General features: G+C 71.0%; 208 protein-coding genes, 2 pseudogenes and 1 riboswitch. Of the genes and pseudogenes, 86 read left to right on the forward strand and 124 right to left on the reverse strand.

Annotation, left to right across the window (positions count from 1 at the left end; all coding sequences use genetic code 11):
- Positions 1-355 precede the first annotated feature (355 nt).
- Complete coding sequence (locus tag ACIBU0_RS22080; RefSeq protein WP_398820869.1) at positions 356-1006, reverse strand: DNA-3-methyladenine glycosylase; 651 nt, start codon at positions 1004-1006, stop codon at positions 356-358.
- Between the two features lie 138 nt (positions 1007-1144).
- Between ACIBU0_RS22080 and ACIBU0_RS22085 the strand changes: the two genes are divergently transcribed.
- The 3 genes from ACIBU0_RS22085 to ACIBU0_RS22095 all read left to right on the forward strand — a co-directional run bounded on the left by ACIBU0_RS22085 (position 1145) and on the right by ACIBU0_RS22095 (position 3162).
- The gene (locus ACIBU0_RS22085; RefSeq protein ID WP_398820871.1) at positions 1145-1927 is read left to right on the forward strand and encodes a sporulation protein; all 783 of its coding nucleotides are present in this window, start codon (positions 1145-1147) and stop codon (positions 1925-1927) included.
- Positions 1928-1969: 42 nt separating this feature from the next.
- On the forward strand, positions 1970-2509 hold the full coding sequence (locus tag ACIBU0_RS22090; RefSeq protein WP_398820873.1) for a YbhB/YbcL family Raf kinase inhibitor-like protein: 540 nt from the start codon (positions 1970-1972) through the stop codon (positions 2507-2509).
- A gap of 146 nt (positions 2510-2655) precedes the next feature.
- Positions 2656-3162: an HNH endonuclease gene (locus ACIBU0_RS22095; RefSeq protein ID WP_398820875.1), complete on the forward strand. Its 507-nt coding sequence runs from the start codon at positions 2656-2658 to the stop codon at positions 3160-3162.
- A gap of 138 nt (positions 3163-3300) precedes the next feature.
- Here ACIBU0_RS22095 and ACIBU0_RS22100 read toward each other — a convergent pair whose 3' ends face one another.
- From ACIBU0_RS22100 to ACIBU0_RS22110, 3 genes are all read right to left on the reverse strand, one after another.
- Positions 3301-4245, reverse strand: coding sequence for an SPFH domain-containing protein (locus ACIBU0_RS22100; RefSeq protein WP_030053714.1), 945 nt, complete (start codon positions 4243-4245; stop codon positions 3301-3303).
- 132 nt (positions 4246-4377) lie between these two features.
- Positions 4378-4809, reverse strand: coding sequence for an NfeD family protein (locus ACIBU0_RS22105; protein WP_398820877.1), 432 nt, complete (start codon positions 4807-4809; stop codon positions 4378-4380).
- A 94-nt stretch (positions 4810-4903) separates the two neighbouring features.
- Positions 4904-5701 (reverse strand): ABC transporter ATP-binding protein, encoded by a 798-nt coding sequence (locus tag ACIBU0_RS22110; RefSeq protein ID WP_398820879.1) that lies wholly within the window; start codon positions 5699-5701, stop codon positions 4904-4906.
- Positions 5702-5855: 154 nt separating this feature from the next.
- On the opposite strand from ACIBU0_RS22110, the gene ACIBU0_RS22115 reads away from it, so the two are divergent.
- Positions 5856-6644 (forward strand): hypothetical protein, encoded by a 789-nt coding sequence (locus ACIBU0_RS22115; protein WP_398820881.1) that lies wholly within the window; start codon positions 5856-5858, stop codon positions 6642-6644.
- 932 nt (positions 6645-7576) lie between these two features.
- Here the strand turns inward: ACIBU0_RS22115 and ACIBU0_RS22120 are convergent.
- The 3 genes from ACIBU0_RS22120 to ACIBU0_RS22130 form a co-directional block, all read right to left on the reverse strand.
- Positions 7577-7822 (reverse strand): chaplin, encoded by a 246-nt coding sequence (locus ACIBU0_RS22120; protein ID WP_398820883.1) that lies wholly within the window; start codon positions 7820-7822, stop codon positions 7577-7579.
- Positions 7823-7990: 168 nt separating this feature from the next.
- A complete protein-coding gene (locus ACIBU0_RS22125; protein WP_398820885.1) occupies positions 7991-8632 on the reverse strand; it encodes a response regulator in 642 nt (213 codons plus the stop codon).
- Positions 8625-9770, reverse strand: coding sequence for a GAF domain-containing sensor histidine kinase (locus ACIBU0_RS22130; RefSeq protein ID WP_398820887.1), 1146 nt, complete (start codon positions 9768-9770; stop codon positions 8625-8627). The genes ACIBU0_RS22125 and ACIBU0_RS22130 overlap by 8 nt, the downstream gene beginning before the upstream one ends.
- A gap of 242 nt (positions 9771-10012) precedes the next feature.
- Between ACIBU0_RS22130 and ACIBU0_RS22135 the strand changes: the two genes are divergently transcribed.
- From ACIBU0_RS22135 to ACIBU0_RS22145, 3 genes are all read left to right on the forward strand, one after another.
- On the forward strand, positions 10013-10711 hold the full coding sequence (locus tag ACIBU0_RS22135) for an SDR family NAD(P)-dependent oxidoreductase (RefSeq protein WP_398820889.1): 699 nt from the start codon (positions 10013-10015) through the stop codon (positions 10709-10711).
- Positions 10708-11868 carry an S-adenosylmethionine:tRNA ribosyltransferase-isomerase gene (locus ACIBU0_RS22140; protein ID WP_398820891.1) on the forward strand — a complete coding sequence of 387 codons (1161 nt, stop codon included), beginning with the start codon at positions 10708-10710 and terminating at the stop codon, positions 11866-11868. The genes ACIBU0_RS22135 and ACIBU0_RS22140 overlap by 4 nt, the downstream gene beginning before the upstream one ends.
- Before the next feature lie 298 nt (positions 11869-12166).
- Complete coding sequence (locus ACIBU0_RS22145; RefSeq protein WP_398820893.1) at positions 12167-12940, forward strand: transglycosylase SLT domain-containing protein; 774 nt, start codon at positions 12167-12169, stop codon at positions 12938-12940.
- An 89-nt stretch (positions 12941-13029) separates the two neighbouring features.
- On the opposite strand, the gene ACIBU0_RS22150 is transcribed toward ACIBU0_RS22145, so the two are convergent.
- Positions 13030-15573 carry an FHA domain-containing protein gene (locus tag ACIBU0_RS22150; RefSeq protein ID WP_398820895.1) on the reverse strand — a complete coding sequence of 848 codons (2544 nt, stop codon included), beginning with the start codon at positions 15571-15573 and terminating at the stop codon, positions 13030-13032.
- Positions 15574-15812: 239 nt separating this feature from the next.
- Between ACIBU0_RS22150 and ACIBU0_RS22155 the strand changes: the two genes are divergently transcribed.
- Together ACIBU0_RS22155 and serB are read left to right on the forward strand one after the other, a co-directional pair.
- Positions 15813-18221, forward strand: coding sequence for a streptophobe family protein (locus ACIBU0_RS22155; RefSeq protein WP_398820897.1), 2409 nt, complete (start codon positions 15813-15815; stop codon positions 18219-18221).
- A 464-nt stretch (positions 18222-18685) separates the two neighbouring features.
- Positions 18686-19894: a phosphoserine phosphatase SerB gene (serB, locus tag ACIBU0_RS22160; protein WP_398820899.1), complete on the forward strand. Its 1209-nt coding sequence runs from the start codon at positions 18686-18688 to the stop codon at positions 19892-19894.
- A 102-nt stretch (positions 19895-19996) separates the two neighbouring features.
- On the opposite strand, the gene ACIBU0_RS22165 is transcribed toward serB, so the two are convergent.
- From ACIBU0_RS22165 to ACIBU0_RS22180, 4 genes are all read right to left on the reverse strand, one after another.
- Positions 19997-20515, reverse strand: a complete 519-nt coding sequence (locus ACIBU0_RS22165; RefSeq protein ID WP_398820901.1) for a SixA phosphatase family protein — start codon at positions 20513-20515, stop codon at positions 19997-19999.
- Positions 20516-20580: 65 nt separating this feature from the next.
- Positions 20581-20787 (reverse strand): hypothetical protein, encoded by a 207-nt coding sequence (locus ACIBU0_RS22170; protein ID WP_398820903.1) that lies wholly within the window; start codon positions 20785-20787, stop codon positions 20581-20583.
- A gap of 221 nt (positions 20788-21008) precedes the next feature.
- Positions 21009-21128 carry an SGM_5486 family transporter-associated protein gene (locus ACIBU0_RS22175; RefSeq protein ID WP_302001726.1) on the reverse strand — a complete coding sequence of 40 codons (120 nt, stop codon included), beginning with the start codon at positions 21126-21128 and terminating at the stop codon, positions 21009-21011.
- A 49-nt stretch (positions 21129-21177) separates the two neighbouring features.
- A complete protein-coding gene (locus ACIBU0_RS22180; protein WP_398820906.1) occupies positions 21178-22491 on the reverse strand; it encodes a CynX/NimT family MFS transporter in 1314 nt (437 codons plus the stop codon).
- Between the two features lie 70 nt (positions 22492-22561).
- On the opposite strand from ACIBU0_RS22180, the gene ACIBU0_RS22185 reads away from it, so the two are divergent.
- Positions 22562-23254 (forward strand): FadR/GntR family transcriptional regulator, encoded by a 693-nt coding sequence (locus ACIBU0_RS22185; RefSeq protein WP_398820908.1) that lies wholly within the window; start codon positions 22562-22564, stop codon positions 23252-23254.
- On the opposite strand, the gene ACIBU0_RS22190 is transcribed toward ACIBU0_RS22185, so the two are convergent.
- The 3 genes from ACIBU0_RS22190 to fabG form a co-directional block, all read right to left on the reverse strand.
- Entirely contained in the window at positions 23232-23582 is a 351-nt protein-coding gene (locus ACIBU0_RS22190) for a hypothetical protein (RefSeq protein WP_398820910.1), read from the reverse strand. The two genes, ACIBU0_RS22185 and ACIBU0_RS22190, sit on opposite strands and share 23 nt — an antisense overlap.
- Before the next feature lie 161 nt (positions 23583-23743).
- On the reverse strand, positions 23744-24514 hold the full coding sequence (gene fabI / locus ACIBU0_RS22195) for an enoyl-ACP reductase FabI (RefSeq protein ID WP_398820912.1): 771 nt from the start codon (positions 24512-24514) through the stop codon (positions 23744-23746).
- A gap of 5 nt (positions 24515-24519) precedes the next feature.
- Complete coding sequence (fabG, locus tag ACIBU0_RS22200; RefSeq protein ID WP_398820914.1) at positions 24520-25224, reverse strand: 3-oxoacyl-[acyl-carrier-protein] reductase; 705 nt, start codon at positions 25222-25224, stop codon at positions 24520-24522.
- 240 nt (positions 25225-25464) lie between these two features.
- On the opposite strand from fabG, the gene ACIBU0_RS22205 reads away from it, so the two are divergent.
- The 3 genes from ACIBU0_RS22205 to tyrS all read left to right on the forward strand — a co-directional run bounded on the left by ACIBU0_RS22205 (position 25465) and on the right by tyrS (position 29714).
- Positions 25465-26988, forward strand: a complete 1524-nt coding sequence (locus ACIBU0_RS22205) for a TldD/PmbA family protein (protein ID WP_398820916.1) — start codon at positions 25465-25467, stop codon at positions 26986-26988.
- Positions 26985-28379: a metallopeptidase TldD-related protein gene (locus tag ACIBU0_RS22210; protein ID WP_398820918.1), complete on the forward strand. Its 1395-nt coding sequence runs from the start codon at positions 26985-26987 to the stop codon at positions 28377-28379. The genes ACIBU0_RS22205 and ACIBU0_RS22210 overlap by 4 nt, the downstream gene beginning before the upstream one ends.
- A gap of 66 nt (positions 28380-28445) precedes the next feature.
- Positions 28446-29714 carry a tyrosine--tRNA ligase gene (tyrS, locus tag ACIBU0_RS22215; protein WP_398820920.1) on the forward strand — a complete coding sequence of 423 codons (1269 nt, stop codon included), beginning with the start codon at positions 28446-28448 and terminating at the stop codon, positions 29712-29714.
- Between the two features lie 61 nt (positions 29715-29775).
- On the opposite strand, the gene ACIBU0_RS22220 is transcribed toward tyrS, so the two are convergent.
- A complete protein-coding gene (locus ACIBU0_RS22220) occupies positions 29776-30051 on the reverse strand; it encodes a GlsB/YeaQ/YmgE family stress response membrane protein (RefSeq protein WP_398820922.1) in 276 nt (91 codons plus the stop codon).
- A 245-nt stretch (positions 30052-30296) separates the two neighbouring features.
- On the opposite strand from ACIBU0_RS22220, the gene ACIBU0_RS22225 reads away from it, so the two are divergent.
- Complete coding sequence (locus ACIBU0_RS22225) at positions 30297-30692, forward strand: DUF3099 domain-containing protein (RefSeq protein ID WP_398820924.1); 396 nt, start codon at positions 30297-30299, stop codon at positions 30690-30692.
- Positions 30693-30905: 213 nt separating this feature from the next.
- Complete coding sequence (locus ACIBU0_RS22230) at positions 30906-31133, forward strand: hypothetical protein (RefSeq protein WP_398820926.1); 228 nt, start codon at positions 30906-30908, stop codon at positions 31131-31133.
- Here the strand turns inward: ACIBU0_RS22230 and moaA are convergent.
- From moaA to ACIBU0_RS22245, 3 genes are all read right to left on the reverse strand, one after another.
- Positions 31116-32105, reverse strand: a complete 990-nt coding sequence (gene moaA / locus ACIBU0_RS22235; protein ID WP_398821726.1) for a GTP 3',8-cyclase MoaA — start codon at positions 32103-32105, stop codon at positions 31116-31118. The two genes, ACIBU0_RS22230 and moaA, sit on opposite strands and share 18 nt — an antisense overlap.
- 173 nt (positions 32106-32278) lie before the next feature.
- Entirely contained in the window at positions 32279-33907 is a 1629-nt protein-coding gene (locus ACIBU0_RS22240; protein WP_398820928.1) for a cation acetate symporter, read from the reverse strand.
- Positions 33904-34260, reverse strand: coding sequence for a DUF485 domain-containing protein (locus tag ACIBU0_RS22245; RefSeq protein ID WP_398820930.1), 357 nt, complete (start codon positions 34258-34260; stop codon positions 33904-33906). Before ACIBU0_RS22245 ends, ACIBU0_RS22240 begins: the two co-directional genes overlap by 4 nt.
- Positions 34261-34650: 390 nt before the next feature.
- Between ACIBU0_RS22245 and ACIBU0_RS22250 the strand changes: the two genes are divergently transcribed.
- The 3 genes from ACIBU0_RS22250 (at position 34651) to ACIBU0_RS22260 (ending at position 38733) form a co-directional block, all read left to right on the forward strand.
- A complete protein-coding gene (locus tag ACIBU0_RS22250; protein ID WP_398820932.1) occupies positions 34651-36186 on the forward strand; it encodes a S8 family peptidase in 1536 nt (511 codons plus the stop codon).
- Between the two features lie 72 nt (positions 36187-36258).
- On the forward strand, positions 36259-37626 hold the full coding sequence (locus ACIBU0_RS22255; protein ID WP_398820934.1) for a CoA transferase: 1368 nt from the start codon (positions 36259-36261) through the stop codon (positions 37624-37626).
- A 78-nt stretch (positions 37627-37704) separates the two neighbouring features.
- A complete protein-coding gene (locus ACIBU0_RS22260) occupies positions 37705-38733 on the forward strand; it encodes a CopD family protein (RefSeq protein ID WP_398820936.1) in 1029 nt (342 codons plus the stop codon).
- A gap of 25 nt (positions 38734-38758) precedes the next feature.
- Here ACIBU0_RS22260 and ACIBU0_RS22265 read toward each other — a convergent pair whose 3' ends face one another.
- Both ACIBU0_RS22265 and ACIBU0_RS22270 read right to left on the reverse strand, forming a co-directional pair.
- On the reverse strand, positions 38759-39802 hold the full coding sequence (locus ACIBU0_RS22265) for a zinc-dependent alcohol dehydrogenase family protein (RefSeq protein WP_398820938.1): 1044 nt from the start codon (positions 39800-39802) through the stop codon (positions 38759-38761).
- A gap of 169 nt (positions 39803-39971) precedes the next feature.
- On the reverse strand, positions 39972-40682 hold the full coding sequence (locus tag ACIBU0_RS22270) for a VIT family protein (protein ID WP_398820940.1): 711 nt from the start codon (positions 40680-40682) through the stop codon (positions 39972-39974).
- A gap of 196 nt (positions 40683-40878) precedes the next feature.
- On the opposite strand from ACIBU0_RS22270, the gene ACIBU0_RS22275 reads away from it, so the two are divergent.
- From ACIBU0_RS22275 to ACIBU0_RS22285, 3 genes are all read left to right on the forward strand, one after another.
- On the forward strand, positions 40879-41889 hold the full coding sequence (locus ACIBU0_RS22275) for a DEDDh family exonuclease (protein ID WP_398820942.1): 1011 nt from the start codon (positions 40879-40881) through the stop codon (positions 41887-41889).
- Between the two features lie 79 nt (positions 41890-41968).
- On the forward strand, positions 41969-42202 hold the full coding sequence (locus tag ACIBU0_RS22280; RefSeq protein ID WP_398820944.1) for a hypothetical protein: 234 nt from the start codon (positions 41969-41971) through the stop codon (positions 42200-42202).
- A gap of 72 nt (positions 42203-42274) precedes the next feature.
- Positions 42275-43066, forward strand: a complete 792-nt coding sequence (locus ACIBU0_RS22285) for an SURF1 family protein (protein WP_398820946.1) — start codon at positions 42275-42277, stop codon at positions 43064-43066.
- A gap of 9 nt (positions 43067-43075) precedes the next feature.
- Here ACIBU0_RS22285 and ACIBU0_RS22290 read toward each other — a convergent pair whose 3' ends face one another.
- From ACIBU0_RS22290 to ACIBU0_RS22300, 3 genes are all read right to left on the reverse strand, one after another.
- A complete protein-coding gene (locus tag ACIBU0_RS22290; protein WP_398820948.1) occupies positions 43076-44041 on the reverse strand; it encodes a hypothetical protein in 966 nt (321 codons plus the stop codon).
- A gap of 257 nt (positions 44042-44298) precedes the next feature.
- Complete coding sequence (locus ACIBU0_RS22295) at positions 44299-46452, reverse strand: carbon starvation CstA family protein (RefSeq protein ID WP_398820950.1); 2154 nt, start codon at positions 46450-46452, stop codon at positions 44299-44301.
- Between the two features lie 91 nt (positions 46453-46543).
- Entirely contained in the window at positions 46544-46762 is a 219-nt protein-coding gene (locus ACIBU0_RS22300; RefSeq protein WP_398820952.1) for a DUF3311 domain-containing protein, read from the reverse strand.
- Positions 46763-46931: 169 nt separating this feature from the next.
- Between ACIBU0_RS22300 and ACIBU0_RS22305 the strand changes: the two genes are divergently transcribed.
- From ACIBU0_RS22305 to ACIBU0_RS22325, 5 genes are read left to right on the forward strand one after another with little or no spacing between them, the layout of a single operon-like run.
- Entirely contained in the window at positions 46932-48470 is a 1539-nt protein-coding gene (locus ACIBU0_RS22305) for a sodium:solute symporter (RefSeq protein WP_398820954.1), read from the forward strand.
- A gap of 8 nt (positions 48471-48478) precedes the next feature.
- Positions 48479-49048, forward strand: a complete 570-nt coding sequence (locus ACIBU0_RS22310; RefSeq protein ID WP_398821728.1) for a sigma-70 family RNA polymerase sigma factor — start codon at positions 48479-48481, stop codon at positions 49046-49048.
- Positions 49045-49356, forward strand: a complete 312-nt coding sequence (locus ACIBU0_RS22315) for a hypothetical protein (RefSeq protein WP_398820956.1) — start codon at positions 49045-49047, stop codon at positions 49354-49356. The genes ACIBU0_RS22310 and ACIBU0_RS22315 overlap by 4 nt, the downstream gene beginning before the upstream one ends.
- Positions 49357-49390: 34 nt before the next feature.
- Entirely contained in the window at positions 49391-51178 is a 1788-nt protein-coding gene (locus tag ACIBU0_RS22320) for a glycoside hydrolase family 15 protein (RefSeq protein WP_398820958.1), read from the forward strand.
- Between the two features lie 5 nt (positions 51179-51183).
- Positions 51184-51939 carry an SDR family oxidoreductase gene (locus ACIBU0_RS22325; RefSeq protein WP_398820960.1) on the forward strand — a complete coding sequence of 252 codons (756 nt, stop codon included), beginning with the start codon at positions 51184-51186 and terminating at the stop codon, positions 51937-51939.
- A gap of 67 nt (positions 51940-52006) precedes the next feature.
- Here ACIBU0_RS22325 and amaP read toward each other — a convergent pair whose 3' ends face one another.
- Genes amaP through ACIBU0_RS22350 form a run of 5 tightly spaced genes read right to left on the reverse strand, consistent with a single transcriptional unit; the run spans position 52007 to position 54370 of the window.
- Positions 52007-52585, reverse strand: coding sequence for an alkaline shock response membrane anchor protein AmaP (amaP, locus tag ACIBU0_RS22330; RefSeq protein ID WP_398820962.1), 579 nt, complete (start codon positions 52583-52585; stop codon positions 52007-52009).
- A 5-nt stretch (positions 52586-52590) separates the two neighbouring features.
- Positions 52591-53271: a DUF6286 domain-containing protein gene (locus ACIBU0_RS22335; protein ID WP_398820964.1), complete on the reverse strand. Its 681-nt coding sequence runs from the start codon at positions 53269-53271 to the stop codon at positions 52591-52593.
- Positions 53268-53651, reverse strand: a complete 384-nt coding sequence (locus ACIBU0_RS22340) for an Asp23/Gls24 family envelope stress response protein (protein ID WP_398820966.1) — start codon at positions 53649-53651, stop codon at positions 53268-53270. The genes ACIBU0_RS22335 and ACIBU0_RS22340 overlap by 4 nt, the downstream gene beginning before the upstream one ends.
- On the reverse strand, positions 53648-53833 hold the full coding sequence (locus ACIBU0_RS22345; protein WP_062709653.1) for a hypothetical protein: 186 nt from the start codon (positions 53831-53833) through the stop codon (positions 53648-53650). Before ACIBU0_RS22345 ends, ACIBU0_RS22340 begins: the two co-directional genes overlap by 4 nt.
- A 60-nt stretch (positions 53834-53893) precedes the next feature.
- The gene (locus ACIBU0_RS22350) at positions 53894-54370 is read right to left on the reverse strand and encodes an Asp23/Gls24 family envelope stress response protein (protein WP_398820968.1); all 477 of its coding nucleotides are present in this window, start codon (positions 54368-54370) and stop codon (positions 53894-53896) included.
- A gap of 87 nt (positions 54371-54457) precedes the next feature.
- On the opposite strand from ACIBU0_RS22350, the gene ACIBU0_RS22355 reads away from it, so the two are divergent.
- The gene (locus ACIBU0_RS22355) at positions 54458-55177 is read left to right on the forward strand and encodes a nucleopolyhedrovirus P10 family protein (protein ID WP_398820970.1); all 720 of its coding nucleotides are present in this window, start codon (positions 54458-54460) and stop codon (positions 55175-55177) included.
- Positions 55178-55228: 51 nt separating this feature from the next.
- Here ACIBU0_RS22355 and ACIBU0_RS22360 read toward each other — a convergent pair whose 3' ends face one another.
- The 3 genes from ACIBU0_RS22360 to ACIBU0_RS22370 all read right to left on the reverse strand — a co-directional run bounded on the left by ACIBU0_RS22360 (position 55229) and on the right by ACIBU0_RS22370 (position 58319).
- Positions 55229-56032, reverse strand: a complete 804-nt coding sequence (locus ACIBU0_RS22360; RefSeq protein ID WP_398820972.1) for an enoyl-CoA hydratase/isomerase family protein — start codon at positions 56030-56032, stop codon at positions 55229-55231.
- Between the two features lie 131 nt (positions 56033-56163).
- Positions 56164-56385: a helix-turn-helix domain-containing protein gene (locus ACIBU0_RS22365; protein WP_004002281.1), complete on the reverse strand. Its 222-nt coding sequence runs from the start codon at positions 56383-56385 to the stop codon at positions 56164-56166.
- Positions 56386-56720: 335 nt separating this feature from the next.
- Positions 56721-58319, reverse strand: a complete 1599-nt coding sequence (locus ACIBU0_RS22370; RefSeq protein ID WP_398820974.1) for an ABC-F family ATP-binding cassette domain-containing protein — start codon at positions 58317-58319, stop codon at positions 56721-56723.
- A 383-nt stretch (positions 58320-58702) separates the two neighbouring features.
- On the opposite strand from ACIBU0_RS22370, the gene ACIBU0_RS22375 reads away from it, so the two are divergent.
- A complete protein-coding gene (locus ACIBU0_RS22375) occupies positions 58703-59116 on the forward strand; it encodes a VOC family protein (RefSeq protein WP_398820976.1) in 414 nt (137 codons plus the stop codon).
- A gap of 13 nt (positions 59117-59129) precedes the next feature.
- Here ACIBU0_RS22375 and ACIBU0_RS22380 read toward each other — a convergent pair whose 3' ends face one another.
- The 3 genes from ACIBU0_RS22380 to ACIBU0_RS22390 all read right to left on the reverse strand — a co-directional run bounded on the left by ACIBU0_RS22380 (position 59130) and on the right by ACIBU0_RS22390 (position 62708).
- A complete protein-coding gene (locus ACIBU0_RS22380) occupies positions 59130-60539 on the reverse strand; it encodes a hypothetical protein (protein WP_398820978.1) in 1410 nt (469 codons plus the stop codon).
- Between the two features lie 172 nt (positions 60540-60711).
- Positions 60712-61833, reverse strand: a complete 1122-nt coding sequence (locus ACIBU0_RS22385; protein ID WP_398820980.1) for an alpha/beta hydrolase — start codon at positions 61831-61833, stop codon at positions 60712-60714.
- 161 nt (positions 61834-61994) lie between these two features.
- Entirely contained in the window at positions 61995-62708 is a 714-nt protein-coding gene (locus ACIBU0_RS22390; RefSeq protein WP_398820982.1) for a class II aldolase/adducin family protein, read from the reverse strand.
- 207 nt (positions 62709-62915) lie between these two features.
- On the opposite strand from ACIBU0_RS22390, the gene ACIBU0_RS22395 reads away from it, so the two are divergent.
- From ACIBU0_RS22395 to cobC, 16 genes are all read left to right on the forward strand, one after another.
- Complete coding sequence (locus ACIBU0_RS22395; protein ID WP_398820984.1) at positions 62916-63665, forward strand: lysozyme; 750 nt, start codon at positions 62916-62918, stop codon at positions 63663-63665.
- Between the two features lie 163 nt (positions 63666-63828).
- Positions 63829-65064: an anion permease gene (locus ACIBU0_RS22400; RefSeq protein WP_398820986.1), complete on the forward strand. Its 1236-nt coding sequence runs from the start codon at positions 63829-63831 to the stop codon at positions 65062-65064.
- A gap of 34 nt (positions 65065-65098) precedes the next feature.
- Positions 65099-65320 carry a hypothetical protein gene (locus ACIBU0_RS22405; protein ID WP_062142391.1) on the forward strand — a complete coding sequence of 74 codons (222 nt, stop codon included), beginning with the start codon at positions 65099-65101 and terminating at the stop codon, positions 65318-65320.
- 157 nt (positions 65321-65477) lie between these two features.
- Positions 65478-65620, forward strand: a riboswitch (cobalamin riboswitch).
- A gap of 100 nt (positions 65621-65720) precedes the next feature.
- Positions 65721-66680, forward strand: a complete 960-nt coding sequence (locus ACIBU0_RS22410; RefSeq protein ID WP_398820988.1) for a cobalamin biosynthesis protein — start codon at positions 65721-65723, stop codon at positions 66678-66680.
- Positions 66677-68188, forward strand: coding sequence for a cobyric acid synthase (locus ACIBU0_RS22415; RefSeq protein ID WP_398820990.1), 1512 nt, complete (start codon positions 66677-66679; stop codon positions 68186-68188). The genes ACIBU0_RS22410 and ACIBU0_RS22415 overlap by 4 nt, the downstream gene beginning before the upstream one ends.
- Entirely contained in the window at positions 68185-71841 is a 3657-nt protein-coding gene (cobN, locus tag ACIBU0_RS22420; RefSeq protein WP_398820992.1) for a cobaltochelatase subunit CobN, read from the forward strand. Before ACIBU0_RS22415 ends, cobN begins: the two co-directional genes overlap by 4 nt.
- Entirely contained in the window at positions 71838-73838 is a 2001-nt protein-coding gene (locus ACIBU0_RS22425; RefSeq protein ID WP_398820994.1) for a putative cobaltochelatase, read from the forward strand. The genes cobN and ACIBU0_RS22425 overlap by 4 nt, the downstream gene beginning before the upstream one ends.
- Positions 73838-74446, forward strand: coding sequence for a cob(I)yrinic acid a,c-diamide adenosyltransferase (gene cobO, locus ACIBU0_RS22430; protein ID WP_398820996.1), 609 nt, complete (start codon positions 73838-73840; stop codon positions 74444-74446). The genes ACIBU0_RS22425 and cobO overlap by 1 nt, the downstream gene beginning before the upstream one ends.
- Positions 74443-75909, forward strand: coding sequence for a cobyrinate a,c-diamide synthase (locus tag ACIBU0_RS22435; protein ID WP_398820998.1), 1467 nt, complete (start codon positions 74443-74445; stop codon positions 75907-75909). The genes cobO and ACIBU0_RS22435 overlap by 4 nt, the downstream gene beginning before the upstream one ends.
- On the forward strand, positions 75894-76640 hold the full coding sequence (cobI, locus tag ACIBU0_RS22440) for a precorrin-2 C(20)-methyltransferase (RefSeq protein WP_398821000.1): 747 nt from the start codon (positions 75894-75896) through the stop codon (positions 76638-76640). Before ACIBU0_RS22435 ends, cobI begins: the two co-directional genes overlap by 16 nt.
- A gap of 104 nt (positions 76641-76744) precedes the next feature.
- Positions 76745-77563 carry a precorrin-4 C(11)-methyltransferase gene (gene cobM, locus ACIBU0_RS22445; RefSeq protein ID WP_398821002.1) on the forward strand — a complete coding sequence of 273 codons (819 nt, stop codon included), beginning with the start codon at positions 76745-76747 and terminating at the stop codon, positions 77561-77563.
- A complete protein-coding gene (gene cbiE, locus ACIBU0_RS22450) occupies positions 77560-78801 on the forward strand; it encodes a precorrin-6y C5,15-methyltransferase (decarboxylating) subunit CbiE (RefSeq protein ID WP_398821004.1) in 1242 nt (413 codons plus the stop codon). Before cobM ends, cbiE begins: the two co-directional genes overlap by 4 nt.
- Positions 78798-80498, forward strand: coding sequence for a precorrin-3B C(17)-methyltransferase (cobJ, locus tag ACIBU0_RS22455; RefSeq protein ID WP_398821006.1), 1701 nt, complete (start codon positions 78798-78800; stop codon positions 80496-80498). The genes cbiE and cobJ overlap by 4 nt, the downstream gene beginning before the upstream one ends.
- Positions 80495-81085, forward strand: a complete 591-nt coding sequence (locus tag ACIBU0_RS22460; protein WP_398821008.1) for a precorrin-8X methylmutase — start codon at positions 80495-80497, stop codon at positions 81083-81085. Before cobJ ends, ACIBU0_RS22460 begins: the two co-directional genes overlap by 4 nt.
- Positions 81082-82017 (forward strand): sirohydrochlorin chelatase, encoded by a 936-nt coding sequence (locus ACIBU0_RS22465; protein WP_398821010.1) that lies wholly within the window; start codon positions 81082-81084, stop codon positions 82015-82017. Before ACIBU0_RS22460 ends, ACIBU0_RS22465 begins: the two co-directional genes overlap by 4 nt.
- Positions 81992-83068 (forward strand): Rv2231c family pyridoxal phosphate-dependent protein CobC, encoded by a 1077-nt coding sequence (gene cobC / locus ACIBU0_RS22470; RefSeq protein ID WP_398821012.1) that lies wholly within the window; start codon positions 81992-81994, stop codon positions 83066-83068. Before ACIBU0_RS22465 ends, cobC begins: the two co-directional genes overlap by 26 nt.
- A gap of 7 nt (positions 83069-83075) precedes the next feature.
- Here cobC and ACIBU0_RS22475 read toward each other — a convergent pair whose 3' ends face one another.
- The 5 genes from ACIBU0_RS22475 to ACIBU0_RS22495 all read right to left on the reverse strand — a co-directional run bounded on the left by ACIBU0_RS22475 (position 83076) and on the right by ACIBU0_RS22495 (position 87734).
- The gene (locus ACIBU0_RS22475; protein WP_398821014.1) at positions 83076-83984 is read right to left on the reverse strand and encodes an SCO1860 family LAETG-anchored protein; all 909 of its coding nucleotides are present in this window, start codon (positions 83982-83984) and stop codon (positions 83076-83078) included.
- A gap of 167 nt (positions 83985-84151) precedes the next feature.
- Positions 84152-85243, reverse strand: a complete 1092-nt coding sequence (locus tag ACIBU0_RS22480) for an amidohydrolase family protein (protein ID WP_398821017.1) — start codon at positions 85241-85243, stop codon at positions 84152-84154.
- Positions 85244-85264: 21 nt separating this feature from the next.
- The gene (locus tag ACIBU0_RS22485) at positions 85265-86056 is read right to left on the reverse strand and encodes an amino acid ABC transporter ATP-binding protein (RefSeq protein WP_398821019.1); all 792 of its coding nucleotides are present in this window, start codon (positions 86054-86056) and stop codon (positions 85265-85267) included.
- Positions 86053-86886, reverse strand: a complete 834-nt coding sequence (locus ACIBU0_RS22490) for an amino acid ABC transporter permease (RefSeq protein WP_398821021.1) — start codon at positions 86884-86886, stop codon at positions 86053-86055. The genes ACIBU0_RS22485 and ACIBU0_RS22490 overlap by 4 nt, the downstream gene beginning before the upstream one ends.
- Positions 86883-87734, reverse strand: coding sequence for a transporter substrate-binding domain-containing protein (locus ACIBU0_RS22495; protein WP_398821023.1), 852 nt, complete (start codon positions 87732-87734; stop codon positions 86883-86885). Before ACIBU0_RS22495 ends, ACIBU0_RS22490 begins: the two co-directional genes overlap by 4 nt.
- A gap of 188 nt (positions 87735-87922) precedes the next feature.
- Here ACIBU0_RS22495 and ACIBU0_RS22500 point away from each other — a divergent pair, with 188 nt between their 5' ends.
- Positions 87923-89023 carry a pyridoxal-phosphate-dependent aminotransferase family protein gene (locus ACIBU0_RS22500; RefSeq protein ID WP_398821025.1) on the forward strand — a complete coding sequence of 367 codons (1101 nt, stop codon included), beginning with the start codon at positions 87923-87925 and terminating at the stop codon, positions 89021-89023.
- 130 nt (positions 89024-89153) lie between these two features.
- Here ACIBU0_RS22500 and ACIBU0_RS22505 read toward each other — a convergent pair whose 3' ends face one another.
- Genes ACIBU0_RS22505 through ACIBU0_RS22515 form a run of 3 tightly spaced genes read right to left on the reverse strand, consistent with a single transcriptional unit; the run spans position 89154 to position 93132 of the window.
- Complete coding sequence (locus ACIBU0_RS22505) at positions 89154-91016, reverse strand: GMC family oxidoreductase N-terminal domain-containing protein (protein ID WP_398821027.1); 1863 nt, start codon at positions 91014-91016, stop codon at positions 89154-89156.
- Positions 91013-92407 (reverse strand): hypothetical protein, encoded by a 1395-nt coding sequence (locus ACIBU0_RS22510; protein ID WP_398821029.1) that lies wholly within the window; start codon positions 92405-92407, stop codon positions 91013-91015. The genes ACIBU0_RS22505 and ACIBU0_RS22510 overlap by 4 nt, the downstream gene beginning before the upstream one ends.
- Complete coding sequence (locus tag ACIBU0_RS22515; RefSeq protein ID WP_398821031.1) at positions 92404-93132, reverse strand: FadR/GntR family transcriptional regulator; 729 nt, start codon at positions 93130-93132, stop codon at positions 92404-92406. Before ACIBU0_RS22515 ends, ACIBU0_RS22510 begins: the two co-directional genes overlap by 4 nt.
- A gap of 135 nt (positions 93133-93267) precedes the next feature.
- Between ACIBU0_RS22515 and ACIBU0_RS22520 the strand changes: the two genes are divergently transcribed.
- From ACIBU0_RS22520 to thpD, 5 genes are all read left to right on the forward strand, one after another.
- Positions 93268-93795, forward strand: a complete 528-nt coding sequence (locus ACIBU0_RS22520) for a DinB family protein (RefSeq protein WP_398821033.1) — start codon at positions 93268-93270, stop codon at positions 93793-93795.
- Between the two features lie 306 nt (positions 93796-94101).
- A complete protein-coding gene (gene ectA, locus ACIBU0_RS22525) occupies positions 94102-94608 on the forward strand; it encodes a diaminobutyrate acetyltransferase (RefSeq protein ID WP_398821035.1) in 507 nt (168 codons plus the stop codon).
- 52 nt (positions 94609-94660) lie between these two features.
- The gene (gene ectB / locus ACIBU0_RS22530) at positions 94661-95932 is read left to right on the forward strand and encodes a diaminobutyrate--2-oxoglutarate transaminase (protein WP_398821037.1); all 1272 of its coding nucleotides are present in this window, start codon (positions 94661-94663) and stop codon (positions 95930-95932) included.
- A gap of 53 nt (positions 95933-95985) precedes the next feature.
- Positions 95986-96390: an ectoine synthase gene (locus ACIBU0_RS22535; protein ID WP_398821039.1), complete on the forward strand. Its 405-nt coding sequence runs from the start codon at positions 95986-95988 to the stop codon at positions 96388-96390.
- Positions 96391-96397: 7 nt separating this feature from the next.
- Positions 96398-97300, forward strand: coding sequence for an ectoine hydroxylase (gene thpD, locus ACIBU0_RS22540; protein ID WP_398821041.1), 903 nt, complete (start codon positions 96398-96400; stop codon positions 97298-97300).
- Between the two features lie 98 nt (positions 97301-97398).
- Here the strand turns inward: thpD and ACIBU0_RS22545 are convergent, their stop codons facing one another.
- From ACIBU0_RS22545 to ACIBU0_RS22570, 6 genes are all read right to left on the reverse strand, one after another.
- Complete coding sequence (locus ACIBU0_RS22545) at positions 97399-98403, reverse strand: maleylpyruvate isomerase family mycothiol-dependent enzyme (RefSeq protein ID WP_398821043.1); 1005 nt, start codon at positions 98401-98403, stop codon at positions 97399-97401.
- A 60-nt stretch (positions 98404-98463) separates the two neighbouring features.
- Complete coding sequence (locus ACIBU0_RS22550) at positions 98464-99081, reverse strand: RNA polymerase sigma factor (protein ID WP_398821045.1); 618 nt, start codon at positions 99079-99081, stop codon at positions 98464-98466.
- Between the two features lie 46 nt (positions 99082-99127).
- The gene (locus ACIBU0_RS22555) at positions 99128-100180 is read right to left on the reverse strand and encodes an aminotransferase class V-fold PLP-dependent enzyme (protein WP_398821047.1); all 1053 of its coding nucleotides are present in this window, start codon (positions 100178-100180) and stop codon (positions 99128-99130) included.
- Positions 100181-100287: 107 nt separating this feature from the next.
- Positions 100288-101022, reverse strand: coding sequence for a DsbA family oxidoreductase (locus ACIBU0_RS22560; RefSeq protein ID WP_398821049.1), 735 nt, complete (start codon positions 101020-101022; stop codon positions 100288-100290).
- A gap of 97 nt (positions 101023-101119) precedes the next feature.
- Positions 101120-101611 carry a GNAT family N-acetyltransferase gene (locus tag ACIBU0_RS22565; protein WP_398821051.1) on the reverse strand — a complete coding sequence of 164 codons (492 nt, stop codon included), beginning with the start codon at positions 101609-101611 and terminating at the stop codon, positions 101120-101122.
- Complete coding sequence (locus ACIBU0_RS22570) at positions 101608-102603, reverse strand: GlxA family transcriptional regulator (protein WP_398821053.1); 996 nt, start codon at positions 102601-102603, stop codon at positions 101608-101610. The genes ACIBU0_RS22565 and ACIBU0_RS22570 overlap by 4 nt, the downstream gene beginning before the upstream one ends.
- Before the next feature lie 70 nt (positions 102604-102673).
- On the opposite strand from ACIBU0_RS22570, the gene ACIBU0_RS22575 reads away from it, so the two are divergent.
- Complete coding sequence (locus ACIBU0_RS22575; RefSeq protein WP_398821055.1) at positions 102674-104071, forward strand: MFS transporter; 1398 nt, start codon at positions 102674-102676, stop codon at positions 104069-104071.
- Here the strand turns inward: ACIBU0_RS22575 and ACIBU0_RS22580 are convergent.
- Positions 104031-104639 carry a DUF1349 domain-containing protein gene (locus tag ACIBU0_RS22580; RefSeq protein WP_398821057.1) on the reverse strand — a complete coding sequence of 203 codons (609 nt, stop codon included), beginning with the start codon at positions 104637-104639 and terminating at the stop codon, positions 104031-104033. The genes ACIBU0_RS22575 and ACIBU0_RS22580 overlap by 41 nt on opposite strands.
- A 40-nt stretch (positions 104640-104679) precedes the next feature.
- A complete protein-coding gene (locus ACIBU0_RS22585; protein WP_398821059.1) occupies positions 104680-105276 on the reverse strand; it encodes a hypothetical protein in 597 nt (198 codons plus the stop codon).
- Positions 105277-105517: 241 nt separating this feature from the next.
- Here ACIBU0_RS22585 and ACIBU0_RS22590 point away from each other — a divergent pair, with 241 nt between their 5' ends.
- Together ACIBU0_RS22590 and ACIBU0_RS22595 are read left to right on the forward strand one after the other, a co-directional pair.
- Positions 105518-107239 carry a sensor histidine kinase gene (locus ACIBU0_RS22590; protein WP_398821061.1) on the forward strand — a complete coding sequence of 574 codons (1722 nt, stop codon included), beginning with the start codon at positions 105518-105520 and terminating at the stop codon, positions 107237-107239.
- Positions 107240-107372: 133 nt separating this feature from the next.
- On the forward strand, positions 107373-108020 hold the full coding sequence (locus ACIBU0_RS22595) for a response regulator (protein ID WP_398821064.1): 648 nt from the start codon (positions 107373-107375) through the stop codon (positions 108018-108020).
- Here the strand turns inward: ACIBU0_RS22595 and ACIBU0_RS22600 are convergent.
- Complete coding sequence (locus ACIBU0_RS22600; RefSeq protein ID WP_398821066.1) at positions 108017-109552, reverse strand: aldehyde dehydrogenase (NADP(+)); 1536 nt, start codon at positions 109550-109552, stop codon at positions 108017-108019. The genes ACIBU0_RS22595 and ACIBU0_RS22600 overlap by 4 nt on opposite strands.
- Positions 109553-109684: 132 nt before the next feature.
- Here ACIBU0_RS22600 and ACIBU0_RS22605 point away from each other — a divergent pair, with 132 nt between their 5' ends.
- The 5 genes from ACIBU0_RS22605 to ACIBU0_RS22625 all read left to right on the forward strand — a co-directional run bounded on the left by ACIBU0_RS22605 (position 109685) and on the right by ACIBU0_RS22625 (position 114945).
- Complete coding sequence (locus ACIBU0_RS22605) at positions 109685-110458, forward strand: IclR family transcriptional regulator (protein WP_004002235.1); 774 nt, start codon at positions 109685-109687, stop codon at positions 110456-110458.
- A gap of 84 nt (positions 110459-110542) precedes the next feature.
- Positions 110543-111544: a hypothetical protein gene (locus ACIBU0_RS22610; protein ID WP_398821068.1), complete on the forward strand. Its 1002-nt coding sequence runs from the start codon at positions 110543-110545 to the stop codon at positions 111542-111544.
- Positions 111541-112797, forward strand: coding sequence for a sensor histidine kinase (locus ACIBU0_RS22615; protein WP_398821070.1), 1257 nt, complete (start codon positions 111541-111543; stop codon positions 112795-112797). The genes ACIBU0_RS22610 and ACIBU0_RS22615 overlap by 4 nt, the downstream gene beginning before the upstream one ends.
- The gene (locus tag ACIBU0_RS22620; RefSeq protein WP_398821072.1) at positions 112794-113444 is read left to right on the forward strand and encodes a response regulator; all 651 of its coding nucleotides are present in this window, start codon (positions 112794-112796) and stop codon (positions 113442-113444) included. Before ACIBU0_RS22615 ends, ACIBU0_RS22620 begins: the two co-directional genes overlap by 4 nt.
- A gap of 55 nt (positions 113445-113499) precedes the next feature.
- Positions 113500-114945, forward strand: a complete 1446-nt coding sequence (locus ACIBU0_RS22625; RefSeq protein ID WP_398821074.1) for a peptidoglycan D,D-transpeptidase FtsI family protein — start codon at positions 113500-113502, stop codon at positions 114943-114945.
- A 2-nt stretch (positions 114946-114947) separates the two neighbouring features.
- Here ACIBU0_RS22625 and ACIBU0_RS22630 read toward each other — a convergent pair whose 3' ends face one another.
- Positions 114948-116399: an NCS2 family permease gene (locus tag ACIBU0_RS22630; RefSeq protein ID WP_398821076.1), complete on the reverse strand. Its 1452-nt coding sequence runs from the start codon at positions 116397-116399 to the stop codon at positions 114948-114950.
- A gap of 249 nt (positions 116400-116648) precedes the next feature.
- Between ACIBU0_RS22630 and ACIBU0_RS22635 the strand changes: the two genes are divergently transcribed.
- From ACIBU0_RS22635 to ACIBU0_RS22645, 3 genes are all read left to right on the forward strand, one after another.
- A complete protein-coding gene (locus ACIBU0_RS22635; RefSeq protein WP_398821078.1) occupies positions 116649-117218 on the forward strand; it encodes a SigE family RNA polymerase sigma factor in 570 nt (189 codons plus the stop codon).
- The gene (locus tag ACIBU0_RS22640; protein ID WP_398821080.1) at positions 117215-118051 is read left to right on the forward strand and encodes a hypothetical protein; all 837 of its coding nucleotides are present in this window, start codon (positions 117215-117217) and stop codon (positions 118049-118051) included. The genes ACIBU0_RS22635 and ACIBU0_RS22640 overlap by 4 nt, the downstream gene beginning before the upstream one ends.
- An 86-nt stretch (positions 118052-118137) precedes the next feature.
- The gene (locus ACIBU0_RS22645; RefSeq protein ID WP_398821082.1) at positions 118138-118971 is read left to right on the forward strand and encodes a pectate lyase; all 834 of its coding nucleotides are present in this window, start codon (positions 118138-118140) and stop codon (positions 118969-118971) included.
- A gap of 136 nt (positions 118972-119107) precedes the next feature.
- Here the strand turns inward: ACIBU0_RS22645 and ACIBU0_RS22650 are convergent, their stop codons facing one another.
- The gene (locus ACIBU0_RS22650; RefSeq protein WP_398821084.1) at positions 119108-120262 is read right to left on the reverse strand and encodes a right-handed parallel beta-helix repeat-containing protein; all 1155 of its coding nucleotides are present in this window, start codon (positions 120260-120262) and stop codon (positions 119108-119110) included.
- Between the two features lie 237 nt (positions 120263-120499).
- On the opposite strand from ACIBU0_RS22650, the gene ACIBU0_RS22655 reads away from it, so the two are divergent.
- Positions 120500-122698, forward strand: coding sequence for a family 43 glycosylhydrolase (locus ACIBU0_RS22655; RefSeq protein WP_398821086.1), 2199 nt, complete (start codon positions 120500-120502; stop codon positions 122696-122698).
- Positions 122699-122705: 7 nt separating this feature from the next.
- Here ACIBU0_RS22655 and ACIBU0_RS22660 read toward each other — a convergent pair whose 3' ends face one another.
- From ACIBU0_RS22660 to ACIBU0_RS22760, 21 genes and pseudogenes are all read right to left on the reverse strand, one after another.
- Positions 122706-123503 carry an HAD family acid phosphatase gene (locus tag ACIBU0_RS22660; protein ID WP_398821088.1) on the reverse strand — a complete coding sequence of 266 codons (798 nt, stop codon included), beginning with the start codon at positions 123501-123503 and terminating at the stop codon, positions 122706-122708.
- Between the two features lie 39 nt (positions 123504-123542).
- Positions 123543-124481, reverse strand: coding sequence for a pectinesterase family protein (locus ACIBU0_RS22665; protein WP_398821090.1), 939 nt, complete (start codon positions 124479-124481; stop codon positions 123543-123545).
- Position 124482: 1 nt separating this feature from the next.
- Complete coding sequence (locus ACIBU0_RS22670) at positions 124483-125613, reverse strand: pectinesterase family protein (RefSeq protein WP_398821092.1); 1131 nt, start codon at positions 125611-125613, stop codon at positions 124483-124485.
- 83 nt (positions 125614-125696) lie between these two features.
- Complete coding sequence (locus ACIBU0_RS22675) at positions 125697-127007, reverse strand: polysaccharide lyase family 1 protein (protein WP_398821094.1); 1311 nt, start codon at positions 127005-127007, stop codon at positions 125697-125699.
- A gap of 36 nt (positions 127008-127043) precedes the next feature.
- Positions 127044-127838, reverse strand: coding sequence for a rhamnogalacturonan acetylesterase (locus ACIBU0_RS22680; RefSeq protein WP_398821730.1), 795 nt, complete (start codon positions 127836-127838; stop codon positions 127044-127046).
- Between the two features lie 108 nt (positions 127839-127946).
- On the reverse strand, positions 127947-129302 hold the full coding sequence (locus tag ACIBU0_RS22685; RefSeq protein WP_398821096.1) for an ABC transporter substrate-binding protein: 1356 nt from the start codon (positions 129300-129302) through the stop codon (positions 127947-127949).
- Between the two features lie 81 nt (positions 129303-129383).
- Entirely contained in the window at positions 129384-131375 is a 1992-nt protein-coding gene (locus tag ACIBU0_RS22690) for a pectinesterase family protein (protein ID WP_398821098.1), read from the reverse strand.
- A gap of 33 nt (positions 131376-131408) precedes the next feature.
- Positions 131409-132914: a family 43 glycosylhydrolase gene (locus tag ACIBU0_RS22695; RefSeq protein ID WP_398821100.1), complete on the reverse strand. Its 1506-nt coding sequence runs from the start codon at positions 132912-132914 to the stop codon at positions 131409-131411.
- Positions 132911-133756 carry a PmoA family protein gene (locus ACIBU0_RS22700; protein WP_398821102.1) on the reverse strand — a complete coding sequence of 282 codons (846 nt, stop codon included), beginning with the start codon at positions 133754-133756 and terminating at the stop codon, positions 132911-132913. Before ACIBU0_RS22700 ends, ACIBU0_RS22695 begins: the two co-directional genes overlap by 4 nt.
- Positions 133756-134922 carry a Gfo/Idh/MocA family protein gene (locus tag ACIBU0_RS22705; RefSeq protein ID WP_398821104.1) on the reverse strand — a complete coding sequence of 389 codons (1167 nt, stop codon included), beginning with the start codon at positions 134920-134922 and terminating at the stop codon, positions 133756-133758. Before ACIBU0_RS22705 ends, ACIBU0_RS22700 begins: the two co-directional genes overlap by 1 nt.
- A complete protein-coding gene (locus ACIBU0_RS22710; RefSeq protein ID WP_398821732.1) occupies positions 134919-136289 on the reverse strand; it encodes a polysaccharide lyase family 1 protein in 1371 nt (456 codons plus the stop codon). Before ACIBU0_RS22710 ends, ACIBU0_RS22705 begins: the two co-directional genes overlap by 4 nt.
- Positions 136290-136639: 350 nt before the next feature.
- Positions 136640-137536 carry a carbohydrate ABC transporter permease gene (locus ACIBU0_RS22715; RefSeq protein ID WP_398821106.1) on the reverse strand — a complete coding sequence of 299 codons (897 nt, stop codon included), beginning with the start codon at positions 137534-137536 and terminating at the stop codon, positions 136640-136642.
- Complete coding sequence (locus ACIBU0_RS22720; protein ID WP_398821108.1) at positions 137533-138468, reverse strand: carbohydrate ABC transporter permease; 936 nt, start codon at positions 138466-138468, stop codon at positions 137533-137535. The genes ACIBU0_RS22715 and ACIBU0_RS22720 overlap by 4 nt, the downstream gene beginning before the upstream one ends.
- 165 nt (positions 138469-138633) lie before the next feature.
- Positions 138634-140364, reverse strand: coding sequence for an L-arabinonate dehydratase (gene araD / locus ACIBU0_RS22725; protein ID WP_398821110.1), 1731 nt, complete (start codon positions 140362-140364; stop codon positions 138634-138636).
- On the reverse strand, positions 140361-141269 hold the full coding sequence (locus ACIBU0_RS22730; protein WP_398821112.1) for a dihydrodipicolinate synthase family protein: 909 nt from the start codon (positions 141267-141269) through the stop codon (positions 140361-140363). Before ACIBU0_RS22730 ends, araD begins: the two co-directional genes overlap by 4 nt.
- Entirely contained in the window at positions 141266-141934 is a 669-nt protein-coding gene (locus tag ACIBU0_RS22735) for a GntR family transcriptional regulator (RefSeq protein WP_398821114.1), read from the reverse strand. Before ACIBU0_RS22735 ends, ACIBU0_RS22730 begins: the two co-directional genes overlap by 4 nt.
- Positions 141935-142111: 177 nt before the next feature.
- Complete coding sequence (locus tag ACIBU0_RS22740; RefSeq protein ID WP_398821116.1) at positions 142112-142864, reverse strand: MBL fold metallo-hydrolase; 753 nt, start codon at positions 142862-142864, stop codon at positions 142112-142114.
- Positions 142865-142918: 54 nt separating this feature from the next.
- The gene (locus tag ACIBU0_RS22745; protein ID WP_398821118.1) at positions 142919-143566 is read right to left on the reverse strand and encodes a dihydrofolate reductase family protein; all 648 of its coding nucleotides are present in this window, start codon (positions 143564-143566) and stop codon (positions 142919-142921) included.
- A 56-nt stretch (positions 143567-143622) separates the two neighbouring features.
- Positions 143623-144222, reverse strand: coding sequence for a TIGR03086 family metal-binding protein (locus ACIBU0_RS22750; protein WP_398821734.1), 600 nt, complete (start codon positions 144220-144222; stop codon positions 143623-143625).
- A gap of 111 nt (positions 144223-144333) precedes the next feature.
- A pseudogene (locus ACIBU0_RS22755) lies at positions 144334-144606 on the reverse strand (DUF6010 family protein); the annotation flags it as partial.
- Positions 144513-144824 carry a VOC family protein gene (locus tag ACIBU0_RS22760; protein WP_398821120.1) on the reverse strand — a complete coding sequence of 104 codons (312 nt, stop codon included), beginning with the start codon at positions 144822-144824 and terminating at the stop codon, positions 144513-144515. The pseudogene ACIBU0_RS22755 and the gene ACIBU0_RS22760, both read right to left, overlap by 94 nt.
- Positions 144825-144830: 6 nt before the next feature.
- On the opposite strand from ACIBU0_RS22760, the pseudogene ACIBU0_RS22765 reads away from it, so the two are divergent.
- A pseudogene (locus tag ACIBU0_RS22765) lies at positions 144831-145238 on the forward strand (MFS transporter); the annotation flags it as partial.
- A gap of 189 nt (positions 145239-145427) precedes the next feature.
- Here the strand turns inward: ACIBU0_RS22765 and ACIBU0_RS22770 are convergent.
- Both ACIBU0_RS22770 and ACIBU0_RS22775 read right to left on the reverse strand, forming a co-directional pair.
- Complete coding sequence (locus ACIBU0_RS22770) at positions 145428-146591, reverse strand: hypothetical protein (protein WP_398821122.1); 1164 nt, start codon at positions 146589-146591, stop codon at positions 145428-145430.
- Entirely contained in the window at positions 146588-147550 is a 963-nt protein-coding gene (locus ACIBU0_RS22775) for a 5-dehydro-4-deoxyglucarate dehydratase (protein ID WP_398821124.1), read from the reverse strand. Before ACIBU0_RS22775 ends, ACIBU0_RS22770 begins: the two co-directional genes overlap by 4 nt.
- A gap of 190 nt (positions 147551-147740) precedes the next feature.
- Between ACIBU0_RS22775 and ACIBU0_RS22780 the strand changes: the two genes are divergently transcribed.
- The 8 genes from ACIBU0_RS22780 (at position 147741) to ACIBU0_RS22815 (ending at position 155658) form a co-directional block, all read left to right on the forward strand.
- A complete protein-coding gene (locus tag ACIBU0_RS22780; protein WP_398821126.1) occupies positions 147741-148565 on the forward strand; it encodes an NAD-dependent epimerase/dehydratase family protein in 825 nt (274 codons plus the stop codon).
- A 312-nt stretch (positions 148566-148877) separates the two neighbouring features.
- Positions 148878-149660, forward strand: a complete 783-nt coding sequence (locus ACIBU0_RS22785; RefSeq protein WP_398821128.1) for a DeoR/GlpR family DNA-binding transcription regulator — start codon at positions 148878-148880, stop codon at positions 149658-149660.
- 123 nt (positions 149661-149783) lie between these two features.
- Complete coding sequence (locus ACIBU0_RS22790; protein ID WP_398821130.1) at positions 149784-151145, forward strand: ABC transporter substrate-binding protein; 1362 nt, start codon at positions 149784-149786, stop codon at positions 151143-151145.
- A complete protein-coding gene (locus ACIBU0_RS22795) occupies positions 151145-152092 on the forward strand; it encodes a carbohydrate ABC transporter permease (RefSeq protein WP_398821132.1) in 948 nt (315 codons plus the stop codon). Before ACIBU0_RS22790 ends, ACIBU0_RS22795 begins: the two co-directional genes overlap by 1 nt.
- On the forward strand, positions 152092-152955 hold the full coding sequence (locus ACIBU0_RS22800; RefSeq protein ID WP_398821134.1) for a carbohydrate ABC transporter permease: 864 nt from the start codon (positions 152092-152094) through the stop codon (positions 152953-152955). The genes ACIBU0_RS22795 and ACIBU0_RS22800 overlap by 1 nt, the downstream gene beginning before the upstream one ends.
- Positions 152952-153941 carry a zinc-dependent alcohol dehydrogenase family protein gene (locus ACIBU0_RS22805; RefSeq protein ID WP_398821136.1) on the forward strand — a complete coding sequence of 330 codons (990 nt, stop codon included), beginning with the start codon at positions 152952-152954 and terminating at the stop codon, positions 153939-153941. The genes ACIBU0_RS22800 and ACIBU0_RS22805 overlap by 4 nt, the downstream gene beginning before the upstream one ends.
- Positions 153942-154121: 180 nt before the next feature.
- Positions 154122-154343, forward strand: coding sequence for a hypothetical protein (locus ACIBU0_RS22810; protein WP_398821137.1), 222 nt, complete (start codon positions 154122-154124; stop codon positions 154341-154343).
- 82 nt (positions 154344-154425) lie between these two features.
- Complete coding sequence (locus ACIBU0_RS22815; protein WP_398821736.1) at positions 154426-155658, forward strand: TerD family protein; 1233 nt, start codon at positions 154426-154428, stop codon at positions 155656-155658.
- 100 nt (positions 155659-155758) lie between these two features.
- On the opposite strand, the gene ACIBU0_RS22820 is transcribed toward ACIBU0_RS22815, so the two are convergent.
- From ACIBU0_RS22820 to ACIBU0_RS22835, 4 genes are all read right to left on the reverse strand, one after another.
- Entirely contained in the window at positions 155759-156796 is a 1038-nt protein-coding gene (locus tag ACIBU0_RS22820) for a LacI family DNA-binding transcriptional regulator (RefSeq protein WP_398821140.1), read from the reverse strand.
- Positions 156797-157019: 223 nt separating this feature from the next.
- Positions 157020-158606: a TROVE domain-containing protein gene (locus ACIBU0_RS22825; RefSeq protein WP_398821142.1), complete on the reverse strand. Its 1587-nt coding sequence runs from the start codon at positions 158604-158606 to the stop codon at positions 157020-157022.
- A gap of 342 nt (positions 158607-158948) precedes the next feature.
- A complete protein-coding gene (locus ACIBU0_RS22830; RefSeq protein ID WP_398821144.1) occupies positions 158949-160400 on the reverse strand; it encodes an alkaline phosphatase PhoX in 1452 nt (483 codons plus the stop codon).
- A gap of 156 nt (positions 160401-160556) precedes the next feature.
- Positions 160557-161996 (reverse strand): hypothetical protein, encoded by a 1440-nt coding sequence (locus ACIBU0_RS22835; RefSeq protein WP_398821146.1) that lies wholly within the window; start codon positions 161994-161996, stop codon positions 160557-160559.
- Between the two features lie 352 nt (positions 161997-162348).
- Between ACIBU0_RS22835 and ACIBU0_RS22840 the strand changes: the two genes are divergently transcribed.
- Positions 162349-164175 carry an endonuclease/exonuclease/phosphatase family protein gene (locus ACIBU0_RS22840; RefSeq protein WP_398821148.1) on the forward strand — a complete coding sequence of 609 codons (1827 nt, stop codon included), beginning with the start codon at positions 162349-162351 and terminating at the stop codon, positions 164173-164175.
- A gap of 13 nt (positions 164176-164188) precedes the next feature.
- On the opposite strand, the gene ACIBU0_RS22845 is transcribed toward ACIBU0_RS22840, so the two are convergent.
- The 7 genes from ACIBU0_RS22845 to ACIBU0_RS22875 all read right to left on the reverse strand — a co-directional run bounded on the left by ACIBU0_RS22845 (position 164189) and on the right by ACIBU0_RS22875 (position 168409).
- On the reverse strand, positions 164189-164923 hold the full coding sequence (locus ACIBU0_RS22845; protein WP_398821150.1) for an SRPBCC domain-containing protein: 735 nt from the start codon (positions 164921-164923) through the stop codon (positions 164189-164191).
- A gap of 20 nt (positions 164924-164943) precedes the next feature.
- The gene (locus tag ACIBU0_RS22850; protein WP_398821152.1) at positions 164944-165540 is read right to left on the reverse strand and encodes an ArsR/SmtB family transcription factor; all 597 of its coding nucleotides are present in this window, start codon (positions 165538-165540) and stop codon (positions 164944-164946) included.
- Positions 165541-165596: 56 nt separating this feature from the next.
- On the reverse strand, positions 165597-166301 hold the full coding sequence (locus ACIBU0_RS22855) for an antibiotic biosynthesis monooxygenase (RefSeq protein ID WP_398821154.1): 705 nt from the start codon (positions 166299-166301) through the stop codon (positions 165597-165599).
- A gap of 137 nt (positions 166302-166438) precedes the next feature.
- On the reverse strand, positions 166439-167008 hold the full coding sequence (locus ACIBU0_RS22860) for a DUF3618 domain-containing protein (RefSeq protein ID WP_398821155.1): 570 nt from the start codon (positions 167006-167008) through the stop codon (positions 166439-166441).
- On the reverse strand, positions 167005-167427 hold the full coding sequence (locus ACIBU0_RS22865) for a phage holin family protein (protein WP_398821157.1): 423 nt from the start codon (positions 167425-167427) through the stop codon (positions 167005-167007). The genes ACIBU0_RS22860 and ACIBU0_RS22865 overlap by 4 nt, the downstream gene beginning before the upstream one ends.
- A 146-nt stretch (positions 167428-167573) precedes the next feature.
- Positions 167574-168257, reverse strand: coding sequence for a hypothetical protein (locus tag ACIBU0_RS22870; protein WP_398821159.1), 684 nt, complete (start codon positions 168255-168257; stop codon positions 167574-167576).
- On the reverse strand, positions 168254-168409 hold the full coding sequence (locus ACIBU0_RS22875; RefSeq protein ID WP_398821161.1) for a hypothetical protein: 156 nt from the start codon (positions 168407-168409) through the stop codon (positions 168254-168256). Before ACIBU0_RS22875 ends, ACIBU0_RS22870 begins: the two co-directional genes overlap by 4 nt.
- A gap of 187 nt (positions 168410-168596) precedes the next feature.
- On the opposite strand from ACIBU0_RS22875, the gene dapA reads away from it, so the two are divergent.
- Positions 168597-169523 carry a 4-hydroxy-tetrahydrodipicolinate synthase gene (dapA, locus tag ACIBU0_RS22880; protein WP_398821163.1) on the forward strand — a complete coding sequence of 309 codons (927 nt, stop codon included), beginning with the start codon at positions 168597-168599 and terminating at the stop codon, positions 169521-169523.
- Here the strand turns inward: dapA and ACIBU0_RS22885 are convergent, their stop codons facing one another.
- The 8 genes from ACIBU0_RS22885 to ACIBU0_RS22920 form a co-directional block, all read right to left on the reverse strand.
- Positions 169524-170750 (reverse strand): WD40 repeat domain-containing protein, encoded by a 1227-nt coding sequence (locus ACIBU0_RS22885; protein WP_398821165.1) that lies wholly within the window; start codon positions 170748-170750, stop codon positions 169524-169526. It lies immediately after the preceding gene.
- The gene (locus ACIBU0_RS22890; protein ID WP_398821167.1) at positions 170747-171307 is read right to left on the reverse strand and encodes a SigE family RNA polymerase sigma factor; all 561 of its coding nucleotides are present in this window, start codon (positions 171305-171307) and stop codon (positions 170747-170749) included. Before ACIBU0_RS22890 ends, ACIBU0_RS22885 begins: the two co-directional genes overlap by 4 nt.
- A 177-nt stretch (positions 171308-171484) precedes the next feature.
- Positions 171485-171724, reverse strand: coding sequence for a hypothetical protein (locus ACIBU0_RS22895; RefSeq protein WP_398821169.1), 240 nt, complete (start codon positions 171722-171724; stop codon positions 171485-171487).
- 126 nt (positions 171725-171850) lie between these two features.
- Positions 171851-172717, reverse strand: a complete 867-nt coding sequence (locus ACIBU0_RS22900; protein WP_398821171.1) for a hypothetical protein — start codon at positions 172715-172717, stop codon at positions 171851-171853.
- A 122-nt stretch (positions 172718-172839) separates the two neighbouring features.
- A complete protein-coding gene (dapD, locus tag ACIBU0_RS22905; RefSeq protein WP_398821173.1) occupies positions 172840-173829 on the reverse strand; it encodes a 2,3,4,5-tetrahydropyridine-2,6-dicarboxylate N-succinyltransferase in 990 nt (329 codons plus the stop codon).
- A gap of 116 nt (positions 173830-173945) precedes the next feature.
- The gene (locus ACIBU0_RS22910; RefSeq protein WP_398821174.1) at positions 173946-174482 is read right to left on the reverse strand and encodes a TetR/AcrR family transcriptional regulator; all 537 of its coding nucleotides are present in this window, start codon (positions 174480-174482) and stop codon (positions 173946-173948) included.
- Positions 174482-174802: a DMT family transporter gene (locus ACIBU0_RS22915; protein WP_398821176.1), complete on the reverse strand. Its 321-nt coding sequence runs from the start codon at positions 174800-174802 to the stop codon at positions 174482-174484. The genes ACIBU0_RS22910 and ACIBU0_RS22915 overlap by 1 nt, the downstream gene beginning before the upstream one ends.
- A gap of 66 nt (positions 174803-174868) precedes the next feature.
- Positions 174869-175753, reverse strand: a complete 885-nt coding sequence (locus ACIBU0_RS22920) for an endo alpha-1,4 polygalactosaminidase (protein WP_398821178.1) — start codon at positions 175751-175753, stop codon at positions 174869-174871.
- Positions 175754-175999: 246 nt separating this feature from the next.
- Between ACIBU0_RS22920 and ACIBU0_RS22925 the strand changes: the two genes are divergently transcribed.
- Positions 176000-176833: an AbfB domain-containing protein gene (locus ACIBU0_RS22925; protein ID WP_398821180.1), complete on the forward strand. Its 834-nt coding sequence runs from the start codon at positions 176000-176002 to the stop codon at positions 176831-176833.
- A gap of 61 nt (positions 176834-176894) precedes the next feature.
- Here the strand turns inward: ACIBU0_RS22925 and ACIBU0_RS22930 are convergent, their stop codons facing one another.
- From ACIBU0_RS22930 to ACIBU0_RS22965, 8 genes are all read right to left on the reverse strand, one after another.
- Positions 176895-177227, reverse strand: a complete 333-nt coding sequence (locus ACIBU0_RS22930) for a metal-sulfur cluster assembly factor (RefSeq protein WP_208031583.1) — start codon at positions 177225-177227, stop codon at positions 176895-176897.
- Positions 177224-177691 carry a Fe-S cluster assembly sulfur transfer protein SufU gene (gene sufU, locus ACIBU0_RS22935; RefSeq protein ID WP_398821182.1) on the reverse strand — a complete coding sequence of 156 codons (468 nt, stop codon included), beginning with the start codon at positions 177689-177691 and terminating at the stop codon, positions 177224-177226. The genes ACIBU0_RS22930 and sufU overlap by 4 nt, the downstream gene beginning before the upstream one ends.
- A gap of 20 nt (positions 177692-177711) precedes the next feature.
- Positions 177712-178968, reverse strand: coding sequence for a cysteine desulfurase (locus tag ACIBU0_RS22940; protein WP_398821184.1), 1257 nt, complete (start codon positions 178966-178968; stop codon positions 177712-177714).
- Positions 178965-179729, reverse strand: a complete 765-nt coding sequence (gene sufC, locus ACIBU0_RS22945; protein ID WP_398821186.1) for a Fe-S cluster assembly ATPase SufC — start codon at positions 179727-179729, stop codon at positions 178965-178967. The genes ACIBU0_RS22940 and sufC overlap by 4 nt, the downstream gene beginning before the upstream one ends.
- A 7-nt stretch (positions 179730-179736) precedes the next feature.
- Positions 179737-180057, reverse strand: a complete 321-nt coding sequence (locus tag ACIBU0_RS22950; protein ID WP_053762338.1) for a bifunctional 3-phenylpropionate/cinnamic acid dioxygenase ferredoxin subunit — start codon at positions 180055-180057, stop codon at positions 179737-179739.
- Positions 180054-181238, reverse strand: coding sequence for a Fe-S cluster assembly protein SufD (gene sufD, locus ACIBU0_RS22955; protein WP_398821188.1), 1185 nt, complete (start codon positions 181236-181238; stop codon positions 180054-180056). The genes ACIBU0_RS22950 and sufD overlap by 4 nt, the downstream gene beginning before the upstream one ends.
- 62 nt (positions 181239-181300) lie before the next feature.
- Positions 181301-182725, reverse strand: coding sequence for a Fe-S cluster assembly protein SufB (gene sufB / locus ACIBU0_RS22960; protein WP_398821190.1), 1425 nt, complete (start codon positions 182723-182725; stop codon positions 181301-181303).
- A complete protein-coding gene (locus ACIBU0_RS22965; protein WP_398821192.1) occupies positions 182722-183474 on the reverse strand; it encodes a helix-turn-helix transcriptional regulator in 753 nt (250 codons plus the stop codon). The genes sufB and ACIBU0_RS22965 overlap by 4 nt, the downstream gene beginning before the upstream one ends.
- A gap of 464 nt (positions 183475-183938) precedes the next feature.
- Between ACIBU0_RS22965 and ACIBU0_RS22970 the strand changes: the two genes are divergently transcribed.
- Genes ACIBU0_RS22970 through ACIBU0_RS22980 form a run of 3 tightly spaced genes read left to right on the forward strand, consistent with a single transcriptional unit; the run spans position 183939 to position 186704 of the window.
- Positions 183939-184862, forward strand: coding sequence for an ABC transporter ATP-binding protein (locus tag ACIBU0_RS22970; RefSeq protein ID WP_398821194.1), 924 nt, complete (start codon positions 183939-183941; stop codon positions 184860-184862).
- A gap of 56 nt (positions 184863-184918) precedes the next feature.
- Positions 184919-185635 carry an ABC transporter permease gene (locus tag ACIBU0_RS22975; RefSeq protein WP_398821738.1) on the forward strand — a complete coding sequence of 239 codons (717 nt, stop codon included), beginning with the start codon at positions 184919-184921 and terminating at the stop codon, positions 185633-185635.
- Between the two features lie 58 nt (positions 185636-185693).
- Entirely contained in the window at positions 185694-186704 is a 1011-nt protein-coding gene (locus ACIBU0_RS22980; protein ID WP_398821739.1) for a heme A synthase, read from the forward strand.
- Positions 186705-186730: 26 nt separating this feature from the next.
- On the opposite strand, the gene ACIBU0_RS22985 is transcribed toward ACIBU0_RS22980, so the two are convergent.
- The 3 genes from ACIBU0_RS22985 to ACIBU0_RS22995 form a co-directional block, all read right to left on the reverse strand.
- Entirely contained in the window at positions 186731-187837 is a 1107-nt protein-coding gene (locus tag ACIBU0_RS22985) for an amidohydrolase family protein (RefSeq protein ID WP_398821196.1), read from the reverse strand.
- A 179-nt stretch (positions 187838-188016) separates the two neighbouring features.
- Positions 188017-188307, reverse strand: coding sequence for a hypothetical protein (locus tag ACIBU0_RS22990; protein WP_398821198.1), 291 nt, complete (start codon positions 188305-188307; stop codon positions 188017-188019).
- A gap of 69 nt (positions 188308-188376) precedes the next feature.
- Entirely contained in the window at positions 188377-189345 is a 969-nt protein-coding gene (locus ACIBU0_RS22995) for a heme o synthase (RefSeq protein WP_398821200.1), read from the reverse strand.
- A gap of 339 nt (positions 189346-189684) precedes the next feature.
- On the opposite strand from ACIBU0_RS22995, the gene tkt reads away from it, so the two are divergent.
- Genes tkt through pgl form a run of 5 tightly spaced genes read left to right on the forward strand, consistent with a single transcriptional unit; the run spans position 189685 to position 196488 of the window.
- Positions 189685-191787 carry a transketolase gene (gene tkt, locus ACIBU0_RS23000; RefSeq protein WP_398821202.1) on the forward strand — a complete coding sequence of 701 codons (2103 nt, stop codon included), beginning with the start codon at positions 189685-189687 and terminating at the stop codon, positions 191785-191787.
- A gap of 34 nt (positions 191788-191821) precedes the next feature.
- Positions 191822-192940, forward strand: a complete 1119-nt coding sequence (gene tal / locus ACIBU0_RS23005; RefSeq protein ID WP_398821204.1) for a transaldolase — start codon at positions 191822-191824, stop codon at positions 192938-192940.
- Positions 192941-192944: 4 nt separating this feature from the next.
- A complete protein-coding gene (gene zwf / locus ACIBU0_RS23010) occupies positions 192945-194483 on the forward strand; it encodes a glucose-6-phosphate dehydrogenase (RefSeq protein WP_398821206.1) in 1539 nt (512 codons plus the stop codon).
- Entirely contained in the window at positions 194480-195706 is a 1227-nt protein-coding gene (gene opcA, locus ACIBU0_RS23015; protein WP_398821208.1) for a glucose-6-phosphate dehydrogenase assembly protein OpcA, read from the forward strand. Before zwf ends, opcA begins: the two co-directional genes overlap by 4 nt.
- Positions 195703-196488, forward strand: a complete 786-nt coding sequence (gene pgl, locus ACIBU0_RS23020) for a 6-phosphogluconolactonase (protein ID WP_398821210.1) — start codon at positions 195703-195705, stop codon at positions 196486-196488. The genes opcA and pgl overlap by 4 nt, the downstream gene beginning before the upstream one ends.
- 64 nt (positions 196489-196552) lie before the next feature.
- On the opposite strand, the gene ACIBU0_RS23025 is transcribed toward pgl, so the two are convergent.
- The 5 genes from ACIBU0_RS23025 to ACIBU0_RS23045 all read right to left on the reverse strand — a co-directional run bounded on the left by ACIBU0_RS23025 (position 196553) and on the right by ACIBU0_RS23045 (position 203210).
- Positions 196553-197392, reverse strand: coding sequence for a carbohydrate ABC transporter permease (locus tag ACIBU0_RS23025; RefSeq protein WP_398821741.1), 840 nt, complete (start codon positions 197390-197392; stop codon positions 196553-196555).
- An 8-nt stretch (positions 197393-197400) separates the two neighbouring features.
- Positions 197401-198765: an ABC transporter permease subunit gene (locus ACIBU0_RS23030; RefSeq protein ID WP_398821212.1), complete on the reverse strand. Its 1365-nt coding sequence runs from the start codon at positions 198763-198765 to the stop codon at positions 197401-197403.
- A 6-nt stretch (positions 198766-198771) separates the two neighbouring features.
- Complete coding sequence (locus tag ACIBU0_RS23035; protein ID WP_398821743.1) at positions 198772-200109, reverse strand: ABC transporter substrate-binding protein; 1338 nt, start codon at positions 200107-200109, stop codon at positions 198772-198774.
- A gap of 50 nt (positions 200110-200159) precedes the next feature.
- Positions 200160-201803: a glycoside hydrolase family 13 protein gene (locus tag ACIBU0_RS23040; protein WP_398821214.1), complete on the reverse strand. Its 1644-nt coding sequence runs from the start codon at positions 201801-201803 to the stop codon at positions 200160-200162.
- A 135-nt stretch (positions 201804-201938) separates the two neighbouring features.
- Positions 201939-203210 (reverse strand): ABC transporter substrate-binding protein, encoded by a 1272-nt coding sequence (locus ACIBU0_RS23045; RefSeq protein WP_398821216.1) that lies wholly within the window; start codon positions 203208-203210, stop codon positions 201939-201941.
- Between the two features lie 126 nt (positions 203211-203336).
- On the opposite strand from ACIBU0_RS23045, the gene ACIBU0_RS23050 reads away from it, so the two are divergent.
- The 3 genes from ACIBU0_RS23050 (at position 203337) to ACIBU0_RS23060 (ending at position 207286) form a co-directional block, all read left to right on the forward strand.
- Positions 203337-203852: a PadR family transcriptional regulator gene (locus tag ACIBU0_RS23050; RefSeq protein ID WP_398821218.1), complete on the forward strand. Its 516-nt coding sequence runs from the start codon at positions 203337-203339 to the stop codon at positions 203850-203852.
- Between the two features lie 17 nt (positions 203853-203869).
- Complete coding sequence (locus ACIBU0_RS23055) at positions 203870-204664, forward strand: ABC transporter ATP-binding protein (protein WP_398821745.1); 795 nt, start codon at positions 203870-203872, stop codon at positions 204662-204664.
- An 87-nt stretch (positions 204665-204751) separates the two neighbouring features.
- Positions 204752-207286: an FtsX-like permease family protein gene (locus ACIBU0_RS23060; protein ID WP_398821220.1), complete on the forward strand. Its 2535-nt coding sequence runs from the start codon at positions 204752-204754 to the stop codon at positions 207284-207286.
- Between the two features lie 137 nt (positions 207287-207423).
- Here ACIBU0_RS23060 and pgi read toward each other — a convergent pair whose 3' ends face one another.
- The 12 genes from pgi to uvrC form a co-directional block, all read right to left on the reverse strand.
- Positions 207424-209079, reverse strand: a complete 1656-nt coding sequence (pgi, locus tag ACIBU0_RS23065; protein WP_398821222.1) for a glucose-6-phosphate isomerase — start codon at positions 209077-209079, stop codon at positions 207424-207426.
- A gap of 52 nt (positions 209080-209131) precedes the next feature.
- Complete coding sequence (locus ACIBU0_RS23070; RefSeq protein WP_398821224.1) at positions 209132-210400, reverse strand: MFS transporter; 1269 nt, start codon at positions 210398-210400, stop codon at positions 209132-209134.
- Between the two features lie 148 nt (positions 210401-210548).
- A complete protein-coding gene (locus ACIBU0_RS23075; RefSeq protein ID WP_003957010.1) occupies positions 210549-210884 on the reverse strand; it encodes an RNA polymerase-binding protein RbpA in 336 nt (111 codons plus the stop codon).
- Positions 210885-211085: 201 nt separating this feature from the next.
- Positions 211086-211322, reverse strand: a complete 237-nt coding sequence (gene secG / locus ACIBU0_RS23080; RefSeq protein WP_398821226.1) for a preprotein translocase subunit SecG — start codon at positions 211320-211322, stop codon at positions 211086-211088.
- A 120-nt stretch (positions 211323-211442) separates the two neighbouring features.
- Positions 211443-212219, reverse strand: a complete 777-nt coding sequence (tpiA, locus tag ACIBU0_RS23085) for a triose-phosphate isomerase (protein WP_398821228.1) — start codon at positions 212217-212219, stop codon at positions 211443-211445.
- Between the two features lie 5 nt (positions 212220-212224).
- Positions 212225-213436, reverse strand: a complete 1212-nt coding sequence (locus tag ACIBU0_RS23090) for a phosphoglycerate kinase (protein WP_398821230.1) — start codon at positions 213434-213436, stop codon at positions 212225-212227.
- 142 nt (positions 213437-213578) lie between these two features.
- The gene (gene gap / locus ACIBU0_RS23095; protein WP_398821232.1) at positions 213579-214586 is read right to left on the reverse strand and encodes a type I glyceraldehyde-3-phosphate dehydrogenase; all 1008 of its coding nucleotides are present in this window, start codon (positions 214584-214586) and stop codon (positions 213579-213581) included.
- 229 nt (positions 214587-214815) lie between these two features.
- Positions 214816-217770, reverse strand: a complete 2955-nt coding sequence (locus tag ACIBU0_RS23100; RefSeq protein ID WP_398821234.1) for a M14 family zinc carboxypeptidase — start codon at positions 217768-217770, stop codon at positions 214816-214818.
- A gap of 212 nt (positions 217771-217982) precedes the next feature.
- Positions 217983-218972, reverse strand: coding sequence for a DNA-binding protein WhiA (gene whiA, locus ACIBU0_RS23105; protein ID WP_190070616.1), 990 nt, complete (start codon positions 218970-218972; stop codon positions 217983-217985).
- The gene (yvcK, locus tag ACIBU0_RS23110) at positions 218963-220030 is read right to left on the reverse strand and encodes a uridine diphosphate-N-acetylglucosamine-binding protein YvcK (RefSeq protein ID WP_398821237.1); all 1068 of its coding nucleotides are present in this window, start codon (positions 220028-220030) and stop codon (positions 218963-218965) included. The genes whiA and yvcK overlap by 10 nt, the downstream gene beginning before the upstream one ends.
- A complete protein-coding gene (gene rapZ, locus ACIBU0_RS23115; RefSeq protein ID WP_398821239.1) occupies positions 220027-220986 on the reverse strand; it encodes an RNase adapter RapZ in 960 nt (319 codons plus the stop codon). The genes yvcK and rapZ overlap by 4 nt, the downstream gene beginning before the upstream one ends.
- Entirely contained in the window at positions 220983-223073 is a 2091-nt protein-coding gene (uvrC, locus tag ACIBU0_RS23120; protein WP_398821241.1) for an excinuclease ABC subunit UvrC, read from the reverse strand. Before uvrC ends, rapZ begins: the two co-directional genes overlap by 4 nt.
- A 594-nt stretch (positions 223074-223667) precedes the next feature.
- On the opposite strand from uvrC, the gene ACIBU0_RS23125 reads away from it, so the two are divergent.
- A complete protein-coding gene (locus ACIBU0_RS23125) occupies positions 223668-224624 on the forward strand; it encodes a hypothetical protein (RefSeq protein ID WP_398821243.1) in 957 nt (318 codons plus the stop codon).
- The last annotated feature ends 147 nt before the right edge of the window (positions 224625-224771 follow it).

Consider the following 224771-nt stretch of genomic DNA (forward strand, 5'->3'; position numbering starts at 1 on the left):
CTCAAGGAACGGTCGCTTCCTTTGTACTCACCCTCTCGGGCTTTCCTCCGGGCGCTTCCCTTCGGTCTTGCGTTTCCGACTCTATCAGATCTTTTCTCGATCCGATTCCCTGTCGGCGGGGTGTCCTGGGGCTTCTGGGCTTTCGCCCGTCGGCCTTTCGACATTCACTACGTTAGCCGATTCCCCCGCCCGATTCATAATCGGGATCGGCGGGCTCGAATTCAGGCGTGCGGGCACACCAGAATTGACCCCGCTGAGGGGTTCTCGTAGGTAGTGGGTTGGCCGCTCCGGCTGCTGACTAGCGCAGTACCCGGTTCAGCGGCTCGGGCTACGTTACGCGCCTCGCAAGGGCGCGTCAACTTCGGCGGCGCCTGGGGACGTGGGCCCGATAGGGGCTCACCGTGGGGTCGTTGGCGACCCAGAAACGCCAGGGGTGGATGTCCCCGTTGCCGCCGTCCCCTGCCACGCCGGTGCGGGGGCCGTTGCGTACCTGGTCGGAGGGCACGGGGGTGCCGGTGAGGATCCTCAAGGGTGTCTCGCCCATGGCGCACGCGTCCGTGCCGTCCAGGGCCCGGTCCACGTCCAGGGCGGTGGCCAGGCGAGCCGGGCCTTTGGCCAGTTCCTTGTCGTTCCGGGCCGAGAGTCGACGCTTCCGGGCGAGCTCGGCGCCCTCGACGATCTCGCCGGCCCGGAGGAGGACCGCGCTCGCCCGGCCGTCGGGGCCGCACACCAGGTTCATGCAGTGCCACATGCCGTAGGTGAAGTAGACGTAGACATGTCCGGGGGGACCGAACATCACGTCGTTGCGGGGCGTGCGGCCGCGATAGGCATGGGAGCCGGGGTCGTTCGGGCCGTCGTAGGCCTCGACCTCCGTGAGGCGGAGGGCGATCGGACCGTCCGGTGTCGTGCGTACAAGGGTGCGGCCCAGGAGGTCGGGGGCGACTTCCAGGACGGGCCGGTCGAAGAAGTTCCTGGGGAGGGGCGTACGGTCGGGGGTCACGATCATGCCGTCCGAGGGTAGTGCAGTCGGGTGGTCGCAACGGGTGGTCACGGGGCGTGCGCCTTGCCAGGGTGGGGTGCGGAACCGGGTACGGCCGGATCGCGTTTGTAGGGATCAGGGATCCACTCTGAGAAGAGGAGAGTCATGGCGTTCAAGAAGCTGCTCGCGAGCCTGGGGGCCGGCGGTGCTTCGGTCGAGACGGTGCTGACGGAGGTCAACGTCGTTCCGGGCGGTGTCGTCCAGGGTGAGGTGCGGATTCAGGGCGGGTCCGTGAACCAGGACATCGAGGGTCTGTCCGTGGGTCTGCAGGCTCGTGTCGAGGTCGAGAGCCAGGACTCGGAGTACAAGCAGGACATCGAATTCACCAAGCTGCCGCTCGGTGGCGCCTTCGAGCTGCAGGCCGGGGCTGTGCACGCGGTGCCCTTCGGGCTGGAGATCCCGTGGGAGACGCCGGTCACCATGATCGACGGGCAGGCGCTGCGCGGGATGAACATCGGTGTGACGACGGAGCTGGCGATCGCGCGGGCCGTGGACTCCACCGACCTGGACCCGATCAACGTGCACCCGCTGCCCGCGCAGAAGGCGATCCTCGACGCCTTCATCCAGCTGGGCTTCCGCTTCAAGAACGCGGACATGGAGCGCGGCCACATCCGCGGTACGCGCCAGAAGCTGCCGTTCTACCAGGAGATCGAGTTCTTCCCGCCGCAGCAGTACCGCGGGATCAACCAGGTCGAGTTGAGCTTCGTCGCAGATGAGCACGCGATGGACGTCGTCCTCGAAATGGACAAGAAGCCGGGGCTGTTCAGCGAAGGCAGTGACACCTTCCGGTCGTTCCAGGTGGGTCTGAACGACTTCCAGGGGACCGACTGGGCGGCGTACCTCAACCAGTGGCTGTCCGAGGTCGGCAGCAAGCGCAACTGGTTCTAGGCTCGGAACTGCTGATTCCACTGTTCGTCAGGAGGTATCGAAGTGACCGAGCTGAAGAGGCGGCCGCTGCCCCACGACTTCCATCCGCCCGTGCCGTCCTTCACGGTCGCGAGTGAGGACGTCGAGCACGGCGGAACCCTCAAGGACGCTCAGGTCTACGCGGCCGGCAACACCTCGCCGCACCTGCGCTGGGAGGGTTTCCCGGCCGAGACCAAGAGCTTCGCCGTGACCTGCTACGACCCCGACGCCCCGACCGGGAGCGGGTTCTGGCACTGGGTCGTCTTCGACATCCCGGCCTCGGTGACCGAGCTGCCGGCCGGTGCGGGCAGCGGCAAGTTCGAGGGTCTGCCGGAGGGGGCCGTACAGGCGCGGAACGACTACGGGTCGAAGGACTTCGGCGGTGCCGCACCGCCGGCCGGGGACGGGCCGCACCGCTATGTGTTCACGGTGTACGCCGTGGACCAGGAGAAGCTCGGTCCGGACTCGGACGCCAGCCCGGCCGTCGTCGGGTTCAACCTGCGGTTCCACGCCATCGCGCGTGCCCATGTGATCGGTGAGTACGAGGTGCCCGCCGAAGCCTGACGTTCATGGAACGTTTGCCCGCCCCTGGTCTTGGAAGTGATCAGGGGCGGGCATTTTTTATTTCGTTGTCCATCTCGGCGTGCCCGGCCAGAGTTGATCCCAGCCCGCCAGGGGGTGGGCAGGTGCACACGGGAGGTGGGCTGGTCATGCGGGACACGCTGGTACTGAACGCGAGCTTCGAGCCGCTGTCGACGGTGACGTTGAACCGAGCCGTCGTTCTGGTGCTTCAGGACAAGGCCGTCGTCGAGCAGGCCCACCCCGAACTGCGGATGCGGGGAGCCGCGGTCGACATACCGGCGCCCCGGGTGATTCGGCTCTGCAGGTACGTACGGGTGCCGTTCCGAAGACAAGCGCCGTGGTCGAGGCGGGGAGTGCTGGTGCGGGACCGGCACCGGTGCGCGTACTGCGGGCGCAGGGCCACGACTGTGGACCATGTGGTGCCGAAGTCGCGGGGTGGGCAGGACACGTGGCTGAATACGGTGGCCTCTTGCGCGGAGGACAACCACCGGAAGGCCGACCGGACGCCTGAGCAGGCGGGTATGCCGCTGCTTCGGGAGCCGTTCGAGCCGACGCCTGCTGATGCGATGTTGCTGGCGCTGGGGGCGGACGACCTTGCTGCGCTGCCGGATTGGCTGGCACTGGACGCGGCGTGACGATTCGCCGTAGGGCTGTGTGTGGTTCGTGGGCTGCGGGTTCGTTGTGGCTTGTCGCGCAGTTCCCCGCGCCCCTGACGGCACTTGGGCCCGCCTTCCTTGAGAAGGCGGGCCCTCTTGTCGTACGGCCTTCCGCCGTCAGTCGATCGATGGCTTCTCTCGGCGTTCCGTGCCCGTGCCGGAGGATCCGTTGCCCGAACCGCCGCCCAGGCCACCGAGGTTGCCCATCGCGCCTGACAGGCCCTTGAGGGCGTCGCCGATTTCGCTGGGGACGATCCAGAGCTTGTTGGCGTCGCCTTCGGCGATCTTCGGGAGCATCTGGAGGTACTGGTAGGACAGGAGCTTCTGGTCGGGGTCGCCTGCGTGGATCGCTTCGAAGACCGTGCGGACCGCCTGGGCCTCACCTTCGGCGCGCAGGGCGGCGGCCTTGGCCTCACCTTCGGCGCGGAGGATCTGGGACTGCTTCTCACCCTCTGCGGTGAGGATGGCGGCCTGGCGCGTACCTTCGGCGGTGAGGATCGCGGCGCGCTTGTCACGGTCGGCGCGCATCTGCTTCTCCATCGAGTCCTGGATGGAGGTGGGGGGCTCGATCGCCTTGAGTTCGACGCGGTTGACGCGGATGCCCCACTTGCCGGTTGCCTCGTCGAGGACGCCGCGCAGGGCCGCGTTGATCTCCTCGCGGGAGGTCAGGGTCCGCTCGAGGTCCATGCCGCCGATGATGTTGCGGAGGGTGGTGACGGTGAGCTGCTCGATGGCCTGGATGTAGCTGGCGACTTCGTAGGTGGCGGCGCGGGCGTCGGTCACCTGGTAGTAGATGACCGTGTCGATGTTCACGACCAGGTTGTCCTGGGTGATCACCGGCTGCGGCGGGAACGGCACGACCTGTTCGCGCAGGTCGATGCGGTTGCGGATGGTGTCGATGAACGGGACCACGATGTTGAGGCCCGCGTTGAGCGTCCTCGTGTAGCGGCCGAAGCGTTCGACGATGGCCGCGCTCGCCTGTGGGATGACCTGGATCGTCTTGATCAGGGCGATGAAGACCAACACCACCAGAATGATCAAGACGATGATGACCGGTTCCATCGTCGTTCCCCGTATCCCTTCTCCGCTGCAGCAACTTCGGCAGATCTTATGGTTGTTGAAGATCTTGCTGGTCGAGTCTGACAGACCGTCGCGTGGCCCGTGGCGCGTTCGGGCCACTTACGTCGTGCGAGGTCACATGACGATGGCCGTGGCCCCCTCGATGTCCACGACGTCCACTTCCTGGCCTACTTCGTAGGCGCGGTCGGTGTCGAGGGAGCGGGCCGACCAGACCTCTCCGGCGAGCTTGATACGGCCGCCGGAGGCGTCGACGCGCTCCAGTACGACGGCCTGTTTGCCCTTCAGTGCCTCGATGCCGGTGGCGAGTTGGGGTCGCTGTGCGCGATGTCGGTTGGCGATGGGCCGTACGACGGCGATGAGCGCGGTCGAGACGACGACGAAGGCCACGACCTGGACCACGGCGTCACCGCCGAAGAGGCCGGAGATCACCGCAGCCGCGACGGCACCCACCGCCAGCATGCCGAGTTCGGGCATCGCGGTGATCACGAGCCCGATGCCGAGCGCTGCCGCGCCGATCAACCACCAAACCCACGCGTCGATTTCCACATGGTCATGGTAGGACTGCGGGCCCTGTCGCGGACAGGGCGCCGATCAGTTTGAAGGGCCTTCTTACCGGGGTTTCGCGGGGTGAAGGGCGGGGTCAGGACAGGGGGAGGCCCTGTGCGGTCCAGCGCTCGCCGACCTGTTCGACGACGAGAGGGAGGCCGAAGCAGAGGGAGAGGTTGCGGGAGGTGAGTTCGAGCTCCAGCGGGCCGGCGGCGAGGACCTTGCCCTGACGGATCATCAGGACGTGGGTGAAGCCCGGCGGGATCTCCTCGACGTGGTGGGTGACCATGAGCATCGAGGGGGCGATCGGGTCGCGGGCGAGGCGGCCGAGGCGGCGGACGAGGTCCTCGCGGCCGCCGAGGTCGAGGCCGGCGGCGGGCTCGTCGAGGAGGAGCAGCTCGGGGTCGGCCATCAGGGCGCGGGAGATCAGGGTGCGCTTGCGCTCGCCCTCGGAGAGGGTGCCGAACTTCCGGTCCAGGTAGTCGCTCATGCCGAGGCGGTCGAGGAAGGCGCGGGCGCGCTGCTCGTCGATCTCCTCGTAGTCCTCGTGCCAGGTGGCGGTCATGCCGTACGCGGCCGTCAGCACGGTCTGGAGGACTGTCTGGCGCTTGGGCAGCTTCTCGGTCATGGCGATGCCGGCCACGCCGATGCGCGGGCGCAGCTCGAAGACGTCGGTGCCGGGCTTGCCGAGGGTCTCGCCGAGGATGGTGGCGGTGCCGGTGGTCGGGTAGAGGTAGCTGGACGCGACGTTCAGGAGGGTGGTCTTGCCGGCTCCGTTGGGGCCGAGGATGACCCAGCGCTCGCCCTCCTTGACCGACCAGGAGACCTGGTCCACCAGAGCCCGGCCCTCGCGGACCACGGATACGTCCTGAAGCTCCAGAACATCGCTCATGAGCGCGTTGTCTCCCCTTGCAGTGTGACCGGTCTCGGCGTCTCGGCGGCTAGGCGTCTCGGTGGTCGCGTGCGCCTGTGGGCGCAGCCCTCAAGGAAATCTACGCCACCGGTCCAGCGCTTCATTCCATCGGTCCGGTCCTTAGGGTGGGGGCATGCTCTCGGAACCACGTTCAGGACGCCTTGCGGCTTGGGGAAATGCCCTTTTGGCCGGACTTGTCTCGCCGGATGACGCTGTGCTCGAGATCGTCGGGGACGATGCCGTGCACCGGGTGGAGGGGCTGCCGGGTGAGTCGGCGCCCGTCGGGCTCACGCTGGCGCTGGGGCGGCTGCGGGCGCTCGGGGCGAGCGGGCTGCGGGTCGCGCTGCCCGCGCCGGGGCATCCGCTGGGGCTGAGCGGGCCGCCGGAGTTCAACGCTCGGGCGTTGGATGCCGAGGAGGCTGTGATCTGTCACGGCGCCGCGCTCGGGCTGGTGCCGGAGGTGTACGAGGCCGGGCCCGACGGTGATGTGCATGTCGAGGTCGTGTGGCACTGCCTGGCCGTGCGGGAGGCGCCGCCTGCCGATGTGCCGTCGCTCGGGGAGGCCGAGCGGGAGCTGGCCGAGGCTCTGCGGGAGGCGACCGAGGTGTTGTCGCGGCTGGATGTGGCCGGGTCGGGGCCGGTGGCGGAGGCGGCGATCGATGCGTATCGGGCGCGGGCCGAGCGAGGGCGGGAGGTGTTGGCGCCGGGGTATCCGCCGCGGGCGGTGCGGGTGCTGGAGCTTGCGCAGCGGGTGGGGTTGCTGATCTCCCTTGCCCAGGGGAACGGGCATGGCGGGGCCATGAGCGCGTCCGAGATTGCGGGGCGGTCCGAGGCGTTGCGGCCGGTAGAGCGGACTGCCCGGCGGGCGCAGGTCGCTGCGTACAACGCGTATGTGGAGGAGCGGGAGAGGGGCGTGCGCTGAGCGTGGGCCGAGCAGGGGCCGGGCGGTGAGCTTGGGCCGAGCTGGTGCCCGGCGGTGAGCGTGGGCCGAGCTGGTGCCCCGCGTGGGCTGGGCGGGGTGGGCTGCGCGGCCCGGCACCGACGGGGCGCCCCTCTTTTGGGACGGGAGCCGCCTGCCCGGCCCGACTGCCGGCAGGCCGGGCAGGCCGGGCAGGCCGGGCAGGCCGGGCAGGCCGGGCAGGCCGGGCAGGCCGGGCAGGCCGGGCAGGCCGGGCAGGCCGGGCAGGCGACGGTACCGGAGTGGCTGCGCCTGGTGTGGCTCCGAGAGGCTGGGCGGGGGGCGCCGAGAGGCTGGGCCCCCGGGGAGCGGGCGCCGAGAGCTGTACCTGGGGGCGGGCACGACGGGCTGCGCCAGGTGCGGACAACGCCAGGCTGCGCGGGTGCGGGTAACCACAGGCTGTGCGGGGGGCGCGAGCCTCAGCGGCTGCCCGGGGCGCCGCCCCAGCAGCACAACCGGGCGCACGCTACCCAGACTGCGGGCACCGAGAGGCTGAGCGGGTTGCAGGCGCCGGACAAGCTGCGCCGGGTGCGCGTAACCACAGGCTGCGCGGAGTGCGCAAGCCTCAGCGGCTGCCCGGGGCGCCGCCCCAGCAGCACAACCGGGCGCACGCTACCCAAACTGCCGACACCGAGAGGCTGAGCGGGTTGCAGACACCGGACAAGGTGCGCCGGGTGCGGGTAACCACTGGATCCGCAGGGCGCAGGTCTCTGCAGCGGCCTGGGTGTCGCCCCGGTAGGGGACGTCGAGAGGCTGCGTAGCGTGTCGCTGCGCCGTGGGTGGCTGGGTGGGCGTCGCTGCCGTGGGGCGGGGGCGGCGGAGAGGCCCCGAGAAACTGACCGGCCTCCCGGGGGCGCCCGGGAGGCCGGAGGTCACTGCTTGCTTCGGGGTGGTCGTCAGTGGTTGACGGCCAGGTTGTCGTGGGCCGGGTTCAGCAGGCCGACGACGTTCACGGTGTTGCCGGAGACGTTGACCGGGATGTCCACCGGAACCTGGACGAGGTTGCCCGAGGCGACGCCCGGGGAGCCCACGGCCTCGCCGTTGGCGTGCGCCCCGCTGGTGGCGGAGGCCATTCCGGCTCCGGCGGCCAGCAGGCTACCGGCCACCATCGTCACAGCCGCTGCCTTCTTCAGGTTCTTCACTTCTAAGCCCTCCTTGCGATTGCCGCGGCAGTCGCCGCAGCACGCCATGGAGAACGGTGGAGATCCACGGAGGATGCGCCATCCGGGGGACATTCCCACGACGGTATGAATCTCAGCCCGGAGGGGAACCCTCCGAATTGCCGAGAGTCATGTCCTGCGGAGAGCGTTTCAGCCGGTCACGCCATGGCGTACGGCCCACAGCGCGGCCTGGGTGCGGTCTGCCAGGTCGAGCTTCATCAGAATGTTCGAGACGTGGGTCTTGACGGTCTTCTCCGACAGGACCAGGGCTCTGGCTATCTCGCGGTTGGAGCGGCCGTCCGCGATCAGGCCCAGGACCTCACGCTCCCGCTCCGTCAGCGAGCCGCCTCTCCCCTGCCCCGCGTTGGCCTCCTCCTGGGACAGCAGGGCGCCCGCGACCTCGGGCTGGAGCAGGATGTGGCCGGCATGGACCGAGCGGATGGCTCCGGCGAGCGCGTCCGGGTCCACGTCCTTGTAGACGTAACCGGCGGCGCCCGCGCGCAGGGCCGGGATGACCGTCCGCTGTTCGGTGAAGCTGGTGACGATCAGCACGCGCGCGGAGTTGTCCAGTTCACGAAGCTTGCGCAGGGCGTCGACGCCGTCCATGCCCGGCATCTTGACGTCCATGAGGACGACGTCCGGCTTCAGTTCCTCGGCGCGGGCCACTCCTTCGGCGCCGTCGGCCGCCTCACCCACGACCTCGATGTCGTCCTGCACTTCCAGGAACGTGCGCAGGCCCCGGCGGACCACCTGGTGGTCGTCGACGAGCAGCACCTTGATTGCGTCAGCCACCGGGGACCTCCATCTCGATCGTGGTGCCCTTGCCGGGCGCCGATTCCACGGTCAGCGTGCCGCCGACCCCGCTCGCCCGGTCCCGCATGGAGACCAGGCCGAGGTGGCGCCCCGCCCGGCGGATCGCCTTCGGGTCGAAGCCGTTGCCGTCGTCCGTGACCCGCAGCACCGCTCCGCTGCCGCGCCGGTCCAGCGTCACGTCGACGTGCTCGGCCCCGGAGTGCCGCAGGGCGTTGTGCAGCGCCTCCTGGGCGACGCGCAGGACGGCTTCCTCCTGGGCGGCGGGCAGGGCCTTCGCACCGCGGCCGGCGAAGCTCACGCGCGCGGTGTGGGCGCGGTCGAGGACCTGGATGTGGGTGCGCAGGGTGGCGACGAGGCCGTCCTCGTCGAGGGCCGCGGGGCGCAACTCCACGACCGCGGCGCGCAGTTCGTCGGCGGCCTCGGCGGCGAGCGCGGCCACCTGGTGCAGCTCCCCCTTGGCCCGCGCCGGGTCGCGGTCGACCAGAGCCGCGGCCGCCTGGGCCGTCAGCCGCAGGGAGAACAGCTTCTGGCTGACCGCGTCGTGCAGTTCGTGGGCGAGGCGCGAGCGTTCCTCGGCGATCGTCAGTTCGCGGCTGCGTTCGTAGAGGCGGGCGTTGGTGAGGGCGATCGCGGCGTGCTGGGCGAGGATCGACAGGAGTTCCTCGTCCTCTGCCGTGAAGCCGCAGCTCCCTTCCGGCTTGGGGCAGTTCTTGTTGGCGAGGAACAGTGCTCCGATGACCTCGTCGCCGTCGCGGATCGGCAGCCCCAGGAAGTCGGACATGTCGGGGTGCGCCGACGGCCAGCCCTCGAAGCGGGGATCCTTGCGGACGTCGGCCAGGCGCTCGACCTTCGCCTCCCGGAGCATCGCGGCGAGGATGCCGTGCTGGCGGGGCAGCGGGCCGATGGCCTTCCACTGGGCGTCACTGACGCCGTCGACCACGAACTGGGCGAAGCCGCCGTGGTCGTCCGGCACGCCGAGCGCGGCGTACTGCGCGTCGAGCAGCTCGCGGGCCGAGGCGACGATCGTCTTGAGGACGTCGCGCACCTCGAGATGCCTGCTCATGGCCAGCAGCGCGGAGCTCACCGCCGCCAGGCCGGACCTGGGCCTTTGACTCATGCCCTCACCGTACCGGCGGGGTGTGACAGCCGGATCGGGCCTGTGGCGGCGGCCCGCTGCGGCGCGGGACCTAGGTCTGTGGTCCCGGGCTCGGCGGCGTAGGGCGAAAGTCCCACGGTGTGCGGCGTAGGACGAAGGGCCCCGCCGCTTTGCGGCCCGCGTCCGAGGCGGGGCGGGTGGCCCGGTTCCTACGTTGAGGGCACCGCCGGTCGGAGGCGGTCTGGAACGAGGGGACGGTTGTCATGCCGGTAGCGATCATCACGGGGGCCTCGAAGGGGCTGGGGCGGGCCCTGGCCGAGGCACTGGCCGCGCGCGGCTGGGATCTGGTGCTGGACGCCAGGACGGCGGAGGTCCTGCAGGAGACGGCGGCCGGACTCCGGATGTACGGCACGCGCGTGACGGCGGTGCCGGGGGACGTCACGGACGCCGGGCACCGGTCCGGGCTGGTGGCGGCCGCCTGGCAGCTGGGCGGCGTCGACCTGCTGGTGAGCAACGCCAGCGCGCTGGGGGCCGAGCCGCTGGTACGGCTGGACGCACTGCCGCCGGCGGGGTTGCGCCGGGCGCTGGAGGTGAACGTGGTCGCCGCGCTGGGCCTGGTCCAGGAGGCGTTGCCGCTGCTGCGGGCGTCCGGGGCGGGCACGGTGATCACGGTCAGCTCGGACGCGGCTGCCGAGCCGTACGAGACATGGGGCGGGTACGGGGCGTCGAAGGCGGCCCTCGACCATCTCGCGGCCGTGCTCGGGACGGAGGAGCCCGGGCTCCGGGTGTGGGCGGTCGACCCCGGGGACATGGGCACGGACCTGTACGCGGCGGCCGTACCGGACGACGACGATCCACGGCCGACGCCGGCCAGTGTGGTGCCGGCCTTCCTGCGGCTGCTGGACGAGCGGCCTGCGAGCGGCCGCTACGGAGCCGTGTCTCTGCTGGAGGGGCGGCGATGACGCTGGCGATGGGGGTCCCTCCGTTCGAGCGCAGTCGAGAATGGGGGAAGGTGCCGGAGGAACTGTCGGCGCGGATCCCGGCCGAGCAGCGCGGGCCCGGGCTGGACCGGGACGCCGTACGGCTGCTGGTGTCGCGGGGCAGCGAGGTGTCCCATCACACGTTCTGCGAGCTGCCGCTGCTGCTGCGGGCCGGGGATCTCCTGGTCGTCAACACGTCGCAGACGCTGGCCGCCGCGGTGGACGGGCGGATCGGGCACGCGCGCGTGGTGGTGCACTTCTCCACGCGCGGCGACGACGGGCGATGGGCCGTCGAGCTGCGGGACCCCGATGAACGCGGCACTACGCGCGCGCGTGCGGGCGGGCATGCGGGGAGTGAGGTCCGGCTGCCCGATGGCCTGCGGCTGGTGCTGGAGGAGCCGCTGAGCGAGGGGAGCGAGCGCTTGTGGTGGGCGCGGGTGGCCGGGCCCCAGGGGGTTCCTGGAGGCAGGGGCGACATTCAGAGGACGGGGATCCTCGGGCTGATGCGTGAGCACGGGCGGCCGATTCGTTACTCCTATACGGAGCGGGACCAGCCGTTGTCCGTGTACCAGACGGTGTTCGCGCTGCCGTCGGCCGACGGGGCGGGCAGCGCGGAGATGCCGAGCGCGGCGCGGCCCTTCACGGTGCGGATGGTGACGGAGCTGGTGAGCCGGGGTGTGCAGTTCGCGCCGATCACGCTGCACACCGGGGTGGCCTCGGCGGAGGTGCACGAGCCGCCGTATCCGGAGCGGTTCGCGGTGCCGGAGGCGTCGGCCCGGCTGATCAATGCGGTGCGGGCGGGGGACGGCCGGGTGATCGCCGTCGGGACGACGGCCGTGCGGGCCGTGGAGTCGGCGGCGGACGCCGACGGGGTCGTACGCGCGCGTGACGGGTGGACGGATCTCGTCGTCACCCCGGAGCGCGGGGTTCGGGCGGTGGACGGGCTGCTGACCGGGCTGCACGAGCCGGAGGCCTCGCATCTGCTGATGCTGGAGGCGGTCGCGGGACGAGCCGCGATCGACCGCAGCTACGACGAGGCGCTGCGGGGGCGCTACCTGTGGCACGAGTTCGGCGACGTCCATCTCATCCTCCCGGCGGAGGATCCTCACACAGAGCATTGCTCAAGCAACTGCCAGTGAGACCGTCACCCGGCCGATGTGAGGCCGCCAATAGGGCTCAGATCACATACGAAAGGGATTAGGAGATAGAGCGCCCCTTTTGAGCGGGGCAACCTTTCCCATCTGTCCCGTTTTGCACCTCCCTGATCCACTATCGAGGATCGTACGTCACACCTTTGCCTGGCGATTTTGCGGTCGCTAAGAATGGCTCACGTCGCTCAGCGCCGCGGGTTCCCCCCGCGGCGCTTGTGCAGGAAGCACCCGTGTCCCACGCAGGACAGCGAGCGACCTCCGCGCTATTCGAAGAGGTCCATCTGCCATGCTCAAAAACACCTTCAACCGCGGTCACAGTCGTGCGCTGACCAAGCGGCACAAGATCGCGATCGCCGGTGTCGCCACCCTCGGTGCCGCCGCCATCGCCATCTCCGCCGTCCCCGGCAACGCGGAGACGACCACGGCCGAGGCCCCCGCGGGCCAGGTGGCGTACAGCAGTGAGCAGATCAAGGACGTCAAGGGCAGCGTCACCGACCAGCTCGCCTCCGACAGCGTGAAGACCGAGCAGATCTCGGCCAAGCACAAGGCCGCCGTGGCTGCCGCCAAGCACCGGGCCGCGGAGGCCCACGACAAGCACGTGGCCGCCGAGGCCGCCGCCAAGAAGAAGGCCGCCGAGGCTGCCGCCAAGAGGAAGGCCGAGGCCGCGCGCAAGGCGAAGGAGGCCGCCAGCCGGTCCGCGCAGCGCGTGCAGGTCAAGCCGGTCGCGGCCAAGACCTACGCCAACAACCTCGACGGCTGGATCCGTGAGTCGCTCGACATCATGAAGAAGCACGGCATCCCGGGCTCCTACAACGGCATCTACCGCAACGTCATGCGGGAGTCCTCGGGCAACCCGAACGCCATCAACAACTGGGACATCAACGCCATCAACGGCATCCCGTCGAAGGGCCTGCTGCAGGTCATCCCGCCGACCTTCAGCGCGTACCACGTCCCCGGCACGTCCTGGAACATCTACGACCCGGTCGCCAACATCACGGCCGCCTGCAACTACGCGGCCGACAAGTACGGCTCCATGGACAACGTCAACAGCGCCTACTGAGACCGGCGCGGGCCTCAGCACGCGAACGCGAACGCCGAAGGGCGGCACTCTCCTGACGAGGTGCCGCCCTTCGGGACGTACGGACGCGCCTAATTGCGCATGACCTCCGGCTCGTGCCGGCGCAGGAAGCGGGCCACGAAGAAGCCGCAGATCACGCCGAGGACGATCAGGGCGAGCATGTCCATGGTCCAGGCACCGACGGTGTGCTCCCACAGCGGGTCGTTGCTCTCGCCCTTGGCGGGCGGGCTGATCCTGTTGAAGTCCAGCGTGGCGCCCGCGGCGCCCACCGCCCAGCGCGACGGCATCAGGTACGAGAACTGGTTGACGCCGATCGAGCCGTTCAGGGCGAACAGGCAGCCGGTGAACACGACCTGGATGATCGCGAACATCACCAGCAGCGGCATCGTCTTCTCGGCCGTCTTCACCAGCGCTGAGATGATCAGGCCGAACATCATCGAGGTGAAGCCCAGCGCCATGATCGGCAGCGACAGCTCCAGGAGCGTGAGGTGGCCGAGGATCAGGCCCTCGTCGGGGATCACACGGCTGGAGAAGCCGATGACGCCGACCATCAGGCCCTGCAGCACGGTGATCACACCGAGCACGAACACCTTGGACATCAGGTACGCGGACCGGGACAGGCCGGTCGCGCGTTCCCGCTCGTAGATGACCCGTTCCTTGATCAGCTCACGTACTGAGTTGGCGGCACCGGCGAAGCAGGCGCCCACCGCGAGGATCAGCAGGACGGTCGTGGCGGTGCCGTTCGGGACGGGCAGGCCGGTCCTCGGATTCACCTCCGTGTTCACCAGCAGGTCCTTGTCCGCGTCGATGAGCAGGCTCACCGCGCCCAGGACGGCCGGCAGGATCACCATCAGGGCCAGGAAGCCCTTGTCGGAGGCGATCACCGACACATAGCGGCGCACCAGCGTCAGGAACTGGGACATCCACCCCTGCGGCTTCGGGGGCTTCATCGCCTGCATCGGAGGCATCTGTACGGACTGCGGAGCAATCGCGTCGATGTCCGCGGCGTACATCTGGTAGTGCTGCGAGCCCTTCCAGCGTCCCGCCCAGTCGTAGTCGCGGTAGTTCTCGAAGGCGGAGAAGACGTCGGCCCAGGTGTCGTAGCCGAAGAAGTTCAGCGCCTCCTCGGGCGGGCCGAAGTAGGCGACCGCACCGCCCGGCGCCATCACGAGCAGCTTGTCGCACAGCGCCAGCTCGGCCACCGAGTGCGTGACGACCAGGACGGTACGGCCGTCGTCGGCGAGACCGCGCAGCAGCTGCATGACGTCGCGGTCCATGCCCGGGTCGAGGCCGGAGGTCGGCTCGTCGAGGAAGATCAGCGACGGCTTGGTGAGCAGTTCCAGGGCCACCGAGACGCGCTTGCGCTGGCCGCCGGAGAGGGAGGTGACCTTCTTCTCCTTGTGGATGTCCAGCTTCAGCTCGCGCAGCACCTCATCGATGCGGGCCTCGCGCTCGGCGCCGGTGGTGTCGGCGGGGAAGCGGAGCTTGGCCGCGTACTTGAGGGCCTTCTTGACGGTCAGCTCCTTGTGCAGGATGTCGTCCTGCGGGACCAGACCGATGCGCTGACGCAGCTCAGCGAACTGCTTGTACAGGTTCCGGTTGTCGTAGAGGACGTCGCCCTGGTTGGCGGGGCGGTAGCCGGTGAGCGCCTTGAGCAGGGTCGACTTACCCGAGCCGGACGGGCCGATGACCGCGATGAGCGACTTCTCCGGGACGCCGAAGGACACGTCCTTCAGGATCTGCTTGCCGCCGTCGACCGTGACGGTCAGGTGGCGGGCGGAGAAGGAGACCTCACCGGTGTCGACGAACTCCTCGAGGCGGTCGCCCACGATGCGGAACGTGGAGTGGCCGACGCCGACGATGTCGGTGGGGCCGAGGAGCGCGGAGCCGCCCTTGGCGATCGGCTGACCGTTGACGTACGTGCCGTTGTGCGAGCCGAGGTCGCGGATCTCCATGCGGCCGTCGGGCGTCGAGTGGAACTCGGCGTGGTGCCGGGAGACCTGCAGGTCGGAGACGACCAGCTCGTTCTCCAGGGCACGGCCGATGCGCATGACGCGGCCGACCGAGAACTGGTGGAACGTGGTGGGGCTGCGGTCGCCGTAGACCGGCGGCGCCCCCGCGACACCACCGGGGCCCTGCTGCGCCGGGATGTGCGGGGCGGCCTGCTGCGGCTTCTGCCAGCCGGGCTGCGGGGCCTGCTGCTGCGGGACCTGCTGCTGCGGGACTTGCTGGGCCGGAGCCTGCTGGGCCCAGCCGGCCTGCGCGCCCTGCGCGGCGTACGGCTGCTGCTGCGGCTGTGCCTGCGGCGAGGCGACGGCGGCCGCGGTGCCGGAGACGTTCAGGTGCGGTCCGTCGGTCGCGTTGCCCAGGTGCACGGCCATGCCCGGGCCGATCTCCACATGGTGGACCCGCTGGCCCTGCACGAACGTGCCGTTGGTGCTGCCGTGGTCCTCGAGGACCCAACTGCGGCCGCTCCAGCTGACCGTGGCGTGCCGCCAGGACACCCTGGCGTCGTCGAACACCATGTCGCCCTGCGGATCGCGTCCGAGGGTGTATGACCTGGACGGATCGAGCGTCCAGGTCCGTCCATTCAATTCCAGTACGAGTTCCGGCACTCCATGCCCCACTGAGTAGTCCCCCGAGTTACCCCCAACACAGGGAGTCTAGGGATGTCGAACATCGTCGGGAACTATTTCAGGCTCCGCCCCCTGACTGAAAGTCGGGCCTTATGACAAGCACGCGCGCGTGCTTCGACTGGTTCCGTTGACGGGGTTGAAACCAGCCCGGAGAGTGGTAATCCACGCGAGGGGGACATGCGCGGCGAGCCGGCCGCGCCGCGGATCGGGGGGTCTGCATGAGCGCGTCCACGAACGTCGAGAGTGCGAGGCACGGCGCACGACTGCCGTGGGGAGACATCCTGCTGTCCGCGATCGCCTCTGTGAGCTGGGCGTTGATCGGGATGGCGGGCACGGCGGCACTCGGACTGCATCTGCTGGAGGCGGACACCGCGAGCTCTCTGGGCCCGATGACCGCGGCGGTGGTGGCTCTTGGGGCGGGTGGTTCGGTCACGCCGTCCGGTGATGTGTCCGCCTTCGGGTTGACGGGCGCGGAGGCGGCGACCGCCATCGAGATCACGCCACTCGGGGTGAGCCTGGTCGGCGCGGTCCTTTTGTCGTGGTTCTTCTTACGGTCCCTGCGGGGCGCGGGAGTTGTGATCGCGCCGGCCGAACTCCTCGCGCGCGCGGGCGCGGTGGTCGCGCTGTTCGTGGCGATGCTGGGCGGACTCGCCTGGGCGGGCCACGACCTCATCACGATCGACGGCGGTTCGCTGGGCCTCGACGACCTGCCGGGCGCGGGCGGCGAGGGCGGTGTCGAGATCCCCGGGGTGGGCGACATCGGGGGCATCGGCGGACTGCTGCCCGACCAGATCGGCGACCTCATCGACGCGAAGGCGGCGGTCGGCTTCACGGTGGACACGGCGCCGACGCTGCTCGGCGGCCTGGGCTGGTCCGCCGGCATCCTCCTGATCGCCCTGCTGGCCTCGCGCCGCACCCCGCTGCCGCGCGGCTGGGAGGCCGTGCACCGCGTCGTACGGCCCGCCGTGTCCGCCCTCGTCACGGTGCTGCTGGTCGCGGTCGCGGCCGGGCTCGCGGCGGCGGCCTACGCGGCGATCGGCGACGCCCACCCCAAGCGCATCGCCGGCGCCGCCCTGCTCGGCGCCCCGAACGGCGTGTGGCTCGGCGTCCCGCTCGGCCTGTTCGTGCCGTTCGACGGCCGGGCGACCGGGGTCCTGGCGGGCCTGCTGCCGGATCCGCTGGACGACCTCCTGAACGGCGGGGCCGATCAGACCGTGACCCTGAGCAGGCTGGCGGAGCTGGACGGCCGGGTGTGGCTGCTGGGAGTCGCTACGGCGGCGACGATGCTGCTGGCGGGGGTGCTGACGGCGGTGCGGACGCCGGTGGAGGCGCGGGTCGGGGGCAGGGGCGGCGGGCTCGGCGCAGCTCCGGGCGCGCGAGGCGCGACGGCTTCGGGCACCTGGAGGGTTCCGGGTGCGGGGACGGCCTCGGGCGCGGGGCCTGTGGGCAGGTTCGAGGGTTCCCGGGGCGTACGGGCATCGGGGGCGGACGGCGTCAGAGGGCGGGACGCGGATGCCGTACGGCAACCAGGGGCCGGTGCCGGCGGAGACCCGGGCAGCTGGGGCGTACGCGATCCAGGGCCCCTCCGTTTCGCCGGGCGGTGTGCGCTGCGGCTCGGTGTCACCACGGCGTTGACGCTGCCGTTGCTCGCGTGGCTGACCGAGGTGTCGGTGGACGCCTCGCTCTCGGTGCTGGGCTTCGATGCGTTCGGCGCCGGGGTCCACTTGCAGGGGAACCTCGGCATGGCGTTGGTCCTGGGGGCGGCGTGGGGCGCGGCAGCGGGTGCCGTGGGAGCACTGCTCGCCCGGGCGACCGGAGCCGCGGGGCGGCGGGCGACTCCGGCGGCGCGGGGCGAGGTGGGGCTGCCTGCGAGGCCGGATGCCGCGGGCGTGGCGGGAAGTGCCGGTACGACGGCCACGGCGACGGAGGGTGCCGGGGCTTCGCCGTTCGGCACCCGCTCCGGCCCGTATACGCCGGGCACGCCCTACCGGCCACCCAACCCGGCGACGAACCCTTACCTGCGCGTGCCGGAAGAACTGAGCGGGCCTGAGGACGCACGACCGCCGAACGCGCCCCCGCCGCCCGGAGGCACACGGCCGTCCGGTGGAGGACGCGGCACCGACATGGCCTGGGGACGCGACGCGGGAGGGGACCCCGACGCACGCTCTGGGCACGGAGCGGGGCCAGGGCTCGGGGCGGGGCCAGGACACACCCCGGGGTCGGGGCACGACCCGGGGGCGGGGCATGTTGCCGGCTCAGGACACCCCCCGGGGAAGGCACACGCCCCAGGATCGGGGCGTGACCCGGCGTCGGGGCGCGCGGCAGGGGCATGGGGTGAAGGGTCCTCTCAGCGTGACCTGGGGTTGGGGGCCGATGACGCGCGGCGGGCCGGTGACCCGACGTCCGCTGAGGCGTCGTCCAGTCAGGCGCCCGGTGAGGCGCCGCCCGTCGGGGGTGACGACATGTACGGCGCGCCCACGGTCATCCGGCCGATCAGCCCGCCCCCGAGGCCGCCCCGGCCTCCCAGGCGACGTGGGAACCGGTCGTCGTCCGCAGGGGACGACGGGCCTCCGCCTCCACCTCCGCCTCCTCCCCCGCCGCCACGGAAGCCGAAGGGGCGCTCGTGATCGCGAGCGGGCAGGGCCGCCTCGCGGTGATGCACCCGAACAGGGCAGGGCGGGCCGCGGTACGGGCTGCGGCGGCGGCCGGGTGGCATATCGCCCGGCGACTGTGGCGACGAGGTGCCCGTGGATGTCGTGGATGTCGCGAATGTCGTGGAAGCCCGACCACGGCAGGGCGGCCTCCGAAACGGAGATCTGCCCGTCGGGCCGGAGCCCAGTGGCGTCAACGGCCGCCGGAAGGGGCATCTCCGCCCGCGGCTCGCCGACCATCCGCGCCCGGCGCGGGGAACCGCCCGGGATGCGAGTCGGTGAGCCCGACCCACGGATGCCCCTGCGTCGGCGCACAAGCACTGGTGCAGCCGTGGCCTGAATGTAAGACTCGGGCCATCCGACCGACACCCACTGTTCCGTGTCCGCTAGACGGACCTCAAGGGCGCCAGGCACTGAGTGCCGGATACGGTGGAAGCACCATGAGCGCTTCGCAGACCTCCGACATCCCCACCCTTCTCGTCAAGATCTTCGGGAAGGACAGGCCGGGCATCACGGCCGGCCTCTTCGACACGCTGGCCGCCTACTCCGTCGACGTGGTCGACATCGAGCAGGTCGTCACCCGTGGCCGGATCACGCTGTGCGCGCTCGTGACGCAGCCTCCGGCCGGGGTGGAGGGTGACCTGCGGGCGACCGTCCACAGCTGGGCCGAGTCGATGAAGATGCAGGCGGAGATCATCTCCGGCCGCGGCGACAACCGGCCCCGTGGGCTCGGACGGTCCCTGGTGACCGTGCTCGGGCACCCGCTCACCGCGGAGGCGACGGCCGCGATCGCCGCCAGGATCACCAATTCCGGCGGCAACATCGACCGTATCTTCCGGCTCGCCAAGTACCCCGTCACCGCGGTGGAGTTCGCGGTGTCCGGCGTGGAGACCGAGCCACTGCGCACCGCCCTGGTGACGGAGGCTGCGGCACTGGGTGTCGATGTCGCCGTCGTCGCCGCCGGACTGCATCGGCGCGCCCAGCGGCTCGTCGTCATGGACGTGGACTCCACGCTCATCCAGGACGAGGTGATCGAGCTCTTCGCCGCGCACGCCGGCTGTGAGGACAAGGTGGCCGAGGTGACGGCGGCCGCGATGCGCGGGGAGCTGGACTTCGAGCAGTCGCTGCACGCGCGGGTGGCGCTGCTGGAAGGGCTGGACGCGTCGGTGGTGGACAAGGTGCGCAGCGAGGTGCGGCTGACGCCGGGCGCGCGCACACTGATCCGTACGCTGAAGCGGCTCGGCTATCAAGTCGGTGTCGTCTCGGGTGGGTTCACCCAGGTGACCGATGATCTGAAGGAGCGGCTCGGGCTCGACTTCGCCCAGGCGAACACGCTGGAGATCGTCGACGGCAAGCTGACGGGCAGGGTCACCGGCGAGATCGTGGACCGGGCGGGCAAGGCGCGGCTGCTGCGCCGGTTCGCGGCCGAGGCGGGGGTGCCGCTGTCGCAGACGGTGGCGATCGGTGACGGCGCCAACGATCTGGACATGCTCAACGCGGCCGGCCTTGGCGTCGCCTTCAATGCCAAGCCGGTGGTGCGGGAGGCGGCGCACACGGCGGTGAACGTGCCGTTCCTGGACACGGTCCTGTATCTGCTGGGGGTCACCCGCGAAGAGGTCGAGGCGGCGGACATGCACGACGAGGCCTGAGGGCCCGTCGCTCCCCCTGACCAGCACACACACCCGCACACCGCTGACCCGCATGCCCGGGGCCCGGCACCACGCCGGTGCCGGGCCCCGGGCATGGGTCGGTCACTCCGAGGGAGCCCAGTAGTCCAGCAGCGTGCCCACGCCGGGCTCCAGCGTCTTCCAGGTGCCGCTGAAGGAGAGGACGGCGAAGGCGGCGGCCGGGAAGCCGCGGCGGCTCATCCGCTCGCGCGCCTCGTCCTCGGCCGAGCCGGAGAGGATCTCGGCGAGGCCCTGCACGCCCGGGTTGTGGCCGATCAGCAGGACGTTCTGCACGTCGTCGGGGGTTTCGTTGAGCAAGGCGATCAGCTCGCCGGGCGAGGCCTCATAGACCCGCTCTTCGTAGATGGTTTTCGGCCGGTGCGGGAACTCATGGACGGCGAGCTTCCAGGTCTCCCGGGTCCGGGTCGCGGTGGAGCACAGGGCCAGGTCGAAGGGGATGTCGGTGTCGGCCAGCCTGCGTCCGGCCTCTGCCGCGTCCTTTCGGCCCCGGTCGGCGAGCGGCCTTTCATGATCGGTCACCTGTGGCCAGTCGGCTTTCGCATGCCGGAAGAGGACAATCCTGCGGGATTCTGCGACGCTCATGAGTCCCAGCTTCGCATGAAACAGGCCATGGGGCGCAGGGAGTTGACGGGCGGCTCCGCCCGTGCTCAGCGCATGATCAGCTGCTGTATGCGCTCGAAGAGCTGGGTGATCGCGGGCTCGGCGGTCGCCGCCTGTGCGTCGGAGGGGTTGAGTATCAGCGTCAGCAGAGTGACGAAGGCGAGCGTCGGCAGGGCGAGAGCCCACCAGGGCAGCCGGATGTCGGCACGGCCCGTGGACGCCGGGTGGGGCGGGGTGTGCGTGCGGGCCGACATGATGCCTCCGTGAGTCTTCGAGCGGTCCGTGTCCGCCTCTCGCGGTCACACTTCGAAGCTACGGAACTCCGGGCCCTCAACCCATCCGGTGATCCACCCAGTTGACCCTGACACTCGCCCCCTAGGGGATGGTGGGGCTAGCACCACCATCGGCATGCCGGCCTGTGTCCGGGGCGTGCGTCAGGGGCGTGCGTCAGGAACGTGCGCAGTGCGTTCCCCCGTCAGGGAGAGGCGATCGTCGCGATGACGGCGATGATCACGAAGATGGCGAAGAACGCGCCGAAGACGAGCAGCATCTTCTTCTGGCCGTTCTGGGGGTTCGGGTCGAGCACGGGCGACATACGGCCAGTCTCGCACCCTCCGCTCCGGCGCGACCCCGCGGGGTGCGGCTCAGCGGGCCGCCTCGTCCTCCACCGTGCGGTTGCGGCCCGCCAGCATGCCGACCGCCATCTGCGGGATCATCAGGCCTGCCATGAGCGCGATCGGCAGCCCCCAGCCGCCGCTGTGCTGGTAGAGCACGCCCACCAGGAGCGGGCCGGGGATGGAGAGCAGATAGCCGGTGCTCTGCGCGAACCCCGACAGCTGGGCCACTCCCGCGCTGGTCCTGGCCCGCATGCCGACCATCGTGAGGGCCAGCGGGAAGGAGCAGTTGGAGACGCCGAGCAGCAGGGCCCAGGCCCAGGAGCCGGCGGCCGGGGCGAGATACAGGCCGGCGTAACCGGCGAGGCCGCAGGCGCCCAGCACGAGCACGATCGGCCCCTGGTGCGGCAGCCTGGTGGCGACGCGCGGGATGACGAAGGCCAGCGGCACGCCCATCACCATCGTGACGGCGAGCAGCAGCCCCGCCGTGCCGGCGGGCACTCCCGCGTCGCGGAAGATCTGCGCCATCCAGCCCATCGTGATGTAGGCGCCGGTGGCCTGGAGCCCGAAGTACACGGCGAGGGCCCAGGAGGTGCGGCTCCGGGTGATGCGCAGCGCGGGCGCGTCCACGCGCGCGTGGTGCTCTGGTGCGGAGGCGGCAGGCGCCGCCCCACGGTCCCGTACCGCCGCCCCACGGCCCCGTACGAAGGGAATCCACGGCAGTACGGCCGCCGCAGCGAGCGCGGCCCACACGGCGAGCCCGGTCTGCCAACTCCCGCCCAGCGCCTCGGTCATGGGCACCGTCACCGCGGCGGCGGACGCTGTGCCGAGCGCGAGGGCCATCGAATACAGGCCGGTCATGGAGCCGACCCGGTCGGGGAACCAGCGCTTGACGATGACCGGCATCAGGACGTTGCTGACCGCGATGCCCATGAGGGTGACCGCGCTGGCGGCCAGGAAGCCGGCCGTACCTCCCGCGTACGGCCGTACGAGCAGGCCAGCGGTGATGGCGACCATGCCCGCGCACACCACCGCGCCCGGGCCGAAGCGGCGGGCCAGGCGCGGGGCGGCGACGCCGAAGACGGCGAAGCACAGCGGGGGCACGGAGGTGAGCAGTCCGGCCACGCTGCCGCTCATGCCGAGCCCGTCGCGGACCTCCTCCAGGAGGGCGCCGAGGCTGGTGATGGCGGGGCGGAGGTTCAGCGCGGTGAGCACGATGCCGAGCACGATCAGCCGCATCGTCCACGCGCGCGTGGCGGGCTCGGAAGCAGGGAGAGTCTCAGAAGTGCGTATCCGCATGGACGTCACCGTCCGGGTTTCCTCGCTTGCCATGAGACCCATCATAGAATCATAGGATGATTGACTGTCCACCCCGGGGCTACGCGCTCCCGGCCCTCCCGTGCGAAGGTGTGCCATGCCCCTGAGCCACCCCCGCCGCTCGGCCCTGTCGGAGCAGGTCATCGCGGCGTTGCGAACCCAGATCACCTCGGGCGAATGGCCGGTCGGCTCGCGCATCCCGACCGAGCCCGAGCTGGTCGAGCAGCTCGGCGTGGCCCGCAACACGGTCCGCGAGGCCATCCGCGCGCTCGCGCACAACGGCCTGCTGGACATCCGCCAGGGCTCCGGCACCTATGTCGCGGCGACCAGCGAGCTGGCCGGGGTCATGCACCGCCGCTTCGCCGACGCCGACCCCCGGCACATCGCCGAACTGCGCTCCACGCTGGAGTCGGCCGCCGCGAAGCTGGCCGCCGAGCGGCGCACCGAGAAGGACCTCAAGCAGCTGGACGCCCTGCTGGTGCGGCGCGAGGAGGCCTGGGAGTCGGGTGACGCGGAGAGGTTCGTGGCGGCCGACGCGACCTTCCATCTGGCGGTGGTGGCGGCCTCCCACAACGACGTCATGACCGCGATGTACGCCGACCTGGGCGAGGTGCTGCGGGACTGGCTGCGCGAGGACGTCGGCGAGGAGCTGACGCCGGAGACGCACATGGACCACGCGCGGCTGGTCGACGCGATCCGCGCGGGCGACGCGGGGGCGGCCGCGGCGGAGGCGGCCGACTATCCGTTCCTGTGCCGTCCGGGGCGCTTCAGCGCTCCCGACGGTGACTGATCCACACCGAGCCGACCTCTTTCCAGCAGCGCCCGGTCAGCCGCACGGTCTGCGCCGGCCCCGCCTCCACCGGAGAGCTGTCGCTGTCGAGGTCCCACCAGCGGGCGCACTCGACGTGCAGAGTCACCCGGTCGGGGTCCGGATAGGGGTTGTGGCAGTACGCCGTCACATGGGAGCCGGAGACGCGGACCCGGCAGGCGGCGCCGAACGGCTCCTCGGACTCCCCGTCCGCGGCATGCACGCGCGCGTGGGGTATCGCCTCGTAGGACACGAGCAGCAGGAGGGCGACGGCGACGGTCGTTGAGGCCAGGCTGTGGGACAAGCGCACAAGGGGACCTCCTCGGCCGTACTGGGGAGGGGCTCGCGTAGTGAACGCGTAATCCAGAGTGCGCAGTTGTGGGTCTCCCCCGCCCGGCCGGGTAGGCCGAACGGGTGACGCCCCGCTCCCCGCGCAGTGCGGAAACGGGGCGTCGACGACGTACCGAGGGATCAGGCGCCGATGGCGTGGAGGCCGCCGTCCACGTGGATGATCTCGCCGGTGGTCTTCGGGAACCAGTCGCTCAGCAGGGCGACGATGCCCTTGCCCGCCGGCTCCGGGTCCTCCAGCTTCCACTCCAGCGGGGAGCGGCTGTCCCACACGGACGCCAGCTCGGCGAAGCCGGGGATGGACTTCGCGGCCATGGAGCCGATCGGGCCCGCCGAGATCAGGTTGCAGCGGATGTCGTGCTTGCCGAGGTCACGCGCCATGTAGCGGTTCGTGGCCTCCAGGGCGGCCTTGGCGGGGCCCATCCAGTCGTACTGCGGCCAGGCGAACTGCGCGTCGAAGGTGAGGCCGACGACGGAGCCGCCCTCGGTCATCAGCGGCAGCAGCGCCATGGTCAGCGACTTCAGGGAGAAGGCGGAGACGTGCATGGCGGTGGCCACGGACTCGAACGGCGTGTTGAGGAAGTTGCCGCCGAGCGCGTCCTGGGGCGCGAAGCCGATGGAGTGCACGATGCCGTCGAGCCGGTCGCCCAGGTGCTCGCGTACCTGGCCCTCCAGGCGGGCGAGGTGCTCGTCGTTGGAGACGTCGAGTTCCAGGACCGTGACCGGCTTCGGCAGCTTCTTGGCGATGCGCTCGGTCAGCGTGGGCCGGGGCCAGGCGGTCAGGATGACCTCCGCGCCCTGCTCCTGGGCCTGCTTGGCGGCGTGGAAGGCGATGGAGGACTCCATCAGCACACCGGTGATCAGGATGCGCTTGCCCTCGAGAATTCCGCTCATGGTGATCAGTGACCCATTCCCAGTCCGCCGTCAACGGGGATGACGGCTCCAGTGATGTACGAGGCGTCGTCCGAGGCGAGGAACCGCACCGTCGCGGCGATCTCCTCCGGCTGCGCGTACCGGCCGAGCGGCACCTGCTTCACGATGTTCTCGCGCTGCTCGTCGGTGAGGACCTTGGTCATGTCGGTGTCCACGAAGCCGGGCGCGACGACGTTGAAGGTGATGTTGCGCGACCCCAGCTCACGGGCGAGGGAGCGCGCGAAGCCGACCAGACCGGCCTTGGAGGCGGCGTAGTTGGCCTGGCCCGGACCGCCGTACAGACCGACGACCGAGGAGATGAGCACGACACGCCCCTTCTTGGCCCGCAGCATCCCGCGGTTGGCGCGCTTGACGACGCGGAAGGTGCCGGTGAGGTTGGTGTCGATGACCGAGGTGAAGTCCTCCTCGGACATGCGCATCAGGAGCTGGTCCTTGGTGACACCGGCGTTGGCGATCAGGACCTCGACCGGGCCGTGCTCGGCCTCGATCTCCTTGTAGGCCTGCTCCACCTGCTCGGGGTCGGTGATGTCGCACTTCACCGCGAGGAAGCCGGCCGGCGGCTCGCCCGAGCGGTAGGTGATGGCGACCTTGTCGCCGGCGTCGGCGAAAGCGCGGGCGATGGCGAGGCCGATGCCCCGGTTGCCTCCGGTGACGAGAACCGAGCGGCTCAACGGATCACCCTTTCGATAGGGGTCTGACACACCCGCCCGAACACCTGGATGGCAGGCGGCTTCCCCGAAAACCTATCGGTCCGCCCCCGGCGGCGGACATTCGGGCACCGACAGTGGCGTAGGGGCGTCACTGTCGGATCCCTACAGAAACGTGCGGACTCTCGCCGGAAACGTGTGGTCCACGGCACCGCCCGCGCGACATGATCGGAGCCGACAGGCCACGACAGCAGGGAGACCTCCGTGCCTCATACGATCGACGAAGCCTTTACGGCGCTTCCGCTACGCGCCCTGGCCGACGCCGCGCTGGCACGCGCGCGGGCGCTGGGCGCCGAGCACGCGGACTTCCGGTTCGAGCGGGTGCGCAGCGCGTCCTGGCGGCTGCGGGACGCCCGGCTCGCCGGGTCGTCGGACACCACCGACCTCGGGTACGCGGTGCGCGTGGTGCACGGCGGGACCTGGGGCTTCGCGTCCGGCGTGGATCTGACCCTGGACGCCGCCGCCAAGGTCGCGTCGCAGGCGGTGGCGATGGCGAAGCTCTCCGCCCAGGTGATCAAGGCCGCCGGGTCGGACGAGCGGGTGGAGCTCGCCGCCGAGCCGGTGCACGCCGAGAAGACGTGGATCTCGTCGTACGAGATCGATCCGTTCACCGTGCCGGACGAGGAGAAGTCGGGGCTGCTGGAGCAGTGGAGCGCGCGGCTGCTGGCGGCGGACGGGGTCAATCACGTCGACGCCTCGCTGCTCACCGTCCATGAGAACAAGTTCTACGCCGATACCGCCGGGACCGTGACCACCCAGCAGCGGGTACGGCTGCACCCGCAGCTGACCGCCGTGTCGGTCGACGAGTCGAGCGGCGAGTTCGACTCCATGCGCACCATCGCGCCGCCCGTCGGACGCGGCTGGGAGTACCTGACCGGCACCGGCTGGGACTGGGACGACGAGCTGGCGCGCATCCCCGAGCTGCTCGCCGAGAAGATGCGGGCGCCGAGCGTGGAGCCGGGTCCGTACGACCTCGTCGTCGACCCCTCCAACCTGTGGCTGACCATCCACGAGTCCATCGGCCACGCCACCGAGCTGGACCGCGCCCTCGGCTACGAGGCCGCCTACGCCGGCACTTCCTTCGCCACCTTCGACCAGCTCGGCAAGCTCAGGTACGGCTCCGAGCTGATGAACGTCACCGGTGACCGCACCGCCGAGCACGGTCTGGCGACCATCGGGTACGACGACGAGGGCGTCGAGGGCCAGTCCTGGGACCTGGTGAGGAACGGCACCCTCGTCGGCTACCAGCTGGACCGGCGGATCGCGAAGCTGACCGGCTTCGAGCGGTCCAACGGCTGCGCGTTCGCCGACTCCCCCGGCCATGTGCCGGTGCAGCGCATGGCCAATGTGTCGCTGCAGCCGGATCCGGCCGGGATGTCGACCGAGGACCTGATCGGGAGCGTGGACCGCGGCATCTATGTCGTCGGCGACCGCTCCTGGTCCATCGACATGCAGCGCTACAACTTCCAGTTCACCGGGCAGCGGTTCTTCAAGATCGAGAACGGCCGGATCACCGGACAGCTGCGGGACGTCGCCTACCAGGCGACGACCACCGACTTCTGGGGCTCGATGGCCGCGGTGGGCGGTCCGCAGACGTACGTCCTGGGCGGTGCCTTCAACTGCGGCAAGGCCCAGCCGGGCCAGGTCGCGGCGGTCTCGCACGGCTGCCCGTCGGCCCTCTTCAAGGGCGTCAACATCCTCAACACCACCCAGGAGGCCGGTCGATGAGCGCCCGTACCAACAAGCCGCACGAGATCGTCGAGCGGGCCCTGGAGCTGTCGCGGGCGGACGGGTGTGTCGTCATCGCCGACGAGCAGTCGACCGCCAATCTGCGCTGGGCGGGCAACGCGCTCACCACGAACGGCGTCACGCGCGGGCGGACGCTCACCGTCGTCGCGACCGTGGACGGCAAGGAAGGGACGGCCTCCGGGGTCGTCTCCCGGTCCGCGGTGACCGCCGACGAGCTGGAGCCGCTCGTGCGGGCCGCCGAGGCCGCCGCGCGCGGTGCCGGGCCCGCCGAGGACGCGCAGCCGCTGGTGACGGACGTACCGGCGGCGCCGGACTTCACCGACGGCCCGGCCGAGACGTCGTCCACCGTGTTCGCCGACTTCGCTCCGGCGCTCGGCGAGGCGTTCGCACGCGCGCGTGCGGGCGGGCGGGAGCTGTACGGCTTCGCCAACCACGAGCTGGTGTCGACGTACGTGGGCACGTCCACGGGGCTGCGGCTGCGGCACGACCAGCCCAACGGGACGCTGGAGCTGAACGCCAAGTCCCCCGACCGTACGCGCTCGGCCTGGGCGGGGCGTTCCACCCGGGACTTCAAGGACGTGGACCCGACGGTCCTGGATGCCGAACTGGCCGTACGCCTCGGCTGGGCCGAGCGGCGCCTCGAGCTGCCGGCGGGCCGGTACGAGACGCTGCTGCCGCCGACCGCCGTGGCCGACCTGCTGATCTACCAGATGTGGTCGGCGTCGGGGCGGGACGCGGTCGAGGGCCGGACGGTGTTCTCCAAGCCCGGCGGCAAGACCCGCGTCGGCGAGAAGCTGAGCGAGCTGCCGCTGACGTTGCGCAGCGACCCGAACGAGCCGGGCCTGGAGTCGGCGCCCTTCGTGATCGCGCACTCCTCCGGGGGTGACACGTCCGTGTTCGACAACGGTCTGCCGCTCGCGGCCACCGAGTGGATGCGCGAGGGCGAGCTGAAGCACCTCATGACCAGCCGGCACAGCGCCGGGCTGACCGGTCTGCCCGTGGCGCCGGGCATCGACAACCTGATCCTGGACGGCGGGGACGACCGCTCCATCGAGGAGATGGTCGCGAACACCGAGCGCGGACTGCTGCTGACCTGCCTCTGGTACATCCGCGAGGTCGACCCGGCGACGCTGCTGCTGACGGGCCTGACCCGGGACGGGGTGTACCTCGTCGAGAACGGTGAGGTGACCGGTGAGGTCAACAACTTCCGGTTCAACGAGTCGCCGGTCGGCCTGCTGGGGCGGGCGACGGAGGCGGGGCGGACGGAGAAGACGCTGCCCAGGGAGTGGAGCGACTGGTTCACCAGGGCGGCGATGCCCGCGCTGCGCGTCCCCGATTTCAACATGAGCTCTGTCAGTCAGGGCGTATAACCTCGTAGGCGTTCGGAATCGGCTGTCATCCGACCGGCCGAAGATCATCAAGGAGACACGAGAACCGTGACGGACATCGTCGACGAGCTGAAGTGGCGCGGCGTGATCGCCCTGTCCACTGACGAGGACGCATTGCGCAAGGCGCTCGCGGACGGTCCCGTCACGTTCTATTGCGGTTTCGACCCGACCGCGGCCAGCCTCCACGTCGGCCACCTGGTCCAGGTCCTCACCATGCGCCGCCTGCAGCAGGCGGGCCTGCGCCCGCTGGCCCTGGTGGGCGGCGCCACGGGCCAGATCGGCGACCCGCGCCCGACGGCCGAGCGCACGCTGAACGACCCGGAGACGGTCGCGAACTGGGTGACGCGGCTGCGCGCGCAGATCGAGCCGTTCCTGTCCTTCGAGGGCGAGAACGCCGCCGTGATGGTGAACAACCTGGACTGGACGGCCGGCATGTCGGCCATCGAGTTCCTGCGGGACATCGGCAAGCACTTCCGCGTCAACAAGATGCTGACGAAGGACTCGGTCGCCCGTCGTCTGCAGTCCGAAGAGGGCATCAGCTACACCGAGTTCAGCTACCAGCTGCTGCAGGGCATGGACTTCCTGGAGCTGTACCGGCGGCACGGCTGCACGCTCCAGCAGGGCGGCAGCGACCAGTGGGGCAACCTCACGGCGGGTCTGGACCTGATCCACAGGCTGGAGCCGCACGCGAGCGTGCACGCGCTGGCGACGCCGCTGATGACCAAGGCGGACGGCACCAAGTTCGGCAAGACCGAGGGCGGCGCCATCTGGCTCGACCCGGAGATGACGACGCCGTACGCCTTCTACCAGTTCTGGCTGAACGCGGACGACCGGGACATCTCCACCTACATGCGCATCCTCTCCTTCAAGTCCCGTGAGGAGCTGGAGGAGCTGGAGAAGCAGACCGAGGAGCGCCCGCAGGCCCGTGCCGCGCAGCGCGCGCTCGCCGAGGAGCTGACGACGCTGGTGCACGGTGCCGAGCAGACGGCAGCCGTGATCGCCGCGTCCAGGGCCCTGTTCGGCCAGGGCGAGCTGACGGAGCTGGACGACCGGACGCTGGCGGCGGCCCTCTCCGAGGTGCCGCACATCCAGGTCGACGGGCTCGGCCCGGTCGTCGACCTGTTCGCCGAGGTCGGCCTGGTGGCCAGCAAGTCCGCCGCCCGGCGCACCGTGAAGGAGGGCGGCGCCTACGTGAACAACGTGAAGGTCGCCTCCGAGGACGCGGTGCCCGCGAAGGAGGACCTGCTGCACGGGCGGTGGCTGGTGCTGCGGCGGGGCAAGAAGAACCTGGCGGCGGTCGAAGTGACCGGCGGCTGAGCGGACGTAATGAACGGGGCGGCTCCGGTGCCGGAGGCCGTCCCGTTCGCCGTATGCACCGTCAGGCTCTCCGCCTGCTGCCCCGGGCCGCCGTGTACGCCCTGTCGCCGAGGCCGACGAGGATGACCGCGGCCACGAGCTGGAACGCGTGGCGCCACCAGTCGATCCCGCTGGTCGCGTCGACACCTGCCGCCCGCGCGATCGCGTTGCCCCCGATGGCCCCGATCATGCCCAGAATGGTGGTCAGCCACAGAGGGATGTGCTGCTTCCCCGGAATGACGGCTTTGGCGACCAGGCCGAGCACGAGTCCCACGATGATCGCCCACAACCAGCCCATGGTGGCCTCCTCGTACGGCTCGACGTGAGCACTAAGGCCAGTGTCGGCCCAGGCGCCTTACGCCGCATGCCGGGTATGGCTCTACGCGTTACGGCTGAGCGCGTTCCCCCAGGTGGCAGGGGCCCCGGTCTCGTAGGCGGCGGAGGCGAGGCGTACCGTGGAAGGTGTCCCGGCCCGGGCTCCCGACCGGGGGCGGACGGGTACGGGCAGGGGGAGAGTCCGATGCGGGCGGATGGTGGAATGTGATGCGGAAGCTGCACGCGGGCAACACCGAGGTCTTCCGGATCACCGGGGCCAGGGCGGGTCTTCAGGACGATGTGCGCGCCCGGCAGCGCCGGTACGTCATCTCGATGTCGATCCGTACCGTGTCGGTGATCCTCGCGGCATCACTGTGGAACGTCGAACGGCACGTCGCGATCGTGGCGTTGGTGCTCGGGGCGGTCCTTCCGTACATCGCGGTGGTGATCGCCAACGCCGGACGGGAGAATGCGCCGTCCCTGCCGTCGACGTTCGTGATGGCGCCGATGCGGCCGATGATCACGCCGCCGCGGACGAACGACGGTTTCACGGAACCGGTCCCGGAAGATGTGGCGGGTGACCCCGCGCCGGGCGCACAAAGCAAACCGGGCGACGGGGCGTGATCATCCGGAGCAGGGGACTCCGGAGTCGGATCCGCGCCAAGCTCAGGAAAAGCTCAGATCAATAGTGTTGTTCCGGTGCCGGGGGACGGGTTACCCGTGACATACTTCGTGGACGCTCCGCATCCCCCGTCGGAGCGATGGACCGACGCCGGGCAGCTCCCCCCGTGGCTGCTCGGCGTCGCCTTTTTGTGTGCGAACTTGTGAGACGAAGCTGTGAGTGACGAGACGCCGATCTGCTCCGCCAAGGGCTGCCGTGCCGACGCCGTGTGGGTGCTGGCGTGGAACAACCCGAAGATTCATACGCCGGAGCGGCGCAAGACGTGGCTTGCGTGCGAGGAGCACCGGGAGCATCTGTCCCAGTTCCTCGGGGTGCGGGGGTTCCTGAAGGACGTCGTCCTGCTGAAGGAGTGGGAAGAGCCCTCTTCAGCCACCGATCGCTGACATCGGCCTGTCCGGCTGGATGAAGCTCGGGTCGTCCAGGCCCGCCCCCGCCTTCTTGCCCCACATCGCCAAGCGCCAGATGCGGGCTATCTCCTCGTCGGGGGCGCCCGAGCGCAGGGCCGCGCGCAGGTCCGTCTCCTCCGTGGCGAACAGACAGGTGCGGACCTGGCCGTCGGCCGTCAGGCGGGTGCGGTCGCAGGCCGAGCAGAACGGGCGGGTGACGGAGGCGATGACGCCGACGACGTGGGGGCCGCCGTCGACAAGCCAGCGCTCCGCGGGAGCCGAGCCGCGCTTCTCCGCGCCCTCGGGGGTCAGCTCGAAGCGGGTGCGCAGGGAGGTCAGGATGTCGCCGGCGGTGATCATGCCGTCGCGCTTCCAGCCGTGCTGGGCGTCCAGGGGCATCTGCTCGATGAAGCGCAGTTCGTAGTCGTGCTCCGCCGCCCAGGCGAGGAGGTCCGGGGCCTCGTCGTCGTTGAGGCCCGGCATCAGGACCGAGTTGACCTTGACCGGGGTCAGGCCGGCGTCCCGGGCGGCGTACAGGCCCTCGATGACGTCCTTGTGGCGGTCGCGGCGGGTGAGGGTCTTGAAGACGTCGGGGCGCAGGGTGTCCAGGGAGACGTTGACCCGGTCCAGGCCCGCGGCCTTCAGGGCGGCCGCCGTGCGCTTGAGGCCGATGCCGTTCGTCGTCAGGGACATCTGGGGGCGGGGTTCGAGGGCGGCGACGCGCTCGACTATGCCGACCAGGCCGGGGCGCAGCAGGGGCTCACCGCCGGTGAAGCGGACCTCCTCGATGCCGAGGGAGGTGACCGCGATGTCGATCAGGCGGACGATCTCGTCGTCCGTGAGCAGGTCGGGCTTGGCCAGCCACTGCAGGCCCTCCTCGGGCATGCAGTACGTGCACCGCAGGTTGCAGCGGTCGGTCAGCGAGACCCTCAGGTCGGTGGCCACCCGGCCGTAGGTGTCGATGAGCACGTGGGCCCCCTCCCTCGTCACGGACCAGAATCTTCTTCCGTCACCTGTGAGCCTACGTGACGGCACTGACAGCGACACCAGCCCGATCCCACGAGGTAAGACGCGGCCGCGTCGTAGAGACCTACGACGCGGCCGCTCAGGGGGTGTGCCCAGGGGGTGCCCAGGGGGCGTGCTCAGTGGGCGCCGGTGCCGGTCAGGGACCGGACCTCCAGCTCCGCGTACTTCTTGGCGTCGGGCTCCTCCTTGGACAGGACCGTGCCGAGCCAGCCCATGAGGAAGCCGAACGGGATGGAGATGATGCCCGGGTTCTTCAGCGGGAACCAGGCGAAGTCGACGTCCGGGAACATCGCCTTCGGGTCGCCGGAGACGACCGGCGAGAACAGCACCAGGCCGACGGCGACGATCAGACCGCCGTAGATCGACCACAGGGCGCCCTGGGTGGTGAACCGCTTCCAGAACAGGCTGTAGAGGATCGTCGGCAGGTTGGCGGAGGCCGCGACGGCGAAGGCCAGGGCGACCAGGCCGGCGACGTTGAGGTCGCGGGCGAGGGCGCCGAGGAGGATGGAGACGGCACCGATGCCGATGGTGGCGAGGCGGGCGGCCCTGACCTCCTCCTTCTCGGTGGCCTGTCCCTTCTTGATGACGTTCGCGTAGATGTCGTGGGCGAACGACGAGGACGAGGCCAGGGTGAGGCCGGCGACCACCGCGAGGATCGTCGCGAAGGCCACCGCCGAGATGGTGGCCAGCAGAATCGCGCCCCAGGCCGAGTCGACGCCGCCCAGGTGCAGGGCGAGCAGTGGGGCCGCCGTGTTGCCGGACGGGTTGGAGGCGATGATCTCGTCCTGGGAGATCAGCGCGGCGGCGCCGAAGCCGAGCGCGATGGTCATCAGGTAGAAGCCGCCGATGATGCCGATCGCCCAGTTCACCGACTTACGGGCGGCCTTGGCGTTGGGCACCGTGTAGAAGCGGATCAGGATGTGCGGCAGGCCGGCGGTGCCGAGGACCAGGGCGATGCCGAGGGAGATGAAGTCGAGCTTGGAGGTGCCGGTCGCGCCGTACTGGAGGCCGGGCTCCAGGAAGGCCGCGCCCTTGCCGCTGTTCTCGGCGGCCTTGCCGAGCAGGTCGGAGATGTTGAAGTTGAACTTCAGCAGCACCAGGAAGGTGATCAGGATGGTGCCGCCGATGAGCAGCACGGCCTTGACCATCTGGACCCAGGTGGTGCCCTTCATGCCGCCGATGGAGACGTACACGATCATCAGGAGGCCGACGAGGGCGACGATGAGGATCTTGCCCGCGTCGGAGGTGATGCCGAGCAGCAGCGAGACCAGGACGCCGGCACCGGCCATCTGGGCCAGCAGGTAGAAGATCGACACGACGATCGTGGACGTACCGGCCGCCGTGCGCACGGGGCGCTGGCGCATGCGGTACGCGAGGACGTCACCCATCGTGTAGCGGCCGGAGTTCCGCAGCGGCTCGGCCACCAGGAGCAGGGCGACCAGCCAGGCGACCAGGAAGCCGATGGAGTACAGGAAGCCGTCGTAACCGAAGAGGGCGATGGCGCCCGCGATCCCGAGGAAGGACGCGGCGGACATGTAGTCGCCGGAGACGGCGAGGCCGTTCTGGAAGGCGCTGAACGACCGGCCGCCCGCGTAGAAGTCGGCGGCGTCCTTGGTCTGGCGGCCCGCCCAGACGGTGATGAAGAGGGTCGCGACCACGAAGCACGCGAACAGGGTGATGATCAGCGGCCGGTGCTCGCTGGCCTCGTTGGCGGCGAGTTGGACCTGGGTCATCGCGGGGCTCATGCGCCGCCCTCCATACGGGTCTTGATGGCCTCGGCCTTGGGGTCGAGCTTGGCGCCTGCGTGCCGCGCGTACCACCAGGCGATGAGGAACGTGGTGATGAACTGGGCGATACCGAAGACAAGTGCGATGTTGATGTTGCCGAACAGCTTGGTGCCCATGAAGTCGCCCGCGTAGTTGGAGAGCAGGACGTACAGCAGGTACCAGACGATGAAGGCGACGGTCAGCGGAAAGGCGAAGGAGCGGTAGGAGCGGCGCAGTTCACCGAACTCCGCACTCTGCTGCACCTCGGCGAACTCCTCGGCGGAGGGGAGTTTGTGTTGCTCTTTCGAGGGGGGCGGTGCGTCGGTAGCCACGGAGTCTCCTCGCGTTGCGGGCGCTGTTGCGACAGTGGACGGGGATGGATGGGGGGTGGGGGACGGGTCAGGGGGTGGGGACGAATCGGGTACGGGCATGGCGGCTCTGTTCCTCGCAGTGACGTGGATCACGTGAGCCGGGTGGTGATGGTAGGGCCACAGCGCGTGATCCGACAGGGGGCTCGATCCTGCTCGCGCCTCCTTCACAAGGTCACGGCGCCACGCGAGGACCGGTTCAACTCCGGGGGGTTCTTTCCGAAGTCGCTCGGATCAGTGATTGCTGGCCAGGAAGATCGGGGATAGCTTCGCTCCTGCACCACTGGCATGTACCTGCCCGCGTCCCATCCACGCCTCGGGCAGTTTTCCCGTTCCGGATGATGTGGAGAACCCATGGTTCATCTGCGGTCCAGACGCCGGCTCGGCGTCGCCGTACCCCTTGTTCTGTCGCTGACCGCCTCGCTCGGTTTCCTGCCGGCGGCGGCCTCGGCCGCACCGCTCGCGGAGCCCGCCGCGCAGGCCGCGGACGCTCCCAACCTGGCGTATGTCGTCAACACCAGGACGGACCACCGCACGATCGAGTCGGTGAAGAAGGCGATCGCCGCGGCCGACGGCACCGTCGTCGCCACGTACGCGAAGATCGGCGTGATCGTCGTCCACTCGGCGAACCCGTCCTTCGGCGCCCAGATACGCGCGGTGCGCGGGGTGCAGTCCGCGGGCGCCACCCGTACGGCCCCCTTGAGCGCCGCCGGTACGACGGACGACGGCCCGGCGCAGAAGCTGTCGAAGGCGCAGAACGCGAAGATCGCGAGCGCGTCCGCGGCGACCGAGGGCAGCGAGCCGCTCGAGGCCGACCAGTGGGACCTGCGGGCGATAGGCGCCGACAAGGCGGCCAAGATCAACCCGGGCAGCTCGAAGGTCACCGTCGCCGTCATCGACACCGGCGTCGACGACACCCACCCGGACCTGGCCCCGAACTTCTCCGCCTCCCAGTCGGCCAACTGCGTCGGCGGTGTCGCGGACACCACCCCGGGCGCCTGGCGTCCGTACAACCCGGCCGAGGACTACCACGGCACGCACGTCGCCGGTGAGATAGCCGCGGCCCGCAACGGCATCGGTGTCGCGGGTGTCGCGCCCGGTGTGAAGGTCGCCGGCATCAAGGTGAGCGACCCCAAGAACGGTCTCTTCTACCCGGAGAACGTCGTCTGCGCCTTCGTGTTCGCCGCCGACCACGGCGTGGAGATCACGAACAACAGCTACTACGTCGACCCGTGGCTGTACAACTGCATGGACGACCCGGACCAGAAGGCCATCGTCGACGCGGTCAACCGGGCCCAGCTGTACGCCCAGAAGAAGGGCACGCTGAACCTGGCCTCGGCGGGCAACTCCAACCACGACCTGGACTCCGACGCCATCGTGGACGACACCAGCCCCGACGACGCCACGCCGGTCCCCCGCACGATCGACCCGCACACGTGCTTCGACGTGCCGACCCAGCTGCCGGGCGTGGTGACGGTGAGCGCGACGGGCGTGAAGAACCTCAAGTCGTACTACTCGACCTACGGTTACGGCGTCATCGACATCGCGGCCCCGGGCGGCGACCGGAAGTTCCAGATCCCGACGGACACCCCCTCGGCGAACGGCCGCATCCTGTCCACCATGCCGAACGGCGAGTACGGCTGGCTGCAGGGCACCTCGATGGCGTCCCCGCACGCCGCCGGCGTCGCCGCGCTGCTGAAGTCGAAGTACCCGTACGCGACTCCGTCCCAGCTGCAGGCGCTGCTGAAGGCCCAGGCCGACAACCCGGGCTGCCCCGAGTCGTACGACCAGGACGGCGACGGCACGCAGGACGCCGTGTGCGAGGGCGGCAAGCGGTACAACGGCTTCTACGGGTTCGGCATCGTCAACGCGCTGAAGGCCGTTGACTGATTGGCAGGCCGGATGGACGGCGGGCGCACTCCGGTCAACATGTTGATCTAGTCAACACTGCATAGTGCAGTCATGACTGGAGTCAGGTCCGCTTGGTCCGCGGTGGGCGGAGATCCCGCCCTTCTCCCGCGGGTGTCGTCCGTGGTGCGGGAAGGCGCGCTTCGTGCGCGCCTTCCCGTAAGGGAGTTGGCGCGCGCCTGCGTGAGCGCGTGTGCGCTCGCCGCCGCCGAGCTGGGGGCGCGGCGGGCCGGGCTCGCCGAGGTGCCGGAAGTACGGCTGGACGACGGTGCGATCGCCACGGCGTTCGTGAGTGAACGGCATCTGCTGGTCGACGGGCGCGCACCGGTCGCCTTCGCGCCGCTGTCGCGCTTCTGGCGGACGGCGGACGGCTGGGTGCGCACGCATGCGAACTATCCGCATCACCGTGCCCGGCTGCTGGCCGCGCTGGGTGTGCCGGAGGAGGATCCGGACGCCGTGGCGGCGGCCCTGGCCGAGCGCTCCGCGCGCGAGGTGGAGGAGGCCGTGTACGCGGCCGGCGGGCTGGCCGTCGCACTGCGTTCCCCCAAGGAGTGGGCGGCCGAGGAGCAGGCCGCCGCGGTGGCCCGGCGGCCACTGGTCGAGCAGGAACGGCCGGCCACGGCACGCGCGCGCGTGCTCCCGCCTCTCGACGGTTCCCCCCTGCTGCCCGCCGCCGGAGTACGCGTACTGGACCTCACACGGGTCATCGCGGGACCGGTCGCCACCCGCACGCTCGCGCTGCTCGGCGCGGACGTCCTGCGCGTGGACGCACCCCAGCTGCCCGAACTGGCCGATCAGCACACCGACACGGGCTTCGGGAAGCGGTCGGCGACGCTCGACCTGGTGGCCGGCCGGCGCGCCTTCGAGGACCTGCTCGCGGCGGCGGACGTCGTCGTCACCGGATACCGGCCGGGCTGCCTGGACCGGTTCGGGTTGTCGGCGCAGGAGCTGGCCGAGCGGCGGCCCGGGCTGATCGTGGCGCAGTTGTCGGCGTGGGGCTCGTACGGGCCGTGGGGCGAGCGGCGCGGGTTCGACAGCCTCGTGCAGGCCGCCACCGGCGTCGCCGCGATCGAGGGTTCGGCGGAGCGGCCCGGAGCGCTGCCCGCACAGGCCCTCGACCACGGGACGGGGTATCTGCTGGCGGCGGCCGTACTGCGGGCGCTGACCGAACAGCGGGAGCAGGGGTACGGCCGGTGCCTACGGCTGTCTCTGGCGCGCACGGCGCAGTGGCTGCTGAACGGGATCGAGCCCGGCCAGGAAGGCACCCTGGCGTACGACGGGCCCGACGCCTGGCTCACCGAGCGGGACAGCACGCTCGGGCGACTGCGGTACGCCCTGTCTCCGGTGTCGTTCGCGGGCGGTCCGGTCGACTGGGCGCGGCCGCCCGGGGTTTGGGGGGCGGATGCGGCGGGCTGGGCTTGAGCGGCGGGGTCAGCCGAGCCGTACTCCTCGGCGGAATGCCATACCCCACTTGTTTTCCGCTACTTGCCCGAATCTGTGATGCTTTGTGAAGATCCCCAGGTGACGTCGGCGAACCCGTCCCCTGCCCCGTCCGACGGGAGTGGGCCCAGATCCCGCCCCGGCGTGGGCCGGGCCGTCGCCGTTCTCGTCCTGGTGGGGCTGGCGGCGCTCATCCCGCTGCTGGGGCCGTCGGCCGCGCTGCGCGGCACCGGGGAGGCCGCCGCGCCCGGCACCGCGGGGATCGCACTGCTGCGTACGATGATGTTCGCGGCGCTGTGCGTCCCGCTGGGCGAGCTGTTCGCGAACCGGCTGGCCCGTTCCGTGCCCGGCGCTCCCCCGGCCATGCCCCGCAGTTGGGCACCGCACGCGGCCGCCGCCGGCTTCGTCGCCGCCCTCGGCCTCGCCTCGGTCGTGTCCACGGGCAACCTCGTGCCGCACAGCCCCGCCGACCTCGACGTCGGCGGCCTCTACGCGTCGCGCGACGGCAAGCTCGCGCTGCTGGAGGTCAACGCCTTCGCCGTGGCCGGGCTGTGCGCCCTCTCGCGCCGGCCCGCCACCCAGGTCTGGCCGCTGACAGCGGTCGTGGTCGCCGAGGCGCTGCGGGCGCACCCGACGACCGAGCACGGTCCACTGCTGGGCTCCGGGCTGACGCTGGTGCACCTGACCTGCGCGTCGCTCTGGACCGGCGGGCTGCTGTACGTCCTGCGGACCTTGCGCGGGTGGGGCGCGAGGGAGGCGGGCGCGGCCCTTCTGGGGCTCTACGCGCGCCTGGCGGCCGTTCTGCTCGGCGCCATCACGGCGACAGGGGTGTGGAGTTCGCTGCGCCGGATGCCGTCGGACACGGTCCTGCAGCAGCTGACGGAGACGGCGTACGGACGCGCCCTGCTGGCCAAGGTGATCCTGGTGGCGGCCGTGGCGGTGCTCGCCCTGTGGGCGCGGATCCGGCTGCGCCGGGCCCCCGACCCGCTGACCGCCTGCTCCCCCGCGCGGGCGGAGGTCGTCGCCCTGGGAGTGGTGGTCGCGCTGTCGGGGCTGCTGACGGCGCTGCCGGTGCCGATCCGCTGGTGAACGCCCGTCATCGCACTGGCGAGCGTCAGTTGGTGACGAGCACCTTGAGCGCGGTGCGCTCGTCCATCGCCTTGTAGCCGGCGGGAACGTCCGCCAGGCCGACGGTCAGGTCGAAGACGGGCGACGGGTCGATCGTGCCGTCCAGGACGTCGGGCAGCAGCTCGGGGAGGTACGCGCGGACCGGTGCCACTCCCCCGCGCAGCGCGATGTTGCGGTCGAACATGACGCTCAGATCGAGTCCCGTACCGCTGCCGTGCGGTACCCCGACCCAGCCGATGGTGCCGCCGTCGCGGGTGATGTCGACGGCCGTGCGCATGGACTGTTCGGTGCCGACGGCCTCGACGACGGCGTGTGCGCCCTGTCCGCGCGTGAGTTCGCGTACGGCCTCCACGGCCGCGTCCCCGCGTTCGGCGACGACCTCGGTGGCGCCGAAGCGGCGCGCGATGTCGGTACGGACCTGGTGGCGGCCCAGCGCGATGATGCGCTCGGCGCCGAGCCGCTTGGCGGCGAGCACCGCGCACAGCCCGACGGCACCGTCCCCGACGACGGCGACCGTGGCGCCCGGGCGGGCCCCGGCGCCGAGGGCGGCGTGGTGGCCGGTGCCCATGACGTCGGACAGGGTCAGCAGGGCGGACAGCAGGTGGTCGTCGGAGGCGGCGTCCTTGGGGAGCTGTACCAGGGTGCCGTCGGCGTAGGGGACGCGCACGGCCTCGCCCTGGCCGCCGTCGGAGCCGACGGAGCCCCAGAAGCCGCCGTGCTCGCAGGAGGTGGTGAGGCCCTCGCGGCAGTAGTCGCAGACGCCGTCGGACCACATGAAGGGTGCGACGACGAGGTCGCCCCGCCGCACGCCGGTCACCTCGGAGCCGGTCTCCTCGACGAGGCCGAGGAACTCGTGTCCGATGCGCTGACCCGGCTGCCGGGCCGCCTCGCCCCGGTACGCCCACAGGTCGCTGCCGCAGATGCAGGCGCGCAGGACCCGGACGACGGCATCGGTGGGCTGCTGCACCACCGGGTCGGGCACGTCCTCCACGCGCATGTCGAAGGGGGCGTGGATGGTGGTGGCGCGCATGGCGAGGGTCCTTCTCGTCTCTGGTCGTGCGTGCGCTCGGGGGGTGGTCGAGCGCGTACCCCACCGTACGCCGCCCTCGGCGCCCGGCGCGCTCCGAGGGCTCCGGGTGTGCCGGTGACCTGCTGGATCGGCGCGGCACCAGCGGCGACCGCACTCCCGCGGGCCGCCGCTACACGCCCGCCGCGTCCAGCAGCGACCCGGCCGCGTAGGTGACGCCCATGGCCAGCGCGCCGCCCGACATGTTCCGCAGCACCGCGCGCGCCGGAGCGGCGGCGCCGAGGCGGGCGCTGCTCCAGCCGGTCAGGGCGAGGGCGGCCAGCACGGAGGCGACGGTGACCGCGAGCCGCCAGTCCGCCGGGGGCAGCACCATCGCGAGCAGCGGCAGCAGTGCCCCGGCCGTGAACGCCAGGAAACTCGCCCACGCCGCGTGCCACGGGTTGGTCAGCTCGTCCGGGTCGATACCGAGCTCCACGCGCGCGTGCGCCTTCAGCGCGTCCCGTTCCGTCAGCTGGACCGCCGCCTCCAGGGCCACCTCCCGGGACAGCCCGCGGCGCTCCAGCAACTGCGCCAGCTCCGCGAGCTCCTCCTCCGGCCGCTCCCGCAACTCCCGCTTCTCGACGGCCAACGCGGCCTTCTCCGAGTCGCGCTGCGTGGACACCGAGACGTACTCACCGGCCGCCATCGACATCGACCCGGCGAGCAGCCCGGCCAGTCCGGCCGTGAGCAGGGCCGCGCGGTCGTCCATGGCGCCGGCCACGCCGACGACGAGCCCCGCGGTCGACACGATGCCGTCGTTCGCCCCGAGGACGGCCGCCCGCAGCCAGTTCAGCCGCTCGCCCAGGGCGCCGCCGTGGGCCTCGTCATGCGTTGCTTCGGTCACATGCGGAGAATTGCATCGCGGGGGACATCAGGGACGTACCGACGCTCCCGGGCCGGCATTCGGCTCAGCCGGGCACGGCAACCCCGCCTGCGCGCCGACCGGTTGACGTCCCTGCGTTCGGGGCGTCCGAACGGGCGGGCGGAGCAAGGCACCTGACGGACAGGGCTGTCAGTCCCGGCCCGTATCCTCAGTGACCATGCTCGAAGACCATGTGACCGCAGTGTCCTCCCCCACAGCGTGGCCGGCCGCGTATCCGCAGGGATACGCGGTCGTTGACGTGGAGACCACGGGCCTGGCCCGGGACGACCGGATAATCTCCGCGGCCGTCTACCGGCTGGACGCGCGCGGCGAGGTCGAGGACCACTGGTACACGCTGGTCAATCCGGAGCGCGACCCGGGCCCGGTCTGGATCCACGGTCTGACGAGCGAGGCGCTGGAGGGCGCTCCCCTCTTCCAGGACATCGCCGAGGAGTTCTCGGCCCGGCTGGACGGCCGGGTGCTCGTCGCGCACAACGCCGTCTTCGACTGGCAGATGATCGCGCGGGAGTACGCGCGCGCGGAGCGCGAGGCCCCGGTGCGGCAGCGGCTGTGCACCATCGCACTGTCCAAGGAGCTGGGGCTGCCGCTGCCCAACCACAAGCTGGAGTCGCTGGCCGCGCACTTCGGCGTCGTCCAGCAGCGCGCGCACCACGCGCTGGACGACGCGCGCGTGCTGGCGGAGGCGTTCCGGCCGAGCCTGCGGGCGGCCGCCGCGGGCAGCGTGCGGCTGCCGCTGCAGGAGTGCCGGCCGCTGACCGAGTGGCGGGACACGGCGACGCCCCGGATCGGACCGCAGGCGGGCGGCTACGGCGGTTACGGCGGCACCGGCAGCTACCGGCCGACCAGTTGGCGCCCGTCCCGGAAGAGGCCCGCCTGCCCCTACCCCAACCCGGGACGCTACGAAGAGGGCAAAAGGCTCAAACAAGGCATGCGAGTCGCCTTCTCCGGAGACACGTCGACCGAGCGCGACTTGCTGGAGGACCGTGCGATCGAGGCGGGGCTGCATGTGTCGACGAGCCTGTCCCGGCTGACCAGCCTGCTCGTCACGAACGACCCGGACGCGGGCACGTCGAAGGTGGTCAAGGCCCGGCAGTACGGGACGCCGGTGGTGGACGAGGCGGCGTTCGGGCAACTCCTCAGGGATGTGGAACCGGCCTCGGAGCAGTGACCGTACGGACGGGTGATTGCCGCGCGACTCGCCCGGAGCCCCCTCGCCCGGGCCGCGGTGACGGCTCACCCTGTGGCGCATGGCGACATGTGAAGTCTGTGGAAACGACTACGGCATGACCTTCGAGGTGCACGCGCAGGGCGCGGTGCATGTCTTCGACTGCTTCTCCTGTGCGATCCACCGCATGGCCCCGATCTGCGAGCACTGCCGTGTCCAGATCATCGGGCAGGGCGTCGAGGTCGAGGGCCACTGGTTCTGCGGTGCCCACTGCGCCCGCGAGGAGGGGAAGGTGGGGATCGTCGACAAAGTGTGACCCCGGCCCGGACCCGCACCCGGACTCGGACCCGCCTGAGACCACCCCACGACCGAGTTGTACGGTCGTGGGGTGTACCGCTTCCTGTTGTCCCGGCAGTGGGTGATCCTCACGCTGGTCGCCCTCCTCCTCATCCCCACGATGATCAGGCTGGGCATCTGGCAGATGCATCGCTACGAGGAGCGCTCCGCACGCAACCAGCTGGTCGCCGACGCACTGGGCGCGCAGCCGGCGCCCGTGGAGAAGCTGACCTCCCCGGGACACACCGTCACTTCCAAGGAGCGGTACCGCACGGTGACCGCCGAGGGCCGCTTCGACACCGACCGGGAAGTCGTCGTCAGGCGGCGCGTCAACGCCGACGAGGAAGTCGGCTTCCACGTGCTGACCCCCTTCGTCCTCACGGACGGCAAGGTGCTTCTGGTCAACCGCGGCTGGATCCCCGCCGACGGCCCCACCCAGACGGCGTTTCCCAAGGTCCCCGCGCCGCCGAGCGGCCGGATCACCGTCACCGGGCGGCTGATGCCGGACGAGACGACCGAGGCGAGCGGCATCAAGAACCTCAAGGGCCTCCCCGACCGGCAGGTCATGCTGATCAACAGCGGGCAGGAGGCGCAGCGCCTCGACGCCCGGGTGCTCGGCGGCTACATCGTGCAGACGGCACCCGAGCCCAGGGACGACACCCCGGAGCTGATCGGCAAGCCCGGCAACGAGAACGCTCCGCTGAACTACGCGTACGCCATCCAGTGGTGGCTGTTCGCGGCGGGCGTCCCGGTCGGCTGGTTCGTCCTGGCCCGCCGCGAGGCCCGGGAACGGGATCGTGCGGCGGCAGCGCAGGAGACGGAGACGGCGCCGGCCCCGGTGTAGCGTCACCGGCTACCCCCCGCGCTCTTCCTTGCGGCGGCGGCCGGTCAGCCGGTCGCGCCAGTAGACGAAGGTGCGTTCCGGCTCGGGCAGCAGCTCCCACGGGTGGCGGGTCATGTGGCGGCCGATGCGCCGGAAGACCTGTCCCGCCTCGGCCGGGCGGTGGGCGCGGGTCAGGGCGAAGGCGAGCACGTTGAGGTCGATGACGGCTTCGGCGTGCGGGACGGCGGCGGTGAGGAACCAGCGGGAGAGGGCCGTGTCGATCTCCCGTACCGCCCTCGGTTCGTTCCAGTGGCCGCTCGCGCCGAGCGCGGCGACGCCCGTCCGGTGCTGCCGGTGGGCGACGAGTTCCACGCGGGCCGCGACCGGCAGCAGGGCGATCGGGGACCCGTGCGGTGCCTGGGAGGCGGCCTGCCCGGCGAAGTCCATCATGTCGGGGACCGCGCCGTGCCCGCGCGGCGACAGGTACCGCAGCATCAGGTGATAGGCCGTCCGGTGCCAGGGCGCGCGGTTGACGGCCCGGGTCCACACCGGCACGGCGTCGTGCACCGGTACGGCGCAGGCGTGCATCAGGGACAGCAGCGCCAGCCAGGGCGTCGGGTCCTCGGGGCAGGCCGCGGCGGCGCGCAGACACGTCTGCTCGGCCCGGCGTATCGCGGAGTGTCCCTCGGCCGGGGCGCGGGCCGACAGGACGAAGGCGCGCAGGACCAGGGCGTCTCCGTCGTCGGGGCGGTCGGTGGCCCACCTGTCGGAGACCGCGGCCGGCAGGCACTGGGCGAGGACGGAGACCCGGTGGGTACGGCGGTCCCAGTCGCGTCCGGTGGCGCGCAGCAGGTCGGCCACGGGTTCCCAGGCGGGGCGGGTGCGGCCCGCGCCGAGGCCGTGGAGCTGCTGGGTGGGGCGGAGGTCGAGGAGGGTTCTGTGCAGGGGGTCGTCGTCGAGTTCGGGGCGGGTCAGGAGGGTGCCGCGTCTCAGCATCGGTGCCTCGCCGTAGGTGGATCTGGTTTCAGCCGGCTGCGGGTAGTCGGGGGCTGGTCGCGCAGTTCCCCGCGCCCCCTTAGGTACGTGCAGCGGACGCACCCAAGGGGGCGCGGGGAACTGCGCGAGCAACCACGAACCACCCGCAGCCGCCCTCCGGCATCAGCAGCAGCGGCCCTCCGGCTGGTCCTCCCGGTGCAGCAGGCTCAGTACGTCCATCAGCTCACGCACATACCACCGCACCCACCGCACCGCCCTCATGACCGGACACCCACCAGCGGCTCGCCCTCCCGCTCCGGCACGTCGATGCGGGACTCGACATACGGCGCCTCGGTCGTCGGCAGCGGCTGCGGGGCGCGGACGGCGCGGACGCAGACCACGGTGCAGTTGACCAGGACCGTGAGGACGAGGAGGAGGAAGACGGCCATGATGACGCCGTCGACCGTGTTGTTGAGGACGATGGTGTGCATGTCGTCCACGTTCGTGGCGCCCGGGAGGAGCTGACCGTCCTCGATGGCCTGCGCGTACTTGTCGCGCAGGGCGAAGAACCCGATCGCCGGGTTGTCCGAGAAGATCTTCTGCCAGCCCGCGGTGAAGGTGACGGCCACGTCCCAGGCCAGCGGGATGCCGGTGACCCACGCCCAGCGCAGCTTGCCGGACTTGATCAGCACGGTGGTGGTGACGGCGAGGGCGACCGCGGCCAGCAGCTGGTTGGCGATGCCGAACAGCGGGAACAGCTGCTTGATGCCGCCGAGGGGGTCGGTGACACCGGCGTAGAGGAAGTATCCCCAGGCGCCGACGACCAGGGCGCTGGTGATCCAGATGCCCGGCTTCCAGGTGACCCGGCCGATCGGCTTCCAGACGTTGCCGAGCATGTCCTGGAGCATGAAGCGGCCGACGCGGGTGCCGGCGTCCACCGTGGTGAGGATGAACAGCGCCTCGAACATGATCGCGAAGTGGTACCAGAAGGCCTTCATCGCGCTGCCGCCGAACACCCCGGCGAAGATCTCGGACATGCCCACGGCCAGGGTGGGCGCGCCGCCCGAGCGACCCACCAGCGTCTGCTCCTCCACCGCCCGGGCGGCCGCGGTGAGCTGGTCCGGGGTGATGGTGAAGCCGAGGTTCTTCACCGCTTCCGAGGCGGTGTCGACGGTCGGGCCGAGCAGCGCGGCCGGGGAGTTCATGGCGTAGAAGAGGCCCGGTTCGAGCACGCAGGCGGCGATCAGGGCCATGACGGCGACGAAGGACTCCGTGAGCATGGAGCCGTAGCCGATGAGGCGGACCTGGGACTCCTTCTGGATCAGCTTCGGCGTGGTGCCGGAGGAGACCAGGGCGTGGAAGCCGGACAGGGCGCCGCAGGCGATGGTGATGAAGAGGAAGGGGAAGAGGGAGCCGGCGAACACCGGCCCGGCGCCGTTGGAGGCGAAGTCGGTCACCGACTCGGCCTTGAGGTTCGGGGCGGCGATCACCACACCGACGGCCATCAGGGCGATGGTGCCGACCTTCATGAAGGTGGAGAGGTAGTCACGGGGCGCCAGCAGCATCCAGACCGGCAGGACGGAGGCGAAGAAGCCGTAGCCGACCAGGCAGAAGACCAGGGTCTGAGGGCTCCACACGAAGTACTCGGCGAGTGAGGAGTCCTGGATCCAGCCGCCGCCGAGGATGGCGAGCAGCAGCAGGGCCACGCCGATGAGGCTGGTCTCCACCACCCGGCCGGGCCGCAGGTAGCGCATGTAGAAGCCCATGAAGAGGGCGATGGGGATGGTCATGGAGACCGAGAAGGTGCCCCACGCGGACTCCGCCAGCGCGTTGACGACGACCATCGCGAGGACCGCCAGCAGGATGATCATGATGGCGAAGACGCCGATCAGTGCGGCGGCACCGCCCACCTTGCCGATCTCGTCGCGGGCCATCTGGCCCAGGCTCTTGCCGTCCCGGCGCATCGAGAGGAACAGGACGATCATGTCCTGGACCGCGCCGGCGAAGATCACGCCCGCGATGATCCAGATCGTGCCGGGCAGATAGCCCATCTGCGCGGCCAGCACCGGCCCGACCAGCGGTCCGGCGCCGGCGATGGCCGCGAAGTGGTGGCCGAACAGCACCCTCTTGTCGGTGGGGTGGTAGTCGACGCCGTCCTCCAGGCGTTCGGCCGGGGTGGCGCGGGTGTCGTCGACCCGGAGGACCCGGCGGGCGATGAACCGCGAGTAGAAGCGGTAGGCGATCGCATACGAGCCGAGAGCCGCCACGACCAGCCAGACGGCCGAGATCTCCTCACCCCGGGACAGGGCGAGCACGGCCCAGCCGAGGGCGCCGGCCAGGGCGACGGCGCTCCAGATCGCCACCGACTTCGGCGACATCCGTGACTTTTCCGGCGCCTCACGGCCGGGTTCGGGCATGACTGACGTGGGCATGGCGACTCCTGACTTCAACAGGTGGGCTCAGCAGGGGTGACGTAGAACGGGGTGAAGCAGAACAGGGGTGAAGCAGAAAAAGAGGTGCGGCTCAGCGATGTCGATGCCGGTCCGTCAGCACGTACGCGGCGAGCAGGCAGAGGCCGCATCCCGGCACCCAGGCGAGCTGGTACCAGTAGAAGAACGGCGTCCCGGCCAGCCGCGGTCCCGCACCGGCGTACCAGGGGACCCACAGCAGGCCTGCGGCGGGCGCGAGAAGCAGTACGGCGATCGCGACGCGCCGTAGCCGGTGATGACCGGTCCGTGCCATGACCTGTGCTCCTCTCCCCCTCGCTGTCGGTCTGTGCAAGAGTTGCCCACCTCCCGAGACCGGTTGACAGCGAATTTCCAGAAGATTTCCCGCCGGTTTTCTGTCATCCGTTCCGGCCGCTCGCGCAACTACTCGCATGAGGGCACAGGCACACCAAGGACGGTGACCCATGGCCGACGGCGCCATGACCGCGACGTTCCTCGCCGTGATCGGCGGAGCGTCGCTGCTCGCCGTCACCGCGCGGCGCCTGCGCCCGAGCGATCGCCTGCCGTCCCTGGAGGGCTGGGCACTGGCCGACCGCAGCCTCGGCCCGGTGTGGACCTGGCTGCTGCTCGGCGGCACGATCTTCACCGCGTACACCTTCGCCGCCATACCGGGCCTGGCCTACGGCAACGGCGCCCCCGCCTTCTTCGCGGTGCCGTACACGGTGATCGTCTGTCCGATCGCCTTCGTGCTGCTGAGCCGCCTGTGGTCGGTGGCCCGCACGCACGGCTACGTCACGGCGGCCGACTTCGTGCGCGGCCGGTACGGCTCGCCGCCGCTGGCCCTGGTGGTCGCGCTGACCGGGATCCTCGCGACGATGCCGTATCTCGCGCTGCAGCTGCTCGGCATACGGGCGGTGCTGGCGGCGGGAGGCGTGTATCCGCGGGGTGCGGCCGGCGATCTGGTGATGGTGGCGCTGTTCGCGGGGCTGGCCGTCGCCACCTACCGGCACGGGCTGCGCGCCCCCACCGTCATCTCCGCGCTCAAGGCCGTGGCCGTCTTCGTGTCGCTGACCGCGGTGACCTGGCTGGTCCTCGACCGGCTCGGCGGCCCGGGTGCCGTCTTCGACGGTGCGGCCGAGCGCCTCGGCGGCCCGGCGCTGCTCCTGACCCCCGAGCAGCAGCCCGCCTACGCCACCCTCGCCCTCGGCTCCGCGCTCGCCCTGCTGATGTACCCGCACGTGCTCACCGCCGGTTTCGCCGCCGACGGCCCCCGGACGCTGCGCAAGGTCGCCGTGGCCCTGCCGGCCTGGACCGGGCTGCTCGCGCTCTTCGGCTTCCTCGGCATCGCGGCCCTCGCGACGGGCGTGCGCGCCCCGGCGGGCGGCGCCGAGGCCGCCGTACCGATGCTGGTCGACCGGCTGATGCCGGGCCCGCTGGCCGGGCTGGTGTTCGGCGCGATCACCGTGGGGGCGCTGGTCCCGGCGGCGGTGATGTCGATCGCGGCCGCCACCAGCTTCGTGCGCAACGTGTACGTCGAGTACGTCCATCCGACGGCCACGCCCAAACGGCAGGTGCGCATCGCCAAGGCGGTGTCGCTCACCGCGAAGGTGGGCGCGGTGGCGTTCGTGTTCGGGCTGCGCGACCAGGACGCCATCAACCTCCAGCTCCTCGGCGGGGTGTGGATCCTGCAGATCTTCCCGGCCGTCGCGGTCGGGCTGTTCACCGGCCGGCTGCATCCGCGGGCGCTGCTCGCCGGGTGGGGCGTGGGCATGGCGGCGGGGACCTGCATGGTCGTACGGGAGGGCTTCTCGTCGATCGTCCCGCTCGGCACCGGGCCGGAGATCTACGCCGGGCTCGCCGCCCTGCTCCTCAACCTGACCGTCGCCGTGGCCGGGACCGCGGTACTCGAACACCTCGGCGTCCCGCGCGGCGCCGACCTCACCGGCCTGCCGTCACGCCTGAGCGTCCGGCGGCGCCCCGAGACGGGAGCGAACAACCCGTGAGACAGCACCTGAGACGCGAAACGGAGACTCACACGGAGACTCCCGTACCGGCCGTGCCCCTCGCCCCCGCGGTGAGCGACCCGGCCGACCTGGAGCGCGAGGCCGGGCTCGCCCGTCTGTTCGAGCTGCACTACTCCTCGATGCTGCGCCTCGCCGTCCTGCTCGGTGCCGACGACCCGGAGAACGTCGTCGCGGAGGCCTACTACCAGATCTACCGCAAGTGGCGGCGGCTGAGGGACACCGAGGCGGCGGAGGCGTATCTGCGGTCCACCGTCTGCAATCTGACACGGATGCGGATACGGCACCTCCAAGTGGCCCGCAAGCACGTGGAGAAGCCGGCCGACGAGCTCGTCGCCTCCGCCGAGAGCACCGCGCTGCTCCGCGACGACCAGCGCGTCCTGATCGACGCGCTCCAGCAGCTGCCCGCCCGGCAGCGCGAGGCGCTGGTGCTGCGGCACTGGCTCGGACTGAAGGAGAGCGAGATCGCCGCGGCGATGGGAATCTCCTGCGGATCCGTCAAGACCCATACGGCGCGCGGCCTCGCCGCCCTGACCCAGGCGATGGAGGCCCGGCGATGACGCACCGAGATGCGACTCCGTCGCAGGACACCGGCCCGGACCGCACCGAGCGGGAGCTGCGCGAAGCGCTCTCCGCGCTCGCCGGCGGGGTGCAGGCGGCGCCCGACGCCTATCGCACGGCGCGCGGCGAATGGCTGCGCCGGGAACGCCGGCGCCGGCTCGTCCTCGCCGTCCTCGTCATGGTCGTGTTCGCCCTGGCCACGCTGATCGGCCTGTGGGTCCTCAACCAGGCTCCCGCCGACCCCGGCGTGATCTTCTCCGGCACCGGGTCCGCGACGGGCGCGTCACTCCCCCGGCCCCACCCCTGATTGGCCCACCGGCCCCGGGGGAACCCGCACTTGCGTGCACCCGCGCATCGAGGACTACGCCCTCATCGGCGACGAGCAGACGGCCGCCCTGATCGGCAGGGACGGCTCCGTCGACTGGCTGTGCCTGCCCCGCTTCGACTCGGGCGCCTGCTTCGCGAGCCTCCTCGGCGACAAGGACAACGGCCACTGGCGGATCGCCCCCAAGCACGCGAAGGGCCCCTGCACCCGCCGCGCCTACCGCCCGGACACCCTGGTGCTGGACACCGAGTGGGAGACCGACGAGGGCGCGATCCGGGTCACCGATCTGATGCCGCAACGCGATCGCGCCCCCGACCTCGTGCGCATCGTGGAGGGGCTTCGGGGCCGGGTCACCGTGCGCAGCACCCTGCGGCTCCGCTTCGACTACGGCTCGATCGTCCCCTGGGTACGCAAGGCCGACGGGCACCGGGTGGCCGTCGCCGGCCCGGACTCGGTCTGGTTGCGCAGTGAACCCGAAGTGCACACGTGGGGAAGGGACTTCGGTACGCACTCGGAGTTCACGGTCGAGAAGGGGGAGAAGGTCGCGTTCGTCCTCACCTGGCACCCCTCGCACGAGCCGCGCCCCCCGCTCATCGACCCGCACAAGGCGCTGCGCGCCAGCGTCCGCGACTGGCGGAAGTGGGTGGGGCGCTGCCACTACGACGGCCCGTACCGCGACGCCGTCGTCCGCTCCCTGATCACCCTCAAGGCCCTCACCTACCGGCCGACCGGCGGCATCGTCGCCGCCCCCACCACCTCGCTCCCCGAGGAGCTGGGCGGTGTCCGCAACTGGGACTACCGCTACTGCTGGCTGCGCGACTCCACCCTCCTGCTGAACGTGGGGCTGTCGGCGGGCTACCGCGAGGAGGCCGAGGCCTGGCGCGACTGGCTGGTGCGCGCGGTCGCGGGTGACCCGGCCGACCTGCAGATCATGTACGGCCTGGCGGGCGAGCGGCGGCTGCCCGAGTTCGAGGTGCCGTGGCTGTCCGGCTTCGCCGGCTCCGTTCCCGTACGCATCGGCAACGAGGCCGTGAAACAGCTGCAGTTGGACGTGTACGGCGAGGTCATGGACACGCTGGCACTGGCCCGGCACGCGGGACTGCCCATCAAGCCGCACATGTGGGCGATCCAGTCCTCCCTCATGGAGTGGCTGCGCGCGGAGTGGCGGCAGCCGGACGAGGGGCTGTGGGAGGTGCGCGGCGGCCGCCGACACTTCGTGCACTCGAAGGTGATGGTGTGGGTGGCCGCGGACCGGGCCGTGCGCACCCTGGAGAAGAATCCGAAGCTGCAGGGCGACCTCGACGGCTGGCGGGAGATGCGCGACGAGGTGCACCGCGAGGTGTGCGAGAAGGGCTACGACGCCGAGCGGAACACCTTCACGCAGTTCTACGGCTCCCGTGAACTCGACGCCGCGCTGCTGCTCATTCCGCGCGTGGGCTTCCTGCCGCCCGACGACCCGCGCGTCCTCGGCACCATCGAGGCGATCCGCGCCGAGCTCGGCCATGAGGGCTTCCTGCGCCGCTACAGCACCGACGGCACGACCGTCGACGGGCTGCCGGGCGACGAGGGCACGTTCCTCGCCTGCTCGTTCTGGCTCGCGGAGGCCCTGCACCTGACCGGGCGCACGAAGGAGGCACGTGAGCTGTTCGACCGGCTGGTGGGGCTCGCCAACGACGTGGGCCTGCTGTCCGAGGAGTACGACCCGGTGGCCGACCGCCAGCTCGGCAACTTCCCGCAGGCCTTCAGCCACATCGGCCTGGTGAACACCGCCCTCGCCCTGTTCGGGGGCGACGGGGCAGGATAGGGGCCATGGATCTTGGACTGAAGGACCGGGTGTACGTCGTCACGGGGGCCACCCGCGGGCTGGGCAACGCGGCGGCGCGGGAGCTGGTGGCCGACGGGGCGAAGGTTGTTCTGACCGGGAGGGACGCGGAACGGGCCCGCGCTGCGGCCGCCGAGCTGGGCGCCGATGCGCTGGGGGTCGCCGTCGACAACGCCGATCCGGAGGCGGCGGCGCGGCTGATCGCCGTCGCGCGTGAGCACTTCGGCGGGTTCGACGGCATTCTCGTCAGCGTGGGTGGGCCGCCGGCCGGGTTCGTCGCGGACAACACGGACGAACAGTGGCAGGCCGCGTTCGAGTCGGTGTTCCTGGGCGCGGTCCGGCTCGCGCGGGCGGCAGCGGCGGAGCTCGACGAGGGCGGGGTCATCGGGTTCGTGCTGTCGGGGTCGGTGCATGAGCCGATTCCCGGGCTGACCATTTCGAATGGGCTTCGGCCGGGGCTCGCCGGGTTCGCCAAGTCGCTTGCGGACGAATTGGGGCCGCGGGGGATTCGGGTCGTGGGGCTGCTTCCGTCCCGGATCGATACGGATCGGGTGCGCGAGCTGGATGGCATGTCGGCTGACCCGGAGGCTACTCGGGCGGCCAACGAGGCTCGGATTCCGTTGCGGCGGTATGGGACTCCGGAGGAATTCGGGCGTGCGGCGGCTTTCTTGTTGTCTCCCGCTGCGTCCTATCTGACGGGGATCATGCTGCCTGTGGATGGCGGGATGCGTCACGGGTTCTGAGCGCCATTTGCCGTGTGCGGGTTGTGGGGGTTGTTCGCGCAGTTCCCCGCGCCCCTGACGGGGCGCTTCAACTCACCCTTTCTGCACGGTGCTTTACGCCCTTCAAGCGGACCTCTGTCGGCAATGCTGCGAGGCCCGCTGAATTGCGGGCGTGGGTCAGGGCCTGGGCTGTGAGGTCGTTCAGGGCCGTCCCGGGGTCCACGTGCGGTTCCAGGAGCAGCCGTACCCGGGTCTCGGGGGCACTGCGCCTGCCCCGCAGGTGGACCTGAGCGCGGTGGACGCCCTCCATGGCCGCCGCCTCGTTCGCCAGGACGTTCTCCAGGGCCCGGCCGCGCAGCAGGGCGCCCTCGCCGTCGCCGGTGTCGACCAGGACCTCGGTGAGCCGGCGTCGGCGCAGGTTCGCGGTCAGCCACCACAGGGCGAGCAGGACGAGGACGGCGAGTACGGCGAAGACCGTCGGCCACCACCAGCCGTCGTCCCGCCAGCGCGTCCGCTCGGCGTCGCTGAGCAGGACGTCGTGCCGGCTGTCGTGGATCCACCAGGACGGGGGCTGCAGCCCGAGTCCCACGGCCAGTACGGAGCCGCCGATCACGAGCAGCACCAGCCCGACGAGCCCGATCAGCACCCGGTTGACCACCCTGAGCACGGCCTTCACCCCTTCCGTCCGAGCCGCCGTACCCGCACGGACAGCGCGGGCGGCCGGGTCAGGCCGAGGCCCCTGATCGCGTCGGCGAGCGTGGCGTCCAGGTCGGCGCGTACGTCGTCCAGGTCGCGGAAGTGGGAGACCGCGCGGACGTCGGCCCGCCTCCGGCGCATCCGTACCCGGACCGACTGGACGCCGGAGACCTCCATGGCCCGGTCGCGCAGGACGAGAGCGGCCAGCTCGCGGTGGAGGCCTGCGCGTACGTCGGGGTGGGTGCGCCGCATCGGCAGGACCGACCGCAGGCCGGGCGTGGTCGCCAGAACGAGCAGCCAGAGGCCCAGAACGGCGGCGACCCCCGCGCCGACGAGCACCCAGGTGTCGTCGAGAGGACGCTCGGCGAGTCCGCGGGCCAGTTCCCTGCGCCAGCGCATGGCGGGCCGGTCGGCGCGCACGGAGGCGATGTCGTACAGGAAGAAGCCGGCGACGACGAAGAGCAGCAGCGCCGTGATCGCGGCCGGGACGCGGCGCGCCGACCAGAAGCGGCGGTTCGCGCCGTCCTCGCCGTCGAGCGCGGGCGGGGGCTCGTAGTCCGCCGCCGACGCCGACTGGTCGAGGAGGTCGGGGCCGGTCTCCTTCTCGATGACCGGCAGTCGTTGTGTGGTGCCCTCGGGACCCTGGGACTCGCTCATCGCGTCCTCCCCTGTGCCGCGCCCTGCCCGGGCGCCGGGTGCAGCCGCTCCACGTGCACGGCGACCTCCGGCACCTGCATGCCCACCAACGCGCCTACCCGCTCGGCGACATGCCGACGCAACTCCGCGCAGCGGGCGCCGATGTCGGTGGGGTACTCGAGTTCGACGTGGATGCGGACCCGGGCGGTGTCGTGGGCGACGACGACGTTGGCGTACGGCCGGGCGGCGTCCCCGGCCGGCCTTCCCACCACCTCGCGTGCGGCCTGCGAGGCGATCTTCACGACGACCCGGTCGGCGATCCGGGTCGCGCCGCGCTCACCGGGCGGGACGGCCGGAAGGGGTCTGCCGAGTTCACCGGCCCCCGTGCTCACCGGTGTCACCGCCGCCGTTCGTCACGGCGCCGGAAGAAGTCACCGAGCTCGTACTCCCCTTCCAGGAACCGCCCGACGACAAAACCGACGGCGCCCAGGGCCGCCACCAGCAGGAAGGCGCCGAATCCGCCGAAGTACCCGGCGAAGCCCAGTGCCATGCCGGCGATCATGCCGACCACGGCCATGCTCATGGTGCGCTCCTCAGCTCCTCAACAGCTCCCCGGCCCGTGCGTCGTTCGGTCGCCGGCCCGTCACTGGATCCGGCGCTCCGGTTCCTCTTCCTCTTCCTCCGGAAGCTTCACATCACTCACCGCGATGTTGACCTCGACGACTTCGAGGCCGGTCATCCGCTCGACGGCGGTGATCACGTTCTCGCGCACGTCCCGGGCCACGTCGGCGATCGACACGCCGTACTCGACGACGATCTCCAGGTCGAGCGCGGCCTGCACCTCGCCGACCTCGGCCTTCACTCCGCGCGTCACCGCCTTCGTCCCGCCCGGCACCCGGTCGCGCACGGCCCCGAAGGTCCGCGCAAGACCGCTGCCCATGGCGTGGACGCCGTCCACATCGCGTGCGGCCATCCCGGCGATCTTCTCCACGACGCCGTCCGCGATGGTCGTCCGCCCCCGGGCGCCGGGGTCTCCCCCGCCGCGCCTGGTCGTCTGGGCCTTTCGTGTGCTGAGGGCCTCGCCCTCGGTTCCCCGGTTCTGTTCCGTCGCCTCGGTCATGGCCGTACATCCTTCGCGGTTGTCGTCCTTTGACCACCGTAAGCACGGTTACGGGATCGCGCGCCAGGGATGCGGCAGGCTGGAGGAATGACGGCGGACCAATGGACGCAGGCAGTGAAACGGCAGCTCGGCCTCGGCAGGCTCCTGCCGCTGGGCGGCGCGCGCGACGGCGCGTGGATCGCCGAGGCGGCGGCCGACGCGGTGCTGCGGCGCGCGGCCGAGGACTTGCGCGGGGTACGGCTGGGCGCGCTGCGGGTCGCGCTCATCGACCCCGAGGACGCCGAGGAGGCGGCCGTACCGCCGCCGCCGAGCGCGCTGCCGCCGGGCCCCCTCCGGGTGACGGCGGATTTCGCGGCGACGGCTGCCGAGCCACTGCCGGCGACGGCTCAGCGGCTGCGCGCACTGCTGACCGCGGCGGCGACGGAACGCCTCGGTCTGACGGTGGCCGAGGTGGACCTGCGCGTGACGGCTCTGCTCGACGAGGACGCGGAACGCGCGCCCGTACGGCAGCCCGAGCCGCCGCAGGCCGCGGCGCCCCAGCACCCCGACGAGGACCGCATCGCCGTCGCGGCCTCGGCGGTTCCGGGCGTGATCCGGCTGACGGGCGCCCTGGGCGGGCTGAGCCGGGCGGTGCACATCGAGGAGCGGCAGGACGGGGCCGCCCTGCCGCACCGGCACGCGCGCGTGGAGATCGCGGTGAGCGCGGACCACCGGGCCGTGGAGGTGGCCCGGGAGGTCCGCAAGAAGGTCGGAGAGGCGCTGCCGGACCACCCGACGGTGGCCGTGCTGGTCACGGCCGTCGGCTGACCGTCGCACGACTCGTCGCGTGAGTCATCGGTCCCCGAAAGGACGCATGGCTCATTCGCCGAGGCCGGCCAGGTCCCGCAGTCGCCGCGCCTGCGCGGCCCGCTCGGCGCCGCGCTGCTCGTCGTACGTGCGGTCCACGGCACCACGAAGCAGCGCCTTGGTCTCGATCACGGCATCCCGCGGCGCGGACACGATCGCCCCCGCCAGATCCCGTACGGCGTCGTCGAGCTGCTCGGCGGGCACCGCGAGGTTGGCCAGTCCGCTGCTGACGGCCTCCTCGGCCGACACGAACCGCCCCGTCACGCAGATCTCCAGCGCACGGCCGTAGCCGACCAACCCGATCAGCGGGTGCGTACCCGTCAGGTCCGGCACCAGCCCGAGGCTGGTCTCACGCATGGCAAACTGCACGTCGTCGGCGACGACGCGCACGTCACAGGCGAGCGCGAGCTGGAAACCCGCCCCGATGGCATGCCCCTGTACGGCGGCGATGGACACGATGTCGTTGCGCCGCCACCAGGTGAAGCCCTCCTGAAACTCGGCGATGGCAGCGTCGAGTTCACCGTCGCTGCTGCGCGCGAGGTCGATGAACGAGGGCTCGCCCTCGATCCCGTCGGGCGTGAACATCTGCCGGTCGAGTCCGGCGGAGAAGGACTTGCCCTCTCCGCGCAGCACGACGACCCGCACATTGCCCGGCAGGACCCGTCCGGCCTCGGCGAGCGTCCGCCACATGGCGGGGCTCTGCGCATTGCGCTTGTCCGGGTTGGTCAGCGTCACCGTCGCGATGGCGCCGTCGACGGTGAGCCGTACGCCGTCCTTGTCGAGCAGGGGAGCGACGTCCTGGGCGGGTGAAGCCATGGGGTGCCTCCGATGAGTGCGGTCATCATGGGATGCCCGGAGGACACCCCCTAAGTGACTGCACAGTAACCACCCGGCCAGTCAGCCGACCGACCGGGTGGCCACCATCGAAGCCGATGGGCCGCCCGGGTTCAGGACGATGCGGCCTTCTTGCCCCGTGTCGCCCCGCCACGCCCACGGAGCGTGACGCCCGATTCGCTGAGCATCCGGTGTACGAAGCCATACGAGCGGCCGGTTTCCTCGGCCAGTGCCCGAATGCTCGCACCGGAGTCGTACTTCTTCTTCAGGTCTGCCGCGAGCTTGTCGCGCGCGGCGCCGGTCACCCGGCTGCCCTTCTTCAGAGTCTCGGCCACCCGTGCCTCCTCATGGGAAGTGCGCTCTGGTCTCCTCATGATCACCCCTCCGGAGCTTCATGGCCACCCATTCGGCAAGGTCCGTGAGACAAGGTTTTGACGACAGGAGCGCATCCCCACATGCGGAATCTGCAATTCCGGCTGGCGGCGTCCGTACGGCCGAACGGGTTCTTTCGCGAAGTACCAGGTCAGGGACGCGTGACGGCCGAGCCCTTGTCGATAAAGGACTCGGCCGCGAAATCGATGTAGTACACACCTCGGTACGAGGAGATCTCACACAGATGATGGATCACGAATGGGCCGAATGATCCATACCCCGGTGATCACGCATTCGATCAAGCCAGGGCGACGAGATCCGCGTAGTCGGCGCCCCACAGGTCCTCGACACCGTCCGGCAGCAGAATGATCCGCTCCGGCTGCAGCGCCTCGACGGCGCCCTCGTCGTGGGTGACGAGCACGACCGCGCCCTTGTAGGTGCGCAGCGCGCCGAGGATCTCCTCGCGGCTGGCCGGGTCGAGGTTGTTGGTGGGCTCGTCGAGCAGCAGGACGTTCGCCGAGGACACGACGAGGGTGGCGAGGGCGAGACGGGTCTTCTCACCACCGGAGAGGACACCCGCGGGCTTGTCGACGTCGTCACCGGAGAACAGGAAGGACCCGAGCACCTTGCGGACCTCGACGAGGTCCATGTCGGGGGCCGCCGAGCGCATGTTCTCCAGCACCGTGCGGTCCGCGTCCAGGGTCTCGTGCTCCTGGGCGTAGTAGCCGATCTTCAGGCCGTGGCCGGGGATGACGGCGCCGGTGTCCGGCTGCTCGACGCCCGCGAGGAGCCGGAGCAGGGTCGTCTTTCCGGCGCCGTTGAGCCCGAGGATGACCACCCTCGACCCCTTGTCGATGGCCAGGTCGACGTCGGTGAAGATCTCCAGGGAGCCGTACGACTTCGACAGGCCCTCGGCGGTCAGCGGGGTCTTGCCGCAGGGCGCGGGCTCCGGGAAGCGGAGCTTGGCGACCTTGTCGGACTGCCGGACCTCCTCGAGCCCCGACAGCAGCCGCTCCGCACGCCGGGCCATGTTCTGCGCGGCGACGGTCTTGGTGGCCTTGGCACGCATCTTGTCGGCCTGCGCGTTGAGCGCGGCGGCCTTCTTCTCGGCGTTCTGCCGCTCGCGCTTGCGGCGCTTCTCGTCGGCCTCGCGCTGCTGCTGGTAGAGCTTCCAGCCCATGTTGTAGATGTCGATCTGGGCGCGGTTGGCGTCCAGGTAGAACACCTTGTTGACGACGGTGTCGACGAGATCGACATCGTGCGAGATCACGATGAAGCCGCCGCGGTACGTCTTCAGGTAGTCCCGCAGCCAGATGATCGAGTCGGCGTCGAGGTGGTTGGTCGGCTCGTCGAGCAGCAGGGTGTCCGCGTCGGAGAACAGGATGCGGGCGAGCTCGATACGGCGGCGCTGACCGCCGGAGAGGGTGTGCAGCGGCTGGCCGAGCACCCGGTCGGGCAGGTTCAGCGCGGCGGCGATGGTGGCGGCCTCGGCCTCGGCGGAGTAGCCGCCCTTGGTGAGGAACTCCGTCTCCTGGCGCTCGTACTGCTTGAGCGCCTTCTCGCGGGTGGCGCCCTTGCCGTTGGCGATGCGCTGTTCGTTCTCGCGCATCTTGCGGATCAGTACGTCCAGACCGCGCGCGGAGAGGATGCGGTCGCGGGCGAGGACGTCGAGGTCGCCGGTGCGGGGGTCCTGCGGGAGGTAGCCGACCTCGCCGGAACGGGTGATGGTGCCGCCGGCGGGGATGCCCTCGCCGGCCAGGCACTTGGTGAGGGTGGTCTTGCCGGCGCCGTTGCGGCCGACGAGGCCGATGCGGTCGCCCTTGGCGACGCGGAAGGTCGCGGACTCGATGAGGACGCGCGCACCGGCGCGCAGCTCGATACCGGAGGCGGAGATCACGGACAGACTCCAGGGCGGGGGTAGGTGGCGGGATGGGCGGCTGAGGACGTTCCCGCCGTCTAATGCGCGAGGAGAATGGCCATGGGAGCCAGTCTAACGGGGCCGTGCAACCACTTTTTCTGGGTTCACGTGTTCGGAACGGGCTCAGCGATCCGTCCCGTGTCGTCCACGGCGATGAGCTGCGCGGTCCCCGCCCGGCGGGGGCAGGGCCGGGCGATGAGGAGCGTCCTGCCGTGACGTACGGCACGCGCGGGCCGGGCGCCTCGGCTCGGCTCACGGGCCGTTGTCAGTGGTCGCTGCAACACTGGGCAGCGGGTCGAAACCCGGCATGTTCCGGCATGTTTCCGGCGGTGACAGCGATGGACCACGAAGGGGAGATCGGCATGGCAGGCACGAGTGGTGGGCGTCCCAGCATCTACCCGACGCTGCTGTACGCGGACGCCAGGGCAGCGATCAAACAGCTCACGGAGGCGTTCGGCTTCACCGAGCTGTCGGTGTACGAGGGTGAGGACGGCTCCGTCTTCCACGCCGAGCTGGTACAGGGCAACGGTGCGGTGATGCTCGGTTCGAAGGGCCGCGGCGGTGTCTTCGACACGGCGATGAAGGACGCGGGCACGACCGGGGTGTACGTCGTCGTGGACGACGTCGACGCACACCACCGGCGGGCCGTGGAGCACGGCGCCGAGATCCTGATGCCGCCGACGGACCAGGACTACGGCTCACGGGACTACATGGCCCGGGACGTCGAGGGCAATGTCTGGAGCTTCGGCACCTACGCCCCCGCGATACAGGGCTGAGCGCCGGTTCGGCTCAGCTTCCCCCGGTGTGCACCTGGAAGGCGGCGCGGCGTACGGCCTTGGCGAGGGCGGGGTCGGGATGCGCGGCGGCGAGCGCGACCAGGACCTGCACGGTGCGGGGGTGACCGACGGCACGCACCTCGTCCAGGAGCATCGGCACCGTCGGCTGCACCGCGGACTCCAGGTGCCGTACGAGCATCGGGGCCTCGCCGTGGTCGGCGACGGCGGCGGCGGTGTCGACCCACAGCCAGGTCGCCTCTTCCCGGGTGAGCACCTCGTGGGCGTCCTCGGGGTCGACGCCGTCGTGCTCGGCGAGCCACAGCAGGGCGTACGGCCGGAGCGTCGGCTCGTCGACGACGGCGCGTACGTCGGGCTCGGCGGGGGCGCCGACGACGCGCAGCGCCTCGAAGGCGAGGCCGCGCAGCAGGGCGTCCTCGCCCCGCGCGGCGGCGAGGAGTTCGGTGACGGCGCTGCCGACGGGGCGGGCGGCGAGCCAGGCGCGGTATTCGTCGCGGGCGGCGTTCGGGCGGAGCTGGGCGCAGCCGCGGAGCATGTCCTCGGCGGCCTGCTCGATGTTGCCGGCGGGGCTCTGCGCGGCGACGCAGATCTGCTCCAGCTTGACCCAGACCGCCCAGTTGCCGAGGGGGGTGAGGGTGGCCTGTCCGTCGCCGCAGGTGAGGGCGCCGACGGAGGCGAGGGCGTGCAGGGCCCAGTCGAGCAGGGGGGCGAGGGGTGTGTCGTCGACGGCTGTGGCGGCGTCGGCGAGGGGCTCGGGCTGCGGGCCGTAGGGGATCTCGCAGCGCTCGGTGCGCAGTTCGGTGACCCGCTGCTCCAGGAGGTCCAGGAGCTGCTCCACGGGCACCGGGCCGGCGGACAGCTGCAGGAAGGAGAGCACCTGGGGCATCGCCGAGACGACGTCGGCCACGGCGGCGGCGTGCTCGTGCTGCTCGGGTTCCGGGTGGGCGAGGGACCAGGCGTCGAAGAGGGCGACCCAGCCGCGCAGGACGGCGCTGTCGTCGCGGTCCCAGGCGCGCAGCCGCCAGCCGGGGCGGGCGCTGTCGCCGTGCACCTCGACGAGACCGGCGAGGCGGGCGGTGTCCCAGTCGGCGCGCACCTGAGCCACGGTCAGGCCGAGGTCGTTCGCGGCCCGTTCGGCGGTCGCCTCGGAGAGGGTGCCCTTGCCGTCGGAGCCGGCGCCGTCGCGGCCGGGGCGCAGGGCGGTGTCGGCCCAGTGGGCGACGCGGGCCGCTGCGGCCAGACCGGAGCGAGCCATTCTGGCCAGCTCGGCCCGGGCCGGGGTGCCCTCCGGGGGGCGCGGTGCGGGGCGGCGTGGGCGCCGCTGGTTCACGACTGTGGGGGCGGCGGCCAGGGGTCGCGGGCGGACGAGTCGAAGCCTGGAGTCGCGCGGGATACGGGACGTCACGGGTGCAGTCTTCCGGTTGACGGTCCGAAAACCCAAACGGAATGTCACGAGGGGCGACGGGGATGGCCAACGCACGAGGTCCTGCGGGCGGCGAGGGACCGATAACAGGCCAGTGGTACGGGGTTAAACGGAATCTGGGGGACCGCTACGGGAGGGGGCGACAGGGCGGGTGTCACATGAGGGGGGTCAGGAAGCGGCGGAGGGCTTCTTCGTAGGACTCGGGGTCGGCGTTCCACATGGCGGCGTGCGGAGCGTTCCTGACCGTGTGGAGGGCCACCAGGTTGGGGTGGGCCTCTGCCAGGCGGCGGGAGAGGGTCCAGGGGGCCACCCTGTCGTCGGGGCCGTGGAAGATGAGCGTCGGCACCGTGAGGCGGTCGGGGGTGCCGGTGCCGCGGTCGGCGTCCAGGCCTGTGCGGCCCTGGGCCGCGCGGACCGCGAGCGGCAGCAGCGCGGTCGGCGTGTGACGGGCCCTGGCGAGGGCCCGCAGGGTGGTCTCCCAGCTGAGGACCGGGGAGTCCAGGACGAGGCCGGAGACACGGTCGCGCAGCCCCGAGTGCGCGGCGGCGCGCAGCGCCATCGTCGCGCCGGTGGACCAGCCGAGCAGCACGAACTGCTTGGCGCCGTACCGCACGGCGTAGCGCATCGCGGCGTCCAGGTCGCGCCACTCGGTCTCGCCGAGGTGGTTCAGGCCGTCCGGGGGGCGGGGCGCGCCGAGGTCGCCGCGGTAGGAGAGGGCGAGCACCGGGAAGTGGCGGCCGCTGAGGAACCGCATGACGTTCATGGCATGTTCGCGGGTGGTGCCGAGGCCGTGCACCGCGATGACCCAGGTGTCGCGCGTGCCGGGGACGAACCAGGCGGGCAGGGAGCCGAGTTCGCCGGGGACGTCGACGTCGGCGTGGTCGAGGCCGAGGGCGGCGCTCGGGTTGCCGACGTACACGTTCGGGGTGAGCCAGACGCTGTCGCCGGGCTGGAGGGTGCCGTGGGTGACGCGCTCCAGGCGGCGTACGACGGTGTCGGCGGAGTGGTTCGCCGTGGCGAGGACGGGGCCGACGACCGCGTGCGAGGCGTCGCCGGACAGGCCGTAGGTGCCGGGGCGCAGGGAGGCGAGGTCGCGGGTCAGTGCGATCTGGCCGGCGGCCGTGGCGTGCACGGTCAGCCGGGGTTCGGTGGGCAGGGGCCGGCCGGGGGGCGCCGTCAGCGCGGCACCACTGGCGATGCGGCCGGCGGCGACGCTCGCGGCGCCGGCGGCGAGAGCCACGGTGACGGCAGCGGCCGTCGCTTTGACAGTGCGCACAGGTCCAGTGTCCGGGCCCGGGCGGGGAGCGGCCAGTGGAAGGACGGGATGGAAGCGCCCCCGCCGCCCCTACCCGCGCCATCCCGCCGCCCTCGAACGCCGGACGGGCTGGACGGTGCGGGCCGGCGTCGAAAGGGAGCAGGCCGCCGCCGGCACCCCGCTCAACCGCCGGAGGCACCCCGCTGCCCGTACCCCCGCAACCGCTCCCCCACCTCCGCCACCTGCCCCTCCGACAGCAGCGTCGGCGACAGGCCCGGCACCGACGAGGCCGTCAGCCACAGGCGGCACATCCACTCCAGCTGGGCCGTGCGGTCGTACGCCTGGTCCAGGGTGGTGCCGTAGGCGATCGTGCCGTGGTTCTGGAGGAGGCAGGCGGTGCGGTCGGTGAGGGCCCGGAGCATGTTCTCGGCCAACTCCTGGGTGCCGTACGTCGCATACGGGGCAACCCGGACCGGGCCGCCGAGGGCGGCGGCCATGTAGTGGATCAGCGGAAGCCCGGGAACCAGCGTCGAGACGGCCGTCGCGTGGACCGCGTGGGTGTGCACGACGGCGCCGGCGTCCGTGGCGCGGTAGACGGCGAGGTGCATCGGCAGCTCGCTCGTCGGCACCAGCGCGCCCAGGACCTGCCGGCCACCGAGGTCGACCCCCGTCACGTCGTCCGGCGTCAGACGGTCGTACGGCACTCCCGACGGCGTGACCAGCACCGTGTCCCCGACCCGCACCGACACGTTCCCGGACGTGCCGACGACCAGGCCGTCGGCGACGGTCCGGCGTGCCGTCGCCACAAGGGCGTCCCACGCATCCGCCTCGGGGCGCACGCTCCTGCCCCCCGACTCCCCCATTTCGCCTCGCTGGTCCCGCCGCTCCTCAGCCATGCGGCGATCCTGCCAGGCGCCACCGCGACGCGGCCTCAAGTCGCCGAGGAGGCGGGGCACTTTAGGCCGGAAGACCGCCGTCCGGAAGGGTGCATATACGGATACATCACCCTCTTCCCATGCTTGGCCGGAGATCGACAGGCATTCAATGACCTTCCAGTAATCTCTGGGAGATTTGTCGTGCACGTCGCCATTCCGGGGGGAAATATGGCTCGTGATCGCAAACCGTCCCGTCACCGCTCCCGCCTCATAGCGGCATCCGTGGCGGCCCTCACCTTCGGGGGCACCGCCCTCGCCGAGATTCCGGCGGCAGCAGCCGGCAAGCCCAAGGGGCACGACGTCTCTTCCCACCAGAAGGACGTCGACTGGCAGAGCTCGAAGGCGAAGGGCGCCACGTTCGTCTACATCAAGGCGACCGAGTCCCACACCTACCGCAACCCGTACTTCGACCAGCAGTACAACGGTTCCCGCAACGCGGGCCTGATCCGCGGCGCCTACCACTTCGCACTGCCGGACAAGTCGTCGGGCGCGGCGCAGGCGCAGCACTTCGTACACAATGGTGGCGGCTGGACGCCGGACGGCTGGACGCTGCCGCCCGCGCTCGACATCGAGTACAACCCCTACAGCAAGCACAAGTGCTACGGGCTGAGCAAGGCCAAGATGGTCAACTGGATCCAGTCCTTCAGCAACGAGGTGAAGCGGCTCACCGGCCGCCGCCCGGTGATCTACACCACCACACACTGGTGGAACACCTGCACCGGGGCCAGCCGCGCCTTCGCCTCGAATCACGCGCTGTGGACAGCCCGCTACAACTCCGCCGACGCGGGGTCACTACCGTCCGGATGGCAGTTCTGGACCTTCTGGCAGTACGACAACGGAGGCGGCGGTCTGCCGGGTGACCAGAATCTCTTCAACGGGTCCATGAGCCAGCTGAGGAAGTTCGCCCGCGGCTACTAGCCGTGCCCCGCCCGGGCCGCGCGCTGCCCGACGGAACCGGAGCCTCCGCTCATAGGAGAAACCCTCCCTCCCGGACACCGCGCGGCCTGCCCCAGTTCACCTTCCGTTCACCCAGGTTACCTACGTTCAGACAGCCAATGACCTCGAACGATTGCCTGGGTAAATGGAAAACTTCTCGCTGATCCTCGCGATTGTGGTGGTGACCGCACTCGCGTTCGATTTCACGAACGGTTTCCACGACACCGCCAACGCGATGGCCACCACCATCTCGACCGGTGCGCTCAAGCCCAAGGTCGCGGTGGCCATGTCCGCCGTGCTCAACCTTGTAGGCGCTTTCCTCTCCGTGGAGGTCGCCAACACGATCTCCAAGGGTCTCGTCGACGAGACCGGCATCCGTCCCGAGGTCATCTTCGCCGCGTTGGTCGGCGCGATCCTCTGGAACCTGCTGACGTGGCTGGTGGGCCTGCCCTCCAGCTCCTCGCACGCCCTCATGGGCGGTCTGATCGGCGCCACCATCGCCTCCGCGGGGATGGGCGCGGTCCACGGTGACGTGCTCGTCACCAAGGTCCTCATCCCGGCCATCGCCGCCCCGCTGGTCGCGGGCATCGCCGCGATGCTGGCCACCCGCCTGACGTACTCCCTCGGCAAGAAGGCCGACGGCAACGCGTCCAAGAAGGGCTACCGCGCCGGCCAGATAGCCTCCGCAGGCCTGGTCTCCCTCGCCCACGGCACCAACGACGCGCAGAAGACGATGGGCATCATCACCCTCGCCCTGGTCGCCGGCGGCACCCTCGCCCCCGACTCCGACCCTCCCACCTGGGTCATCCTCTCCGCGGGTCTGGCCATCGCGCTCGGCACCTACCTCGGCGGCTGGCGCATCATCCGCACCATGGGCAAGGGCCTGACCGACCTCCAGCCGCAGCAGGGCTTCGCCGCCCAGACCAGCGCGGCGACGGTCATCCTGGCCTCCTCCCACCTCGGCTTCTCCCTCTCCACCACGCACTCCGTCTCCGGCTCGGTGATGGGTGCGGGTCTCGGCCGCAAGGGCGGCGTCGTCCGCTGGTCGACCGCCACCCGCATGTTCGTCGCCTGGGGCCTCACGCTCCCGGCCGCCGCGCTGGTCGGCGCGCTCGCGGAGTACGTGACGGGCTTCGGCAACTGGGGCACGGCCCTCGTGGCGGTCTTCCTGGTCGCCTCCAGCGCCGCGATCTGGAAGCTCTCCCGCCGCGAGGTCGTCGACCACACCAACGTCAACGAGTCCGACGAGCCGGCCGGCGTGGTGACCACGGCCATCGCCGCCGTGACCCCGCCCCCGGCGGGTACGGTGACCGAGGACCTCGCGGCCACGATCCCGGCCCCGGCGACCGAACCGGCGACCTCGCCGGCCACCACGGTCTGAGCCCCGCCCACTCGGTAACGAAGGAATCAGCAGCATGAAGATCGACTGGGCGGCTCTCGGCTCCGTCTTCGGCGTCAGCCTCGTGGTCACGGTGGCCCTGGTGGGCCTGTTCACCCTCGGCATCGCGGGCCTGTCCCGCCAGGAGAAGGCCTCGGCCCAGGGCGGCTCGGCCGCCCTCGCGGTCACCGGCGCATACGCGTGCTTCGCGGCGTGTGCGGCGGCTGTGGGGTACGGGATCTATCTGATCGTGGCCTGACACGCCCCGCCTCTTTTGTCCGCCCTGTCGGCGGTCGCCCAACGGCGACGTCGGCAGGGCGGTTCCATGTCCGCGCAGCCGGGTGTGAACAGGCGCGCCCCGTCCGCCGTGTGGGGTTCTGCACACTCCCCCACCGCAGGTCAACAGCAAGTTGACGCCCCTTCCAACCCCGTGGTGGACTGCCGGAGCCATGTACGGCGGCAGGAGAGGAAGCCGGTGTGAATCCGGCGCGGTCCCGCCACTGTCACCGGGGTAGATAGCCCCGGGAGCCAGGAACTCTCACCGCCGGTCTCGTCGAACCAGGGCGTGGACACCCTGAGTGAGGACATAACGCGATGCTCGCCTGCCGATCGAGATGCAGTGCCGGACCCACGTCTGAACCGACGGTCGGCTGACCCCGATGCGTGCCGATCGCGTCTTCGCGTACGGCGCCGCCGCCGGACTTCTCGGTGATCTGCTGCTCGGCGACCCGCGCCGGGGGCACCCGGTCGCCGCGTTCGGGCGGGCCGCCGGTGCCGTGGAGAAGGTGCTGTGGCGGGATCACCGCGGATGGGGCGTGCTGCACACCGCCGTGTGTGCGGGCGGTGCGGCCGCACTCGGCGCCGTGGCGCAGCACGTCGTACGTCCCTCCCGTACCGCCTCCGTCGCGCTGACCGCCGCCGCCACCTGGGCCGTTGTCGGCGGGACCTCACTCGCGCGCGAGGCGCGGGTCATCGGGCGGGCCCTCGAAGCGGGGGACGTCGAGGGAGCCAGGGAGCGACTGCCGCATCTGTGCGGGCGGGATCCTCAGTCGCTGGATGCGGACGGGATCGCCCGGGCCGTCGTCGAGTCCGTTGCCGAGAACACCTCGGACGCGGTGGTGGGGGCGCTCGTGTGGGGGGCTGTCGGCGGTGTGCCGGGGCTGCTCGGGTTCCGGGCCGTGAACACGCTGGACGCCATGGTGGGGCACCGGTCGCCCAAGTACCGGCGCTACGGCTGGGCTTCGGCCCGGCTCGACGACGTGGCGGGCTGGCCGGGCGCGCGGCTGACCGCCGTACTGGCCGCCGTCGCGGGGGGTGACCCGCGGGGCGCCGTACGGGCCTGGCGTGCCGATGCCGCGCAGCACCCGAGCCCCAACGCCGGGCCCGTCGAGGCCTCGTTCGCGGGGGCCCTCGGGGTGCGGCTGGGCGGGACGCTGTCGTACGGCGGGCGGGTCGAGCACCGGCCCGTGCTGAACGGGGCGACCGGACGCGCCGTCCGGGTCGCGGACATCGAGCGTGCCGTACGCCTCTCGCAGCGCGTGAGCCGCCTCGCGCTGGGCGTGTGCGTCGGCGCACGGCTCTTGACACGAGGCCGCTTCAGGAGAGGACGTACGTCATGACGGGTGGTGGGCTTCTCGTCGCCGGTACCACCTCCGACGCCGGGAAGAGCGTCGTCACGGCCGGGATCTGCCGGTGGCTGGTGCGGCAGGGCGTCAAGGTCGCGCCCTTCAAGGCGCAGAACATGTCCCTCAATTCGTTCGTCACCCGGGAGGGTGCGGAGATCGGGCGGGCGCAGGCCATGCAGGCGCAGGCCTGTCGCGTCGAGCCGACCGCGCTGATGAATCCCGTGCTGCTCAAGCCCGGTGGCGAGCAGAGCAGCCAAGTCGTGCTGCTGGGCAAGCCGGTGGGTGAGCTGAGCGCCCGCGGATACCACGGCGGGCGGCAGCAGAAGTTGCTCGGGACCGTGCTCGACTGTCTTGCCGAGTTGCGGGGCACGTATGACGCGGTGATCTGTGAGGGGGCGGGAAGTCCCGCCGAGATCAACCTCCGGCGGACCGACATCGTGAACATGGGGATCGCCCGGAACGCCGGGCTGCCCGTGCTCGTGGTCGGGGACATCGACCGCGGCGGCGTCTTCGCCTCGTTCTTCGGCACCGTCGCACTCCTCAGCCCCGAGGACCAGGCGCTCGTCGCCGGGTTCCTCGTCAACAAGTTCCGGGGGGACGTCAGCCTTCTGGAGCCGGGGCTGGACATGCTGCACGGGCTCACCGGGCGGCGGACGTACGGCGTGCTGCCCTTCCGGCACGGGCTCGGCATCGACGAGGAGGACGGGCTGCGCGTGTCCCTGCGCGGGACCGTGCGGGAGTCGAACACCGCCCCGCCCGTGGGCGAGGACGTGCTCCGGGTCGCCGTCTGTGCGATCCCCCTGATGTCCAACTTCACCGACGTCGACGCCCTGGCCGCCGAGCCGGGTGTCGTCGTGCGGTTCGTGGACCGGCCGGAGGAGCTCGCCGACGCGGACCTGGTGGTGATCCCCGGCACGCGGGGAACCGTGCGCGCCCTGGAGTGGCTGCGGGAGCGGGGGCTCGCCGAGGCCCTCGTGCGCCGGGCCGCCGAGCAGCGGCCCGTCCTCGGCATCTGCGGTGGCTTCCAGGTGCTCGGTGAGCACATCGAGGACGACGTCGAGAGCCGCAAGGGGCAGGTGGAGGGGCTCGGTGTGCTGCCCGTGCGGGTGCGGTTCGCGCGGGAGAAGACCCTCACCCGGCCGACCGGGGAAGCTCTCGGCGAGCACGTCGAGGGCTATGAGATCCACCACGGGGTCGCCGAGGTCATGGGCGGCGAACCCTTCTTGGACGGCTGCCGGGTCGGCCAGACCTGGGGCACGCACTGGCACGGTTCGCTGGAGTCGGACGGCTTCCGGCGGGCCTTCCTGCGGGAGGTGGCGACCGCCGCGGGCCGCCGCTTCCTGCCGGCCGCCGACACCTCGTTCGCCGCGCTGCGCGAGGAGCAGCTCGACCGGCTCGGCGACCTGATCGAACAGCACGCGGACACGGACGCGCTCTGGCGGCTCATCGAGTCGGGCGCGCCGCAAGGACTGCCTTTCATTCCACCGGGAGCGCCCGCATGAGCACTGTGTTGTTGTTGTCGACCGCCGACACGGATCTGCTGGCGGCCCGGGCCGCCTCGGACGCCGACTACCGGATCGGCAACCCGACGCGCGTGGACGTCGACGGCGAACTGCCCGCGCTGCTCGACGGCGCGGACATCGCCGTCGTACGGCTGCTGGGCGGCAAGCGGGCCTGGGAGGACGGGCTCGCCAAGCTGAAGGCGTCCGGTGTGCCGACCGTGCTGCTGGGCGGCGAGGCCGTCCCCGACGCGGAGTTGATGGCCGAGTCGTCCGTCCCGGCCGGTGTCGTGGCCGAGGCGCTGAAGTACCTCGTCGAGGGCGGGCCCGCCAACCTCACCGAACTGGCGCGGTTCCTCTCCGACACCGTGCTGCTGACGGGCGAGGGGTTCGTCGAGCCGCAGAAGATGCCCGAGTACGGCGTCCACGGCGAGCGTCCGCTGGTCAGCGGTCGGCCGACCGTCGGCGTGCTCTTCTACCGGGCCCATGAGCTGAGCGGCAACACCGCTTTCGTGGACACCCTGTGCGACGCCGTCGAGGCACGCGGCGCCAACGCCCTTCCCGTGTACTGCGGTTCGCTGCGGGGCGCGGACGCGGGACTGTTCGAGATCCTCGGCAAGGCCGACGCCCTCGTCGCCACCGTCCTCGCGGCGGGCGGCACCCACGCCTCGCAGGCGTCGGCGGGCGGTGACGAGGAATCCTGGGACATCGGGGCGCTCGCCGACCTGAACATCCCGGTGCTGCAAGGCCTCTGCCTCACCTCGACCCGGGCCGCCTGGGACGAGTCCGACGCCGCCCTCTCCCCCATGGACGCGGCGATGCAGGTCGCGATCCCCGAGTTCGACGGCCGCATCGTCACCGTCCCGTTCTCCTTCAAGGAGCAGGGCCCGGACGACGTGCCCGTGTACGTCGCCGACCCGGAGCGGGCCGCGCGGGTCGCCGGGATCGCCGTACGGCACGCGCAGTTGAAGCACAAGCCGAACGCCGACAAGAAGCTCGCGCTCGTCTTCACCGCCTACCCGACCAAGCACTCGCGCGTCGGCAACGCGGTCGGCCTGGACACGCCCGCGTCGGCGGTACGGGTCCTGGACGCGCTCAAGCAGGTCGGGTACGGGCTCACCGAGTACCCGGACAACGGCGACGAGCTGATCCACCGGCTCATCGAGGCCGGCGGACACGACGTGGAGTGGCTGACGGAGGACCAGCTGGCCGCCGCGCCCGCCCGGGTGCCGCTGGCCGACTATCAGGCGTGGTTCGACAAGCTCGACCCGGAGCTCAGGGACGCGATGCTGGAGGCGTGGGGTGAGCCGCCGGGGTCGCTGTACGTCGACGGGGACGACATCGTCCTCGCCTCCCTCCAGTTCGGGAACGTCGTCGTCATGATCCAGCCGCCACGCGGCTTCGGTGAGAACCCGATCGCGATCTACCACGACCCGGACATGCCGCCGTCGCACCACTACATGGCCGCGTACAGGTGGCTGGAGAACTCGTTCGGCGCCGACGCCATCGTGCACATGGGCAAGCACGGCACGATGGAGTGGCTGCCGGGCAAGGGGCTGGGCCTGAGCGGTGGCTGCGCCCCGGACGCCGTCCTCGGCGATCTGCCGCTCGTCTACCCCTTCATCGTCAACGACCCCGGCGAGGGCACCCAGGCCAAGCGCCGCGGTCACGCCACCGTCGTCGACCACCTGGTGCCGCCGATGGCGCGCGCCGACACCTACGGCGACCTGGCCAAGCTGGAGCAGCTCCTCGACGAGTACGCGCTGGTCTCGGACCTGGACCCGACGAAGGCGCCGGCGGTCCGGGCGCAGATCTGGACCCTCGTCAAGGCGGCCGAGCTCCATCACGACCTGCATGTCGACGAGCAGCCGGACGACGACGAGTTCGACGAGTTCGTCATGCACATCGACGGCTATCTGTGCGAGATCAAGGACGTGCAGATCCGCGACGGACTGCACATCCTGGGCGGCGGCCCGGTGGGCGAGCCGCGCGTCAACCTCGTGCTGGCCGTGCTGCGCGCCTCGCAGGTGTGGGGTGGGCAGGCGAACGCGCTGCCGGGGCTCCGGGCCTGCCTCGCGGCCCACTTCGGGCTCGTCGAGAAGGAACTGCTCGCCGAGCCGGGCGCTCCGGTGAAGGTGCCGGTCGAGCTGACGGACCTGGTCGAGGGCCCGTCCCGTACGGCCGCCGACGCCATCGACCTGCTGGAGCAGTTGTGCCGGCGGATCGCGGAGGGGATGGAGGCCCGAGCGTGGGATGTCTCGGCCGTTCCCTCCCTCGTCCGTGACGTCCTCGGCACCGAACTGCCGGACGCCGTCGCCGTGCTGGCGTTCGCCTGCAACGAGGTCGTACCGCGCCTGGCCAGGACCACCGACGAGATCGGGCACATCCTGCGGGCGCTGGACGGCGGTTACGTCCCGGCGGGACCCTCGGGTTCACCGACCCGAGGCCTGGTCAACGTCCTGCCGACCGGCCGGAACTTCTACTCCGTCGACCCCAAGGCCATCCCGTCCCGGCTGAGCTGGGAGGTCGGGCAGTCGCTCGCCGACTCGCTCGTGCAGCGGTACCTCCAGGACACCGGCGAGTATCCGAAGTCCGTCGGCCTGACGGTGTGGGGTACGTCCGCGATGCGCACCCAGGGCGACGACATCGCCGAGATCCTGGCGCTGCTGGGCTGCCGCCCGGTGTGGGACGAGGCCTCGCGGCGGGTGACCGGGTTCGAGGTGATCGGCCTGGAGGAGCTCGGGCGGCCGCGCATCGACGTCACCGTCCGCATCTCCGGGTTCTTCCGGGACGCCTTCCCGCACGTCGTCGGGCTGATCGACGACGCCGTGCGCAAGGTCGCCGAGCTGGACGAGCCCGCCGACCGGAACTTCGTCAAGGCGCACGCCGACGAGGACACCGCCGAGCACGGCGACCGGCGGCGCGCGACGGCCCGTGTCTTCGGCTCCAAGCCGGGCGCGTACGGCGCCGGTCTGCTGCCGCTGATCGACGCCCGCAACTGGCGTTCGGACGCCGACCTGGCCGAGGTGTACGCCGTCTGGGGCGGCTACGCCTACGGGCGCGGGCTCGACGGGCGGGCGGCGCGCGGGGACATGGAGACCGCGTTCAAGCGGATCAACGTGGCCGCGAAGAACGTCGACACCCGCGAGCACGACCTGGTCGACGCCGACGACTACTTCCAGTACCACGGCGGCATGGTCGCCATGGTGCGCCACCTGACCGGCGCCAACCCCGAGGCGTACGTGGGTGACAGTGCCACCCCCGACCAGGTGAGGACCCGCACGCTCGGCGAGGAGACCCACCGCGTCTTCCGTGCCCGCGTGGTCAACCCGCGCTGGATGGCGGCCATGCGGCGGCACGGCTACAAGGGCGCCTTCGAGATGGCGGCGACCGTGGACTACCTGTTCGGGTACGACGCCACGGCCGGGGTCGTCGACGACTGGATGTACGAGAAGCTCAGCGCCGAGTACGTCTTCGACCCGGACAACCGGGACTTCATGAAGAAGTCCAACCCATGGGCGTTGCGCGGCATCACCGAGCGGCTCCTGGAGGCCGCCGACCGCGGCCTGTGGGCCGAGCCGGACGCGGACACGCTGGAGCGGCTGCGCGCCACCTACCTGGAGCTGGAAGGCGACCTGGAGGGCGACGAGAAGTGACAACTCCCTTCCCTTTCACGGCCGTTGTCGGCCAGGACGACCTGCGGCTCGCGCTGCTGCTGAACGCCGTGTCGCCTGCGGTGGGCGGCGTGCTGGTGCGCGGCGAGAAGGGCACCGCCAAGTCGACGGCCGTACGGGCCCTCTCGGCGCTGCTGCCGGAGGTCGCGGTCGTCCCCGGGTGCCGTTTCTCCTGTGACCCCGCCGCGCCGGATCCGTCCTGCCCGGACGGGCCGCACGAGAACGGCGGCGGCGCCCGGCGCCCCGCCCGTATGGTCGAGCTCCCCGTCGGCGCCTCCGAGGACCGGCTGGTGGGCGCGCTGGACATCGAGCGGGCGCTGGCGGAGGGCGTGAAGGCCTTCGAGCCGGGCCTGCTCGCGGACGCGCACCGCGGGATCCTGTACGTCGACGAGGTCAACCTCCTCCACGACCACCTGGTCGACCTGCTGCTGGACGCGGCGGCGATGGGCGCGTCGTACGTCGAGCGCGAGGGCGTCTCCGTCCGGCACGCGGCCCGTTTCCTGCTCGTCGGCACCATGAACCCCGAGGAGGGCGAGCTGCGGCCGCAGCTGCTCGACCGGTTCGGGCTGACGGTGGAGGTCGCGGCCTCGCGGGAGCCCGACCAGCGGGTGGAGGTCGTCCGGCGACGGCTCGCCTACGACGACGACCCGGCCGGTTTCGCCGCACGCTGGGCCGACGAGGAGGCGGCCGTACGGCAGCGGATCGTCGCGGCCCGGGAGTTGCTGCCGCAGGTGCGGCTGGGTGACGGGGCGCTGCGGCAGATCGCCGCGACCTGTGCCGCCTTCGAGGTGGACGGCATGCGGGCCGACATCGTGATGGCGCGGACGGCCACCGCGCTGGCCGCGTGGGCCGGGCGGACGGATGTGCTCGCGGAGGACGTGCGGCAGGCCGCGCTGCTCGCGCTGCCGCACCGCAGGCGCCGTAACCCCTTCGATGCGCCGGGGCTCGACGAGGACAAGCTCGACCAGACCCTGGAGGAGTTCTCCGGGGACGAGGAGGGTGACGAGGACCCCGATCCGGACGGGCCGGGCGGCGGGGGTGGCGGGCAGCCGCCCTCCGAGTCCGACGGTCCGCAGGGGGGTGACACCGCCGCGCGCCCCGAAGCAGGGGAGGGCGGGGAGCCGCAGCCGTCGGGGGCCGGGTCGGGTGAGCAGCAGGCCGTGCGGGCCGCCGAGCCCTTCCGGACGAAGGTGCTGAGCGTGCCGGGCATCGGCGAGGGTGCCGCGGGCCGGCGCTCGCGGGCCCGCACCGAGCACGGGCGCACGACCGGGGCCCGGCGGCCCCGGGGCACGCTGACCAAGCTGCATCTGGCGGCGACCGTGCAGGCCGCGGCGCCGCATCAGCGGGCGCGGGGACGGTCCGGGCCCGGGCTGGTGCTGCGCCGGGACGATCTGCGGCAGGCGACGCGGGAGGGGCGCGAGGGCAATCTCGTGCTGTTCGTCGTGGACGCCTCGGGGTCGATGGCGGCCCGGCAGCGGATGAGTGCCGTGAAGGGGGCTGTGCTGTCGCTGCTGCTGGATGCGTATCAGCGGCGGGACAAGGTGGGGCTGGTGACGTTCCGGGGGTCGGCCGCGGATGTCGCGCTGCCGCCAACCTCGTCCGTGGACGCGGCGGCCGCTCGGCTGGAGTCGTTGCCGACGGGTGGGCGGACGCCGTTGGCCGCCGGGTTGCTGAAGGCGCATGACGTGCTGCGGGTGGAGCGGCTGCGGGATCCTGCGCGGCGGGCGCTGGTCGTTGTGGTGACGGACGGGCGGGCCACCGGTGGGCCGGAGCCCGTTGCCCTTGCCGGGCGGGCGGCACGGCTGTTCGCGGCCGACGGGGTCGCGTCCGTGGTCGTGGACTGTGAGTCGGGGCCGGTGCGGCTGGGGCTCGCGGGGCAGCTCGCGGGTGAGCTGGGAGGTACGGCGGTGACGCTCGACGAACTGCGGGCGGACTCCATCGCCGGGCTGGTGAAGGACGTACAGAGGAGGGCCGCGTAATGCCTCAGGGGCAGCCGAGTGTGGTGCCGGACGACGGTCTGACGACGCGGCAGCGTCGCAATCGGCCGCTGGTCGTCGTGCACACCGGTATCGGGAAGGGCAAGTCGACCGCTGCGTTCGGGCTCGCTCTGCGGGCCTGGAACCAGGGCTGGCCCATCGGGGTGTTCCAGTTCGTCAAGTCGGCCAAGTGGAAGGTCGGCGAGGAGAACGCGCTGCGGGTGCTCGGGGCCAGTGGTGAAGGCGGGTCCGTCGACTGGCACAAGATGGGTGAGGGGTGGTCCTGGGTTCAGCGGGACATCCAGGGTGACAACTCGACCAACGAGGAGAAGGCCCGGGAGGGCTGGGAGCAGGTCAAGCGGGACCTGGCCGCCGAGACGTACAAGCTGTACGTGCTCGACGAGTTCGCGTACCCGATGCACTGGGGGTGGGTCGACACCGACGAGGTGATCGACGTGCTGCGGAACCGGCCGGGGACCCAGCATGTGGTGATCACCGGGCGGAACGCGCCGGAGAAGCTCGTCGACTTCGCCGACCTCGTGACCGACATGTCCAAGGTCAAGCACCCGATGGACGTGGGCCAGAAGGGCCAGAGGGGCATCGAGTGGTGACTTCTTCCGTCCCTCGGCTGGTCATCGCCGCGCCCTCCTCGGGCAGCGGCAAGACCACCGTTGCCACGGGGTTGATGGCCGCGCTCGCCGGGCGGGGGCTCGCCGTGTCTCCGCACAAGGTGGGGCCGGACTACATCGATCCCGGGTACCACGCGCTCGCGACCGGGCGGGTGGGGCGGAACCTCGACGCGTATCTGTGCGGGCCGGAGTTGGTCGGGCCGTTGTTCCTGCATGGGGCGCGGGGGTGTGACATCGCCGTCGTCGAGGGGGTGATGGGGCTGTACGACGGCGCCGCGGGGGAGGGTGAGCTGGCCTCCACCGCGCATGTGGCCAAGGTGCTGCGGGCGCCTGTGGTGCTGGTCGTCGATGCGTCGTCGCAGTCGCGGTCGGTGGCGGCGCTGGTGCACGGGTTCGCGTCCTGGGATCCGGAGGTGCGGGTCGGGGGCGTGATTCTGAACAAGGTCGCGTCGGACCGGCATGAGGAGTTGCTGCGGGAGGCGCTGGACCAGGCGGGGGTGCCTGTGCTGGGGGTTCTGCGGCGGGTTGCCCAGGTGGACACGCCGTCGCGGCATCTGGGGCTGGTGCCGGTCGCCGAGAGGCGGGCTGCTGCGGTGGACGCGGTTGCGGCGATGGCGGCGCAGGTCTCCGACGGGTGTGATCTGGAGGCGTTGGTCGCGCTGGCGCGGAGTGCGGGTGCGGTGCCGGGTGCGGCTTGGGATGCGGCTGCGGCTGTGGCTTCCTCGCCCCCGCCGCCCCTGCCCTTCCCGTCCTCCAGGGGCTCCGCTTCTTCGACCCCGCCAGGGGGCTCTGCCCCTTGGACCCCCGATCGGCCCGAAGGGCCTAGTCCTCAATCGCCGGACGGGCTGGTGGTTGCCGTTGCCGGCGGATCTGCGTTCACGTTCTCCTATGCCGAGCACGCCGAGCTTCTCAGCGCCGCCGGTGCCCGAGTTGTGCCCTTCGACCCGCTGCGGGACGAGCAACTCCCTGAAGGGACCCGTGGCCTGGTCATCGGGGGCGGATTCCCCGAGGTGTACGCCTCCGAGTTGTCCGCCAACGAGCCGCTGCGCAAGGCCGTCGCCGCCCTCGCGGAGACCGGTGCTCCCGTCGCCGCCGAGTGCGCCGGGCTGCTCTACCTCTGCCGGGAGCTCGACGGGCAGCCGATGTGCGGGGTGCTCGATGCCGCCGCGCGGATGAGCGAGCGGCTCACGCTCGGGTATCGGGATGCAGTGGCCGTGAGTGACAGTGCGCTCGCCGAGGCCGGGACCCGAATGCGGGCGCACGAGTTTCATCGGACCGTCGTCGAGCCCGGCTCGGGGGCGGCGCCCGCCTGGGGTGTGCGTGCCCCTCAAAGGCGGGTCGAAGGTTTCGTACAGCAGGGCGTGCACGCGAGTTATCTGCACACGCACTGGGCCGCGCAGCCCGGTGTGGCCCGTCGGTTCGTGGAGAGGTGCCGGACGTCATGAGCAGCAGCAGGTTGATCGGAGTCGGGGTCGGTCCCGGTGATCCGGAGCTGGTGACCGTCAAGGGCGTCAACGCTCTGCGGGCCGCCGATGTCGTCGTCGTACCCGTCATGGACACCGGCGAGCGGGGACGGGCAGAGGCGACCGTTCTGCATTACGTACCCGAGGACAAGGTCGTACGGGTCGTGTTCGCCCTCAATGAGCGGACCGACCGGGGGCGGCGCGAGGCCGCCTGGGACGCGGCGGGCGAGCGGGTGGCGGAGTTGCTGCGCGCGCATGACGCCGTGGCCTTCGCGACCATCGGTGACCCCAACGTGTACTCCACCTTCACCTATCTCGCGCAGACCATCGGCGAGTTGGTGCCCGAGACCGTCGTCGAGACCGTCCCCGGCATCACCGCCATGCAGGACCTCGCCGCGCGGTCGGGTGCCGTGCTGACCGAGGGGACCGAGCCGCTCACCCTCGTGCCCGTGACCGCGGGGGCGACGGTGCTCAAGGAGGCTCTCGCCGGGCCCGGGACCGTCGTCGCCTACAAGTTCGGTCGGCAGGCGGGCGAGGTCGCCGAGGCGCTGCGGGAGACCGGGCGGATCGAGGACGCGGTGTGGGGGTCGGCGCTCGGGCTGGAGGAGGAGTCGATCCGGCCGGCCGCCGAGCTCGACGGCGCTCCCCTGCCGTATCTCTCGACGCTCATCGCTCCCGCGCGGCGCGACGGCGGCCGGGGCGGAAAGCTCTGACACCGTCCGTACAACGCCCCGTACCCCGATCCCCGATGGCCCCGACGGCCCCCGCCGGACCCGCCGGACCCCGCTGAAATCCCTGTAGGAGAGGACCGATTCCCATGGCCGATGCCCCCACCGGCAAGGTGACCTTCGTCGGTGCCGGCCCCGGCGCCGCCGATCTGCTGACGTTCCGTGCCGCGCGTGCCATCGCCGAGGCCGATGTCGTGATCTGGGCGGCCAGCCTGGTCCAGGCGGAGGTCCTGCAGCACGCGCGTGAGGACGCCGAGATCCTCGACTCGGCGACCATGTCCCTGGAGGACGTCGTCGCCGTGTACGAGCGGGCCCGGGACGAGGGGCTCAAGGTGGCCCGTATCCATTCCGGTGACCCCGCCCTCTGGGGCGGTACCCAGGAGCAGCTCGACCGGTGTGCCGGGATCGGTATCGAGACCGAGGTCGTGCCGGGGGTCTCCGCCTTCTCCGCCGTCGCCGCGCTCGCCCGGCGTGAGCTGACCATCCCGGAGGTCGCCCAGTCCGTCGTCCTCACCCGGCTCGGCGGCGGCAAGACGCCCATGCCGCCCGGGGAGGAGGTCCGGGAGTTCGCCAAGCACGGCACCACCATGGCGATCTTCCTGTCCGCGGCCCGCAGCGGGCAGCTCGTGCGGGAGCTGCTGGAGGGCGGGTATCCGACGTCCACGCCGGTCGTCGTCGCGTACCAGGCGACCTGGCCGGAGGAGCTCATCGTGCGGTGCACCGTCGGCACGCTGGAGGAGACGGTCAAGGAGCACAAGCTCTGGAAGCACACCCTGTTCCTGGTCGGCCCGGCCCTGGCCGCCGAGGGCACGCGCTCGCACCTCTATCACCCCGGTCACTTCCACGGGTACCGGAAGGCGGACCCGGAGGCCCGTAAGGCGCTGCGTGCGCGGGGAGCCAGTACATGATCACGGTCGTCGGTACGGGGACGGGGGCGCCGCTCGCCGAGGACGTCCTCGCCGGGGCGCAGCTCGTCGTGGGCGGCAGGCGGCACCTGGACGCCGTACGGCTGCCGGAGTCGGCGCAGACGGTCGTGCTCGGACCGCTGGCGCCTGCCCTCGACACCATCGAACGGCATCTCGACAAGGACGGCCGGGTTGTCGTGCTGGCCTCCGGTGACCCCGGCTTCTTCGGCGTCGTGCGGGTGCTGGCGGAGCGGTTCGGGGCGGACCGGCTCGATGTGCGGGCCGGGGTCTCGTCCGTGGCCGGTGCCTTCGCGCGGGTCGGGCTGCCGTGGGACGACGCCGTGGTGGTCAGCGCGCACGGGCGGGAGCTGCGGACGGCGGTGAACGTGTGCCGGGCGCACCCGAAGGTGGCCGTGCTGACCGGTCCGGGTTCCGGGCCCGCCGAGCTGGGCGCCGCCCTCGTCCACCGGGCCGACTCCCGGGTCCTGGTCGTCGCGTCGGCGCTCGGTTCGGCCGAGGAGCGGGTGGAGCGGGTGACGCCCACCGAGGCCGCCGCCCGGGACTGGGGGTCGGCGGTGAGCGTGGTGCTGTGCCTGGACGAGGCGCGGGCGCTCGGCGGGGTGCGGACGGTCGCCGGGCCGTCGGCCGGACCCGCCGGATGGGCGCTGGACGAGGGCGAGTTCGCCCATCGCGACTCGATGATCACCAAGTTCGAGGTACGTGCGCTCGCCCTGGCCCGGCTCGGGCCGCGCCTCGGCGATCTGGTGTGGGATGTCGGCGCGGGCTCGGGTTCCGTCGCCGTGGAGTGCGCACGGCTCGGCGCCGCGGTCACGGCGATCGAGAAGACCCGGGACGGCGTCGAGCGGATCCGCGCCAACGCCGCCGCACACGGCGTCGACGTACGGGTCCTGCACGGGGCGGCGCCCACCGTCCTGTCGTCCGACCTGCACGATCCGGACGCCGTGTTCATCGGCGGCGGGGGGCGGGAGCTGCCCGCCATCGTCACCGCGTGCGCGCGGCGGGCCCGGCGGACGGTGGTCGTGGCCATGGCCGCGCTCGACCGGGTGCCGGCCGCCCGCGCGGCGCTGACCGGTGCCGGGTTCGACTGCGACGGGGTGCTGTTGCAGTCGTCGCGGCTCGCGCCGCTGCCGGGGGACGTGACCCGGCTCGCGGCGACCAATCCGGTTTTCCTGTTGTGGGGTGTCAGAAAGCCCCTGGACGTAGAGGGAGTTGCTCAGTGATCGGCCTCATTTCCGCCACCGCGGCGGGGGCGGCGGCGCGGGACCGGCTGGCCGCGGCGTGGCCGGACCGCACGCGCGTGTACGACGGGCCCGTGAAGGACGCCGTACGGCGGGCGTTCGCGGAGTGCGAGCAGCTGGTGTGCTTCCTGGCGACGGGGGCGGTCGTACGGCTGATCGCCCCGCTGCTGGCGGAGAAGGCGAGCGACCCGGGTGTGGTGTGCGTCGACGAGGGCGGGCGGTTCGCCGTGTCGCTGGTCGGCGGGCACGGCGGCGGCGCCAACGAACTCGCGCGGGAGGCCGGGGAGGTGCTGGGCGCCGAGCCCGTGGTGACCACGGCGACGGACGCCGTGGGGCTCCCCGGTCTGGACACCCTCGGCTTCCCGGTGGAGGGCGATGTCGCCGGGGTCTCGCGGGCCATGCTGGACGGCGAACCGGTGGCGCTGCGGGCCGAGGTGAGGTGGCCGCTGCCTCCGCTGCGGGCCGGCGCGGAGGGGTCGTACGCGATCCGGCTGACGGACCGGCTGGTGGAGCCCGCCGAGCGCGAGGTCGTGCTGCGTCCGCCGTCCCTCGTGGTGGGTGTCGGCGCCTCCAAGGGCGCCCCCGCCGACGAGATCGTCGGGCTGATCGAGAGCGCGCTCGGCGACGCCGGCCTCTCCCCGAAGTCCCTCGCGGAACTCGCCACCGTCGACGCCAAGGCCGACGAGCCCGGCATCGTCGAGGCGGCCGCCCGCCTCGGCGTCCCGCTCGTCACCCACTCCGCCGGGGAGTTGGCGGCCGTGGAGGTCCCCAACCCCTCCGACGCGCCTCTCGCGGCCGTCGGCACCCCCTCCGTGGCCGAGGCCGCCGCCCTGGTGCGCGGCGGTGAACTCCTCGTACCGAAGCGGAAGTCGGAGCGCGCGGACGGGCAGCCGGCGATGGCGACCTGTGCCGTCGTACGGCGTCCGGGGCGCGGCCGGCTCGCGGTGGTCGGGCTCGGGCCGGGCGCCCGGGACCTGCTCACCCCGCGCGCCGAGGCCGAACTCCGGCGCGCCTCCGTGCTCGTCGGCCTGGACCAGTACGTCGACCAGATCCGCGACCTGCTGCGGCCCGGCACGCGGGTCCTGGAGTCGGGGCTCGGGGCCGAGGAGGAGCGGGCGCGCACGGCGGTCGCCGAGGCGCGCAAGGGGCAGGCCGTCGCGCTGATCGGCAGCGGGGACGCGGGCGTGTACGCCATGGCCTCCCCCGCGCTCGCGGAGGCGTCCGACGACATCGACGTGATCGGCGTGCCGGGTGTGACCGCCGCCCTCGCGGCCGCCGCGATCCTGGGCGCCCCGCTCGGCCACGACCACGTGTCCATCAGCCTGTCCGACCTGCACACCCCCTGGGAGGTCATCGAGCGGCGCGTGCGGGCCGCGGCGGAGGCGGACATCGTGGTCACCTTCTACAACCCCCGTTCCCGGGGCCGCGACTGGCAGCTGCCCAAGGCGCTCGCCATCCTCGCCGAGCACCGCGAGCCGACCACGCCGGTCGGTGTCGTACGCAACGCGTCACGGCCGGACGAGTCCGGTCGGCTCACGACACTGGGCGGCCTGGACCCGGCGACCGTCGACATGATGACGGTCGTGACCGTGGGCAACACGGCGACCCGGGACATCGCGGGCCGCATGGTGACGCCGCGCGGCTACCGCTGGCAGACAGCGCAGGAGGGCGCCGAGTGAACCGCGTCGTCCATCCCATCGAGGAGGAGTCCTACCGGCGGCTGCGCGCCCGCCTGGACACCTCGCACTTCCCGCCGCTGACCCGGGCCGTGGTGGAGCGGGTCATCCACTCCGCCGCCGACCTCGACTACGCCGCCGACCTCGTCATGGACGAGGGCGAGCTGGAGAAGGCGCACACGGCCCTGCACGCGGGCGCGCCCGTCGTCGTGGACGTGGAGATGGTCGGAGCCGGCATCACCCGGCGCGAGACCGTCTGCCGGCTGAAGGACGCCGTGGCCGGGCCGGGGCTGACCCGTTCGGCGCACGGCATCCGGCTCGCCTACGAGCAGGTCGGCCCGGGCGCCCTCTGGGTGATCGGCAACGCGCCGACCGCACTGGAGGAGCTGCTGACGCTGGACGCCGATCCGGCGCTCGTCATCGGTCTGCCCGTCGGCTTCGTCGGCGCGGTCGAGTCCAAGGCCGCGCTGCGCGAGAGCGGGCTGCCCGCCGTGAGCAACGTGTCCGAGAAGGGCGGTTCGGCGGTCGCCTCGGCCGCGCTGAACGCCCTGCTGTACCACCCCGCTTCCCATCCCGAGGAGAAACTGTGACCACCCCGCCGCCCGCCCTGCTCATCGCCGGCCACGGCACCCGGGACGACGCCGGGGCCGAGGCGTTCCGCGCCTTCGTACGGGAGCTGGGGCGCCGCCACCCCGAGCTGCCCGTCGCGGGCGGCTTCATCGAGCTGTCCCCGCCGCCGCTGGGCGAGGCCGTCACCGAACTGGTGGAGCAGGGCGTACGGCGGTTCGCCGCGGTGCCGCTGATGCTGGTGTCCGCCGGGCACGCCAAGGGCGACATCCCGGCCGCGCTGGCCCGCGAGAAGGAGCGGCACCCCGGGATCTCGTACACCTACGGCCGCCCGCTGGGCCCGCACCCGTCGCTGCTGAACGTCCTGGAGCGGCGGCTGGACGAGGCGCTCGGCACCGAGGGCCGCAAGCCCGGCGACCGGGCCGATGTGACCGTGCTGCTGGTCGGCCGGGGCTCCACGGACCCCGATGCCAACGCCGAGGTGCACAAGGCGGCGCGGCTGCTGTGGGAGGGGCGCGGATACGCGGGCGTGGAGACGGCGTTCGTGTCGCTGGCGGCACCGGACGTGCCGAGCGGCCTCGACCGGTGCGCGAAGCTGGGGGCGCGCAGGATCGTGGTCCTGCCCTACTTCCTGTTCACCGGCATCCTCCCGGACCGCGTCCGGCAGCAGACCGAGGGCTGGGCGGCCGCCCACCCGGAGATCGAGGTGCGCTCGGCGGACGTCATCGGTCCGGAGCCGGAGCTGCTCGACCTGGTGATGGAGCGGTACGAGGAGGCCGTGAAGGGCGATCTGCGGATGAACTGCGACTCGTGCGTGTACCGCATCGCGCTGCCCGGCTTCGAGGACAAGGTCGGCATGCCGCAGCAGCCCCACTTCCACCCGGACGACGACGACCACCACCACGGCCATCACCACCACGGACACCACCATGGCGCCCACTCCCATGCCCACTGAGGCGCACGACCTGCGCCACCACGGCGACGCCGAGGTCCGTGACGACGGCTCGGCGCTGGTCGACCTCGCGGTGAACGTCCGCGCGGACACGCCCCCGGCCTGGCTGCGGGAGCGGATCGCCGGGTCGCTGGGTTCCCTCGCGGCCTACCCGGACGGGCGGGCCGCGCGGGCGGCGGTGGCGGCGCGGCACGGGCTGCCGGTGGAGCGGGTGCTGCTGACGGCGGGGGCGGCGGAGGCGTTCGTCCTGCTGGCGCGGGCGCTGAAGGTGCGCCGGCCGGTCGTCGTGCACCCCCAGTTCACGGAGCCGGAGGCGGCGCTGCGCGACGCGGGCCACACGGTCGACCGGGTGCTGCTGCGGGAGGCGGACGGCTTCCGCCTCGACCCGGCGGCCGTCCCCGAGGAGGCCGACCTGGTGGTGATCGGCAACCCGACCAACCCGACGTCCGTGCTGCACCCGGCCGACGCCATCGCCGGACTCGCCCGTCCCGGGCGGACGCTGGTGGTGGACGAGGCGTTCATGGACGCGGTGCCGGGTGAACGGGAGGCGCTGGCCGGGCGGACGGACGTGCCCGGTCTGGTCGTGCTCCGCAGCCTGACCAAGACCTGGGGTCTGGCCGGGCTGCGGATCGGCTACGTCCTGGCCGCCCCGGAGACCGTCGCCGACCTGGAGCGCGCCCAGCCCCTGTGGCCGGTCTCCACGCCCGCGCTCGCCGCCGCGCAGGCCTGCGTGAGCCCCCAGGCCCTGGCGGAGGCGGCCCACGCGGCCCACCGCATCGCGGCCGACCGGGCCCATCTCGTCACCGGCCTCCGCGAGTTCGCCTCGTCCGGGCTGCGGGTCGTCGAGCCCGCCGAGGGCCCCTTCGTCCTCGTACGCCTGCCCGAGGCGGCGTCCGTACGACGGCACCTGCGCGACCTGGGGTTCGCGGTCCGGCGTGGGGACACCTTCCCCGGGCTGGACGAGGAGTGGCTGCGGCTGGCGGTGCGGGACCGGGGAACGGCCGGCGCCTTTCTGGGGGCGCTGGGACAGGCGGTGGCGCTCGCGCGTCGCTGACCCCGCGTCAGCCGCGGCTCCGGCGCGCGAACGCCACCGCTCCCCCGCCCGCGAGGAGCAGCGCGACCGCGCCGCCCGCGAGGTACGGCGTCATGGAGCTGCCGCCGGTCTCCGCGAGGCCGTCGCCGGCGGGCTCGCCCTGGGGCTTCACATCGCCGGCCGGGTCCGTGCCCGGGGCGGCTTGCCGGGCGGGGGCGGCCGGGGTCTCGCAGGTCGCCTTGGCCAGGGTCAGGGTGCCCTCGACATCGGCGACGTTCAGCTTCAGCGGGTTGACGGCGATCTTGAGTTCAAGGGCGGTCGCGGCGGCCGTACGTGAGGTGGTCTCCGTCTTGGAGTAGTCCAGCCGTACCTCGCCCACGCCCGGCACCCGGACGTTCGTGGTCCCGCCGGCGGTCAGCGTGACCTTCTTGCCCAGCACGGTGACATCGCCCAGCAGGTTGGAGGAGGCGGTCGGCTTCTCGCCGGCCTCGCAGGTGGCCCTGGAGGTGACCTGGCCGACCTCGATGAGCGACAGGAGCGGCAGGCCGGGGACGTGGACCTTGGCGTGGGCGAGGCGGGTGTACGCCTCGGCCTTGCCGTGGGCGACCGTCGCCTTCGCCGCGGCGGCCTGCGCGCTGAGCACGCTGAACGGCTTCCCGCCGTCGACGCCGTTCAGCTCGGCCGTCAGCGTCGCCTTGTCGGCGCTCTGCGGCGCCCGCACCTCGTTCAGGGAGACCGCGAGCGGGACGTTCACGGTCTTGTTGAGCAGATTGACGTCGAGCCCGGTGCGCAGTACGACGGCGCTCGCGCGCCCCTCGTCGCCGGTGGCGTGCGCGGGGCCCGCGAGACCCAGGACCGCGGGACCGGCGGTCAGGGCGGTGGCCGTCGCGACGGTGGCGAGACGGCGTGCCGGCATGCGGAATGTGTTGCCGTTCAAGGTGGGGAACCCCTCGGGGGAGACTTGCTCGGGACCCGGCAAGAATCGCGCACGGCGGGTGAAGGGTCAGCATCCTGACGGGAGTTCACCCCTACGTGTGTTTCCCGTGCAGGTTTTCGAACCTCGGGGCACGCATGTTCTCCACAGTCACCGGCCGGGCAGCCGGTTCAGCCCACGATCTCTCCGTTCAGGACGACCCGCCGCGGTGCCGCCAGCACCCTGACGTCGGCCCGCGGATCCGTCTCGTACACCACCAGGTCCGCCGCGGCCCCCTCCTCCAGGCCCGGTCGGCCGAGCCACGCCCGGGCCGCCCAGGTCGTCGCGGCGAGGGCCTCGACCGCCGGAATGCCGGCGGTGACCAGTTCCGCCACCTCGGCCGCCACCAGGCCGTGGGGCAGGGTGCCGCCCGCGTCCGTGCCGACGTAGACCGGGATGCCGGCGTCGTAGGCGGAGCGGACCGTGTCGTAGCGGCGTTCGTGGAGGCGGCGCATGTGGGCCGACCAGCGGGGGAACTTGGACTCGCCGCCGTCGGCCAGCTTCGGGAAGGTCGCGATGTTCACCAGGGTCGGGACGATCGCCACGCCGCGCTCGGCGAACAGCGGGATCAGGTCCTGCGTCAGGCCCGTGGCGTGTTCGATGCAGTCGATGCCCGCCTCGACCAGGTCCGGGAGCGAGTCCTCGGAGAAGCAGTGCGCGGTGACACGGGCACCCAGGCGGTGGGCCTCGGCGATGGCCGCCTCGACCGCCTCGCGCGGCCAGCTGGGCGCGAGGTCCCCGCGGTCACGGTCGATCCAGTCGCCGACCAGCTTGACCCAGCCGTCACCGCGCCGGGCCTCCAGGGCGACGTAGGCGACGAGGTCGTCCGGTTCGATCTCGTGCGCGTAGCCGCGGATGTAGCGGCGGGTGCGGGCGATGTGCCGGCCGGCCCTGATGATCTTCGGCAGGTCCTCGCGGTCGTCGACCCAGCGGGTGTCGGAGGGCGAACCGGCGTCACGGATCAGCAGGGTGCCCGCGTCGCGGTCGGTCAGGGCCTGCTTCTCCGCGATGTCGTCGTCGACCGGGCCGTGCGCGCCGAGGCCCACGTGGCAGTGCGCGTCGACGAGGCCGGGCAGCGCCCAGCCCTCGACGGTGCGGACGTCGCGGGCGCCGGCGGGGCGGTCGTAGGAGATCCGGCCGTCGACGACCCACAGTTCGTCCCGGACGTCGTCGGGTCCGGCCAGGACCCGGCCCTTCACGTGCAGCACCGTGCGTTCGCTCATGTACTGCACCCTAATGACCGGCTAGTCGCCCTTGCCCACCTGGTCCGACGTCTCCTCCTCCACCTCCGCCATCGCCGGGTCGAGGAGGCGGGAGAGGAAGTGGCGGGTGCGTGCGTGCTGCGGGTTGCCGATGACCTGGTCGGGGGTGCCGTCCTCGACGATCACTCCGCCGTCCATGAAGACGACCCGGTCGGCGACCTCGCGCGCGAAGGTCATCTCGTGGGTGACGACCATCATCGTCATGCCCTCGTCGGCGAGCATGCGCATGACGGCGAGCACATCCCCGACCAGCTCCGGGTCGAGCGCCGACGTCGGCTCGTCGAACAGCATCACCTCGGGGCCCATCGACAGCGAGCGCGCGATCGCCACGCGCTGCTGCTGGCCGCCGGAGAGGGAGGAGGGGTAGGCGTCTGCCTTCTCCGACAGACCCACCCGCTCCAGGTTCTCGGCGGCGACCCGGGCTGCCTGCGCCTTGTCCCGCTTGAGGACCCGGCGCTGCGGCAGCGTGAGGTTCTCGGTCACCGTGAGGTGCGGGAACAGGTTGAACTGCTGGAAGACCATGCCGATACGGCGGCGTACGGCGTCGATGTCGACGTCCGGGTCGGTGAGCTCGGTGCCGCCGACGAAGACCTGGCCCTTGGTGGGTTCCTCCAGGAGGTTCACGCAGCGCAGGAGCGTCGACTTGCCGGAGCCGGACGGGCCGATGACGCACACGACCTCGCCCTGGCCGATCTCCAGGTCGATGCCGCGCAGCACCTCGTTGTCGCCGAAGGACTTGTGCAGGTCCTTCACCTGAATTTCCGGACGGCTCATTTCACGGCCTCCTGGGCCTTGGCCTCCATGCGGCGCACGACGAAGCCGAGCGGGATCGTGATCAGCAGATAGCACAGGCCCGCGACCAGGATCGGCGTGGAGTTGGCGGTCGTGCTGGCCAGGTCGCGGCCGAACTTGGACAGTTCGCGCTCCTCCAGGGTGACGCCGAGGAGCAGCACGAGCGAGGAGTCCTTGAAGAGGATGATGAACTCGTTCGTCATCGGCGGGAGGATGATCCGGAACGCCTGCGGGATGATGATCGAGATCATGGCCCGCGCGGGCGAGAAGCCGAGCGAACGGGCCGCCTCCATCTGGCCCTTGGGCACCGCCTGGATGCCGGCCCGGAAGGTCTCCGCCAGGTACGCGGCCCCGACCAGACCCAGCGCGAGGGCGGCCTTGCCGTAGGTCCCGCCGACGATCTCCGTGCCCGGGAAGGCCAGGGGGACCGCGACGCCGATGAAGATGAAGATCAGCAGGGCGGGCAGACCGCGGAAGATCTCGATGTAGACGCCGGCGACCCAGCGGTACGGTCCCACGGACGACAGGCGCATCAGCGCGAGCACCAGTCCGAGAGCGAGGGCGAAGACGAACCCGGACACCGTGTACAGCACGGTGTTCTTCAGCGCCAGCGTGATGACGTCCGGGAACATCTGCCGCGCGATGTCCTTCTGCGCGAACTGGTTCTGCAGCCGGTCCCAGTCGGCCGCGAGCGCGAAGGCGACCACGGCCGCGACGAAGACGACGTACTGGACGCCGCGCGAGAGGCTGCGCTTCTGGCGCCGGGTGAGGCCCTTCTTCCTTGGCTGTACCTCTATGTCCGTGGCGGTCATGAGGCGGACGGGGACGCCGCGGACTCGTCGTAGGGGCCGATCCACTGCTCGTACAGCTTCTTGTACGTGCCGTCGGCCTTCGCGTCGGCGAGCGCCTTGTTGATGGCGTCGCGGAGCTTGGTGTTGCCCTTCTTCACCGTGAAGCCGTACTGCTCACCGGTGTCGAGGTTGTCGACGACCTTGAACTTGTCCGCGTTGGCCTTGTCCTTCAGCCAGCCCTGGACGACCGGGTAGTCGATGACGACGGCCTTGACCTGGCCGGTGCGCAGGCCGTTGAGGACGGCGTCGGAGGACTCGAAGGAGACCGGGTCGAAGCCCTTGCTCTTGACGTAGTCCTCGCCGGTGGTCTGCGCCTGGGCGCCCAGCTTCACGCCCTTGGACTTGACGTCGGCGAGCGAGTTCACGCCGCTGTTCTTGTCGACGAGGACGGCCTGGGTGGCGTCGAAGTAGGGGTCCGAGAAGTCGACGTTCTTCTTGCGCTCCTCGGTGATGGTCATGCCGGCGGCGGCGAGGTCGCACTCGCCGGAGTTGAGGAAGGCGCCCGTCTTGAAGTTCTCGAACGGCGTGTCGAGGATCTCCTGCTTCACGCCCAGGTCCTTGGCGACCAGGTCGATCAGGGAGACGTCGAAGCCCTGCACCTTGCCGTCGATCTCCGACTGGAAGGGCGGGTACGGCAGGTGGGTGCAGGTGGTGAGCTGGCCACCCTTGACGAGCTCGACGCCGCCGGCCGCGGTCTTCTCACCGCCGCCGTTGTCGTCGGAGGACGTGCAGCCGGCCACGAGCACCAGCCCGGCCGTCGCGGTGGTGGCGGCCAGAATGCGGGTCCGGCGCCCGAGGGTCGTCTTCACGGGGAGCCTCCTGTCAGGGAACTGTGGGTTCCGATTATAAGGAGAGGTTTGAGGCTCTCAAACCAAACCGATGGCTGGAGGGCTGTCCGGCCTAAGAAGTCGTGACAAGTCGACAGTCGGAGCCGTGTCAGCGGCGGCGATTACGCTCGACACCAGCTGCCCGCTCCGATGTGAAAAGAGTGCCTGCCGTGACCCATCCCTTCCTCGACCTGGCCCCCCTCACCGCGGAGCGCTTCGCCTCCATCGAGGACCGGGTGGCACGGCTGCTCGGGACCGGACAGGACGTCGTGATCATGCAGGGCGAGGCGCTGCTGCCGCTGGAAGGGGCGATCCGCGGGACGGCCGGGCCCGGCACCACCGCGCTGAACGTGATCACCGGTCCGTACGGGCAGACCTTCGGGAACTGGCTGCGTGACTGCGGCGCGACCGTGATCGATCTGGCGGTGCCCTTCCACACGGCGGTCACGGCGGACCAGGTCCGTCAGGCCTTCGCCGAGCATCCGGAGATCGACTTCGTGTCCCTGGTGCACGCGGAGGCCGCCACCGGCAACACGAACCCCGTCGCGGAGATCGGCGAGGTCGTCCGGGCGCACGGGGCGCTGTTCCACCTCGACGCGGTGGCGTCGATCGGGGCCGAGCCGGTGCTGCCGGACGCGTGGGGTGTGGACCTGTGCGTGATCGGGGCGCAGAAGGCGATGGGCGGGCCGGCGGGGGTGTCCGCGGTGTCGGTGAGCGAGCGGGCGTGGGCGCGGATGGCGGCGAATCCGGGGGCGCCGCGGCGGTCGTATCTGTCGCTGCTGGACTGGAAGGAGCGGTGGATCGACGGCGGGCGCAAGGTGCTGCCGCATGCTCCGGCGCAGTTGGAGATGCTGGCGCTGGAGGCGTGTGTGAAGCGGATCGAGGAGGACGGGCCGGATGCGGTGATGGCCCGCCACCGGGCCGCTGCGCTGGCGACTCGGGCCGGGGCGGTGGCGCTGGGCGGGGGCGTGGAGCCGTATGTGTACGAGGCCGCGGAGGCCGCTCCCGTTGCTACGACGCTGCGGGCGCCGGCGGGGGTGGTGGCGTCGGAGGTGGTGGCTCGGGCGCTGGAGGTCGAGCCCGGGGTGCCGTTGGCCGCCGGGGGTGGCGCGTTGGCCAAGGAGATGATCCGGGTCAATCACTACGGGGTGGATGCGACGCTCGGGGCCGTGCGGGGGTGTCTGGCGGCGCTGGGCGCGGCGCTGAAGGACAAGGGGCTGGACGTGGATGTGGAGGCGGCGCTGCGGGCGGTGGACGCGGGCCGGCGGTAGCGGTTCGGAGAAGCGTCCGGTCCTGACCTCAGGAGGCGGGAGGCGGGTCGGCAGGTACCGCGACCACCGGCTGAGCCGTCCCGCCCTGCTCGCTCTGCTGCCCGCCCTCCGGGGCCGCGGGTTCGGCGACCTACCCGCTGTCCGTCACTGAGCGCTCGGCGACGCCCAGCGCCGCAGCCATGATGCTCAGCTGCGGATTCACCTCCGGGCAGCTCGGCAGTACGGATCCGTCGGCGATCAGTACGCCGTGGACGCCGCGCAGGCGCCCTTCCGGGTCGGCCGGCGAACGCTCGGGGTCGGCCCCTGCGGCCGCCGTCCCCGTGGGGTGAAACGCGGACACGTGCAGGTGACGTTCCGTCACCTTGTCGAGCAGTGCCTCCAGTTGGTCCGGGGTACGAGCGCGCGGTGCGTGCGGTACGCCGGTCAGGACCTCCTCCGCTCCGGCTGCGAACAGCAGGCGGCCCATGGCACGTTGGGCCCGCAGCAGGCGGCGGGCGTCCCGTGGTGCCAGGTCGTAGCGGAGCAGCGTGCGGTCCTTGCCGAGGACGCGGCCGGAGGGGCGATCGGCGATCATGGCGCCGAGTGTCGCCAGCCGTTCCGCTCCCTCCACCTCCCGGCGCAGTTCGCGGCCGACGCCGGGCAGCACGAACGAGCTCATACCCGGGGGTGCGGCGGTGGCTTCGATGAGGATGCCGTCGGTGTGCAGTTCCTCCACGCCGACGCTCTGCAGGACCCCCTGCCGGCCGGTGACCGGGCTGCTGAAGCGGCCCGCGACGCTGATCGCGGGGTGCACGCTGAGGTTCCGGCCGAGCCGGGGGTGTCCGCCGAGGCCCGAGCGGCGCAGCAGGGGCGGAGTCTGCAGGGCGCCGGCGGCGGCCACGACCAGCGGGCTGAGGATCTCCAGTTCGCTGCCGTCGGGGCGGGCCACCACCACCCCGGCGGCGCGCGGCCCGCCCGGCCGGTCGCGGTCGGTGAGGATCCGCAGGACGCGGGCGCCCGTCACGATGCGGCAGCCCGCCGCGCACGCTTCGGGGAGCACCGACAGCTGGACGCTCTGCTTGGCGCCGGTGGGGCAGCCGACGACGCACTGGCAGGAGCCCTTGCAGCCGGGGGCGTTGCGGCGCAGGGGTGCGGCGGTCCAGCCGAGTTCCGCCGCGCCGGCCAGGGCGAGGAGTCCGTTGTCGCCGATGACGTCCAGCGGTTGCCGGGCGACGCGCAGGGTGCGTTCCACCTCGTCGAGGTGGGCGTCGAAGCCCTCGGCGACGGCGAATCCGTAGCGGCCCCGCCAGCGTGTGAGGACGTGGTCCGGGGTGCGGTAGCAGGTTCCGGAGTTGACGACGGTGGTGCCGCCGACGGCGCGGCCGACGGGCAGGACGAGCGGAGGGTTGCCGACGGCGATGGTGGCGCCGCCGTCCCGGTAGAGGTCGGTGAAGCGGTCGAGCGGGGTTCTCCGGGCGAAGGACGCGGTGGTGTGGTGGTCGCCCTCCTCGACGATGACGACGCGCAGGCCCGCGCGGGCCAGGGTCCGGGCGGCCATGGCGCCGCCCGCGCCGGATCCGACGACGACCGCGTCGGCCGTGGAGCGCGCCGGCCAGTCCCGGGACGGGGTGCAGTCGAGCGGTGGATCGTCGGGGCCGGGTGCGGAGGGCGCCGGGCGGCGGTGGTACAGGGTGCGTTCGGTGCCGGCCGCCAGCAGCACGGGCACCTTGACCGCGTCCAGGAGCGGCAGCAGCACCCGGTGGGAGGCGAGGGACGCCATGACATGCTCGCGTTCCGTGGAGCTGAGCGCGGGCAGTCGTCGGCCCGTGCGGGCCAGGGCGTAGGCGTTGATCGCCGTGGTCGCGCCGCGTATCGCCGTGCGGGCCGGAGCCGGCATGGCGGCGAGCAGTGTCTCGACGCGCCGGGGCACGGCCCGGGTCCACTCGGCCGTGCCGTCGTCCGCGATCAGCGCCGCGGCAAGTGCCGTGAGTGCGGGGGCGGTCGAGGGAGTCATCGGTCGCCGACCTCCGCGTGGGCGGTGCCGGGCAGCCGCCAGGTGGCCTCCTGCCGCCACCGTCCCCACCAGCGCTCCAGGCGGACCACCGCGTCCGCGGTCTCGCTGTTGCGGCAGACCGCGGGGGAACCGTCGGGGTCGGTGTAGGCGAGCGCCAGGGTCCGCTCCGGCGGCTGGTTCACCGTCACGCGGATACGGCGCCTGCCCACGCGGCCGGCCACGCGCCACTCGGGCAGGCCGATGTCCGCCCGGAACCGGCCGAGTCCCGCCCAGCCGACGGCCGTGCGCTCGGCGCGCCGGGGCCAGGGACGTCCGTCGCGCAGGAGCCGTAGGAACACCAGGGGCGGCAGTCGGTCGAGTCCGCGTCGCATGGACACCGCGGCGACGATCTCCAGGACGTCCCCGCCGCCGAGGTCCGCGTGGAGCCAGGCCCAGCGCCGTGCGTTGCCGTGCCCGTAGATGCGGGCGCTCGCTCCGGGGGCGCCGTGCAGCCTCAGCTCGCTGTCGCCGTATCGGACCGTGCCGCTGTAGAGGCAACGGGCGGCCGGCAGCATGTGGGCGGCCGGCAGCAAGGGGCGGCGCCAGGACCAGCGGGGGAAGGTGTACAGCGGCCCGCTCCGCGGCGTCTCGGTGAGCGACCAGGTGAACGGCCCGGCGGATCCGGAGAGTTGGCCGGACCGGGCATGGATGCCCTCGGCGGCGTAACCCTGCTGCTGGGGCGTCCACGATACGGGGCCGAAGCGTGCGTGCTCGACGGGGCCGTCCGCGGGGAAGACGGCGACCCAGCCGTGGGCGTGGGCGGCGGAGCCGTCGGTGGGCGCGACGACTTCGTGGTGCAGCCAGACGCCGGTGCCGGTGGCGGGGTCGGTCAGGGTCGTGTACCAGACCTCCGTGCGCCCGGGTTCTCCGTCCCAGCGCGGGGCCGGGTCAAGGTCGGACGCGGAGTCCGCCGTACGCGGGAAGCGGAAGCTCGTGAGGAAGGGCAACAGGCCGGTGGCGAGGGGGAAGCGCAGTGTGCCCTCGCCGACGCGTTCACCGTCCTCGTAGAGGGTGTACGGCAGAACGGTCATCGACGCGAGGGGACGTGCGGGCGAGACGGACTTCCAGCCGTCGAGCACCAGACGCCGGCCCTCCATGGCGAACGAGATCCGGTACCGGATCCTGCGGCGGGCCAGGGGCGAGATCTCCAACTCGCCCTGGGCTTCGGCATCGTCCGCCCGCCCCGCTATCCGCACCCGCCCCGTCACGCGCGCCCGCGTCGTGCGGTGGGGCAGCAGCACGGTGCCGGCGCGGACCACGAGGTCCAGTCGTACGGGGCGCTCGCGATCCTCGTCGGACAGACGCGCGCGGCCGAGCATCGCCTCCTGGAACACCGTCCCACGTGAGGTCACCGAGCACCGTCCCGGCGTCGGCCCGCGCGTGCCAGCCCCTCGAGCATGATGCGTTCCGTCGCCGACAGGTAGGCGCCCGCGGTGACGCGTGCCGCGTCCTGGTCACCGGCGGCCACGGCGTCGACGACCGGTGCGAGACGGTCGTGAGCGGCGTGGGCGTCCAGGAAGGGGTCGACCAGGGCCGCGCGCACCGGAAGGTAGGCGTTGAACAGGGTGTTGGTCAGCAGGACGTACACCCGGTTTCCGGTGGCCCGGGCGAGCGCGCGGTGCACTTCGGCGTCCGCGAGCTGCACGTCCTCGCCGCCGTCGGCGTCCCTGACGGCGGCGATCAGGGAACGCAGTTCGGCGACCTGGGCCGGCGTGGCGCGGGCGGCGGCACGTTCGGCAATCAACGCTCCGATGCTGCGGCGCACTTCGAAGATCTCGCCGATCCAGTCGGGGCTGTGCCGCACGAGCATCGGCAGGAGGTCCGCCCCGCCCAGGCGCAGGAAGTCCCGGACACGGGTGCCCACTCCGTGCCGTGTCTCCAGCAACCCCGCCTGCACGAGCCGGCCGAAGGCGTGCTTCAGCGTGGTGCGGTTGACTCCGAACTCGTCGGCGAGGTCACGTTCGGGCGGCAGATAGCTCCCGGCCGGATGCCGCCCGGCGAGAATGTCCTCCCGCAGCCGCTTCTCCAGTACGTCGACGGTGCTCTCACGCGGCAGTACGCCCATCCCGGCCCCCATCCCGTCAGTGGATCAGTGACTGAGCCACTGAACCACTGGGTAGACACGACGTCAACAAGTCGCGCAAGGAAGCCGCGCGCTTCGCCCGCCGCTGAAAACCACCCCGCCGCCAGGCCCCCGTGTCACGCTCCCCGCATGACCACCAACACACCCCGGACCCTCCCCGACGGCCGCCCCATCCCCCTCCTGACCGGCGACGAGCTCCCCATGCTGGAGAGCTGGCTCGAGTTCCACCGGGCCACCCTGGCCCTGAAGTGCGCGGGTCTGGACGACACGCAGGCGCGACTGGCCTCGGCGGAGCCGTCCGCGCTCACACTGCTCGGGCTCGTGCAGCACCTCGCCGAGGTCGAGCGGAACTGGTTCCAGCGGGTGGCCGGGGGGCTCGACATGCCGCCGGTGTACGAGGAGGAGACCGGATACGCCCTCGACCCGGAGCGCGGCCTCGATGAGGCGCTCGTCGTGTGGCGGAGGGAGATCGCGCGGGGGCGGGAGGTGTGTGCCGGGCGCTCGCTGGAGAGCGTGGGACGGATCACCGACGGGCCGATGGCCGGGGTCGAGGTCAGTCTGCGCTGGGTGTTCCTGCACATGATCGAGGAGTACGCACGGCACAACGGCCACGCCGACATTCTGCGAGAACGTATCGACGGTGTTACCGGCGCCTGAATTCAGCGTAATTCCGGAATTCTTTTAGAGGGTAGCTTCCCCTAGTCTTCTGCCCGCTTTCCACGAACCTAAACGCAAAGATTCCGCGAACGCCAACCGGAGTAATTCGGGCAGGTCTCGTGAGAGTTACATGGCTGTGACGCGTTCCACATCGCGCCCGTTTTGTGCGGTATTAACCGGACAGAGTGGAGCAAAAGTCAGCCATCTCGATCAGGGTCTCACGCCCGCGCGATAACACATCCCGACCTCACGCGTAACCCCTCACGGCCATGCAATTTCAAATTTCCCTCGGTAAATTCAATTCGCATGACTGCCGCACAAGCAGACCTGCAAATCGACCGTCCGGCGGTGGCCGACGGGGCCGCGCTGTGGCGGATTGCCAGAGACTCCAAGGCCCTCGACCTGAACTCGTCGTACAGCTATCTGCTGTGGTGCCGCGACTTCGCCGGCACGTCGGCCGTCGCGCGTGACGAGCGCGGGGAGCCGGTCGGCTTCGTCACCGGGTACGTACGGCCCGACCGCCCGAGCACCCTGCTCGTCTGGCAGGTGGCCGTGGACGACGCCCACCGCGGGCGCGGCATCGCCGCCGCGCTGCTCGACGGGCTCGTCGCGCGGGTCGGCGGGGCGTACGGCGTCACGAGCGTCGAGACCACCATCACGCCCGGCAACACCGCCTCCGAGCGGCTGTTCAGCTCCTTCGCCGAGCGGCACGGCGCCGCCCTGGAGCGCGAGGTGCTGTTCCCCACGAGCGTGTTCCCGGACGGGCCCCACGACCCCGAAGTCCTGTACCGCATCGGTCCCCTCTCCCAGTGACCTCCCCCACTGACTCCCCCGACTCCCCCCACGCAACGAGGAGCGATTCGTCGTGACCATCACCCAGCCCGACCTCAGCGTCTTCGAGACCCTGGAGTCCGAGGTGCGCAGCTACTGCCGCGGCTGGCCCACCGTCTTCGACCGTGCGCGAGGCAGCCGCATGTACGACGAGGACGGCCACGAGTATCTGGACTTCTTCGCCGGGGCCGGCTCGCTGAACTACGGGCACAACAACCCGGTCCTGAAACGGGCGTTGATCGACTACCTGGAGCGGGACGGCGTCACGCACGGGCTCGACATGTCCACCAGCGCCAAGCGTGCCTTCCTGCAGACCTTCCAGGACCTGGTGCTGCGTCCGCGCGACCTGCCGTACAAGGTCATGTTCCCGGGGCCGACGGGTACGAACGCCGTCGAGTCGGCGCTGAAGCTGGCCCGCAAGGTGAAGGGACGCGAGGCCATCGTCTCGTTCACCAACGCCTTCCACGGGATGTCCCTCGGCTCCCTCGCCGTCACCGGCAACGCCTTCAAGCGGGCCGGCGCCGGGATCCCGCTGGTGCACGGCACGCCCATGCCGTTCGACAACTACTTCGACGGCACGGTCCCGGACTTCCTGTGGTTCGAGCGGCTCCTGGAGGACCAGGGCTCCGGACTCAACAAGCCCGCCGCCGTGATCGTCGAGACCGTGCAGGGCGAGGGCGGCATCAACGTCGCGCGTCCCGAGTGGCTGCGCGCGCTCGCCGAGCTGTGCGAGCGGCAGGACATGCTGCTGATCGTCGACGACATCCAGATGGGCTGCGGGCGGACGGGGGCCTTCTTCTCCTTCGAGGAGTCGGGCATCACCCCCGACATCGTCACCGTGTCCAAGTCCATCAGCGGCTACGGACTGCCCATGTCTCTGTGCCTGTTCAAGCCCGAGCTGGACATCTGGGAGCCGGGCGAGCACAACGGCACCTTCCGCGGCAACAACCCCGCCTTCGTCACCGCGACCGCCGCCCTGGAGATGTACTGGGCCGACGGCTCCGCGATGGAGAAGCAGACCCGGGCACGCGGCGAGCAGGTCGAGCAGGGGCTGATCGCCATCTGCGAGGAGAACCTGGCCGACGTGAAGGAGTACCGGGGCCGCGGGCTGGTGTGGGGCATGGAGTTCCACGACAAGGAGCGGGCCGGGCGCATCGCCCGGCGCGCCTTCGAGCTCGGGCTGCTCGTCGAGACGTCCGGCCCGGAGAGCGAGGTCGTCAAGCTGCTCCCCGCCCTCACCATCACCCCGGAGGAGCTCGACGAGGGGCTCAGCATCCTCGCCCGCGCCGCCCGCGAGACGGCCTGACCGGCCACCGCACCTGACCGAGCACACCACCACCTAGGAGGCATCGCAGCACCGTGATCGTCCGTTCGTTCAAGGAGATCGAAGGCACCGAGCGTCATGTGAAATCGGCGTCCGGCACCTGGGAGAGCAAACGCATCGTCCTCGCCAAGGAGAAGGTCGGCTTCTCCCTGCACGAGACGATCCTGTACGCGGGTACGGAGACGTCGATGTGGTACGCCAACCACATCGAGGCCGTCGTCTGCGTCGAGGGCGAGGCCGAGCTGACCGACCACGAGACCGGGCGGACGTACGCGATCACGCCCGGGACCATGTACCTCCTGGACGGGCACGAGAGGCACACGCTGCGGATCAAGGAGGACTTCCGCTGCATCTGTGTCTTCAACCCGCCCGTGACCGGCCGGGAGGACCACGACGAGAACGGCGTGTACCCGCTGCTCACCGAGCCCGAGGAGGTGTGAGAAACCCATGACCACTGCCATGACCGCACACGTCACCGATCTCTACCCCAGCCGCGGCGCCACCGAGGTGTCGACGCCGCGTCAGGACCCCGTCGTGTGGGGCGCCCCCGACACGCCGGGCCCGATCACGGCCACGGACCTCCAGTCGTACGAGCGCGACGGCTTCCTCGCCATCGACCAGCTCATCACCGACGACGAGGTCGCCGTCTACCGGCAGGAGCTGGAGCGGCTCGTCACCGACCCGGAGATCCGCGCGGACGAGCGCTCGATCATCGAGCCGAAGTCCAAGGACGTCCGGTCCGTCTTCGAAGTGCACAAGATCAGCAAGGTGTTCGCCTCGCTCGTGCGCGACGAGCGGGTCGTCGGGCGGGCGCGGCAGATCCTCGGCTCGGACGTGTACGTCCACCAGTCGCGGATCAACGTCAAGCCGGGCTTCGGGGCGAGCGGCTTCTACTGGCACTCCGACTTCGAGACCTGGCACGCCGAGGACGGTCTGCCGAACATGCGGACGGTGTCCGTCTCGATCGCGCTGACCGAGAACTACGACACCAACGGCGGGCTCATGATCATGCCCGGCTCGCACAAGACCTTCCTCGGGTGTGCGGGCGCCACGCCCGAGGACAACTACAAGAAGTCCCTCCAGATGCAGGACGCGGGCACGCCGTCGGACGAGGCGCTGACCGCCATGGCGAGCGAGTACGGCATCAAGCTCTTCACGGGCAAGGCCGGTTCGGCGACCTGGTTCGACTGCAACTGCATGCACGGCTCCGGGGACAACATCACGCCGTTCCCGCGCAGCAACGTGTTCATCGTGTTCAACAGCGTGGAGAACGCGGCCGTCGAGCCCTTCGCGGCTCCCGTACGGCGGCCGACGTTCATCGGAGCAAGGGATTTCACTCCCGTCCGGTAAGCCGAGCCCGGCCTGGGGTCCGGGGGTTGTCCCCCGGAGAATGCAGCATTGGCGCGAGGGACTTAACGCCGGTGAAGTGACCTGGCTGTGAGGTGACCTCACAGCCACGACAGCGACGCGGCCCGCTCCAGTACGTTCCGTACGGCGGCCGCGTCGCCCGTTTCGCCCCTCGGCACCGCCTGCGGCGTGCACCGTCCGCCGATCAGCAGGCAGAAGTCGACGGGGTCGAGGGTGAGTTCGGCCCGGACGGGCTCGTCCCCGGAGCCCAGCACCCACTCCTCGCCCCCGGTGACCGAGAACAGCACCGGGGGCGCGGTGGGTCCGAGCGCGAGACCGAGGACGCGGACGGCGAGGCGGATCAGCTGCCCCAGATGCTCCTGGCGCGGCGGCGGGACGGCGAGGCCGACGGCCCGCCCGATGTCGTCGGTGTGGATCCACGTCTCGAACGCGCGCGCCAGGAAGTGGTCGGCGACGGGCAGCCGCAGCCCCATCAACTCCACGGCCCGCCCGGCGGGTTCGGCGTCCCGCGCCTCGGGCGTGCCGAGCAGCTCGCCGGCCTGCGCGGACCACTCGGCCACGGTCTCCGCCGGCGTACGGCCGTGCTCATGGGCGATGACATCGGCGGTCCGGCGCTCCCAGGCCTCCTCCCAGGGCATCTCCTCCGCGCGGGGCGAGGACGGCACGCGTGGGCCGATCCCCAGCCGTCCGGCCAGGTGCTCGTCGGCGGCGAGAAGGTGAGCCACGGTGGCATGCACGTCCCAGTCGTGCGCGACCGGCGTGTCCCAGCACCCCTCCACCTCGGCCAGCAGCACCTTGAGCCCGGCGACGGCAGCGGCGTAGGGGGCGGCGTGCGCGGCGACGCGCGGTGCGGCGGGTCGCTCGCGCAGCGCGAAGGACACCACGTCGGTGGCCGGCCGCTCGGGGATGCCGGGCAGCGCCGGGCCCGCCAGCAGCCGTGCCGTCTCCCGAAGCCGTTCCGCCTCCGCGGCGCAGCTCTCGCACTCGGCCAGGTGCGCCAGGACCGTCCTCTCCTCTGCCGGGTCGAGGGCGCCGATGGCCCGGGCGGCCAGTAGGTCACGTACCGTCTCGTGGTCGTCGGTCATCGCGTCGCGCACCTCCTCGCCGTGGCCCGTGCCTGTTCCCTGCCCGTACTCCTCTCGCCATCATGCGCCCCTTTCGAGCGCCGGGTCCGGCGGGTCGGCCAAGGACTGCGCCAACGTGCGCAGGGCGGTGCGCAGCCGGGTCTTGGCCGTGCCCTCGGGGATGCCCAGCTCGACGGCGGCCTGCCGGTAGGTGCGGCCGGCGAAGTAGGCGAGGTGCACGACCTGCCGTTGCGGCAGCGGGAGTTCAGCGAGGGCGGTGTGCAGCAGGAGGGAGCGCTCCCGGTCGACGACCGTCTCGTCGGGGCCGGGTCCGGCGTCGGGGATGGCCTGGAGCGCCGAGTCGTCGGCGCCGGCGTCCTTGCGGTGCCGGGCCTCGCCGCGGACCCAGTCCACGGCCCGCCGGTGGGCGAGCAGGGACAGCCAGGTGCGCAGCGAGCCACGGCCCGGCTCGAAGGCGTACGGCCTGCTCCACAGCTGGGCGAAGACCTCCTGCGCCACGTCCTCTGCGGCGCCCGCGGAGCGGGTGACCCGCACGGCGACCCGCCGCACCAGCCCGCCGTACGCCGCGTACACCTCGGCCAGCGCGGACTCGTCGCCGTAGACCAGCCGCCGGTGTATCTCCGCGTCGGCAGGCAGCTGTACGGACGCGTCGTCCGTGGACTCCACCGGCACCACCACCCCTTGGTGCCTTTCCTAGCGTCCGCGCGAGGCCCGCGCCAGTGGTTCAGGAAGACAGGACGTCCAGCAACCGATCGACATCCTCAGGGGTGTTGTAGAGGTGGAAGGCGGCGCGCAGGTTGCCCGCGCGGTTGGACACCTCGATGCCTGCCGCGCTCAGCTCGGGCTGGCGGTGCCCGAGGCCGGGGACGGAGACGATGGCCGAGCCGGGTGAGGGCACCGGTTCCCGGCCGAGGCCGGCGAGGCCCGCCCGGAACCGGTCGGCGAGGGCGAGGTCGTGGGCCTGGATCGCGGCCACGCCCAGCTCCTCGATCAGTTCCAGGGAGGTGCGCAGTCCGGCGTACGTGAAGAGGCTGGGGCTGATGTCGAAGCGGCGGGCGGAGTGGGCGAGGTCCTCGACGGGGCCGTAGCAGCTGTCCCAGGGGAGCTCCCCGGCGACCCAGCCGGCGAGCAGCGGCGCCAGCCCGCCGAAGTCCTCGGGGACGACGCAGAATGCGGCACCGTGCGGCCCCATGAGCCACTTGAAGCCGACGGCGGCGACGAAGTCGTCCTCAGCGGCCTCCAGTGGCAGCCACCCGGCCGACTGGGAGGCGTCGACGTACGTGCGCGCCCCGTGTGTCCGGGCCGCCTCGCGCACCGCGGGCAGGTCGGCGACCCGGCCGTCTGCGGACTGCGCGGCGCTGACCGCGACCAGGGCGGTGTCCGGGCGGACCGACTCGGCGAGGCGCTCCAGCGGGACGGCGCGCACCTTGAGGTCGCCGCGCATGTGGAAGGGGTTCACGAGGGACGCGAAGTCGGCCTCGGCGGTGAGGACTTCGGCCCCGGCGGGCAGCGAGGCGGCGATCAGCCCGCCGTACTCGGCGACCGAGGCGCCGGTCGCGACCCGCTCGACCGGGACGCCGGCCAGCCGGGCGAAGGAGGAGCGCACGGCCTCCACGTCCTCGTAGAGCGGGCCCAGCGGCGTGCCCTCGGCCCGCATCCGGACGGCCCGGTCCAGGGCGGTCACGGTGCGGGCCGGCAGCAGGCCGTTGCTCGCGGTGTTGAGATAGACGTTCTTCGGGGCGAACTCGGCACGGACGAGGCTCTCGAAGGTCTCCATGGCTCCACTGTGGGCCCTGAAGACCTATTGGTCCATTGCGATTCTTTACGTGGTTTCGCTAAGGAGCGCTTATAGATCGGCCCCGACCTGCGCGTTCGCTCGGCGGCTCAGCGCTGCGGCACCGCGCACCCGTCGGGGCCGCACGCGTCCGCGTCACCGGGTGCGGCGGCAGCCCCGCCGTCGATCAGCGTCAGCGGCGAGCGCTCGCCCCAGGCCTGCGTCAGCGCCTGCTCGAAGACCTCGGCGGGCTGGGCGCCGGAGACGCCGTACTTGCGGTCGAGGACGAAGAACGGCACGCCGGTCGCGCCGAGCTGGGCGGCCTCGCGCTCGTCGGCGCGGACGTCGTCGGCGTAGGCGGACGGGTCGGCGAGGACCTTGCGGACGTCGTCGGCGTCGAGCCCGGCCTCGACGGCCAGCTCGACCAGCCGCTCGTCGCCCTCGGTGAAGAGGGACCGCTCCTCGGCGAAGTTCGCCCGGTAGAAGGCCTGGATCAGCTCGTCCTGCCTGCCGTGCTCCTTGGCGAGGTGCAGCAGGCGGTGCAGGTCGAAGGTGTTGCCGTGGTCGCGGCCCTGAGTGCGGTACTCCAGGCCTTCGGCGGCCGCCTGCGCGCCGAGGTTCTCCTCACCGGCCTGGGCCTGCGCCGCGCTCATGCCGTACTTCTTGGTGAGCATGGTGATCACGGGCTGGATGTCGCCCTTGGCGCGCCCGGGGTCCAGCTCGAACGAGCGGTGCACCACCTCGACCTGGTCGCGGTGCGGGAAGGCGTCGAGCGCCTTCTCGAAGCGGGCCTTGCCCACGTAGCACCAGGGGCAGGCGATGTCGCTCCAGATCTCGACGCGCATGTCTGTGGCTCTCCAGGTCGTGAGGTCGTGCGGAATACGGAATTGCGGAATACGGAGACTCCCTCCGGTGAGTGTATGAACGTTCAAGCAGCGAGGTTCATTCCCGGGGCACATCCAGGCGCATGGCGAGGTGGTGACTGCCGTCCTCCGGCTCGGCGACCCAGCCCTGGCGCCGGTAGAAGGCCTGGGCGCGCCGGTTGTCGACATGCACGTCAAGGACGGCCGTGCGCTTGCCGTCCGCCCGCCACTCCTCGGCACAGGCCGTGTGCAGGGCCGTACCGACGCCGGCGCGCCAGTGGTCGGGGTCGACGTGGAACTGGAAGAGCTTGACCGTCTCCGCGGGGGCGCCCTCCGGGGTGCGGAAGGACGCGAGGGCGATGATCCGGCCCTGCTCGACGACGCACAGCACATGCCCGTCGGGCCGCTGGACGGCGGTCCGCCAGGCGGCGAGCCAGTCGGTGCCGTCGTCCGGGACGCCGTCCGGGTAGTACGTCGCCCGGGCCCGTGCGTGCAGCGCAGCGATGGACTCCACCTCGGCGGACACGGCGGTGCGGATCACTCTGCCCGGTTTGGTTCGTTCGCTGATCATGCAACGGAGGACGTGACCGCCGCCGCGGTGGTTCCGAGCCGGCTGAACTGCGCCCGATAGGCACTGGGCGTCAGCCCCGTACGCCGGACCAGATGCCCGCGCAGCGAGTCGGCCGTGCCCAGCCCGCAGGCGCGGGCCACCTGGTCCATGGGCAGGGCGGTGGTCTCCAGCAGCTCCTTGGCGCGCTCGATGCGCTGGTGGAGCAGCCACTGCAGGGGGCTCACCCCGCTCTCGGCGTGGAAGCGGCGGGTGAGGGTGCGGACGCTGACGCCGGCATGGCGGGCCAGGTCGGTGAGGGTGAGCGGCTTGTCGAGGTTGCGCATGGCCCAGCCGCGGGTGTCGGCGCACGCCGTGCCACGCTCGGGCGGCAGCGGGGTCTGCGTGAACTGGGTCTGGCCGCCGGGCCGTACGGGCGCGACCAGGGCGAGCCGGGCGACCTCGTTGGCGACGGCGGCGCCGTAGTCGGTGCGGATGATGTGCAGGCACAGGTCGATGCCGGCGGCGTAGCCGGAGGAGGTCACGTACGGTCCGTCCTGCACGTACAGCACATCGCCGCGCAGGTCGACGTGCGGGTAGCGGCGGCGCAGCTCCTCGGCGTGCGCCCAGTACGTCGTGGCCCGGCGTCCGTGCAGCAGGCCGGCCTCGGCGAGCTGGAAGGCGCCCGTGCACAGGGAGGCGATCCGCTTGCCGTCGGCGGCCGCCTCGCGTACGGCGGTGACGATCCGCGACTCCGGCTCGAAGGGCTCCCCGGTCCCCGCGACGAGCACGGTGTCCGCCTCCCGCACGGCGTCGAGTCCGCGCCGTACGTACAGGTCGAGCCCACCGCTGGTGGGCACCGGCCCCGGCTCGGCCGCGCAGACGACCACCTCGTAGCCGGGCCGACCGCCCACCTCGACCTTGCCGAACAGCATCTCCGGGATGGCCAGGTTGAACATCGACACGGGTGAGGGCGCGACGACGGCGATGCGGTGCGGGGTGCACGGCTGGGGCATGGCCAGAACCTCCGGGTGCATGGCATTCCGGCCACTACTGTACGACGGCGGAGATCCGCAGCATGGAGGCATGCCGAAGAACGAGACGCACAGCGACACCCAACTCGCGTACCCCCATGAGGGGTTGGAGCGCGGCAAGCCCAAGAAGACCTCCTCCGCCCTGACCCTGACCGCCGGTCTCCTCGGTTTCGCGCTGGTCTGCCTCGACGCGTCCGTGGTGAACGTGGCCCTGCCCGCGATCGGTTCCTCGCTCGGCAGCGGAATGTCCGGCTTGCAGTGGGTGGTGGACGCCTACACCCTGGCCTTCGCCGCGCTGATGCTGTCCACCGGGGCCTTCTCGGACCGGGCGGGGGCGAGCCGCGCGTACGCGCTCGGCACCACCGTCTTCACGCTCGCCTCGGCGGCCTGCGGCCTGGCTCCGAACCTGCCCGCGCTGATCGGCGCGCGGGTGGTGCAGGGCGTGGCGGCGGCCGTGGTGCTGCCGGCCTCGCTGGCGCTCGTGCGGCAGGCCTACGCCGATCCGGCGCGGCGGGCCCGTGCGGTGGCCGTATGGGCGGCGGGCGGTTCGGTGGCGGTGGCGCTGGGTCCGGTGGCGGGCGGTGCGCTGACCACGGCCTGGGAGTGGCGGGGGATCTTCTTCGTCAACCTCCCGATCGGTGCGCTGATCCTCGCCCTGCTGGTCCGGGCGCCCCGCTCGGAGCGCCGTCCGGCGCCCCTGGACCTGCCCGGTCAGGTGACGGCGGTGGTGGCGCTCACGGCCCTCACCTTCGCGGTGATCGAGGGCGGGACGGCGGGCTGGGCGGCGCTGGCGGTGGCCGTCGTGGCCGTCGCCGCGTTCCTCCGGGTCGAGTCGCGCCACCCGCACCCGGTCGTCCCGCTCGGCCTCTTCCGCAACCGGACCGTCGCGGTGACGGTCGCCGCCGGAGCCGCGGTGAGCGTGGCCTTCTACAGCATGGTGTTCGTCTTCTCGCTCTTCTTCCAGCAGGTGCAGGGCCGTTCCGCACTGCAGGCGGGGCTGATGTTCCTGCCGATGACGGGCCTCATCGCGGTGACGAACGTGGTGGCGGGCAAGCTCGCGGGCCGCTACGGCGCGCGGCTGCCGATGCTGGTGGGGCAGGGCCTGGCCGTCGCCGGACTGCTCGTGACGCTGTACGTCGACACGGGCACGCCCGCGGTCGTGGTGGCCCTGCTCCTCGTCCCCATGGCGCTGGGCTGCGCCCTGACGGTGCCGCCGCTGACCGCGGCGATGATGGACGCCGTACCCGCCGAACGGGCGGGCCTGGCGGCCGGCGTGCTCAACGCCGCACGGCAGATGGCGGGGGCGCTGGGCATCGCGGTGTTCGGGGCGCTGGTCTCCGACGGTTTCGTGGCGGGGATGCGGCTGAGCGTGGGGATCAGCGCGGCCCTGCTCGCGCTGACCTGCCTGCTCAGCTTCCGTCTCGCAGGTCCTTCGGCCAGTTCGACCTGAACTCCAGGTGGTCGTACGTCACGACACACCCCTCCCCCATCGGCGACTGCGTCATGAACCCGACGAGGGCGGCGTCGCTCTCCTTCTCGTCGCCCAGCGTGAAGAGGCGCACGAAGGTCCAGTGCTCGCCGTCGCGGGAGGCGTGGAAGGCGAAGGCCCGGCCGGTGCGGCTGACCCTGAGCCACACGGAACTGCCTTCCACCGTGAAGGAGTTGGCGTCGTCGGAGTGGCCCCGGGTGACCACCGTGCAGACGGTCGGCACATCCGGCGAGTACTCCAGACAGAGCTTGGCCCAGGCCCGCTCCCCGACATGGACGTAGAGCACCCCGGCATCGAAGGCGGCGGCGAACCCGACGGTGACACGGGCTATCAGCTGGAAGTCGCCTTCGGGCGCGCCGAGGAGCCGCGGCGCGTCGGAGGCGGGGTCCAGGGCTTCCCCGGTGGGCGGCACGAACCGGTCCTGCCGGGGGCCGGCCCATCCGGAGAGGATGCCGTCGTCGTAGGACCAGTGGCCGTCGGGGCCATAGGTGCGGAGCAGGAAAGGCAGTTCGGGAAGTTCCACGTCCATGCCGGGATTCTTCCAGGCGGTGCCGGCGCCGGGCACCCGGTCACCGGGACTGGAGGGCGTCCAGGGCCACGGCCTGGGCGATGGCGAGGCGCAGGTCCAGGTCGGGCGAGGCCACGTCGAGCAGATAGCGGTCGCGCAGCCCTATCTTCTTGTCGACTTTCATCACCGGCTTGTCGCCATTGGTGAAGTCGAAGTGGTAGGGCCACACGAACGGCACGAGGTCGAGCGGCAGCAGTTCCCAGACCCGGCGCAGCACGGCCACGACCGGGTTGCGCTCACGTCCGACGGCCGAGACGGAGCCCGGCTGGTCCAGCTCCCACGTCGAGCGCACCAGGGAGGCGGCGAACTTCTTGCGGAACGTGCCGACGGGGTTGTCCATCGCGTCCCGTACGTCGTAGAGGGCGCTGACGTCGAGGACTTGGCGGGCCTTGGCGGTGAAGAGGACCCGGTCCTTGGACTCGTCGGTGTAGAAGGTCATCTGCTCCTTGAGCGCCATCCTCTTCTGCTCGGCGAAGGCGACGACCTTGCCGTCCGTGCCGTCCGGCAGCGTCTCGGTCACGACGTACCGGTTGATCATGAGGGTCGTCTTCTGCCTGATGGTGAAACGCTCGTTCTTCTGCGGCCGCGCACTGTCCACTGTTCCCGCTCCCTGTGCCGGTGATCTCTGCTGCCGGCGCTCGCGTCCGGCGGATTCATCCTCACCGGGCACGCCGGCCCGGACAGTCCTCGTAAGTCGACATCCGCAGCGACCAAAGATGACAGGCCCGGCGGCGACCGGGTGTCGACTTTCGTCGTTCGGAAGTGCGCCGAAGGGTGGATGCGGGCGCCCGCGGGCGGCTGTCTATGGTCTGCGCGTGGACCCAGCCAACAGTTTGCGCGTGGACGCAGCAGACACACCCCGCACCGGCCGGCCGTTCCTGGCCCGGCTCGCCGCCGACTCCTCCTGCTCCCGGAAACGGATCATCGGGGAGGCCGCACTCGCCATCGTCTTCGCGTCGGCGGTCCTCTTCGGCGGGGCGGCCGTGTTCGGCGCGTGGACCGGCGCCGTGGTCCTGGCCGTCGCCGTACTGGGGCTGGCCCGCCGCTCGTTGCCGGCGACGGTACTGCTCGTCTCGTCGGCCATGGCCGGGGCACTGGTCGGCGCGACACCACTGCTGATCTGCGCGAGCTGGTCGGCGGGCAGCCGCATCATGCGTGCCGGGCGCGCACTGGCCGCGTACGCGGCCGGGCTCCTGCTCCACATCGTCTTCGCCGCCCAGAGCGCGCCCAACGGGGAGGGCCGACTGCCGCTGCTCATGACGGCCGGGCTGACCACGGGCTCGTTCCTGACGCTGGCGGTCGTGCCGGGCCTCGCCTCCCGCTACCGCGCCCAGCGTCACGCGCTGCTGGACGCCCTGCGGCGGCACAACGCCCAACTGGTGCGCGAGCAGGCGATGGTGGCCCGGCAGGCCCGGCTCCTGGAACGACAGCGAATCGCCCAGGACATGCACGACAGCCTCGGCCACCAGCTCGCCCTGATCTCGGTGCACGCCGGGGCGCTGGAGGTGGACCCGGAGCTGGGCGAGCGCCAGCGGGAAGGGGTGGGCATCCTCCGGGAGGCGTCCAGGACGGCGATGCGGGAGCTCCGCGAGGCGGTGGGCATCCTGCGCGACGGCGTCGAGGCCCCGACCGGAGCGCGGTCCGACCCGGCCGATGCCGAGACCCCGGCGGCCCGGGTGGCGTCCACCGTCGACGACCTCGTCCAGTCCTCACGGGCGGCGGGCGCGGCGGTGGAGCTGCACCGCTCCGGCGCCGTACGGCCCCTCGCGCCGGCCGCCGACCACGCGGCGTACCGCATCGCCCAGGAGGGCCTGACCAACGCGCACAAGCACGCGCCGGGCGCCCCCATCACCGTGGCGCTGCGCTACGAGCCGGACAGCCTGGTGGTCGAGGTGGCCAACGGGCCCGTACCGGCCGGCGCGGTGGCGGCGCCGCCCGCGGTCAGCGGCGGCCAGGGCCTGGCGGGTCTGCGGGAGCGGGCCCGGCTGGTCGGCGGCATGGTGCACACCGGCCCCACGCCCGACGGCGGTTTCCGCCTCGCCGGTGTGCTGCCCTACGGCGGTGGCGAGCCGCGGCCCGGTCCGGACGGCGCGACCTCCGTCGCCGTGGACGACGACTTTCGGGGGCAGATCGACGGGGACGCTGCGGGCGACGGTGGAGCGGTCATCGACCGTTCCGATCCGCAAGGGGAGTTCGCCGCCATCATGAGCAGCAAGAAGAAGGTCGCCCTCGGCTGTGTCGTCACCTCCGTCGTCCTCATACTGGGCGTCGTCGCCCTCGGGGCATGGGGGCTGACGGCGCTGTTCGACGAAGTGGAGAGCGGCACGATATCGGCGGACGTGTACAAGTCCGCGAAGGTCGGCGACGCCGAGGCCGATGTGAAGGCCAAACTGCCGGAAGGCAGTTCCCTGCTCACCGACGGCCAGGAGAAGAAGGGCCCGCCGCTGCCCGAGGGCGCGGCATGCCGTCACTACCTGGACATCGACGACGACATCGTCTACCGGTTCTGCTTCCGCGACGGGAAGCTGGTCGCGAAGGAGTCCTACAAGGACGAGCTGTGACCGGCGCGTGCGAGGAATGACCGGCAGCTCCGCGGGACGACCGGCGGCGCCCGGGTCGCACACGCGAGCGGATCGGGCATGATGGCGGGGCTTTGCCATCCGTTCATCGCACCCACACCGCGCAGGAGGCCGCGTGATCCGGGTCCTCGTCGCCGACGACGAGCCGCTCATCAGGGCCGGCATCAGGATGATCCTCACCTCGGCCGACGACATCGACGTCGTCGCCGAGGCGGCGGACGGCCGGGAAGCGGTGGAGACCGCCCGGAGCACCGCGGTCGACGTGGCCCTGCTGGACATCCAGATGCCGGTGATGGACGGGCTGACCGCGCTCGCCGAGATCGGGCGGGCCACGCCGCAGGTGCGTGTGCTGATCCTGACCACGTTCGGCGAACGCGACAACGTCCTGCGGGCGCTCGGCCACGGCGGCGCCGGCTTCCTGCTGAAGGACTCCGCGCCGCAGGAGCTGATCCACGCGGTGCGCGCGGCGGCGGCCGGCAACGCCTACCTCTCCCCGGCCGCCACCCGGCACGTCGTGGACACCCTGGCCTCCCCCGCCGCCACCGTGCGCGGCGAGGAGGCCCGCCGCCGCCTCGCCGCCCTGACCGAGCGGGAGCGCGACGTCGTTGCCCTGCTGGGCGAGGGACTGTCCAACGCGGACGCGGGCGCCCGGCTGCACATGAGCGAGGCCACGGTGAAGACGTACGTCAGCCGCATCCTGACCAAGCTCGACTGCGAGAACCGGGTCCAGGCGGCGCTGCTCGCCCGGGACGCGGGACTCTAGGCGCGGCCCTCCAGGGTGCCGTTGAACCGGCGGGGCAGCCCGAGCGGGTTGTCGTCCTTCAGCTCCGGGGGCAGCAGCGCCTCGGGGGCGCCCTGGTACACCACCGGACGCAGCCACCGCTCGATGGCCGTACCGCCGACGGACGTGGAGGTGGAGGTGGTGGCGGGGTACGGGCCTCCGTGGTGCTGGGCCGGAGCCACGGCGACACCGGTCGGCCAGCCGTTGACCAGCACGCGCCCGGCCAACGGGGTCAGCTCCGCGAGCAGTTCGGGCCCGCGGCCCTGACCGGCGGCCTCCTCGGTGGACACGTGCACGGTCGCGGTGAGGTTGCCCGGCAGCCGGGACAGCACTGTCTTCGCCTGGTCCTCGTCCTCGTAACGGACCACGACCGTGACGGGACCGAAGCACTCCTCCAGCAGCAGGTCGTACGCGCCCTCGGCCGCCAGCTTGTCCGCGGCCACCGTCAGGAAGCCCGCGCTGACGGTGTGCTCGCCGCCCGCGCCCGGCGTCACCGGCGACTCCACGTCGGGGAGTCCGACCCGCTCGGCGACTCCGGCGACGAAGTTGTCGCGCATACGGTGGTCAAGGAGGACGCCCGCCTCGACGTTGCTGACGGCGTCGGTGAGGGACTTCACCAGCTGGTCGCCCGCGGCACCGCTGGGCGCCAGCACCAGGCCGGGCTTCACACAGAACTGCCCGACGCCCAGGGTCATCGACCCGGCGAGCCCGGCGCCGATGGCCTCCGCGCGCTCGGCGGCCGCGGCCTCCGTGACGAGCACCGGGTTCAGCGAGCCGAGCTCACCGTGGAAGGGGATCGGGACCGGCCGCGCGGCCGCCGCGTCGAAGAGGGCGCGACCGCCTCGTACGGAGCCCGTGAACCCGGCCGCCGCGACCAGCGGGTGCTTGATCAGCTCGATACCGGCCTCGAAGCCATGGACGAGACCGACCACGCCCGCCGGGATGCCGTGCTCGGCGGCAGCCGTACGCAGCACGTGAGCGACCAGTTCGGACAGGCCCGGGTGGTCGGGGTGGGCCTTGACGACGACCGGGCAGCCCGCGGCCAGCGCGCTCGCGGTGTCGCCGCCGGCGACGGAGAAGGCGAAGGGGAAGTTGGAGGCCGAGTAGACGGCGACGACGCCGAGGGGCACCTTGTAACGGCGCAGGTCCGGGATCGGCGGGGTCGCGGTGTCGTCGGGGTGGTTGATGACGACGTCCAGGAAGGCGCCCTCGTCGACGATGTCCGCGAAGGCCCTCAGCTGGTAGCAGGTACGGGCGAGTTCGCCGGTGAGACGGACCGGGCCGAGCGCGGTCTCCGCGTCGGCCGCCTCGACGAGCTGGTCCTTGGCCGTCTGGAGCCGGTCGGCGGCGGTGCGCAGGAAGGCCGCGCGGACGGTCCGGTCGGAGAGGGAGCCGCGTGCGTCGTGCGCGGCGCGGACGGCGGCGTCGACCTCCTGGGCTGTGGCCTCCACCGCAACCTGTTCACGCTGCTTCCCGGTTCGGGGGTCGACACTCCAGACTGGTGCTGCTGCCACCGCGGGTCCCTCCACACATGTCATGCCGCAGTACGGGGTCATTCACCAGGCGCGTTCGATATACTGAACGCTGTCTCTGATGATGAATATGCTGTGGAGACTATTTCCCGTCGAACGAAGGGGTCAAGGGCGATGTCGGCTGGCGAGACGGGCGGCGGGGCGCAGGTCAAGTCCGCGGTACGGACGGTTGAACTGCTCGAATACTTCGCCGGACGCCCCGGCATGCACTCCCTGGCGTCGGTCCAGGAGGCCGTCGGCTACCCCAAGTCCAGCCTCTACATGTTGCTGCGCACGCTCGTCGAGCTGGGCTGGGTGGAGACGGACGCGACGGGCACGCGGTACGGCATCGGGGTGCGGGCGCTGCTGGTGGGCACCTCGTACATCGACGGCGACGAGGTGGTCGCGGCGGCCCGCCCGACGCTGGACCGCCTCTCGGACGACACGACCGAGACCATCCACCTGGCCCGCCTCGACGGCACCAACGTCGTCTACCTCGCCACCCGCCAGTCCCAGCACTACCTGCGCCCCTTCACCCGGGTCGGCCGCCGCCTGCCCGCGCACTCGACCTCCCTCGGCAAGGCGCTGCTGAGCACGTACACGGACGAGCAGGTCCGCAAGATGCTCCCGGAGACGCTCCCCGCGCTGACCGAGAACACGATCACCGACCGGGAGAAGCTGATCGAGGAGCTCCACCAGGTCCGGGAACAGGGCTTCGCCGTCGACCGCGAGGAGAACACCCTGGGCCTGCGCTGCTTCGGTGTGGCGATCCCGTACCGCACCCCGGCCCGCGACGCGATCAGCTGCTCGGTCCCGGTGGCCCGCCTGACCCCGGCCCACGAACAGATGGTGAAGGACGCCCTGTTCGACGCGCGGGACCGGCTGACGCTGGCGACGCGCAGGCTCTGAAACGGTCCCTCTCCCCCGTCCGGCGGAGAGGGATCGTCTTCGCGCAGGACGTGCTCGCCGGGGCCCGCGCGGGAGCGTGGACGCATGACGCAGTCACTCGCTCCCGCCGCCCCCGTCATGGACCCGGCGCCCCTCAGCCGATCCCGCCGGATCCTGCGCGCCGTCGCCGTCGTCTCCTGCGTGCCGTATCTCTCGCTCAAGATCGCCTGGGTCGCCGGGAGCCACGTCGGGATTCCCGAGGACAGCGGGCTGCTGGACCACCGGCTCACCATGGCGGTCGTCAACAGCCTCTCCGTGCTGCTGGACAGTGCCGTGGTCGTGCTCGCGCTGGTGCTGACCAGGCCCTGGGGGCTGAGGGTGCCCGCGTGGCTGCTGGCGTTTCCGGTGTGGGTCGCCACCGGGCTGCTCACTCCGATCATGACCGGCTTCCCGCTGCAACTCGTGGTGCGCGCCTTCGGGGGCAGTACCACGACGGGCTCGGGCGGTGAGGCCTTCCTGGACGAGTGGGTGTTCACGGTCGTCTACAGCGGGTTCATCGCTCAGGGGATCGCCCTGGGAGCCCTGTTCACGCTCTACGCCCGGGACCGCTGGGGGCACCTGTGGCGTGGGCCGGTGTGGGAGCTGCCCGTCGGTGTCATCGGCGCGGCCCAGCGCGTGACCGCCGTCGCCGCGGGCGTTCTGGCGCTGTTCCCGCTCACCATGCACCTGCTGTGGGCCTGCGGTGCGACGGCGGGGCTGAGCGACGGCCGGACGACGGACCGGACCGGCGACTTCTACGCCCTGGAGACCGTGTACGCCGCCTTCCTCCTCGTCGCCGTCACGGGCGGCGGCATGCTCGCCTTCCGCCGCGGCCGGGCCCTGCCCGTGAAGGTGCCGCTCGGCCTGGCCTGGGTCGGCTCCGGTGCCGTCACCTGCTGGGGCGGCTGGCTGGCGCTGGCCTCGCTGGGCGAGGTGGACGACATCGCCGACCGGGCCACACCGCTGATGAGCCTGACCTACGCTGGCCAGATGATCGTCGGCATCCTCGTCGCCACTGTCGGCGCCTACTTCCTGGCAGAGCGATCCGCCCTGAAGCGGCCGGCGTGACCCGACATCTCCGGTTCCTGTTCGGCCGGCAGGCGCGTCGCCGATGGCTCCATCTGATCATCGGCGGCGCGCTCGCCATGCCGTACGTCTTCGTCGGCCAGCTCGTCGTCGGTCCCGCCACCGACTCCCGGTACGTCTTCAACGACCTCTCCCTCCAACTGCTCTCCTTCGCCCTCGGGTTGCCCCTGGCCGCGGTCACCGCCGTGCTGTTCCCGCTGACCCGGCCGCTGGAGGCCGGCGCGGTCAGGTGGCTGTGCGGGGTCGACCGGGACCTTCTCGCCTACGGGCCCGCCCGGACGCGGGGGGCGAAGGGGCGTACGGCGGCCTGGTTCACGCTGCATCTCGGGTTCGGAGGGATCATCTCCGGGATGTCGCTGGCGGTGCCGCCGTTCGCGGGCTTCCTCACCGCGCTGCCGCTGATCGTCCGGCTGGGCGGTACGGAGTTCGTCGAGCTGCCCGAAGCCCTCGAACAGACCTGGGTGCTGGCGCTCGCGCCGGTCGCCGGCGTGGCGACACTGCTCGCGCTCGCGGGCTGCGCGGCCGGCTCCGGTGCCCTCCTCGCCCGTTGGGCGCCCGCGTTGCTCGGGCCCACGCCCGAGGACCGCCTCGCGGCGGCCGAGGCACGCGCCGCCGACCTCGCCGTGCGCAACCGGCTCGCGCGCGAGCTGCACGACTCCGTGGGCCATGCCCTCAGCGCCGTCACCCTTCAGGCGAGCGCGGCCCGCCGGGTCCTGGACACCGACCCGGAGTTCGTCCGCGAGGCCCTCGCCGCGATCGAGGACACCACCCGGCGCACGGTCGGCGAACTCGACGCCGTCCTGGGCGTGTTGAGGGACGGCGACGCTCCCGGTACGGCCCCGGCGCCCACCCTCGCCGCCGACCTCGACGGGCTGCTGCGCCGCACCCGCGCGAGCGGGCTGCGGGTGCGGACCACGCTCACCGCCGACCCCGACGCCCTGCCGCCCGTCATCTCCCGCGAGGCCTACCGCATCGTGCAGGAGGGGCTGAGCAACGCCCTCAAGCACGCCGGTGACGGCGTGACCGTGGAGCTGCGGACCGCGGTGGCCGACGGGCACCTGGAGATCACGGTCGAGAATCCCGTCGCCCGCGCCCCCGAGTGCCGTCCCGGTGGCGGCCACGGTCTGCGGGGCATCGCCGACCGGGCGCGGCTGCTGGGCGGCACGACGCAGGCCGGCGCCGCCCGGGGGACGTGGCGGCTGCACGTACGACTGCCCCTGAAGGGACCCGCATGACGATCCGGATCGTCCTCGCCGACGACGAACGCATGGTCCGCACCGCCCTGCGCGCCATCCTCTCCGCCGAGCCGGACCTGGAGGTGGTCGGCGAGGCGGCCACCGGTGCCGAGGCCGTGACGGTCGTGCGGGACCGCCGGCCCGACGTCGTCCTCATGGACGTCCGCATGCCCGAGATCGACGGCATCCGGGCCACCGAGCAGATCCTCGCCACGCTCACCGACCCGCCCCGGATCGTCGTCGTCACCACCTTCGAGAACGACTCGTACGTGTACGACGCCCTGCGCGCCGGGGCGGCGGGCTTCCTGCTGAAGCGGGCGGAGGCGGAGGCGCTCGTGCAGGCCGTACGGCTGGTCTCGCACACCGACACCCTGCTGTTCCCGTCGGCGGTGCGCAGCCTCGCGGCCGAGCACGCGCGCGCGTACCCCGCGCCGCCGCCCTGGGTGGCGAGGCTCACGTGCCGCGAGAGCGAGGTGCTGCGGCTGATGGCCCGGGGCCTGACCAACGCGGAGATCGCACGGCGGATGGACGTCGGTCCGGCCACCGTGAAGTCGCACGTGGCGGCGGTCCTGGCGAAGACGGGCACCCGGGACCGCACACAGGCGGTGATCGCCGCCTACGAGGCGGGCTTCATGAACGCGCGATGAGAAAACGGGGCGCAAGGGAACGATTGCCCCCGCCCCGATCGTCGTCCCGAGTGGGATGAACAAGACGATCAGGCGGGCGTCCGTCTTCACGCTGCTGCTCGTGCTCGCTCTGCTGGTCAGGGCGACCTGGGTGCAGTTCTACGACGGCCAGGCCCTTGCGGACGACAAGGACAACCGGCGGAATGCGATCGCGCTGTACAGCGAGCCGCTCGGCAACATCGTCGTGGGCGGCGAGGCGGTCACCGGCTCGGCGCGCACGAAGAGCGGCGACCTCGCGTACAAGCGGACGTACAAGCAGGGCCCGCTGTACGCGGCCGTCACCGGGTACAGCTCACAGGCGTTCGGCGCCACCCAGCTGGAAGGCGTCTACCAGGACCTGCTCGACGGCACCGACAACCGTCTGAAGAGCGTGCTGGACACCGTCACCAACAAGCGGTCCGAGCCCGGCAATGTGATCACGACGATCGACCCGGACGTCCAGAAGGCGGCGTACGACGCGCTCGGCGACAAGAAGGGCGCCGCCGTCGCGATCGACCCCACCACCGGGAAGATCCTGGCGGTCGTCTCCACCCCGTCGTACGACCCGTCGACGATCACGACGGGCGACTCGGCCGCCTGGAAGCGGCTGACCAAGGACGCCGACAAGCCGCTCACGAACCGCGCGCTGCGCCAGCCGCTGCCGCCGGGTTCGACGTTCAAGCTGGTCGTCGCGGCGGCCGCGCTGGAGGACGGCCTGGTCTCGTCGGTGGACGACAAGACGGTCAGCCCGGACCCGTACCCGCTGCCGCAGTCGAGCAGCAGGCTGACCAACGAGAACCCGTCCGCCCCGTGTGAGAACGCCTCGATCAGGGTGGCCCTGCAGTACTCGTGCAACAACGTCTTCGGGAAGATGGCCGTCGACCTGGGCCAGGACAAGGTCCGGGCGATGGCCGAGAAGTTCGGCTTCAACGACGACGAGCAGGACGTGCCGGTGCGGGCGTACGAGAGCGTGTATCCGACGGACATGGACAAGGCGCAGACCGCGCTGTCCGGCATCGGCCAGTTCGACGTCACCGCGACCCCGTTGCAGATGGCCATGGTGTCGGCCGCCATAGCCAACGGCGGCAAGCTGGTCTCGCCGCACATGGTGTCCCAGATCACCGACGGCGGCGGAAACCCACTGGAGAACTACGACGACAACGCCGGGAGCAAGGAGATCGTCAGCTCCGACACGGCCGAGCAGCTCCAGTCGGCGATGCGGACGGTCGTCGAGAAGGGCACGGGCACGAACGCCCAGATCCCCGGCGCCACGGTGGGCGGCAAGACGGGCACGGCCCAGCACGGCGAGAACAACAGCAAGACGCCGTACGCCTGGTTCACGTCGTATGCGAAGTCCGGGGACAAGGAGGTCGCCGTCGCGGTGGTCGTGGAACAGTCGGACGCGGCGCGGTCGGAGGTCAGCGGCAACGGCCTGGCCGCTCCCGTGGCCCAGAAGGTCATGGAGGCGGCACTCGGGAGGTAGGGCTACTTGACGCCCAGAACCTGCTCGATCGGGTCGATCGCGAAGTACACCAGGAACAGCGCCGAGGTCCCCCACAACAGCCAGTGGATGTCCTTCGCCTTGCCCAGCACCGTCTTGATCACGACGTAGGCGAGGAACCCGGCCCCGATGCCGTTGGTGATGGAGTACGTGAACGGCATCACGGCGATGGTCAGGAACGCGGGGATGGCGATCTCGTACTTGTCCCAGTCGATGTGCTTGACCTGGGTCATCATCAGGAAGCCGACGGCGACGAGGGCCGGGGCGGCGGCCTGCAGCGGGACGATGGTCAGCAGCGGCGTCAGGAACAGCGCCAGGCCGAACAGACCACCGGTGATCAGGTTCGAGAAGCCCGTACGCGACCCCTCACCGACGCCTGCCGCCGACTCGATGTAGGACGTCGCGGAGGAGGACGACGACGCGCCTCCCGCGACCGCCGCCGCACCGTCGATCAGCAGCACCCGGCCGAGGTTCGGCACCTTGCCCTGATCGTCGAGGAGACCGGCCTCGGCGCTGATGCCGACGACCGTGCCCATCGTGTCGAAGAAGTCGGACAGGATCAGCGTGAAGATCAGCAGGACGACGGTGATGGCCGTGGTCTCGCCGAACGCGCCGAACAGGCTGAAGTCGCCGAGGAGTCCGAAGTCGGGGGTGTCGACCACCTTGTCGGGCCAGGCCGGCGTGGTCAGACCCCACGCCTTGATGTCGGCGACCGAGTTGATGATCATCGCGACGACCGTCATGGTGACGATGCTGATCAGGATGGCGCCCTTGACCTTGCGCGCGAGCAGGGCGATCGTCAGCAGAACTCCGAGGCAGAAGACGAGAATCGGCCACCCGGCGAGCCGGCCGACGCCGCCCAGCTGAACCGGCACGGTGGTGTTCGCGGCGTCCGGCATACGGCTGACGAACCCGGCGTCGACGAAGCCGATGAAGGCGATGAACAGGCCGATGCCGACGCTGATCGCCTGCTTGAGCGGTTGCGGGATGGCGTGCATGACGGCCTCGCGCAGACCGGTGACCACGAGCACGCAGATCAGCAGGCCTTCGAGGACGACCAGGCCCATCGCGTCGTCCCAGGACATCAGCGGGGCGATCTGGAAGGCGACCACGGCGTTCAGGCCGAGGCCCGCGGCGAGCGCGAGCGGCAGGTTGCCGCCGACACCCATGATGATCGTCATGACCGCGGCCACCAGGGCGGTGGCGGTGGTGAGTTGGACCGCATCCAACTGATGGCCGAACTTGTCCTTCGCGCTGCCGAGGATGATGGGATTCAGGACAAGGATGTAGGCCATCGTGAAGAACGTGGCGAAGCCGCCGCGTATCTCACGGGCGAAGGTGGACCCCCGTTCGGAGATCTTGAAGAACCGGTCGACACTGTTCACGCCCGGTGGCGTGGCGTCCGACCGGACGGCCACCTTCTGGGACTCGGACATGGCGGTTGCTCCTCGGTGCCTGATTGATCGGTGTGCGGATGCTGGCTGGATTGTTCCCGCGTTGAACCCGTTTCAGGTTTTCTCCGTGTTACGGAATCAGCGCTGCTCAACGTACGGCCTGCCAGACCGCGTTCGAAGCCCCGTACGAAACACGCAATCGATCACTGCTACGCTTCCGGCTCTCGACCGGATGATCTCCGGACGAACACACGTCATTCACATGCCACTCGCAGGCAGGAGAGGTCGCCCGTGGGCACAGTCGTCGACGACGCCGCCTCCGTGGAGTTCCATGCCTTCTTCGAGCGCCACTATGCCGAGCTGTCGCGCCTGGCCCATCTGCTGACGGGCGAGGCGGACGCCGCCGACGATCTGGCGGCGGACGCGTTGCTGGCACTGTGGCACCGCTGGGACCGGGTACGGGCGGCCGACCATCCGGTGGCCTACGCGCGCGGGGTCGTGGCCAACCTGGCCCGTACCAGGATCCGCAGCGCGGTACGGGAGCGGCGGCGGATCGCCCTGTTCTGGTCGCAGCGCGAGGAGAAGGCCGAGAACCCGGACGTAGCGGGCGTCGTCGACGTCCAGGAGGCGTTGCGTAGACTTCCGTTCCGCAAACGCGCCTGTGTGGTGCTGCGGCACGCCTTCGACCTCTCCGAGAAGGACACCGCGCTCGCCCTCGGTGTCTCGGTCGGTACGGTGAAGAGCCAGACCTCGAAGGGGATGGCGGAGCTGCAGCGGCTGCTCGGGGCGCAAGGAGCTCCGCTCAAGGTGCACACGGCGGCGATGGCCCGCACCGGGAACGCCGGAGGAAGGAACCGATGATGCAGCGGGACGTGCACGACGAACTGCGCGCCCGGCTGCACGAGGCGGCCGAGGCGCACGAGCCCAACCGCGAGCGGATCCTGGCCCGGATCGAGCGCGGCATGACCGAGCAGACCCGTCCCGACCACCGGGCGACCCGTCCGCCGGTGTACGGCTGGTTCCGCGTCGTGACCGCGACGGCCGCGGTCGCCGGTGTCCTCGCGGTCGGCGGGTACGCGGTGGCGTCCGCCGTGAAGGAGGACACCCCGCAGCAGACGGTGGCCACTTCTCCGACGCCCACCCCCTCGCCGGACGCGACGAGCCGCGCCCCGGTTCCGCCCGCCCCGACGCCCAAGGACACCCCGGAGTCCCGCGAGACGCCCGAGGCGCCGCAGCCGACCAGCCCGGCACGGCCGCCTGCCGCCAAGGACGAGGACGGCCCTCTGTGGTCGGACGGCTCGGTGGACCCGCACAGCAACGAGTTCTGGGCGCAGAGCAATGTGACGCTCAGGACGAGCGAGCAACTCACCGCGCTCACCGTGCAGTTGAAGGTCGCCCAGACCGGCCGGGTCGCCTCCACCGGCGCCTGGCGCGCACTGCCCGAGGACGACTTCACGCTGACGGTCGGCGAGCGCGACGGCTTCCTCGTCTACACCTGGGTGCTCAAGGCGGGCCGTACGGTCCCGAAGGGCGAGTGGGTGTTCGCGGGGCAGTACAACCATGACCGCGGCGGCCGGGACGCCAAGGACGACAGCTATGCGATGACGGCCACCGCGGGCGGCGAGCAGCTGTCCGTGGCGGGCGGCTTCGCGTCGCGCGACGGTGACGACTCGACGTCCGACGGGGACTCGTAAAAAAAATCCTCCCGTACCGGCAACCCTTTCCTCACGCGTGGCGACCAGGAGACGCAAGGACCCCCCTCCACGCAAGGAATCGGTTCATGACAGCTCAGCCCGAACAGCGCGTCCGCCATCGCCGCAAGGTCACCAGGCGGCGAGCGGTGATCGCCGGAGCCTCGGCGCTCGGCATCACCGGCGCGGCGATCGTCACCACCACGTCGTTACTGTCCTCGGCCGGCGCGGCCGCCTCGTGGCCGACGGCGAACGGCAGCAAGGCAGTGTCGTCGACGATCAAGGTGTCGGGCACGTACGACGGCAAGCTGACGAAGTTCTACGGCTCCGGCGCCCTCGGCGGCAGCGGTCAGGAGGAGGGCCAGGACCCGGTCTTCCAGCTGGCCGACGGCGCGGTCCTGAAGAACGTGATCATCGGCACCCCCGCCGCGGACGGCGTCCACTGCCTCGGCTCCTGCACACTGCAGAACGTGTGGTGGCTGGACGTCGGCGAGGACGCCGCGACGTTCAAGGGCAAGTCGTCGTCGGCCGTGTACACGGTGTACGGCGGCGGCGCGAAGAACGCCGACGACAAGGTGCTGCAGTTCAACGGCGCCGGGAAGCTGGTCGTCTCCAAGTTCCGGGTGGAGAACTTCGGCAAGCTGGTGCGCTCCTGCGGCAACTGCTCCACGCAGTACAAGCGCACGATCATCATCAACGACGTGGACGTCACCGCGCCCGGCAAGTCGATCGTCGGCATCAACTCCAACTACGGCGACACGGCAGCCCTGCGCAAGGTCCGCATTCACGGCGACAGCGGCAAGAAGATCAAGACCTGCACCCGCTTCCAGGGCAACAGCAGCGGCAAGGAGCCGAAGGAACTCGGCAGCGGGCCGGACGGAACCTCCTGCAGGTTCTCGTCATCTGACATCACGTACCAGTGAGTGAACGTTCAACCTGCATGGACCTGCTGACCTGAGCCCCCCTCGGTCAGCAGCGCCGGCTGGAGCCCCCCTCGGGCCGGCAACGAGGACGCCCCGCCTGTGACGACAGGCGGGGCGTCCGTCTTGGACCTGAGGGCTAGCTCAGCGTCGCGCCGATGGTGGTGGAGCCCGTCGTCAGGAACGTCGTCGCGGGCAGTGAGCCGTCCGCCTCGCGGGCGCCGTACGCCGTCGTCGCGTCCGTGGACCTGAACGAGGGGGCGGACACCCCGCTGTCCCAGTTGTTCGCCGCGGAGACGGTCGCCGAACCCAGCTTGGCCAGGCCCTTCCTGTTGCTCACGGCGAGGTTGCGCGCCAGCCGCGCCTTGCCGGTGGCGAAGGAGAAGCCCGACTCGGCGTTGGCGTACGCGGTGTTGCGGTACATGACGATCGCGCCGGTGTTGGAGTTCTCGGTGAAGCCGTGCAGGGTGTTGTCCCAGGCGGCGTTGTTCTGCACCTTGTGAGCGACCGACGCCCCGCCGCCGCCCAGCTTGAAGCCGTTGCCGTTGCCTTCGAAGGCCGTGTCGCTCCAGCGGTTCCTGCCGTTGCCGAAGGCCCATGAGTTCTTGATGGTGACGGGCGTGGAGAACTGCCAGAGGTCGATCCCGTCATCCGAATTGTTGTACAGGCGGGCGCCGTCCACGACATTGCCGCTGCCCGAGCCGAACTTGACGGCGATCCCGTCGGCGTTCTGACCGTGCCCGGCCGGGTCGTAGTTGCCGTAACTGTCCAGGTTCTGCACGAGGTTGCCGGACGTGCCGTCGCCGCGCAGCGTGAAGCCGGAGTCGCCGTTGTTCGCGGTGACGAGGTTCTTGAAGACGCCGCCCACCGACGACGTGGCGACGAAGCCCTGCGCCGGGGAGTTGACGAAGGTGAGGTTCCGCACGGTCCAGTAGTCGCCGTAGATGCCGGCCAGCCAGGAGCCGTCGGGCAGCTTGGCCCCGTCGATCCGCACCTTCTCGCTGCCGTATGCCTGCAGTGTGATCCGCGCCGAACTCGTGCCGTTCGCCGTCGACTTGAGCGTGGCGGTCGGCTGGTAGGTGCCGCCGCGCACCTGGATCGTCGTACCGGCGACGGCGTTCTTGACGGCCGACTCCAGCTGGGCGGTGCTGGACACGGTGACGGTCGTCGAGGCGGCCTCGGCGCCGCCGTCGGACAGGCCGAGGCAGACACCGCCCGCTCCCGAGGCGACGGAGACCGCCGCGGCGATGGAGAGGGTACGGGTCCTGCGGTGACGGCCGGTGCTCGGACGCACGGGGCGTTCCTTTCCTGGGCGATGGGGACGACGAAGCGGGCCGGAGGGGCCGCCCCGGCCCGCTTCTGACATCCGGTCGCCGCCAGGGCCGCGAAGGTTGCCGCTCGCCACCGAAAACAAGCGAAACTTTCGCCGCCGCTCATCCCGCACTCACCGATTGACGTGCAGTTTCCCGCTGGTGAGACTCCGAAGGCGCACACCACTCAACATGAACCCCCACACTCACACAGGACCGGAATGCGCCCACGAATACTTCTCGTCGCCTGTCTCTCGCTGCTTCTCGCCCTCCTCACCGCCCCACCCGGTTCCGCCCACTCAGGAGCACCACCCGTGAGCAAGCCCCAGTACGCCGGCTATCTCTTCGCCTACTTCACCGGCGAGGGCACCGCCGACGGCGAGCAGATCCGCTACGCCCTCAGCCGCGGCAACGACCCGCTGCACTGGCGCGAGCTGAACGCCGGCAAGCCGGTCCTCACCTCCACGATCGGCGAGAAGGGCCTGCGCGACCCGTTCGTGATCCGCTCCCCCGAGGGCGACAAGTTCTACATGATCGCCACGGACCTGCGGATGTACCGGAACAGCAGCGGCAGCTGGGACCACGTCCAGCGGCACGGCAGCAAGTCGATCATGGTCTGGGAGTCCACCGACCTGGTCCACTGGACCGACCAGCGCCTGGTGAGGGTCTCCCCCGACAACGCGGGCAACACCTGGGCGCCGGAGGCCTACTGGGACGCCGGTCTCGGTGAGTACGTCGTCTTCTGGGCGTCGAAGCTGTACGCCGACGACGACCCCGACCACACGGGATCGACGTACAACAAGATGCTGTACGCGACCACGAAGGACTTCCGCACCTTCAGCGAGCCGAAGATCTGGAACGACCCCGGCTACTCGGTCATCGACTCGACGGTCGTCGCACACAAGGGCACGTACTACCGCTACACCAAGGACGAGCGGGACCCGGCCTCGTCCAGCCCGTGCGCGAAGTTCATCACCGGGGAGAAGTCGACCTCGCTGACCTCGACGAAGTACGACTTCGTGGCCGACTGCATCGGCAGCGGCGCGATGGACCGGGGCGAGGGCCCGACGGTGTTCAAGTCGAACACCGAGGACAAGTGGTACCTGTTCATCGACGAGTACGGCGGCCGCGGCTACATCCCCTTCGAGACCACCGACCTCGACTCGGGCAAGTGGACCCCGTCGCGGAACTACCAGCTGCCGGCCAGCCCCCGGCACGGCACGGTGATCCCGGTGACGCAGGCCGAGTACGACCGGCTGCTCGCCGCGTACCCCGCGAGCCCCGCCTCGGTGGTGGACGCGACGGCGAAGGACCAGAAGGGGTACGCGATCGTCACGGAGAGCGCGTCGAAGGTCGTGCTCCCCATGCGGCCGGACGCGGACCTGTCGCACCTCGCGCCCAGGCTCTGGGCCGGTGAGGGGGCCACCGTCACCCCGCGTTCCGGCACCCGGCGCGACTTCCGCAAGCCGCAGACGTACACGGTGACGGCGGCGGACGGCACCCGGCGTACCTGGACGGTCGAGGCGGTACGGACCGGCAGTCCCGTCCTGCCGGGCCTCAACGCCGACCCGGATGTGCACTACCTGAACGGCGAGTACTGGATCTACCCGACGACGGACGGCTTCCAGGGCTGGAGCGGGACGCGGTTCAAGGCGTACTCGTCGAAGGACCTGGTCCACTGGAAGGACCACGGGGTGATCCTGGACCTGGGGCCGGACGTGAGCTGGGCCGACAAGTACGCCTGGGCCCCGGCGATCGCCGAGCGCGACGGCAAGTACTACTTCTACTTCTGCGCCGAGCAGCAGATCGGCGTGGCGGTGGCCGACTCCCCGGCGGGCCCGTTCAAGGACGCGCTGGGCAAGCCGCTGGTGGCGAAGGGCGGTGCGCTCCCGGGCCAGATGATCGACCCGGCGGTCTTCACGGACGACGACGGGCAGGCGTACCTGTACTGGGGCAACGGGCACGGGTACGTCGTCCCGCTCAACGACGACATGGTGTCGTTCGACGCGTCGAAGGTGCGGGACATGACCCCGGACAACTTCCGCGAGGGGTCCTTCGTGATCAAGCGGAAGGGGACGTACTACTTCATGTGGTCCGAGGACGACACCCGCAGCGAGAACTACCACGTGGCGTACGCGACGGGACCGTCCCCGCTCGGCCCGTGGACCAAGAAGGGGACGATCCTGTCCAAGCGTCCCGAGTACGGCATCCTCGCCACCGGCCACCACTCCGTGGTGAACGTGCCCGGCACGGACGACTGGTACATCGTCTACCACCGGTTCGCGCTCAACGGCCCCGGGAAGCCGGGCGGCGACGGCATGCACCGTGAGACGACCGTCGACCGCATGAAGTTCGCGGCCGACGGCACGATCGAGCCGGTGGTGCCCACCCTGGAGGGCATCAGGCCCGTACGGCGGTGACGCCCGCTCAGCTCACGAAGTACGTCGGGTTCGGCAGCTTGTACGTCCGGTCGGCGAAGCCGCCCTCGAGGTCGCTGTACTGGTCGCCGAAGTTGGCGATGATCTCGTACCCGAGGTCGTCCTCGATGTGCTGCCGGGTGCCGGACTTGTACTGCACGGTGGTGCAGGTCCAGGTGCCCGGCGTGGCGCACTCGCCCAGATAGGCCGGCGGGTTCGCCTTGTCCTTGAGGAACATGTGGTCGGCGTCGAGGTTCACATCGGCGCCGACCTTCTTCAGGTTCTCGACGGCGGCGGAGCGCTGGGCCTCGCTCAGACCGGAGTTGTAGAAGACCTCGACGCCCTTGGACTCGGCGTACCGGACGAGCTCCGGGCTGCCGAAGACCGCCGGGCGGTCGGCCTTGTTCACGTACTCGGCCCAGGTGGTGCCGTTGTACGTGTAGTTGGTCTTCTTCTCGTAGTCGAGGCTGAGCAGCAGCGTGTCGTCGATGTCGAACACGACGGCCGGCTTCTCGCCCTTGTGCAGCGCCTTGCGGGCCGCCTTGTCGATGTACTTCCGGGCGTCCTTGTCGATCTTCGCCAGGTCCTTGGCGTACGGGCTGTCCGGAGACGCCTGGTACACGCCGTTCGCGTCGAGCGCGGTGCCGTAGTAGGTGTCTATGTCCTTGACCAGCACCCCTATGTTGTACGGCTCATGGGTGCTGTTCGCGGTCGACTGTCCGGCCGTGGCCGCGCCGGCGCCGTACAGGGCGGCACCGGCGACGACACAGGAGGCGGCGACGGCCGCGATACGCAGTGGCTTATGCATGACAGGTTTCTACGCGCGTCACCGCCGTTTGGTCAACGTTCAGTCCATCGTCGCCCCGATGGTCGTGCTGCCCGTGGTCAGGAAGGTCGTCGCGGGCAGGGAGCCGTCGGACCGGCGGGCGTTGTACGTGGTCGAGGCGTCCGTGGACCGGAAGGCCGGGGTCGAGATGCCGGAGTCCCAGTTGTTGCCGGACGAGACGACGGAGCTGCCCTTGCTGACCGGTCCGCTGCCATTGCCCACCGCGAGGTTCTTGCCGAGCCGGGCCGTGCCCGTGGCGAAGTAGTAGCCCCACTTGGCGTTGGCGTACGCCGTCGTGCGGTTGATGGCGATGGCGCCCTTGTTGCTGTTCTCGGTGAAGCCGTTGCCGGCGTTGTCCCAGGCGGCGGAGTTGTTCACGACGTGGGCCACGGTCTCCCCGTCGCCGCCCAGCTTGTAGCCGTTGCCGTCGCCCGCGAAGGCGGAGTCGCCCCAGCGGTTCAAGAGGGTGTCCTGGTGGGCGTGGAAGCGGACGTTCTCGAAGGACGACCGGTCACCGGTGACGTACGCCGCCACGGCCTGGGTGCCGGTGATGTCGGGGTGGTCCGCGCGCAGCCAGTCGTTGGCGAGGGTCAGATCGCGGACCGTCAGTCCGGGGGCGGCCGAGGTGAAGGTGGCGGAGCCCGCGGTGCCGTAGGTGCCCGAGCCGTCGGGCTTGGGAGTGCCGTTGGCGATGTCGTACACGATCACGGCGTCGCACGGGTCGCGGGTGGCGCCGCGCAGCGTCAGCTCCGGCTTCTCGGCGGGGACTTTCACCACCTCGCGATACGTCCCCGGGTGCACGACGATCGTCCAGCCGGGCCCGTCCACCGCGTCCACGGCCGCCTGGACGGAGTCGCCGGGGCGGACGTGCAGGACCCGGCGGCACCCGGTGGCGAAGGCGGGGGTGGCCTCGGCGGCGACCAGGCCCGTCCCGGCCGCGAGAAAAGCGCGCCTGCGCATGTCAGCACGCCTCCTTCCAGGGCTGCCAGTCGCCCAGGTACGCCGCACGGGTCGCCGAGTCGGCCTGCTCGTCGCTGAGTCGGGGCCGGTTCTCGGGGACGGGGACGACCGCGCCGGGGCCGGTGTTGCGGTACTCGGCGAAGCGCTGGTTCTGCCAGGGGAAGGCGTCCGACATGTTGGTGTAGGGCGCGACCGCGTCGATGCCGGGGCCGAGGTGGGTGTCCCGGACGACGAGGGAGGGGCGGGCGGTGGTGTCGGAGCTGGGCACCCAGGGGCGGGCCAGCTTGTAATAGGCGTCCGGGGCCTCGCTGCTGATACGGCTCCGGGTCACCAGGTAGCCGCGCGGGTTGGCGCCTGCCGTCGAGGGCGCGAAGACGAAGCCGTAGGGGGCCGACGGCAGGTCGGTGCGGGTCAGGGTCCGGAAGTGGCAGTGCTCGTACACGGCCGTGGCCCGGCCGAAGACGAAGTCGACGTCGCCCTCGGCGTAGCAGTGCGAGAAGTACTGGCGGGCGAAGACGCCGAGGGCCATGGAGTCGGCGTACAGGGTGTCCTGGTGGCCGAGGAACCGGCAGTGGTGGAAGGCCGAGCGGTCGCCCTGCACCTTGAGGGCGACGGCCTGGGTGCCGCTGACGCCGGGGTGGTCGGCGCGCAGCCAGTCGTTGGCGAAGGTGATGGCGCGGGCGGTGAAGCCGTCGGCCTGGACGAGGGTGGTGGCGGAGCCGGTGGTGCCGTAGGTGCCGCCGCCGGGCTTGGGGGTGCCGGCGGCGTTGTCGTGGACGATGACGACGTCGCGCGGGTCTCCACTGGCCCCGAGCCACGTCATCTGCGTACGGGTCACGTCGACGGCGACCGTCTCCCGGTACGTCCCCGGGGCGATGACCAGCGTCCGGCCACTGCCGGTCGCGGCGGCCACGGCGGCCCGGACGGTGGTGAAGTCGCCCTGGCCGGACGTGTCGACGTACAGGGTCTGCGGGGTCAGGCGCGCGGCCGGGGAGCCGTAGCGGCCGAAGGGACGCGGCCGGGCGGCGGCCCGCGCGGGGGCCGGGGTGAGGGTGAGCGCGGCGCCGGCACCGGCGCCCGCCAGCAGGAATCCTCTTCTGGACAGCGGGAGTTGACGGTGGTGCGAGGGCATGCGGGGTGCTCCTTGCAGCGGCTCGTGCTGGGAGAGGGTGCGGGGGCCGGGGCGGTGGCGCGCCCCGGCCCGGGACCGGCGCGTCAGCTCAGCCGGCCGGCGCCCGCGCAGTGGTCGACGATGCCGGGGATCGCCTGGGGCGGGTCGACCTCGGTGCGCAGGGTCGGCACCCATCCGGCGCCCGACTGGAGGGTCTCGCCGGGGATCTCCGCGTTGTGGACGGCGATGAGGTCGGTCGGCTTGCCGTTGACGTAGTTGTCGGCGGCGGTCAGCGGCGACTCGTTCCACTTCTTCAGCGTCTTGGCGGCGCTGACACCGGACGGCAGCGTGAAGGCGTTGTCGGTGGCGTACAGCTGCGACTCCTTGCCGACGCCGAAGGTGTAGGCGTACGGCTGGTCGCCGGTCACGACGAAGTGGTTGTTGTACGAGTCCACCTGTCCGAACCGCACGCGCGGCGCCCGCTCCACGATGCCCCGGAAGAGGTTGTGGTGGAGGGTGACCTTGAGCTTGCCGCTGTCGGTGGAGCCGGCGCTGTCGCTGTTGCCGATCAGCATGGTCTTGTCGTGGTCCTCGAAGTCGTTCCAGGACACGGTGACGTGGTTGGCGCCGCGCACGATGTCGAGGAGCCCGTCGTGCTGCTGGAAGACCTTGCCGAAGTACGACGGCAGGGAGCTGTCGGGGTAGCGCCCGTCGGTGAGCGTGTTGTGGTCGACCCACACATGGGTGGAGCCGTACACGACGACACCGTCGTACTCGGAGTTCCAGGCGCCGGTCTTGTTGTCGTCGGTGGGGTCCCACTGCGGGAAGCAGTCGACGGGTGCCTCGATGGTCAGATTGCGGACGATGACGTTGTCCACGGCCTTGATCTGGAGGCTGCCGCCGCGGATGCCGGACCCCTTGCCGACACCGACGATGGTGGTGTCGGCGGGGACGGTGGCCTTGATCTCCTTGTCCTGGTTGGCGGCGGAGGCGGCCCGCAGGTCCTCCTGTTCACCGCTCACCGGGGTGTCGTGGCCCCAGACGGCCGGATCGTAGTCGGCGAGGTACTTCTGGAAGTCGTAGCCCTCGACGGCGAAGGCGTCACACCCCCGCGAGACGGCGTCGATCATGCCCTTGACCTTGATGATCCTGGGTGCGCTGCCGCCGTCCTTGAGGGCGGCCTTGAACTCCGCCCACGTGGTCACGGTGTAGACGTGCGCGGCGTCGGCGGCCGACCCGCCCGTGGTCCCCGTTCCCTCCGCGCCCCAGCCGTCGCCCGCGCCGAGGACCTCACGCCCGAGGTCACGGGATCGGGCCTGCGCCGCGGTGCCGGTGAGGCCGAGGACGAGCGCGGTGCAGCCGATCAGAACGGCGGCGGTTCTTGTGGCATGCCCATGCCATATCTGTGCGTTCATGGTGCGGCTCTCTTTTCTGCAGTCCGGTGGTTGGTCCTACGCGGCGGCCTGCGGCCAGGTGATCCAGGGCTCCGGGATCTCCTCGTCGAGCCGGCGCACGTCCTGCGGGCCGAGCACCCGCGTCCGCAGCAGCTCCCCCGCCACAAGACGCGCCACGGCGATCGCGCCGGGCGGGTTGAAGTGCGTGTTGTCCTGCTCGGTGGCGGTCCAGTTGAAGTACTTCTTCGTCTCCTCGACCCCGAGGCGCTGCCACAACGCCAGCGACAGCGCCTGGATGTCGAGCAACGTGACGCGCTCCTCCTGAGCGAGCGCGCGCATCGCCGCCGGATAGTCACCGTGGGTCGGCACGGCGTTGCCGCTCGCGTCGAACTTCCGGCGCTCCACTGAAGTGGCCAGCACCGGCCGCGCGCCCCGGGAGCGGGCGCCGTCGATGTACAGCCGCAGATAGTCCTGGTACGTCGTCCAGGGCTCGGTGTACCGAGCGGGATCGGCGGCCTTCTCGTCGTTGTGCGCGAACTGGACGACAAGCAGGTCACCGGGCCGAATGGCCTGGAGAATGACGTCGAGCCGCCCTTCATCGACGAAGCTCTTCGAACTGCGCCCGTTCACCGCATGATTGGAAACGGGCCGGTCCTTGTGCAGAAAGAAGGGGAGCGCCATGCCCCATCCGGTCTCGGGAGCGGCGTCGGCGTATTTCTGGGCGGCGGTGGAATCACCGGCGATGTAGAGGGTGCGATGGCGCTGCGCTGCTTGGGCGGTACCGGTGCCCGCGAGGGCGAGGGGAACGGCGGCGACGGCCGCCACGGTTACCTGTCTACGGGTGAGCGACACGACAGTGCCTTTCAAGCGAGGGGGGGTGCAACCCCCTAGGGGCGCGGGGAACTGCGCGACCAGCCACAGACAGCCAGCAGCCGGCCGCGCAGCGAAGCGACCGAGCTCTCAGCCGTTACGCGACTTCCACTCGGCCTGAGCCTCATTCAGCTGCCCGGCCATGGTGTCCAGGAACTCCTTCGCACTCATGTCCCCGTTCAGCACCTTCTGGAAGTTCGGCTCGTTGTCGGCCTTGGAGATCGTGTTCCAGTCCGGCAGGTAGTACGGCAACTGCACAATCGTCGTCGACCCGTCGGTCAACGCGGCGGCAGCCAACTTCGTGGGCTCGGCCTGAGAAATCCACGCATCCTTTGCCGCGTCGTTGTTCGCCGGCACCTGCCCCGCCGCCTCGTTGAACTTCGAGTTCTCCTCGTGCGAGCCGGCGAACTCGATGAACCTCCAGGCGGCTTCCTTGTTCTTGGAGCTCTTGAACAACCCGATCCCGTCGACCGGGTTGGACACCTGAACCCTCTTACCGGCGGAACCGACAGGCTGCGGAATCCCCCGGAACTTGTCCGTGCCCAGCGCCTTCACATGGTCCTGGTACGACCCCAGGTTGTGGTTCAGCATCCCGATCGTGCCGGAATCCCACTGGGCGACCATCTTGGTGAAGTCGTTGTTGAGGTCGGCGGCCGGAGTGACCTTCTTGTAGAGCGCGGCGTACTTCTCCAGCGCGGCCACGTTCTTCGGGTCGTTGACCGTGGTCTTGTCGCCGTTCCAGAAGGACGTGATGCCGGACTGCCCGTACATCGCGTCCAGTGCCTGGGCGATGGACCCGGCACCACCACGGATGGTGTAACCGAACTCGTTCTTCTTGGCGTCGGTGAGCTTCTCCGCGGCCTCGTAGAACCTGTCCCAGGTCGTCGGCTCGTCCAGCCCGGCCTTCTTGAACAGATCGGTGCGGTAGTACAGCACACCGTTGTTCGCGGAGGTCGGGATCGAGTACAGCTTGCCGTCACCCCCGCCCGCGGCCTTCAGCGAAGCGACCATGTCGTCGTTGAGCCTGCCGTTCAGCGACGACTTGCCAAGCCGGTCGTCGAGCGGTTCCAGCGCGCCCTGCGCGGCGAAACCCGCGAGCATCGCCGCGCCGACACCGCCGACGTCCGGCAGACCGCCGCCCTGGATGGCGGTGTCCACCTTGGACTGGTAGTCGGTGGACGGGATGCCGACGTACTCGACCTCGATGTCCGGGTTCGCCTTCTCGAAGTCGGCGATGACCTCCTTCCAGATATCGGTGCGGACACCGCCGTTGTTGTCCCAGAAGACGATCTTCCCCGTGCCGCTGCCCTCGGCGCCCTTGTCGCCACCACCACCGCTGCCGTCGTCACCGCAGGCGGTGGCGGTCAGGGCGAGCACGGCGCTCAGGGCGACGGCGGCCGACGTGCGGCGCCCGCCTGTGCTGCTCCTGCGATTGCTGATCTTCATTGGTCGGCTCTCTCTTCTGGATCAAACGGAGATATGAAGTTGTGGGGGGGGTCATCGGGTCCTGCGGGCGACGGGAGACACTCAGCGCCGGACGTGCGGCGCCCAGCCATCGGCGCCCTTGAGGTAGTCGGCGACGGTGTGCGACCGCGCCGCCTCGTCGCTCATCTGCGGCCGGTCCGCGGTGACCGCGGCCCCCGGCCCGAAGTTCCGGTACTCCGCGAACCGCGCGTCCTTCCACGAGAACCCGCTCATGTCGGTCCACGGCGAGGCCTTGACCGCGGCGGGCAGCTCGGTGTCGCGGATCAGCACCTGGGCAACGGCCTCGGGCTCGCCACCGGGATGCCAGGGCCGGCCCAGGTGGAAGGAGCCGGCCGGAGCGTCGCTGACCACCTTGGAGTCGGTGATCAGGAAGCCGTACGGGTTGCCCCTCCACGTCGAGGCGGCGGTGATGTAGCCGTTGTTGGTGTCCGACCCCCGGCTCAGCGCCCGGATGACGGACCGCTCGATCACCGTCGTCGCCCGTCCGTAGACGAAGTCGACGTCGCCCTCGATGTACGAGTCGCGGAGGTAGACCCGGCTGACGGTGGTCAGCTTGGGGCTGTCGGTCATGAGGGTGTCCTGGTTGCCCAGGAAGGCGGTGTTCTCGAAGACGATCCGGTCACCGGTCGTCTTCATCGCCAGCGCCTGCTCGCCGTTCAGCTCGTGCGCGGCCTCGTCGAAGTCGTTGCTGAAGGTGAGGTTGCGGGCGGTGACGTCGTTCGCGGCGATCCTGACCGTCGCGCTTCCCGTCGAACCTCCGTACGCGGCGGGCGTGTCGAAGACGATGACGGTGTCGGACCGGTCGTGTCCAGTCCCCTGCAGCGCGATGTTCGGCTTGCTCGCGGGGATGAACACCTTCTCGCGGTACGTCCCGGGCGCGACCGCGATCGTGACCCGCCCCGTGTTCCCGTCCGGCACGGCGTCCACGGCGGCCTGCACACTCCGGTACTCGCCGGGGACGTGCAGCGTCACCGAGTCGCCGATCCGCTGCTGCGGCCCGGAGAACCGCGTCACCAGCGCCGGGACGGCGGCCGCCGGGTCCAGCCGGTAGGCGTAGAAGTCCCGCGGATCGAAGGCGGCACCCCACTCGTCCTGCCGCCCGCTGACATTCCTCAGGATCGATCCGCGCTCGACCAGCTCGGCCGTGGCATCGGCCTGATAGGGATGCTGCACCCCGTCGTAGTAGCTGTTCTCGATGACCATCCGCGTCTTGCCGCGCGCCCAGTTCCCGTACGTCCACACCGGGTCGCCGTCGGCCACCTGCGCCGACAGGTAGTTGTTGTACAGGTGCGCGTAGGCGCAGTTGTCGGCCGACGGATTGCGCTGCTTGGTGCCCGTGAACCAGTTGTGGTCGATGGTGATCTGCGTCCGGACGTCGGTCGTCCAGCCGATCCCGAACGCCTTGTTGTGGTGGGTGAACCGGTTGTAGGAGACGGTGATGTACTGGCTGTCCTTGCGGATGTCGAGCAGCCCGTCGCCCATGTGCGTGAAGCGGTTGTGGTCGATCCAGACGTGGTCGACGGTGTCCATCTGGATGGCGTCGAAGTCGGTCGTCTTGCCGTCCCAGTCGCCTTCGACGTACGAGTCACGGATCGTCAGGTTGCGGATGATGACGTTGCTGGTGCCGGGGTTCAGATGCAGCTCGCCGTGCACGATCTCACCGGTGTCGCCGACGCCGACGAGGGTCTTGTCCGAGGCCACCACGATGTCCGAGCCGAAGGGCTCGACGTCGATCGCCCCCGACACCCGGATGATGTACGGCTCCGGCGCCGCCGCGTACTTCAGCAGCGAGGCCTGGTCGGTGACCGTGACGACCTTGCCGCCCGCGCCGCCGGTCGTGCCGCCGGCGAGGGAGGCGAAGCCGTGCGGCCGGTCGGTCCAGCGGGCGGCGGAAGCCGGCGTCGCCGTCGGGCTCGCGGCCCTCGCCTCCCCGATCGCCCCGAGGCTCAGCGCGGCGACCAGGCCGAGTACGGCGGCCAGGACCTTGCCGCCCCCCGGTCTCGGCAAGCGCTTGCTATGAAGGTGCTGCGTCATTGCGGCTCCCAACTGGCATACGGGTCAGGTGCGTTACAGGGTGTGGATCCTGAAGTGCGAGAAGGTCGCCGCGCCGGCGTGTCCCGCGCCGGCGGGCGCGAGGGCGAACAGGCCGAGCAGGGCGCCGACCCAGCGCCACGGCGTGGCGGCGAAGACCGGCCCGGACGGACGCAGCCCGTCACCGGCGTCGTGGAAGAACCGGCAGCGCGCCCCCGCCCCGATCTCGATCCGCAGCCGCACCCTTCCCCCAGGTGCGAGCCGCGCGTGCTCGGCGTCCCGTTCCCTGTCGGCCATGGCCTCCGCGAACCGGTGCACGACATGCACCGCCCGGTCCGCGCCCCGCTGGAGCCCGATCCAGCCGAAGGCGTCCCCGAGCACCGCCAGCCCCGCCCGCGCCCCCGGCTCCTCGCTGTCCAGCCGTAGCTCCACCTCGACCGCGCAGGGCGTGCCCGGCAGCCGCTGGGTGAGGACGTTCGGCAGTCTGCGCAGGTCGTGCGCGTCGGCCGAGCGGACGCAGGCCAGTTTCAGCCCGTCGCCGGAGTGCTGGGTGGCCCAGCCGTCCTGGGGGTTGGCGGTCCAGCTCCACTGCCGTCCGAAGCGGCCTCCGGGGAAGTCGTCGTCGGTGGCGGGCGCGGCGGGCGGCTGCGCCGGCAGGTCGGGGCGCGGATGGACGGCGACGGGGGCGCCGTCGTCCCCGAGCACCGGCCAGCAGTCGGCGTCCCAGCGCATCGGCTGCAGGTGGACGACCCGGCCGTATGCCCCCCGCTGCTGGAAGTGCAGGAACCAGTCCTCACCGGAGGGGGTGCGCACCCAGCCGCCCTGGTGCGGTCCGTTGACGTCGGTGTCCTTCTGTTCGAGGACGATCTTCTCCTCGTACGGCCCGAAGAACTCCCGTGAGCGGAAGGCGCCCTGCCAGCCGGTCTCCACTCCCCCGGCGGGCGCGAGGATCCAGAACCAGCCGTCGTGCCGGTAGAGCTTGGGTCCTTCGAGGGTGAACCAGCCGGGGATCCGGTCTCCGTCGACGATCAGCTTGCCGTCGTCGAGGAGTTCGGTGCCGTCGGGGCGCATTCGGTGGCCGGTGAGGCGGTTCTTGATCCCGGAGCGGGACTTGGCCCAGGCGTGCACGAGGTAGGCCTCGCCGGTCTCGTCGTCCCACAGGGGGCAGGGGTCGATCAGGCCCTTGCCCGCCTTCACCAGGTGGGGTTCGGTCCAGGGGCCGCGGACCTCGGGGGCGTTGACCTGGAAGATGCCCTGGTCGGGGTCGCCCCAGAAGATCCAGAAGCGGTCGTCGTGGTGGCGGATCGACGGGGCCCAGATGCCGCAGTCGTGCCGGGGCACCGCGAACTCCCCGGCCGGTTCGAGGCGTTCGACGGCGTGCCCGACCAGGGTCCAGTTGACCAGGTCCCGGGAGTGCAGCAGGGGAAGGCCCGGGGCGCGGCCGAAGCTGGAGGCGGTCAGGTAGAAGTCGTCGCCGACGCGGACGACGTCCGGGTCGGACCAGTCGGCGTTCAGAACCGGGTTGGTGTAGGTCGCGGTCATGGGCTCACCGCCTTGCGGACCAGGGCGGCGGCCGCGTCCCGGTCGAGGCGGCCGTCGGCGACGACGGTGACGATCCGGCGTACGGCGGTTTCGCCGGGCTCGATCGGCAGCCGCTCGGCATGCGCCAGGGACGAGCCCACACCCGGGTATTCGGCGGCGCGCACGAACCACGGGTCCCGGCGGGTCTGTTCGGTGGCCCCGGCGAAGATCAGGGTCCAGGTGGCGCCCGCGAGAGCCAGCCAGGGCGCGCAGGTGCCGTGGACCTCTTGTTCGCCCTCGCGGTCGGGGCTGAACACGTCCGGCGCCGACGCCTCCTTGCGGGCCCGCCAGAAGAAGCCGCCGTACGCGGCGCCGGGGCGGCCGTTCGTCGCCGGGCTGCCGATCGACAGCGGGCCGGAGGTGACGTTCGTCAGCGAGAAGGTGAAGTCCAATGCCCAGGCGGAATCGGCGAGTTCGGTGGCCGCGACCGTACGGCGCTCGCGCAGCAGCTCGATGCCTGCCGCGACCCAGCGCAGTTCCTCGACGAACCCGTCGGGGTCGCGGAGCTGGAAGGCGGTGTGCCGCTGGGCGCCGTGGTTGTCCAGCTCGGTGGGGCCCCGGTCGCGGACGTAGGTGCGTCCGCCCCAGAAGTTGGACCCCTCGACGTCGGGAACGGCGACACCGACGCCGAGGTGGTGTGTGTGGTCGGCCGGGCTGAGCTCGGTGACCGCCGTGCCGGCCAGGGTGGTGACGGGGTGCAGGTACGGGCGTGGGGAGAGCCGGGCCGGCAGTTCGGGCCGGGTGACGTACCGGCCGACCGGGCGGCCCGCGACCCGCAGCACCGCGGTGTCGTGGGGGGTCATCAGGTGCTCACCTCTTTCGTTCTGGCCGGGAGCGCCCAGGGGGCGCCCAGCTCGGAGTAGAGGGCGAGGGTGTCGGCGGCGGCCGCGACCAGGCCGTCGATGCCGGGCACGACCCGGCGCTGCTCGTCGGGGAGCAGCTGCCAGGCCTCGTCGGGCAGCGGGGCCGGGTCGGGGGCCAGGCGGATCGCCTCGACGACCTTCATGAAGGCGCCGGTCGCCTCGGGCGGGGCCAGCAGGCCGGTGCCGTCGGCAAGGTGCTCGACCAGGTTCTCCAGCAGGTCGGTGCGGCCGTACTCGTACTCCTCGGGGCCGTGGTTGGCCCGCTGGAGCAGAACGCGGTCCTGCTTGTACCAGAAGGTGATCCGGCCGCGGTCGCCGTGGACGACGACGTACGGCTCGTCGGGGTCCTCCGCGCACAGGGTCGCTCCGACGACGACCTGGGGACCGTGCGTGGTGACGCGTACGCAGGAGGTGTCGTCGGACTCGATGGCGTTGGCGCGGTAGAGCTCGGTCTGGATGTCGGTGACGTCCTCGGCGCGGGTCGTGCCGCCCAGGGCGAGTGCGGTGGCGACTGCGTGCGCGAGCGGGTTGGTGAGCACGCCGTCGATCACGTCGACGCCGTTCAGCCTGCGCTTGCCTGCCCAGGGCGCCCGCCCGTAGTACGCCTCGGCGCGCGCCCAGGCACCGGCGCCGCCGATCCCGGCGATCTCGCCGATCGCGCCCTCGGCCATCAGCGTCCGGATCGCGGGGACGGCGTGCGAGCCCAGCGACTGGAAGCCGATCTGGCAGGCGACACCGGCCTCGGCGACCCCGTCGGCCATGCGCCGGAACTCGGCGTACGACGGGGCGGGCGGCTTCTCCAGCAGGAGGTGCACGCCACGCCGGGCCGCCGTCAGCGCCAGGTCGGTGTGGGTGGGGATCGGCGTGCAGATCACCGCGATCCTCGCGCCGGTCGAGTCGAGCAGGGCGCCGAAGTCGGCGGACTGCTCGGGAGCGCCCGAGGGCAGGACGAGCCCCTCGGGGAGCTCCCCCTCGCTCAACGGGGTCAGCTCGCAGATGCCCGCCAGCCGCACGATGCCCTTGTCCTGGAGCCGGCGGATGTTGTCCAGGTGCCAGCGGCCGTGGCCGCGTGCGCCCGCGAGAACGATGGGGACGGCAGTGCTCATGGGGTCCTCCCTGCGCCCGCGCCGCCTGCCACCGCTCGGTCGGCCGCCTCGGCGCTGTCGATCTTTGTGTGCAGGGTAGGTCTCCAGCCGACGTCTGCCGTGAGGTCACGCTCGCTGCCGGAGTTGTAGGCGTTGTGGATGGCGAGCAGGTCGACCGGATAGCCGTTGAAGAGGGTGCCGGACTGGTGGAGGGCGGTGCCGTTCCAGCTCTTGACCAGGTCGGCGGCCTCGATGTGGCCCGGGGTGTGGAAGGCGTTGTTCTCGGCGTACATCGCCGACTCGGTCGACACGCCGAGGGAGTAGCGGTAGTCGTGGGCGCCGGCCGGGACGACGTACCGGTTGTTGTAGACGTGCACCTGCCCGAAGCGGACGCGCGGGGCGCGCTGGACGACGGACTCGAACTCGTTGTGGTGCAGGGTGACGCGCAGCTTTCCGCGATCCCCCGTCGCCGTGTCGCCGTTGCCGATGAGCATCGCCTTGTCGTGGTCGGCGAACCGGCTCCAGGAGACGGTGACCAGGTCGGAGGCGTTGGTGATGTCCAGCAGGCCGTCGTGGCGGAGGTAGTTGCGGCCGAAGTAGGTGGGTTCCTTCTCGTCCGGGTGGCCCCGGTCGCTCACCGTCACATGGTCGATCCACACATGGGTGGCGCCGCGCAGCCAGATGTTGTCGTAGGCCGTCTTCCAGTCACCGAGGCCGCCGGTGTTGGGCTGCCAGACGGGGAAGCAGTCGTAGGCGTCGCGCAGTTCGAGGTTGCGGACGATGACGTTGTCCGCGCCCCTGAGCTGGAGGCTGGCGCCCTTGAGGACGGCTGGGTTCTCGGAGCCTCCGAGTCCGACGATCGTCGTGTGGGAGCCCACGGCCAACTCGATCCGCTCCGCCTGCCTGGCGGCCGACGCCTGGCGGGCCTCCTCCTGCGGGCCGCTGGGCTTGGCGGAGCCCCAGGTGCGGGGGTCGTAGGCGGCCAGGTACTTCTTCGTGCTGTAGCCGTCGGTGGCGTAGTCGGCGCAGTCCAGGTGGTCGCCGTCGTCGTCGGTGTTGGCGTCGATGGTCCCGGCGATCCTGATGATCTTCGGCGTGGCACTGCCGCCGTCGAGGGCGCGGACCAGCTCACTGCGGTTGCGTACGGTGAAGACGCGGGCGTCGTCGGCGGTGGAACCCCCCGCCGTACCACCGCCGGCCGCCGCCCAACCGTCGTTCGGGGCCAGCGCGTCGCGGCTGATGTCGCGCAGCGGATCGGCAGCACCCCGAAGGGGCGCGGGGCTGTATCGATACGCGGCTCCGCCGCGATGGAGGTCCCCCCGCTCGCGCGAAGCCGAGAGTGGGCTAGCGGCCAGCCACGATGACGCCACATACGATCGACCACCCATCGCGGCTCCTCCAGCGGAGCGCTCCTCGGCGGCGGTGGAACCCCCCGCGGTACCACCGCCGGCCGCCGCCCAACCGTCGTTCGGGGGCAGCGCGTCGCGGCTGATGTCGCGCAGCGGATCGGCAACGCCCCGAAGGGGCGCGGGGCCGTATCGATACGCGGCTCCCCCAGCGGAGCGCTCCTCGGCGGCGGTGGAACCCCCCGCCGTACCACCGCCGGCCGCCGCCCAACCGTCGTTCGGGGCCAGCGCGTCGCGGCTGATGTCGCGCAGCGGGTCGGCCCCGGCCGGGGCGCTGAACGCGAGGCCCAGCATCCCGGCGACGACGGCCAGTTGGAATCCCCTTCGGCCTCTCATCCCTTCACCGCCCCCGCGCTGAAGCCCGTGATCAGCCACTTCTGGATGAAGGCGAACACGATCACCACGGGCACGGCCGCGATGATGCCGCCCGCGGCGAGCGCGCCGAGGTCGACGCTGTCCGCGCCCATCAGGGTGTTGAGGCCGACCGGGATGGTCTGCCGCTCCGGGTTGTTGAGGAACATCAGCGCGAACAGGAAGTGGTTCCAGGAGTGCACGAAGGCGAAGGAGCCGACGGCGATCAGACCGGGCCGCAGCAACGGCAGGACGACGATCCTGAAGGCCGTCATCCGGTTGCAGCCGTCGACCCAGGCCGCCTCCTCCAGGGAGTACGGCACGTTCTTGATGAAGTTGCTGATCAGGATCATCGACAGCGGCAGCTGGAAGACCGTCTCCGCGATGATGACGCTGCCCAGCGAGTTGATCATCCGCAGTTCGGCGAAGATCTCGAACAGCGGCACCAGCAGCAGCGCGCCCGGCACGAACTGGGAGCAGAGCAGAGCCAGCATGAACGCGCGCTTGATCTTGAAGTTGAAGCGGGCGAGGGCGTAGCCGCCGGCCAGGGCGACGAGGGTCGTCATCAGCAGGGTGGTGAGGCCGACGAGGACGCTGTTCTGGAAGTAGGTGCCGAAGCTCCGCTCCGTCCAGACCTTCTCGAAGTGGTCGAAGGTGATGGGCCACGGCACGAGCGAGGTCGAGCCGGACGGGCGCAGGGAGAACAGCAGGATCCAGTAGAAGGGGATGAGGGTGAAGACCAGGTAGACCGACAGCGGGAGGTAGATCTGCCAGCGCGGGACCTCGTCCCAGGCGCGGTTCTTCTTCGTCGGACGGGGCGGTTCGGGGGCGGCGCGCACGGGTGCGGGCGCGGACTTGGTGGCTTCCTTCACGCTCACTTGTCCTCACCTCCGAACTTGCTCAGCCGCAGATAGACGATCGAGCAGAAGAGCAGGATCACGAACGCGACCGTGGTCAGGGCGGACGCGTAGCCGAAGTTGTGGGCCTCGACGCTGGTGTTGGCGATGTAGAGCGGGAGCGTCGTGGTCTCGCCGGCCGGCCCGCCGCCGGTGAGGGTGTAGAGCAGGTCGACGTTGTTGAACTCCCACACCGCCCGCAGCAGCGTGGACAGGACGATGGCGTCCTTCAGATGGGGCAGGGTGATGTTCCAGAACTGCTGGAGGCGGCCGGCCCCGTCGACCTCGGCGGCCTCGTACAGGTCCTTCGAGACGGACTGGAGGTCGGCGAGGATGAGGATCGCGAAGAAGGGCACGCCGCGCCACAGGTCGGCGACGATCGCCGCCGGGAACACGGTGGAGGTGTCCGACAGCCAGCTGGTGCCGTAGGAGCCGATGCCCACGTCGGCGAGGTAGCGGGTGATGCCGGTCTGGGAGTTGTAGAGCAGCACCCAGATGGCCGAGGTCAGCACGCCGGAGACGGCCCAGGGCGAGAAGACCAGGGCGCGCCCGACCGCCCGGCCCACGAAGGTCTGGTTGACGATCAGCGCGAGCGCGAGCCCGAACAGCAGCTGCAGCCCGACCTCGACGAACACCCACTTGGCACTGAAGACCAGCGTGTCCCAGAACAGCGGGTCCTCGGTGAAGGCGTGGACGAAGTTGTCGAAGCCGGCGAAGCCGTTGCGCCACGGCTTGGTGGGGTTGTACTCCTGCAGGCTGTAGTAGAAGACGCTGACGACCGGGTAGGCGATGAAGCCCAGCATGAGCAGGGCCGCCGGGGCGATCAGCAGATACGGGAGCCTGCGCGGCGTGGCGGAGGCACGGCGCCGCCGGGGTGGCGCGGGCGGTTTCGCCACGGCTGCGGCTTGGGCCATGACTGGTCTCCGTTCTCGGTGCGTCGTGCGTGCGGCTTGCTTTTGTGGTGCAGGAAGCGCTTTCTCGATGGGCGCGACAGGGGGGTGGCGATTGCGGTTGTGTGGCGGGTGCGGGTGCTTTGTGGTTGATCGCGCAGTTCCCCGCGCCCCTTCAGGGCGTTGGGGTCAGCCTGCGTATGGATCCGGGGACTTGCCCGGGCGGGACAGGAACTCGAAGTCGCAGCCTGTGTCGGCCTGGGTGATCTGTTCGTTGTAGAGCGCGCCGTAGCCGCGCTCGTACCGCGCGGGCGGCGGCGTCCACTCCGCCCGGCGCTGCTCCAACTCCTCGTCGTCCACGTTGAGTCGGAGGGTACGGGCCTCGACGTCGAGTGTGATCGAGTCCCCCGTCCGCACCAGGGCCAGCGGGCCGCCGACGTACGACTCGGGCGCGATGTGCAGCGCGCACGCGCCGTAACTCGTGCCGCTCATCCGGGCGTCGGAGATCCGCACCATGTCCCGTACACCCTGCTTCAGCAGGTACTCGGGGATGGGCAGCATGCCGTACTCGGGCATCCCCGGGCCGCCCTTGGGACCGGCGTTGCGAAGCACCAGCACGCTGTCCGCGGTGATGTTCAGCGACGGGTCGTTGATGGTGCGCTGCATGGTCTTGTAGTCGTCGAAGACGACCGCGGGACCGGTGTGCTCGAGCAGGTGCCGTTCGGCGGAGATGTGCTTGATGACCGCGCCGTCCGGACAGAGGTTGCCGCGCAGCACGGCCACCCCGCCCTCGGCGGCGACCGGGTTCTCCCGGGTGCGGATGACGTCGTCGTCGTGGACGACGGCGCCCTCGATCTGCTCGCCCAGGGTGCCGTTGACGGTCGGCCGGTCCAGGTGCAGCAGGTCGGTGATCCGGGAGAGGAAGGCGGGCAGGCCGCCGGCGAAGTGGAAGTCCTCCATGAGGTACGTCTGTCCGCCGGGCCGCACGTTGGCCAGGACCGGGACGGTGCGGGCGATGCGGTCGAAGTCGTCCAGGGTGAGCTTGACTCCGGCCCGCCCCGCCATGGCGATCAGGTGGATGACGGCGTTGGTGGAGCCGCCGAGACCGAGGATGGTGGTGACGGCGTCCTCGAAGGCCTCGCAAGTGAGGATCCGGGACGGCGCGAGCCCGGTCCAGGCGAGCTCCACGGCGCGGCGCCCGGAGGCGGCGGCCATCCGCTCGTGCCCGGAGTCGACGGCCGGGATGGAGGAGGCGCCCGGCAGTGTCATGCCGAGGGCTTCCACCGCCGCGGTCATCGTGGAGGCGGTTCCCATGGTCATGCAGTGACCGGGAGAACGCGCCAACCCGCCCTGGAGTTCCCGCAGTTCACAGTCCGTGAGGTTGCCGGCGCGGTGCTCGTCCCAGTACTTCCACATGTCGGTGCCGGACCCGAGGGTCTCCCCGCGCCAGTGCCCCGGCAGCATCGGCCCGGCGGGCACGAAGACCGACGGTACGTCGGCGGAGGCCGCGCCCATCAGCAGCGCCGGCGTCGACTTGTCGCAGCCGCCGAGCAGCACCGCCGCGTCGATCGGATACGACCGCAGCAGCTCCTCCGTCTCCATCGCGAGGAGGTTGCGGTAGAGCATGGGGGTCGGCTTCTGGTACGTCTCCGAGAGGGTCGAGACCGGGAACTCGAGCGGGAAACCCCCGGCCTGCCACACCCCCCGCTTGACCGCCTCGGCGCGCTCGCGCAGATGGACGTGGCAGGGGTTGATGTCGGACCAGGTGTTGAGGACGGCGATCACCGGGCGCCCCCGGTACTCCTCCGCCTCGTATCCCAGCTGACGCATGCGGGCGTTGTGCGACCAGGTGCGCAGCCGGCCCTCGGTGCCGTACCACTGATGGCTTCTGAGCTCTTCGGGACGCTTACGGTCGGTCATATCGACCACCCTGCGGCGATCGCGGCGACCTCGGCGCGCTCGTCCTCGGGCAGTTCCCGGCTGGGCGGGCGCACATCCCGGCGGCACAGCCCCAGCGAGGCCAGGGCCTCCTTGACGACGGTGACGTTGTTGGCGGAGCCGTTCGCGGCGCGCAGCTCCTCGAAGCGGCGGATCTGCTCCCAGACCTTCATCGCGCCGGGGTAGTCCCCGGATCTGAGCGCTTCGATCATGTTCAGCGAAACGGACGGTGCGACGTTCACGAGGCCGGAGGTGAAGCCGGTGGCGCCGGCGGAGAAGTAGGACGGGGCGTACGGCTCTGCGAGCCCGGCGACCCAGACGAACCGGTCGAGCCCGGCGTCCCGCGCGAAGGCGGCGAACCTGGCGGCGTCCGGGACGGCGTACTTCACGCCGATGACATTCGGGCAGGCGTCGGCGAGTTCGGCGAGGCGGTGCCCGCCGAGCTGGGCGTTGCGGATGTACGGGACGACACCGAGCTCGGGCACGGCGGCGGCGATGGCGCGGTGGTACTCCACCCAGCCGCTCTGCGAGACATACGGGTGGACGGGCTGGTGGACCATCACCATCCGGGCGCCGAGCTCGCGGGCGTGCCGGGCGGAGGCGATGGCGGTGGGCACGTCGTGGCCGACGCCGACGAGGACGACGGCGCGGTCGCCGACCTCGTCGACGGTCAACTCGTTGACGAGGCGGCGCTCTTCGGGGGTGAGGGCGTAGAACTCGCCGGTGTTCCCGTTGGGGGTCAGGGTCCTGATCCCCCCGTCGAGGAGACGACGCAGCAGGGTCCGGTGGGCGGCCCGGTCGATCGTGCCGTCCTCGGCGAACGGGGTCACCGGGATCGCCACCACATCGGCCAGGGCCGTCCGCTGGGTCTCGAACGTCGTGGTCATGCCGGACCGTCCTCTCCCTGGGCCTCGGCCCCCGCCTCCGGGAAGGCCCGCTCGACGAACGACGCGATGTGGGCGTGCAGGGCGCGCGCGGCGCCGTCGGCATCCCCTTCGAGCGCGAGCCGCAGGATCTCCCGGTGCTCGCCGGCCTCCCGCTCCCAGGAGGGCGAGGCGGCCCAGGCGACGGCGGAGACGAGGGCGGCCTGGTCGCGGACCTCGTCGAGCATCCGGCCGAGCAGCGGATTGCCGCACGGCAGGTACAGGGCGCGGTGGAACTCCCGGTTGGCGAGGGAGCGTTCGGCGGTGTCGGCCGCGGCGTCGGCCCGGGTCAGGGCGTCGCGCGCGGCGTCGAGCGAGGCCCCGCGCCGCACCGCCCGCTTCAGCGCCTCGGGCTCCAGCAGGAGCCGTACGTCGTAGACCTCGCGCGCCATGTCCGCGTCCACCATGCGCACCGTGACGCCCTTGTACTGGCTCATCACGACCAGCCCGGTCCCGGCCAGCGTCTTGAGCGCCTCGCGCACCGGGGTCTTCGACACCCCGAACTGTGCGGCGAGCTCTGTCTCGACCAGGGCCTGGCCGGGCGTCAACTGCCCGGTGAGGATGCGGCGTTTGATCTCCTCCAGCACGAACTGCGTGCGCGAGGGGATCGGCGTGGGCACAGAGGTCATGCGCGCCTCTCGGATCTTCGCGAGACGGCTCTCGCGTAGGGGATCTCAGGTATGAGATCTCAGGTACGGGATCTCACGTATCGCGTCTCATATATGACGTACGAGGTACGACGCGATGAAGGTAGGAGGGGCCGCATGTTTCGTCAATGCTTCTGACAAAGGTGAGTTGAGGTTGTCTCAGAGACGCAGGACGTGACCTTCGCGCGCGGTGCGGGTCGGCCCGCCGAAGACAGCGGCGGCGCGGGAGGTCGCGGCCTCCGGGGTGAGCGTGGGCCCGACATGCGTGACGACGAGCTCCCGTACGCCCGCCTCGCGGGCGGTGGCGCCGGCGTCCTCGGGCGTCAGGTGGACCTGTTCGCCTTCGCGATGCTCATCGATGTCGGCCTCACACAGGAACAGGTCGGCGTCCCGGGCGAGTTCGGTGAGCGCGGGGCAGGGTCCGCTGTCCCCGGAGTACGCGAGCACCCGCCCGCCGCTCTCCACCCGCAGTCCGTACGCCTCGATGTCGTGCACGACCGCACGCGAGGTGAGCAGCAGGTCGCCGTGGCGGGCGGTGTGGCCGTCGTACAGGGGCCGGAAGTCGAGGATGCCGCTCAGGAACCCGGCGTCCGGCCGCCCGAAGAACCCGGCGAGGCGCTGTGCGCAGTCCGCCGGCGCATAGACGGGTATGGGCGCGTCCGGAGTGAGCCCGCCATAGGCCAGCCCATAGAAGGCGGCTGTCAGATCGGCGTTGTGGTCGGCGTGCAGATGGGAGATCCAGATCGCGCTCAGCCGTGCCGGATCCGTATGCCGCTGCAACTCCGCGAAGGTCCCGGTCCCGGCGTCCACCCACACCTCGGTCCCGCCACCGCGCACGAGATAGCCGGAGCAGGGGCGGCCGGGGGCGGGATGCGGGGAGGCCGTGCCGAGGACGGTGAGGGTGAGGGGCATGGAGGGAAGCGTACGTACTGTCCGGCCCTCGTCCGTTCCTCGACCGCGGCGGCCTCAGAGCCCTGCGCGCGTGAGCGTCAGATGCGTGACTCCGCTGGGCGAGGACGTGGCCTCGACGTCGTAGTCCTTCTCGAGGCCCTCAAGTCCGTCCCAGAGGCGTACGCCTCGGCCGAGCAGGATCGGGGTCACCACCACGTGCAGGTGGTCGATGAGCCGGGCGGCGAGGAAGTCGCGGATCATGGTGGCGCCCCCGCCGATGCGTACGTCCTGACCGCCCGCGGCCTCGCGGGCCGTCTCCAGCGCCTCGGCGGGCGAGGTGTCGAGGAAGTGGAAGGTCGTGCCGCCCTCCATCTCGATCGACGGGCGCGTGCGATGAGTGAGGACGAAGGTCGGGGTGTGGAACGGCGGGTTGGGCCCCCACCACCCCTTCCACTCCGGGTCCTCGTGCCATCCGGGGAAGCCGAACTTCCCGGCGCCCATGATCTCGGCGCCGATCCCGGGCGCGTGTTGCCGCGCGAAGGCGTCGTCGAGGCCGCCGGTGCCGCCGGGCTTGCCGACCATCTCGTGCCAGAAGCGGGTGGCGAACATCCACTCGTGCAGCCTTTCCCCGGCGTGGCCGAACGGCGCGTCGTGGCTCAGCCCCTCACCGGTACCGAAGCCGTCGAGCGAAATGGAGAAGTTGTGGACGCGGGCGAGTGACATGGCCGGTGATTCCCTTCTTCGAGTCTTCGAGTTGGTTGCGGCTGGTGAAAGCGGGCCTATACGGCCGACGGGCGCCACTGCGGATCCCGCCCGCTCAACCCCACCGCCCGGTCGAGCAGCGGTGCGTCGTCCGGGACGGGGACGACCGGGCCGAAGATGCCGCCGCCGCGGCTCGGGTCGTCGGCGGCCGCGAGGAGCATGCCGTACGACAGCTGCAGGGCGAGCGGGTCGGGCTCGTAGCTCTGGTCGGTCGACCGGGCCAGGTCCCAGCCGTGGATCACCAGCTCGTCCACCGCGACGACGCCCGCTTCCGCTCCCGTCAGCGGCACGCCGCCCGCGCGGGTCTCGCCGGTCCAGGCGGCCGGGTCGCGCCACGCCTCGGCCAGTTCCGCCAGGACCTTGGGCAGTTCCTCGCGCCAGCCGGGGCCGATGTCCGGGAGGACGGCGGCGGGGTCGGTGTCGGTCGTGGGGCCGAGATCCTTGCGGCCTGCGTCGCGGAAGGCCGCGGCCAGGCCGAGCAGGTGCCCCAGCAGGTTGCGCACCGCCATGCCCGGGCAGGGCGTCGGCGCCGAGAGCTGGTCGTCGGTCACGCGGTCGGCGAGGTGGGCCACGATGCGGGTCTGCGGTCCGAGGTCGAGGGTGGTCGTGCCGGTCATCGGCTGCTCCTTACGGTTCCCGGGGTCATGAAGGGTGGACTGCCCCCGGCCCGGAAACTCATCGCTCGCCGGTCTGCACGGCCTCGACCCGCGCGGCGTCCGGCCGCCGACCAGGCACGACAAGGCAATCACCGGGTCGCAGATCGCGCACCCCGGCGAGGAGTCATGGGCGAACGGGATGATCGGGTTGCCCTTGACGCGAACTCCCAGCCGCCGGGCCCGCCCGCCCCCGTCTCGCCGATGGCCCGGCCTCAGCCCTCCGCCCTCCGCCCTGCCGGTCGGCCGCGTCCTCAGTCCTGCCAGTCGGCCGCGCTGAGGCCGTCGGGATGGCCGGGCGGCCACTGGACGAGTTCGATCCGGTTGCCGTCCGGATCCGTGACCCACGCCGTCCGGAAGTCGTCGGAGCCGTCCGGCGATGCGGACGCCTCGACGTCGACGCCGCGGGCGGCGAGCTCGGTGAGGGTGGTGTCCATCGACTCCACCTTGATGACGAAGTGACTGAGGGCGCCGACGGCGCCGGCCTCGCCCTGCCCGGCATGCGGACCGGCCGGATCATGGACGAGTTCGATGCTGACGAACTCGTCACCGGGGAGTTTGAGCATGGTCAGCCGGCCCTGCGCCGCCTCGGCGAACGTCGTTTCGCCGCCTACGGCATCGCCCTGGCGGCGGCCGCCGCCGGACTGCGGGCGATCCCGTCCGACCCGGTGGCACTCGCCTGCAGCGCGGCGATCGGCGCGGGTCTGCCCTGCGTCCTGATCGCCGCGCTCACCGCCGTGCAGCGCGAGACGCCGAACGCGCTGCTGGGCCGCACGGCCGCCACGGCGAACACGCTCGTCCTCACGCCGAACGTCATCGGGCTGGCGGTGGGGGCGGCCGTGGTCGAACTGCTCGACGCACGACTGTCATCGGCGGTCATCGGCCTCGCATGGCTGCTCACCGCCCTGCCACCGCTTCAGAGCCCGACGAGCCCCTCCCGCACCGCGGCCAGGCCCCCGTCCGACGCCAACCCGGCGTGACAGAACCGGCGGCGACCGGCGCGGGTCTGCCCCGCGCCCTGATCGCCACGCTCACCGCCGTGCAGCGCCCGTCTTCGCGCCCAACGTCGTCCGGCCGACGGTCGGAGCAGCCCCGGTCGAACTGCTCGACACACGACTGTCATCGCCGGTCATCGGCCTCGCATGGCTGCTCACCGCCCTGCCACCGCTTCAGAGCCCGACGAGCCCCTCCCGCACCGCCTCCAGGTCCCCGTCCGACGCCAACCCGGCGTGATAGAGCCGGATTTCGGTGGCGCCCAGTTCACGCGCGCGTGCCGCGTCCGTCGCGAGCGTGCCCGGGCTGCCGCCCATGCCGGAGACCACGCCGAAATTGGCGGCGATGACGGCGCCTTCGCGGCCCTGCCCGGCGAACGGGGTCAGCAGGCCGGGACCGCCCGCGCACGGCACGACCACGCCGTCCGCGACGGACAGGATGTGCGCGGGGTCGACACCCGCGTTGGCGCCGCAGTGGTACGGCACCGGGTCCGCGTGCAGCAGCACCTGGAAGCCGTCGGGAGCGGCCCGGCGCACCGCCCGGACCGCCGCCTCCTGGAGCGTACGGGCGGTTTCGTCGCGCCACGCGCGCGTGGCCGCAGCGTTCGGCTCGCCGAGCAGCTTCTCGACTCCGGCCCAGCCCTCGTCGGCGACCGTGCCCTGCCACAGCGGCTCCAGGGCGGCGCGTACGGCGGCCGCGAGCTCCTCGGCGTCCAGGCCCTGGGCGCCGTAGCCCTGTCGGCACGTGGGGCAGAAGCAGAGCGACATCAGGTACTGCCCGGCGTCCCCGAGCGGCACCCCGGCCGTCTTGTCGTGGGCGTGCAGGTGCTGGAGCCCGTACCAGCCGAGGGACTCCAGTTCGGTGCCGTGCGCTCCGGGGCGTACGGCGGCCTCGGCGGCCAGGTCGACGAGGTACGCGCGCGTGGCGGGCTGTGCGATGCAGGGGGCCCACGGGTAGCGGTCGCCGTAGGCGTTGACGACCGAGGTGTCCGGGTGCTCGGCGCCCATGCGGGAGCTGTGCGCGAGGACCACCCAGGTGTGCACCTCCAGGCCGGCGTCCGCGAGCGCGGCGGCCGCCTCGCCGAAGGCGTCTCCGGGGGCCCAGTCCCCCGCCGGGTACGGGTGCAGCTCCCGGCCCTGCCACCGGTCGTCCGTGGGGTAGAGCACGGCCGCGTGTTCGGCGGTGACGATGCGGTGGCGCGGATGGCGGGGGGTGAGGGCGCGGGTGGAGTGGTAGGCGGCGGCGAGCGTCACCTGCCGCACACCGAGGGCGGCGATGCGCTCGGCGGCCCGCGGGTCTCCGTTGACGTCCCAGGGGTAGACGAATGCCGACGCCTTCACTTGGTGTCCTCCGGCTCCTTCTCCGGCTTCTCCAGCAGCGCGTACCCGCGTTCGATGATCTGAGCGAGCTGCTTGACATGATCCTCGCTCGGCTCGTGCAGCGGGGGCCGGACCTCCCCCACGTCCAGGCCGCGCAGCCGTACGCCCGCTTTGACGAGGGCGACGGCGTATCCGCGTCCTTGGGCGCGCAGTTCGACGAACGGGCGGTAGAAGCCGTCGAGGAGGCGGCCGGCGGTCGCGTCGTCGCCCGTCTCCAGGGCCCGGTGGAAGGCGAGGGCGATCTCCGGGGCGAAGCAGAAGACGGCTGAGGAGTAGAGCGGGACGCCGATGGCGCGGTAGGCGAGCTGGGTCTGCTCGGCGGTGGGCAGACCGTTGAAGTACAGGAAGTCGCCGGGGACTTCGGTGCGTACGGCGCTGACGATGCGCTGCATGAGGTCCAGGTCGCCGAGACCGTCCTTGAGGCCGATGATCCCGTCGGTGCGGGCCAGTCCGACGACGGCGTCCGGGGTGAACACGGCGTTGTCGCGCTGGTAGACGATGACGGGGAGCGCGGTCGCCGCGGCGACCTGCCGGTAGTGCCGCAGCAGCCCCTCCTGACCGGCGACGACGAGATACGGCGGCATGGCGAGCAGCCCGTCCGCCCCGGCCGCCTCGGCGAGCCCGGCGTACCGCACGGCGAGGGCGGTGCCGTATCCGGCGCCCGCGACGACCGGCACGCGCCCCGCCGTCTCCTCGACCGCCGCCCGTACACACGCCTCGAACTCCTCGGGTGTGAGCGCGTGGAACTCGCCGGTGCCGCAGCAGGCGAACACGGCGGCGGCCCCCGCCTCGACGCCTCGGCGCACATGGGTGCGGTAGGTGTCGAGGTCGACCGCGCCGTCGGGGCCGTACGCCGTGACGGGGAAGAACAAGGGCCCGCTGGGAATGCTGAGTCGTGCGGCGAGAGGGGCAGACGTCACGGGCTCTCCCTGGGACGAGACGGGGACGGGAACTGGCCAGTACAGGATGCTGGTACAGGTTTCTGATCGGAGTTTACATTTATGAACACATACCGCGCCACCCTTGACGGAAAAGGGTGGTGATCCTTAACTAGTCCACGAATGTGAATACCGTGCACGCATGCGGCCGCTGACCGAAGGAGACCCGAGGATGCCAGCCCCCCGCACCGTTCTGCTCACCGGCGCCGCAGGCGGGCTCGGCACGCTGATGCGGGACCTCCTCCCGCCGTACGGCTACGACCTGCGGCTGCTCGACCTGCGCCCGGTCGAGGGCGAGCCGGACGCGCTCGTCGCCGACCTCGCCGACAAGGACGCCGTGCGCGAGGCCGTCCGGGGCGTCGACGCGATCATCCACCTGGCGGGCATCTCCCTGGAAGCCCCCTTCGAGAAGATCCTCAAGGCCAACATCGAGGGCACCTACAACCTGTACGAGGCCGCCCGCGAGGAGGGCGTCCCGCGGATCGTCTTCGCCTCCTCCAACCACGCCGTGGGCTTCACACCCCGCCCCCGGGGCGACGCACCGCACGACCCGGGGACCCTCATCCCCATCGACACCCCGCGCCGCCCGGACACCTTCTACGGCCTGTCCAAGTCCTTCGGCGAGGACCTCGCGCAGCTCTACTGGGACAAACACGGCCTGGAGACGGTGTCCGTGCGCATCGGCTCCTGCTTCCCGGAGCCGACCAGCGTGCGCATGCTCTCGGTGTGGATGAGCCCCGCCGACGGCGCCCGCCTCTTCCACGCGGCGCTGACCGCGGAGCACGTCGGGCACACGGTCGTCTACGGCTCCTCCGCGAACACCCGCCTGTGGTGGGACCTGACCACCGCCCGCGCCCTCGGCTACGAGCCGCAGGACGACTCCGAGCCGTACGCCGAGAAGCTGATCGCCGAGCAGGGCAAGCTCGACCCGGAGAACATCGCCCACGCCTACCTGGGCGGCCACTTCGTGAGCGACCCGCCGATCTGGCCGTACTGAGGCCGCCGACGCGGCGGAAATCGAGCGTCCAGTGAGCGGACGGGCACCGAACGGGCCCGTCCGCTTCCGTATTCGGGCATCTGCGCTGCCCGATCTCACGTCGCGATCTACGGCCGCCCAGGTCCGAGACGGTCACGAGCGGGGCCGAACGGGCACAAACGGGCAGCATCGACTTGACAACAGGCCTGTTCAGTCCCGCTTTGCCGCTGTAAAACTTCCCCCACGGGCTCCACCGGGCCCGAACGGGCAACCGGCCCGACCGCCCCCGAGGCGATCGAGTCACGCAGCACAGCACGGAAGCGGGTGTCGACGATGACGACGGCGAATACGGCGAAGACCGCCGAGGAACGCCAGCGTGAGATCGTGCGCCTGGCGCGGGCCACCGGCTCGGTCGACGTCACCGCGCTCGCCACCGAGCTGGGCGTCGCCAAGGAGACCGTACGCCGGGACCTGCGCGTCCTGGAGGACCACGGGCTGCTCCGCCGCACCCATGGCGGCGCCTACCCCGTGGAGAGCGCCGGCTTCGAGACGACGCTCGCCTTCCGCGCCACCAGCCACGTGCCCGAGAAGCGCCGGATCGCGGCCGCGGCGGCCGGGCTGCTCGGGGACGCCGAGACGGTCTTCGTCGACGAGGGCTTCACCCCGCAGCTCGTCGCCGAGGCCCTGCCCAGGGACCGGCCGCTGACCGTGGTCACCGCGTCCCTGCCGGTCGCGGGCTCGCTCGCCGAGGCCGAGAACATCTCGGTCCTGCTGCTCGGCGGCCGGGTGCGCTCCGGCACGCTGGCGACCGTCGACCACTGGACGACGAAGATGCTCGCCGGCTTCGTCATCGACCTGGCGTTCATCGGCGCCAACGGCATCTCCCGCGATCACGGCCTCACCACCCCCGACCCCGCGGTCAGCGAGGTCAAGTCGCAGGCGATCCGGTCCGCGCGCCGCACGGTCTTCGCCGGGGTGCACACCAAGTTCGGAGCGGTCAGTTTCTGCCGGTTCGCCGACGTCGGCGCACTGGAGGCGATCGTGACGAGCACGCTGCTCCCCGCGGCGGAGGCCCACCGCTACTCCCTGCTGGGACCGCAGGTCATCCGCGTCTGACAACCGGACCGGCCCCGGCGCCCACCCGTCCGTCGCAGAGCCAGAAATCCAACCGGCCCACCCCACCGAGCACCCCCATACCCACTCCCGTCCCCTTTGCCCCTAAATGTCCAGGAGCACCCCATGCGAACCCAGAGCCGACGCGCGCCACGCCACTTCCTCCTCGTGGCTGCCGTAGGGACGCTGATCACTCCGCTCGCCGCCTGCGCGGGCGCCGGCGGGTCCGGATCCTCCGGCGGCGACTCCATCAACGTCCTCATGGTGAACAACCCGCAGATGGTCGAGCTGCAGAAGCTCACCGCGGACAACTTCACCAAGGACACCGGGATCAAGGTGAACTTCACCGTCCTCCCCGAGAACGACGTCCGCGACAAGATCAGCCAGGACTTCGCCAACCAGGCGGGCCAGTACGACGTCGCCACCCTGAGCAACTACGAGATCCCGATCTACGCCAAGAACGGCTGGCTCCACTCCCTGGACTCGTACGTCAAGAGCGACAAGGCCTTCGACCAGGGCGACATCCTCAAGCCGATGACACAGGCACTCACCGCCGAGGACGGCAAGCTCTACGGCGAGCCCTTCTACGGCGAGTCCTCCTTCCTGATGTACCGCAAGGACGTCTTCGAGAAGGAAGGGCTGACCATGCCCGCCAAGCCCACCTGGAAGCAGGTCGCCGACCTCGCCGCGAAGGTGGACGGAGCCGGGTCCGGCATGAAGGGCATCTGCCTGCGCGGCCTGCCCGGCTGGGGCGAGGTCATGGCGCCGCTGACCACGGTCATCAACACCTTCGGCGGCACCTGGTTCGACAAGGACTGGAACGCGCAGCTGGACTCCAAGGAGTCCAAGGAAGCCACGCAGTTCTACGTCGACCTCGTGCGCAAGCACGGTGAGTCCGGGGCCGCGCAGTCCGGCTACGCCGAGTGCCTGAACAACATGACCCAGGGCAAGACGGCCATGTGGTACGACGCCACCGCCGGCGCCGGCTCCCTGGAGGCCTCCGGCTCCCCGGTCAAGGGCAAGATCGGCTACGTCCCGGCGCCGGTCGAGAAGACCGACAGCTCGGGCTGGCTCTACACCTGGGCCTGGGGCGTCCAGAAGGCGTCCAAGAACGCCGAGAACGCCTGGAAGTTCATCTCCTGGGCCTCCGGCAAGGACTACGAGAAGCTCGTCGGCGAGAAGATCGGCTGGGCCAACGTGCCCGGCGGCAAGCGGACGTCGACCTACGACATCCCGGAGTACCGCAAGGACGCGGCCGCCTTCGCGGACGTCACCCGGGACGCCATCGCGAACGCCAAGCCCGAGGACCCGGGCGTGCAGCCCCGGCCCGCGCCCGGCATCCAGTTCGTCGGCATCCCCGAGTTCACCGACCTGGGCACCAAGGTCTCCCAGGAGATCAGCGCCGCGATCGCCGGCCGCCAGTCGGTGGACAGCGCACTGAGCAAGGCACAGAAGCTCGCCGAGGCCGTCGGAAAGAAGTACCAGTGATGACCGTGACGACTCCCCCCACCCGGGTCGCCGCCGCCTCCGCGCGGCCGGCGGCCCGGCGGCCCCACCGTATGCGCGCCTGGGCCACCCGGGCCCCGCTGCTCCCCGCGCTGATCTTCATGATCGTCGTGACGCAGCTGCCCTTCGTGGCCACCCTGGTGATCTCGTTCTTCGACTGGAACGCCCTCTACCCCGACGACCGCCACTTCGCCGGCTTCGCCAACTACTCGGAAGTGCTGAGCACACCCGAACTGCGCAAGTCGGTGTGGACGACGGTCCTGCTGACCGCCACGGTCGTCCTCGTCAGCCTGGTCCTGGGCCTGATCCTGGCGCTGCTGCTGGACCGGAAGTTCCGCGGCCGGGCGGCAGTCCGCACCATGCTCATCGCCCCGTTCCTGCTCGTGCCGATCGCGGCCGCGCTGCTGTGGAAGCACGTGCTGTTCAACCCCGAGTACGGCCTGTTCAACGGCATCCTGCACTGGATCGGAGGGAACGGCGCGGCCCAGCCGGACTGGATCTCCGAGATGCCGCTGATGGCGGTCGAGGCGTCCCTGATCTGGCAGTGGACGCCGTTCATGACGCTGATCCTGCTCGCCGGACTGCAGAGCCGCGACCCGCAACTCATCGAAGCGGCACGGGTGGACGGCGCGAACGACCGGCAGGTGTTCGTCCACATGACGCTGCCGCACATCCGCCGCTACATCGAACTGAGCGTGCTGCTCGGCTCGATCTACATCGTGCAGAACTTCGACGCGGTGTACACCATCACCTCCGGCGGCCTGGGCACCGCGAACCTGCCGTACACCATCTACCAGACCTTCTACCAGGCACACGAGAACGGTCTCGCCTCCGCGGCCGGCGTCATCGTCGTCATCGGCTCGATCATCCTCGCGACCTTCGCCCTGCGCGTCGTGTCGTCCCTGTTCCGCGCGGAGGTGTCCCGCTGATGACCGCACTCACCACCACCGCAGCGCCGCGGCAGCTCCGCGGCCGGTTCCAGGGCGCCGCTCTGGGCATCGCCGCCTGGCTGGCCGGCATCCTCTTCGTCCTCCCCATCCTCTGGATGGCCCTGACGTCCTTCCACTCGGAGTCGGACGCCGCGACCAACCCGCCCTCCCTCGCCGCCTCCCTGACCCTGGACAGCTACCGCGAGTTCTTCGGCGCGGGCGGCGGCGCCAGCCCCTGGCCCTCACTGATCAACTCGCTGACGGCCTCGTTGGCGTCGACGCTGCTGACGCTGCTCCTGGCACTGCCCGCCGCCTACGCCCTGTCGATCCGCCCCGTGAAGAAGTGGACCGACGTCCTGTTCTTCTTCCTCTCCACCAAGATGCTGCCCCTGGTGGCGGGCCTGCTGCCGATCTACCTCTTCGCGAAGAACACGGGCCTGCTCGACAACATCTGGGCGCTGGTCGTCCTCTACACGGCCATGAACCTGCCGATCGCGGTCTGGATGATGCAGTCCTTCTTCGCCGAGGTACCGGTCGCGATCATCGAGGCGGCGCAGATCGACGGCGCCAGGCTGCCGACGATCCTGGGGCGGGTAGTAGCCCCCATCGCGCTCCCCGGCATCGCCGCGACCTCCCTCATCTGCTTCATCTTCAGCTGGAACGAACTGCTCTTCGCCCGAGTGCTGACCGGCGTGGTGGCCGAGACGGCCCCCGTCTTCCTGACCGGCTTCATCACCAGCCAGGGCCTGTTCCTGGCGAAGGTGTGCGCCGCGTCGCTCGTCATCTCCCTGCCGGTGCTCGCCGCGGGGTTCGCCGCCCAGGACAAGCTGGTCCAGGGCCTGTCGTTGGGAGCCGTGAAATGAAGGCCGCCGTCATCGAGTCCGTGGGCAAGGCAGTCGTGGCCGAGGTCCCGGATCCGACGCCGGGTCCGAGAGAGGTCGTGGTCGACGTGGCCGCATGCGGTCTGTGCGGCACCGACCTGCACATCCTGCAGGGCGAGTTCGCGCCGACGCTGCCGATCGTGCCGGGGCACGAGTTCGCGGGCGAGGTGGTCGGGGTCGGAACCCGGGTCACGGAAGTGTCGGTCGGCGACAGGGTGGCAGTGGACCCGTCCCTGTACTGCTACGAGTGCCGCTACTGCCGAACAGGCCACAACAACCTGTGCGAGCGGTGGGCGGCGATCGGCGTGACGACGGCGGGGGGCGCGGCGCAGTACGCGGTGGCGCCGGTCGCGAACTGCGTGAAGCTGCCGGAGCACGTCCGCACCGAGGACGCGGCGCTGGTGGAGCCCTTGTCGTGCGCGGTACGCGGCTACGACGTCCTGCAGTCCAGGCTCGGCGCCCACGTCCTCATCTACGGCTCGGGCACGATGGGCCTGATGATGCTGGAGCTGGCCAAGCGGACGGGCGCGGCGAGCGTGGACGTGGTGGATGTGAACCCGCAGCGCCTGGAGACGGCCCGCCGCCTCGGCGTCTCGGCGTCGGCGGCCAACCCCGACGAACTGGACCGGCCGCAGGGCTGGGACCTGGTCGTCGACGCGACCGGCAACGCGGCCGCGATCCAGGACGGCCTGGACCGGGTGGCGAAGGCGGGGACGTTCCTGCAGTTCGGGGTGGCGGACTATGCGACGCGGGTGACGATCGATCCGTACCGCATCTACAACCAGGAGATCACCATCACGGGCTCCATGGCGGTCCTCCACAGCTTCGAACGGGCGGCGGAGCTGTTCGCCAACGGGGTCCTGGACCCCGAGGTCTTCATCAGCGACCGCGTCCCGCTGGAGCGCTATCCGGAGGCGCTGGAACAGTTCGCGGCGGGGGTGGGCCGCAAGATCGTGGTGGTCCCGTAACCCGCGCTCCTCAAACGCCGGAGGGGCTGGTTGTTCAGCCCGTCCGGCGTTTGAGGACGAGGCCCCTTCGGGGCCGAAGCGGGGGTCTGGGGGCGGCAGCCCCCAGGGACGGGACGGGTAGGGGCGGCGGGGGCGAAAAAGCGCTGGGCCGCGGCACCGCACGCCCGTACGATCCGGCCCATGCCAAGCCCGCACGGCTTCCGCTACGAGGCCCACCCAGACGGCACCATCCGCATCAGCCACCACGGCCACCCCGCCACAACGCTCCGCGGCCGCAGAGCCGACGAGTTCCGCGCGGAGGTGGAATCGGGCGACCCCCAGCTCGTCATGGCCCGCTGGACCGGAAACTACAAACACGGCAACGAACGCACCGCCCGCAACCACCCCCGCAACCGCCGCTGACCCCGCCTCCCTCCTTCCACCAAATGGCCGCTGGGTAAGGGAACGGTAAGAGGCCTCCGGTCGTTCACCGGGCATGACAGCTATGACCCCCGGCTCGAACATCCCTCTCTCCGCCACGCGCGTGACGGTGGACGTCGCCGCACCGGTGCGGCTCGACGTATCGGGCCTGCTGCTCACCGCCGACGGCAAGGTGCGCTCCGACGACGACTTCATCTTCTACAACCAGCCCGTCGGCCCCGGCGTGACGTACCGCTCCGGCGGCGGCACCAGCCCCGACGCGATCACGGTCGACACGACGGCCGTACCCCCCGGCATCGAGAAGATCGTCGTCACCGCCAGCCCGGACGCCGCCGGCCAGACTTTCCAGGGCATCGAACCGACGGCCACCATTCGCAACGCGGACGACAACAGCGTCCTGGCCACCTTCACGCCCCCACAGCTCGGCACCGAGACGGCACTGGTGATCGTCGAGGTCTATCTGCGCAACGGCCAGTGGAAGGCCCGCGCGGTCGGCCAGGGCTACGCCAACGGCCTGGCCGGCATCGCCACCGACTTCGGCGTCACGGTCGAGGAACCGGCCCCGGCCGCCACCTCCGTGGCCCCGCCCCAGCCGGTCGCCCCACCGCCGCCCACCATGCAGCCCCCGGTCGCCCCGCCGGCCCCTCCCTTGTCGACTCCCCCCGCGCCCCAGGCCCCCGCCGCTCCCCCGGCCCCGCCCGCCGCCGCTCCCGGCGCCGGAAAGATCAACCTCGACAAGGGCCGGGTCAGCCTCCAGAAGAACCAGACCGTCTCCCTCGTCAAGGGCGGCCGCCCCCTGCTCTCCCAGGTCAAGATGGGCCTCGGCTGGGAGCCGGCGTACCGCGGCAAGGACATCGACCTGGACGCGTCCGTCATCGCCTACGGCCCGCAGCGCAACCACATCGACAGCTGCTACTTCGGCAAGCTCCAGATCGTGAACGGCGCGATCCGTCACTCCGGCGACAACCTCACCGGCGAGGGCGGAGGCGACGACGAGGTCATCACCGTGGACCTCGGACGGCTGCCTCAGGAGGTCACCGGACTGGTCTTCACCGTCAACTCCTTCTCGGGGCAGAAGTTCACCGAGGTCGCCAAGGCCTACTGCCGCCTCCTCGACGCCGCGACCGGCGAGGAGCTCGTCCGCTTCGACCTCACCAACGCCGAGCCGCAGACGGGCGTGATGATGGCGAAGTTGATCAGGCAGTTCTCCGGCGAGTGGGAGATGACGGCCATGGGCGACTTCGTGAAGGCCCGCACCGTACGGAACATGGTGAAGCCTGCGTCGCAGGCCCTGTAGTCCCCGCGACGCCTGCCGAGTTCGTCGTACGACGTCCAGGGCGCCCCCACCCCACAGGGGCGCCCGGCGCGTGCGCACTCACATCGTCGCCGCTCACATCTCAGGCGGAGGCCCGCACGACCAGCTCGGGAATGACCCAGGCATCCGCGCCGCTCATCGGCTCCGCCCCCGCGCGCAGCCGGGCGACCTGTTCGACGGCCAGTCGTCCGAGCCGCCGTTTGTCGATGTGCAGGGTGGTCAGGGCTGGTTCCACCAGCTCACCCAGCGAGAGTCCGTCGAAGCCCACGACGGCCAAGTCGTCCGGCACGCGCCGGCCCCGGCGCCGGGCGACGCGCATCGCGCCGACCGCGATCAGGTCGTTGAAGCCGAAGACGGCGGTGATGTCGGGCCGCGCGTCCAACAGCCGCTCCATGGCCGCCTCCCCACCCGCCACGCTGTGCTCGGTGCACATCGCCGTCCAGCTGTCGTCGATGTGCAGGCCGTGCCTGCGGACCTCCGTGAGGAAGGCCTGCCGCCTGAGGCCGGGCCCGTGCACGCCGTCCAGCATGCCGATCCGGCGGTGCCCCGCGCGGACCAGATGGGCCATGCCCTGTTCGAGACCGGCCTCGGCGTCGATGCCGACGGCGGCGAACCGGGTCTGCTGCGGGCCGCGTTCCAGCAGCACCAGCGGTACACCCCCGAGGTGCCGGGCGAGGACGTCGTCCGGGCTCTTGAAGTACCCCACGACCGCGTCCGCCTGGTGGGAGAGCACGTCGAGCGCCTCCTGCTCCCTGGCCTCGTCGATGCGGGAGTCCCACACCACCACCTGCCAGCCGCGCTGCTCGGCGGCCTCCAGCACTCCGGCGGCCACCTCCGGGAAGAAGGGGTTCATCAGATCCGGGATGACCAGCCCCGCCGTCACGGTCCCCTTCCGGACAAGGCCGCGCGCGAACCGGCTCGGCCGGTAGTCCAGCAACCGCGCCGCCTCCAGCACCCGTTCCTTCGTGGCCGGGTCGATCTCGCCCTTGTCGTTGACCGCGCGGGAGACCGTCTGGCGGGACACTCCGGCGAGCTTCGCGACGTCGTGGATCGTGGCCCGGCGACGGGGAGCGTCAGGCCGCTCGGCGCCCGGCTCCCGCTGCTGATCGTCCGCCCACACGCTGTGCACTGTACGCTCCGCCGGAAGTGCCGGGGTAGGAAGTGCAGCGGTAGGCCGTCGGTCGTATCCAGGGGTCCGTCGTGGCTGTGCGCGCCCACGCCCGGACGGCCTTGCGTGGCGAGCGCCGGCCGACTCGATGACCGATGGACAGCGGCAAGTTGCTCGCCATCGCCCCGCAGGGTGTGGCCCGCATCCCCCGTGAAGATGCGGGCCACGGCTCTGCTCAGGCACCCCACGGCCAGTCGGCGTCCCGAGCGGCCTCGAGCAGCGGCACCATCCGGAAGGCCGCGTCCGACAGGCCGCCGAAGGTGTGCCGGTTGCCCTTCCCCGACGGGCCGTGGCCCGCCCGGTACCCGGCGAGGTTCCAGGTGTAGACCGGCACATGGGCCGGGACCTGCTCGGTCGGGTCGCCGTGGTGGCTGGGCGCGTACTGCTCGTCGGTGACGATCAGCACCCGGTCGTGCTTCCGGTAGTGCCGGCGCACCGCCTCGGTCGTGTTCGTGCCGCCGAGGTCCTCGAAACGCTCCAGCACCTTCAGCACCGACTCGCCGCGACGGAAGGCCACCTCGCGGCTGTCCGTGCCGAACTGGACCAGGTCCGCGTCGGCCGCCCGCAGCGCGAGCGCGGTGCCGAAGATCGCCGCCGCGTCGGCCCGGTTGAGCTCCGAGCGGTCGGACAGCCGCGACCAGAACATCGAGCCCGAGCGGTCGACCAGCACCAGCGTGCGGCCGGGCAGCGCGGGCACGTTGGCCAGCGAGTGGCCGAGTGCCTGCTCCAGCGGGTACGCCCAGCGCAGCGAGGGCGCGTGCTGGTACGCGGCGAGGTACCGGAACGGGAACTGCCGCGAGCGCGCGACCTCGGCCGGGTCGCTGATCCGGGCCGCGACCCGGGCGGCGACCTCGTCCGAGACACCGGCCTCGTCGAAGTTCCGCAGGTTGCGCACGAGCGCCATCGCGCCCATGGACGGAATCACGGCCTCCCAGGCCGCCCTGTCCATCGGCCCCTGCAGCCAGCCGGCCAGCGCCTCCCAGGTCATCCCGGCCGCCGCGAGCCGCTCGGCACCGCCCTGCGACGTCACCACCGAACGCCGCTCCGCGACGGGCAGGGCCATCAGCTCGCGGTGTGCGACCAGGGTCCGGTTCGAGGCGGGCGGCACGGCCGTGTCCGGGTTGTGCCGCCGGTCGAGGGCGTACCGGAACAGCTCGCCCTGCCACGGCTTGTCCGGGTCCGGGGCCGCGTGCACCAGGTTGAGGACGTCACCGAAGCGGTAGCCCTTGGACGCGGTGTCGTACTTCAGCAGCGACTTGCCGCTGTAGAGACGCCGTACGGCGTCGGCGATACCGCGCTTGACGGGCTTGGGGACATTGCGGCCGTACGCCGCGGTCCAGTACGCGAGCAGCTCGCCGGGCTCATCCGGCCGCTGGAGCACGGAGGCGACGACCTGCCGGTTCGAGGGGCCGTCGGTGACGCCCGCGTCGAGGCGGGCCTTCACGTACTCGGCGGCGCCCACGATCGAGGCCGTACGCAGGTTGCCCGCGCCGCGCAGCCAGCCGAGCAGGCCGGCGGTCCAGGCCGGGTCGGTGACGGCGAGCTCGCCGACGAGACGGGCGAACCGGTCGTCGCGGTCGGCGCCGGTCTCGTAGAAGGTCTGCTGGGTGACGAAGTTGGCGACCGCGAGCAGGAAGAGCTCGGAGCGCGCGTCGCGCTCACGGCCCCGGCCGCCCTCGTAGGTACGGAGCACCCGTCCCGTCGACGTCACCCGCGAGGTGGGCCGCAGCCTGGAAACGGCCCGGGTATTGAATCGCGCCATGATGAATTCCCCCCCATCACTGGTGTTTCGGAGGGAGGCGCAACAAAAGGTGGGTGCCCGAGATCAGGAGTCGGCGACGGACTTTAGCCTGGTGCTCTTCCGAATTGAGCTACACCGACCCGAAGTCGATGACGGGATTCGAACCCGCAACCGCCAGATCCAAGGAAGTAACCGTTGCCTGCGCACCGGGCACCCACCATGAGCTGCGCCTCCCGAGATCAAGTCGGCTGCGGCTGGTGGATTCTCTTTGCAAAAGAAGTAGCCGCTGCCTTCGCACCGGGAGGTGCGATGTCGTGATCTCACTGTAGGAGGCGCAACTCGGGTGGAGCGAGCCAATTAAATTCAGCCGCGCTTCTGGCGCTTCCAGGGCCCGGTGATGGCCAGCATGATGCCCGGCGTCTGGATGTTGGCGTACAGGGTCCGGCCGTCGCACGAGAAGGTCACGCCGGTGAACTCGCTGTATTCCGGCTCCTCTTCGGTGCCGATGTTCAGCTCGTTGCGGGCGATGGGGTACGTGCGTCCGCTGTCGGTGGCGCCGAAGAGGTGCTGGATGCCCTCGCCGTCCTCGGCGATGACGAGACCGCCGTACGGGGAGACGGTGATGTTGTCGGGGCCGTCGAAGGCGCCGTCCTTCGAGGGGTCGGGGTTGACGCCGAGGAGGACCTTCAACGTCAGGGTGCGGCGCTTGGGGTCGTAGAACCAGACCTGGCCGTCGTGCTGGACGGGGCTCTCCGCGCGGGCGTAGGAGGAGACGATGTAGGCGCCGCCGTCACCCCACCACATGCCCTCCAGCTTGCGGGCGCGGGTGACCTCGCCGTCGGCGAACTGCTTGCGCACGGGCGTGGTCTTCGCGTCGCGGTCGGGGACGTCCACCCAGTCGACGCCGTAGACGGTGCCGATCTTCGTGGCGCGGGAGAGGTCGTCGACGAACTGGCCGCCGGAGTCGAAGCACTTGGGGGCCTGCAGGGCGCCCGCGTCGTCGGCGAGGGTGCGGAACTTGCCGCGGCCGTACTCGAAGCCCTTCGGCGGGGTCCAGCGGAAGAAGAGGCCGTTGGGCGAGGCCGCGTCCTCGGTGAGGTAGGCGTGGCCGCGCTTGGGGTCGATGACGACGGCCTCGTGGTCGTAGCGGCCGAAGAACTTCAGCGGCTTGGGGTCGCGGTTGGCACGGCGGTCGACGGGGTCGACCTCGAAGACGTAGCCGTGGTCCTTGGTCATGCCGTTGGTGCCGGCCTTGTCGGAGTTCTCCTCGCAGGTGAGCCAGGTGCCCCACGGGGTGCGGCCGCCCGCGCAGTTGGTGGAGGTGCCGGCGATGCCGACCCACTCGGCGACCTGGCCGTCGGGGCGTACCTCGACGACCGTGCAGCCGCCGGACGCGGCGGGGTCGTAGACCAGGCCCTCGGTGAGCGGGACCGGGTACTGCCACTTGCTTCGCGGGCCCTTCAGCTCGTGGTTGTTGACGAGGAGGGTGGTGCCGCGCGGGCCGTCGAAGGTGGCCGTGCCGTCGTGGTTGGAGGGGGTGAACTCGCCCGACTCCAGCTTGGTGGTGCCGCTGTAGGTGATGACGCGGTACTTGAACCCGGCGGGCAGCGCGAGGATGCCCTTGGGGTCCGGGATCAGCGGTCCGTATCCGACTCCGCCACCAGAGGCGTCCGCGGACTCCTCGCTCGCGGTCTCGGACTCCGTGGACGCGAGCGCGTTCGGCGCGGTGCCGAGCACGCCGGCGCTGCCCGCCAGCGCGACCCCGGCACCGGTGATCGCGGAGTTTCTGGCGAAGTCCCTGCGGGTGAGCGACATGGTGTCTCCTGTGACAGTGGGTGTGCCGTGGGAGGTGGCGGACTCCGGGACGGCGCCACAATCCCGCCCACATCTGAACACCAGTTGAACAACGCCCCAAGGGGCGCGGGGAACTGCGCGACCAGCCCCCACGCACCCGCAGACGCCACCCGACCGTTACCCGCCCTGTTGCGATCGCGCCTTGAACGCAGCCTTCCGCGCTTCCTTCGCGATCCGCTTGTCCGGATGCAACCGCCCCATCGCCTCCAGCACATCGGCGGTCGCCGGATGATCCACCCGCCAGGCCGCCGCGAAGAACCCACTGTGCTGCGCCGCCAGCCCCTGCACCAGCGCCCTCAGCTCGTCGGAGTTCCCCTCGGCCGCCAGCTGCGCGGCCACCGTGTCGACGGTCAGCCAGAACACCAGGTCCTGGGACGGCGCGGGAACGTCGGAGAATCCCGCCTCGGTCAGCCAGACCCGGGCCAGCCCGCCGAGCTCCGGATCGTCGAGGACCTCCCGCAGGGCCGGCTCGGCCTCCGCGCCCACCAGGGACAGCGCCTGCTGGCAGCGCAGCCGCCGCAGCGGCGCCCCCGCGTCCAGGCCCCGTGCCGCAGCCAGCAACTCCCGTGCCGCGGCGAGCGGTTCGCGCCGGGCCAGCCACTGCTCGGTCTCGGCCTGGGCGGCGGACTGCGGATAGGTGGCCGTGCCGTCGAGGAGGGCGTCGGCGCCCTTGTCCGCGAGGTCCCCGACCGCCGGGGCCTCGAACCCGGCCTCCAGCAGCCGGGAGCGCAGTCCGTAGCGCCCGAGCGGGGTCAGCCGCACCATGCCGTAGCGGGAGACGTCGGTGTCGTCGACGGCCGGCGGCTCCTCGGCGGCGGCCTCGGCGTCGGCCATCAGCGCCTCGTCCACCGGCTGGTACTGCACCAGCCCGACCGGTTCCAGCAGCCGGAACTGGTCGTCGAGGCGCATCATCGCGTCGGAGACCTGCTCCAGCACGTCGTTCGTGGGCTCGCCCATGTCACTGGGGACGATCATGGACGCGGCCAGCGCGGGCAGCGGGACAGGGCCGTCGGCGGGGCCGTCCTCGCTGACCGTCAGCAGGTAGAGGTTGCCGAGGACGCCGTCGAGGAACTCCGCCTCGGCCTCCGGGTCCCAGTCCAGCGAGGAGAAGTCGACCTCACCGCCGGCGTCCATGGCGTCGACCAGGTCGTCGAGGTCGGGCACGCTCGCGTCCGCGAGCACCGTCTCCAGCGCGCCCAGCCACACCCCGAGCACGTCCTGCGGCGAACCGCCGGTCAGCACGGCCAGTTCGGCGCCGGCCTCGACCGTGCCCGCGTCCTCGTCGACGATCTCGACCAGCCCGGTGTCGACGGCCACGCGCCACGCCTCGCCGGCGTACGCCGCGGCGTCGTCCCCGCTCAGCCCCAGTACCTCGGCGGCGGCCGGCAGCTGCTCCTCGACCAGTCCGCCCCCGGCGTCGACCCGGGTGTCGGGCCCGGCCCAGCGGGCCAGCCGGGCGGCCCGGGAGAGCAGTGGCGTGGACAGGGCGTCCCGCGCCAGCTCCGCCTCGGGGTGCAGCCGCACCGGCGGCAGGGGGGAGCGGGAGCTGTCTGACATCGGCTGGTTCTCCTAGGGCGCTCTGCAGGGCCGTACCCATCACGACGCATCACGGCTCAGCCGTGGCACTGCACGGCTCAGCCGCTGCACAACACGGCTCAACCGCTCAGCCTAGACGGATTTCCACCCATGCCGCCCGGTTCATGTACCCGTCAGGCCGCGTACATGGCCGAAACCTTGACAAGTGGCCTGAGCAGGCAGGAGATTACGCGCGTAGAAATCCGGCGGACATCTGTTCACTGTATTTTCTACGCGCGTTGCCGCCGCCCCACCGGTCGCGACTGACCTGTTCCGACCTGTTCCACGCTCCACCCTCGTCCCGGCACCCATGTATGTCCCCGGAGGGATCCCGTTGCCGAGCAAGAAGTCCGCGCGTCTCGCCGCGCTCACCGTCGCCGCCGTCTGTTCCGCGGCGTCCACTGTCGCCCTCACCGTGCCCGCGCACGCCGACTCCGTGCGCATCCATGACATCCAGGGCAGCACCCGAATATCCCCGTACGCCGGCAAGCAGGTCACGGACGTGACCGGAATCGTCACCGGCGTGCGCACCTACGGCTCGTCCCGAGGCTTCTGGATCCAGGATCCGAACCCCGACGCCGACCCGGCCACCAGCGAGGGCGTCTTCGTCTTCACCAGCTCGGTCCCGAAGGTCGCCGTCGGCGACTCGGTCGTGGTCTCGGGCACGGTCTCGGAGTTCGTGCCGGGCGGCACCTCCTCCGGCAACCAGTCGCTGACCGAGATCACGCGGCCGACGGTCACCGTCGTCTCCGGCGGCAACGCGGTCCCGGCCGCGACGGTCATCGACGAGGACTCGGTGCCGGACGCGTACACCCCGGCCGGCGACACCGCCGCGAACGGCTCGATCAACGGCCTGACGCTCCAGCCGTCGGCGTACGCCCTGGACCACTACGAGTCGCTGGAGGGCATGAACGTCCGGGTCGCCGACGCCCGCGTGGTCACCGCCACCGACGACTTCCACGAGCTCTGGGTTACGGTGAAGCCGTGGGAGCACCGCAACCGCCGCGGCGGCTCGGTCTACGGCTCCTACGACTCCCAGAACACCGGCCGGCTGCAGATCCAGTCCCTCGGCGCGAGCGCCGACTTCCCGGTCGCGAACGTCGGCGACACCCTCGCCGGCAGCACCGCCGGCCCGCTGGACTACAACCAGTTCGGCGGCTACACCCTCGTCGCGAGCGAGCTCGGCACGCTCAAGAGCGGTGGGCTGAAGCGGGAGACGACGCAGAAGCAGGGGCGCGGCGAGCTGGCGGTAGCGACGTACAACGTCGAGAACCTGGACCCGTCCGACACCACCTTCGCCGAGCACGCCTCCGCGATCGTGAACAACCTCCAGTCGCCCGACATCGTGTCCCTGGAGGAGATCCAGGACAACAACGGCGCGACGAACGACGGTACGGTCGCCGCCGACCAGACGATGCAGAAGCTGATCGACGCGATCGTCGCCGCCGGGGGCCCGGCGTACCAGTGGCGCTCCATCGACCCGGTGAACAACGCCGACGGCGGTCAGCCGGGCGGCAACATCCGCCAGGCGTTCCTGTTCAACCCCGAGCGGGTCTCCTTCACCGACCGCGCGGGCGGCGACGCCACGACCGCCGTCGGCGTGACCAAGGTGAACGGCAGGGCGGCGCTGACGGCCTCCCCCGGCCGCATCGACCCGGCGAACGCGGCCTGGACGAACAGCCGCAAGCCGCTGGCCGGTGAGTTCGTCTTCCGCGGCCGCACGGTCTTCGTGATCGCCAACCACTTCGCGTCCAAGGGCGGCGACCAGTCGCTGCACGCGCAGTACCAGCCGCCGGTGCGCAGCTCGGAGACCCAGCGCCACCTCCAGGCGACCGCGGTGAACGCCTTCGTCAAGGACGTCCTGGCCGTCCAGAAGAACGCGGACGTCGTCACGCTCGGCGACATCAACGACTTCGAGTTCTCCGGCACCGCCGAGCGCCTCGAGGACGGCGGTGCGCTGTGGTCGGCGATCAAGTCGCTGCCCCGGAGCGAGCGTTACTCGTACGTCTACCAGGGCAACGCCCAGACGCTGGACCAGATCCTGGTCAGCCCGTCGATCCGGCGCTCCTGCGACTTCGAGTACGACAGCGTGCACATCAACTCGGAGTTCAACGACCAGATCAGCGACCACGACCCGCAGGTGCTGCGGTTCCGGCCGTAGCGTCCGGTGTGTGTCAGGACTGGCCGAACACGCCGTTCAGCCAGTCCTGCCAGGCGGTTTCGCACTCCTTGATGCCGGCGCCCGGCGTGAAGTCGTGCAGGGAGATGCCGACCGGGTGGCCCCAGTGGTTGCGCCCGAAGATGCGGGTGAGGCCCCGGTCCGTGCGCAGCCCGATGAAGTACGGGTCGCGGTAGTCGACCACGGCGTCGAACTCGTCGGGCCCGTGCACGGTCACCCGCGTCCCGGCGGCCACGTCCTCCCCGACGCCGAGCGCCCGCCCGACGACGGCGAGGGCGTCGGCGGCCTTTGCCGCCTCGGGTCCGTCGAAGGTGGCGAAGGCGGCCGGCCGGGGCGCGAAGTGGACCAGGTACTCCCGCAGGGTGTGCAGATAGAAGTCGGTGTGCTTGGCGGCGCCGTCGTACTGGTTGTCCCAGTCGTCGACGAAGATCCCGCTGTGCACGTACCGCACCCAGGCGCGCCGGCCCTCGTCGCGCGCTTCGATGGTGTAGTCGAGCTGGTTGGCACTCTGCTCGGCGATGCCCTCGACGTCCTCGACGCGGTTGGTGTAGCGGTGCGGCGGGTCCCAGGCGGTGACGGTGGACCCGAAGGGTCCCTTGCCGCCGACCTTGGGCTCCGGGGGCTCCATCGGCCACAGATAGCCACCGGTCCCCGTGGTGATCGCCTCCCACACCTCCTGCGGGGTGGCGTCGACCTCGAACTCCCGGGCGATCTCGAATTCCTTGGACATGGCGGACTCCTGACTGCTTGCTATTCCAACTCGGTCTGCTTGAGCGTGGGATGGACGGCCACGACGATCCTGTGATCACGGCCGCCTTCGGCGTCCGGAGCGTCGTACTTGTGGATCAGGGCTGTGACTCCTGCCGTCAACTCCTGCACGAAAGCGGCCCGTTCGGCGGCCGAGGCGAAGCGCACCTCGCCGTCGAGCGCGTACGTGGCGAGTCGTTTGCGGGCCTTCGTCGCGCCCGTGATCAGCGCACCGACGTCCCGTACGAGGCGGGCACCCAGTGCCAGCAGCCAGCGCGCGGAGAGCTGGTCCCGGAAGCGGTCCGGGTCCGGCTGCACGGCGGCGAGCGCGAGCGGCGAGATGACGTACGAGGCCGCGGTCGCCCGCATCAGCCGCTCGGTGACGTTGCCCTTGCGGCGCTCGTCGGCCAGCTCTACCAGGCCGTGCCGCTCCAGCGCCTTCAGGTGGTAGTTCACCTTCTGCCGCGGCAGCCCGACCTTGCCGGCCAGCATCGCCGCCGACGCGGGCCCGGCCGCCAGCTCGGCGAGCAGTCGGGCCCTTATGGGGTCCAGGGAGACGGCGGCGGCCTCGGGGTCCTCGATCACGGTCACATCCAGCATGCATCCACCGTCCCACCGAAAACTTTTTTTGTCCAGACGGTTGGAATGTTCGGCCGTCAGGCGGGGACGAGGCCCAGGGCATGGTCGTACCGGTTGACCGTGCTGCCCTTCAGCCCGGGCCAGTTCTGCACCCGCTCCCACAGTGCGGAGCCCGAGCCGACGCCCTCGCCGGGCCCGGCCAGGGCGTCGATGTGGTGCTGGGCGGTCTCCCACTCGGCGTAGTTGAGGACGCGTGTGCCGTCGGTGCTCAGGTGGAAGTGGGCCGCGATTCCGCCGGGATGCGGGTTCGGCTCGCTGTCCAGGGCCTCGAAGACGGCGTCGACCCAGGCGCGCTGCCGGTCGGGGTCGGGCCCCTCGAACTCGACGTCGACGATCACGACGCAGCCCGGCACCCGGGTGCCGTGGTCGTCCCGGGTGCCGCTGCGGTAGTGCCGGTACCGGTCGAGCCTCAGTCGCTCGATTCCGGGTACGGCCGTGTCGATCTCGTCGTTGCGCTCCTGGCGGTGGGTTTTGACGAAGGCGTCGTAGGCCTGCTCGTTCCGCCACCGCGAGTAGTGCAGGAGGGTGGAGCCGTCGTGGCCTGCGTAGACGTGGTAGCCGAGGAGACCGGCGGCGGGCCAGGGGCGCCGCTCCCAGGTGCCGGCGATGGCCTCGACGGCCTGCTTCTGCCGCTCGGGGGCGCCGACGCGCCACGTACTGAAGAAGGACGCCCCGACCTCGGGGCGGGTGAGGTCGGGGTGGGTGTCGGTACGGCGGGTCATGGGAGGCTCCGGGTGCTCGGTGAGGGTGATCGGCGATCTCTGCACCGACCACCCTTCAACCTCAACCGGACTTCAGGTCAAGCGGGTTGGGGTGAGCCCCGCAGTCGGGGGGAAGACCCGCGTGGAGGCGGCGCGCCTCACGGGTACTGGCGCTGCTTGCGCATCACCTCCACCACGATCACCGCCAGGACGACCGTGGCCACCACCGGTCCCGGATGCCGCAGCCCGAACCGGACGGCCGTGCGGAGCGGATACGGCACGTTCTTCTCCGCGGTGTGTCCGGCCCGGCCCGTCCGGTCCTGCACGGCGTGGCCCGCCTGGGTGGCCCGGTCCTGCACGGCGTGGCCCGCATGGGTGGCCCGGTCCTGCAGCGCGTGCCCCGCATGGGTGGCCCGGTCCTGCAGGGTGTGCCCCGCCCGGGTCGCCCGGTCCTGCGCCGTGTGGCCCGCGTGGGCCGCGGTGCTGCGCAGCTGCACGGTCATCGCGCCGGCCTTGTCCCGCAGGTCGGCGGCGCGTGCCCGCGCGCGGCCCTTCACGTCGGCCTTGCCCGCCAACTCCTCGACGGTGTCGCCGAGTTGCTTCCTGGTCCGCTCGATCTGGCGGCGCAGCTCGTCGGGTCCCTTGGCGCCGCCGGTCGCCTTGCCGACGGCCGCCTTCGCCGCGGAATGGGCCTTGCCGCCCTTGTCTCCCGCCTTCCTGTGCGTCATCGATGCGCCCTTTCCCTGATCTCCTCGACATCGGCCCTGACGCTGCCGAGCGTCTCCTCGGGCCTGGGCGGTGCGGCCCGCCGCAGCTGGGCGCGGCCCGCCGCGGCCAGCAGGCCGGCGACCAGGAACAGCACCCCGGTGACGATCAGCGCCGCGGCCCAGACGGACAGCGTCAGCGAGAGCGCGGCGGTGGCCGTACCGGCCAGGGCGAGCAGACCGGCGTAGGCGACGGCGCCCGCCGCCCCCAGCAGCCCGCCGCCGCGTCCGGCGCGCCGGCCCTTGGCGGCCAGCTCCTCCTTCGCGAGGGCGACCTCCTGCCGCACGAGCTGGGACAGCTGCTCGGTGGCCTTGCCGACGAGTTCGCCCACGGAGTGGTGCTCGTCGCGCACGGGCCGCGCGGTGTCCATGGTCCCGGTCACGGTGCTCCGCCTCCTCTCGGTTTCGGAACACCCCGGGTACCCGGCGGAGCCCCCGCTACGCCGCCCACCGGGACGCATCTGCCAGGTGGCGGCCGTACCGCGGCCTGCGGTCGTTCGCGGCGGGTCGCGTCCCGCCGGATCTCCTCCTACCGCCCCTCGGCTCCCCCCTCGCCCAGCCGGGCCAGCTGGCTCTGGAACCAGTCGAGGCGGGCCTGCAGCAGGGCGGCCTCGGCGGCGAGTTCGGGCACGCCCGGCTCGTCGGCGGCCCCGAGGCCGGCCACCGCCACGGACGCCGACTTCCCGGCCACCACGCGCAGCCCCTCCCCCGCCAGCCGGGCGAACCCCGCGAGCGAGACGGACGTACGGCCGCGCAGGCAGCCCGCGCAGGAGGGGGCGAGCGCCCGCCAGCCGGGGCGGCCCCAGCCGGCGTCGGCCAGGGCGACGGCGACCGTACCGCAGGCGCACGGGCCGACGGTGACGGCGCGCACCCGCTGGCGTGCGGAGCGGAAGCCGCGCTCGAAGCGGATGTACCGGCCCAGCACGGTGACCTCGAGCAGCACGGCCGCCCGGTGCTCGGCCGTGCACAGCAGCGCCTCGGCCGCCGTACGGTCGTGCACGCAGTGGAAGCCGCAGTCGCAGCGGCGGCTCGGTGCCCGGTGCCGCAGGCCGTAGACGCAGGACGCGTCGGCCAGGACTCCGTACGGCAGCGCGCCGCCCAGCGACACACCGGTGAAGGCGGCCCGGGTGCCGTCCTGGGACAGCATCGGGTGGGCGATCTTGTATCCGGTCGGCGGCTCCGTAGGGCGTTCCTCCGGAAGCCGCAGCCTCATCGGGCGGCCGGGACCTCTTCGGACGCCGGCGCCTCGACGGCCCCGGGCTCCGAGATCTCCTCGACGAGCTCCTCGGCGAGTTCGAGTTCTTCGGCGTGCGTCTGCGGCCGCTCTTCCGCGACTCCGGTGGCGAGTGCCTTGCCGAGCTTCATGACGCCTCCCATGACCAGGGGTCGTTTGACCGTCCCGGCCATGGTGACCCATCACGGCCCACTTTGGACATAGGGCCTACAACGGCCAAGAGTGGCCCCCGACAGCCCCTACTCCTCAGCATTGCTTATCGACATCTCGTAGAAGAATTAAGTGGAGCTACGCAATCGCCGCGCCGACACTACTCCCATGACGACGACCGCCTCCTCCTCCGCCGCCTCCGCCACCCCCTCCGCCCCTCCCTTCGGCCGCGCCCTGTGCGCCATGATCACGCCTTTCACCGAGGCGGGATCGCTCGACCTCGACGGCGCTCAGCGGCTCGCCGACCGGCTGGTGCGCGAGGGCTGCGACGGCCTGGTGCTCTCCGGCACGACCGGCGAGTCGCCGACCACGAGCGACGCCGAGAAGTCCGAGCTGATCCGGGCCGTCCGGGAGGCGGTGGGCGACCGGGCGTCGGTCGTCGCGGGTGTCGGCACCTTCGACACCCGGCACACCGTCGAGCTGGCCCTGGCGGCGGAGAAGGCGGGCGCGGACGGCCTGCTGGTGGTCGCGCCGTACTACAGCAAGCCCCCGCAGGACGCCGTCGAGGCCCACTTCCGCGAGGTCGCCGACGCGGCCGGACTGCCGCTCGCGCTGTACGACATCCCGGGCCGCACCGGCACCCGCATCGAGCCGGAGACGCTGATCCGGCTCGCCGGGCACCCGCGGATCGTCGCGGTGAAGGACTGCTCCTACGACTTCCTCGCCGCCCAGAAGGTGCTCGCCCGCACGGAGTTGGCGTACTACGCGGGCTGCGACGAGCACAACCTCGCGCTGTACGCGGTGGGCGGCGCCGGGTATGTCAGCACGGTCGCCAATGTGATCCCAGGTCATCTCCGTTCGGTGCTGGACGCGTTCGAGGCGGGCGACACCCCCGTGGCCGCCCGCCTCCAGCAACGCGCCACGCCGCTCATCGAGTTGATGATGGCGGCGGGCCTGCCCGGCACCGTCACCGCCAAGGCCCTGCTCAACGAGCTCGGCCTGCCCGCGGGCCCGGTCCGCGCACCGCTGCGGCCCGCCGGCCGGGAGGCGGTCGACGGGCTGCTGGCGGCGTACGCGGAGCTGACCGCCGGCTGATCAGCGCTCGGCGAAGACGGGCTGCCACTCCAGGGTCTGGAGGTCGTCGTCCATGACCCGGGTGCCGCTGAGCGGTACCACCTTGTCGCTGCCGATCGTGACCAGCACCAGCCGGTCGCGGTACGGCTCCTTCAGGCTCGTGGTCCGCTCCCAGGCGATGAGCCGCTTGTCGTCGGCCCAGGCGAGCAGTTCGGCGCCGCGGACCTTGGTGATCTCGTGGCCCGTGCGGGGATCGACGATCGAGGAGTACGACTTGCCGGGGGTGCCGTCGACCTCCTTCGTCAGGCCGAGGGCGGCGAGCCTGCCGTTCGGGGACAGCCGCGCGCCGACGTCCCACCGCAGGTGCTTCTCGTCCGCGGGCGGAGCGACCTTGTTGCCCGAGCGGTCGTAGAACTGCTCCAGGCCGTCCCGCGGTCCGACGGTCCGCGCGAACACCAGCCGGTCGTCGCGGCTGAAGGCGAAGTCCGCGCGGCCGGTGATCTCGCGACCGTGCGTGACCTTCGCCCATGAGGCCCCGCCGCCGACCAGATCGAGGAGGAGGAAGCCGGTCCGGCTCGAGCTGTGCGGCGTCTCCCACGCGACCCCGCCGCCGCCGACGCTCCCGAGCTTCTCGAGCGCATCCGGATTCTCGGCGTAGGTCGTCGCGACGAGCCGACTGCCGTCACTCGAGAACGCGAGCCCGCCGACTCCTTGCTGGACCGGGATCCACCGCTCGACCTCCCCCGTCGCGAGGTCGAGCAGCCCGATCCGGTGGGCGGGCAGGTTCCGCTCCAGCACGGCGGCCGTCCTGAGGCCTGGTGCCACGGCGACATGGGACCACCGGGTGTCCTTCCGGTACGTACCCGTCCCGGGATCGAGCAGCCAGTACGTCCGTACGAAGGTCCCCTCGTCCTTCGTCTGCCTCGCGGGCTCCCCCGTGTAGTACGCGGCGAGCACCGACCTCCCGGCCGCGATCGCGTCGCGGGGCGGTGACTGGTCGGGGTGGGCGCTGGTCCCGCCGTGCTCCAGGACGCTCGCGGGACGTACGTCGTCCTTGCCCGGGGCCAGCATCGGCACGGCCACCGCGACGGCGACCACGGCCGCGGTGGCCGCGGCGACGGAAGCGAGCCTGCGGGTCCGGCGGCGCCGGCGGGCCGCGAGCACCCGGTCGGCGAACCCGGGCCCCGCCGACGGCTGTTCGACGGCCAGCTCCCGCAGGGAGTCACGTACGAGTTCCTCGACGTTCACGGACGTACCTCCACGGGCGAGAAGTCACGGGACGGCTGCTGCGAAGCGCTCTCAGCCGGGCCGAGGGCGGCCAGTTCGGGCGCGAGGACGCGCAGCCGGGCGAGCGAGCGGTGGGTGGTGGACCGTACGGTGCCCACGGAGCAGCCGAGGATGCGGGCCACGTCGGCCTCCGGCAGGTCCTCGAAGTAGCGCAGGACCAGCACGGTGCGCTGACGTGCGGTCAGCCGGGCGAGCGCGCCGCGCATCAGCAGCCGCAGCTCGGCGACGGGCGCGGTGTCCGGGGCGGCGCCGGACTCGGGCGGCTCGGCGACGGTCAGCTCCCGTCGCCGCCACTTCAGCCGCCAGCGGCTGATCTGCTGCCGGTACAGGATCTGGCGTACGTACGCCTCCGGTTCGTCGATGCGGTGCCAGCGGCCGGCCGCTTTGATCAGGGCGTTCTGCAGGAGGTCCTCCGCGGCGTGCCGGTCGCCGCCGGCCAGCAGGACCGCGGTCTTCAGCAGCGCGGACGACCGGTTCTCCACGAACTGGCGGAAGCTGTCCTGCGCTTCGGCATCCATCGTCACCTTCAATTCCCCCGGACGGGCCCGGTGCCCGCCTCTCCTACCCCTTGTGACGCGTGCAGGACGCGGCCGCTATGCCGGTCCACAGGAAAAAGATCCTGCACGGGCCGGGGCCCGTACCGCCTCCGTGTGCGGTACGGGCCCCGGCCTCGCGCTGTGCCCGGTGCGGTGCGCTCAGCCCCAGCGGTACCCGTCGCCGAAGAGCAGGAAGTGCTCCAGCACGTCCTCCATCGGGTCGTCCACCTGCCCCACGTTGATCAGGGCGATACGGGGGCCGTTGTGCGAGGCCGTGTTGGTCTCGTCGGCGTGGGCGGCCCCGGCCGGCAGCCAGCAGGCCCCCGCCACGCTCACCGCACCGATCACCAGGCGCCATACCGTCCTCGTCCGCTTGCTCGTCTTCACTCGACCCGTCATCGGCCCTCGGTCCTCATCTCGTCGGTTCGGCGTGTGATCGGACACTGCGTCCACCCGTTCATCTGCCTGGACCGCGCCGAGGTCACGTCGAGTAACCCGTACGAGAGCGCGTCGCCGCGCCTGCGGTCACGACGCCGGGGCCGGAAGGGGCGCCGGGGCCGGAAGGGTGTCGGAGCGCAGCCGTGCCTCCACGTCCTCCAGGTCCGCGATGGCGTGCTGGATGTCCTCCTCCAGCACCGTGAAGATCCGCGGCGTCGCGGTCGTCTCCCGGAACAGCTCGCAGCGGCGCTGGGCCGCCCGCAGATAGCCGAGGACGGTGCGGATGTACTCGGTGGGCGGGAACGCGACGTACTGGCTGAGCAGCGAGTCCAGGGTCAGCGAGGCCTTCTGGACGTCGGCCGTCATCACCGAGAACAGGTCCCAGGTCTCCCGGTCCTCGGAGGACAGGCGCGGCAGCAGCCACTCGTACGCCTGATCCCTCCTGACCAGCCCCTCGTGCACGCACCGCCGCACCGCCAGCAGGCTGAGCCGGATGTCCGGCGCGATGGGATACACCTGGCCGGGGTCGATCCCGAGGGTCGTGCGGAGGTCGGCGATGTTGGTGACGGTCTTGTCGAGGTCGTCCAGACAGACCCGCAGCAGCGCCACGTTCCGGTAGAACTCCGGGTCCCGGCACTGCAGGTCGTGGTAGCCGGCGAGCCGCTCGGCCGCGGCCTTGACATTACGATCAATCAGCGCGATCTGCTCGAACGCCCCCGCGTCCCGCAGAATCTCCAGCGCCTGCTCGCCACGGTCCCGGGTCAGCGCCTTGGCGAAGCAGAACCCGGCCAGCGAGAAGAGCGAGCCGATGACGAAGTCCTTCTCCTCGTTGAAGATGTTCCGCAGGTTCTGGTACGCGATCACGGAGATCAGAACCAGCAGGACCAGACCGGCGAGCGCCCACCTGTACTGCCTCGTCGACGGCCTCTCCTGAAGAATCTCCCGTATCGGCATCGCCTTGCCCCCTTGCGACCGTTGCCGTGGAAGGTCAAGGTTCTTGAGGGCCGGTCGGCGGCGTCAAGAGCGGCAGAGGGGTCGCAAGGGGGCGTCCGGAAGGCCCGGAAGGCCGGTCGCCGTCAGTTGTGGCTGTGCAGGATGTCGTTCAGGCCACCCCAGACCGCGTTGTTCGGGCGGGCCTCGACGGTGCCGGTGACCGAGTTGCGGCGGAAGAGGATGTTGGAGGCGCCGGACAGCTCGCGGGCCTTGACGATCTGCCCGTCGGGCATGGTCACACGCGTCCCCGCGGTGACGTACAGACCGGCCTCGACGACGCACTCGTCGCCGAGCGCGATGCCGACGCCCGCCTCGGCGCCGATGAGGCAGCGCTCGCCGATGGTGATGATGACGTTGCCGCCGCCGGACAGCGTGCCCATGGTGGAGGCACCGCCACCGATGTCGGACCCGTCACCGACCACGACACCCGCCGAGATACGGCCCTCGACCATGGACGTACCGAGGGTGCCCGCGTTGAAGTTCACGAAGCCCTCGTGCATGACGGTGGTGCCCGCGGCGAGGTGGGCACCGAGCCGCACACGGTCGGCGTCGGCGATGCGCACGCCCTTGGGGGCCACGTAGTCCGTCATGCGCGGGAACTTGTCGATGGAGGTCACCTGAAGGTGCAGCCCCTCGGCCCGGGCGTTGAGCCGGACCTTTTCGACATCATCGACGGCGACCGGGCCGAGGGAGGTCCAGGCGACGTTGGCGAGGAAGCCGAACTGGCCCTCCAGGCTCAGGCCGTGCGGCTTGACCAGCCGGTGCGACAGCAGATGCAGGCGCAGGTACACGTCGTGCGCGTCGATCGGCTTCTCGTCGAGCGAGGCGATGACCGTGCGGACCGCGACGACCTCGACGCCCCGGCGCGCGTCCGGCCCGATCGCCGCGGTGGCGCCACCGCCGAGCAGCTCCGCGGCGCGCTCGGCGGACAGCCGCTCACTGCCGGCGGGACCCGGCTCAGCGACGAGCTCGGGCGCGGGGAACCAGGTGTCGAGAACAGTGCCGTCAGCAGCAATCGTGGCAAGGCCGGCGGCCACGGCGCCGGTGGTGCGAGGAGCAGTCGTGTCGGTCATAAGGGCAACCTAACGTGACCCCCACCGCGGGGGCGAACCGACGGGGGTGCGTCTCACGTGCCGGGCGGTACGGCGAAAGCAGCCCGTCCGGCGTTTGAGGACGAGGCCCCCGGCGGTCACGGAATGACCCGCGCCAGCACCTCCCGCGCGTACTCCTCGTCATAGGTACCCCCGGCAAGCAGCACCTGCAGACAGATCCCGTCCATCAACGCCACCAACGCCCGCGCCGTCACCGCATCCGTACGGCGGGACAACCGATCGGCGAGATCCCGCACCCACTCCGCGGCTACCGGCCGCAGCGCAGGACGACGCAGCGCGGCGAGATAGAGCTCGTACTCCAGCTCGACACCCGTCCGCTCCCCCGCCAGCCACTCCCCCATCCAGCCCGCGAGCTCGGCGGCAAGGTCGGCCTCCGGATCCTCCAGCCCCCCACGCGAGGCGATCACCTTGGCAAAACCCTCGTTGGCCTGGCGCAGAGCGGCGACCAGCAGATCGTCGAGGGTCTTGAAGTGGTACGTCGTCGAGCCGAGCGGCACATCCGCCTCGGCCGCGACGGTGCGATGACTCAGCCCCCCGATCCCCTTCTCCCCGACGACCCGAATCGCCGCATCGATGATCCGCTGACGCCGCTCGGGGTCATAGCGCCGCGGCATCAGTGCGCACCCCCCAGATTCAGCACCACCACACCGACGATGATCAGCGCTATCCCGGTGGCCTTGGCGACCGTCATCCCCTCCCCCAGGAACAGGATCCCGATGGTGGCGATGGCCGCGGTGCCGACACCGGACCAGATCGCGTACGCCGTACCGACCGACACCGTCCGCAGTGTCTGGGCGAGCAGCACGAAGGAGACGGCGTACCCGAGGACGGTCAGCAGCGACGGCCAGAGCCGGCTGAAACCGTCGCTGTATTTCAAGGCGGTCGTACCGCCCACCTCGGCCGCGATGGCTGCGGCGAGCATCAGGTATCCCATGCGTACGAGCGTACACAACGTTGCGTACGACCGTACACATCGACACCCCGGCCGGACCGGATCAGATCAGCAGGTGCGGCGGCGATACCCCGCTTCCCCCGCCGGTACGACGTCCAGGTCCCGCAGCACCACCGACAGCCTGTCGCCCCACTCCGCGCACGCGGCGGCGAGGCCGTCCGACCGGTACTCGATGACGAAGACCCGGTCGTCGTAGGCGTCCGCGTAGGCGCCGCACTCGTCGTACTGTCCGCACTCCTCGGCGACCGCGAAGTCGAAGCCGAGCCCGCGTCCTTGCCGGGCCAGACCGGCGGCGTTCTTCTGCCCGATCGCCAGACCGGCGGCATGGGCACGGGCGGCGAGCAGCTTGCCGAAGGCGAGGTCGTCCTCGGCCGCCAGCAGCCCGTCGGACCGCTCGTGGGAGTCGAGGTTGTCCGCCTCGACCGCCTGGAATCCGTCCGCGGCGCAGGCGTCGATCCACTCGCCCACGATCCGGGCGAGCCGCTCGCGCTTGCCGGCCGTCGAGATGTCCAGCAGGGCCTCGTCCCAGTCCCGGTCGACGACGAGCGCGCCGGCGGCGTCCCGGAGCAGCAGGTCGGGATGGCGGGCCTGCCACCAGCCGTCGGCGCCGGGCTGGGCCTGGAAGGCGTTGACGTAGCAGATGTTGTAGACGCCCGGCGCCGGTCTCGCGGTGCGGTCGCGGGAGACGGCGCGTACACCCTCGGGCGGCCGGTAGGAACCGCCGATCTGGTAGTCGAAGCCGACCCCCGGCTCCGGCAGCACCACCTTCCCACCGCCGCCGGGGCCCGCGGACGAAGAGGCAGACGGGCGACCCGACGCGTCGGCGTCGTCCCCGCCGGACGCCGTGCATCCGCCGGCGGCCATGGCGAGCGCACCGCACAGCGCTGCGGCCGCGAGCGCTCGGCGGACGGTACGGCGGGCGCGATGCACCATGATGCGGGGATTCCTCCAGTACGTGATCTCCGATGCTGCCGCTCATGATGCCCTGCTTCGGAATCCGCGGGCCGCGCAGCGTATTTGATGTGGTGTCAGCCGCGGGGGCCCGTGAGAAATCGATGTGGATACGGCTCTCGCAAAGGGCTGCTCCCGGGCCACAGGGTCCACTAGTGTTTCACCGTTCACATACCGGGCCTTCGCAGCCGCGGCCGTCGTCGCATGACGCCGCTGGAGGAACAGCGCATGCCAGAAAACAAGTCCCGGCCGCCTCAGGAGCAACCTTGGGAGAACGGCTGGGCCCCGGAGACCTCCCGGGCGCCGGGGACGCGCCGCCTCTGGCTGGCGGGCGGGATGGCGGCGGTGACGGTGGTCGCCTGCGTCACGGCAATCGCCGTATCGAACAAGGCAGCTGACCATACGTCAGCCGCCGCTTCGTCCTCCGCCTCGGACACCACGACCCCCGGCCTGATCTCCTTCGCCACCCCGTCGGAGACGACTCCCCTGAAGGGCAGGAGCGGCCTGGCAACCCCACAGGCGACGACCCGGGCACCCGGCCAACAGCACGCCACCACACCGAGGCCCGCGCCGGAGCCGTCCGAGTCGCCTTCCCACGGGGCCGGTTCAGCGACCACGGCACCGAAGCCCCCGGCCACCACGACCACCTGGCGATCCGTCCGCTCGGTCAACTACCCCGACCGCTACTGGCATGTGAGCAGCGGCTACGTGAAGCTGGACGCCGTCGGGGGCTCGGAGAGCCGCAAGGACTCCACCTTCAAGCTGGTCAAGGGGCTGGCCGACGCCTCCTGCTATTCCTTCGCCACGGCCGACGGCACGTACCTGCGCCACCGCAGCTTCGTCCTGCGCTCCGAGCGCCATGACGGCTCCGCCCTGTTCCGGCAGGACGCCACGTTCTGCCCCCGGGCGGCGGCGTACTCGGGGGCGGTCATGCTGGAGTCGGTCAACTACCCCGGCCGGTTCCTGCGCCACCAGGACTTCCAGCTGAAACTGGACCCCTTCCAGAACAGCTCCCTCTACCTGTCGGACTCCGCCTTCCAGCTGGTGGCAGGGCTGGCCTGAGACGACAGACGGCGAGGTCCGTCCATCGGACCTCGCCGTCTGTTCGTGTGGTCTGCCGGCGTCAGACGTTGAACCCCAGCGCCCGAAGCTGCTCGCGGCCGTCGTCCGTGATCTTGTCCGGGCCCCACGGCGGCATCCACACCCAGTTGATGCGCAGCTCGTTGACGAGGCCGTCCGTCGCGGACTTGGCCTGGTCCTCGATGACGTCCGTGAGCGGGCAGGCCGCCGAGGTCAGGGTCATGTCGACCGTGGCCACGTTGGAGTCGTCGATGTGGATGCCGTAGATCAGGCCGAGGTTGACGACGTCGATGCCCAGCTCGGGGTCGACGACGTCCATCAGGGCCTCGCGGAGCTCCTCCTCCGAGGCCGGCTTCATCTCCACGGTGTCACTCATGCCGTCTTCCTTTCGGCGTCGGCCCCGCCCAGGGCCTGGGCCGTCGCGTCCTTCCACGCCATCCAGCTGAGGAGGGCGCACTTGACCCGGGCCGGGTACTTGGAGACTCCGGCGAACGCGACCGCGTCCTCCAGGACGTCCTCCATGGCGTCGTCGGGCTCGATCTTCCCCTTGGACTGCATCAGCTCCAGGAAGGTCTCCTGGATCTTCTGCGCGTCGGAGAGGTCCTTGCCGACGAGGAGCTCGTTCAGTACGGACGCGCTCGCCTGGCTGATGGAGCAGCCCTGGCCCTCGTACGAGACGTCCTCGATCCTGGTGCCGGCGTACTTCACGCGCAGGGTGATCTCGTCGCCGCACGTCGGGTTCACGTGGTGCACCTCGGCGTCGCCATCCCTCAGACCACGCCCGTGCGGGTTCTTGTAGTGGTCCAGGATGACTTCCTGGTACATCGAATCCAGCTTCATGCGTCGCTCGTCCCGTCCCGTCAGCCGAAGAAGTTCCGTACGTGCTCCAGGCCGTCGACCAGAGCGTCGATCTCGGCCGGCGTGGAGTACAGATAGAACGACGCTCGCGTGGTCGCAGGAATTCCGTAGCGCAGGCACACGGGGCGGGCGCAGTGGTGGCCCACCCGGACCGCGATGCCCTGCTCGTCGAGGACCTGGCCCACGTCGTGCGGGTGGATGTCGCCGAGGGTGAAGGAGATCGCGGCACCGCGGTCCTCGGCCGTGGTCGGGCCGATGATCCGCAGGTCGGGGACCTCCGCCAGCCGCTTCACCGCGTACTCGGTGAGTGCGTGCTCGTGCGCGAGGATCTTGTCCATGCCGATCGAGTTGAGGTAGTCGATCGCCGCGCCCAGACCGATCGCCTGGGAGATCGGGGGCGTGCCCGCCTCGAACTTGTGCGGGGCGGGAGCGTACGTCGACGAGTGCATCGACACCGTCTCGATCATCTCGCCGCCGCCCAGGAACGGAGGCAGGTCCTCCAGCAGCTCCTGGCGGCCCCACAGGACGCCGATGCCGGTCGGGCCGCACATCTTGTGGCCGGTGAAGGCCACGAAGTCGGCCTGGAGCGACTGCACGTCCAGCGGCATGTGGGGCGCGGCCTGCGAGGCGTCGATGCAGACCAGCGCACCGACCTCCTGCGCGCGGCGCACTATCGCCTCGACGGGGTTGAGCGTGCCCAGGATGTTGGACACCAGCACGAAGGAGACGATCTTCGTCTTCTCCGTGATGACCTCGTCGATGTTGGACAGGTCGAGACGGCCGTCGTCGGTGAGGCCGAACCACTTCAGCTTCGCGCCCGTGCGCTGCGCGAGCAGCTGCCACGGAACGATGTTGGAGTGGTGCTCCATCTCCGTGATGACGATCTCGGTGTCGGAGTCCACCCGGTAGGGCTCGTCGGCCCAGCCGAGCATGTTCGCCACGAGGTTGAGCGACTCGGAGGCGTTCTTGGTGAAGATCACCTCGTCGCGGCTGGGCGCGTTGATGAACTCCGCGACCTTGTCGCGCGCGCCCTCGTACAGCGCCGTGGCCTCCTCGGCGAGGACGTGCACGCCACGGTGGACGTTGGCGTTGTGCTGCTCGTAGTACTCGGAGAGCACGTCGAGCACCTGGCGCGGCGTCTGCGAGGTCGCCGCGTTGTCCAGGTACACGAGCTTCTTGCCGTCGTGGACGACGCGGTCCAGGATCGGGAAGTCCTTGCGGAGCGCCTCGGTGTCGAGGAGGCCCGGCAGCTGTGTCACGCGGATGCGCCACCCTTCGTGTATGCCTCGTAGCCCTCGTTCTCCAGCTTGTCGGCGAGCTCGGGGCCGCCGGACTCGACGATGCGGCCGCCGGAGAAGACGTGGACGTGGTCGGGCTTGATGTAGCGCAGGATGCGCGTGTAGTGCGTGATCAGCAGGGTGCCGACCTCGCCCGTCTCGCGGACGCGGTTCACGCCCTCCGACACGATGCGCAGCGCGTCGACGTCCAGGCCGGAGTCCGTCTCGTCGAGGATCGCGACCTTCGGCTTGAGCAGCTCAAGCTGGAGGATCTCGTGGCGCTTCTTCTCACCGCCGGAGAAGCCCTCGTTGACGTTGCGCTCGGCGAAGGAGGGGTCCATGTTGAGGCGCTCCATGGCCTCCTTGACCTCCTTCACCCAGGTGCGCAGCTTGGGGGCCTCGCCGCGGATGGCCGTGGCGGACGTACGGAGGAAGTTGGAGACCGAGACGCCGGGGACCTCGACCGGGTACTGCATCGCCAGGAACAGGCCCGCGCGGGCGCGCTCGTCGACGGACATCTCCAGGACGTCCTCGCCGTCGAGGGTGACGGAGCCGCCGGTGATCGTGTACTTCGGGTGACCCGCGAGCGAGTAGGCGAGGGTCGACTTGCCCGAGCCGTTGGGGCCCATGATGGCGTGCGTCTCGCCCTGCTTCACGGTGAGGTCGACGCCCTTGAGGATCTCCTTCGTGGCGTTGTCGGCCTCGACGGTGACGTGCAGGTCTCGGATTTCAAGCGTTGCCATGGGTGCCTCAGGACTCCTGGGTGAGGGAGACGAGAACGTCGTCCCCTTCGATCTTTACGGGGTATACGGGGACGGGGCGCGTCGCGGGGAGGCCGGACGGCTTGCCGGTGCGGAGGTCGAAGCTGGAGCCGTGCAGCCAGCATTCGATCTGGCAGTCCTCCACCTCGCCCTCGGAGAGCGAGACGTTCGCGTGCGAGCAGATGTCGTGGATCGCGAAGACCTCGCCCTCGGTGTGCACGATGGACACCGGCGTGCCGTCGAGTTCCACCCGCTTCGGGGTGTCCTCCTCCAGCTCACTCAGCGCACACGCGCGTACGAAGGTGGTCATGCGACCGACGCCTCCAGCTCCTCATCGATCTTCGCGATCAGGCGCTCCTCGATGTCCGCGACACCGATCTGCTGGACCAGCTCGGCGAAGAAGCCGCGGACGACGAGACGGCGGGCCTCGTGCTCCGGGATACCGCGGGCCATCAGGTAGAAGAGCTGCTCGTCGTCGAAGCGGCCGGTCGCGCTCGCGTGACCCGCGCCGACGATCTCGCCGGTCTCGATCTCCAGGTTCGGCACCGAGTCGACCCGGGCGCCGTCGGTCAGAACCAGGTTCCGGTTCATCTCGTACGTGTCCGTGCCCTCGGCCTTGGCCTCGATGAGGACGTCGCCGATCCACACCGCGTGGGCGTTGTCGCCCTGCAGCGCGCCCTTGTAGACGACGTTGGACTTGCAGTGCGGGACGTTGTGGTCGACCAGGAGGCGGTGCTCCTGGTGCTGGCCGGCGTCCGTGAAGTACAGACCGAGCAGCTCGGCCTCGCCGCCGGGGCCGGCGTAGGTGACGCGCGGGTGGAGGCGTACGAGGTCGCCGCCGAAGGTCACCACGACCGACTTCAAGCTCGCGTCGCGGCCGATGAGGGCGTTGTGCTGGGCCACGTGCACGGCCTTGTCGTCCCAGTCCTGGACGGAGACGACGGTCAGCTTGGCGCCGTCGCCCAGGATGTAGTCGACGTTGGCGGCGAGCACCGCGTCACCGGTGTGGTCGATGACGACGACGGCCTCGGCGAAGGCGCCGAGCTCGACGACCTGGTGGCCGTAGGCGACCCCGCCCTCGCCGTGCACGGCGATGCGGATGGGCTCGGTCAGGACCGTCTCCTTGGGGACGGTGACCACGCCGGCCTTCTCGAACGCCGAGTACGCCTGGGCAGCGATGCGGTCCACCGGGGTGCCGGCCTTGCCGATCCGGGCGTCGTCACGGCCGACGGTCTCGACGGTGACGCCCTCGGGGACCTGCACGTCGACCTTCACGCCGTCACCGGTCGCGACGGCGGTGCCGTCGTGCAGCCCGCGCAGGCGCTCCAGCGGGGTGAACCGCCACTCCTCCTCACGGCCGTGCGGGACCGGAAAGTCCTGCACGTCGTAGGACGGGGGCGCGCTCATGCGCGTGGCGACGGTCGACTCGGCGGCCACCGCGATCTGCCCGGCGGTGGTGGACCCCACCGGAATGTTCTGAGCCTCAGCCATGGCTGTCGGTCTGCTCTCTTTCCTACGTCAGATTTCGCTAGCTGCTTGCAGAGGGACCGGTCTTAACCGACCGCGCCTTCCATCTGCAGCTCGATCAGCCGGTTGAGCTCGAGGGCGTACTCCATGGGCAGCTCCTTCGCGATGGGCTCGACGAAGCCGCGCACGATCATCGCCATCGCCTCGAACTCGCTGAGGCCGCGGCTCATCAGGTAGAAGAGCTGGTCCTCGGAGACCTTGGAGACGGTGGCCTCGTGGCCCATGGACACGTCGTCCTCGCGGACGTCCACGTAGGGGTACGTGTCGGAGCGGGAGATGGTGTCGACGAGCAGCGCGTCGCACAGCACGTTCGACTTGGATCCGGCGGCGCCCTCGCCGATCTCGACGAGACCGCGGTAGGACGTACGACCGCCACCACGCGCCACCGACTTGGAGACGATGTTGGAGGAGGTGTTCGGCGCCATGTGGACCATCTTGGAGCCGGCGTCCTGGTGCTGCCCCTCGCCCGCGAAGGCGATGGACAGGGTCTCGCCCTTGGCGTGCTCGCCCATCAGGTAGACGGCCGGGTACTTCATCGTCACCTTGGAGCCGATGTTGCCGTCGATCCACTCCATGGTCGCGCCCTCGTACGCCACGGCGCGCTTGGTGACCAGGTTGTAGACGTTGTTCGACCAGTTCTGGATGGTCGTGTAGCGGCAGCGGGCGTTCTTCTTGACGATGATCTCGACGACGGCGCTGTGCAGCGAGTCCGACTTGTAGATCGGGGCCGTACAACCCTCGACGTAATGCACGTAGGCACCCTCGTCGACGATGATCAGGGTCCGCTCGAACTGGCCCATGTTCTCCGTGTTGATACGGAAGTAGGCCTGGAGCGGGATCTCCACGTGGACGCCCGGCGGGACGTAGATGAAGGAGCCACCCGACCACACGGCGGTGTTCAGGGAGGCGAACTTGTTGTCACCGACCGGGATGACGGTGCCGAAGTACTCCTTGAAGAGCTCCGGGTGCTCCTTCAGCGCGGTGTCGGTGTCGAGGAAGATGACGCCCTGCTCCTCCAGGTCCTCACGGATCTGGTGGTAGACGACCTCGGACTCGTACTGGGCCGCGACACCGGCGACGAGGCGCTGCTTCTCCGCCTCGGGGATGCCGAGCTTGTCGTACGTGTTCTTGATGTCCTCGGGCAGGTCCTCCCAGGACTCCGCCTGCTTCTCCGTGGAGCGTACGAAGTACTTGATGTTGTCGAAGTCGATACCCGAGAGGTCCGAGCCCCAGTTGGGCATGGGCTTCTTGTCGAACAGGCGCAGGCCCTTGAGACGGAGCTTGGTCATCCACTCCGGCTCGTTCTTCTTCGCGGAGATGTCGCGGACGACGTCCTCGCTCAGACCACGCTTCGCAGAAGCGCCGGCTTCGTCGGAGTCGGCCCAGCCGTATTCGTACTTGCCCAGGCCCTCGAGCTCAGGGTGGGCAGTCTCCTCGATGGGGAGAGTCATGCGGGGTTCCTCCCGGCCGTGCTTGCAGATGCGTTATGTGAGGTGTGGGAAATCTTCGGGATGAACGTCGTGCAGACGCCGTCGCCGTGCGCGATGGTCGCCAGCCGTTGCACGTGCGTTCCGAGCAGCTCGGCGAAGATCTCCGTCTCCGCCTCGCACAGCTGCGGGAACTGCTCCGCGACGTGGGCGACCGGGCAGTGGTGCTGGCAGAGCTGCTCGCCCTTTTGAGGGAGGGGTGCGCTGCGCGCCGTTGCAGCGTACCCGTCGGCACTCAGGGCCTTGGCCAGGGCTTCGGTGCGCTCGTCAGGGCTGACGGCCTCGATCGCCTTGCGGTACGCGCTCGCCTGAGCGGCGATCCGGGCCCGGGCGAAGGCGGCGACCGCCTCGCTCCCGCCCTCACGCTCGGCGATCCACTTCAGGGCGTCCGCGGCGAGCTTGTCGTACGACTGGTCGAAGGCGTCACGGCCGCAGTCGGTGAGCGCGAAGACCTTGGCGGGACGGCCACGCGTGCGCGTGCCGTACACCCGCTGCTCCCGCGCCTCCACGACATCGTCCGCGACCAGCGCGTCCAGATGCCTGCGTACGGCTGCCTGGGTGAGTCCCAGCCGGCCGGCCAGCTCGGCGACGGTCGACGGCCCGTGGTCCAGGATGGACCGCGCGACCCGGTTGCGCGTCGAGCGCTCCCCGGTCGCGAGCTCCTCCTGAGGGGTTCCCATGGGGGTCTCCCGAGCCTCGCCGACGTTTTTCACAACGCCATTGTTGCGTAATTCCTCAAGACCGGGCAAGCCGCGTCCGGGCGCCCCGACGGTGCGCTGCGTCACTTAGGCATACCTAATCTGACCTGCGGAAACGATCTTTGATCGATCAAACACCCGGCTCGGGGAAGCCCTTCCGGAACATCCCCGAACCATGCCGACACCCCCTCCGACCGGCCCTCTTGCCGTGCGACACGGCTGTCGACGGCGGGCCGACGGGCGAAGCTCCGAGGCGGCCCCGCCCCTCGACACCGGCCCGGTCAATGCAGCCCGTCCGGCGTTTGAGGACGAGGTCCGTTCAGGGCCGAAGGAGGGTCCGTTGGTGCAGGCAACGACGCGTGCCGCCGGCCGAAGCGATGGCGTACGCGGAGCGGTCGCCGGCCGTGCACCGGCCCCGTGAGGAGGAGATCTGAACCCGCCCGCCGCGGGCCCGGCCCTCGTACCTAGACTCTGGAGCCATGCGAACTGAGCCCGTGGTCCAGGTCCAGGCCCTGGTGAAGCGGTACGGCACGAAGACCGCGGTGAACGGCCTCGACCTGGTGGCCCGGGCGGGCGTGACCGCCGTGCTCGGACCCAACGGTGCGGGCAAGACCACGACGGTCGAGACCTGCGAGGGCTACCGGAAGCCGGACTCCGGCACGGTGCGCGTCCTGGGCCTCGACCCGGTGAGACAGTCCGGCGAGCTTCGGCCCCGCATCGGCGTGATGCTGCAGTCCGGCGGCGTCTACTCGGGCGCCAAAGCCGACGAGATGCTGCGCCATGTCGCCAAGCTGCACGCGCACCCCCTGGACGTCGACGCCCTCATCGAGCGGCTGGGCCTCGGCAGCTGCGGCCGGACCACCTACCGCCGACTGTCCGGCGGCCAGCAGCAGCGGCTCGCGCTCGCCATGGCCGTGGTCGGCCGCCCGGAGCTGGTGTTCCTGGACGAGCCGACGGCCGGACTCGACCCGCAGGCCCGCCGGGCCACCTGGGACCTGGTCCGGGACCTGCGCGCCGACGGCGTCTCGGTCATCCTCACGACCCACTACATGGACGAGGCCGAGCAGCTCGCCGACGACGTCGCGATCATCGACGCGGGCCGGGTCATCGCCCAGGGCTCCCCCGAGGAGCTGTGCCGCGGCGGCGCCGAGAACACGCTGCGCTTCACCGGCCGCCCCGGACTGGACGTCGGCTCCCTGCTGAAGGCCCTGCCCGCCGACTGCACGGCCGCGGAGCTGACGCCGGGCTCGTACCGGGTCGTCGGCAAGGTCGACCCCCAGCTGCTCGCGACGGTGACGTCGTGGTGTGCGCAGCACGGGGTGATGCCGGAGAAGATCTCGGTCGAGCGGCACACCTTGGAGGACGTGTTTCTGGAACTCACTGGCAAGGAGCTGCGTTCGTGACCAGCGTCGGTACGGGCACGTACACCCCGAAGCCGGGCGCCGCCCCCCTCCCCCGCATGATCGCGGCGCAGGCGGCACTCGAGACGAAGATGCTGCTGCGCAACGGCGAGCAGCTGCTGCTGACCGTGGTGATCCCCACGCTCCTGCTGGTCCTCTTCAGCTCGGTGGACATCGTCGACACGGGCGCCGGCAAGTCCGTCGACTTCCTCACCCCCGGCGTCCTCGCGCTCGCCGTGATGTCGACGGCGTTCACGGGGCAGGCGATCGCCACGGGCTTCGAGCGCCGGTACGGCGTGCTGAAGCGGCTGGCCTCCTCACCGCTGCCCCGGTGGGCCCTGATGACGGCGAAGACGGCGTCGGTGCTGGTCACCGAGGTCCTCCAGATCGTGCTGCTGACGGTGATCGCCTTCGCGCTGGGCTGGTCCCCGCACGGAAACCCGGCCGCCGTCGTCCTCCTGCTGGTCCTCGGGACGGCCGCCTTCTCGGGCCTCGGCCTGCTGATGGCCGGCACCCTCAAGGCCGAGGCCACCCTGGCCGCCGCCAACCTGGTCTTCCTGCTGCTGCTCGTCGGCGGCGGGGTGATCGTGCCGCTGGACAAGTTCCCGGCGGGCGCGCAGGACGTGCTCGGCCTGCTGCCGATCTCGGCTCTGTCGGACGGATTGCGCGACGTGCTCCGGCACGGAGCCGGGATGCCTTGGGGTGACCTGGGAATTCTCTCCGTGTGGGCGGTCGTGGGGCTGGCGGCGGCCGGGAAGTTCTTCCGCTGGGAGTAGGGCTCCCGTGAACCCCGGTGCCGACCCTCGTGAAAGCGTGCACAAGCGGCCGCCTACGATAGAGCGCGTGCCAAACGTGACCCGCGCCGACGCCGTAGCGGCCGTGCGCAACCCGCTCGCCTTCATCGCCGCACGCTGGACCCCGACTCCTAGGACGGTCCAGCGGGCGGCTCTCGCCGCGCTCGTGATGTCGGTGGTCATCGTGGTCACCGGCGGTGCGGTGCGACTGACCGGTTCCGGGCTCGGCTGCCCGACCTGGCCCAAGTGCACCGACGACTCGCTGACCGCGACCCGCGAGATGGGTTTCCACGGTGCCATCGAGTTCGGCAACCGCATGCTCACCTACGTGCTGTGCGCCGCCGTCGGCTGGGCGATCATCGCGGCGCGCTCCGAGAAGCCGTACCGGCGCGGCCTGACCCGGCTCGGGTGGGCACAGTTCTGGATCGTGATGAGCAACGCGGTGCTCGGCGGCATCGTCGTCCTGGTCGGCCTCAACCCGTACACGGTCGCGGCCCACTTCCTGCTCTCCTCCGCCCTGATCGCCGTCGCCACGGTGATGTGGCAGCGCACCCGCGAGGGCGACGCGGCACCGCGCCCCCTCGTCGGCAAGGCGGTGCAGCAGCTGGTGTGGTTCCTGGTCGCGGCGTCCGTGCTGCTGATCGCGGTCGGCACGGTCGTCACCGGCGCGGGTCCGCACGCGGGCGACTCCAGCGAGGTCGAGCGGATGCCGCTGGACTGGGAGAACGTCACCAAGCTGCACGCGGTGCTGGCCTGGATCGTGGTCACTCTGACCTTCGCCCTGTGGTTCGTCCTCAAGGCGGTCGACGCCCCGAAGGGCCCCCTGAACCGCACCCGCGACCTCTTCCTGATCCTCCTCGCCCAGGGCGTCATCGGCTACGTCCAGTACTTCACGGACCTCCCGGAGCTCCTCGTCGGCCTGCACATGCTGGGCTCGGCCGTGGTGTGGATCGGGGTGCTGCGGGTGCTGCTGGCGCTGCGGGAACGGCCGTACGACGAGGTCGGGATCCCGGGTCCGGCGGCAGAGGCGACGGTCGGCACGCGCGCTTAGGCGTTTTCGCGAGCACGCGCGCGTAGTCACTCCAGCCCGTACACCCGCCGGGCATTGCCCGCCGCCACCATCCCCGCCACCCGCTGCGCATCCGCCGGCGACCACGCCCCCTCGGCCACCCAGCCGCCGAGCACCCTGGCGAGGGCCTCGCGGAAGAGCCCCGCGCCCACCACGTGCAGTTCGGGCAGGCCCTGGGCCCCGCTGGAGAAGAGGATCTTGCCGAAGGGGGCCAGTTCCAGGATCTCGGCGAGGATGGTGGCGGCGCGGGCACCCGTGCGGATGAGTGCGGCGCCCGAGTCGGCGTAGACGTGCGGGAAGACGCCCGCCAGGTGGGCGGCGTGGCGGTGGTACGGGTAGCCGTGCAGCAGGATCAGGTCGGTGCCGAGGCCGGCCGTGGCGCGGACGAAGTCCGTGAGCAGCACCGGGTCCGTACGGTCGATGCGCACACCCGGCTCCCCCAGCCCCGCGTGCAGCTGCAGCGGCCGCCCCGACGCCACGGCGATCCACAGCAGGTGCCGCAGCAGCACCGGGTCGGTCAGTTCCCCTCCGACCCTGCGCCCCGCCAGCCAGCGGCCCGCCGCGCCCCGTACCTCTCCCGGCCCTGGCGGCTCGGGGGCGAGCGCGAGTCCGTGCCGTACGCCTGCGACCGAGGTGAAGGCCACCGCGTTCGCCGCGGCGCCGTGCACCGACTCGGCGAGGTTGGCGAGGAAGGACTCGACGGTGCCGGAGGTGTCGGCGACCTGCTCGGCGAGCAGTTCGAGCCGCACGATCTCATGAGCGTCGGCCTCGCCCGTGGAGGCCATCTCGGAGGGGCTGGTCAGGTCGCCCGGTACGCCGGTGTCGATCAGATACGTCGTGATGCCGCTGCCGCGCAGCAGCCTGCGGCCCGCTTCCAGGACGCCCAGCTCACGACGGCGGGCGAGATAGCGGGCGGGCGCGCAGTGCGGTTCCAGGCCGAGCAACGGGGGGCACCAGCGCCGTACGGCGAAGCCCGTCTGCGTGTCGAAGAGGGTGGTGCCCGGAGCGGGTGGGCCCTCCGTGCGGGCCAGCTGGGCCTCGAAGGTGCCGAGGCCCAGTTCCGTGCGCAGTACGCCGTGGCAGTACTGGTCCACGAGGGATGGCGTGTCGATCATCCGGTTCTCCCCGTGGCTGGACTCTGCTTACAGGTCCTAACGGGTGAACCGGTGAGTTGGTGTTGCGAAAGGGGGAGGGTGGCTCAGGTTGTTCGGCGGCTGCGGGCGGTCGTGAGCTGGTCGCGCCCGCGCGGCGGAGCCGCATATCGATACAGCCCCGCGCCCCTTTGGTCGGCTGCTCAACCGCCGATTTGGATGCCCGCCATCCGCTTCCACTCGTACTCGCCCGTCGTCACCTTTGCCGCGAACTCGCCGTCGAACGACTCGTGGCGGGTGATGCCGGCCTTCTCCACCGCCTTCTCGGCGATCTCGTACGACGGTGCCACCAGGTCTCCCCAGCCGCCGTCCTCGCCCACGAGCACGATGCGGGCGCCGCGCTGTCCGATGTAGGCGACCTGGGCCTCGGCGCCGCCGTGGGACTTCGCGAAGGTGTTGATCTGCTTGGCCAGCTTGGCCACCTTGTCTGCCATGACCAGGATGCTACCGACGAGTAGATCGAATGGCGACGGGCGGGGTGAGTGACCCGCGCCTCAGAGCCCCTACCGCAGGAACGGGTCCACCGCGACCGCCACGAACAGCAGCGACACGTAGGTGATCGACCAGTGGAACAGGCGCATCTCCTTCAGCTTCGCGCCCGTCACCTCCGCCTTCGCACGGTTCTGCAGCGCGTGCGCCTCCCACAGCCACCAGCCGCCCGCGCCGAGCGCGACCGCCGTGTAGAACCAGCCCGTGTAGCCGAGCGGCGTGAGCAGGAGCGACACCGCCACCATCACCCAGCTGTAGATGACGATCTGCTTGGCGACGACCTTGTTGGACGCGATCACCGGGAGCATCGGCACGCCCACGCGCGCGTAGTCGTCCTTCACCTTCATGGACAGCGGCCAGTAGTGCGGCGGCGTCCAGAAGAAGATGACCAGGAAGAGGATGAGCGGCGCCCAGGTGAGGGAGTCGGTGACGGCCGTCCAGCCGATCAGTACCGGCATGCAGCCCGCGATGCCGCCCCACACGATGTTCTGCGCCGTACGGCGCTTGAGGATCATCGTGTAGACGACGACGTAGAAGAGGAGCGCGCCGAGGGACAGCCAGGCCGACAGCCAGTTGACGGTGAGGCCGAAGAGCAGGGTCGAGACGACCGCCAGGGTGATGCCGAAGGCCAGGCACTCGCGCGGGCTGACCATGCCGGTGACCAGCGGGCGCTGCGAGGTGCGGTCCATGAGCGCGTCGATGTCGCGGTCGATGTACATGTTCAGCGCGTTGGCGCCGCCGGCCGAGAGGTAGCCGCCGATGCAGGTCAGGAGCACCAGACCGAGGTCGGGCACGCCCTGCTCGGCGAGGAACATCACCGGAACGGTGGTGATGAGCAGCAGCTCGATGATCCGCGGCTTGGTCAGCGCCACGAACGCCTTGACCCGGGCCCCGATCGGCCGCCGGCTCGGGCTCTGGCTCGTCCCGATAATCCCCGCTGGACGGGATTCAACGGCCGTCACGCACACCCCTGACAGAGACATCCCAGCAAGCCTCCCCGTGTGAAGTCCCGGTAAAGGCTCGCGCGTACCACGCCACTGTAGACGTTGCCCAGACCCGGACATTCGCGGGGGTCGGGTCGTGTTGAACGGCACCGTCGGAAGAGCCGACCGGCACTCTGTTGAGCACTCGGACGAGCGCCTGCGTATTCAGTTGCCGAATGCGATCCAGCCCAGTGGGGAGGCGGATCCCCGAGAGTCCCGGCAGTCTGGAATGACTCGAAAAGACGCACGTACTTACGGGGGTAGGCTCGACCACGGCCGGGGCGCCCCGTGCACCGGCATTCGACATGCGTGACATGTGGAGAGGAGCCCTGACCCAGGGTGAGCACCAAGCCGACCACCACAGACCTCGAGTGGACCGAGTTGGACCAGCGGGCCGTCGACACCGCCCGCGTCCTGGCCGCCGATGCCGTACAGAAGGTCGGCAACGGCCATCCGGGTACGGCGATGAGCCTGGCGCCTGCCGCGTACACCCTCTTCCAGAAGGTGATGCGGCACGACCCGGCGGACGCCGACTGGGTCGGGCGCGACCGCTTCGTGCTGTCCGCCGGCCATTCGTCCCTGACCCTCTACACCCAGCTGTACCTGGCCGGCTTCGGCCTGGAGCTGGACGACCTGAAGGCGTTCCGGACGTGGGGTTCGAAGACCCCCGGTCACCCGGAGTACGGCCACACGGTCGGCGTCGAGACGACGACCGGCCCGCTGGGTCAGGGTGTCGCCAACGCCGTCGGCATGGCGATGGCCGCCCGCTTCGAGCGCGGTCTGTTCGACCCGGAGGCCCCCGAGGGCACCTCCCCCTTCGACCACTACATCTACTGCATCGCCGGTGACGGCTGCCTCCAGGAGGGCATCTCCGCCGAGGCCTCCTCGCTGGCCGGCCACCAGAAGCTCGGCAACCTGATCCTGCTGTGGGACGACAACCACATCTCGATCGAGGGCGACACCGAGACGGCCGTCTCCGAGGACACTGCTGCGCGCTACGAGGCGTACGGCTGGCATGTGCAGCGTGTCGAGCCGCAGGAGAACGGCGACCTCGACCCGGCCGCCATCTACGACGCGATCCAGAAGGCCAAGGCGGTCACGGACAAGCCGTCCTTCATCGCGATGCGCTCGATCATCGCCTGGCCCGCCCCGAACGCGCAGAACACCGAGGCCGCCCACGGCTCGGCGCTCGGCGACGAGGAGGTCGCGGCCACCAAGCGCGTCCTCGGCTTCGACCCGGAGCAGTCCTTCGAGGTCTCCGACGAGGTCATCGGCCACACCCGCAAGGCGCTGGAGCGCGGCCGCCAGGCCAAGGCCGAGTGGGAGAAGCAGCTTCAGGAGTGGCGCAACAGTAACCCGGAGCGCGCCGCCGAGTTCGACCGCATCAGCAAGGGCGAGCTGCCCACCGGCTGGGAGGAGAAGGTCCCGGTCTTCGAGCCCGGCAAGGGTGTCGCGACGCGTGCCGCGTCCGGCAAGGTCCTGCAGGCGCTCGGCGCGGTCGTCCCGGAGCTGTGGGGCGGCTCGGCCGACCTGGCCGGCTCCAACAACACGACGATCGACAAGACCAGCTCCTTCCTCCCCGCGGACAACCCGCTCCCGGAGGCGCAGCCGTACGGCCGCACGATCCACTTCGGCATCCGCGAGCACTCCATGGCCGCGGAGATGAACGGCATCGCGCTGCACGGCAACACCCGCATCTACGGCGGCACCTTCCTGGTGTTCTCCGACTACATGCGCAACGCCGTTCGTCTGTCGGCGCTGATGCACCTGCCGGTGACGTACGTGTGGACGCACGACTCCATCGGCCTCGGCGAGGACGGCCCGACGCACCAGCCGATCGAACACCTGGCCTCGCTGCGCGCGATCCCCGGGCTGAACATCGTCCGCCCGGCCGACGCCAACGAGACCGCGATCGCCTGGCGCGAGATCCTCAAGCGCTACACCAAGGAGTTCGGCAAGGGCGCCCCGCACGGTCTGGCGCTGACCCGTCAGGGCGTGCCGACGTACGAGCCCAACGAGGACGCCGCGAAGGGCGGTTACGTCCTGTTCGAGGCCGAAGGGTCCGAAGGACAGAGCGCAGCGCCGCAGGTCGTCCTGATCGCGACCGGTTCCGAGGTGCACGTCGCCGTCGAGGCGCGCGAGCAGCTCCAGGCCGACGGCGTGCCGACGCGGGTCGTGTCGATGCCGTCCGTGGAGTGGTTCGAGGAGCAGGACCAGGGGTACCGGGACAGCGTCCTGCCGCCGTCCGTCAAGGCCCGTGTCGCGGTGGAGGCCGGAGTGGGTCTCACCTGGCACAAGTACGTCGGGGACGCGGGTCGCATCGTTTCCCTGGAGCACTTCGGTGCGTCGGCCGACGGCAAGGTCCTTTTCCGGGAGTACGGCTTCACTGCCGAGAACGTGGCTGCCGTCGCGCGGGAATCCCTCGCCGCGGCCCAGCGCTGACGCTCATATACGAGACGTAGGAGTTTGATTTTCCATGACAGACGCACTGAAGCGCCTCTCCGAGGAAGGCGTCGCGATCTGGCTGGACGACCTGTCGCGCCAGCGCATCACGTCCGGCAACCTCTCCGAGCTGATCGACCAGCAGCATGTCGTCGGTGTCACCACCAACCCGACGATCTTCCAGAAGGCGATCAGCAGCGGTGACGGCTACGACCAGCAGCTCGCCGACCTCGCCGCCCGCAAGGTGACGGTCGAAGAGGCGATCCGCATGATCACCACGGCGGACGTCCGGGACGCCGCCGACATCCTGCGCCCGGTCTTCGACGCCACCGGCGGCCAGGACGGCCGGGTCTCCATCGAGGTCGACCCGCGCCTCGCGCACAACACCCGCGCGACCGTCGCCGAGGCCAAGCAGCTCGCCTGGCTGGTCGACCGTCCGAACACGCTGATCAAGATCCCGGCGACCAAGGCGGGCCTGCCGGCGATCACCGAGACGATCGGCAACGGCATCAGCGTCAACGTCACGCTGATCTTCTCGCTGGACCGCTACCGCGAGGTCATGGACGCCTACCTGGCCGGCCTGGAGAAGGCCAAGGCCAAGGGCCTGGACCTGTCCAAGATCCACTCAGTGGCCTCCTTCTTCGTGTCCCGTGTGGACACCGAGATCGACAAGCGGATCGACGCGCTGGGCACCGACGAGGCCAAGGCCGCGCGCGGCAAGGCGGGCGTGGCCAACGCGCGCCTCGCCTACCAGGCGTACGAGGAGGTCTTCTCCTCCGACCGCTGGTCGAAGCTGGAGAACGCGGGCGCCAACAAGCAGCGTCCGCTGTGGGCCTCGACCGGCGTGAAGGACCCGGCGTACAAGCCGACCCTGTACGTCGACGAGCTGGTGGCGCCCAACACGGTCAACACCATGCCCGAGGCCACCCTCCAGGCCACGGAGGAGAAGGGCGAGATCACCGGCAACACGATCTCCGGCACCTACGAGCAGGCCCGTGCCGAGCTGGACGCCGTCGAGAAGCTCGGCATCTCCTACGACGACGTGGTCCAGCTGCTGGAGGACGAGGGCGTCGAGAAGTTCGAGGCGTCCTGGAACGACCTGCTGAAGTCGACCGAGGCGGTACTCGAGCGCCTCGCCCCCTCGGAGGGCTGATCCCTTGCCACCCTTCACCGTCACGGAAGCGAACCCGCTTCGTGACGCCGCCGACCGACGGCTCCCGCGTATCGCGGGGCCGTCGGGCCTGGTGATCTTCGGCGTTACGGGCGATTTGTCACGTAAAAAGCTGATGCCCGCCGTGTACGACCTCGCCAACCGGGGCCTGTTGCCGCCGGGCTTCTCTCTGGTCGGCTTCGCCCGCCGCGAGTGGGCCAACGAGGACTTCGCGCAGGAGGTGCACGACGCGGTCAAGGAGCACGCCCGCACCCCGTTCCGCGAGGAGGTCTGGCACCAGCTCATCCAGGGCATGCGCTTCGTGCAGGGCACCTTCGACGACGACGACGCCTTCGAGCGGCTGCGCGGCACCATCGAGGAGCTGGACAAGGCACAGGGCACGGGCGGCAACTTCGCCTTCTACCTGTCCGTGCCGCCGCGCTCCTTCCCGGTGGTCATCCAGCAGCTGAAGAAGCACGGGCTGGCCGACCAGACGGGCGGCTCCTGGCGGCGCGCGGTGATCGAGAAGCCGTTCGGTCACGACCTGGCCTCGGCCGAGGAGCTCAACAAGGTCGTCCACGAGGTCTTCGCCCCGGACCAGGTCTTCCGTATCGACCACTACCTGGGCAAGGAGACCGTCCAGAACATCCTGGCGCTGCGCTTCGCCAACACGATGTTCGAGCCGATCTGGAACCGGTCCTTCGTGGACCATGTGCAGATCACCATGGCCGAGGACATCGGCATCGGCGGCCGCGCCGGCTACTACGACGGCATCGGCGCCGCCCGTGACGTCATCCAGAACCACCTGCTCCAGCTGATGGCCCTGACGGCCATGGAGGAGCCCGCCTCCTTCGACGCGGACGCGCTGGCCGCCGAGAAGACCAAGGTGCTCGGTGCCGTACGACTGCCGAAGGACCTGGGGCGGGACACGGTGTTCGGGCAGTACGCGGCCGGCTGGCAGGGCGGCGAGAAGGCGGTCGGGTACCTCCAGGAGGAGGGCATCGACCCCAAGTCGAAGACCGACACCTACGCCGCGATCAAGCTGGGGATCGACAACCGCCGCTGGGCGGGGGTCCCCTTCTATCTGCGCACCGGCAAGCGGCTCGGCCGCCGGGTCACCGAGATCGCGGTCGTCTTCCAGCGGGCGCCGCACTCCCCCTTCGACACGACGGCCACCGAGGAACTCGGCCAGAACGCGATCGTGATCCGCGTCCAGCCCGACGAGGGCGTCACGGTCCGCTTCGGCTCGAAGGTCCCCGGCACGTCGATGGAGATCCGGGACGTGTCGATGGACTTCGCCTACGGCGAGTCCTTCACCGAGACCAGCCCCGAGGCGTACGAGCGTCTGATCCTGGACGTCCTGCTCGGCGACGCCAACCTCTTCCCGCGCACCGAGGAGGTCGAGCTGTCCTGGAAGATCCTCGACCCGATCGAGGAGTACTGGGACAAGCACGGCAGGCCGGCCCAGTACCCGGCCGGTACGTGGGGCCCCGTCGAGGCGGACGAAATGCTCGAGCGAGACGGACGGAGCTGGCGCCGGCCATGAAGATAGACCTCACGGACACCACCGCCAGCAAGATCAACAAGGCGCTGGTGCAGGGCCGCCGGGCCATCGGCACGCCGGCCGTCGGCATGGTGCTCACGCTGGTCATCGTGACGGACGAGGAGAACGCCTACGACGCCCTGAAGGCCGCGAACGACGCCTCGCACGAGCACCCCTCGCGCACGCTGGTGGTCATCAAGCGCGTCTCGCGCTCGCCCCGCGACCGTACGCAGTCCCGGCTGGACGCCGAGGTGCGGGTGGGCGCGGACGCGGGCACGGGCGAGACGGTGGTCCTGCGCCTGTACGGCGAGGTGTCCGAGCACGCGCAGTCGGTGGTCCTTCCGTTGCTGCTGCCGGACGCCCCGGTCGTGGTCTGGTGGCCGGTGAACGCGCCGCTCGACCCGGCGAGCGACCCGCTGGGCGCGCTGGCCCAGCGCCGGGTGACGGACACCTACGCCTCGGAGCAGCCGGTGCGGGAGCTGTCGGCCCGCGCCGACGCCTACACGCCGGGCGACACCGACCTGTCCTGGACCCGGATCACGCCGTGGCGGTCGATGCTGGCGGCGGCTCTGGACCAGGTGGTCTGCGAGGTGCGGGCCGTCGAGGTGGAGGGCGAGGAGTTCAACCCGAGCTGTGAGCTGCTGGCGATGTGGCTCGCGGACCGGCTGGACGTCCCCGTGAAGCGGTCGCTGTCGTCGGGCCCCGGTCTGACGGCGGTCCGCATGGCCACCGACTGCGGGCCGATCGTGCTCGACCGTGCGGACGGCTCCCTGGCGACCCTCTCGATCCAGGGCCAGCCGAACCGTGCGGTGGCGCTGAAGCGGCGCGAGACGGCCGAGCTGATCGCGGAGGAACTGCGGCGGCTCGACCCGGACGACACGTATGCCTCGGCGCTGCGGTTCGGGGTGGAGCGGCTGAGCTCCGTGCCGGTTCCGGCGGTTCCTGCGGTTCAGGGTGCCGAGGCCGCCGTGGCGAAGGCCGCGCAGGCCGTGGCCCTGGCCGAGGCCGCCGTGGCCAAGGCCGGGGAGAAGCCGGCCGCGGAGGAGTCGTCGGCCGCGGAGGAGTCATCAGCCGCGGAGGAGTCGTCAGCTGCGGAGGAGTCGGCGGCCAAAGGAGCGGCTCCGGCAAAAGGAGCAGCGGTCGAGACTCCCGTCGAAGCCGCTGCGAAAGCACCCGCGAAGGAAGCGGCGGCGTCGGAACCGGTGAAGAAGGCGGCGGCGAAGTGAGTACGGCACCGCAGCTCGTCGTGCATCACGACAAGGAGCTGATGGCCCAGGCCGCGGCGGCCCGGCTGATCACGAAGATCGTGGACGCGCAGGCCTCCCGGGGCTCGGCGTCCGTGGTCCTCACCGGCGGCCGCAACGGCAACGGCCTGCTGGCCGCGCTGGCGGCCGCTCCCGCCCGGGACGCGATCGACTGGGGTCGGCTGGACCTCTGGTGGGGCGACGAGCGCTTCCTGCCCGAGGGCGACCCGGAGCGCAATGTCACGCAGGCGCGCGAGGCGCTGCTGGACGCGGTGCCGCTGGACCCGAAGCGGGTGCACGCCATGCCGGCGTCGGACGGCCCCCTCGGCACGGACGCGGATGCGGCGGCGGCCGCGTACGCGGAGGAACTGGCGAGGGCGGCGGGTCCGGAGAACCATGGCTCGGTCCCGACGTTCGACGTCCTGATGCTGGGCGTGGGACCGGACACCCACGTGGCGTCGCTGTTCCCGGAGCACCCGGCGCTCTACGAGACGGAACGCACGGTCGTCGGCGTGCACGGCGCCCCCAAGCCGCCGCCGACCCGTGTCACTCTCACCCTGCCGGCCATCCGGTCGGCGCGTGAAGTGTGGCTCCTGGCGGCCGGTGAGGACAAGGCGCAGGCCGCGGCGATCGCCCTGTCGGGTGCGGGCGAGATCCAGGCGCCGGCGGCGGGAGCGTACGGCCGTTCGCGGACCCTGTGGCTCCTGGACTCGGCGGCGGCGTCCCAGCTGCCGAGGTCGCTGTATCCACCAGCGTCTCCGTGAACGCCTTTCGGGCCCTCGCTTCTCAGTGAAGCGAGGGCCCGAAACGTAGGGGCACTTACCGGCGCTACTTCACCGAGCCCGCCATCACCCCCTGCACGAAGTGCCGCTGGAACGCGAAGAACACGACCACCGGCACCACCAGCGACACGAACGCCCCCGGCGCCAGCACATCGATGTTGCTGCCGAACTGCCGTATCTGCGACTGGAGTTCCACGGTCAGCGGCTGCGAGGCACTGTCGGCGAAGAGCAGCGCCACCAGCATGTCGTTCCACACCCACAGGAACTGGAAGATGGCCAGTGAGGCGATCGCGGGCCGCCCCACCGGAAGCACCAGCCGCGTGAAGATCCGCCACTCGCTGCCCCCGTCCATCCGCGCCGCCTCCAGCATCTCCTTCGGCATCTCGGCGAAGTAGTTCCGCAGCAGGAACACGGCGAACGGCAGCCCGTACGCCACATGGAAGAGGACGACGCCGGGAATCGTGCCGAACAGCCCCAGCTGGCCGAAGAGTTTGGCGACCGGGAGAAGACCGATCTGCACGGGGACCACCAGCAGCGCCACCACGACCAGGAAGATCGCCTCCCGCCCGGGGAAGTCCAGCCACGCGAAGGCGTACCCGGCGAGCGCCGCGATGACCACCACGAGCAAGGTCGCCGGCACGGAGATCAGCACGGTGTTCCAGAAGGCCTGGGTGATCCCGGCGTTTCCCAGCAGCGCCGAGTAGTTGTCGAAGGACAGCTGGCCGGGGCTGGCGAACACCGTCCACCAGCCGCCGTTCGCCGTGTCCTCGGCGGACCGCAGGGACGACAGGAACAGCCCGGCCAGCGGTGTCAGCCACACCAGACCGATCACGACGAGAAAGGCCTGCACCAGCCCGTTGCCCAGGCCGCGCCTGACCGTGTTCATGGCCGCGTTCATCGCTGACTCCCTCGGAAACGGCGGACGTTGAAGACCATGGCGGGGATGACCAGCAGCAGAAGCAGTACGCCGAGCGCGCTGCCCAGGCCCTGGTTGTTGCCGCCGCCGAACGACACCAGCCACATCTGTGTGGCGAGCACGGTCGCGTCCTCCTGCACCGGACCGGGCGCGATGATGTAGACGAGGTCGAAGACCTTCATCACGTTGATGACGAGGGTGACGAACACGACCGTGAGCACGGGCGCCAGCAACGGCACCGTGATCCGCCTGAAGATCTGCCACTCGTTCGCGCCGTCCATCCGCGCCGCCTCCAGCGCGTCCCGGGGAAGGGTGGAAAGGCCCGCGCCGATCAGGACCATGGCGAAGCCCGTCCAGATCCACAGGTACGCCCCGATGATCGCCGGCGTGACGAGCGTGGGTCCGAGCCAGGAGATGCCCTCGTAGGGCGCGGCGAAGTTGGAGGCCGGCAGCTTCACCGTGTACGACCCGTCGTCCAGCCCTTCGAAGCGGAAGGAACCGTCGGCCGCGGTGGTCGTCGAGGCGACCGTCTCCCCGGCCCGCACCGCCTCGACCTTCATCTCCGGCAGCCCGCTCTCCCGCCGGTCGACCCTGCCCTGTTCCCCTCCCCCACCGGGGGTGAAGTCGAGGTACACGACCCCGCGCAGCTCACCGGGGCTCGCCTTGCGCTCCGCCGCCGCGTACGCCGGCCGAGCGTCCCCGGGCAGGTCGGCGGGCAGCACCCCGACCAGGCCCAGCGTCACGGCCTCGCCGGGAGACGCGGTCGCGTTCGTGCGGTACGAGCCGTCCGCCCCCTTCGTCATCCCCTGCCCGTCGCGTGCCCGGGCCGTCGGATACGTCGACGTGCCCTGGAAGGCGTCGTGCACGGAGACCGCGGCGGCGTTCAGGACGCCCTTGTCGGGGTCCTCGTCGTACGCGAGCCGGAAGATGATGCCGGCCGCGAGGAAGGACACCGCCATCGGCATGAACAGCAGCAGCTTGAAGGCGGTCGCCCAGCGGACCTTCTCCACCAGCACGGCCAGGATCAGGCCGAGGCCGGTGAGCAGGGCCGGGGCCACGACGACCCAGATCGTGGTGTTGCGGATGGCCTTGAGGGTGGCCGGGTCGCGGAACATCTCGGCGTAGTTCTCGCCGCCCACGAAACGGGTGCCGGAGGCGTCGAAGAAGCTGCGCCCGACGGAGAAGAGGACGGGGTAGACGACCAGGGCGCCCAGCAGGAGCAGCGCGGGGAAGACGAAGAGCAGGGCGATGATCCGCCCGCGCCGCCGGGTGCGCCGGCCCCGCGCCTTGCCGGCGCCCGCGGAGGGCGCCGGGCTCGTCTCTTTCACGAGGGTTGCGGTCATGACCGGTCAGCCCTGGCCCTGGTACGCCTTGGCCGCCGCGGCCTCCAGTTCGGCCGCGGTCCCCTTCGGGTCCGACGGGTCGCGCAGGAAGTCCTGCAGCAGCTTCCACTCGCCCGCGCCCTTGGTGCCGCCGAACGCCGCCGGGGCCTGGTCGGACATGTCGAAGCGGACCGCATCCGAATCCCCGGCCGCCACAAGGGACTTGGCCGTTGCACGGGTGACGTCGTCGCCGTACGAGGCGAGGTCGACGTTCTTGTTCGGGGACAGGAATCCGCCCGCCTCGGCCCATACGGCCGCGGCCTCCGGCGTCGCCAGGTACTCCAGGAGCGCCATGCCCGCCTTCTGGTTCTTGCCGTCCTTCAGGACGACGGCCGCGTCACCACCGCTGACCACCGGCGCCTCGCCACCGCCGACCGCCGGGAACGGGAAGAAGTTCGCGTCCTCGCCGATCGCCTTGCCGAACTGGTCCTTGGCGACACCCGCGACGAAGTCGCCCTCGTAGACCATGCCGGCCTCGGGCTTGGGCCCGAACACCTTCTCCACCGAGCCCGGGAAGTCGGTGTTGAGGGCCCCCTTCTGGCCACCCGCGATCAGCTGCTTGTCCTTGAACAGCTTGCCGAGCGTGGTGAGCGCCTCGACCACGGAGGCGTCGGTCCACTTCAGCTTGTGCGCGGCGAGGGCGTCGTACTTCTCGGGTCCGGCCTGGGAGAGGTAGACGTTCTCGAACCAGTCGGTCAGCGTCCAGCCGTCCTGCCCGGCGACCGAGAAGGCGGCGAGGCCCGAGTCGGAGACGGTCTGTCCGGCCTTGAGCATCTCGTCGTACGTCTTCGGGGCCTCGACTCCCGCCTGCGTGAGGGCGTCGGGGCTGTACCAGACGGTCGACTTGTGGGCGGCCTTGAAGTAGAGGCCGTAGAGGGTGCCGTCGACGCTGCCGTAGTTCTTCCATACGGGTGCGAAGTTGGTGTCCACGGACTTCCGGGCCGTACCGGACAGCGGCTTGAGCCAGCCCTTCTTCGCGAACTGCTGGAGCACGCCGACCTGCGGGACCATCACCACGTCGGGGGCGTTGCCGCCCTCGATCTTGCTGCCGACGACGGTGGAGACGTTGTCGCCCGTGGACACGAACTCGGTTTTGGCGCCGGTCTTCTCGGTGAACGCGTCCAGCACCTTCTGGAAGTTCTTCTGCTCGGTGCCGGTCCAGACACCGGCCACGGTGATCGTCTGGCCGCTGAGCGCCTTGTCGCCGCCGCCCGCGGAGACCGGTCCGCCGCCGCAGGCGGTCGCGCCGAGCGCCAGGACGAGGGCGGTGCAGCCGGTGAGCAGGGTGGTACGTCGTCGCATCATCATCGATGTCCCTTCGGGGATGGGGAAACTGACGGGAAATCAGGCGGGCATCAGGCGGTGGCGGACTCGGTCCCGTCGCTCATCCACCAGGCCGCCGTGGAGCCGGGCAGGACGCCGGCCGGGCAGGGGCCGCTCGACAGCAGCGGGGTACCGGAGACGGGCGCCGGCGTGGGCGCCGTACCGAAGTTGACGGCGCAGACGAGGCCGTCGCCGCGGACGAAGGCCAGGACGCCGGGCGGGCTGTCCAGCCAGCGCAGGGTGCCCTCGCCCAACTGGGGGAGCTGGGCGCGCAGTTGGAGGCCGTCTCGGTACAGGTGCCAGAAGGAGCGGGTGTCGGCCAGGGCGCGGTCGGTGGCGTACTCGGCGAAGTAGTCCGGCTGCGGCAGCCAGGGCTTGGCGCTCTCCACGCCGGAGGTGAAGCCGAACGGGGACGCCTGTCCCGACCAGGGCAGCGGCACCCGGCAGCCGTCGCGGATGCGGGCGCGGCTGCCGGTGCGGCGGAAGATCGGGTCGGTGAGCACGTCGTCGGGCAGGTCGACGACCTCGGGCAGGCCCAGCTCCTCGCCCTGGTAGATGTACGCCGCTCCCGGCAGCGCCAGCATCAGCAGCGCGGCGGCGCGGGCGCGGGCGGGGCCGAGGCCGCTGCCCTCGGGGGTGGGTTCGCCGTAGCGGGTGACGGTGCGGACCTGGTCGTGGTTGTTGAGGACCCAGGTGACCGTGGAGCCCGTGCCGGCGATGTCCTGCATCGCCTCGGAGATGACCTTGCGGAAGGCGTCGGCCTCCCAGGGGGCGCTGAGCAGGTCGAAGAAGAAGGCCTGGTGCAGTTCGTCGGAGCGGACGTACAGGGCGTGCTCGCGCGCGGTCGGGACGGACACCTCGCCGACCAGGAGCCGCTCGCGGCCGTCGCGGGCGGTGTACTCCTCGCATATGGAACGCCACTGGCGCCACACCTCGTGCACCTCGGGCTGGTTCCAGGCGAGCGGGTTGACCGAGTCGCGGGTGCGGGCGTCGGCCTCGGGGTCGTTCGAGTCGGGCAGCTCCGGGTGCTTGAACAGTCCGGCGGCGACGTCGATGCGGAAGCCGTCGATGCCGCGGTCCAGCCAGAAGCGCAGGATGCGGTCGAACTCGGCGCCGATCTCGGGGTTGCGCCAGTTCCAGTCGGGCTGCTCGGACGCGAACATGTGCAGGTACCACTGGCCGGGCCGCCCGTCCGCCTCGGTCACCCGGCTCCAGGCCGGGCCGCCGAACATGGAGTGCCAGTTGTTGGGCGGCTCGGCCCCGTCGGCGCCGCTGCCGTCGGCGAAGTGGAAGCGGGCACGGGCCGCGCTGCCGGGCTCGGCGGCCAGCGCCTGCGCGAACCACGGGTGCTCGCTGGAGCAGTGGTTCGGGACGATGTCCAGCAGCACCTTGATGCCCAGCCGCCGGGCCGCCGCCACCAGCAGATCGAACTCGGCGAGGTCGCCGAAGAGCGGGTCGACACCGCAGTAGTCGGCCACGTCGTAGCCGTGGTCGTGCTGCGGCGAGGGATAGAAGGGGCTCAGCCAGATCCCGTCGACCCCGAGCTTCTTCAGATACGGCAGTCCGGCCCGGACCCCGGCCAAGTCACCGACGCCGTCGCCGGTGCTGTCCAGAAAGCTGCGGACATACACCTGGTAGATCACCGCGTCGCGCCACCAGTGGTACTTACTCAACATGCATGCATGTTAGGTAGGCGTAGCGCAGGGGTGTCAATGAAAGAAACAAAGGATACTGGCGAGTTCGGGAGCCAAATACGGACTTACCGGGGCATCAGGGTGCTAGATGAGACGCTGCCGTTACTTAACAAGTAACTAGCGACTGGAGACGGGTGCCAGCTCGCGCGCCAGCCGTCGCACCGCCGCCTCGGGCGTGTCCCGCCCGGTCAGCGCGTCGTGCACGATCGCCTGCACCACCAGACTCACCTGGTCGTAGCGCGGGCTCTTGGGGCGCGGCTGGGCCGTGCGTACGCTCTCGCGCAGGGTCGGCAGGTACGGGAACGCCCGCACCAGCTCCGGATCCCGGTACAGGTCGGCCCGGACGGGCGGCAGTGCGCCGCGCGTGAGAACCTGGCGCTGGACGCGCTCGCTGGTCAGGTACGCGATCAGGCGGGCGGCCGAGTCGGGGTGCCGGGCGTGGGCGCCGACGGCCAGATTGGAGCCGCCGAGGACACTCTTGCCCGGCCCGTGCGGACCCGGCAGCGGTACGGCGCCGATCTTCCCGGCGACCGGCGAGTCCTTGGCCGACGCGAGGGCGTAGGCGTACGGCCAGTTGCGCAGGAACAGCAGGCGCCCGTCCCGGAAGGCCTGCTTGGACTCCTCCTCCTTGTACGTCAGCGCCTGCCTCGGGATCCAGCCCTCCCGCACGCCCCGCGCGAGGAAGCCGATGCCCTCGCGGGCCGCCTTCGAGTTCACGGTGACGCGCTCGCCCTCGTCACCGAGGATCGAGCCGCCCGCCGAGTAGACGGCTTCGGCGGCGTTGACGGTGAGCCCTTCGTACGGCAGGAACTGGCCGGCGTAGCCGTCCAGCCCGTACTTCGGGGCGATCGCCTTGGCGTCCCGCTCCAGTTCGGCCCAGGTGCGCGGCGGGTCGACGCCCTCCTTGGCCAGGATGTCCTTGCGGTACAGCAGCAGGCCGGCGTTGGTGACGTACGGGACGGCATAGAGCCGGTCGTCGTAGGTCGCCGTGTCGACGACCGGCTTCAGGAAGCTGTCGAGGGGGAAGCGGTCGCGGGGCAGCGGCCGGATCCATCCCGCCGCGGCGAACTCCGAGGTCCAGCTGACGTCGATGTTGAGGACGTCGAAGCGGCCGCCGTCGCCGTCGCGCAGGTCGGTGATCATCTGCGCGCGGGTCTCGTCGGCGGAGTCCGGCAGCTCGACGAGGGTGACTTCCTCGCCGGGGTGGGTGCGGTTCCAGCCGTCCAGGACGGAGCCGAGATAGCCGGTGAGGTCTCCGGCGGTGGCGAGGGTGAGGGGGCCGCGACCACTCGCCGCGGGTTCGTCGGCCCGTGCGCCGGAGGTGACGTAGCCGGTCATGACCACGACCAGGACGAGAAGGCCCCTACCGGCGGCGTGTATCCACCGCATAGGTTCCTCCTTGCACACCGGCCACGGGCACCTTCGCCCGCCGTCCAGGGGCCATGTATACCTGTTAGGTATGCGCGATACTAGGCCTCGCGGCACATTACCCAGGATGCGAGGAGGAGAGCACGAGTGCGGCTGCCCCTCCTGGCTCTGCTGGCGCGCGGACCGGCCCACGGGTACGAGCTCAAGCAGGACCTTGAGCAGATGCTGGGCTCCGCGTACCCTCAGCCGAACGTCGGCCAGATTTATGTGACCCTCGGCCGCCTCGAGAAGCAGGGACTGATCGAGGGCGAGGACGTCGAGCAGTCCAGCCGGCCCAACAAAAAGGTCTACCACCTCACCGATGCCGGGCGTGAGGCGCTGCGCGCCTGGTTCGAGGAGCCCGAGGACGAGCCGCGGGTACGGGACGAGTTCTTCATGAAGCTGGCTCTCGCCCCGCAGACCGGTCTCGCCGACCAGATCGCCCTCATCAACAAACAGCGGCGCCAGTACCTGAACACCATGCGTCAACTGTCGAAGCTCGCCGCCGCCGAGGACCGGGACAACCGCATCGCCCATCTGCTGATAGAGGGCGCGATGCTGCATCTGCAGGCCGACCTCGACTGGTTGGAGCGGTGCCAGGAAGAGCTGGAGGAGCTGGAGTGAACGACGATTCCACTCCTGTGCCGGGCGCCGACGGTGCTGTGGTGCCCGAGGAAGGTCCCGGGTCGCGCGCCGAGAGCCCGGTGCTGCGCGCCGAGGGCCTGGTCAAGACGCATTACGGCGAGGGCGCTCCGGCACATGCCGTGCGCGGGGTCGATCTGTCCGTGCGGCGGGGCGAGTTCGTGGCGATCACCGGTCCGTCCGGGGCCGGTAAGTCGACCTTGCTGCATCTGCTGGGCGGGTTGCAGCGGCCCGACGGCGGCGGCATCTGGCTGGACGGCGAGTGCGCGGACGCGTGGAGCGAGGCCCGCTGGGCGGTGGAGCGCAGGAAGCGCATCGGCATCGTCTTCCAGTTCTTCAACCTGGTCTCCGACCTGTCCGTCGCCGACAACGTCGAGCTGCCCGCCCTGCTGGCCGGCGTCGCGCCGAAGCGGGCCCGCGCCGAGCGGGCGGAGCTGCTCGGCGAGCTGGGCCTCGCGGGCAAGGAGCGGAGCATGCCGGGCGAGCTGTCCGGCGGCGAGCAGCAGCGGGTCGCGCTGGCCCGCGCCCTGGTCAACCGTCCGCCGCTGCTGCTGGCCGACGAGCCCGCGGGCAGCCTGGACAGCAAGGGCACCCGTGAGGTGATGCGGCTGCTGTCCCGCTTCCACCAGCGCGGCCAGACGATCGTGCTGGTCACCCATGACGCCCGGCTGGCGAGCGCCGCGGACCGGGTGATCAGCTTCTTCGACGGCCGGATCGCGGACGACGCGGAGCTCGACGGCGGCACGCCGCCGCGCCGCTCCGGGATATCCGGTGTGCTGGAGCTCAAGGACTGAGATGCGGGTGGACGTACCGGTGGACATACGGGTGGACGTACGCGTGTACGCCCCCTGCCCGGCATACGGGCCGAGGGGCTGAGGCCCGTGCGAGCCACCCTGCGCTGGGCGCACTCCGATCTGCGCACGCACCGCGGCGAGGCGCTGTTCCTCGTGCTGGCCACGGCCGGGATCGTCGTGTCGCTGCTGCTGGCCACGGCACTCTTCGGCTACGCCACCAACCCCTGGCAGCGCGTCTTCACCCAGGCCAACGGCGCGCACGTGTGGCTGCACACCAGCTACTCGGCCGACACCGGCAAACTGACCTCGCTGAACGCCGTCGAGTCCGTCGCAGGCCCCTACCCCACCGCCACGACCACCCTCGCCTCCCGCGGCACCCGCGCCTCCGTCGAACTGCGCGGCACGCCCGAGCGCCCCTCCGTCGACCGCCCGCTCCTCACCTCCGGCCACTGGCTGGACCCCGCGAAACCGGACGGCGTCGTCCTGGAGAGCCGCCTGGCCCGCGCGCTCCTGGCCGCCCCCGGCGACATCCTCACCCTGCCCGGCACCGGCCGGACCCTGACCGTCCTCGGCATCGCCGACAGCGCCGAGCCGCGCTACCGGCCCGGCGAGCAGCCGGGGCTCGTCTGGGCGCCGCCGTCCGCCGTACGCAACCCGGGCGGCCAGGTGATCGGCCTGCGCCTGACGGAGCCGGACGACACCGACTACGCCGTCCAGCGCGCCGTCACCGAGCTGGGCGCCGGTGCGGTCCACGAGGTCTCCACCTGGAAGCAGGCGCGTGCCGAGGCGCAGGGCGACAACCGGCTGCTCGGGCAGGTGCTGGGGCTGTTCGGGCTGGGCGCGCTGGTCGCCGCCGGGCTTGCCGTGCACGGGGCGATCGGCACCCGTATCCGCGGCCATCTGCGGGACATCTCCGTGCTGAAGGCAATCGGTTTCACGCCGGGACAGGTGGTGCGCGTCTTCCTGCTCCAGCACCTCGCCTACGCGCTGCTGGGCGCCGTGGCCGCCGCCTCCCTCATCCAGGGCCTGGGCAGCCGGATCCCCGGACGGCTCGGGGACGCGGTCGGGGTGTGGCAGGGCCTGCCCGGGCACACCGTGGCGCTGTTCGCGGTGCCGGTGGGCGCGGTGCTGTTCATCGGCGCGACCACCGGGCTCGCGGCGTGGCGGGCGGGGCGGGTACCTCCGGTGCCGGTGTCGCGGCCCGCGACGCCGATGGGCGGGGGCCTGTCCGCTGTGACGAGCCGTGCCCTCGCGGCACGATCCACGACGGCACCGCCGAGCGGCGAGGGCTTGCCCGGCGTGAGAGGCCGGGCCCCCGGGTCACAGCCCGCGACGGTGTCGCCGGGCAAGAGCCGGTCCGGCGTGACCAGCCGAAGTCCCGCACCCCAGCCCACGGCGGCTCCCCCGGGGGGACGTCTGGCGAGCGCGGCGCGGCGCGTCCTGGGACTGCGGCCGGCGGCCCCCTCGGTCGGGCGGCTGTCCGGTCTGTCCCGCCGTGCCCTCGGGCTGGGGCTGCCGCCCGCTCTGGTGCTGGGCTGGCACCGGGCGTTCACGCGCCGTCTGCGGTCGCCGGCCACGGTCGCCCGGCTCGCGCTGCCGCTGCTGCTGATCGTGGTCGCGATGAGCGCATGGACCACCATCGACCGCTTCGACAGCAGGCCGGACCGGATCGGCCTGCCGACCGCCCTCACCGCCCGCGCCGACTCCGGCCTGGCCGACCCGGAGGCCCGCGCCCTGCTGGAACGCGATCCGCAGATCGCCGCCGCCTACCCGGGCGTCGAGGTGGCCGCGCTGGTCCCGGGCCAGACGGCCACGATCGCCCTGCGCGGCCTCGGCACCCACGCGGAGCCCTACCCGTACGCCCTCGCCGAGGGCCGTGCCGCTCGCGGCCGCGACGAGGCGGTGGCCGGCCAGGGACTGCTCGATCTGCTGGACGTGAAGGTCGGCGACTGGGTGCGGATGACCGTGGGCGACCAGCCGCAGATCCTGCACATCGTGGGCCGCAGCATCGAACCCCAGAACGCCGGCCGGGTCATCTCCACCTCCCTCGACACCCTCCGTGAGAACGACCCGGGCCTCGGCCCCACCCTCTACGAGCTGCGGCTCCGTCCGGACGCGGACCCGAACGCGGTCGCCGACCGCCTGGCCGACGCCGGACACGGACGCCTGGACGTCCACGCCGTACCGAACCCCGCCGAGGGGCTCTCACCCCTGCGCGGCGTGGTCGTGGGCCTGATCGCCGTCCTGGCCCTCATCGGGCTGATCGAACTGCTGACCGCGATCGGCGGCACGGTCCGCGAGGGCGAACGCGACCTGCTGGCCCTCAAGGCCATCGGCCTGTCCCCACGGCAGATCACCGCGATCACCGTCACGTCCACCGCCTGCACCGCCCTGGCCGCGGTCGTCATCGGCACGGCCCTGGGCACGCCCCTCGCGCACTGGCTGATCGACGCACAGGGCCGGTCGAGCGGCATCGGCGCCGGGATCGCCCAGGGCCCGTCCGCCGCGCTCCTGCTCCTGTTCGGCGCGGCGGCGGTCACGGGAGCGGCCGCCCTCGCCGCCGTCCCCGCCTCCCGCGCGGCACGCCGCCGCCTCGCGGACACCTTGAGCGCGGTCGCCTGAGGGTGGCTGCAGCGGCGCAGCCGCGGCAGCCAAGGGGCGCGGGGAACGGCGCGAGCAACCACGCACAACCCCGCAGCCGCCATCAAAGGGAAGGCACCGAGCTCATAGGCGCCCCGCCCAACCCCCGGAGGGACCCGTCACTGCCGTCCGCGCAGCTCCCGGTACTTGGCGACGAGCGCCTTCGTCGACGCGTCCAGCCCCGGCACCTCGGCGCCGTCGGTCAGCGCGGGCTCGACGCGCTTGGCGAGGACCTTGCCGAGCTCGACGCCCCACTGGTCGAAGGAGTCGATGTTCCACACCGCGCCCTGGACGAACACCTTGTGCTCGTACAGCGCGATCAGCTGCCCGAGCACCGACGGGGTCAGCTCGCGCGCGAGGATCGTGGTCGTCGGGTGGTTGCCCTTGAACGTCTTGTGGGTCACCAGCTCCTCCGGCACCCCCTCCGCGCGCACCTCCTCCGGCGTCTTGCCGAACGCCAGCGCCTGCGTCTGGGCGAAGAAGTTCGCCATCAACAGGTCGTGCTGTGCCTTGAGTTCGTCGCTCATCTCGGCGACCGGCTCGGCGAAGCCGATGAAGTCCGCCGGGATCACCTTGGTGCCCTGGTGGATCAACTGGTAGTACGCGTGCTGCCCGTTGGTGCCCGGCGTGCCCCACACCACCGGGCCGGTCTGCCAGTCGACCTCCTGCCCGTCCCGGCCGACGTACTTGCCGTTGGACTCCATGTCCAGCTGCTGCAGATACGCCGTGAACTTCGACAGGTAGTGGCTGTACGGCAGCACGGCGTGCGACTGGGCGTCGTGGAAGTTGCCGTACCAGATGCCCAACAGGCCGAGGAGCAGCGGCACGTTGGCCTCGGCGGGCGCGGTGCGGAAGTGCTCGTCGACGAGCCGGAAGCCGTCGAGCATCTCCCGGAAATGCTCCGGGCCGATGGCGATCATCAGCGACAGGCCGATCGCCGAGTCGTACGAGTACCGCCCGCCGACCCAGTCCCAGAACTCGAACATGTTCGCCGTGTCGATACCGAAGTCGGCGACCTTCTCGGCGTTCGTCGACAGGGCGACGAAGTGCTTGGCGACGGCCTCCTGACCCGCCTTCAGCTCGCCCAGCAACCAGTTGCGCGCGGAGGTGGCGTTGGTGATCGTCTCGATCGTCGTGAAGGTCTTGGACGCGATGATGAACAGCGTCTCGGCCGCGTCCAGGTCCCGGGTGGCCTCGTGCAGGTCGGCGCCGTCGACGTTCGACACGAAACGGACGGTGAGGTCGCGGTCGGTGAAGCTGCGCAGCACCTCGTACGCCATCGCCGGGCCGAGGTCGGAGCCGCCGATACCGATGTTGACGACGTTCCTGATGCGCTTGCCGGTGTGGCCGGTCCAGGCGCCGGACCGGACCCGCTCGGCGAAGTCGGCCATCTTGTCGAGGACGGCGTGCACACCCGGGACGACGTTCTCCCCGTCGACCTCGATCACCGCGTCGCGCGGCGCGCGCAGCGCGGTGTGCAGCACGGCGCGGTCCTCGGTGGTGTTGATCTTCTCGCCGCGGAACATGGCGTCCCGCAACCCGAACACGTCCGTGGCGGCGGCCAGCTCGCGCAGCAGCCGCAGCGTCTCGTCGGTGACGAGGTGCTTGGAGTAGTCGATGTGCAGGTCGCCGACCTGCAGCGTGTACCCCGCACCGCGCCCCGGGTCGGCGGCGAACAGCTCCCGCAGCTGTACCTCGCCCAGCTCCTCGCGGTGCTTGGCCAGCGCGGTCCACTCGGGCGTCCGGTTCAGCCTGGTACGGCCGTCTGCGTTCATGTCCGACTTCAGCCTTCTTTCGTGCCTGTCCCAGCTGTTCCAACCTAATTGATCAGCGCGGCGCGTGAGCCGTCGTGGCGTCGTCGTCCGGCGCAACAACAGGTACGTCCGGCTTGCGCGCCGGTATCAACGCGGTGACGGACAGGACGAAGAAGGCGGCGGCGAGCAGCGCGGGGCTGTTGAGCCCCCAGACGGTGGCCACGGCTCCGCCGAGCAGCGCCCCCAGGGGTGCCCCGGCAACCGCGAGCGTACGGAAGGCCGAGCTGACCCGCCCGAGCATCTCGGCCGGGCTTCGCTGCTGCATCAGCGTCGTCGTGTTGACGTTCCACACCATGCCCATGAATCCGAAGACGGCCATGGCGGCCACAAGGGCGGCCAGACTGCGCACCGAGCCCATCACGATGAGCGCGCCGATCTGCACGGTCCCGGCGAGCAGCACCGCGCGCATGCGTCCCACTTGGGCGACGAGCCGGCTGTTGACCGCTCCCCCGGCCAGGTTGCCGACGGTGTACGCCGTGGCCGCCGCCGCGTATCCCGCGGTGCCGGCGTCCAGCCAGCCGGTCACGAGCACCACAAGGGTGGCGATGAGGGCGCCCATGCCGATGTTGCACAGGGCCGTGGCCGCGCACAGGCCGCGCAGCGCTCCGTCGCGCCACAGGGTGCGCATTCCGTCCGCGATCTCCCGGCGCAGGGTGCTGCCCGCCGGTCTCGGCTTCCGCTCGGGCGAGGCGGTCCGCAGCGATGCCACCAGCGCGGCGGCGGCCAGGAAGGTCGCCGCGTCGGCCGCGAAGGGCACGGCCGCCCCGGCGGTCAGCAGCAGCGGCGCGGCGGGCGCACCCAGCAGGCCGCCCGCGATGCGCTGGCCGGTCATCAGGCGCGCGTTCGCGCTGCCGAGCGCGTCATGGTCCACCAGGGCGGGCAGCAGGGCCGTGGATGCGTTGTCGAAGAGTGTCTGCAGTGTGGTGAGCGTGACGGCCAGCGCGATCAGCAGGGCGATCGAGGCGTGACCGAGTGCGACAGCGGCCGCGAAAGCCGCGACGAGCAACCCTCGCACGGCATCCACCGTCCACATCGCGCGCCGCTGGTCCACCCGGTCGGCGATCGCGCCGCCGAGCAGACCGAAGACGATCCACGGCAGATAGCCGCAGGCGGTGACGGCGGCGATCAGCAGCGGCCGGTCCGTCAGCGTCACGGCGAGGAGCGGCAGGGCAGCCGTACGCAGGGAGTCACCGAAGCTGGAGAGCACGGCGGCACTCCACAGCCGTCCGAACCCCCCACGCCACGCGGGCGCACGCACGCCCACCGCTTCAGCCGTCGCCACCGATCCCCCTCACGGTCCGTCGATGCACACCCATCGATGAACAAACCGTAGAGGGCACCACTGACAATCGGTCCGCGAGCGGCTCAGGCGCCGGTGCGTCGAACAGGTCCGGCCCGGCACCCTCGGATGCCCGGCCGGTCCTCAACTTCTAGATTTCGCCTCGCAGTTTGGCGAGCGCCTCGGCGAGGATCGCCTCGCCGTCGGCGTCGCTGCGCCGTTCCCGTACATACGCCAGGTGCGTCTTGTAGGGCTCGGTGCGCGGCGGGTCCGGCGGGTTGTCCCGGTCCTGCCCGGCGGGAAAGCCGCAGCGCGGGCAGTCCCAGGTGTCGGGTACCTGCGCGTCGCTGGCGAAGCTCGGCTGCGTCTCGTGCCCGTTGGAGCACCAGAAGGAGATGCGCAGCCGCGGCGCGGACTCGCCGCGCTCGGCCTCGCCCATCGGCCCCGCCCCGACCCGGCTTCCTCGGATCGCGTTGCCACTTGCCACGGTCGTAACTCCCTGCGTGATGGTGCCGCGAAGCGAGTCGGCGTTTCGCTTCGCTGCGAGCGCCTCAGTCTACGTAAGGCCCAACGCGCGTCCAGTGATTGGAGTTACAGACCCCCCACACCTAGACGCAAGCCCCATGATAGGCCGCGCTCAGCTGCGCGTACCGAACATGGGGCCTTACGTGCGGAATGTGCGTGCCGGTCAGTTGTTCACCTTCACCAGGATGCCGAGCACGACAATGCACGCGAACCACAGCAGACCGACCACGATGGTGATCCGGTCGAGGTTGCGCTCGGCGACCGAAGAGCCGCCGACGGACGACTGCATACCGCCACCGAACATGTCGGAGAGGCCGCCGCCCTTCCCCTTGTGCATCAGCACCAGCAGCATCATCAGCAGGCTGAAGACGATCAGGGCGATGGAGAACCCCAGAACCACGGCTGGACCAACTTCCTCGGATTCGGATAACGACGGGGCCGAAGCCTTTTTGTGAAGCTTCACGCTTCGAATAACAGCTTCGGCCCCGCAAGGGTACGACGAATCGTCGTTACGGCCTACTCACTGGTCGCGGAACCGCACGATCTTGACGAACTCGTCGGCGTCCAGCGAGGCGCCGCCGACCAGGGCGCCGTCGATGTCGGCCTGCGCCATGATCTCGGCGACGTTGCCGGACTTCACGGAGCCGCCGTACTGGATGCGGACCTTGTCGGCCAGCTCCTGCGAGTACAGCTCGGCGACCTTGCCGCGGATGGCGGCGCAGACCTCCTGGGCGTCCTCGGCGCCGCAGACCTTGCCGGTGCCGATGGCCCAGACGGGCTCGTAGGCGATCACGACGGACTCGGCCTGCTCGGCCGGGAGGTCCTTCAGACCGCCCTCGACCTGGGCGAGCGTGTGCGGGACGGCGTTGCCGGCCTCGCGGACCTCCAGCTCCTCGCCGACGCACATGATCGGGGTGAGGCCGTGCTTGTAGGCGGCCTTGACCTTGGCGTTGACGATCTCGTCCGTCTCGGCGTGGTACTGGCGGCGCTCGGAGTGGCCGATCGCCACGTACGTGCACTTCAGCTTGGCCAGCATCGGGCCGGAGATCTCGCCGGTGTAGGCGCCGGAGTCGTGCGCCGAGATGTCCTGGGCGCCGTACTTGATCCGGAGCTTGTCGCCGTCGACCAGGGTCTGCACGGAGCGCAGGTCGGTGAAGGGCGGCAGGACGGCGACCTCGACGGCCTCGTAGTCCTTGTCCGCGAGGGCGAAGGCGAGCTTCTGGACGTGGGCGATGGCCTCGAGGTGGTTGAGGTTCATCTTCCAGTTACCCGCCATCAGCGGCGTGCGCGTGCTCATTGAGGTCAGTCCTCCAGTGCGGCGAGGCCGGGGAGCGTCTTGCCCTCGAGGTATTCGAGGGAGGCGCCGCCGCCGGTCGAGATGTGGCCGAATGCGTTCTCGTCGAAGCCCAGGGTGCGTACGGCCGCGGCGGAGTCGCCGCCGCCGACCACGGTGAAGCCCTTGGAGTCGACGAGCGCCTGGGCGACCGCCTTGGTGCCCTCGGCGTAGTCGGGGTGTTCGAAGACGCCCATGGGGCCGTTCCAGAAGACGGTGGCGGCGTCGGCGAGCTTCGAGGCGTACAGCGTGCGGGTCTGAGGACCGATGTCCAGACCCTCCTGGTCGGCCGGGATGGCGTCCGCGGCGACGGTCGTGGGGTTGGCCGGGGCCTTGGTCTTCAGGTCCGGGAACTCGGTGGAGACGAGGACGTCGACCGGCAGGACGATCTCGACGCCGTTCTTCTCGGCGCGCTCCATGTACTCGGTGACGGCCGGGACCTGGTCCTCCTGGAGGAGGGAGATGCCGACCTCGTAGCCCTTGGCCTTGAGGAAGGTGTAGGCCATGCCGCCGCCGATGAGGAGGCGGTCGGCCTTGCCGAGCAGCTGGTCGATGACGGCGAGCTTGTCGGAGACCTTGGCACCGCCGAGCGCGACGACGTACGGCCGCTGGACGTCCTCGGTGAGCTTCTTGAGGACAGCGACCTCGTTCGCGATGAGGTAGCCCGCGTAGTGCGGCAGCTTGGCCGGCAGGTCGTACACGGACGCGTGCTTGCGGTGGACCGCGCCGAAGCCGTCACCGACGTACACGTCGGCGAGGGCGGCCAGCTGGTCGGCGAAGGCGCCGCGCTCGGCGTCGTCCTTGCTCGTCTCACCGGCGTTGAAGCGCAGGTTCTCGACGACCGCGACCCGGCCGTCGGCGAGACCGGCGACCGTGGCCCGGGCGGAGTCGCCGACCGTGTCGGTCGCGAACGCCACGTCGGCGACGAGGAGTTCACCGAGGCGGGCGGCGGCGGGAGCGAGGGAGAAGGCCGGGTCCGGAGCGCCCTTGGGGCGGCCCAGGTGCGAGGCGACGACGACCCGGGCGCCCGCCTCGGCCAGTGCCTTGACGGTGGGCAGCACGGCGCGGATACGGCCGTCGTCGGTGATCGTGGTGCCGTCCAGCGGCACGTTCAGGTCGGCGCGGACGAACACCCGCTTGCCGGCGACGCCTTCGGAGAGAAGTTCGTCGATCGTCTTCATGAAGGGGACTCCTGAGGAGGCTCGTGATCGCTCGGAAACGCTCGTGATCCAACAGGTCGGATCTGCACGTGAGTCAGGGCTCGGGCGACGCGTCCCTGCGCCGCCCGAGCCCTGACTCACATCAAGGTGCCTGCTCTGGATATCAGAGCTGGTTGCCGACGAAGACCGTGAGGTCGACGAGGCGGTTGGAGTAGCCCCACTCGTTGTCGTACCAGCCGATGACCTTCACGTTCTTGCCCTCCTGGACCATGGTCAGGGAGGAGTCGAAAGTGCAGGACGCCGGGGCGTTGACGATGTCGGAGGAGACGATCGGGTCCTCGGTGTATTCGAGGATGCCCTTCAGCTCGCCCTCCGCTGCCTTCTGGAAGGCGGCGTTGATCTCTTCCTTGGTGACCTCGCGGCCGAGCTCCAGGACGAGGTCGGTGACCGAGCCGGTCGGGACCGGGACGCGCATCGCGATGCCGTCCAGCTTGCCCTTGAGCTGCGGGAGGACCAGCGCGGTGGCCTTGGCGGCACCCGTGGTGGTCGGGATGATGTTCTCGGCGGCGGCACGGGCGCGGCGCAGGTCCTTGTGCGGGAAGTCCAGGATGCGCTGGTCGTTGGTGTACGCGTGGACCGTCGTCATCAGGCCCTTGACGATGCCGAAGTTCTCGTCGAGGACCTTGGCCATCGGCGCCACACAGTTGGTGGTGCAGGAGGCGTTGGAGATGACGTGGTGGTTCGCCGGGTCGTACTTGTCGTTGTTGACGCCCATCACGATGGTGATGTCCTCGCCGGAGGCCGGAGCCGAGATGAGGACCTTCTTGGCGCCGCCGGCGATGTGCTTCTCGGCGTCGGCCTTCTTCGTGAAGATGCCGGTCGACTCGATGACGATGTCGACGCCCAGCTCGCCCCACGGGATGTCGGCGGGGTTGCGCTCGGACAGGACCTTGATGGTCTTGCCGTCGACCGTGATGGTGTCGGCGGTGTGGGAGACCTCCTGCTTGAGGCGGCCCAGAATCGTGTCGTACTTCAGCAGGTGAGCGGTGGTCGCAGTGTCACCCAGGTCGTTGACAGCCACGATCTCGATGTCAGCACCCTGCTCCAGCAGCGCGCGGAAGTAGTTGCGACCGATACGACCGAAGCCGTTGATGCCTACGCGGATCGTCACGAACCGATCTCCTCGTTGGTACGCCGGCCATGCGGTGCCGGCGAGCTCTGTTTGGGATGTCCCCGACCGCCTACGACCCTACCTCCCTGAGGCCGCCGTGGTGACATTCAGATGCCTCATACACGGCACGGCGGTCCGTACCCGTCAGTAGGGGTACGGACCGCCTCGCCCGGAAGCCCGGATCACTCGATTTCGTCACTGTGCGTTGCGCACAGTTGACCTCGGCGTGTCACTCGTCAAGTGAGTCGAGGGCCTTTCCGATGAGCGCCGCACGGTCGGCGGCCGCGGAGACGTGCTCCAGGCCGAAGCCCAGCAGCACGGTGTCGTCCGTGGTGACCGCTCCGTACGTCTGGAACAGCGCTCCGGTGCGCGCCCAGTCCTTGAGTGCGGCCGGGCTGCCCGCGGGCGGTCCGGTCACCTTCCAGGCGCCGAGCGACGTCTCGAAGCCCTCGGTCTCGGTCGCCGTACCGCCGACGACGAGCGAGGTCTCGTCGGCGAGGACGCCGTGACCGCCGGAGGACGGGTCGGTGACGTAGCTGATCGAGAGCTCGACCGACTTGCCGGCGTACGCGCTCAGGTCGAAGTTGAGCTGCTTCCAGCCCTCGGACGCACCGGTGAGGGCGTTCCACGAGCCGCTGCTGCCGGTCGCGGTGCAGCCGCCGGCGGCCACGCCGAGGTAGTGGGCCAGCCAGGGGTGCTCGGCCACGTAGACCCCGGCCTCGCAGTCGGCCGGCACGGTGGTGCTGGTGGCTCCGCCCGCCTCGGGGAGGGTCGTCCAGTCCGCGGCCCCGGTGGTGTGGGCCTCGACCAGGACGTTGTCGTAGCCGGGCTCGACGTCCCACAGCAGCTGGGTGCGCAGGGTCGGCTTGTCCGCCGCGGTCACTCCGGTGAGGTCGACGGTCCTGGTCAGCCGCTTGTAGGCGTCGTCGGTGTGGACGGCGGCCGCCATGGAGGAGCCCGCGTACGGCCCGTACGGGTTGACGGTCCCGGCGAACCGGCCCGCGCCCGCGCTGGCGAACTGCGGGTACGTGGCGGCGGGCAGCTCGTCCGAGGTGACCCCGTAGGTGCCGGCCTTGTCCAGCGGGTTGCCGGTGGCGTCGCCGAGCGCTCCGGTGAAGCCGCCGAGCTTGCCGGAGCCGGTGAAGCCGGTGGCCCCCGGAGTCGACGTACGGGAGTAGGCGCCCAGGTAGTACTGGCTGAAGTCGTTCGACAGGGTGCCGCCGCCGAGGTCGACGGCGCCGCCCGCCTGCTCGCCCGCTTCCAGCAGCTTGCCGCCCTCGTTGAGGAAGGCGCGCAGTTGCAGCTGGGTGGCGTTGCCGGGGACGTTCGCGCCGGTGTAGTGGACGACGGTACCGAAGTGGCTCAGCACGCCGAGTGCGTCGGGCACGCCCTGTGTGGCGACGTCCCAGACGACCGCCTTGCGGCCGTCGGCCTTGAGCGCGTCGACGTACTTCTGCGCGTGCGTGGCGGTGGCGCCTTCCTCGGCGACCACGAGGACGTCCGCGCGCGGCCGCTGCGCCACCGTGTAGGTGAAGTGCTCACTGGAGACGCGCTTTCCGCTCCTCGTCCTGCCGGTGAACCACACCTCGACCTTGTCACCCGGGTCGGCCCCGGCGATCTTGGCCCGGTACTGGTCGAAGTACAGGTTGTCCGCACCGCCGTACGTCTCGCCGCCCCTCCAGGGCCGCAGCGCCCGGTCGTGCGTACGGCCGCCGTTGACGCGGTACTTGAGCTCCTTGTCGCGCACGGACTTGCGTACGACGACGGAGACCTTCTGGTCGGCGCCGCGGGAGTACGACGTGGTGAACGGCGCCGGGGTGAAGTCGGCGGCCTTGAGGCCCACCGAGGACGACGGCTGGTCGGGGTGCCTCGCCGTCTCGGCGACGGAGAGCGCGAACGGGATGTTCTTGGCGAACTCCTGCTGGATCAGCTTCTCGTCGTCCGGGAAGTTGAAGACCGACTGGCAGTCCCGCGCGTTCCACTGGTCGTTCGGGTCGATGTTCGACGCGGTCTGGCAGGTCGACATCTCGGGCGTGAACATCGCGATGCCGTTGACGTTGCCGGCGTGTCCGTCGGCCTCGCCGTTGGTCGTGTACAGCTCCGAGGAGACCTGCGGGTGGTAGCCGGGGACCGCGGGGTTGTCCGGCGTGCCGGCGAGCGCCTTGTAGAGGACGTCGTCCGGGGTGTCGGTGGCGACCTGCCAGCCGACGCCGTAGAGGATGAGTTCGGCCGCGGAGTGGTAGTTGATGCCGTAGTCGAAGCCGATACGGCGTTCGAAGGCGTCCAGCGCCTTGGTCTCGGGCTCGGAGGCCGGGGACGCGCCGCGGTAGGTCTCGCTGGTGGGGTTGGGGGACGAACCCTCGTCGTCGTAGCCCCACTTGTAGGGGAAGTTGCGGTTGAGGTCGACGCCGTCGCCGGTGCTGATGGCACCGTCGCCGTTGACGTCCCGCAGGTTCTTGCGCCACAGGCGGGTGGTGGAGTCCCGGAAGGTGTAGTCGTAACCGTCGGGGTTGGCCGACAGGACGAACCACAGCTCGGTCGAGTCGACGATCTTCTTGACCCGCTTGTCCGTCTTGTAGTTGTCCAGGTAGTAGTGCATCAGACGCCGGGTCATCTCCGGCGTGATCCACTCGCGCGCGTGCTGGTTGGAGAGATAGAGAACGGAGGGCTTGGAGCCGTCCTTCGTCTTCTTGGCGTTCTTGGTGAGCTTGAGCGCCAGGATGTCCTGGCCGCCCACCGTCTTGCCGATGGAGACGACCTTGGTGAGGCCGGGGTTCTCCTGTCCGGTCCGGACGATCTCCTCCTTGAGCCCACCGCTGCCGCTGTACGGGCGGTACACGCCCTCCGCGGCCTTCTCGGTACGCGCCTCGGCCCTGGCGGAGAGGCTGTGCTCGGTGAGCTCGACGCCCTGCTTCTCGAGTTTCTGGGCCTGGTCGTCGGTGAGGTAGACCTCGACGGTGGCCGTGCCCTTCTCGGGCGCCTGCTCACTGAGTTCGTGGCCGTCCTGGCCGGCCGCCAGCAGCAGGGGTATCTGCTTCTTGGTGACCTCGGCGCGGAACACCTTGACCTCGTTCGGGTCGGTGTCCTGTGAACTTCCTTGCTGCGCCTGGGCGATGGGTGCGATGCTCGCTCCGCCTATCAGGAGCGCGCCGACAGCGAGGATCGATCTCGCTCTATGTCTCATGAACCCCCCTAGCAGTGGTCCGCCACAGCAGCGAACACATGCCAGGCTCATGACAGTTCATGATCCAGTCAAGGGTGCGTCATGGACGTGAAAACGCCGGTGCCGACGGCCCAAGTGGGCCTCGGCACCGGCGTTTTGGGGCTTGCTGTACGACCGTGTCGTCTTGCGCTACGACCGTGTGGTCTCGCGGTACGACCGTGCCGTACGGCCCGTCAGCCCGCGAGGTTGTCCGCCAGTTCCTCGCTGAGGTTGGCCTCCGTGCCCGGGATGCCGAGATCCTGGGCCCGCTTGTCGGCCATGGCCAGCAGTCGGCGGATACGGCCGGCGACGGCGTCCTTGGTCAGCGGCGGGTCGGCGAGGGCACCCAGCTCTTCGAGGGAGGCCTGCTTGTGCTCCATGCGCAGGCGTCCGGCTGCGGCGAGGTGCTCGGGTACCTCCTCACCGAGGATCTCCAGCGCACGCTGCACCCGTGCGCCGGCGGCGACGGCCGCGCGGGCCGAGCGGCGGAGGTTGGCGTCGTCGAAGTTGGCGAGACGGTTCGCCGTGGCGCGCACCTCGCGGCGCATCCGGCGCTCCTCCCAGGCCAGCACCGACTCGTGCGCGCCGAGCCGGGTCAGCAGGGCGCCGATCGCGTCGCCGTCCCGGACGACCACACGGTCCACACCGCGCACCTCGCGGGCCTTGGCGGCGATCGACAGCCGGCGGGCGGCGCCGACCAGGGCGAGCGCTGCCTCGGGGCCGGGGCAGGTCACCTCCAAGGAGGACGAGCGGCCGGGCTCGGTGAGCGAGCCGTGTGCGAGGAAGGCGCCGCGCCAGGCGGCCTCGGCGTCACAGGTGGCCCCGGAGACCACCTGCGGGGGCAGGCCGCGGATCGGGCGGCCCCGCCCGTCGACCAGGCCGGTCTGGCGGGCCAGCTGGTCACCGCCCGCGACCACGCGCACGACGTAGCGCGAACCGCGGCGCAGGCCGCCCGGAGCCATCACGATCAGCTCGGAGCTGTGGCCGAAGATCTCCAGGATGTCCCGCTTGAGCCGGCGGGCCGCCATCGCGGTGTCCAGCTCCGCCTCGATCACGATGCGTCCGCTGACCAGGTGGAGGCCGCCGGCGAACCGCAGGATGGCGGAGACCTCCGCCTTCCTGCAGCAGGTCCGGGTGACGGGGAGCCGGGAGATCTCATCCTTCACCGCTGCCGTCATCGCCATGGGCCGATCCTTCCATGCATCCGAAAAATACGGTCGTACGCGGCGGCCAGCAGCTCCGGGTCGTGCCGGGGCGTCCCGTCCCTCCGGGCCACCGGGGCCAGCTCGACCGCGGCACCGAGCCGCTTGGCGGCCTCGGTGAGCACATCCCGGTCCGGCACGGCGGCCTCGTCGGCCAGCACCACGTCCAGGGCGAGTTTAGGGGCGTGTCGTCCCAAAACCTCCAAATGACGCTGCGGGGAGAAGCCTTCGGTTTCTCCCGGCTGCGGGGCGAGGTTCAGCGAGAGTACCCGGCGCGCCTTCGTCTCGATCAGGGCGTCCAGGAGTTCCGGCACCAGCAGGTGCGGGATGACCGAGGAGAACCACGAGCCCGGGCCGAGCACCACCCAGTCCGCGTCCCGGACGGCGGCGACGGCCTCGGGAACGGCGGGCGGGTCGTGCGGGACGAGGTGCACCGACTGCACCTCGCCGGTGGTGAGGGCGACGGTGGCCTGGCCACGGACGGTGTCGACGTCCTCGGGCCGGTCCGGGTCGTGCCCCTTGACCAGGGCCTGCAGCTCCAGCGGCACGGCGGACATGGGCAGCACGCGCCCCTGCGCGCCGAGCAGCCGTCCGACCAGGTCGAGGGCCTGCACATGGTCACCCAGCTGCTCCCACAGGGCGACGATCAGCAGATTGCCGACCGCGTGGTCGTGCAGATCGCCCTTGGAGTGGAAGCGGTGCTGGATGACGCGGGCCCAGGTCTGGCCCCAGTCGTCGTCCCCGCACAGCGCGGCCAGCGCCTTGCGCAGGTCACCGGGCGGCAGCACGCCCAGCTCGTCGCGCAGGCGCCCGCTGGAGCCGCCGTCGTCGGCCACAGTGACGACGGCGGTGAGGTCGCCGGTGATCCGGCGCAGCGCGGCGAGCGAGGCGGACAGGCCCATGCCGCCGCCTAGGGCGACGACCTTGGGCTGGGTGCCCCGGCGCCGCGGCCGGGCACCGCGGGCCTCGGCGGGCCGGCCGGCACGCGACTCGGGCACCGCGCGGCGCAGCCTGCTCAGCCGGGGAGTACGTCCCGTCATTCGCGTCCCATGTCCCGGTGCACGACCACCGTCTCCACGCCCTGGGAGGCAAGGCGCGCTGCGAGCTTCTCCGATGTGGCGACCGAGCGGTGCTTGCCGCCGGTGCAGCCGACCGCGATCGTCACATACCGCTTGCCCTCACGGCGGTATCCGGCCGCGATCAGCTGGAGCAGCTCGGAGTAGCGGTCGATGAACTCCTTCGCACCGGGCTGGTTGAAGACGTACGCCGCCACCTCCTCGTTCAGGCCGGTGTAGGGGCGCAGCTCCGGAACCCAGTGCGGGTTGGGCAGGAACCGCATGTCCACGACCAGATCGGCGTCGACCGGGAGGCCGTACTTGAAGCCGAAGGACATGACGGTGGCCCGCAGCTCGGGCTCCTCCTCGCCGGCGAACTGGGCGTCCATCTTGGCCCGCAGCTCGTGCACATTGAGGCTGGAGGTGTCGATCACCAGATCGGCGTCACCGCGCAGCTCGCGCAGCAGCTCGCGCTCGGCGGCGATGCCGTCGACGATGCGGCCGTCGCCCTGGAGGGGGTGCGGCCGGCGCACCGACTCGAAGCGGCGCACCAGGGCGTCGTCGGAGGACTCCAGGAAGACGATCCGGCGCGTCACGCCCCGTGTGTCGAGGTCGGAGAGGGACTCGCGGAGATTGTCGAAGAAGCGCCGGCCCCGGACGTCGACGACCACCGCGATCCGGGCGACATTGCCCTGGGAGCGGGCGCCGAGCTCCACCATGGTGGGGATCAGCGCGGGCGGAAGGTTGTCGACGACGAACCAGCCGAGGTCCTCCAGACACTTGGCGGCCGTCGAGCGGCCCGCCCCGGACATGCCGGAGATGATCACCAGCTCCGGGATGGCCGCCTCGGGAAGTCCGGCCGTATCGCCGGTCGTGCCGGTACTCACCTGTGCTCCGTCTCCGTTTTGGCCTTGTTGCCCGTCGTGCTTGTTCACATTCATGTCTCCTGCCCCCGTCGCTCGTCCGGGGCGCCCGTCCGCACGGGCTCCCCGCTGGAACCCGTGGTGGCGGGTTCCTCTTCCATGATCTCTCCAGTCGCCGTGTTCACGGCGGGTGCGGCCGGTGCCGCCTGGGCCAGCGCCACGGCGATCGTCTCGGCCGTCTTGCGGCCTATGCCGGGCACCTCGCAGATCTGGTCGATGGTGGCGGATCGAAGTTTCTTCAATGAACCAAAATGTTTCAGCAGTGCCTGCTTGCGCGCATCTCCGAGCCCCGGCACGTCGTCCAGCGGGCTCGCCCGGAAACGTTTGGCCCGCTTCGTGCGCTGATAGGTGATCGCAAAACGGTGGGCCTCGTCGCGGACGCGCTGCAGCAGATAGAGGCCCTCGCTGGTGCGGGGCAGGACCACCGGGTCGTCATCGTCCGGCAGCCACACCTCCTCCAGGCGCTTGGCGAGGCCGCACACGGCGACGTCGTCGATCCCGAGCTCGTCGAGGGCCCTCTTGGCGGCCGCGACCTGGGGCTGCCCACCGTCGACGACGACGAGCTGCGGCGGGTAGGCGAAGCGCTTGGGACGGCCGTCGTCGTCCTTGAGGCCGTTGGTGAGGGGGGCGTCGGACGAGGGGAGGGCGCTCTCGGCGTCGGAGGCCGCAAGGGCGTTCTCACCGTCGGCCCACTCCCCCGTCCTCTCCTTCTCGGCGAGATAGCGCTTGAAGCGCCGGGTGATGACCTCGTGCATGGAGCGGACGTCGTCCTGCCCCTCGAAGCCCTTGATCTGGAAGCGGCGGTACTCGCTCTTGCGCTGCAGCCCGTCCTCGAAGACGACCATGGAGGCCACGACGTCGTCGCCCTGGAGGTGCGAGATGTCGTAGCACTCGATCCGCAGGGGTGCGCTGTCCAGGTCGAGGGCGTCGGCGATCTCCTCCAGCGCGCGCGAGCGCGTGGTCAGGTCGGAGGCCCGCTTTGTCTTGTGCAGGACAAGAGCCTGCTTGGCGTTGCGCTCGACGGTCTCCATGAGGGCGCGCTTGTCACCGCGCTGCGGGATGCGCAGCGACACGTTCGAACCGCGTCGCCCGGTGAGCCACTCCTGCACCGGCTCGACCGGCTCGGGCAGGGCCGGGACGAGGACCTCCTTGGGCACGGCGTCCCCGATCTCCTCCCCGTAGAGCTGCTGGAGGGCGTGCTCCACGAGGGCGCCGGTGGTGATCTCCTCGACCTTGTCGGTGACCCAGCCGCGCTGGCCGCGTACCCGGCCGCCGCGCACGTGGAAGATCTGCACGGCCGCCTCCAGCTCGTCCTCGGCGACGGCGATGAGGTCGGCGTCGGTCGCGTCGGCGAGCACGACCGCGTTCTTCTCCATGGCCTTCTTCAGGGCCTCGATGTCGTCGCGCAGGCGGGCGGCCCGCTCGTACTCCATCTCCTCGGCCGCGTCCGTCATCTGCTTCTCGAGACGGCGCAGATAGGTGCCCGTGCGGCCGGTCATGAAGTCACAGAACTCCTCGGCCAGTTCACGGTGCTCCTCGGCGGAGACGCGGTCCACGCAGGGGGCGGAGCACTTGCCGATGTAGCCGAGCAGGCAGGGGCGGCCGGTACGGCTGGCGTTCTTGAACACGCCGGCCGAGCAGGTGCGCACGGGGAAGACGCGCAGGAGGAGGTCGACGGTGTCGCGGATGGCCCACGCATGCGCGTACGGACCGAAATACCTGACGCCCTTCTTCTTGTGACCGCGCATCACCTGGACGCGCGGGTACTCCTCGTTCATCGTCACCGCGAGGTACGGGTAGCTCTTGTCGTCGCGGTACTTGACGTTGAACCGGGGGTCGAACTCCTTGATCCAGGAGTACTCCAGCTGCAGGGCCTCGACCTCCGTGGACACCACGGTCCACTCCACGGACGCGGCCGTCGTGACCATCGTGCGGGTGCGCGGGTGGAGGCCCGCCAGGTCCTGGAAGTAGTTCGCCAGGCGCTGGCGCAGGCTCTTCGCCTTTCCGACGTAGATCACCCGGCGGTGCTCGTCGCGGAATCGGTACACCCCGGGAGAGTCCGGGATCTGTCCCGGCTTGGGGCGGTAGCTGGAGGGATCGGCCATGTCTCACACCCTACTGGCGAGGGGTGACAGTCCGGCGAGGCTGTGGACAACCACGTTCCGCGCTTGGGGATCACCGACGGTCGTGTCCGTCCCACCGGCGCCGTTGCCGATGAGAACGCCGGTGTCGTGTACCCGGTGTCCGCCGTCAGGGTGAGCGGACTGACGCCCGGGGCCGCCGCGGCGATCTCTGGAGCGAGCTCGCTCCCTGCGAGGCACCCGCGGGTCACTCGTGCCGGCCGGAGAGGCGCGCGTGCGCGGGTCGGCGCCGCACGCTTCAGGACGTCCATGCGGCTGTCGTCTCTTGGATGACGGCCCCCGGTTCCTGGCAGCCTCGTGCTCTCCGCCGGACGGCGACGGACCACGGCACCTTGAGACAGCTGCACCGTCGACGGCATCGCGACTCGGCCAGGCAGTGCCACGGTTGGGCATCAGGTGTTGTCGGGACTTTGTCAACACGCTTCAATGCGGGGGAACTCGGGGCCGTGAACGACGGCGTACGGATGTGAAGACCCCTGCCCTGCCGACGGGGTGGCCCCGACGAGTCGTGCGAACGGTCCGACCAGCCGTTGTGATCAACCACAGAAAGGCCCCTGCATGCCGCACGCCACACAGCACGCGGACATCCCTGCCGTCGCCACCGCGGAACTGGACACGGCCCTGCGAGGCGGCCCCTTCCACGTCGCCCTGCGCGCCGCGATAGCCGCCCGGGGACTGCCGCTGCAGCGCGTGCAGCACCATCTGTCGCGTCGCGGCGTGAAGGTGGGCGTCACCAGCCTGAGCTACTGGCAACAGGGGGCGCGCCGGCCGCAGCGCCCCGAGTCACTGCGTGCGGTGCGGGCGCTTGAGGAGATACTCCAGCTGCCGGAGGAGTCCCTGATCCGGCTGCTCGCCGAGGCCGACGACCACTCGGCCCTTCAGCGGCCCGCGGCCCGCTCCTACCGCTCCCTGGTGGAGGCCTCGGGTGTCCTGGAGCAGTTGCTGGCCGAGCTGGACTGGTCGGTCGACGGCGGCGTGCACACCCTCGCCCACCACGAGCGGGTACGGATCGGCGCGCGCCGCGAGCTGGCGGGGCGCGAGTCGCATCACATCGTGCGCGCCCACAAGGACGGCGTGGACCGCTTCGTCGCCGTCCATCACGGCGACCCGGGGTGCGTGCCGGAGCACATGACGGTGCGGGCCCTGGAGAACTGCCGCAGGGGACGGGTCCGGTGGCACCACGACACCGGGGTCCTCGTGGCCGAAATGCTCTTCGACAGGCGTTTGCGGGCCGGAGACACCTACCTCTTCCGTTACGGCGTCGACGACGGCACGGCCGATGTGTCCCGCGAATACGCCCGTGGCTTTCCTCTCGCGGGCGGCCAGTACGCCCTCCAGGTCCGGTTCACCGAGAACGTCCTCCCGGTCCGCTGCCACCGCTTCGCCCAGCACTCGGCCGCAGCGCCCCGCAGCGGCCGCCAAGGGCTGGCCATCAGCGGTCTGCATCATTCCGTCCACCTTGTCGAGCCCCGGGTGCGGACAGGAATCGTGGGCATCGGGTGGGAGTGGGACTGAGGCGCCGTCGCTCCCCGCCGGCCTCGGCCCTGCTGACCGCCGGCTACTGACCCAACCCCTGCTTGACGTTCCCCTGGGCAGGCCGGGAAGGACGTAAACGATTGCGCAAGCGTTTACGTCGGGCTCCGAATGGGATACGTTTCCCCG

Source organism: Streptomyces sp. NPDC049627, assembly GCF_044465645.1.
GTDB lineage: Bacteria > Actinomycetota > Actinomycetes > Streptomycetales > Streptomycetaceae > Streptomyces.

Bases quoted from the DNA above. Each gene is read 5' to 3' on its own strand.
- ACIBU0_RS22135 (WP_398820889.1), top strand. From the start codon at position 10,013: ATGCCGGTAGCGATCATCACGGGGGCCTCGAAGGGGCTGGGGCGGGCC.
- ACIBU0_RS22790 (WP_398821130.1), top strand. From the start codon at position 149,784: ATGCGAACCCAGAGCCGACGCGCGCCACGCCACTTCCTCCTCGTGGCT.
- ACIBU0_RS22575 (WP_398821055.1), top strand. From the start codon at position 102,674: ATGCCGAAGAACGAGACGCACAGCGACACCCAACTCGCGTACCCCCAT.
- ACIBU0_RS22610 (WP_398821068.1), top strand. From the start codon at position 110,543: ATGACGCAGTCACTCGCTCCCGCCGCCCCCGTCATGGACCCGGCGCCC.
- ACIBU0_RS23040 (WP_398821214.1), bottom strand. From the start codon at position 201,803: ATGTTGAGTAAGTACCACTGGTGGCGCGACGCGGTGATCTACCAGGTG.
- ACIBU0_RS23125 (WP_398821243.1), top strand. From the start codon at position 223,668: ATGCCGCACGCCACACAGCACGCGGACATCCCTGCCGTCGCCACCGCG.
- ACIBU0_RS22645 (WP_398821082.1), top strand. From the start codon at position 118,138: ATGACAGCTCAGCCCGAACAGCGCGTCCGCCATCGCCGCAAGGTCACC.
- ACIBU0_RS22830 (WP_398821144.1), bottom strand. From the start codon at position 160,400: ATGTCGCTCACCCGCAGGGACTTCGCCAGAAACTCCGCGATCACCGGT.
- ACIBU0_RS22625 (WP_398821074.1), top strand. From the start codon at position 113,500: ATGAACAAGACGATCAGGCGGGCGTCCGTCTTCACGCTGCTGCTCGTG.
- ACIBU0_RS22260 (WP_398820936.1), top strand. From the start codon at position 37,705: ATGCTTTGTGAAGATCCCCAGGTGACGTCGGCGAACCCGTCCCCTGCC.
- ACIBU0_RS22080 (WP_398820869.1), bottom strand. From the start codon at position 1,006: ATGATCGTGACCCCCGACCGTACGCCCCTCCCCAGGAACTTCTTCGAC.
- ACIBU0_RS22655 (WP_398821086.1), top strand. From the start codon at position 120,500: ATGCGCCCACGAATACTTCTCGTCGCCTGTCTCTCGCTGCTTCTCGCC.
- ACIBU0_RS23035 (WP_398821743.1), bottom strand. From the start codon at position 200,109: ATGATGCGACGACGTACCACCCTGCTCACCGGCTGCACCGCCCTCGTC.
- ACIBU0_RS22555 (WP_398821047.1), bottom strand. From the start codon at position 100,180: ATGGAGACCTTCGAGAGCCTCGTCCGTGCCGAGTTCGCCCCGAAGAAC.
- ACIBU0_RS22795 (WP_398821132.1), top strand. From the start codon at position 151,145: ATGACCGTGACGACTCCCCCCACCCGGGTCGCCGCCGCCTCCGCGCGG.
- ACIBU0_RS22515 (WP_398821031.1), bottom strand. From the start codon at position 93,132: ATGGGGGCCGGGATGGGCGTACTGCCGCGTGAGAGCACCGTCGACGTA.
- sufU (WP_398821182.1), bottom strand. From the start codon at position 177,691: ATGAAGCTGGATTCGATGTACCAGGAAGTCATCCTGGACCACTACAAG.
- ACIBU0_RS22085 (WP_398820871.1), top strand. From the start codon at position 1,145: ATGGCGTTCAAGAAGCTGCTCGCGAGCCTGGGGGCCGGCGGTGCTTCG.
- ACIBU0_RS22375 (WP_398820976.1), top strand. From the start codon at position 58,703: ATGGCAGGCACGAGTGGTGGGCGTCCCAGCATCTACCCGACGCTGCTG.
- ACIBU0_RS22225 (WP_398820924.1), top strand. From the start codon at position 30,297: ATGCGGAAGCTGCACGCGGGCAACACCGAGGTCTTCCGGATCACCGGG.
- sufC (WP_398821186.1), bottom strand. From the start codon at position 179,729: ATGGCAACGCTTGAAATCCGAGACCTGCACGTCACCGTCGAGGCCGAC.
- ACIBU0_RS22910 (WP_398821174.1), bottom strand. From the start codon at position 174,482: ATGCCGCGGCGCTATGACCCCGAGCGGCGTCAGCGGATCATCGATGCG.
- ACIBU0_RS22995 (WP_398821200.1), bottom strand. From the start codon at position 189,345: ATGTCTCTGTCAGGGGTGTGCGTGACGGCCGTTGAATCCCGTCCAGCG.
- ACIBU0_RS22800 (WP_398821134.1), top strand. From the start codon at position 152,092: ATGACCGCACTCACCACCACCGCAGCGCCGCGGCAGCTCCGCGGCCGG.
- tpiA (WP_398821228.1), bottom strand. From the start codon at position 212,219: ATGAGCACGCGCACGCCGCTGATGGCGGGTAACTGGAAGATGAACCTC.
- ACIBU0_RS22720 (WP_398821108.1), bottom strand. From the start codon at position 138,468: ATGGCCCAAGCCGCAGCCGTGGCGAAACCGCCCGCGCCACCCCGGCGG.
- ACIBU0_RS22095 (WP_398820875.1), top strand. From the start codon at position 2,656: ATGCGGGACACGCTGGTACTGAACGCGAGCTTCGAGCCGCTGTCGACG.
- ACIBU0_RS22640 (WP_398821080.1), top strand. From the start codon at position 117,215: ATGATGCAGCGGGACGTGCACGACGAACTGCGCGCCCGGCTGCACGAG.
- ACIBU0_RS23090 (WP_398821230.1), bottom strand. From the start codon at position 213,436: ATGAAGACGATCGACGAACTTCTCTCCGAAGGCGTCGCCGGCAAGCGG.
- yvcK (WP_398821237.1), bottom strand. From the start codon at position 220,030: ATGACGGGACGTACTCCCCGGCTGAGCAGGCTGCGCCGCGCGGTGCCC.
- ACIBU0_RS22675 (WP_398821094.1), bottom strand. From the start codon at position 127,007: ATGAACGCACAGATATGGCATGGGCATGCCACAAGAACCGCCGCCGTT.
- ACIBU0_RS22875 (WP_398821161.1), bottom strand. From the start codon at position 168,409: ATGAAGCTCGGCAAGGCACTCGCCACCGGAGTCGCGGAAGAGCGGCCG.
- pgi (WP_398821222.1), bottom strand. From the start codon at position 209,079: ATGAACGCAGACGGCCGTACCAGGCTGAACCGGACGCCCGAGTGGACC.
- sufD (WP_398821188.1), bottom strand. From the start codon at position 181,238: ATGGCTGAGGCTCAGAACATTCCGGTGGGGTCCACCACCGCCGGGCAG.
- ACIBU0_RS22170 (WP_398820903.1), bottom strand. From the start codon at position 20,787: ATGTCGGCCCGCACGCACACCCCGCCCCACCCGGCGTCCACGGGCCGT.
- ACIBU0_RS22630 (WP_398821076.1), bottom strand. From the start codon at position 116,399: ATGTCCGAGTCCCAGAAGGTGGCCGTCCGGTCGGACGCCACGCCACCG.
- ACIBU0_RS22335 (WP_398820964.1), bottom strand. From the start codon at position 53,271: ATGAGCGAGTCCCAGGGTCCCGAGGGCACCACACAACGACTGCCGGTC.
- ACIBU0_RS22180 (WP_398820906.1), bottom strand. From the start codon at position 22,491: ATGATGGGTCTCATGGCAAGCGAGGAAACCCGGACGGTGACGTCCATG.
- ACIBU0_RS22290 (WP_398820948.1), bottom strand. From the start codon at position 44,041: ATGCTGAGACGCGGCACCCTCCTGACCCGCCCCGAACTCGACGACGAC.
- ACIBU0_RS22350 (WP_398820968.1), bottom strand. From the start codon at position 54,370: ATGACCGAGGCGACGGAACAGAACCGGGGAACCGAGGGCGAGGCCCTC.
- ACIBU0_RS22855 (WP_398821154.1), bottom strand. From the start codon at position 166,301: ATGACCCGCCGTACCGACACCCACCCCGACCTCACCCGCCCCGAGGTC.
- ACIBU0_RS23100 (WP_398821234.1), bottom strand. From the start codon at position 217,770: ATGAGACATAGAGCGAGATCGATCCTCGCTGTCGGCGCGCTCCTGATA.
- ACIBU0_RS22505 (WP_398821027.1), bottom strand. From the start codon at position 91,016: ATGACTCCCTCGACCGCCCCCGCACTCACGGCACTTGCCGCGGCGCTG.
- fabI (WP_398820912.1), bottom strand. From the start codon at position 24,514: ATGAGCGGAATTCTCGAGGGCAAGCGCATCCTGATCACCGGTGTGCTG.
- ACIBU0_RS22605 (WP_004002235.1), top strand. From the start codon at position 109,685: ATGTCGGCTGGCGAGACGGGCGGCGGGGCGCAGGTCAAGTCCGCGGTA.
- ACIBU0_RS22810 (WP_398821137.1), top strand. From the start codon at position 154,122: ATGCCAAGCCCGCACGGCTTCCGCTACGAGGCCCACCCAGACGGCACC.
- ACIBU0_RS22480 (WP_398821017.1), bottom strand. From the start codon at position 85,243: ATGAGCGAACGCACGGTGCTGCACGTGAAGGGCCGGGTCCTGGCCGGA.
- ACIBU0_RS22140 (WP_398820891.1), top strand. From the start codon at position 10,708: ATGACGCTGGCGATGGGGGTCCCTCCGTTCGAGCGCAGTCGAGAATGG.
- ACIBU0_RS22970 (WP_398821194.1), top strand. From the start codon at position 183,939: ATGCGAACTGAGCCCGTGGTCCAGGTCCAGGCCCTGGTGAAGCGGTAC.
- ACIBU0_RS22895 (WP_398821169.1), bottom strand. From the start codon at position 171,724: ATGACGGGTCGAGTGAAGACGAGCAAGCGGACGAGGACGGTATGGCGC.
- ACIBU0_RS22670 (WP_398821092.1), bottom strand. From the start codon at position 125,613: ATGCCCTCGCACCACCGTCAACTCCCGCTGTCCAGAAGAGGATTCCTG.
- ACIBU0_RS22130 (WP_398820887.1), bottom strand. From the start codon at position 9,770: ATGAGTCAAAGGCCCAGGTCCGGCCTGGCGGCGGTGAGCTCCGCGCTG.
- cobM (WP_398821002.1), top strand. From the start codon at position 76,745: ATGGCCGATGCCCCCACCGGCAAGGTGACCTTCGTCGGTGCCGGCCCC.
- ACIBU0_RS22700 (WP_398821102.1), bottom strand. From the start codon at position 133,756: ATGACCCCCCACGACACCGCGGTGCTGCGGGTCGCGGGCCGCCCGGTC.
- dapA (WP_398821163.1), top strand. From the start codon at position 168,597: ATGACGACGACCGCCTCCTCCTCCGCCGCCTCCGCCACCCCCTCCGCC.
- ACIBU0_RS22155 (WP_398820897.1), top strand. From the start codon at position 15,813: ATGAGCGCGTCCACGAACGTCGAGAGTGCGAGGCACGGCGCACGACTG.
- ACIBU0_RS22860 (WP_398821155.1), bottom strand. From the start codon at position 167,008: ATGACGCACAGGAAGGCGGGAGACAAGGGCGGCAAGGCCCATTCCGCG.
- ACIBU0_RS22360 (WP_398820972.1), bottom strand. From the start codon at position 56,032: ATGGCTTCACCCGCCCAGGACGTCGCTCCCCTGCTCGACAAGGACGGC.
- ACIBU0_RS22400 (WP_398820986.1), top strand. From the start codon at position 63,829: ATGGAAAACTTCTCGCTGATCCTCGCGATTGTGGTGGTGACCGCACTC.
- ACIBU0_RS22760 (WP_398821120.1), bottom strand. From the start codon at position 144,824: ATGCTCAAACTCCCCGGTGACGAGTTCGTCAGCATCGAACTCGTCCAT.
- ACIBU0_RS22560 (WP_398821049.1), bottom strand. From the start codon at position 101,022: ATGCGCGTCGAGATCTGGAGCGACATCGCCTGCCCCTGGTGCTACGTG.
- ACIBU0_RS22730 (WP_398821112.1), bottom strand. From the start codon at position 141,269: ATGACCACGACGTTCGAGACCCAGCGGACGGCCCTGGCCGATGTGGTG.
- ACIBU0_RS22690 (WP_398821098.1), bottom strand. From the start codon at position 131,375: ATGACGCAGCACCTTCATAGCAAGCGCTTGCCGAGACCGGGGGGCGGC.
- ACIBU0_RS22485 (WP_398821019.1), bottom strand. From the start codon at position 86,056: ATGAGCCGTCCGGAAATTCAGGTGAAGGACCTGCACAAGTCCTTCGGC.
- ACIBU0_RS22315 (WP_398820956.1), top strand. From the start codon at position 49,045: ATGACGCACCGAGATGCGACTCCGTCGCAGGACACCGGCCCGGACCGC.
- ACIBU0_RS22325 (WP_398820960.1), top strand. From the start codon at position 51,184: ATGGATCTTGGACTGAAGGACCGGGTGTACGTCGTCACGGGGGCCACC.
- ACIBU0_RS22100 (WP_030053714.1), bottom strand. From the start codon at position 4,245: ATGGAACCGGTCATCATCGTCTTGATCATTCTGGTGGTGTTGGTCTTC.
- ACIBU0_RS22985 (WP_398821196.1), bottom strand. From the start codon at position 187,837: ATGATCGACACGCCATCCCTCGTGGACCAGTACTGCCACGGCGTACTG.
- opcA (WP_398821208.1), top strand. From the start codon at position 194,480: ATGAAGATAGACCTCACGGACACCACCGCCAGCAAGATCAACAAGGCG.
- ACIBU0_RS22145 (WP_398820893.1), top strand. From the start codon at position 12,167: ATGCTCAAAAACACCTTCAACCGCGGTCACAGTCGTGCGCTGACCAAG.
- ACIBU0_RS22740 (WP_398821116.1), bottom strand. From the start codon at position 142,864: ATGCCCCTCACCCTCACCGTCCTCGGCACGGCCTCCCCGCATCCCGCC.
- thpD (WP_398821041.1), top strand. From the start codon at position 96,398: ATGACCACTGCCATGACCGCACACGTCACCGATCTCTACCCCAGCCGC.
- ACIBU0_RS22785 (WP_398821128.1), top strand. From the start codon at position 148,878: ATGACGACGGCGAATACGGCGAAGACCGCCGAGGAACGCCAGCGTGAG.
- ACIBU0_RS22990 (WP_398821198.1), bottom strand. From the start codon at position 188,307: ATGGCAGACAAGGTGGCCAAGCTGGCCAAGCAGATCAACACCTTCGCG.
- ACIBU0_RS22915 (WP_398821176.1), bottom strand. From the start codon at position 174,802: ATGGGATACCTGATGCTCGCCGCAGCCATCGCGGCCGAGGTGGGCGGT.
- dapD (WP_398821173.1), bottom strand. From the start codon at position 173,829: ATGACCGACACGACTGCTCCTCGCACCACCGGCGCCGTGGCCGCCGGC.
- ACIBU0_RS22890 (WP_398821167.1), bottom strand. From the start codon at position 171,307: ATGGATGCCGAAGCGCAGGACAGCTTCCGCCAGTTCGTGGAGAACCGG.
- tal (WP_398821204.1), top strand. From the start codon at position 191,822: ATGACAGACGCACTGAAGCGCCTCTCCGAGGAAGGCGTCGCGATCTGG.
- ectA (WP_398821035.1), top strand. From the start codon at position 94,102: ATGACTGCCGCACAAGCAGACCTGCAAATCGACCGTCCGGCGGTGGCC.
- ACIBU0_RS22275 (WP_398820942.1), top strand. From the start codon at position 40,879: ATGCTCGAAGACCATGTGACCGCAGTGTCCTCCCCCACAGCGTGGCCG.
- ACIBU0_RS22300 (WP_398820952.1), bottom strand. From the start codon at position 46,762: ATGGCACGGACCGGTCATCACCGGCTACGGCGCGTCGCGATCGCCGTA.
- ACIBU0_RS22920 (WP_398821178.1), bottom strand. From the start codon at position 175,753: ATGGTGCATCGCGCCCGCCGTACCGTCCGCCGAGCGCTCGCGGCCGCA.
- ACIBU0_RS22250 (WP_398820932.1), top strand. From the start codon at position 34,651: ATGGTTCATCTGCGGTCCAGACGCCGGCTCGGCGTCGCCGTACCCCTT.
- ACIBU0_RS22900 (WP_398821171.1), bottom strand. From the start codon at position 172,717: ATGCCGATACGGGAGATTCTTCAGGAGAGGCCGTCGACGAGGCAGTAC.
- ACIBU0_RS22735 (WP_398821114.1), bottom strand. From the start codon at position 141,934: ATGACCTCTGTGCCCACGCCGATCCCCTCGCGCACGCAGTTCGTGCTG.
- ACIBU0_RS22580 (WP_398821057.1), bottom strand. From the start codon at position 104,639: ATGGACGTGGAACTTCCCGAACTGCCTTTCCTGCTCCGCACCTATGGC.
- ACIBU0_RS22835 (WP_398821146.1), bottom strand. From the start codon at position 161,996: ATGTCAGACAGCTCCCGCTCCCCCCTGCCGCCGGTGCGGCTGCACCCC.
- cobC (WP_398821012.1), top strand. From the start codon at position 81,992: ATGGCGCCCACTCCCATGCCCACTGAGGCGCACGACCTGCGCCACCAC.
- ACIBU0_RS22490 (WP_398821021.1), bottom strand. From the start codon at position 86,886: ATGACCGCCACGGACATAGAGGTACAGCCAAGGAAGAAGGGCCTCACC.
- ACIBU0_RS22845 (WP_398821150.1), bottom strand. From the start codon at position 164,923: ATGTCCAAGGAATTCGAGATCGCCCGGGAGTTCGAGGTCGACGCCACC.
- ACIBU0_RS22110 (WP_398820879.1), bottom strand. From the start codon at position 5,701: ATGAGCGATGTTCTGGAGCTTCAGGACGTATCCGTGGTCCGCGAGGGC.
- ACIBU0_RS22695 (WP_398821100.1), bottom strand. From the start codon at position 132,914: ATGACCGCGACCTACACCAACCCGGTTCTGAACGCCGACTGGTCCGAC.
- rapZ (WP_398821239.1), bottom strand. From the start codon at position 220,986: ATGAATGTGAACAAGCACGACGGGCAACAAGGCCAAAACGGAGACGGA.
- ACIBU0_RS22165 (WP_398820901.1), bottom strand. From the start codon at position 20,515: ATGAGCGTCGCAGAATCCCGCAGGATTGTCCTCTTCCGGCATGCGAAA.
- ACIBU0_RS22545 (WP_398821043.1), bottom strand. From the start codon at position 98,403: ATGACCGACGACCACGAGACGGTACGTGACCTACTGGCCGCCCGGGCC.
- ACIBU0_RS22295 (WP_398820950.1), bottom strand. From the start codon at position 46,452: ATGCCCACGTCAGTCATGCCCGAACCCGGCCGTGAGGCGCCGGAAAAG.
- ACIBU0_RS22175 (WP_302001726.1), bottom strand. From the start codon at position 21,128: ATGTCGCCCGTGCTCGACCCGAACCCCCAGAACGGCCAGAAGAAGATG.
- ACIBU0_RS22305 (WP_398820954.1), top strand. From the start codon at position 46,932: ATGGCCGACGGCGCCATGACCGCGACGTTCCTCGCCGTGATCGGCGGA.
- ACIBU0_RS22685 (WP_398821096.1), bottom strand. From the start codon at position 129,302: ATGAAGATCAGCAATCGCAGGAGCAGCACAGGCGGGCGCCGCACGTCG.
- ACIBU0_RS22355 (WP_398820970.1), top strand. From the start codon at position 54,458: ATGACGGCGGACCAATGGACGCAGGCAGTGAAACGGCAGCTCGGCCTC.
- cbiE (WP_398821004.1), top strand. From the start codon at position 77,560: ATGATCACGGTCGTCGGTACGGGGACGGGGGCGCCGCTCGCCGAGGAC.
- ACIBU0_RS23030 (WP_398821212.1), bottom strand. From the start codon at position 198,765: ATGACCGCAACCCTCGTGAAAGAGACGAGCCCGGCGCCCTCCGCGGGC.
- ACIBU0_RS22815 (WP_398821736.1), top strand. From the start codon at position 154,426: ATGACCCCCGGCTCGAACATCCCTCTCTCCGCCACGCGCGTGACGGTG.
- ACIBU0_RS22930 (WP_208031583.1), bottom strand. From the start codon at position 177,227: ATGAGTGACACCGTGGAGATGAAGCCGGCCTCGGAGGAGGAGCTCCGC.
- araD (WP_398821110.1), bottom strand. From the start codon at position 140,364: ATGACCGACCGTAAGCGTCCCGAAGAGCTCAGAAGCCATCAGTGGTAC.
- cobO (WP_398820996.1), top strand. From the start codon at position 73,838: ATGCCTCAGGGGCAGCCGAGTGTGGTGCCGGACGACGGTCTGACGACG.
- ACIBU0_RS22750 (WP_398821734.1), bottom strand. From the start codon at position 144,222: ATGACCGGCACGACCACCCTCGACCTCGGACCGCAGACCCGCATCGTG.
- ACIBU0_RS22850 (WP_398821152.1), bottom strand. From the start codon at position 165,540: ATGCTGGATGTGACCGTGATCGAGGACCCCGAGGCCGCCGCCGTCTCC.
- ACIBU0_RS22280 (WP_398820944.1), top strand. From the start codon at position 41,969: ATGGCGACATGTGAAGTCTGTGGAAACGACTACGGCATGACCTTCGAG.
- ACIBU0_RS22520 (WP_398821033.1), top strand. From the start codon at position 93,268: ATGACCACCAACACACCCCGGACCCTCCCCGACGGCCGCCCCATCCCC.
- ACIBU0_RS22210 (WP_398820918.1), top strand. From the start codon at position 26,985: ATGAGCGCCCGTACCAACAAGCCGCACGAGATCGTCGAGCGGGCCCTG.
- whiA (WP_190070616.1), bottom strand. From the start codon at position 218,972: ATGGCGATGACGGCAGCGGTGAAGGATGAGATCTCCCGGCTCCCCGTC.
- ACIBU0_RS23025 (WP_398821741.1), bottom strand. From the start codon at position 197,392: ATGAACACGGTCAGGCGCGGCCTGGGCAACGGGCTGGTGCAGGCCTTT.
- ACIBU0_RS22665 (WP_398821090.1), bottom strand. From the start codon at position 124,481: ATGCGCAGGCGCGCTTTTCTCGCGGCCGGGACGGGCCTGGTCGCCGCC.
- sufB (WP_398821190.1), bottom strand. From the start codon at position 182,725: ATGACTCTCCCCATCGAGGAGACTGCCCACCCTGAGCTCGAGGGCCTG.
- ACIBU0_RS22240 (WP_398820928.1), bottom strand. From the start codon at position 33,907: ATGAGCCCCGCGATGACCCAGGTCCAACTCGCCGCCAACGAGGCCAGC.
- ACIBU0_RS22395 (WP_398820984.1), top strand. From the start codon at position 62,916: ATGGCTCGTGATCGCAAACCGTCCCGTCACCGCTCCCGCCTCATAGCG.
- ACIBU0_RS22255 (WP_398820934.1), top strand. From the start codon at position 36,259: ATGACTGGAGTCAGGTCCGCTTGGTCCGCGGTGGGCGGAGATCCCGCC.
- ACIBU0_RS22410 (WP_398820988.1), top strand. From the start codon at position 65,721: ATGCGTGCCGATCGCGTCTTCGCGTACGGCGCCGCCGCCGGACTTCTC.
- ACIBU0_RS22185 (WP_398820908.1), top strand. From the start codon at position 22,562: ATGCCCCTGAGCCACCCCCGCCGCTCGGCCCTGTCGGAGCAGGTCATC.
- ACIBU0_RS22660 (WP_398821088.1), bottom strand. From the start codon at position 123,503: ATGCATAAGCCACTGCGTATCGCGGCCGTCGCCGCCTCCTGTGTCGTC.
- ACIBU0_RS22950 (WP_053762338.1), bottom strand. From the start codon at position 180,057: ATGACCACCTTCGTACGCGCGTGTGCGCTGAGTGAGCTGGAGGAGGAC.
- uvrC (WP_398821241.1), bottom strand. From the start codon at position 223,073: ATGGCCGATCCCTCCAGCTACCGCCCCAAGCCGGGACAGATCCCGGAC.
- ACIBU0_RS22565 (WP_398821051.1), bottom strand. From the start codon at position 101,611: ATGATCAGCGAACGAACCAAACCGGGCAGAGTGATCCGCACCGCCGTG.
- ACIBU0_RS22780 (WP_398821126.1), top strand. From the start codon at position 147,741: ATGCCAGCCCCCCGCACCGTTCTGCTCACCGGCGCCGCAGGCGGGCTC.
- ACIBU0_RS22220 (WP_398820922.1), bottom strand. From the start codon at position 30,051: ATGGGCTGGTTGTGGGCGATCATCGTGGGACTCGTGCTCGGCCTGGTC.
- ACIBU0_RS22265 (WP_398820938.1), bottom strand. From the start codon at position 39,802: ATGCGCGCCACCACCATCCACGCCCCCTTCGACATGCGCGTGGAGGAC.
- ACIBU0_RS22870 (WP_398821159.1), bottom strand. From the start codon at position 168,257: ATGAGGCTGCGGCTTCCGGAGGAACGCCCTACGGAGCCGCCGACCGGA.
- ACIBU0_RS22975 (WP_398821738.1), top strand. From the start codon at position 184,919: ATGATCGCGGCGCAGGCGGCACTCGAGACGAAGATGCTGCTGCGCAAC.
- ACIBU0_RS22710 (WP_398821732.1), bottom strand. From the start codon at position 136,289: ATGGGTGGTCGATCGTATGTGGCGTCATCGTGGCTGGCCGCTAGCCCA.
- serB (WP_398820899.1), top strand. From the start codon at position 18,686: ATGAGCGCTTCGCAGACCTCCGACATCCCCACCCTTCTCGTCAAGATC.
- ACIBU0_RS22705 (WP_398821104.1), bottom strand. From the start codon at position 134,922: ATGAGCACTGCCGTCCCCATCGTTCTCGCGGGCGCACGCGGCCACGGC.
- ACIBU0_RS22745 (WP_398821118.1), bottom strand. From the start codon at position 143,566: ATGTCACTCGCCCGCGTCCACAACTTCTCCATTTCGCTCGACGGCTTC.
- ACIBU0_RS23045 (WP_398821216.1), bottom strand. From the start codon at position 203,210: ATGCGGTGGATACACGCCGCCGGTAGGGGCCTTCTCGTCCTGGTCGTG.
- ACIBU0_RS22115 (WP_398820881.1), top strand. From the start codon at position 5,856: ATGCTCTCGGAACCACGTTCAGGACGCCTTGCGGCTTGGGGAAATGCC.
- ACIBU0_RS22415 (WP_398820990.1), top strand. From the start codon at position 66,677: ATGACGGGTGGTGGGCTTCTCGTCGCCGGTACCACCTCCGACGCCGGG.
- ACIBU0_RS22925 (WP_398821180.1), top strand. From the start codon at position 176,000: ATGCCAGAAAACAAGTCCCGGCCGCCTCAGGAGCAACCTTGGGAGAAC.
- ACIBU0_RS22805 (WP_398821136.1), top strand. From the start codon at position 152,952: ATGAAGGCCGCCGTCATCGAGTCCGTGGGCAAGGCAGTCGTGGCCGAG.
- ACIBU0_RS22620 (WP_398821072.1), top strand. From the start codon at position 112,794: ATGACGATCCGGATCGTCCTCGCCGACGACGAACGCATGGTCCGCACC.
- ACIBU0_RS22390 (WP_398820982.1), bottom strand. From the start codon at position 62,708: ATGGCTGAGGAGCGGCGGGACCAGCGAGGCGAAATGGGGGAGTCGGGG.
- ACIBU0_RS22405 (WP_062142391.1), top strand. From the start codon at position 65,099: ATGAAGATCGACTGGGCGGCTCTCGGCTCCGTCTTCGGCGTCAGCCTC.
- cobN (WP_398820992.1), top strand. From the start codon at position 68,185: ATGAGCACTGTGTTGTTGTTGTCGACCGCCGACACGGATCTGCTGGCG.
- ACIBU0_RS22825 (WP_398821142.1), bottom strand. From the start codon at position 158,606: ATGGCGCGATTCAATACCCGGGCCGTTTCCAGGCTGCGGCCCACCTCG.
- ACIBU0_RS22570 (WP_398821053.1), bottom strand. From the start codon at position 102,603: ATGCCCCAGCCGTGCACCCCGCACCGCATCGCCGTCGTCGCGCCCTCA.
- ACIBU0_RS22345 (WP_062709653.1), bottom strand. From the start codon at position 53,833: ATGAGCATGGCCGTGGTCGGCATGATCGCCGGCATGGCACTGGGCTTC.